Annotated in this window: 111 protein-coding genes, 2 tRNA genes, 1 pseudogene and 1 riboswitch (1 of these 115 cut by a window edge); of the genes and pseudogenes, 72 read left to right on the top strand and 42 right to left on the bottom strand. The window is 71.9% G+C overall.

What is annotated here, in order from left to right:
- The first annotated feature begins 115 nt into the window (after positions 1–115).
- Entirely contained in the window at positions 116–697 is a 582-nt protein-coding gene (gene thpR / locus ABT008_RS13015) for an RNA 2',3'-cyclic phosphodiesterase (RefSeq protein WP_350696164.1), read from the top strand.
- A gap of 69 nt (positions 698–766) precedes the next feature.
- Here the strand turns inward: thpR and sepH are convergent, their stop codons facing one another.
- The 3 genes from sepH to ABT008_RS13000 all read right to left on the bottom strand — a co-directional run bounded on the left by sepH (position 767) and on the right by ABT008_RS13000 (position 4,699).
- The gene (gene sepH / locus ABT008_RS13010; protein WP_350696163.1) at positions 767–1,846 is read right to left on the bottom strand and encodes a septation protein SepH; all 1,080 of its coding nucleotides are present in this window, start codon (positions 1,844–1,846) and stop codon (positions 767–769) included.
- Between the two features lie 260 nt (positions 1,847–2,106).
- Positions 2,107–3,234 carry a phosphoserine transaminase gene (serC, locus tag ABT008_RS13005; protein ID WP_350696161.1) on the bottom strand — a complete coding sequence of 376 codons (1,128 nt, stop codon included), beginning with the start codon at positions 3,232–3,234 and terminating at the stop codon, positions 2,107–2,109.
- Between the two features lie 358 nt (positions 3,235–3,592).
- Positions 3,593–4,699 carry a citrate synthase 2 gene (locus tag ABT008_RS13000; protein WP_350696159.1) on the bottom strand — a complete coding sequence of 369 codons (1,107 nt, stop codon included), beginning with the start codon at positions 4,697–4,699 and terminating at the stop codon, positions 3,593–3,595.
- A gap of 283 nt (positions 4,700–4,982) precedes the next feature.
- On the opposite strand from ABT008_RS13000, the gene pdxH reads away from it, so the two are divergent.
- The 7 genes from pdxH to ABT008_RS12965 all read left to right on the top strand — a co-directional run bounded on the left by pdxH (position 4,983) and on the right by ABT008_RS12965 (position 11,065).
- Entirely contained in the window at positions 4,983–5,609 is a 627-nt protein-coding gene (gene pdxH, locus ABT008_RS12995; RefSeq protein ID WP_350696183.1) for a pyridoxamine 5'-phosphate oxidase, read from the top strand.
- Positions 5,606–6,946, top strand: coding sequence for an MFS transporter (locus tag ABT008_RS12990; RefSeq protein ID WP_350696158.1), 1,341 nt, complete (start codon positions 5,606–5,608; stop codon positions 6,944–6,946). Before pdxH ends, ABT008_RS12990 begins: the two co-directional genes overlap by 4 nt.
- 11 nt (positions 6,947–6,957) lie before the next feature.
- Positions 6,958–7,887 carry an aldose 1-epimerase family protein gene (locus ABT008_RS12985; RefSeq protein WP_350696156.1) on the top strand — a complete coding sequence of 310 codons (930 nt, stop codon included), beginning with the start codon at positions 6,958–6,960 and terminating at the stop codon, positions 7,885–7,887.
- Positions 7,888–7,906: 19 nt separating this feature from the next.
- Positions 7,907–8,509 carry a nitroreductase family protein gene (locus ABT008_RS12980; RefSeq protein WP_350696154.1) on the top strand — a complete coding sequence of 201 codons (603 nt, stop codon included), beginning with the start codon at positions 7,907–7,909 and terminating at the stop codon, positions 8,507–8,509.
- 191 nt (positions 8,510–8,700) lie between these two features.
- A complete protein-coding gene (locus tag ABT008_RS12975; protein ID WP_350696152.1) occupies positions 8,701–9,006 on the top strand; it encodes a type II toxin-antitoxin system VapB family antitoxin in 306 nt (101 codons plus the stop codon).
- 30 nt (positions 9,007–9,036) lie between these two features.
- Positions 9,037–10,197 (top strand): acyl-CoA dehydrogenase family protein, encoded by a 1,161-nt coding sequence (locus ABT008_RS12970; RefSeq protein WP_350696151.1) that lies wholly within the window; start codon positions 9,037–9,039, stop codon positions 10,195–10,197.
- Positions 10,198–10,312: 115 nt separating this feature from the next.
- Positions 10,313–11,065, top strand: coding sequence for a DUF4230 domain-containing protein (locus tag ABT008_RS12965; RefSeq protein ID WP_350696149.1), 753 nt, complete (start codon positions 10,313–10,315; stop codon positions 11,063–11,065).
- A 333-nt stretch (positions 11,066–11,398) separates the two neighbouring features.
- Here ABT008_RS12965 and ABT008_RS12960 read toward each other — a convergent pair whose 3' ends face one another.
- Complete coding sequence (locus ABT008_RS12960; protein WP_117230305.1) at positions 11,399–11,605, bottom strand: PspC domain-containing protein; 207 nt, start codon at positions 11,603–11,605, stop codon at positions 11,399–11,401.
- Positions 11,606–12,228: 623 nt separating this feature from the next.
- On the opposite strand from ABT008_RS12960, the gene ABT008_RS12955 reads away from it, so the two are divergent.
- From ABT008_RS12955 to ABT008_RS12930, 6 genes are all read left to right on the top strand, one after another.
- The gene (locus ABT008_RS12955; RefSeq protein WP_350696147.1) at positions 12,229–13,605 is read left to right on the top strand and encodes an L-serine ammonia-lyase; all 1,377 of its coding nucleotides are present in this window, start codon (positions 12,229–12,231) and stop codon (positions 13,603–13,605) included.
- Positions 13,606–13,662: 57 nt separating this feature from the next.
- The gene (locus tag ABT008_RS12950) at positions 13,663–14,490 is read left to right on the top strand and encodes an ABC transporter permease (protein ID WP_350696145.1); all 828 of its coding nucleotides are present in this window, start codon (positions 13,663–13,665) and stop codon (positions 14,488–14,490) included.
- Positions 14,490–15,236, top strand: a complete 747-nt coding sequence (locus ABT008_RS12945) for an ABC transporter ATP-binding protein (protein WP_350696143.1) — start codon at positions 14,490–14,492, stop codon at positions 15,234–15,236. Before ABT008_RS12950 ends, ABT008_RS12945 begins: the two co-directional genes overlap by 1 nt.
- On the top strand, positions 15,233–17,212 hold the full coding sequence (locus tag ABT008_RS12940; protein ID WP_502890414.1) for a DUF5941 domain-containing protein: 1,980 nt from the start codon (positions 15,233–15,235) through the stop codon (positions 17,210–17,212). Before ABT008_RS12945 ends, ABT008_RS12940 begins: the two co-directional genes overlap by 4 nt.
- A 15-nt stretch (positions 17,213–17,227) precedes the next feature.
- Positions 17,228–19,417: a bifunctional glycosyltransferase/CDP-glycerol:glycerophosphate glycerophosphotransferase gene (locus tag ABT008_RS12935; protein WP_350696141.1), complete on the top strand. Its 2,190-nt coding sequence runs from the start codon at positions 17,228–17,230 to the stop codon at positions 19,415–19,417.
- A 145-nt stretch (positions 19,418–19,562) separates the two neighbouring features.
- Positions 19,563–20,870: an ABC transporter ATP-binding protein gene (locus ABT008_RS12930; protein ID WP_350696140.1), complete on the top strand. Its 1,308-nt coding sequence runs from the start codon at positions 19,563–19,565 to the stop codon at positions 20,868–20,870.
- Between the two features lie 61 nt (positions 20,871–20,931).
- On the opposite strand, the gene ABT008_RS12925 is transcribed toward ABT008_RS12930, so the two are convergent.
- Complete coding sequence (locus ABT008_RS12925; protein ID WP_350696139.1) at positions 20,932–21,267, bottom strand: hypothetical protein; 336 nt, start codon at positions 21,265–21,267, stop codon at positions 20,932–20,934.
- A 233-nt stretch (positions 21,268–21,500) separates the two neighbouring features.
- Here ABT008_RS12925 and ABT008_RS12920 point away from each other — a divergent pair, with 233 nt between their 5' ends.
- The 3 genes from ABT008_RS12920 (at position 21,501) to ABT008_RS12910 (ending at position 23,011) form a co-directional block, all read left to right on the top strand.
- On the top strand, positions 21,501–22,301 hold the full coding sequence (locus ABT008_RS12920) for a helix-turn-helix domain-containing protein (RefSeq protein WP_350696138.1): 801 nt from the start codon (positions 21,501–21,503) through the stop codon (positions 22,299–22,301).
- On the top strand, positions 22,292–22,480 hold the full coding sequence (locus ABT008_RS12915) for a DUF397 domain-containing protein (RefSeq protein ID WP_350696136.1): 189 nt from the start codon (positions 22,292–22,294) through the stop codon (positions 22,478–22,480). Before ABT008_RS12920 ends, ABT008_RS12915 begins: the two co-directional genes overlap by 10 nt.
- A gap of 66 nt (positions 22,481–22,546) precedes the next feature.
- Positions 22,547–23,011 carry a DUF4442 domain-containing protein gene (locus tag ABT008_RS12910; protein ID WP_350696134.1) on the top strand — a complete coding sequence of 155 codons (465 nt, stop codon included), beginning with the start codon at positions 22,547–22,549 and terminating at the stop codon, positions 23,009–23,011.
- Between the two features lie 133 nt (positions 23,012–23,144).
- On the opposite strand, the gene ABT008_RS12905 is transcribed toward ABT008_RS12910, so the two are convergent.
- The 5 genes from ABT008_RS12905 to ABT008_RS12885 form a co-directional block, all read right to left on the bottom strand.
- Positions 23,145–23,621 (bottom strand): SRPBCC family protein, encoded by a 477-nt coding sequence (locus ABT008_RS12905; RefSeq protein WP_350696132.1) that lies wholly within the window; start codon positions 23,619–23,621, stop codon positions 23,145–23,147.
- Between the two features lie 22 nt (positions 23,622–23,643).
- Positions 23,644–23,973, bottom strand: a complete 330-nt coding sequence (locus ABT008_RS12900) for an ArsR/SmtB family transcription factor (protein WP_350696130.1) — start codon at positions 23,971–23,973, stop codon at positions 23,644–23,646.
- On the bottom strand, positions 23,966–24,394 hold the full coding sequence (locus tag ABT008_RS12895) for an SRPBCC domain-containing protein (protein ID WP_350696128.1): 429 nt from the start codon (positions 24,392–24,394) through the stop codon (positions 23,966–23,968). Before ABT008_RS12895 ends, ABT008_RS12900 begins: the two co-directional genes overlap by 8 nt.
- 64 nt (positions 24,395–24,458) lie before the next feature.
- Positions 24,459–24,785 (bottom strand): hypothetical protein, encoded by a 327-nt coding sequence (locus ABT008_RS12890; protein ID WP_350696126.1) that lies wholly within the window; start codon positions 24,783–24,785, stop codon positions 24,459–24,461.
- A gap of 29 nt (positions 24,786–24,814) precedes the next feature.
- Entirely contained in the window at positions 24,815–25,003 is a 189-nt protein-coding gene (locus tag ABT008_RS12885; RefSeq protein ID WP_350696124.1) for a hypothetical protein, read from the bottom strand.
- Between the two features lie 351 nt (positions 25,004–25,354).
- Between ABT008_RS12885 and ABT008_RS12880 the strand changes: the two genes are divergently transcribed.
- Positions 25,355–26,104 carry a beta-phosphoglucomutase family hydrolase gene (locus ABT008_RS12880; protein WP_350696123.1) on the top strand — a complete coding sequence of 250 codons (750 nt, stop codon included), beginning with the start codon at positions 25,355–25,357 and terminating at the stop codon, positions 26,102–26,104.
- Positions 26,101–28,476: a glycoside hydrolase family 65 protein gene (locus ABT008_RS12875; RefSeq protein WP_350696121.1), complete on the top strand. Its 2,376-nt coding sequence runs from the start codon at positions 26,101–26,103 to the stop codon at positions 28,474–28,476. The genes ABT008_RS12880 and ABT008_RS12875 overlap by 4 nt, the downstream gene beginning before the upstream one ends.
- 152 nt (positions 28,477–28,628) lie before the next feature.
- Here ABT008_RS12875 and ABT008_RS12870 read toward each other — a convergent pair whose 3' ends face one another.
- Positions 28,629–28,808: a hypothetical protein gene (locus ABT008_RS12870; RefSeq protein WP_350696119.1), complete on the bottom strand. Its 180-nt coding sequence runs from the start codon at positions 28,806–28,808 to the stop codon at positions 28,629–28,631.
- 135 nt (positions 28,809–28,943) lie between these two features.
- On the opposite strand from ABT008_RS12870, the gene ABT008_RS12865 reads away from it, so the two are divergent.
- Entirely contained in the window at positions 28,944–29,624 is a 681-nt protein-coding gene (locus ABT008_RS12865) for a dienelactone hydrolase family protein (protein ID WP_350696117.1), read from the top strand.
- 2 nt (positions 29,625–29,626) lie between these two features.
- On the opposite strand, the gene ABT008_RS12860 is transcribed toward ABT008_RS12865, so the two are convergent.
- The 4 genes from ABT008_RS12860 to ABT008_RS12845 all read right to left on the bottom strand — a co-directional run bounded on the left by ABT008_RS12860 (position 29,627) and on the right by ABT008_RS12845 (position 32,759).
- On the bottom strand, positions 29,627–30,805 hold the full coding sequence (locus ABT008_RS12860) for an AI-2E family transporter (protein WP_350696116.1): 1,179 nt from the start codon (positions 30,803–30,805) through the stop codon (positions 29,627–29,629).
- Between the two features lie 124 nt (positions 30,806–30,929).
- Positions 30,930–31,718 (bottom strand): hypothetical protein, encoded by a 789-nt coding sequence (locus ABT008_RS12855; protein ID WP_350696115.1) that lies wholly within the window; start codon positions 31,716–31,718, stop codon positions 30,930–30,932.
- A gap of 214 nt (positions 31,719–31,932) precedes the next feature.
- Positions 31,933–32,355 carry a hypothetical protein gene (locus ABT008_RS12850; protein ID WP_350696113.1) on the bottom strand — a complete coding sequence of 141 codons (423 nt, stop codon included), beginning with the start codon at positions 32,353–32,355 and terminating at the stop codon, positions 31,933–31,935.
- Positions 32,356–32,450: 95 nt separating this feature from the next.
- Positions 32,451–32,759, bottom strand: coding sequence for a helix-turn-helix transcriptional regulator (locus tag ABT008_RS12845; RefSeq protein WP_350696112.1), 309 nt, complete (start codon positions 32,757–32,759; stop codon positions 32,451–32,453).
- Between the two features lie 197 nt (positions 32,760–32,956).
- On the opposite strand from ABT008_RS12845, the gene ABT008_RS12840 reads away from it, so the two are divergent.
- The gene (locus tag ABT008_RS12840) at positions 32,957–33,655 is read left to right on the top strand and encodes a carbonic anhydrase (protein ID WP_350696111.1); all 699 of its coding nucleotides are present in this window, start codon (positions 32,957–32,959) and stop codon (positions 33,653–33,655) included.
- Between the two features lie 83 nt (positions 33,656–33,738).
- On the opposite strand, the gene ABT008_RS12835 is transcribed toward ABT008_RS12840, so the two are convergent.
- The 3 genes from ABT008_RS12835 to ABT008_RS12825 all read right to left on the bottom strand — a co-directional run bounded on the left by ABT008_RS12835 (position 33,739) and on the right by ABT008_RS12825 (position 36,985).
- Positions 33,739–34,755 (bottom strand): coiled-coil domain-containing protein, encoded by a 1,017-nt coding sequence (locus ABT008_RS12835; RefSeq protein WP_350696109.1) that lies wholly within the window; start codon positions 34,753–34,755, stop codon positions 33,739–33,741.
- Between the two features lie 4 nt (positions 34,756–34,759).
- Positions 34,760–34,890: riboswitch (cyclic di-AMP (ydaO/yuaA leader) on the bottom strand.
- Positions 34,891–35,056: 166 nt separating this feature from the next.
- Entirely contained in the window at positions 35,057–36,436 is a 1,380-nt protein-coding gene (locus tag ABT008_RS12830; RefSeq protein WP_350696108.1) for a YibE/F family protein, read from the bottom strand.
- Between the two features lie 252 nt (positions 36,437–36,688).
- Positions 36,689–36,985, bottom strand: a complete 297-nt coding sequence (locus tag ABT008_RS12825) for a metal-sensitive transcriptional regulator (protein ID WP_117230386.1) — start codon at positions 36,983–36,985, stop codon at positions 36,689–36,691.
- A 117-nt stretch (positions 36,986–37,102) separates the two neighbouring features.
- On the opposite strand from ABT008_RS12825, the gene ABT008_RS12820 reads away from it, so the two are divergent.
- The 5 genes from ABT008_RS12820 to ABT008_RS12800 all read left to right on the top strand — a co-directional run bounded on the left by ABT008_RS12820 (position 37,103) and on the right by ABT008_RS12800 (position 41,557).
- Positions 37,103–37,312, top strand: coding sequence for a heavy-metal-associated domain-containing protein (locus ABT008_RS12820; RefSeq protein WP_350696106.1), 210 nt, complete (start codon positions 37,103–37,105; stop codon positions 37,310–37,312).
- Between the two features lie 25 nt (positions 37,313–37,337).
- On the top strand, positions 37,338–38,345 hold the full coding sequence (locus tag ABT008_RS12815) for a DUF8832 domain-containing protein (RefSeq protein ID WP_350696105.1): 1,008 nt from the start codon (positions 37,338–37,340) through the stop codon (positions 38,343–38,345).
- 10 nt (positions 38,346–38,355) lie between these two features.
- Positions 38,356–40,641, top strand: a complete 2,286-nt coding sequence (locus tag ABT008_RS12810; protein ID WP_350696103.1) for a heavy metal translocating P-type ATPase — start codon at positions 38,356–38,358, stop codon at positions 40,639–40,641.
- A gap of 41 nt (positions 40,642–40,682) precedes the next feature.
- Entirely contained in the window at positions 40,683–40,856 is a 174-nt protein-coding gene (locus tag ABT008_RS12805; RefSeq protein WP_350696101.1) for a CsbD family protein, read from the top strand.
- 119 nt (positions 40,857–40,975) lie between these two features.
- Positions 40,976–41,557 (top strand): sigma-70 family RNA polymerase sigma factor, encoded by a 582-nt coding sequence (locus ABT008_RS12800; protein WP_350696100.1) that lies wholly within the window; start codon positions 40,976–40,978, stop codon positions 41,555–41,557.
- A gap of 36 nt (positions 41,558–41,593) precedes the next feature.
- Here the strand turns inward: ABT008_RS12800 and ABT008_RS12795 are convergent, their stop codons facing one another.
- Entirely contained in the window at positions 41,594–42,391 is a 798-nt protein-coding gene (locus tag ABT008_RS12795; protein ID WP_350696098.1) for a zf-HC2 domain-containing protein, read from the bottom strand.
- Positions 42,392–42,610: 219 nt separating this feature from the next.
- The gene (locus ABT008_RS12790) at positions 42,611–44,410 is read right to left on the bottom strand and encodes a glycoside hydrolase family 15 protein (RefSeq protein ID WP_350696096.1); all 1,800 of its coding nucleotides are present in this window, start codon (positions 44,408–44,410) and stop codon (positions 42,611–42,613) included.
- Positions 44,411–44,521: 111 nt separating this feature from the next.
- Here ABT008_RS12790 and ABT008_RS12785 point away from each other — a divergent pair, with 111 nt between their 5' ends.
- The 6 genes from ABT008_RS12785 (at position 44,522) to ABT008_RS12760 (ending at position 50,947) form a co-directional block, all read left to right on the top strand.
- Positions 44,522–45,739: a D-arabinono-1,4-lactone oxidase gene (locus tag ABT008_RS12785; protein WP_350696095.1), complete on the top strand. Its 1,218-nt coding sequence runs from the start codon at positions 44,522–44,524 to the stop codon at positions 45,737–45,739.
- Positions 45,739–46,116, top strand: a complete 378-nt coding sequence (locus ABT008_RS12780) for a sensory rhodopsin transducer (RefSeq protein WP_350696094.1) — start codon at positions 45,739–45,741, stop codon at positions 46,114–46,116. Before ABT008_RS12785 ends, ABT008_RS12780 begins: the two co-directional genes overlap by 1 nt.
- Before the next feature lie 82 nt (positions 46,117–46,198).
- Complete coding sequence (locus tag ABT008_RS12775) at positions 46,199–46,534, top strand: YnfA family protein (protein WP_350696092.1); 336 nt, start codon at positions 46,199–46,201, stop codon at positions 46,532–46,534.
- A gap of 16 nt (positions 46,535–46,550) precedes the next feature.
- On the top strand, positions 46,551–47,555 hold the full coding sequence (locus ABT008_RS12770; protein WP_350696091.1) for a glycosyltransferase: 1,005 nt from the start codon (positions 46,551–46,553) through the stop codon (positions 47,553–47,555).
- Between the two features lie 282 nt (positions 47,556–47,837).
- A complete protein-coding gene (locus ABT008_RS12765) occupies positions 47,838–49,739 on the top strand; it encodes an ABC transporter ATP-binding protein (RefSeq protein WP_502890420.1) in 1,902 nt (633 codons plus the stop codon).
- Positions 49,740–49,849: 110 nt separating this feature from the next.
- Positions 49,850–50,947, top strand: coding sequence for an L-dopachrome tautomerase-related protein (locus ABT008_RS12760; protein ID WP_350696088.1), 1,098 nt, complete (start codon positions 49,850–49,852; stop codon positions 50,945–50,947).
- 12 nt (positions 50,948–50,959) lie between these two features.
- On the opposite strand, the gene ABT008_RS12755 is transcribed toward ABT008_RS12760, so the two are convergent.
- The 3 genes from ABT008_RS12755 to ABT008_RS12745 are packed head-to-tail and all read right to left on the bottom strand — an operon-like array spanning position 50,960 to position 53,393.
- Positions 50,960–51,571, bottom strand: coding sequence for a copper resistance CopC family protein (locus ABT008_RS12755; RefSeq protein ID WP_350696086.1), 612 nt, complete (start codon positions 51,569–51,571; stop codon positions 50,960–50,962).
- A 17-nt stretch (positions 51,572–51,588) separates the two neighbouring features.
- Complete coding sequence (locus ABT008_RS12750) at positions 51,589–52,806, bottom strand: Dyp-type peroxidase (RefSeq protein ID WP_350696084.1); 1,218 nt, start codon at positions 52,804–52,806, stop codon at positions 51,589–51,591.
- Positions 52,803–53,393: a copper chaperone PCu(A)C gene (locus ABT008_RS12745; RefSeq protein ID WP_350696083.1), complete on the bottom strand. Its 591-nt coding sequence runs from the start codon at positions 53,391–53,393 to the stop codon at positions 52,803–52,805. The genes ABT008_RS12750 and ABT008_RS12745 overlap by 4 nt, the downstream gene beginning before the upstream one ends.
- A gap of 192 nt (positions 53,394–53,585) precedes the next feature.
- On the opposite strand from ABT008_RS12745, the gene ABT008_RS12740 reads away from it, so the two are divergent.
- The 4 genes from ABT008_RS12740 to ABT008_RS12725 are packed head-to-tail and all read left to right on the top strand — an operon-like array spanning position 53,586 to position 56,718.
- On the top strand, positions 53,586–54,011 hold the full coding sequence (locus tag ABT008_RS12740) for a TOBE domain-containing protein (RefSeq protein ID WP_350696081.1): 426 nt from the start codon (positions 53,586–53,588) through the stop codon (positions 54,009–54,011).
- Entirely contained in the window at positions 54,008–54,781 is a 774-nt protein-coding gene (gene modA / locus ABT008_RS12735) for a molybdate ABC transporter substrate-binding protein (RefSeq protein WP_502890412.1), read from the top strand. Before ABT008_RS12740 ends, modA begins: the two co-directional genes overlap by 4 nt.
- Before the next feature lie 12 nt (positions 54,782–54,793).
- A complete protein-coding gene (locus ABT008_RS12730; RefSeq protein ID WP_350696079.1) occupies positions 54,794–55,594 on the top strand; it encodes an ABC transporter permease in 801 nt (266 codons plus the stop codon).
- Positions 55,591–56,718 (top strand): ABC transporter ATP-binding protein, encoded by a 1,128-nt coding sequence (locus tag ABT008_RS12725; RefSeq protein ID WP_350696078.1) that lies wholly within the window; start codon positions 55,591–55,593, stop codon positions 56,716–56,718. Before ABT008_RS12730 ends, ABT008_RS12725 begins: the two co-directional genes overlap by 4 nt.
- On the opposite strand, the gene ABT008_RS12720 is transcribed toward ABT008_RS12725, so the two are convergent.
- From ABT008_RS12720 to ABT008_RS12705, 4 genes are all read right to left on the bottom strand, one after another.
- Positions 56,697–58,934: a heavy metal translocating P-type ATPase gene (locus tag ABT008_RS12720; RefSeq protein ID WP_350696076.1), complete on the bottom strand. Its 2,238-nt coding sequence runs from the start codon at positions 58,932–58,934 to the stop codon at positions 56,697–56,699. The two genes, ABT008_RS12725 and ABT008_RS12720, sit on opposite strands and share 22 nt — an antisense overlap.
- 13 nt (positions 58,935–58,947) lie before the next feature.
- On the bottom strand, positions 58,948–59,184 hold the full coding sequence (locus tag ABT008_RS12715) for a preprotein translocase YidC (protein WP_350696075.1): 237 nt from the start codon (positions 59,182–59,184) through the stop codon (positions 58,948–58,950).
- A gap of 61 nt (positions 59,185–59,245) precedes the next feature.
- Positions 59,246–59,368: a 50S ribosomal protein L36 gene (locus ABT008_RS12710; RefSeq protein WP_131051346.1), complete on the bottom strand. Its 123-nt coding sequence runs from the start codon at positions 59,366–59,368 to the stop codon at positions 59,246–59,248.
- Between the two features lie 175 nt (positions 59,369–59,543).
- Positions 59,544–60,230: a ferredoxin reductase domain-containing protein gene (locus tag ABT008_RS12705; RefSeq protein WP_350696074.1), complete on the bottom strand. Its 687-nt coding sequence runs from the start codon at positions 60,228–60,230 to the stop codon at positions 59,544–59,546.
- A 163-nt stretch (positions 60,231–60,393) separates the two neighbouring features.
- Here ABT008_RS12705 and ABT008_RS12700 point away from each other — a divergent pair, with 163 nt between their 5' ends.
- Positions 60,394–61,044: a TetR/AcrR family transcriptional regulator gene (locus ABT008_RS12700; RefSeq protein WP_350696073.1), complete on the top strand. Its 651-nt coding sequence runs from the start codon at positions 60,394–60,396 to the stop codon at positions 61,042–61,044.
- Positions 61,045–61,272: 228 nt separating this feature from the next.
- Here the strand turns inward: ABT008_RS12700 and ABT008_RS12695 are convergent, their stop codons facing one another.
- The 4 genes from ABT008_RS12695 to ABT008_RS12680 are packed head-to-tail and all read right to left on the bottom strand — an operon-like array spanning position 61,273 to position 63,628.
- The gene (locus tag ABT008_RS12695) at positions 61,273–61,614 is read right to left on the bottom strand and encodes a DUF202 domain-containing protein (RefSeq protein WP_350696071.1); all 342 of its coding nucleotides are present in this window, start codon (positions 61,612–61,614) and stop codon (positions 61,273–61,275) included.
- The gene (locus ABT008_RS12690) at positions 61,611–62,036 is read right to left on the bottom strand and encodes a YidH family protein (protein ID WP_350696070.1); all 426 of its coding nucleotides are present in this window, start codon (positions 62,034–62,036) and stop codon (positions 61,611–61,613) included. Before ABT008_RS12690 ends, ABT008_RS12695 begins: the two co-directional genes overlap by 4 nt.
- Entirely contained in the window at positions 62,033–62,755 is a 723-nt protein-coding gene (locus tag ABT008_RS12685; protein WP_350696068.1) for a TSUP family transporter, read from the bottom strand. Before ABT008_RS12685 ends, ABT008_RS12690 begins: the two co-directional genes overlap by 4 nt.
- Before the next feature lie 3 nt (positions 62,756–62,758).
- Entirely contained in the window at positions 62,759–63,628 is an 870-nt protein-coding gene (locus ABT008_RS12680) for a hypothetical protein (protein ID WP_350696066.1), read from the bottom strand.
- Positions 63,629–63,748: 120 nt separating this feature from the next.
- Between ABT008_RS12680 and ABT008_RS12675 the strand changes: the two genes are divergently transcribed.
- From ABT008_RS12675 to ABT008_RS12625, 11 genes are all read left to right on the top strand, one after another.
- A complete protein-coding gene (locus ABT008_RS12675; protein WP_350696065.1) occupies positions 63,749–64,531 on the top strand; it encodes a DeoR/GlpR family DNA-binding transcription regulator in 783 nt (260 codons plus the stop codon).
- A 352-nt stretch (positions 64,532–64,883) separates the two neighbouring features.
- The gene (locus ABT008_RS12670; protein ID WP_350696063.1) at positions 64,884–66,086 is read left to right on the top strand and encodes a mandelate racemase/muconate lactonizing enzyme family protein; all 1,203 of its coding nucleotides are present in this window, start codon (positions 64,884–64,886) and stop codon (positions 66,084–66,086) included.
- On the top strand, positions 66,083–67,543 hold the full coding sequence (locus ABT008_RS12665) for an aldehyde dehydrogenase family protein (protein ID WP_350696061.1): 1,461 nt from the start codon (positions 66,083–66,085) through the stop codon (positions 67,541–67,543). Before ABT008_RS12670 ends, ABT008_RS12665 begins: the two co-directional genes overlap by 4 nt.
- Before the next feature lie 2 nt (positions 67,544–67,545).
- Positions 67,546–68,652 (top strand): 6-phosphofructokinase, encoded by a 1,107-nt coding sequence (locus ABT008_RS12660; RefSeq protein ID WP_350696059.1) that lies wholly within the window; start codon positions 67,546–67,548, stop codon positions 68,650–68,652.
- 23 nt (positions 68,653–68,675) lie between these two features.
- Positions 68,676–69,971 carry an ABC transporter substrate-binding protein gene (locus ABT008_RS12655; protein WP_350696058.1) on the top strand — a complete coding sequence of 432 codons (1,296 nt, stop codon included), beginning with the start codon at positions 68,676–68,678 and terminating at the stop codon, positions 69,969–69,971.
- A gap of 4 nt (positions 69,972–69,975) precedes the next feature.
- On the top strand, positions 69,976–70,932 hold the full coding sequence (locus tag ABT008_RS12650; protein ID WP_350696056.1) for a carbohydrate ABC transporter permease: 957 nt from the start codon (positions 69,976–69,978) through the stop codon (positions 70,930–70,932).
- Positions 70,929–71,780, top strand: coding sequence for a carbohydrate ABC transporter permease (locus ABT008_RS12645; protein WP_350696054.1), 852 nt, complete (start codon positions 70,929–70,931; stop codon positions 71,778–71,780). The genes ABT008_RS12650 and ABT008_RS12645 overlap by 4 nt, the downstream gene beginning before the upstream one ends.
- On the top strand, positions 71,777–72,784 hold the full coding sequence (locus ABT008_RS12640) for an alcohol dehydrogenase catalytic domain-containing protein (protein WP_350696052.1): 1,008 nt from the start codon (positions 71,777–71,779) through the stop codon (positions 72,782–72,784). The genes ABT008_RS12645 and ABT008_RS12640 overlap by 4 nt, the downstream gene beginning before the upstream one ends.
- Positions 72,781–73,701 carry a 2-deoxy-5-keto-D-gluconate 6-phosphate aldolase domain-containing protein gene (locus tag ABT008_RS12635; protein ID WP_350696051.1) on the top strand — a complete coding sequence of 307 codons (921 nt, stop codon included), beginning with the start codon at positions 72,781–72,783 and terminating at the stop codon, positions 73,699–73,701. The genes ABT008_RS12640 and ABT008_RS12635 overlap by 4 nt, the downstream gene beginning before the upstream one ends.
- 8 nt (positions 73,702–73,709) lie before the next feature.
- Positions 73,710–74,408, top strand: a complete 699-nt coding sequence (locus ABT008_RS12630) for a GntR family transcriptional regulator (RefSeq protein ID WP_350696050.1) — start codon at positions 73,710–73,712, stop codon at positions 74,406–74,408.
- On the top strand, positions 74,395–75,477 hold the full coding sequence (locus tag ABT008_RS12625; protein WP_350696049.1) for an alcohol dehydrogenase catalytic domain-containing protein: 1,083 nt from the start codon (positions 74,395–74,397) through the stop codon (positions 75,475–75,477). The genes ABT008_RS12630 and ABT008_RS12625 overlap by 14 nt, the downstream gene beginning before the upstream one ends.
- 67 nt (positions 75,478–75,544) lie before the next feature.
- Here ABT008_RS12625 and ABT008_RS12620 read toward each other — a convergent pair whose 3' ends face one another.
- A complete protein-coding gene (locus ABT008_RS12620) occupies positions 75,545–76,213 on the bottom strand; it encodes a response regulator (RefSeq protein ID WP_350696047.1) in 669 nt (222 codons plus the stop codon).
- Positions 76,210–77,466, bottom strand: coding sequence for a sensor histidine kinase (locus ABT008_RS12615; RefSeq protein WP_350696046.1), 1,257 nt, complete (start codon positions 77,464–77,466; stop codon positions 76,210–76,212). Before ABT008_RS12615 ends, ABT008_RS12620 begins: the two co-directional genes overlap by 4 nt.
- Positions 77,467–77,607: 141 nt before the next feature.
- Here ABT008_RS12615 and ABT008_RS12610 point away from each other — a divergent pair, with 141 nt between their 5' ends.
- The 5 genes from ABT008_RS12610 to ABT008_RS12590 all read left to right on the top strand — a co-directional run bounded on the left by ABT008_RS12610 (position 77,608) and on the right by ABT008_RS12590 (position 82,350).
- The gene (locus ABT008_RS12610) at positions 77,608–78,381 is read left to right on the top strand and encodes an ATP-binding cassette domain-containing protein (RefSeq protein WP_502890410.1); all 774 of its coding nucleotides are present in this window, start codon (positions 77,608–77,610) and stop codon (positions 78,379–78,381) included.
- Positions 78,378–79,715: an ABC transporter permease gene (locus tag ABT008_RS12605; RefSeq protein ID WP_350696043.1), complete on the top strand. Its 1,338-nt coding sequence runs from the start codon at positions 78,378–78,380 to the stop codon at positions 79,713–79,715. The genes ABT008_RS12610 and ABT008_RS12605 overlap by 4 nt, the downstream gene beginning before the upstream one ends.
- On the top strand, positions 79,712–80,290 hold the full coding sequence (locus ABT008_RS12600; protein ID WP_350696041.1) for a hypothetical protein: 579 nt from the start codon (positions 79,712–79,714) through the stop codon (positions 80,288–80,290). Before ABT008_RS12605 ends, ABT008_RS12600 begins: the two co-directional genes overlap by 4 nt.
- 116 nt (positions 80,291–80,406) lie before the next feature.
- A complete protein-coding gene (locus tag ABT008_RS12595) occupies positions 80,407–80,946 on the top strand; it encodes a hypothetical protein (protein ID WP_350696040.1) in 540 nt (179 codons plus the stop codon).
- Positions 80,947–81,222: 276 nt separating this feature from the next.
- Positions 81,223–82,350 (top strand): hypothetical protein, encoded by a 1,128-nt coding sequence (locus ABT008_RS12590; protein ID WP_350696039.1) that lies wholly within the window; start codon positions 81,223–81,225, stop codon positions 82,348–82,350.
- 145 nt (positions 82,351–82,495) lie between these two features.
- On the opposite strand, the gene ABT008_RS12585 is transcribed toward ABT008_RS12590, so the two are convergent.
- Both ABT008_RS12585 and ABT008_RS12580 read right to left on the bottom strand, forming a co-directional pair.
- On the bottom strand, positions 82,496–83,758 hold the full coding sequence (locus tag ABT008_RS12585) for an ATP-binding protein (RefSeq protein ID WP_350696038.1): 1,263 nt from the start codon (positions 83,756–83,758) through the stop codon (positions 82,496–82,498).
- 141 nt (positions 83,759–83,899) lie between these two features.
- A pseudogene (locus ABT008_RS12580) lies at positions 83,900–84,214 on the bottom strand (hypothetical protein); the annotation flags it as partial.
- Positions 84,215–84,477: 263 nt separating this feature from the next.
- Between ABT008_RS12580 and ABT008_RS12575 the strand changes: the two are divergent.
- Positions 84,478–84,550 (top strand) — tRNA-Arg (locus ABT008_RS12575).
- A gap of 122 nt (positions 84,551–84,672) precedes the next feature.
- Here ABT008_RS12575 and ABT008_RS12570 read toward each other — a convergent pair.
- The 3 genes from ABT008_RS12570 to ABT008_RS12560 form a co-directional block, all read right to left on the bottom strand.
- Positions 84,673–86,031 (bottom strand): hypothetical protein, encoded by a 1,359-nt coding sequence (locus ABT008_RS12570; RefSeq protein ID WP_350696036.1) that lies wholly within the window; start codon positions 86,029–86,031, stop codon positions 84,673–84,675.
- A gap of 106 nt (positions 86,032–86,137) precedes the next feature.
- Positions 86,138–86,211, bottom strand: a tRNA-OTHER gene (locus ABT008_RS12565).
- Between the two features lie 69 nt (positions 86,212–86,280).
- On the bottom strand, positions 86,281–86,847 hold the full coding sequence (locus ABT008_RS12560) for a TetR/AcrR family transcriptional regulator (protein WP_350696034.1): 567 nt from the start codon (positions 86,845–86,847) through the stop codon (positions 86,281–86,283).
- 83 nt (positions 86,848–86,930) lie between these two features.
- Between ABT008_RS12560 and ABT008_RS12555 the strand changes: the two genes are divergently transcribed.
- Complete coding sequence (locus tag ABT008_RS12555) at positions 86,931–87,062, top strand: hypothetical protein (protein ID WP_350696032.1); 132 nt, start codon at positions 86,931–86,933, stop codon at positions 87,060–87,062.
- On the top strand, positions 87,059–87,931 hold the full coding sequence (locus ABT008_RS12550) for a Rossmann-fold NAD(P)-binding domain-containing protein (protein WP_350696031.1): 873 nt from the start codon (positions 87,059–87,061) through the stop codon (positions 87,929–87,931). Before ABT008_RS12555 ends, ABT008_RS12550 begins: the two co-directional genes overlap by 4 nt.
- Here ABT008_RS12550 and ABT008_RS12545 read toward each other — a convergent pair.
- Positions 87,928–101,994, bottom strand: coding sequence for a hypothetical protein (locus tag ABT008_RS12545; protein WP_350696029.1), 14,067 nt, complete (start codon positions 101,992–101,994; stop codon positions 87,928–87,930). The two genes, ABT008_RS12550 and ABT008_RS12545, sit on opposite strands and share 4 nt — an antisense overlap.
- Positions 101,995–102,314: 320 nt before the next feature.
- Here ABT008_RS12545 and ABT008_RS12540 point away from each other — a divergent pair, with 320 nt between their 5' ends.
- Genes ABT008_RS12540 through ABT008_RS12530 form a run of 3 tightly spaced genes read left to right on the top strand, consistent with a single transcriptional unit; the run spans position 102,315 to position 105,721 of the window.
- Positions 102,315–102,650 carry a WXG100 family type VII secretion target gene (locus tag ABT008_RS12540; protein ID WP_350696027.1) on the top strand — a complete coding sequence of 112 codons (336 nt, stop codon included), beginning with the start codon at positions 102,315–102,317 and terminating at the stop codon, positions 102,648–102,650.
- Between the two features lie 37 nt (positions 102,651–102,687).
- Positions 102,688–102,999, top strand: a complete 312-nt coding sequence (locus ABT008_RS12535; protein WP_131051369.1) for a WXG100 family type VII secretion target — start codon at positions 102,688–102,690, stop codon at positions 102,997–102,999.
- A gap of 58 nt (positions 103,000–103,057) precedes the next feature.
- Positions 103,058–105,721 (top strand): discoidin domain-containing protein, encoded by a 2,664-nt coding sequence (locus tag ABT008_RS12530; RefSeq protein ID WP_350696025.1) that lies wholly within the window; start codon positions 103,058–103,060, stop codon positions 105,719–105,721.
- Positions 105,722–105,731: 10 nt separating this feature from the next.
- On the opposite strand, the gene ABT008_RS12525 is transcribed toward ABT008_RS12530, so the two are convergent.
- Together ABT008_RS12525 and ABT008_RS12520 are read right to left on the bottom strand one after the other, a co-directional pair.
- Positions 105,732–107,648, bottom strand: coding sequence for a WXG100 family type VII secretion target (locus ABT008_RS12525; protein WP_350696023.1), 1,917 nt, complete (start codon positions 107,646–107,648; stop codon positions 105,732–105,734).
- Positions 107,648–108,265, bottom strand: a complete 618-nt coding sequence (locus tag ABT008_RS12520; protein ID WP_350696021.1) for a hypothetical protein — start codon at positions 108,263–108,265, stop codon at positions 107,648–107,650. Before ABT008_RS12520 ends, ABT008_RS12525 begins: the two co-directional genes overlap by 1 nt.
- A gap of 150 nt (positions 108,266–108,415) precedes the next feature.
- Between ABT008_RS12520 and ABT008_RS12515 the strand changes: the two genes are divergently transcribed.
- From ABT008_RS12515 to ABT008_RS12485, 7 genes are all read left to right on the top strand, one after another.
- Positions 108,416–108,940 carry a hypothetical protein gene (locus ABT008_RS12515; RefSeq protein ID WP_350696020.1) on the top strand — a complete coding sequence of 175 codons (525 nt, stop codon included), beginning with the start codon at positions 108,416–108,418 and terminating at the stop codon, positions 108,938–108,940.
- A 3-nt stretch (positions 108,941–108,943) separates the two neighbouring features.
- Positions 108,944–160,291, top strand: coding sequence for a DUF8616 domain-containing protein (locus ABT008_RS12510; protein WP_350696018.1), 51,348 nt, complete (start codon positions 108,944–108,946; stop codon positions 160,289–160,291).
- A gap of 64 nt (positions 160,292–160,355) precedes the next feature.
- Positions 160,356–162,458 (top strand): hypothetical protein, encoded by a 2,103-nt coding sequence (locus ABT008_RS12505; protein ID WP_350696016.1) that lies wholly within the window; start codon positions 160,356–160,358, stop codon positions 162,456–162,458.
- A gap of 73 nt (positions 162,459–162,531) precedes the next feature.
- Positions 162,532–166,581, top strand: coding sequence for a type VII secretion protein EccCb (eccCb, locus tag ABT008_RS12500; RefSeq protein WP_350696014.1), 4,050 nt, complete (start codon positions 162,532–162,534; stop codon positions 166,579–166,581).
- 525 nt (positions 166,582–167,106) lie between these two features.
- Positions 167,107–167,424 carry a YbaB/EbfC family nucleoid-associated protein gene (locus tag ABT008_RS12495; protein WP_350696012.1) on the top strand — a complete coding sequence of 106 codons (318 nt, stop codon included), beginning with the start codon at positions 167,107–167,109 and terminating at the stop codon, positions 167,422–167,424.
- 9 nt (positions 167,425–167,433) lie between these two features.
- Positions 167,434–168,135: a golvesin C-terminal-like domain-containing protein gene (locus ABT008_RS12490; protein ID WP_176092457.1), complete on the top strand. Its 702-nt coding sequence runs from the start codon at positions 167,434–167,436 to the stop codon at positions 168,133–168,135.
- Positions 168,136–168,176: 41 nt separating this feature from the next.
- Entirely contained in the window at positions 168,177–169,625 is a 1,449-nt protein-coding gene (locus tag ABT008_RS12485; RefSeq protein ID WP_350696010.1) for a hypothetical protein, read from the top strand.
- 10 nt (positions 169,626–169,635) lie between these two features.
- Here ABT008_RS12485 and ABT008_RS12480 read toward each other — a convergent pair whose 3' ends face one another.
- Positions 169,636–170,334 carry a LuxR C-terminal-related transcriptional regulator gene (locus ABT008_RS12480; RefSeq protein ID WP_131051007.1) on the bottom strand — a complete coding sequence of 233 codons (699 nt, stop codon included), beginning with the start codon at positions 170,332–170,334 and terminating at the stop codon, positions 169,636–169,638.
- A 163-nt stretch (positions 170,335–170,497) separates the two neighbouring features.
- Here ABT008_RS12480 and ABT008_RS12475 point away from each other — a divergent pair, with 163 nt between their 5' ends.
- From ABT008_RS12475 to ABT008_RS12450, 6 genes are all read left to right on the top strand, one after another.
- Positions 170,498–173,737, top strand: a complete 3,240-nt coding sequence (locus tag ABT008_RS12475) for a hypothetical protein (protein WP_350696008.1) — start codon at positions 170,498–170,500, stop codon at positions 173,735–173,737.
- 153 nt (positions 173,738–173,890) lie between these two features.
- Positions 173,891–174,445 (top strand): sigma-70 family RNA polymerase sigma factor, encoded by a 555-nt coding sequence (locus ABT008_RS12470; protein ID WP_350696006.1) that lies wholly within the window; start codon positions 173,891–173,893, stop codon positions 174,443–174,445.
- A gap of 58 nt (positions 174,446–174,503) precedes the next feature.
- Positions 174,504–176,150, top strand: a complete 1,647-nt coding sequence (locus tag ABT008_RS12465; protein WP_350696005.1) for a S8 family serine peptidase — start codon at positions 174,504–174,506, stop codon at positions 176,148–176,150.
- 7 nt (positions 176,151–176,157) lie between these two features.
- Positions 176,158–178,899: a right-handed parallel beta-helix repeat-containing protein gene (locus ABT008_RS12460; RefSeq protein ID WP_350696003.1), complete on the top strand. Its 2,742-nt coding sequence runs from the start codon at positions 176,158–176,160 to the stop codon at positions 178,897–178,899.
- Between the two features lie 25 nt (positions 178,900–178,924).
- Complete coding sequence (locus ABT008_RS12455) at positions 178,925–180,304, top strand: EsaB/YukD family protein (RefSeq protein ID WP_350696001.1); 1,380 nt, start codon at positions 178,925–178,927, stop codon at positions 180,302–180,304.
- 164 nt (positions 180,305–180,468) lie between these two features.
- Positions 180,469–181,800, top strand: partial view of a hypothetical protein gene (locus ABT008_RS12450; RefSeq protein ID WP_350696000.1) — the 5' end (the start) only. 34,029 nt of this gene lie beyond the right edge of the window; 1,332 of the gene's 35,361 nt are visible here — the first part of the coding sequence; its start codon is at positions 180,469–180,471; its stop codon lies beyond the right edge, outside the window.

Here is a 181,800-nt window from a genome sequence, read left to right as displayed (position 1 = left end):
CCTGGATACAACACCGGTATCCAGGCCCGACTCCGCCTTGCCGGACCGCCGCCTGGACCTCGCCGCGACACCGCCAACGTTCCTGGACACCGCACTAGCTGCGATCCTTCACTAGGTGCGACTCTTCACCGCGATCCATCCGTCGACCGAGGCGGTCGCGCACCTGACCGACCGGGTGGCCCGGCTCCGGCTCGGTGCCGCCGCTGCCGCCGGGACCAACGTCCGACTGTTCGATCCGGCGCGGGCCCACCTCACCCTCGCGTTCCTCGGTGACGTCGACGCGGGGCGGCTGGTCGAGGTGGAGAGCGCCCTCGGTCTCGCCGCCGAGTGGGCGCGGGAAGGGCGTACCGCCGCACCTCTGCTTCGGTTGGCCGGCGGCGGGCGGTTCGGTCGGGGACGCTTCACCGTGCTCTGGGTCGGGGTGGGCGGTGAGGTCGAGGCACTGCACGTGGTGGGGCGGCTGGTCCGTTCCCGGCTGCGTCACGCCCGGCTGCCGTACGACGAGAAGCCGCTGCGTCCGCACCTGACCGTGGCCCGACCCGGCGACCGGCTCTCACCGGCTGACGCGGACGCCGATCTCGCCGCCCTGGCGGACTACCAGGGCCCGGAATGGACGGCCGGGGAACTCGTGCTCACCCGCAGTGAACTGGGGCCTCAGCCGACCCACCACCGCCTCGCGGCGTGGCCGCTGTCCTAGCTCAGGCGGCGTGGCCGCTGTCCTAGCTCAGCGCCCTCGGCGGGCACCGGCGCGTTGGCCGGTGCCCGGTCAGGAGGACTCGCGGGCCGCGGGACCGCTGCCGAACAGGACGTCGTCCCAGCTCGGCAGCCGCTTGCGCGGCTTGGCACCGGCCTCGGTCGACTCGTTGGCCGTGGCGGCCGGGGCACCCGTGCGGCGCGGTCGCAGCACCGCCAGCGACGGCACGGCCGGGACCTCCTTGGGCGCGTCCGCGTCGTCGTCGAAGGCGGAGCCCTGACCACCGCCGAGCAGGGCGGCTGCCCCGCCACCGACGGCCCGGCGCGGCGTGTCCTGGCCACCGGCGAGCGCGGCCGGCGAGCGGGGCTCGAGGCCCCGGCCCGAGGTGGAGCCGAGCGGACGGTCCAGCGAGGCGAGCAGCGCGTCCCGGCCGGCCCGGATCGGATCCCGGCCGGAGCGGTTCTGATCGGTCGGCGCGGGCAGCCCGTGCCCACCTCGGCTCGGCTCACCGCGCGACGGGCCGGGCAGGGCGTGCCCGCCCCGCTCCGGTGCCGGCTCCTGGCCGAGGAGCGGCGCGGGCCGCTCGGCGCAGAGGTATTGCGCCATGTCGTCGTGTGGGGCCACCGACTGCCGGGTCTTGTCCAGATCCCAGACCGCCTGGGCGGTGGCCTTGCCGGACGGCCAGGTGGCGACGATGCGCCAGGTGCCGTCGTCGCGGCGCCACGCGTCCCAGGAGATCTTCTCGGTGTCGATCCCGTGCTGGGCGAGTCGGCCGTTGACCACCTCGGCGAGGGGCGTGGGCTTCTCGGCACCCTTGAGCCGGGTACGGCGGGCGTGCTGGGCGAGCATCGCCCGCTCCTGGAGCACCGGCCCGGCGTAGCGGAGCACCCGGTCGACCGGTACTCCGGCGATCCGGGCGACGTCCTCGGCGGACTCGCCGGAGCGGATCCGGGCCTGGATGTCCCGAGGGGACAGCGACGGCACCGGGTCGGCGGTGGACGGTGCCACCGCGAGCGTGGGCGCACCCGGCTCGGCCTGCATCGCTCCGGCGATACGCTCGTCGATGGGCAGGGCGAGCAGGCGCCCGACCTCGTCGGCGAGCACCAGGGCCTGGCCGTCCTCGGAGAGGGCGACGAAGCGTACTGGGCGCATCGCGTTGCCTCCGTCCCGCTTCGCTGGCCGTTACGCCACGAGCCGGCCACCCGGGGCGTTGCGCTCCACGGTACGCCCATCCGGAGCCTGGTGGGAGACGCCACGCCCGGGCAAGTCGAGCTGAGCAGCCTAATTCCCCGCTGCTGAGCGCTGTGCGGCGGGTCAGTGCCGCGAGCGCGACAGTGGCGTTTGTCGCAGTACGACACGGGCCCGGTGACCACAGTGGGTCGACCGGGCCCGTAGGGTCACCGTGTGTTCACTCAGAGTCGCTCGACCACGTAGTCGATCGAGGCGGTCAGCGCCTCCACGTCGGCCGGCTCGACGGCCGGGAAGAGCGCCACCCGGAGCTGGTTGCGGCCCAGCTTCCGGTACGGCTCGGTGTCCACGATGCCGTTGGCGCGCAGTGCCTTGGCGATCGCGGTGGCGTCCACCCCGTCGGCGAAGTCGATGGTGGCGACCACGTTGGAGCGCAGCGCCGGGTCGGTGACGAACGGGGTGGCGACGGTCGAGCGCTCGGCCCAGCCGTACACCGTCGCGGCGCTCTCGGCCGTGCGCTTGGCCGCCCAGGCCAGCCCACCCTGGGAGTTCATCCAGTCGGTCTGCTCGGCGGCGAGGAAGATCGTCGCCAGCGCCGGGGTGTTGTAGGTCTGCTCCAGCCGCGAGTTGTCGATCGCGGTGACCAGGTCGAGGAAGGCCGGGATGTACCGGCCGGAAGCCTTGATCTCGGCGGCCCGCTCCAGCGCGGCCGGCGACATCAGGGCCAGCCAGAGCCCGCCGTCGGAGCCGAAGCACTTCTGCGGGGCGAAGTAGTAGACGTCGGTCTCGCCGACGTTGACCTCCAGGCCGCCGGCGCCGGAGGTGGCGTCGACCAGCAGCAGCGAGCCCGGGTCGGCACCGGCCACCCGGCTGATCGGCACCGCCACACCGGTCGAGGTCTCGTTGTGCGGGGTGGCGTAGACGTCCACGCCGGCCTCGGCGGTCAGGGTCGGCGCGCTGCCCGCGTCCGACTTGCGGACCGTCGGCTCGCCCAGGAACGGCGCGTCCTTGACGGACTTGGCGAACTTGGCGCCGAACTCGCCGAAGCTGGCGAACTGGGCCCGGTCGCGGACCAGGCCGAACGTGGCGACCTCCCAGAACGCGGTGGTGCCGCCGTTGCCGATCACCACCTCGTACCCCTCGGGCAGCGAGAAGAACTCGGCGATGCCGGAGCGCAGCCGGGCCACCTGGTCGCGGACGGTCTTCTGCCGGTGCGAGGTGCCCAGGTAGCTGGTCGCCACCTCGGCGAGCGCGGAGACCGCCGCCGGACGGACCTTGGACGGCCCGCAGCCGAAGCGGCCGTCGGCGGGCTTGATCTCGTCGGGAATCCGGATGGTCGGTGCGTCAGCCACGGTCGTAAAGATCCTTCCGCATGGGTCGGGGCCCGGGTGAGCAGGTGGGGCGGACCGACGGCGGGCGCGTGCGGGTGCACGGTCGAAGCCGGGGTCTAGCCCATCGGGCGGCGCTGCCGGAATTCATCCTTGCACCCGTCGACGCCCCGCCGGGTGCTGGTCCCAGCCCCAACCGTGAGGCGTCCGCCACAGCCCGTGGCGTCGCCCACACCCCCGCCGCCCGCCTGCCGCCCGCCCGCCGCGCAGCGCTCGCTGCGCTGGGCGCCGGGCCTGGATGTTAGAAAGGGACCCCTGTACTACCGGAGACGGTAGAAAGGGTCCCTTCCTTACACCTCAGACGCCGGGCGGCGCCGACGCCTCAGACGTCGTGCGGGACGGCGTCCCAGCCCTCCACCTCGTGCGGCTTGCGCGGGCTGTGGCCCACGTACCGGGCGGAGGGACGGACCAGCCGCTGGAGCCGCTTCTGCTCCAGGATGTGCGCGCTCCATCCACCCATCCGGGCGCAGGTGAACATCGAGGTGAACATGTGCGCCGGCACCTCGGCGAAGTCGAGCACCACGGCGGACCAGAACTCGACGTTGGTGGCGAGCACCCGGTCCGGGCGGCGGGCCTGCAACTCGGCCAACGCGGCCCGCTCCAGCGCCTCGGCGACCTCGAAGCGCGGCGCGCCCAGCTCCTTGGCGGTGCGACGCAGCACCCGGGCACGCGGGTCCTCGGCCCGGTAGACGCGGTGGCCGAAGCCCATCAGCCGCTCGCCCCGGTCGAGCACGCCCTTGACGTAGCTCTCCGCGTCGCCGCTGCGCTCGACCGCCTCCAGCATGCTGAGCACCCGCGACGGGGCACCGCCGTGCAGCGGGCCGGAGAGCGCGCCGATGCCCGAGGAGATGCAGGCGGCGGCGTCCGCGCCGGTGGAGGCGACGATCCGGGCGGTGAAGGTGGAGGCGTTCAGGCCGTGCTCGGCGGCCGAGATGAAGTACGCGTCGACGGCCTTGACGTGTCGGGGGTCGGGCTCGCCGCGCCACCGCTTCATGAAGCGCTCGACGATCGTCTCCGCCTTGTCGATCTCCTTCTGCGGCACCGCCGGCAGCCCGAGGCCACGGGCGGACTGGGCGACGAAGGAGAGCGCGGTCACCGACACCCGGGCGAGGTCCTCGCGTGCCTGCTCGTCGGAGATGTCCAGCATCTGCTGCAGGCCCCAGTACGGGGCGAGCATCGCCACCGCGGACTGCACGTCGACCCGGATGTCGCCGGAGTGCACCGGCACCGGGAACGGCTCGGCCGGCGGTAGGCCGGGGCCGAACCGGCCGTCGACCAGCAGCGCCCAGACGTTGCCGAAGGAGACCTGGCCGATCAGATCCTCGATGTCGACCCCCCGGTAGCGCAGCGCGCCACCCTCGCGGTCCGGTTCGGCGATCTTGGTCTCGAACGCTACGACGCCTTCGAGCCCGGGTTTGAAGTCGGCCATCTCACTACTCCTGGTGTGTGGTCGGTGCGCGCCCGCCCGGCTCGGTGTCCCGGCCCCGGCCGGGTGAGCGCCTTCAGGCGACCCTCTCCGGATGTGTGTTCGTGACATCTTGCCTGCTGGTGATCGGGTATGCGACCCGCTGCGGATGTGCTGCTGACGACATCCCCGGCCGCAGGCGCCGTGGGGCCCTCGGTAAGACTGGCCCCGACGGGCTGGTCGCGGGGGCGAGCGGCCCGATCCAGAGGGAGGAAACGTGACGGGCGACACACCGCCACCCGCGGGGATGCGTCACGAGTACGCCGCAGACGCCGGCCTGATCGAGGCCGACCTGGCGGCGCAGTGGCACACGCAGTTCGACAGGTGGTTCGCCGACGCGGTCGCCGCCGGGCTGCCCGAGCCCAACGCCATGGTGGTCAGCACCGCCGACGCCGAGGGCCATCCGAGCGCGCGGACGGTGCTGCTCAAGGGCTACGACCCGGCGGGCTTCGTCTTCTTCACCAACTACCGGTCGCGCAAGGGCGTCGAGGCGGAGGTGAACCCGTACGCCAGCCTGGTGTTCCCGTGGTTCCCGATGCAACGGCAGGTGATCGTCGCCGGCCGACTGGAACGGGTCGACCGGGCGGAGACCGAGGCGTACTTCGCCAGCCGGCCGCGCGGCTCCCGACTGGGCGCCTGGGCCAGCGCCCAGTCGTCGGTGCTGCCCGACCGGGCGGCGCTGGACGAGGCGTACCGGGTGGTGGCGGAGCGCTTCGCCGACGTGGACCCGATCCCCACCCCGCCGCACTGGGGCGGGCTGCGGGTCCGGCCCGATTCGGTGGAGTTCTGGCAGGGCCGGGCCAGCCGGCTGCACGACCGACTGCGGTTTCGCCGCGACGCCGACGACTGGGTCGTGGAGCGGCTGGCGCCGTGACCTCGACCGAAACGGACCGGCCCCGCGAACGGCGGCGCTGGGCCATCGACCTGCGCCCGCTGCGGGTGGTCGCGTACCGGCGGCTCTGGCTCGGCAACGGCATCGCCATGTTCGGCTTCCAGTTCACCGCGGTCGCCGTGCCGGTGGAGATGTACGCCCTCACCCAGGACTCGCTCTGGGTCGGGCTGCTGGGCATCGCCGCCTTCGTGCCGCTGCTCGTGTTCGGGCTCTGGGGCGGGGCGGTGGCCGACGCCATCGACCGTCGGCTGGTGCTGACCGCCGGCTCGGTGCTGCTCTGGGTCTCGGTGGTGGGCCTGCTGGCGCAGGCGTTGCTGGGGGTGGGCAGCCCGGTGCTGCTGCTCGGGCTGGTGGCGCTCAGTTCGGTCGCGTACGCGATCAGCGGGCCGGCGCGCAGCGCGCTGGTGGCCCGGCTGGTCCCGGCCGAGCTGGTGCCCGCCGCGACCACGCTGAACTTCACCACCGCGATGGCCACCTCGGTCCTCGGGCCGCTGGCCGCCGGCCTGATCCTGGCCGCCTGGCACCTCGACGTGGCGCTGCCGATCGCGTACGCGGTGGACGCCGTGCTGCTGGTCGCCCTGGTCTGGGCGGCGCTACGGCTGCCCGCCATGCCGCCCGAGCCGGACCCGGACGGTACGCCCCGACAGGCCGGGCTGCGCAGCGTCGTCGACGGGTTCCGCTACCTGCTCGCCAGCCGGGTGCTGATGCTCTCCTTCGCCATCGACCTGATCGCGATGGTGTTCGCCTTCCCCCGGGCGCTGTTCCCCGAGGTCGCCGCCGAGCGGTTCGGCGGGGGTGCGGCGGTGGGGTGGCTGTACAGCTCGATCGCGATCGGCTCGCTGCTCGCCGGGCTGGTCTCCGGCTGGATCGGCCGGGTACGCCGGCAGGGGCTGGTGCTGGTGCTCGCCGTGGTGGGCTGGGGCCTGGCGGTGGCGCTGGCCGGGTTGGCCCGGCAGCTCTGGCTGGTCATCGCCCTGCTGGTGCTGGCCGGGGCGGCCGACCTGATCAGCTCGGTGGTGCGGCAGTCGATTCTGCTGATCTATGCGCCGGACCGGATGCGCGGTCGGCTCCAGGGCGTCAACACCGTGGTGGTGGCCGGTGGGCCGCGTCTGGGTGACCTGCGCGCGGGTGCCATGGCGACCGGCTTCGGCAGCGGCGTGGCCTGGGTCGGCGGCGGTCTCGTGGCGGCGGGGTTGGCGGTGGTTCTCGCGGTGGCGTTCCCGGCGTTGCGGCGTTACCGGCCGCCGGTCACGTCGACCGCCGAGGGCGCTTACGAAGACCACCCGGCACGGCGAGCGGACAGCGGTTCCGGGGGCTAGGGTCTGGCGACATGAGCAGCAGTGAGCCCCGTCCCCTGTCCGGGGCACAGTGGACCATTTCCGCCGCCGGTCACGAGGCGGTCATCGTCGAGGTGGGCGGCGGGGTCCGCTCCTACCGGCAGGACGGGGTGGAGCACCTCGACGGGTACGCCGCCGACGAGTTGTGCCCCGGCTCGGCCGGACAGGTGTTGGCTCCCTGGCCGAACCGGATCCGCGACGGCGTGTACCCCTTCGACGGGCAGTCGTACCAGCTCCACCTGACCGAGCCGGAGCGGCACAACGCCATCCACGGCCTGGTCAACTGGGCCCGCTGGGAGCTGATCGAGCAACGGCCGGACGAGGTCGTCGTCGGGCTCGACATGCCGGCGCAGCCGGGCTACCCGTGGCCGCTGCGGCTGCGTACCCGGTGGAGTGTGGGGCCCGACGGGTTGCGGGCCGCGCACGAGGTGACCAACGTCGGCGTGGAATCGGTGCCGTTCGGCTTCTCCGTGCACCCGTACCTGCGACTGCCCGGGGTGGCGGTGGACGACGTGGTGATGCGGGTGCCGGGGGAGACCCGGCTGCTGCTGGACGGGCGGCTACTGCCGGTCGGCGTGGCCAAGGTCGCCGGCACCGAGTACGACTACACCGAGCCGCGCCGGATCGGCGACGCGGTGCTGGACCTGGCCTTCGGGCAGGTGATCCGGGACGCCGACGGCGGCTCCGCGGTGACGCTCACCGCACCGGACCGGTCGCACGGCCTGACGATCTGGGCCGACGCCCAGTTCGGTTGGTGGCAGGTGTACACCGGTGACACGCTGACCGGGGAGCGTTTCCGCCGGTCGGTGGCGGTGGAGCCGATGACCTGCCCGCCGGACGCCTTCCGTTCCGGCCGGGATCTGATCACGCTGGCGCCGGGCGACACCTGGCGCGGCGACTGGGGTGTCCGGCCGGGCAACTGAGCCGGCGAGGAGGAGCGACGTGGAGTTCGCAGAGGTCGTCCGGCGACGCCGCATGGTGCGCAACTACGACCCGGACCGTCCGGTCCCGCCGGAGGTCGTGGACCGGCTGCTGGACCACGCGGTCCGCGCGCCGTCGGCCGGCTTCTCGCAGGGCTGGGGTTTCCTGGTGCTGGAGGAGCCGGCGGACCGGGAGCGGTTCTGGGCGGCCAGCACCCCGGAGGACGGCGGTACGGGACGCTGGCTGACCGGGATGCGGCGGGCTCCGCTGATCGTGGTGCCGCACGCGAACCGCTCCGTCTACCTCGAACGGTACGCCGAGTCGGACAAGGGCTGGGAGGACCGGTCGACGGACCGGTGGCCGGTGCCGTACTGGTACGTCGACACCGGGTTCGCCGCGTTGCTGATGATGCTGACCGCCGTGGACGAGGGGCTCGGTTCGTGCTTCTTCGGCATCCCGCCGCAGCGGTTGGCGTCCTACCGGGAGGCGTTCGGCGTGCCTGAGGCGTACCACCCGATCGGGGCGCTCACGATCGGTTACCGTGCCCCCGACCACCGGTCACCGTCACTGCGTCGGGGGCGTCGTCCGGTCGACGAGGTCGTCCGCCGGGGCCGGTGGAGCTGACCGAAACCAGAGGTTTGTCTGGTGCCGAACCGGACGACCGGTAGCGAAACTGGCAACAAGGAGCAGAACGTGGGGTGCGTGCTGCGGCTACGCTGGCACGGTCACGGGCGCCGCGGTGTGCGGCGCCCTGCCGCGACCCGGCCCGGCCCGGCGTCGTGGCTCGGCCCGACCAGGGGGAGGAGCGTGCCGTCGTGATCTTCAGAGCGGTCCGGGACGGGCGTCCCTACCCGGAACACAATCTGACCCTCAAGCAGTGGGCGGAGATCCCGCCCCGGCCGCTGCGGCTGGACCAGCTCATCACCACCAAGCGGGAGCTGGCGCTGGACAAGCTGCTCGCCGAGGACTCCACCTTCTACGGTGACCTGTTCCCGCACGTGGTGCAGTGGAACGGCGGCCTCTACCTGGAGGACGGCCTGCACCGCGCGTTGCGCGCCGCCCTGCAACAGCGCAACCAGATCCACGCCCGGGTGTTCGTGCTCGCCGAAGCGATCGAGTGACCCGACACCTCCTGCTGAGCCTTCGTTAAGGTGGTGGGCGTGGACCTGCTCGACCTGGATTCGTCGCTGACCGAGGAGGAGCGGCAGATCCGCGCCGTCGTGCGCCGGGTGGTGGACGAGCGGGTACGCCCGCACGTCGCTGGCTGGTACGAGGCCGGTGAGGTGCCGGCCCGCGAACTTGCCCGCGAGTTCGGCGCGCTCGGCCTGCTCGGCATGCACCTGACCGGGTACGGCTGTGCCGGCTCGACGGCCGTCGCGTACGGGCTGGCCTGCCTGGAGTTGGAGGCCGGCGACTCCGGCGTCCGCTCCCTGGTCTCGGTGCAGGGTTCGCTGGCCATGTACGCCATCTGGCGCTACGGCAGCGACGAGCAGAAGCAGCGCTGGCTACCGGCGATGGCGGCCGGCGAGGCGATCGGCTGTTTCGGGCTGACCGAGCCGGACCACGGCTCCGACCCGGGATCGATGACCACCCGGGCCCGCCGTGACGGTGACGACTGGATCCTGCACGGCACCAAGATGTGGATCACCAACGCCCCGATCGCCGACGTCGCGGTGATCTGGGCGCGCACCGACGAGGGCGTACGCGGCTTCGCCGTACCCATGGACACGCCGGGGGTCACGGCGCGCGAGATCGGCCGGAAGATGTCCCTGCGCGCCTCGGTGACCGGGGAGATCGCGCTCGACGACGTCCGGCTGCCGGCGGACGCCCGGCTGCCCGAGGCCGTCGGGTTGAAGGCCCCGCTGAGCTGCCTGACCGAGGCCCGGCACGGCATCGTCTGGGGTGCGCTCGGCGCGGCCCGGGACTGCCTGGAGACCGCCCTGACGTACTCGACCACCCGCACCCAGTTCGGTCGCCCGCTGGCCGGCTTCCAGCTCACCCAGGCCAAGCTCGCCGACATGGCGGTCGAGTGGCACAAGGGTTACCTGCTGGCGCTGCACCTCGGCCGGCTCGCCGACGCTGGCCGGTTGCGCCCCGAGCAGGTCAGCGTGGGCAAACTCAACAACGTCCGGGAGGCGCTGGCCATCGCCCGTGAGTGTCGCACCATCCTCGGTGCGAACGGCGTCTCCGGCGACTACCCCGTGATGCGGCACGCCAACAACCTGGAGAGCGTCCTGACGTACGAGGGCACCTCCGAGATCCACCAGTTGGTGATCGGGCAGCGGCTCACCGGCGTCTCCGCGTTCACCTGATCTTTCACGCCTCTGACCTGCGGAAACACACGTTCGGGCGACTCGACGAGCGGCTGTCGTACCGGGGGCTTACCGTCATCAACAGACAACGCGTCTGACAAGGACGGTGAGGGCGATGGCACGCGACAGCGACATCAACGAGCCCACCAGCACGTTTGCCGACTACCAGGCCGGCGACGAGAGCACGGACCGGCCGGACGCCCCGCCGGTGCCACCGGGCGGCGGTGGTGGTGCCGCGAGGGCCCTGCTCTGGGTGCTCGGCGCTGCGGCGATGGGGGTGGTGGTGCTGCTCGGCGTGCAGACCACCGGCATCCTGCCGGAGTTCCGCAACCCGTTCAGCAAGGAGCAGACCGACCGCACCCAGCCCGCGCTGCTGGAGTCGATGCAGGACCTCAGCCGCTACGTGGCCGCCGAGGGCAACTTCCAGGTCGTGGTCGACCTGGAGAACGACCGGCGCAACGTGCCGGACTGGCTGCTCAACCAGCGCACCCTGTTCGTCGGGTCCGGCAGCGTCGAGGCGTACGTGGACTTCGGTGCCCTCAGCGAAGGCGCGATCGTGCAGTCCGCCGACGGCAAGTCCGTCGAGGTCAAACTGCCCGCACCGCAGCTCGCCGAGACCAACCTCGACCTCGACAAGAGCTACGTCTTCGCGGAGGAGCGCGGGCTGCTCAACCGCGTCGGCGACCTGATCGGCGGCGACCCGAACCGGCAGCAGCAGGTCTACCAGCTCGCCGAGGACCGGATCACCGCCGCCGCCCGGGACAGCGGCCTGAACGCCCGTGCTGAGGAGAACACCCGCAAGATGCTGACCGGCCTGCTCGGTTCGCTCGGCTTCGAGCAGGTCACCATCACCTATACCGCACCCTGACCCGCCGCACTGCCCCTGCACTGCCCTGCCCCTGCACTGCCCCGCCCCTGCACTGCCCCGCCCCGCCGGATGCCTTCTGGCGGGGCGGCGCCTTCTTCGGGCGTGGATCGAAGCAGCAACTTCATGGTTGTTGCTGCCTCCAGAGCGGCGTGAGGCAGCAATATCATTGAAGTTGCGTGGCCTGGGCCTGAGTTCGGTGGTGCGGAAAGCCGAGGACCGCCGACGTGAGCCGGCGGTCCGGGTGGCCTTGGTGGGGTGTCGTTGGCCTGGGTGGCAGCCTGCGCGACGGCACCTCCGGTGACCGGGTGGCCTCGCGTGCGGAGGACGGACCGGTCAGTGGCCTGCGACGAGGTAGCGGTCCTCGTTGGGCATGATGATCCAGAGTGCCAGGTAGATGACGACCTGAGTGCCGGGCAGCAGCAGCGACAGCAGGAACAGCAGCCGGATGAGCCCGGCGGAGGTGCCGAAGCGCTGGGCCAGACCGGCGCAGACTCCGGCGAACATGCGCCCCTGCCGGGGCCGGACCAGTTTGCGACTCATGGTGGTACTTCCCCTCTGCGGCGATCCGCCGCTCCATGTCATCAACGCTAGGAGCGGATGGCCCCCGCGCCCTCGCCCGCGAGAACGAACCTCACCGCGCGCACCCGTAGGTACTTACCCGCGTCCCCACCGAGCCACCCATCCCCGAGCAACCCCGACCCCGGGCGTCGATCGAGAAGTCGCGGTGGGCGCCACCGCCGCGGCGGGGTCCGTCGATCAAGGAGTCGTGGCTGGGGCTCGCCGATCATGGACTCGTGGTGGGAGCTGCCGCCGTGGTGAGGACCCGTCGATCATGGACCCGTGGTGGTAACCGCCGCCGTGTCGAGGGCCCGTCGATCATGGAGTCGTGGTAGGCGCAAAAGGTGCATACTCGGCCGAAACCTCGACCACAAGTCCATGATCGCGCGGGCGGTGCGGGGCGGGGGCGGCGGGGCGGGCGGGGGTGGGGTAGGGCGGCGGGGGCGGTGAGGGCGGGTGGGGCGGGGTGTGGGTGGGGCGGGGTAGGGTCGGCGGGTTGGGCGCTCTCACCAGGGCGTATGACGGGCCGCGTCCGGATGGGGGCGGCCACCTCTTTCGGCGGGCCGCTGACCGGTGATCCCGGGGCAGGGCGAGGAAGTGCAGTCATGATCAGTGTGTTCGACCTTTTCAGTGTGGGCATCGGGCCGTCCAGCTCGCACACGGTGGGACCGATGCGGGCGGCGCGTACGTTCGTCGCGGGGCTCAAGGCCGACGGGCTGCTCGCGGACGTGGTCCGGGTACGGGCGGAACTGTTCGGGTCGCTCGGTGCCACCGGCCACGGGCACGGCAGTGATCGGGCGGTGCTGCTCGGGCTGGGCGGTGCAGCGCCGGAGACGGTCGACACCGACAGCGTCGACGCGCGGGTGGCCCGGATCCGGGCGGAGGGCCGCCTGGCGCTGCTCGACACGCACGAGATCGAGTTCGACCCGGACCGGGATCTCACGTTGCACCGGCGGCGGTCGTTGCCGTACCACCCGAACGGGATGATCTTCGCGGCCTTCGACGCGAGCGGAGCCGAGGTCAGGACGCGGACCTACTACTCGGTCGGCGGCGGGTTCGTGGTGGACGAGGCGGCGGCCGGCGCGGACCGGATCAAGCCGGACGCCACGACGGTGCGGTATCCCTTCCTGACCGGCGCGCAACTGCTCGACGTGACCTCCTCGACCGGCCTGTCGATCAGCGAGGTGATGCTCGCCAACGAGGTGTCCTGGCGGGCCGAGTCGGACGTACGGGCCGGTCTGCTGGACATCTGGCGGGTGATGCGCGAGTGCGTGGAGCGCGGCTGTTCCCGGGACGGCACGCTGCCGGGCGGGTTGCAGGTGCGCCGCCGCGCGGCCGAGCTGCGCCGCAGCCTGGAGACCGACACGGTGGTGCCGGACGGGGATCCGCTGCACGTGATGGACTGGGTGACGCTGTTCGCCCTGGCGGTCAACGAGGAGAACGCGGCCGGCGGCCGGGTGGTGACCGCGCCGACCAACGGTGCGGCGGGGATCATCCCGGCGGTGTTGCACTACTACACCCGGTTCGTGCCGGGGGCCTCCGACGAGGGGGTGCTGCGGTTCCTGCTGGCGGCCGGGGCGATCGGGGTGCTGTTCAAGGAGAACGCGTCGATCTCCGGGGCCGAGGTGGGCTGCCAGGGCGAGGTCGGTTCGGCGTGTTCGATGGCCGCCGCCGGGTTGGCCGAGGCGCTGGGCGGTACGCCGGCCCAGGTGGAGAACGCCGCGGAGATCGGCATGGAGCACAACCTCGGGTTGACCTGCGACCCGGTCGGGGGCCTGGTGCAGATCCCGTGCATCGAGCGCAACGCGGTGGCTAGCATCAAGGCGATCACCGCCGCCCGGCTCGCGTTGCGCGGTGACGGGGTGCATGCCGTGTCGCTCGACAAGGTCATCAAGACCATGCGTGAGACCGGTGCCGACATGAAGGTCAAATACAAGGAGACGGCGCGCGGGGGCCTCGCGGTCAACGTGATCGAGTGCTGAGCGGATGACATTCACCGGCTGCTAACCTGTCGTCCGTTCAGCAGGCGGGAGACGGCGGTGACCTCTGGCGTGGGGGCGTTGTGGTCGCACCGCAATTCGCTGCGCATCCTGGTCCGACGTGATCTCGCGGTCAAGTACCAGCAGTCCGTGCTGGGGTATCTCTGGTCGCTGATCGAGCCGCTGGGCATGGGGGCGATCTATTGGTTCGTCTTCGGCGTCCTGTACTCCCGGGACACCAATCGGCACCTCGGCGAGGCCGCCGGGTCGTACCCGCTGTTCCTGATCACCGGGATCTTCGCCTGGATGTGGACCAGCTCGGCGTTGAGCGAGGCGACCAACGCGCTGACCGGTCAGTCCCGGTTGATCACCACGATGAACGTGCCCCGGCAGGTCTTCCCGATCGGTCGGGTCACCGGGCGTTTCGCCGAGTACGCCGCCGGCCTGCCGATCCTCGGCGCCATCGCGATCTGGTACGCGGCCGACGACCGGATCGACCCGGGTTGGTCGTTGCTCGCCCTGCCGCTGGCAGTGCTGGTGCAGGCCACCCTGCTGGTCGGGTTGGCGCTGCTGCTGTCGGCGGCGAACGTGCTGATGCGCGACGTGGAGCGGTTCATGCGTCTGATCATCCGGGTGCTGTTCTATGCCACGCCGATCATCTATCCACTGAGCCTGGTCCGCGACTCCGGCCTGCCCGGCTGGCTCAAGTCGGGCTACGAACTCAACCCGTTGGTCGGGATCTTCCAGCTCCACCACGCGGTCTGGTATCCGGACGAGTTCCCGGACGCCCGGATGCTCGCCACCACCGTCGGCATCAGCCTGCTGGTCCTGGTGGTCGGCTGGTGGACGTTCCGTCGGCTCGAACCCGCCGTGCTCAAGGAACTCTGATGGCCGACGCGATCATCGAGGCGGAGGGCCTCGGCATCCGGTTCGTCCGCAACCGCCGCCGGCAGTTGCGGCTGCGCGAGCTGTTCATCCACCGGGGTACGCGCGGCGCCTCCGACGGCCGCTTCTGGCCGCTGCGGGACGTCTCCTTCTCGGTCGCGCCCGGCGAGACGCTCGGGGTGATCGGCCGCAACGGCACCGGCAAGAGCACCCTGCTGCGCCTGATCGCCGGGGTGCTGATCCCCGACGAGGGGCGGATCCGGGTCCGGGGCGACGTCGCGCCGCTGCTGGAACTCTCCGCCGGCTTCTCCAACGACCTGACCGGTCGGGAGAACCTGTACCTGGTGGGTGGCCTGCACGGGCTGTCGTCGAAGTACCTGAAGCGGCACTTCGACGAGATCGTCTCGTTCGCGGGCGAGCAGGTGGAAGGTGCCATCGACACCTCGGTACGGCACTACTCGTCCGGGATGAAGGTCCGGCTCGGGTTTGCGATCATCTCTCACCTGCCGCACCCCATCCTGTTGATGGACGAGGTGACGGCGGTGGGCGACGCCGAGTTCCGCGACAAGTGCTACACGACCATCGATCGTCTGCTCGGGGAGGGGCGCACTCTGGTGCTGGTCTCACACAACGAAAAGGACCTGACCCGGTTCTGTCGTCGAGGGCTTTTCCTCGACGGCGGCCGGTTGAGCGTCGACGGCACCATCGCCGAGGCGCTGGCCGCGTACCACGACGCGGTTCCCCGGTGACCCTCGCGATCGTGCTCGCCGCCGGTTCGCCGGCCGCGAGCCTGCCGACGGGTGCGGTGCCGGGCGGCGCCCTGACGGACCGGCTGGCCGAGCAGTGGCGCCGGGCCGGGGTGGCCGACGTGCGGTTCGCCGCGACCCTGGACGAGGTGGCGGACCTGGCGGCCACGGCGGGCGGCCCGGTGGTGCTCAGCGGCGCGGACCTGGTGGCGCACACCGCCGTACTGCGGCATCTGGTGACCAGCCCGGTCGGACCGACCGTGGCGCTGGTGCTCACCGACCCGCCCGGCGGTGGCCGGACGGTGGTCCGCGAGGAGCGCGGCCAGGTGGTCGACGCCGGTCCGGTCGAACGGCTCGACGGCGAGGCCACCGGCGTCTTCGGGGGCGCGGTGCGGGTCGGTCGGGACGACGTACCGGCGCTCGTCGTCGCCGCCCGCGCGGCCGGCACCGACCGGCAGGCCCCGGGCCCGGCGGTGGACCAGGTCTTCACGGGCCTCGCCGGCCAGGGGACGCTGGTCTTCGCCCAGCGGGTACGCCTGCTGGTCGCGCACCGGGTCGACGACCCGACCGGGCTGGCCGCTGCCGAGGCGGCGGTGGCCGCCGTCGACGAGGACCGGGCCGAGTTGCGGCTCTCGGTGAAGGAGAAGGACGACTTCTTCACCACGTACTTCGTCAGCACCTGGTCGCCGCAGGTCACCAAGGTCTGCGCCCGGTTGGGGCTGAGCCCGACGGCGGTCACCATGATCTCGGTGGCCTTCGCGGTCGCCGCCGCCGCGTTGTTCGCCACCGGTGGCCGGCCGGCGCTGGTCGGCGGTGCGGTCCTGCTCTATCTCGGGTTCGTGCTCGACTGTGTGGACGGTCAGCTCGCCCGCTACACGCGCAACTTCAGCGCCTGGGGCGGCTGGCTGGACACCATGGCCGACCGGGCCAAGGAGTACCTGGTCTACGCGGGTCTCGGGTGGGGTGCCACGGCGGCCGGGTTCCGGTACGGCTGGGCGTTGGCCATCGCCGCGATGACCCTCCAGACGGTGCGGCACATGACCGACGCGTGGTACGGCGTGCTGCACGACGAGGCGGCCCGTCGACCGAAGGCGGAGGGCACCGGGGGAGGCGGCATCGGTGACCGGCTGAACGCCGCGTCCAACCGGGTGCAGGCCGACTCGGGGTCGCTGTCGTACTGGCTCAAGCGCACGGTGGTCTTCCCGATCGGGGAACGCTGGGCGCTGATCGCGCTCGCCGCCGCGCTGTTCGACCAGCGGGTCGCCCTGTTCGCGGTGCTGACCTGGGGAGTGCTGGCGTTCGGCTACACCGGTGCGTTGCGTACCCTGCGGGCCCGCTGGATGTGGGTGCCGGTGCTGGACACGGTCGATGCGACCCTGCACCGCGACGACGGCCCGCTGGCCACCCGGCTGCCGGTGCTGCGCCGGCCGGGGCCGTTGGTCCTCGCGGTGGTCGCGGCGCTGGCTGCGGCGGGGTTGGTGCTGGTGACGCTGCTGGGTGACGGCGGCGATCCGGCGGCCTGGCTGCGCTGGGCGGCGGTGCCGGTGGTGCTGTTGGTGCTGCTGGCCGCTGCGGCGGGGACCGGGGCGGCGCACAACGGGCCGTTGGACTGGCTGGTGCCGGCCGCGTTGCGGGCCGCCGAGTTCCTGTTCGCCGTCGCGGTCGGTGTGATCGGCGGCGCGCCCGCGTGGCTGATCTTCGGGTACGTCTTCGTGCTCACCCTGCACCACTACGACCTGGTCGCCCGGCTGGAGAAGCGGCAACCGGCCCCGCCGCTGCACGCGGCCACGCTGGGCTGGGAGGGGCGGTCGGTGCTGCTGGCGCTGACGGCGATCGCCGGAATCGTGAGTATTGGTCTGGCTACACTCGGTATCTACCTTCTGGTGCTCTTCGTGGCAAGTGTGGTGCTGGCCTGGTTCGTCCGGCCGAGCCGTCCCACCCGGGCGCCGGCGGGTACGCGACAAGGCGCGACGCTCTGACGGGAGGCCGGGACGATGACGCTGATCAGCTTCGTCGTCCCGGCCTTCCGCGTGCAGGGCTACCTGCGGGAGTGCCTGGACTCGATCCTCGGCCAGCCGATCGCCGACATCGAGGTGATCGGGATCGACGACTGCTCTCCGGACGCGGTCGGCGACATCCTCGACGAGTACGCCGCCCGCGACGGCCGGGTCCGGGCGGTCCGGCTGGAGGGCAACGTCGGGCTCGGTCCGGCCCGCAACGTCGGGCTGGACCTGGCCGTTGGCGAGTACGTCTGGTTCGTCGACGGTGACGACTGGCTCGCGCCGGGCTGCCTGGTCGAGGTGGCCGCCCGGCTCCGCGAGACCCGCCCCGACGTGCTGCTGGTCGACCACGTCCGCACGTACTGGGACGACCGGGTCAGCGCCAGCGCGATGCCGGAGGTCTTCCCGGAGCCGCCGGGGCCGGAGACGTTCCGGCTGGCCGAGCGACCGGAGACGCTGGAGCTGCTGCACACGGCCTGGAATCGGCTGCTGCGTCGGCAGTTCCTCGTCGACGCCGGGCTGCGCTTCGCCCCCGGCTGGTACGAGGACGTGTCGTTCAGCTATCCGGCGCTGCTGGCCGCCGACCGGATCGGCGTGCTCGACGTGGTCTGCGTCAACTACCGGCAGCGGCGGGCCGGGGCGATCACGAAGACCCAGGGCGAGCGGCACTTCGAGGTGTTCCGCCAGTGGCACCGGGTGTTCCGGGAACTGGACCGGTTCGGCGCCGAGGAACTGCGGTCGGCGGTGTTCGCCCGGATGATGTGGCACTACCTGACCGTGCTCGGCACCGACGAGCGGATTCCGGCGGAGCTGCGGCCGACCTTCTTCGCCCGGATCACGATCGAACACGCCCGCTTCCGCCCGCCCGGCGGTCATCGGGTTCCGGACGGGATCGAAGGACTCAAGCACCGGCTGGTCGCGGCCGGTCGGTGGCAGACGTTCAGCGCGCTGCGGGCCACCGGCCGCGTCGGTGAGACGGCCCGTCGGGTCGCCCGCCGGGCTCGACACCGCCTGGGCCCGCCGGCCCGTCAGGGGGTACGCCTGGCCCGGGACGTCGCGCTGGGCGAGTACCAGCGGGTCGAGCGCCGTCGGCCGGTCGACGAGAACCTGGCCGTGTACGCGGCGTACTGGTATCGCGGGTACGCCTGCAACCCGGCCGCCGTGTACGAGGCGGCGCGGCGGCTGGCGCCGCACGTGCGCGGCGTGTGGATCGTCCGGCCGGACCGGGTGCACACCCTGCCCGACGGGGTCGAGTACGTGGTGGCCGGTACGCCCGCGTACCACCGGGTGCTGGCCCGGGCCCGGTGGCTGATCAACAACGTCAACTTCCCGGACTCGGTCCGCAAGCGGCCGGGCACGGTGCACGTGCAGACCCACCACGGCACCCCGGTCAAGGTGATGGGGCTGGACCAGCAGCGGTACCCGCTGGGCGCGACCGGCATGGACTTCGCCGGGCTGCTGCGTCGGGTGGACCGGTGGGACTTCTCGGTCAGCGCCAACAGCTTCTCCACTCAGATGTGGGAGCGGGCCTATCCGGCCGCGTACACCACTCTGGAGGTGGGTTATCCGCGCAACGACCGGTTGGTGACCGCGACCGCCGAGGAGGTCCTGCGGCTGCGCGCGGAGCTGGGCGCCGGCCTCGGCGAGCGGGTGGTGCTGTACGCCCCGACGCACCGCGAGCACCTGCCCGGCTACCGACCACCGTTCGACCCGGAGCGGTTCCTCGACGCGCTCGGCCCGACCGGCCTGCTGCTGATGCGCAGCCACTACTTCCACGACCGGGACCGCCGGACGCCCGGCCCGAGCAGCCGGGCCCGGATCGTCGACGTCAGCGACCATCCCCGGGTCGAGGACCTCTATCTCGCGGCGGACGTGCTGGTCACCGACTACTCGTCGGCGATGTTCGACTACGCCGTCCTGGACCGGCCGATCGTCGTCTACGCGCCCGACTGGGACGCGTACCGGTTGACCCGGGGGGTCTACTTCGACGTCACCGCCGAGGCGCCCGGTGCGGTGGCGCGCACCTTTCCGGACCTGCTCGACGTGTTCCGCTCCGGCGCGCTGGAGACGCCGGAGGCCGACCGGGCGCGAGCCGCGTTCCGGGAACGCTTCTGCTCGCTGGAGGACGGGCACGCCGCCGAGCGGGTGGCCCGACGGGTCTTCCTGGGCGAGACGGCCGACTGAGTTCCTCTTTCCGTGCAATCGCCGTCATTCGATGGACCGTAATAGGTCTGTCACGATTCGAACATGGCACGTTTACCCGATGTGCTCACCGCATGATCCTGGCCACAGTCATTCCGGGTTCGCCGACGAGCTGGGGGAGGAGACGGTGACAACCGTCGCGCTCAAGGATGTGACAAAGGTCTTCCGGGACGGCACCGTCGCTGTCGACACCATCAACCTCGACGTCAACGACGGCGAGTTCCTGGTGTTGCTGGGGCCGTCCGGCTGTGGCAAATCCACGGTGCTGCGGATGATCGCCGGACTGGAGGAACCGACCTCGGGCGCGGTGATGCTCGACGGCGAGCTGGCGAACGAGCTGCCGCCTCGGGAACGGCGGATCGCGATGGTATTCCAGGACTTCGCCCTCTATCCGCACATGAGCGTCAACGACAACATCGCCTTCCCGCTCAAGCTGGCCGGCGTCGAACCGGCCCCGCGCGGTGAGCGGGTCACCGACGTGGCCAGCGCCCTCGGCATCGGCGACGTGCTGGCCCGACGCCCCGGTCAGCTCTCCGGCGGGCAGCGGCAACGGGTCGCGATGGGTCGGGCGATCGTCCGTCGGCCCGGTCTGTTCCTTATGGACGAACCACTGTCGAACCTGGACAGCGGGCTTCGTGCCGAGCTGCGTGCGGAGATCTCCGGCCTCACCCGCGAGCTGGGCGTCACCACCGTGTACGTGACTCACGACCAGGCCGAGGCGCTGACCATGGCCGACCGGGTCGCGATCATGCGCAAGGGCGTCCTCCAGGACGTCGGCACCCCCACCCAGGTGTACGGCCGCCCGGCCACCCTCTATGTGGCCGCGTTCCTGGGCAGCCCCCGGATGAACCTGCTGGAGGCGTCGGTCTACGTCCACCTCGACCGGTACATCACCCTCACCCTCGGCGAGCAGGCGCTCTATCTGCCCTGGAACGACATCCGTAGCCGGGCCGTGGCGCACTACCACGGGGAGCGGATCGTGGTCGGCATGCGCGCGGAGGCGCTCACCCCGGTCGCGCCGGACACCTCCGGAGACGTGCTGCAGGGCCGGATCCGCTACCTCGAACACCACGGCCACGAGTCCCTGGCCTTCCTCGACATCGGGGCCTCCGCGATCGTGGTCGACGAGGTCGGCGCCCCGGCCGACGGCGACGTCCCGCTCGGTCAGCGCGGCCTGCGCCGGTTCGGCCAGATGATGCAACGGTTCACCGGTCGGGTCGCGGTCGATCAGGGTGAGCAGGGCGCGAACGGCGGCACCAACACCAGCGTCCTGAACGATCCGGGCCGCCACCACCGCCGCCCGGCCGAGTTGGCCGTCCGGCTGGCGCCGTATCCGGCGGTCTCCGCGGGGCACCCGCTCAGCGTCAAGGTCCGCATGGACGCCCTGCACTTCTTCGACGACCGAGGCGACCGCATCGACGTCGGCTGGCGCTGATGTAAGGAAGGGCCCCCTATTAACGCCTCCGGTATAGGAGGGGTCCCCTGCTAACACCTCGCTAGCGCGGCTCGACGAGTGGGCGGCGGTAGGGGGACCAGGCGACGAAGCGGGTGAACAGGTCACGTGGCGTGGGACCGTCGTCGGGGTTGAGGCGGTAGAGGTCCCGGGTGGCCTCGTAGAAGAGACCCGACAGGTAGATCGACAGGCCGATCTCGTTGCGGCCGTACTCGGTCTTCAGCAGGATGCGCGCGGTGGCGCACGGCCACGGGTGCCCGCAGGCCCGGCAACACCACATCGGCCGCAGCGGGGTGTGCGGCTTCTCGTGCAACGGGTACGCACGCGGCCGGTCCGGTGTCGGCCCGTCACCCGGTTGCGGCAACTGGTGAGTGATCATCAAAAACTCCTCTGCGCGGATGCTGTGCTCCGGGCGGAGCGCCTGACCTGGGTCGGGGCCCGTCCAAGCGGGGGACGAGCGGACGGGCCCCGACAGAAATCCCCACGATCTGCCGCAATCGGGGAACTTTCTACGTGACAGTCTGGTGAGGACACCACTACTTTCGGAAGGGATTCACCCCCCACCAGCCCGGCCGTACGAGCCGGCCGTCACCGAAGTGCAGAGGTGTGCAGATGGATCGGTTACCCATGTTGGAACTGTTCGCCGGTGAGTTACGCCGCCTGCGGACCAAGGCCGGTCTCTCCCAGGAGGCGCTCGGCCAGCAGATCAGCTACTCGGCCTCGCTCGTCGCCTCGGTCGAGCAGTGTCGCCGGGCTCCCCGGGAGGAGTTCACCGTGCGCTGCGACGACGTGCTGCACGGCGAAGGGCTCCTGGTCCGGGTCCGGGAGGCGATCCTCAAGGAGAGCCTGATGCCGTGGTTCCGCGAGTGGGTCACGATCGAGCAGGAGGCGACCTCACTGTGCAGCTTCCAGCCGTTGGTGGTGCCGGGCCTGCTCCAGACCGAGGGGTACGCCCGCGCGCTCTACGAGGGCGCGAGTCAGCTCTTCGGCGACCAGGTCGAGGCGCCGCTGGCCGCCCGGCTCGCCCGGCAGAAGGTGCTCGCCCGACCCAATCCGCCGCTGCTGGTGGCGGTGCTCGACCACACGGTGCTGGAGCGCCCGGTCGGTGGGCCGAAGGTGATGCGGGAGCAGTTGCAACACATGGTGGAGGTGGGGCGTCGGATCAAGGTGCACCTGCACATCGTGCCCAAGGGGGTGGGCGCCTACCCCGGGCTCAACGGTGCCTTCGTGATCGCCACCCCGCCGGAGGGTGACGACATCGCCTACCTCGACAACCAGATGCGCGGCACCATCGTGGAGCGCACTGTGGACGTAAACTCCCTTCGGCAGAACTGGGAGGCTGTTCGGGCCGAGGCGTTGCCCCACGGGGCCACCCTCAAGATGATCTCGGAGGCGGCGGAAGCATGGACCTGACCGGTGCGATCTGGCGCAAGAGCACCCGCAGCAGTGGCAACCAGGGCGACTGCGTGGAGGTGGCCGACAACCTGGCGCAGGTCGTCGGGGTGCGCGACAGCAAGGACCGGCAGGGACCGGTGCTCACCTTCACGCCCAAGACCTGGCGAGCCTTCGTGAAGTTCGCCAAGACGCGTTGAGCGGGCGGAGCGTGGGCTGACCGGTCCCGGCTTGTCGGTTAAGTTACTTACCGGTAGCGTTCGACTATGACCATCGACTCGCGGCAGGTGGCCGCCGGCATGCTCCAGGCGGTGCCCTTCGCCCGTACGCTCGGCTTCGAATTCGTCGAGGTGGCACCGGAGGCGGAAGGCTCGGTCCGGGCCGTGGTCCGGCTGCCCGACTCGCCGGCCACCCACAACCACGTCGGCGGGCCGCACGCCGGGGCGGTGTTCACGCTCGGCGAGACCGCCTCCGGCGCGGTGGTGATGGCCGCGTTCGGTCACCTGCTCGACCGGGCCACGCCGCTCGCGGTGCGCGCCGAGATCGCGTACCGCAAGCTCGCCATGGGTGCGGTGCTGGCGACGGCGCGGCTCGGTCGCCCGCCGGCCGAGGTGATCGCGGAGCTGGAGGCCGGCGAGCGACCGGAGTTCCCGGTACGCGTGGAGATCGTCACCGAGGAGGGCAAGCCGACCTCGGAGATGACCGTCGTCTGGACGCTGCGCCCGAACTGACGGAAGGCCCTGCGTCCGGTATCGGGCCGAATGGCCTGCGCTCGGCGTCGGCCGAAGGGCCTGCGCCGAGCGCAGGCTGAAGGGTCTGCGGTCGGACTGACGGAACGGTCTGCGGCCGGACTGGCGAGAAGGGTCAGCGGCGCTGCTGCAACGCCTCGGCGTTGCGTACCTCGTTGTCGCGGTCGCCGCTGCCGGTGGCGATCAGGGTCTTGAGGCTGCTGCCCACGTAGCCGCCCCAGGCGTTCGCGCAGACGTCGTAGCACTCGTGGTGCCGGGTCAGACCCACGTGGGTGAAGCGCAGCCGGGTGCCGTCGCCCTCCGGCGTGATGTCGAAGCGGATCCGGGTGTCGGTCCACTCCTGCGGGTCGGCGGTGAAGTTGAAGTAGCCCTCCACGCAGAGCCACTCGACCGTCTCGCCGGGCACGAACTCCACGATCCTGAACCGGCACCGGTGGATGTCCTGGTAGTGGTAGGAGAACTCGGCACCGGCGACGTCGGTCGGCCCGTCGATGTCCGTCGACCACCAGCCGCGTACGTCGTTGACGGCGTCGAACACCTGCATCGGGGTCTGGTCGACCACGAACGTCGTGGTGAAACTCTGCTCGGTCATGGGTCCTGTCCTTCGATCGGTGTCATTCGAGGTGCGTGCGGAGGGCGGCGAGCGGGCCGTCCCAGTCGCGGGCCAGGGCGGCCAGGAACTGCTGGGCGACCTGCATCGGCGCGGATCGCAGGCGGTACCGGACGCGGCGGCGTTCGCCCGGCTCGGCGCTCACCAGGCCCGCCTCGGCGAGCAGGGCGAGGTGCTTGGCGATCCCCTGCCGGGTGATCGGCAGCCGGGTGGCGAGGTCGGTGGCGGTGGCCGGGCCGCCCTCGGCCAGGGCGGCGAGGATGGCGCGTCGGTTCGGGTCGGCCAGGGCGACGAAGACGGCCTCCGCGACGGCCTCGGACGCGGGGTCAGTCATGGAGATAGGCGACCAGCTCGTCCAGCTCGCTCGCCCAGCCCCGGGTGTTGCCGGCGAACGCCACGTCGTGTTCGTCCGGGCCGAGCTGGGCGAACCCGGTCTCGACCACGGTGAGACTGGTGCCGTCGCCGTCGGGGGTCAGCGTGAACTCGACGTACGTGCGGCGCGGGTCGTCGGCGGGCAGGCCGTGCACGGGCCAGGTGTAGCCGAAGATCGTCTTCGGTTCGAGTCGCTCGATCCGCAACTGCGACCGCTCGCCGCTGTCCCAGGCGACCGTGGCGATGCCACCGACGCGCAGGTCCACCTCGGCGCGCTGACCGAACCAGGTGCCGAGCCCTTCGGCGGTGGTGATCGCCGCCCACACGTCGTCCACCGGGCGGGCTATCCGCACGGTGCGTTCGATCCGGTCGGGAAATCCCATCGTCGCGCCCCTTCTGTAGCAACCAGCCGGTTGCTACAGAAGGTATGGCAACTATCTGGTTGCGTCAACCGAGGCGGTCGACCTCCTCGCGCTTCGACGGTCTCGGTGCCGTCGTCACGACGAGCGCCGCCACCGCGATGACGGGGGCTCCCGCCACCAGGCCCATCCAGAGGGGATGGCCGATGGACACGACGATCACGGGCCAGAGGCGCCACGTGGGCGGTGCGCCCGCTGGCGTGGAGTCGGAGCGGGCTCTTCTTCCGCGTCGGGCCAGGCCGACACCTGCGATCAGCAGGCCGGACACGATCAGTATCGATCCTGCCTTTCGCACGGTCCCGGAGTAATCGGTGAGCAGCATCCATCCGGCTATCAGGCCGAACGCGGCCAGCATCAGCCCCGCGCCCCAGAGTTGGCGCCGTCTCATTGCGACCTCTTCAGGGCGACGCGGCCGGTGACGGCCATCAGCACGGAGGCGAGAGTCAGGAGCGTCAGTGTGGTCCAGGGGACCGTGCGGACGACGGTGCCGTCATCCGCGAGCACGGGAAGGGCCACGTTGATCGCTGCCGCCAAGGCGACCGGTAACAGCAACGCGATGCCGCTACTCGTCATCGCCGTTCCTCCCTGGTGGCAGTGACCTCAGGAGTGCCGATCCGAGATCGGCCCGACGAGGCGAGCGGGCACGTCGCATCGGCCGCAAGGAGGGTGAAGAACACGATGGCGAGCGCCTTCATGGGCGCCCGCAAACAATGCTGGACAACGAGACTCCCCGTGATGACTCGTTTCACGATGCTTGCTGCGAGGAACGTATGAGCCTGCCTCACCTTCGGCAACTCAAGGCGCGAATTGCGGGAACGAAGCTGGTCAATCGGAGCATTCGGGCGCCGGTTGCCGGCAGCGGGCGGCGCGCCGGGGTCGGTCGAAGTGCGTTTGCGGGCCGGTGACCGTGGATAGATTGGTACGGTGCTCGGCCTGCCTGATCATGTGACCGCTTGTCTCTTCGACCTGGACGGTGTGCTGACGCAGACCGCCCGGCTGCACAACGTCGCCTGGACCGAGACCTTCGACGAATTCCTGCGGCGGCACGCGGCCACCACCGGTGAGCCCTTCCGCCCGTTCGATCCGGGTCCGGACTACCACCGGTACGTCGACGGGCGGCCCCGGCTGGACGGCGTACGCACGTTCCTCGCCTCGCGGGGCATCACGCTGCCGGAGGGTACGCCGGAGGACCCGCCGGGCGCGCAGACCGTGTACGGCCTCGGGAACCGCAAGAACAAGCTGGTGCTGGCACGGATGCGCAGCGCCGGAGTGGACGTCTATCCGGGCTCGGTGGCGTACCTCAAGGCGGTACGCGACGCGGGGCTGCGCCGAGCGGTGGTCACCGCCAGCGCCAACGGCCGGGACGTGCTGGCCGTCGCCGGGCTGGAGTCACTGCTGGAGGCCCGGGTGGACGGGCTGACCGCACGGGCCGAGGGGCTGCGCGGCAAGCCGGAGCCGGACACCTTCCTCGCCGGGGCGAAGCTGCTCGGCGTAGATCCTGCGAACGCAGTGGTGTTCGAGGACGCGCTGGCCGGTGTCGCCGCCGGGAAGGCCGGTGGGTTCGGGTTCGTGGTGGGGGTGGACCGGGCCGGTCAGGCCGACGAGTTGCGGAAACACGGCGCCGACGTGGTGGTCGCCGACCTCGCCGACCTGCTCGCCGGACGGCACGAATGATCCGGGAGCGCGCGTACCCGGTCGAGCCGTGGCACGTGCGGGAGACCCGGCTCGACATGGACGTGCTCGCCCAGTCCGAGTCGGTCTTCGCCCTCTCCAACGGGCACGTCGGGCTGCGCGGCAACCTGGACGAGGGCGAGCCGCACGGGTTGCCCGGCACGTACCTGAACTCGTTCTACGAGTTGCGCCCGCTGCCGTACGCGGAGGCGGGTTTCGGTTTTCCGGAGTCCGGTCAGACGATCGTCAACGTCACCAACGGCAAGCTGATCCGGCTGCTCGTCGACGACGAGCCGCTCGACGTGCGGTACGGCGAGGTGCTCGCCCACGAGCGGGTGCTCGACCTGCGGGCCGGCACGTTGCACCGCTCCCTGCACTGGCGCTCGCCGGCCGGGCGCGAGGTGCGGGTGAACACCACCCGGCTGGTCTCCTTCCGGCAGCGTTCGGTCGCGGCCATCCGGTACGAGGTGGAAGTGGCCGACGGTCAACCGTTGCGGCTGATCGTCCAGTCCGAGCTGGTGGCCAACGAAACGCTGCCGCCGCAGAGCCGCGACCCCCGGGTTGCCGCGGTGCTGGAGTCGCCGTTGGAGGCCGAGGAGGAGCTGACCACCGCCGACGGTGGGCTGCTGATCCACCGGACCAAGGTGTCCGGCCTGCGGGTCGCCGCCGCGATGGAGCACGAGGTCAGCTCGCCCGCACGGACCACGGTGGAGTCCGAGGGGTACGAGGACTGGGTGCGCACGACCGTCGGCTGTGTGCTGGAGCCGGGCCAGACGCTCCGCGTGGTGAAGTACCTGACCTACGGCTGGTCCAGCCGCCGGTCGCTGCCGGCCCTGCGGGACCAGGTCGGTGCCGCGCTCGCCGCCGCGAAGCTCGACGGCTGGGACGGGCTGGTCCGCGAGCAGCGCGAATACCTGGACGAGTTCTGGGACGCCGCCGACGTGGAGGTCGAGGGCGATCCGGAGGTGCAGCAGGCGGTCCGGTTCGGGCTGTTCCACGTGCTCCAGGCCGGTGCCCGCGCGGAACGTCGGCCGATCAGCGCCAAGGGGCTCACCGGCCCCGGGTACGACGGGCACGCTTTCTGGGACACCGAGATGTTCGTGCTACCGGTGCTCACGTACACCCATCCGGCAGCGGTGCGGGACGCGCTGTACTGGCGGTTCTCCACGCTGGAGCAGGCACACGAGCGGGCCCGGACGCTCAACCTCCAGGGTGCGGCCTTCCCCTGGCGCACCATCGGCGGGTCGGAGTCGTCCGGTTACTGGCCGGCGGGCACCGCCGCGTTCCACGTCGCCGCTGGCATCGCCGACGCGCTGCGGCGCTACGTGCTGGTCAGCGGCGACCGCCAACTGGAGCGGGAGATCGGGCTGACCCTGCTGGTGGAGACCGCGCGGCTGTGGCGGTCGCTCGGGCACCACGACCGCAACGGCCAGTTCCACATCGACGGGGTGACCGGCCCGGACGAGTACACCGCGGTGAAGAACGACAACATCTACACGAACCTGATGGCGCAGCGGAACCTCCAGACCGCCGCCGAGGTGGCGATGCGCTACCGCGACGAGGCGTTCCATCTCGGTGTCACCGACGAGGAGGCCGCCGCCTGGCGCGACGCCGCCTCGGCCATGCACATCCCGTACGACGACGAGATCGACGTGCACCAACAGGTGGAGGGCTTCACCCGGCTCCAGGAGTGGGACTTCGTCGACACACCGTCGGACAAGTACCCGTTGCTGCTGCACTACCCGTACTTCGACCTCTACCGCAAGCAGGTGGTCAAGCAGGCCGACCTGGTGTTGGCGATGCACTGGCGCGGGGACGCGTTCACATCCGAGGAGAAGTTGCGCAACTTCCTCTACTACGAGCGGCGTACCGTCCGGGACTCCTCGCTCTCCGCCTGCACCCAGGCGGTGCTGGCGGCCGACGTCGGCTATCCCGAGTTGGCGCACAGCTATCTGCGCGAGGCCGCGCTGATGGACCTGCACGACCTGAACGAGAACACCCGCGACGGGGTGCACATGGCGTCCCTCGCCGGGGCGTGGATCGCGCTGGTCGCCGGCTTCGGGGGACTCCGGGACCACGACGGGGTGCCGTCGTTCGCGCCGCGCCTGTCGAGCCGGTTGAGCCGGTTGGCCTTCTCGCTCCAGTGGTGCGGGATGCGGCTACGGGTCGACGTGCGTCCGCACGAGACGACGTACGCGCTGCACCACGCCGCCCACGACGCGGTCATGGAGGTCCGCCACTACGGCACGTCGATCCGCGTCACCTGCGACGAGTCGGTCACCGTACCGATCCCGCCGGCCGCCGACGACCTGCCGACGCCTGAGCAGGCCCCGGGCCGGGCACCGCTGCTGCGGCTCCCGGAGCCGCCCACCTGAGTCCCTCGCGCCGATCCGTCGACGCGGTCAGCTCGACAGGGCCCGCCGACCTGCTCGTCAGCGGTCCGCCGACTTGCTCGACCGGCAGACCGCCGACCTGCTCGTCAGCGGCCCGCCGACCTGCTCGTCAGCGGCCCGTCGGTCAACGCCGCTCAGATCGGCTCGCCCTGGGAGGGGCGGCCGGTGGCGTCGTGCGGCGTCCTCGCCCGGGGATCGTCGGCGTCACGTGCCTGGGCCGCCTCGTCCGCCCAGTCCCGTCCGCGCCGGGTGTCCTGTTCGCGCCGCTCGCGGTCGGCGGCCTTCTGCACGGGCTCACGCTGGTGCTGCGCCATGACGGTCCTCGCGATCTGCTCGCCGACGCCACGGGCGTCGGTCCGTCTGCGGTCTCCCGTCGGCTACCCGCCGCCCCCGGCGACAAACGCGCGTGCGGTGCACCGGGCGGGGTATGCGTGAGACCGGGAGGCGAGATGGACGTACGCGGTGGTGAGGTGACGATCCCGGCGGGTGAGGTGGAGCTGTCGGCCGACCTGCTGGCACCGGACGGAATGACCGGTGCGGTGTTGTTCGCGCACGGCAGCGGCAGTTCCCGGCACAGCCCCCGCAACGTCTCGGTGGCCCACCGGCTCACCTCCGACGGGCTCGGCACCGTGCTGGTCGACCTGCTCACCCGGGCCGAGGACGAGGTGGACGCGGTCACCGCCGAGCTTCGTTTCGACATCGGGCTGCTGGCCGACCGGCTGGTCGCGACCCTGGACTGGCTGGCCGTCGAGCGGCCCTTCGGTGCGGTGCCGATCGGCCTCTTCGGTGCCAGTACGGGTGCCGCCGCCGCCCTGATCGCGGCGGCGCGGCGGCCTGACGTGGTGCGCGCTGTGGTGTCCCGGGGCGGGCGGCCCGACCTGGCCGGAGCCGCCCTGGGCGAGGTGCGCGCCGCCACCCTGCTGCTCGTCGGTGGCCTCGACGAGCAGGTCATCACGCTCAACGAGCAGGCCCGGGACCGGATGACCGCGCCGAGCGAGCTGCGGGTGGTCCCCGGTGCCACGCACCTCTTCGCCGAACCCGGGACGCTGGAACAGGTGGCCGACGCGGCGGCCGGCTGGTTCTGCGACCACCTGCATCCCCGGCCGACCCCGGTATCCGCGCCGAACTGAGGTCAGACCTTGCGGACCGTCCTGCGGGCGCGTGCCTGAGCCGTACGCCCCCGGATGATCCTCGTCCACCGTCGCTTCGCTGCGGCGCTTGTGCGCTGCTGCTGCACGCTGTCGATGACCCGCCAGACGACGGCGGCGATCGGGACCGCGACGAAGGCACCCGGGATGCCGGCGATGAGCGTGCCGGCGGTGACCGCGAGCAGGATCACCACCGGGTGCAGCCGGACCTGCCGCTTCATGATCAGCGGTTCGAGCAGGTTGCCCTCGATCTGCTGGACGGCGATCACCGCGGCCAGGGTGAGCAGGGCGGTGGTGGGTCCGTTGGCGGCCAGCGCCACCAGCACCGCGACCGCCCCGGCCACGGTGGCGCCGATGATCGGGACGAAGCCGCCGAAGAACGTGATCAATGCCAGCGGGAAGGCCAACGGCACACCGAGCAGCACCAGCGCCAGACCGATGCCGATGGCGTCGATCGCCGCGATCAGCATGGTGCCCCGACTGTACGAGCCGAGCGTGCGCCAGCCGACCCGACCCGCCTCGGCGGCGATCTCCCGGTTGGGCCCGCCCGCCCGACGCAACGTCCAGTGCCACATCGACCGGCCGTCCTTGAGCAGGAAGAAGAGCAGCACCAGGGCGAGCAGGATGGAGCCGAACACCTCGGCCACCGTCTGCGCGCTGGCGACCGGGTCGACCTCCTGCTCGCTGAACGCCTGGCGGAGCTGCTCGACGAGGCCGTCGAGCTGCTCGTTGGTGACCGGCAGCGTGGAGGTGACGAAGTCGCGGCTGCGTTCCAGGCCCTCCCGCAGCTCGTCGCCCAGCTCGCTGAACTGGCCCGCGGTCATGTTCCAGACCAGCACACCCACGCCGGACAGGACGCCGAGCAGGAGCAGGACGGTGAGCAGGGCGGCCAGTGCGGCGGGCAGTCGCAGCCGGCGCAGCGCGAGCTGAACCGGATCGAGCAGCGCGGCCAGGAAGAAGGTGGCGGCCAACGCGATGGCCAGCGGGGTGACCAGCATCGTGATCCGGGCCAAGAGATAGAGCCCGGCGGCGATCACCACCAGGCAGGCGCTCCAGACCACCGCCGTACGCACCAGCCAGGGCAGGGCCGCCCAGGTCTGTCTCGGCCCGGCGCCCCGCAGTGTCGACTCCCCGGCCCTGCGCCCGTCACCCCGTGCGACCACGTCGGCCTCCTCTTCCCGGCGAGGTCGTACCCGGCCGGTGTCCGTCCGACACCGGTCCCACGCTAGGTTCCCGCCCGACGCGCCGGAGGAGGTTCGCGCTATCTGCCTGTCGCGGCAGAACCGGTCAGTACGCGGGCGCCGCCCGCCCGCCGACCACGGTGGGCATCTCGCGGGTCTGCTCGACGCCACCCAACGCGGTCAACGGCAGCACCGACTCGCGCTCCTCGACCTGCGGCAGCAGTGCCGAGAGCGCTTCGTCGCGCAGGCTGCGTGCCGCTGCGGTGGCCAGCTCGGCGGCCCGCCAGCGCTCCTGCTCCTGCGCGTGGGCCGCCTGCTGGCGCGTGAAGAGGTTGTCGCGTACCGCCCGGCGCAGCGCCAGCTCCTGCTCGACCGGGTGCAGTCGCGGGTCCCAACCCCGGTGGGCGAAGACATCGCTGAGCTGTTCCACCGACAGCTCCCGCCGCCAGTACGCCTCCATGGCCGCCCGGTGCAGCCACCGCTCCCGGTCGGCGTACTCGGCGGGGGTGCGCGAAGTCTGCGGCAGCGGCATCCCGGTGGCTGCGGACAGCCGGCGGACGTTCGCCTCCGCCGTCTCGTACGCCTGCCACGCCCGCTCGGCCTCGTCCTGCGCGGTGAGCCACTCCTCGCGACGTCGCCGGGCCGTGGCGTCGGCCCGGTCGGCGGCCACGGCCACCTCCTCCGCCCAGCGGTCCTGGTCCCGCTGTTCCTCGGTGTGCTCGGTGCGGCTCGGCAGTGCCGCCTCGCGGATCCGGGCGCCCGCGTCGAACCGGAGGAGGTGTCGGGGGCGCAGCAGCAGGGCGGCGATGGCGAGGATCACCACGCCGAGCAGGCTCAGCCAGATCACGGCGGCCAGGGGGACGTCGGGCAGGACGTAGGAGAGAGCGGTTCGCATCATCAACACCTCGCGCGGTCGGATGAGGGTCGTCGACTTCGGGGAAGGTCTGTGGTCGCCGAGGTCGGCGACAGGACGCCGGGCCGGGCCGGGCGGGTCCGCGACGGCGGTGTGCTCCGGGGCGCTCGGCGACGGTCGGTGGCCGTGTCCGGGGTCGGGCCGGGGCGGCGGACGGTCGCGTGGGCCGGTGGGGCGTCCTGAGGCGGGCCGTCGGTCAGGCGGCCGGTGGACCGCGACGGGTCGGCTCACCGTTGCCGACGGTGGGGCGCGGCGCGGCGAGCTGGTGGACCGTGGTGGCGGTCGCGCCGGACTCGGCGGCGGGCTCGGGGCGAGCCGGCGGCGGGGTCGGGACCGTGGGCTGCGTCGGTGATGTCGCCAGCGTGCCGGAGGCCCGCACCTGCTCGGCGACCGGTGCGACGGTGCCCGGCCAGGTCGGCAGGTCGGCGGTGACGGACCAGGCGCGATGATCGGCGACAGCGTGGATCGGCTGGTCGCCCGCCTGGCGCAGTGGCAGGTTGGCGGCGGCCGTGCCGAGACCGACGGCCAGCACGAGGGCGGCCAGCGCCAGTCGGGTCAGCTCCCGCAGCGTGCGCAGCGTCGTCGGCCACAAGGGACGGGCGAGCGCGACGGACGACACGTGTTCAACCTATCGTCCCCGTGCCGAGAACGCATGGGCGCGAGTGGGATCCGGTCGGTGAACCACGCCACGTAGTCGACTGTGGACGGTGGCGGCTAGTCGGTGAACAGGGCGAGCAGGTCGCCGACCTGGCGGTCGGCCTCGGCCGGGTGGCGGAACCGGCCGGCCGGGTTGAGGGTGTACTCGTTGCGGCGCCCCACTCGGGTGCGGTGCAGATAGCCGCCCGCCTCCAGGTCGGCGACGATGGCCTGGGCGGCGCGTTCGGTGACCCCCACCTCGCTGGCGACGTCGCGCAGCCGGGCGGTGGGGTTGCGGGCGATGGCGAGCAGCACGTGTGCGTGGTTTGTCAGGAAAGTCCAGTTGCGGGTACTTTCTCGCTCGTCTGAGGTCGCCATGCCCGCCATCGTATGGCCTGCCCCTGTCGTGCTCCGGGGCTGCGCTCGCTCCCCCTCGTCTCGATTGGCAAGCGTTCTGGAATACATGAAATGCAGATCACGCATAGCTTGACGTGCCTTGCGCTGCGTGTGACGGTTGGTGGCAGCCCGTGGCCAGCGCCGGCCGGGATGACCAGGCATTCCACCGAGAGGCGAGGTGACGCCGGATGAGTCGACCCGGAACGATCGGAGCGCAGCCCGGTCCCGAACGCGAGTACCTGACCGCAGACCTTCCCGGTTCGCGGGAGCGCGCCCTCGCCGAGCTGATCGCCGGCAACCGCCGCTTCGTCACCGACACGCTCCGGCACCCCAACCAGAACGCCAGCCACCGGGCCGCCGTCGCCGCCGAGCAGCACCCCTTCGCGGTGATCGTGGGCTGCTCCGACTCCCGGCTCGCTGCGGAGATCATCTTCGACCGTGGGTTGGGTGATCTCTTCGTGGTCCGGACCGCCGGGCACACCATCGGCCCGGAGGTGCTGGGCAGCGTCGAGTACGCGGTGAGCGTGCTGCGTACGCCGCTGGTGGTGGTGCTCGGGCACGACTCGTGCGGTGCCGTCCAGGCGGCCCGGGCCGCGGCGGCCACCGGCACCGCGCCCTCGGGGCACCTGCGTGCCGTGGTGGACGCGGTGGTGCCCAGCCTGCGCCGGGCCGAGCAGGCGGGGGTCGACGACCTGGACGCGATCGTCGACATCCACATCGCGCAGACCGTCGAGGCGATGCTGGAGTCCTCCGAGGCGCTGGCCGCCGAGGTGGCCGCAGGCGGGTGCGCGGTGGTGGGCATGTCGTACCGGCTGGCCGCCGGTGAGGTGCGGACCGTCGCGGCGGAGCCCGCCGAGATGGCGGGTGTGGTCACGCCCGTGGGCTGACCCGCCGGATTGTCACCGACACGGACGACGAGGGCCGCTCCGCCAGACGGCGGAGCGGCCCTCGCAGGTCACCCGGACGGTGCTCAGTACAGCGACACGTGCACGTGGTCCGTGTGGTTGGACGGGCCGCTGTAGGACCGCCACCTGTTCTCGGTCGGGAACCAGATCTGCCGGTTCCAGATCACGTAGTAGATGCCGAGCCGGTCGGCGTTGCGGACCAGGAAGGCCGCCAGGTTGTTGCCGTAGATCCGGGTGTCGTTGTTGTGCCAGGGGCTGAACCCGCTGTTCTGCAACGACCAGTCACACGCCCGGCCCTTGGGGTGCTCGAACTTGTCACCGGGCCGCCAGCAACCGACGAAGCGGTTGAAGCCGGCGCGCTTGACCTCTTTGTACATGTGCAGCGTGCGCGGCGTGATGCAGCCCGACGTGGTCGGGTCGTTCTGGTTGCACGACTCCGGCTTCCAACTCCCGTCGGACGCGCGGTTCGGCGCGACCCGGGCGACCGGCGAGGTCGCGGCCACCAGGCCGCCGGTCAGGCTCTCGCCACCGACCAGGCGGAGTGACTTCTCCGCCTCGGTCTTCTTGCGCGCCATGTCGTTGGTCAGCTTCTGCTGTTCGCGCACCTCGGCGTCGGACGCGAGCTTGGCCCGGTCGGCGCGCTCCCTGACGGTGTTGACCTCGCCCAGCTTCTTGTCGTTGAACAGGTTCAACTCGTCGAGGGCGGAGGCCCGGTCCATGAACGAGTCCGGCGCGTTGCTCTGCAACAACATCGCTATCGCGCCCACTCGGCCGGTCCGGTACGACTGCGTCGCGATCTCGGCGACCTGCGGCCTGAGCGCTTCCAGGTCGGCCTCTGCGCGGCGCAGTTCGAGATCGAGCTTGAGCTGCCGCTTCTTGGACTTGTCCAGTTGGTTCTTGGCCTTGGAGAAGTCGCGGTTCGCCGACTCGATCAGGTCGTTGAGCATCGGCGGGTCGTCGTCGTGCTCGGCCGGCGCGGGTGGGTTCGGCGCGGCCATGGCCGGCAGGGGGCCGGCGAACACGGCGAACGCGGCGAACACGGCCACCACGGGTGTCATCCAGCGGCGTAGGGGTGCCGTCACTTCTTTCCCTTCCATCGACCGCCGACCGGGTTAGCTGACGGGTTCGGAACGGAAGTGGCCCCTACCGCTGACGCGGATTCACCCCACCTACCTGGGTCCCCGGCTCGCCTCACGGCGATTGGGCGGTGGCACCGCAGGCGCCGGTGCGCGCCTTCGGCGGTGACCGGCAGTGAGGTTACCCGACGGTCGATGTCGGTATCTACGCCCCGAACCCGGCTAGATACGTCATTTCGTAATCGCGATGAGTGACCAACGACACGGGCACGAACCGTGTCGGCAGGGGCGGTCACGCTGCGGGGTGTCACCATGTGGTGTCCGTGCTCCTGTCCGGGTCGGGCCACCGCGATCCGGTGGCGGGGAGTGTGTCACGCGCACGCGCGGTGCTGAGCGCGTGCAGGGCCTCGGTCCGGTCCGTGCCGGGCCGGGGAGTCGGGGGAGTGGGGCCGTCGCCGTCCGGCCCGTCGTCGTGCCCGCCGGGCCCGCCGGGCTCCGGCGTGTCCCGCCGTCCGGCGGTGACCACCAGCGCGGCCAGTGCGGTCGTCAGCGGTACGGCGGCGACCAGCCCCAGCGTGGCCACCACGCTGCGGACGATCTCCTGGGTGAGGAACTCGCTGGTCACGATCTGGCCGAGCGCGCGGGTGTCGGCGGTGAGTAGGAGCAGCAGCGGCAGCGACGCGCCCGCGTACGCCAGCACGATGGTGTTCACCACCGAGGCGATGTGGGCCCGGCCGACCCGGGTCGCCGAGCGGTACAGCTCCCGGCGGGTGAAGCTCGGGTTGGCGTGACGCAGTTCGGTCACGGCGGCGGCCTGGGTCACCGTGACGTCGTCGAGCACGCCGAGCGAGCCGATGATGATGCCGGCGAGGAGCAGGCCGTGCAGGTCGACGTCGCCCCGGAACATGGACAGCGTGGTGGCGTCCTCGCTGCCGAAGCCGGTCAGGTGGGTGGCCCGGGTGGCGGCTAGCCCGAGCAGGCCGGTGAGCACCAGGCTGCCGAGCGTGCCGAGGACGGCCACCGAGGTCTGTGCCGAGATGCCGTGTGTCAGGTACAGCACCACGAACATGATCAGTGCCGCGCCGACGATGGCGACCACCAACGGCGGCTGGCCGGCACTGATACCGGGCAGCACGAAGGTGATCAGGATGGCGAAACTGGCCGCCAGACCGCCGAGCGCGGCCAGGCCGCGAAGCCGCCCGAAGGCCACGATGGCGGCGGCGAACAGCACCGCGAGCCAGATCAGCGGCTTGCCCCGCTGGTGCTCGGCGATGTTGTAGTAGCTGATCGACGGGTCCTCGGGATCGGCCAGGGAGACCAGGATGATCTCGTCGCCGACGCTGACCTGGGGCGCTCCCGGCCCGTCCGGCAGCGGCGTCTGCACGTCCTCGCCGGCGTCCGGGCCGCTGTCGACTCGTACGGTCACCGTGCCGCACTGCTGCCCGGCGGTGGTCGGGGTGCCCTCGGGCACGACCGGGTTCGGTGGGCAGGGCTCGTTCACCACCCGGGTGACCGTGCCGTGGTAACGAGGCGTGTCGTCGGCGGCCTCGGGTCGGGGCGGGTCCGAGGGCCAGAGCACGAGCGCGGCGACCAGGGTGACGAGGAAGAGGGGGACCACCGTCACGATGAGGATCCGCCGCACCCGGGGTGGGGTGGGCGGAGCGGAACGGGTGTGGTCGGCGCCCATTCATTGTCTCCCAACGATTCCAAGGCGAACTACGTACCGGCGAGCGAGAAGGTTCAGCGCCGTCGGTCGGCCGCTGCTGCGGGCATCCGGGATGGCCCGAGCGTGGCAGGATGGCTGCGTACCGTGAGGGCGGGACCGGCTGGCCATCGTGGCGAATGGTAGCCAGGTCGGCATCGGAACGCAGGTCGCGAGCGTGTGTCGGATGCCGGGCGTCGGAGCCGACACCCGTGGCGGGTATGCGGGTGGGGTGGGTCAGCCGCGCTTCATCAGGCGACCGACGGCGGCCATCATCTCGGAGGCCATCTCGTCGGCGCGGCCCTCGGCGGCGCCCTCGTGCATGCAGTGCCGGGCGTGTCCGTCGAGCAGGCCGAGGGCGACCTTGTCCAGCGCGGCCTGGATCGCGGAGATCTGGGTGAGCACGTCGATGCAGTAGCGATCCTCGTCGACCATCTTCTCGACGCCGCGTACCTGCCCCTCGACACGACGTAGCCGGGCGAGCAGTTGGTCCTTGCTGGCGGTGTAGCCGCGGATCGGCGCGGGTGTGCTCATGAACACGAGGATAACGTACCCCTGGGGGGTATGGTACGGTCACGGTTGTGGATACCCCCCGAGGGTATTCGACGGGGTGCCCGGCCCGCGTGGACGGGCCTGGAGAGGAGAGTTGCCATGGTCACCACGACGTACCAGGTGCAGGGCATGACCTGCGGCCACTGCGTCAGCGCGGTCAGCGCCGAGGTCGGCGCGATCCCCGGTGTCGACGAGGTCCAGGTCGATCTGGCCAGCGGCCAGGTCACCGTCTCCAGCGAGCAGCCGCTGGACCCGGCCGCCGTCCGGGCCGCAGTCGACGAGGCCGGTTACGAGTTGGTCGCCGCCTGAGGCGACCGGAGACCGAGGTGTACCGATGAACACGGCGACGAAGTTGAGCGGCTTCGCGCTCGGCCTCGCGGCGGTGTTCGCCGCCGCGTACGGAGTCGGCCAGGTGACCGGCCCGACGGTCCCGGTCACCGCGGCTGGCCACGACGGCGCGGCGGGCCACGGCGACGGCCCGGACCAGGGCGGGCACGACGGGAACGCCGGGCACGACGGGAACGCCGGGCACGACGGGAACGCCGGGCACGACGCGGGCCCGGCCGGGCACCTGCCCGGGGGGCTGCTCGTCTCCGAGCGCGGCTACACCCTCGTGCCGGTCGAGGCCCCGGCGGGCGAGTTCGCCTTCCGGATCACCGGCCCGGACAGCCGGCCGGTGACCGGGTACGACGTGGTGCACGACAAGCCGATGCACCTGATCGTCGCCCGGCGTGACCTCTCCGGCTTCCGTCACGTGCACCCCGAGCTGGCGCCGGACGGCACCTGGCGGGTCGCCACGCCGCTCACCGCGCCCGGAGTGTGGCGGGCGTTCGCCGACTTCACCCCGACCGGTGGCGAGCCGTTGACGCTCGGCGTCGACGTGACCGTCCCCGGCACGCTGACCGAACGTCCGCTGCCCGCCCCGGCACCCACCGCCACGGTCGACGGCTACACGGTCAGCCTGGACGGCGCGCCGCAGCCGGGCCGCTCGTCCACGCTGACGCTGACCGTCGAGCGCGACGGCGTACCCGTCACCGACCTGGAGCCGTATCTCGGGGCGTACGGGCACCTGGTCGCGCTGCGGCAGGGCGACCTGGCGTACCTGCATGTGCACCCGGAGGGGGTGCCGGACGACGGGCGCACCGAACCCGGACCACGGGTGAGCTTCGCCACCGAGTTCCCGTCCGCCGGTGCCTACCGGCTCTATCTCGACTTCCGCCACGGCGGGGTGGTACGCACCGCCGAGTTCACCGTGCACGTCGGGGACCCGGTGCACGTCCCGGTCGGCCCGACCGCCGCGCCGGACGACGGGCACGGTACGCCCGGACACGGGCACGACTGAGGGACCAGCCATGACCGCGAGTCGACCCCTGCCCACGGCAGCGAACCTGATCGAGTTGTCCATCGGCGGCATGACCTGCGCGTCCTGCGCCGCCCGCATCGAGAAGAAGCTGAACCGCCTGGACGGCGTGCAGGCCAGCGTCAACTACGCCACCGAGAAGGCCACCGTCTCCTACGCCGATCCGGTCACCCCGCAGGAGCTGATCGCCACGGTCGAGAAGACCGGCTACACGGCGGCGGTGCCACCACCCCGACAGGACACGCCGGAGACCGCCGAGCCGGTGGACGAGCTGCGGGTGCTGCGTACCCGCCTGTGGGTGTCGGTGGTGCTGACCGTGCCGGTGATCGTGCTGGCCATGGTGCCGGCCTGGCAGTTCACCTACTGGCAGTGGCTGTCGCTGACGCTGGCCGCCCCGGTGGTGGTCTACGGCGGGCTGCCGTTCCACCGGGCCGCCCTGGTCAACCTGCGGCACGGCGCGGCGACCATGGACACCCTGGTCTCGGTGGGCACGCTCGCCGCGTTCGGCTGGTCGATCTGGGCGCTGTTCCTGGGCACCGCCGGCACGCCCGGCATGACCCACCCGTTCAGCTTCGCGATCAGCCGGACCGACGGCACCGGCAACATCTATCTGGAGGCGGCGGCCGGGGTCACCGCATTCATCCTCGCCGGGCGGTACTTCGAGGCCCGCGCCAAGCGGACCGCGGGTGCGGCGCTGCGGGCCTTGCTGGAGTTGGGTGCCAAGGACGTCGCCGTGCTGCGCGGCGGGGTGGAGACCCGGATCCCGGTCGACGAGCTCGCGGTGGGGGACCGGTTCGTGGTGCGGCCCGGCGAGAAGATCGCCACCGACGGCACGGTGCACGAGGGCTCCTCGGCGGTCGACGCCAGCATGGTCACCGGTGAGTCGGTGCCGGTCGAGGTGGGCGTGGGCGACACCGTGGTCGGTGGCTGCGTCAATGCCGGTGGCCGCCTGGTGGTCACCGCCACCCGGGTCGGTGCCGACACCCAACTGGCCCAGATGGCGCGGCTGGTCGAGCAGGCGCAGACCGGCAAGGCCGCCGCACAGCGGCTCGCCGACCGTATCTCGGGGATCTTCGTCCCGATCGTGATCGCCCTGGCCGCCGGCACACTGGGCTGGTGGCTGGGCTCCGGCGCCGGGCCGACGGCGGCCTTCACCGCCGCCGTGGCGGTGCTGATCATCGCCTGCCCGTGCGCCCTCGGCCTGGCCACGCCGACCGCACTGCTGGTCGGCACGGGGCGGGGTGCGCAGTTCGGCGTACTGATCAAGGGGCCGGAGGCGCTGGAGTCCACCCGGCGAGTGGAGACCGTGGTGCTGGACAAGACCGGCACCGTCACCACCGGGCGGATGACGCTGCTCGACGTCCACCCCGGTGAGGGCGAGCAACGGGCCGAGGTGCTGCGGCTGGCCGCCGCGCTGGAGTCCGGCTCCGAGCACCCGGTCGCCCGGGCGGTCGTGGCCGGTGCCGCCGAGCTGGGCGAGCTGCCGCCGGTCACCGGTTTCGCCAACGTCGAGGGGCTGGGCGTGACCGGCACGGTGGACGGCCGTGAGGTGCTGCTCGGGCGGACCCGGCTGCTGCGCGAGCGGGGAATGGACGTACCCGAGGACCTGGTGCGGGCGGCGACCGAGGCGGAGGCGGCCGGGCGTACCGCCGTGCTGGTCGGTTGGGCGGGGCGGGCGCGGGGCATGCTCGCGGTGGCCGACCAGGTCAAGCCGACCAGCCGGGAGGCGGTCCGTCGGCTGCGCGCGCTCGGCCTGACCCCGGTACTGCTCACCGGCGACAACACCACCGTCGCCCGGGCGGTCGCCGCCGAGGTCGGCATCGACGAGGTGATCGCCGAGGTGCTGCCGACCGAAAAGGTCGCGGTGGTCGCGCGGTTGCAGGCCGAGGGTCGGGCGGTGGCGATGGTCGGCGACGGGGTCAACGACGCCGCCGCGCTCGCCCAGGCCGACCTGGGGCTCGCCATGGGCACCGGTACGGACGTGGCGATCCAGGCTTCCGACCTGACCCTGGTCCGCGACGACCTGCTGGCCGCGGTGGACGCCATCCGGCTCGCCCGCAGCACCCTCGGCACGATCAAGGGGAACCTGTTCTGGGCGTTCGCCTACAACGTGGCGGCCCTGCCGCTGGCCGCCGCCGGGTTGCTGAACCCGATGATCGCGGGTGCGGCGATGGCCTTCTCCTCGGTCTTCGTGGTGGCCAACAGTCTGCGGCTGCGGCGGTTCCGTCCGATTTCTTCAAACCGGGATGGTTCCGGTGCGGTTCGGCTGGGTACCTGATCCGTGTAGCAAGAGCTGAGCCGATACCCCGGGAGGCTGACATGGGCTTCGAGGACAAGTTCAACAACACCACCGAGAACACCACCGGCAAGGTGAAGGAAGGCGTCGGCCGGGCCACGGACAACAAGGAGTTGGAGGCCGAGGGTCGCGGCGACCAGATGCGCGCCAACATCAAGCAGGCGGGCGAGAAGATCAAGGACGCCTTCCGGAGCTGACCGGAGTACGTCACACGACACCGCCGGGCCGGATCGTCGGCCCGGCGGTGTCGTGTGCGTCGATGATTTTTCGGATGTCGCCGGGAACCAACCCGGGTGCCGGAGCGACCAATACGGCGATGACTGCCGTGACCGACGACATCAGCGGGTACGCGTTCGCCGCGGGGCGGGGCGACCAGGCTGCCGCCGCCGCGTTCGTGCGCGCGACGCAGCACGACGTACGGCGGTTCCTGGCCCACCTGCCCGGGGTGCGCGAGGTCGACGACCTGGTCCAGGAGACGTACCTGCGGGCCTGGCGCGCGTTGCCCTCGTTCGCCGGCCGCTCCAGTGCCCGGACCTGGCTGCTCTCCATCGCCCGACGGGTCGCCGTCGACCAGGTGCGGGCGGCCGTGTCGCGGCCCCGCACCGCCAACCTCGTCGACTGGCAGTCCGCCGCCGAGGCGACCTCGGCCGGCGTCGAGGCCGCCGTGGACGAGCAGGTGGTGCTGCGCGGGCTGCTGGACGGGCTCGTGCACGAGCGGCGCGAGGCGTTCGTCGCCACCCAACTGCTGGGGCTCTCCTACGCCGAGGCGGCCCAGGTGTGTGACGTACCGGTCGGCACGATCCGGTCCCGGGTGGCCCGCGCCCGGGAGGACCTCGTCGCGGCGATGGACACCGCGACCCCGCATCGACGGCGGGGCCGGGACGGCACCGCCGGCTGACGCGGTGCCGTCCCGGCCCCCGTGGGGGCCGCGCCGTCAGGCAGCGCGGCGGTGGTCGCGGCCGTGCCGGGCCTGGGCCGAGTGCGGCGGCAGCAGTCGCAGCGGGGCGGGCTCGTCGACCTCGTCGAGACGCAGCCGCCAGCGGGAGCGCTCGGGTCGCTGTCGGTCACTGGGGTCACCGGGTCGGCGCAGGCTGCGGGCCAGCAACACGGTGATCAGGTAACCGACCACCAGGAATCCGTGGCTGACCAGCCGTTCCACGGCGACCTGCGAGGCGACCAGGTCGTTGACCGAGAGCAGGACCAGGGTGGCCACGAAGGCGCTGAGCATCGGCAGCAGCCCAGACGGTGCGGTCCGGCGCAACGCGACGAAGAGGAACCCGGCACCGACCGCCACGTTCCAGGCGGCGGACTCGTGCCACAGGTGCTGGCCGGTGGCGTGCACGTGCTCGGCCACCTCGGCCCGGCCGATCTGCGCGAGCCCGAGCACCAGTTGCACCGCGCCCAGCAGGCCCAGTGACACGCGCAGCCCGGTGATCGTCCGGGCACGTCCGGCCAGCGACGTGAACAGGTCACCACGCGGCGTGACGGCGGCGAGCCGGACGCGCCAACCCGGGCGCGGCGGCGGTGCGGCGGCCAGGATCGTCGCGGTCAGGTCCGGCAGCGCGGACACCACCTGGGTACGCGCCCGCCGGGTCACCGTCGCCGCCGTGTTCAACCACCGGCGGCAGCCGGCGCACCTGCTCACATGCAGGTCCGCCCCGCGCTGCTCATCCGCCGTCGCCTCGCCGTCCAACTGCGCCGAGAGAATCTCCCGCCACTGCTCACACCCCATGTATCCGTAGTCGCTCCCCGACCCCGCATGGTTCCCGCCGGAACGGAAAGCGCCGAGGTCAGGACTCCGACACGGCTGCGGCTGCGGCTCCGGCGGTGCTGCGGCTCGGCTCTGGCGGTGCTGCGGCTCCGGCTCCGGCTCCGGCGGGTTAGGAGGGGTCCCCTGCTATGCACGAGGCGTTAGCAGGGGACCCCTCCTTACATCCGGGTCGCCTGCGGGTCAGGAGCCGCCCCGGGCGGCCCAGGCGTGCAAAGCGTCCCGGTCACCGGCCTCGTCGAGGTTGATCGCCGCCTCGATCAGGGCCAGGTGGGTGAACGCCTGGGGGTAGTTGCCCAGCGCCGTCCCGTCGGGGTCGAGCTGTTCGGCGTACAGGCCGAGCGGGCCCGCGTAGCTGAGGAGCTGGTCGAACGCCTTGCGGGCCTCGTCCCGTCGGCCGGCCAGCACCAGCGCCGAGACCAGCTCGAACGAGCAGAGCAGGAACGCGCCCTCCTCGCCGGGCAGCCCGTCGTCGGCCCGATAGCGGCGCAGCAGGGCGGGTCCGACCTCCAGCTCCTGCCGGATGCGGTCGATGGTGGACTGCATCCGGGGGTCGTCGCCGGGCAGGAAACCGACCAGCGGGATGCGCAGCAGGGAGGCGTCCAGTTCGGTGGAGCCGTACGCCATCACGAAGCTGCCGACCTCCGGGTCGTAGCCGCGTTCGAGCACCTCGGCGTGGACCGCGTCGCGAGCCGTACGCCAGTGTTCGACGTCCGCTGCCTTGTCGTCGAGCAGCTCGGCCAGCCGGATGCCCCGGTCCAGGCAGACCCAGGTCATCACCTTGGCGTTGACGTAGTGCTGGCGCGGGGCACGGATCTCCCAGATGCCGTGGTCCGGCTCGTGCCAGCGGTCGGCCATCACCTCGACGTGCTTGCGCAGCAGGGCCCACTGGTCCTGGGTCAGCTCGCCGGTCAGCTCGTGGTACACCAGCGCGGCGTCCAGGATGTGCCCGTACGTGTCGAATTGCACCTGCTCGACGGCCTCGTTGCCGACCCGGACCGGTCGGGAGCCGGCGTACCCCTCCAGGTGTTCCAGCTCGCGCTCCTCGTCGACGTGCCCGTGGATGCCGATCAGCGGGGTGAGCAGGTCACCGGTGCAGACCGAGAGCAGGAAGTGCAGGTAGCGCCGACCCTCCTCGGCGTGCCCGAGACGGAACAACGCGAGCAGCAACAGCGCGGAGTCCCGGTGCCAGGCGTACCGGTAGTCCCAGTTGCGTACCCCGCCGATGTGCTCGGGCAGGCTGGTGGTCGGCGCGGCGATCAACGCGCCGGTCTCGTCGAACGCGAGCCCGCGCAGCACCAGCGCGCTGTGCCGGACCTGGTCCGCGCCGAAGCCCGCGTAGTCGCTGCGGGTGGACCACTCCTGCCAGGTCCGGCAGGTACGCGCCAACATCTCGTCGGCATCGACGTCCCAGGTGGCGTCCTCGTCGTAGCCGACCAGCACGGCCGTCTGCTGACCTGCGGAGAGTTCCGCCTCGATCCGCAGCACCCCGCCGCCGCTCTCGGTGGGCAGGTCGGTGTGCACCCAGAGCGGGGTGTCGGCGGCCCGCCAGCGCCCGTCGACCTGTTCCCAGGTGGTGTCCCGGGCGCCGTGGTCGGGTCGGGGCCGGATCCGCAGGGCCAGCCGGACCGAGCCCTCCTCCACCGTCACCCGGCGCACCAGCACCTTGTCCGCGCGCAGCGGTTGGGCGGCGTCCCCCGGCGCCACCGCGAGGAAGTCCTTGACGACCGCCACCCCGTCGGGCGTCGACCACCGGCTCTCCAGCACCAGCGTGTCGGGCAGGTACCGCCGGGTCGGGGTGTCGCAGCCGGCCACGGTGAGGTCGAGCGCGCCGCCGACCTCTCGATCCAACAGGCGGGCGAAGACGGCGTCACCGGCGAAGTGCGGCACGCAGAACCACTCGACCGCGCCGTCGGCGGCGACCAGCGCGGCGGTGTGGGTGTCGGAGAGAAAGGCGTACGAGTCGATCGGGGGATAGGTCATCGCAGCTCCGGAAGGACGTGGTTACCGGCAACATGGCCGGGGAGGTCCCGGTTACGACTACCCAGCCTGGCCCGGGGTAAGCGTCCGTGTCGCCGGGAGAGGGGGTAGCGGATGTCACGCCCGTTCGTGAACTGGTCCGGCAGCCTCTCCTTCACCCCCGGTGGCAACGCCGAGCCGACCGACGAGGACGAGGTGCGCGAGCTGGTGTTGCGGGCCCGGGAATCCGGCACCCACCTGCGGCCGGTCGGCTCGGGGCACTCGTCGAGCCCGCTGGTCCGCACCAACGGGACGCTGGTCAGCCTGGACCGGCTCACCGGGGTCGTCCACCAGGACGGTGACCAGTTCACGGTCTGGGGCGGCACCCGGTTGAAGGCGCTCGGTGAGAGCCTCTATGACGCCGGTCTGGCGATGGAGAACCTCGGTGACGTCGACTACCAGTCGATCGCGGGTGCCACCGCCACCGGTACGCACGGCACCGGCGTCCGCTTCGGCAACCTCTCCACCCAGGTCGCCGGGGTGCGGCTGGTGACCGGCACCGGCGAGTCGCTGGATATCTCGCCGAACAGCAACGCCGACCTGCTGCCCGCCGCGCGGCTCTCACTCGGTGCCCTGGGCGTGGTCACCAAGATCACCATTGACGCGCAGCCCCGCTACGAGCTGCGCCGACGGGCCTGGTGCGCGCCGGTCGACTGGACCCTGGACCACCTGGCCGAGTTGCAGCACACCAACCGCAACATGGACTTCTACTGGTACCCGCGCAGTGACCTGACCCAGGTCCGCACCATGAACCGTGCCGACGACCTACCCGAGGGACAGATGTGGACGGCCCGCCAGGCGCTGGAGTCGACCCCGTGGACCGAACCCCGCGAGCTGGAGACCGGCCCGACCCACCGGACCATTCCGCAGGACCGGGACCTGCGCTTCGAGGAGATCGAGTACATGCTTCCCGCCGAGGCGTTCTCGGCCTGCTTCGCCGAGGTCCGCAAGCGGATCCTGAGCCGGCACCGGCGCATCGTGGGCTGGCGGGTGCTGGTGCGGACCATCGCCGCCGACGACATCTGGCTCAGCAACGCGTACGGCCGTCCCACCACCACCATCGCCTGCCTGCAGAACACCTCGCTGCCGTACGAGGAGTACTTCCGCGACATGGAGGCGATCTTCCGGCAGTACGGTGGCCGACCGCACTGGGGCAAGAGACACTGGCTGACCGCGCGGGAACTGCGCCCCCTCTTTCCGCACTGGGACGACTTCCAGGAGGCGCGGCGTCGCCTCGACCCGGACGGGGTGTTCCTCGCACCCGATCTGGCCCGACTGCTGGAGGAGGCGTGATGGGACAGCTCGGCGGGCGCGTCTGGGTGGTGCCGGGCGGGCACATCCCGCTCGACAGCAACGGGCCGGAACCGGAGTTCACCAGCTTCGACAAGATCTGCGTACTCAACACCTCCGACGCCGAGGCCCGCCTGACGCTGACCTTCTACTACGAGGACGCCGAGCCGGTCGGGCCGTACCACTTCACCGTCGGCGCCCGACGGGTCCGGCACGTACGCGTCAACGACCTGATCGATCCGGAGGCCGTCCGCCTGGACCGCCCGTACGGCTGCGTGGTGCACTCCGCGGTGCCGGTGGTGGTGCAGTTCCTGCGGCAGGACTCCCGGCTGCCCGGCACCGTCACGCTCACCGGCACCATGGCCCATCCGGCCGGTTAGGCCGGGGCGTAAGGAAGGGTCCCGTACTAACGCCTGGTGTATAGCAGGGGTCCCCTGCTTACATCCGGGTAGGGTGCGGGCCGTGACCGTGCTGCGTTCCGTGCTGCTGTTCGTGCTCGCCGCCGTCGCCGAGATCGGCGGGGCCTGGCTGGTGTGGCAGGGCTGGCGGGAGCACCGTGGACTGTGGTTCGTCGCCGCCGGGGTGCTCGCCCTCGGGGCGTACGGCTTCGTGGCCACCTTCCAGCCGGACCCGAACTTCGGGCGCATCCTGGCCGCGTACGGCGGGGTGTTCGTCGCCGGTTCGCTGGCCTGGGGAATGATCTTCGACGGGTTCCGGCCGGACCGCTGGGACGTCACCGGCGCGGCGATCTGCCTGCTCGGCGTGGCCGTGATCATGTATGCCCCACGCGGCGCCTGACGGGTAGGAGACCTCGATGCGCCTGATCTTCGCCAGCCTGGCCTCGGTCGGTCACGCCTATCCGATGATCCCGCTGGCCGTCGCCGCCCGACAGGCCGGGCACGAGGTGCACTTCGCCGCAGGGGAGGCGGTGCACACGCCGCTGGCCGCGAACGGGCTGCGGCCGTTCCGCCCCGCCGACACGTTCTACGAGATGTACGCCGAGGACCTGGCACCGGATCTGGAGCGGTTGGCCCCGGACCTGGTGGTGCACGGTTGGGGCGTACCCGGAGCGGCCGTCGCCGCTGCGCAGGCCGGCGTCCCCGGACTCTGGCACGGCTTCGGCCGGATGTTCCCGCCGCACATCGGACTGGAGTCGCCGACCGCGATCGCTGCCGCACCCGGACGGCCGCACCTGGACATCTGCCCACCGTCGTTGCAGGACGCGACGTTCGCCGCGACGGCCGAGCGGATCGCGCTGCGGCCCGTCCCGTTCTCGGCACCGGGGCCGACGCCGACCTGGGACGACGACAGGTCGGGGCCGCTGGTCTATCTGACCTTCGGAACCGCCTTCGGCTCCGCTGACCTGGTGACCACCACCGTCGCCGGGCTGGCCCGGCTGGGGACCCGGGTGGTGGTGGCCGCCGGGCGGGTACCGGTGGAGGAGATCGGCGCCGTACCGGCCGACGTCGTCGTGCGGGAGTGGGTGCCGCAGGCGGAGGTGCTGCCCCGGGCGGACCTGGTGGTGCACCACGGCGGCAGCGGCACCACGCTCGGTGCGCTCGCCGCCGGTGTGCCGCAACTGGTCCTCCCGCAGGGCGCTGACCAGTTCGCCAACGCCGACGCCGTGGTGGCCGCCGGTGCGGGGCTGCGGTTGCGGCCGGACGAGGTCACCGCCGAGGCGGTCGCCGAGCACGCCGCGCGCCTGCTGCCGCGTCGGTCGGACCACCGCGACGCGGCGTCCGCGCTGGCCCGGGAGATCGCCGCGATGCCGGGCCCGGACGAGGTGGCCCGTCGGCTCCCGGAGTACGCCGGGTCCTGACGCGATCGCGCGTCGCGTCGCCGATCCCGAACGCCGCATCGGTCGACATCGTGGGTCGGCACGCCGACAGGGGCTGGACCGGCGACACCTCCACAGTGACTATAGGTAGCGGTCCGAACGCCTTCAGCGACGAAGCCGGTGGCCATCGTCCGGTGTGCCTGACACCGGGCGCCGCGCCGTTCAGCCGCCCCAGGAGGTACGCCCATGGCCGTCACCCCGACCCGACGTCGTGTCCGCGCCCCACGCTCAGAGCCGGTGACCACCGAGTCGGTGCTGCCCGAGATGCGGACGACATGGTGGGAGACCGGGATGCGGGCCCGCACGGAGGCCGGCCTGTTCGCCGTCTTCGCCGAACTCCCCAAGCTGGTCTGGGCGGCGCTGCGGATCAGTTGGCGGGCCGACCGGGCGCGTACCTCGGTGGTGGCCGTGGCGACGGTCGGCGCGGGGGTGATGTCAGCGTTCGGGCTGCTGGCGACGCAGCGGGTGCTGGTGGAGCTGTTCGCCGGTGGGCCGACCGGGGACAAGGTGGTGGCCGCGCTGCCGGCGCTCGCGGTGCTGGCGGCGGCGACCGCCGTGCGGTCCGGCATGGCGATCGCCACCGGGTACGCGTTGAACGGCCTGACGCCCCGGGTCAGCCGGGAGGTGGAGCGGGGCCTGTTCGAGGTGACCACGGCGGTGCGGTTGGAGGCGTTCGACGCCGACGCGTTCGCCGACGACATGGAACGCGCGTCCCGGGGCACCGAGTCGGCGGTCGACCTGGTGCCGGCCTCGATGAACCTGCTCGCCGGGCTGGTCGGGGTGGCGGCGGTGGCGGTGGCCGTGGTGGTGATCCACCCGTTGCTGCTGCTGGCGTTGCTGGTCGCCACGGTGCCGAACACCTGGGCGTCGCTGCGCGCTGGCCACCTGCACTACCGGACCTACATCGCCGGGTCGGTGCGGCGACGGCGGATGTGGTTGTTGCACCGACTGATGGCCGAGCGGGACTCGGCACCGGAACTGCGTTCGTACGGGCTGCGCCGGTTCCTGCTCGACCAGCACGACCGGGTGATGGCGGTGGAGACCGACATCCAGCTCGCGTTGGCCCGTCGGGTCACCACGACCACCACGGTGGGGTCGGTGATCGGCGGTGTCGCCACCGGCCTGGTCTACGTCCTGCTCGGCCTGTTGCTCATCGACGGGCAGATCCCGCTCGCCGCCGCCGCGACCTGCGTCATCGCGGTGCAGGCGGCCCAGCGTTCGCTCTCGATGATCACCTACCAGATCGACCAGGTATACACCGAGGGCCAGCACTTCCGCGACTACACCGGCTTCATGACCCGGGCGGCCGGGTACCTGCCGGAGGCGGTGGCCGCCGTGCCGCCGGAGCGGTTGCGGGAGTTGACCGTCGACGGGGTGAGCCTGCGTTACCCCGACCGGGACGACCTGGCCGTCGATCGGGTGACGCTGAGGGTCCAGGCGGGGCAGACCGTGGCGTTCGTCGGGGAGAACGGTTCCGGCAAGAGCACGCTCGCCGCGCTGATCGCCTCCCTGCGTACCCCCACCGAGGGGGCGATCCGGTGGAACGGGCGGGCCCTGACCGAGTGGGACCGCGACGGCCTGCGGGATCGCATCGCGGTGGTCACGCAGGAGTACCACAAGTGGCCGTTCACCGCCGCCACGAACATCGCCATCGGCGACATCGAGGGCGAGGTGCGGCAGGACCGGATCGAGGCGGCGGCGGCCCGCGCGGTCGCCGACGAGATGATCCGCGAGTTGCCGTACGGGTACGAGACGCTGCTCGACCGGACCTTCGCCAACGGGCAGGATCTCTCCGGCGGCCAGTGGCAGCGGATCACCGCCGCCCGTGGGTTTCTCCGCGACGCGGAACTGCTGGTGATGGACGAGCCCTCCTCGGCGCTCGACCCGAGGGCGGAGGACGCGTTGTTCCAGGCGATCCGTGACCGGCAGGGGCGGGCGACCACGATCCTCATCACGCACCGGCTGGCCAACGTCCGGCATGCCGACCGGATCTTCGTGCTGCATCACGGTCGCCTGGTCGAGGCCGGTACCCACGACGAACTGATGGTCGCCGCCGGCCGCTACGCCGACCTGTTCACCCTCCAGGCGGCCGGGTACGCCCCGGTCGACCGGGTGCCCGGTCCGCGCCCGTACTCCGCGCCTGCCTCGGACAGCACCGACGCCTGACCCGGGTGGTCTGCCGGGGCGATCGGCGGGCCGGGACAGAGCGCACGACCTCGTGTTTGTCGCCTCCGGCGGCGGGAACGGGACCTGGCACAGACAGTCAGGAGCGGCGCATGAGCGAACCGGTGTCGGACGAGCCCGTCGGCGAGCTGGAACTGGTCCATGCGTTCACCGGGCCGATGCCGACCGGGGTGAGCGTGTCGCACACCGGCCGGATCTTCGTCAACTTTCCCCGCTGGGGCGACGAGGTCCCCGCCACGGTGGTCGAGTTGCGCGACGGTGCCGAGGTGCCGTACCCGGACCCGGAATGGAACCAGCCGGGCGACGACGACGCGGGGGCGTTCGTCTCGGTGCAGAGCATCGTGGTCGATCCGGCCGACCGGCTCTGGGTGCTCGACACCGGCAGCCCGAGGTTCCAGCCGACCCGGCCCGGCGGCCCCAAACTGGTCCGCGTCGACCTGGCCACCGACACGGTCGCCCAGGTGATCACCTTTCCGCCGGACGTGGCGCTGCCCACCACCTACCTCAACGACGTACGGTTCGACCTGCGTCTCGGTGCCGCCGGGATCGCGTACGTCACCGACTCGGCGGTCGTCGGGGCGAACGGGATCATCGTGGTGGACCTCGACACGGGCGTCTCGTGGCGGCGACTGCACGAGCACCCGTCCACCAAGCCGGAGCCGCTGTCCCGCTTCCGGCCGGTGGTGGAGGGCCGGCCGTTCCTGGAGCGGCCGGCGGACGGGCCGCCGAAACCGGTCACCGTCGGCTCGGACGGCATCGCCATCTCCGCCGACGGAACCCGGCTCTACTACTGTGCCCTCGCCTCACGTCAGTGGTACAGCGTGGCCACCGACGCCCTCGTGGACGTCTCGCGCGGCGAGGACGAGGTGGCCGCCACGGTGCGGCACGAGGGCGACAAGGGCACCGGGTCGGACGGCCTGGAGAGCGACGACGCCGGCCGGATCTACCTGACCTCGTACGAGCACAACGCGGTGCTCCGCCGCCGCAGGGACGGCGACTACGAGACGGTGGTGCACGATCCCCGCCTGCTCTGGCCGGACACCATGTCGGTGGCCGTCGACGGGCACCTCTATGTGACCGCGAACCAACTCCACCGGCAGGCCACCTACCAGCGCGGCGAGGACCTGCGCCGCAAGCCGTACGCGCTGTTCCGGACCCGGATCGACGCCGGGCCGGTGCTGTTGCGCTGAGCCGGGACCGAACTACCCTGCGGTGCGGCGACGGCGCAGCAGGAACACCGCCGCACCGATGGCCAGGATGACCAGCACCCCAGCGCCGACCAGCAACCCGACCGGGGCCGAGTCGTCGTCGGTGCCGCTCGCGGCGGGGCTGGCGGAGACGGTCGGTGCGGCCGACGGCGTCGTCTCGGTCGGCTCCGGGCTGGGCGTGGGGCTCGGGGTCGGGGTCGGCTCGGCGGTGGCGGTCGGGTCGGCCACGGTGAACTCGTACGACCCCTGCACCGGGTGCCCGTCGGCGGAGACGATCCGGTACGCCACCGTGTAGACGCCGTTGACCAGCGGCTCGTCGATGGTGATCGTGCCCTTGGTGCCGTCCACCTCCGGCTCGCTGGTGGCCACCTTCTCCTTGTCCGCGTCGCTGAGCGTGATCGTGGTGTAGTCCGGGTTCAGTCGCTGGAGGAACTGGAGGGTGACCTTGGTCGGCGCCTTGGTGACCTCGGCGTCCTGCGCCGGGGTGGCCTTGGTCAGCACGTTGTGCGCGTACGCGGGGGAGGCGGGAGTGGCGAGCAGCGTCGTGGCGGCCAGCAGCGAGGCGGCCAGTGCGGCGGTGACCCGGTGGCGGAGGCGGGTGGACATGCGGGTGATTCTCCTCGTCAGTCGAGCAGTTGCCGGCCGATCCAGCCGCCCTCCGGGCACCCCGGCGGGACGGCGAAGACGGCGGAACCGATCGGGGTGACCCACTCGTTGAGCAGGTCCCGCTCGGCGAGCCGCCGCTGGATGGGCAGGAACTGGCGGTCGATGTCGGCCTGGTAGGAGGCGAAGATCAGTCCGCTGTCGGCGGTGCCGTCGGCGGCCGGTGTTCCATCGTAGTTGTAGGGACGGCGGAGGATCCGGAACCGGTCGTCGGTGACGTGGGCCCGGGTGACGTGGGAGAAGTCCGGCATCACGGTCAGCCCGTCCGGGCCGAGGGCGGCGAAGTCCGGCTCGTCGTGCTCGTCCGCCCCGGTCAGCGGCGCGCCGTCGCCCAGTCGCCGGCCGACGGCCAGTTCCCGGTCGACGCGCCCGAGCAGGTCCCAGGTCTCCAGGTCCATGCTGATCCGCCGCACCACAAGCGTGGTGCCGTGCCGCAGCCAGTCCGGGCCGTCGGGCACCCAGACCGCAGTCTCCACCGGGGCGCCCGGCTTCGGGTTGGCGGTGCCGTCGAGCTGGCCGAACAGGTTGCGTTGGGTGCGGCCCGGCTCGGCACCGGCGGCCCGCCGGAAACCCTGCTGGACCCAGCGGACGGTGGCGAACGGACGGCTGTCCTTGACCAGCACCCGCTGGGCGTGCGCGACCGTGATCGGGTCGTCGGCGCACACCTGCACCAGCAGGTCCCCGCCGGACCAGCGGGGTTGCAGCCGGTCGATCCGGAACGCGGGCAGGTCGGCGACCGAGGGCGGGCGGCGGTCGTCGAGGCCGGCGGCGGTGAACAGACCCGGGCCGAAGCCGAAGGTGACGGTGAGCCGGGCGGGCAGCAGACCCAGTTCGGGCTCGGTGTCGGCCAACGCCGGACGGCCCTGGGTGAGCCGGGCGGCGTCGTCGGAGAGCAGTCGCAGCATCCGGCCGAGGGCGGCCCGGTCGGTGCCGGGGCGCAGGGTGAAGGCGACGAATGCCGCGTGCGACTGGGGTTCGGTGGTGATCCCGGACTGGTGTACGCCGTGGAACGGCTCGACCGCCGCGCCGACGGTGACCGCCACCGGCTCGGGGCGTACCGCCGGTGGGTCGTCCCGGCCGACGGCGACCGCGGCGGCACCGGCCAGCGTGCCGCCGGCGGCCAGGGCGCCGCCGGTGAGCAGTCCGCGCCGGCTCACCGGCCGACGGGTCGGGGTCACGACGCCGGGCTGGGGGAGGTGTGCGGCATCGGCTCGCCGTGCCCCGGGGCGTAGCTCTCCTGCGCGCCGGTGAACGGCTTGGCCACGGCGGTGAACGTCTGGGTCCGGCCGTCGGCGAAGGTGAGCGTGATGACCAGCTCGTCACCGGCCTTGACCGGTGCGGTCAGGTTCATCAGCATCAGGTGGTCGCCGCCGGGCTCCAGCTTGTGCTCGCCACCGGCCTTGATCACCACACCGCCGGTCTTGGCCTGCATGACCATCTTGCCGTCCCGCATGGCCATCTCGTGCACCTCCATCGGGGAGACCTCGGTGCTGGCGCCGGTCAGGGTGACGTCGGTGGTGCCGTCGTTGACCAGCGTGGCGAACGCCGCGGTCATGCCGTCGTCGGCGGCCTTGACCCACGGGTCGCGTACGCCCAGCACGCCGGCGGCCTCGCTCGGCGCGGCGGCGGCCGGGGTGGCCGACGGGCCGGGGGCGGCGGTCGACGCGTCGTCGGACGAGCCGCAGCCCGCGACGACGGCGGCCAGGACGACGCCGGTGAGCAGGAGTGCCGGGCGAACGAGCCGGCGGGAGGCGGTGCTGGGCATGGGCTTCCCCTCGATGAGCGATCTCGTGAGCTTGGTCGGCTCCGACGTCTCGGAAGTTCCGGACCGCGAGGTAACCCGGATCACGGTGGGCCCCCCGACGCGGCAGGTTCGGCAGTGAACGGGCAAAAGTCATCGTGGATGCGGCCGTGATCGGGTCTTTCGAGCCGCACCTGCGGCCGTTACGATCCGTCCGTGACGATGTTCCGGATGGGTGAGGCGGCCGAGTTGCTCGGGGTCAGCGTCGACACCATGCGTCGTTGGGTGGACGCCGGTCGGCTCACCGCCGACCGTGACGAGCACGGCCACCGGGTGATCGACGGCGTCGAGCTGGCCGCGTTCGTCCGCGCCCAGGCCGCCGAACCCGGCGGGCGGGCTGACGAGTCCTCGGCACGCAACCGGCTGCGCGGCATCGTCACCGCCGTGGCCAAGGACGCGGTGATGGCCCAGGTCGACATCCAGGCCGGGCCGTTCCGGCTGGTCTCGCTGATGAGCCGGGAAGCGGTCGACCACCTCGGCCTGGAGGTCGGGTCGGTAGCGGAAGCAGTGATCAAGTCGACCACCGTCGTGGTGGAGAAGCCCGCCGTGGCGGCCGGCAGCAGAGGGAGGGCCCACTCGTGAGAGCAGTACGCCTGCTGGCCGCCGTCACCGCACTCGCGTTGCTCGGCGGATGCGCCGAGGACGCCGTCGACCCGCCGACCGGCGGCACCGGGATCGGCGGTGAGCTGACCGTCTTCGCCGCCGCGTCACTGACCGAGTCGTTCACCCGGATCGGGCGGGACTTCGAAGCGGCCCACCAGGGCGTGAAGGTGACGTTCAGCTTCGCCGGCAGCTCCGCGCTGGCCACCCAGATCAACCAGGGCGCACCCGCCGACGTGTTCGCCTCCGCCGCCCCCGCCCCGATGGCCACCGTCACCGAGGCGGGCAACGGCGACGGCGAGCCGGTCACCTTCGTGCGCAACCAGCTCGTCATCGCCGTACCCGAGGGCAACCCCGACCGGGTGACCGGGCTGAGTGACCTGACCAGACCCGGCGCGAAGGTGGCCCTCTGTGCCGAGCAGGTGCCCTGCGGGGCGGCGGCGCGGACGGTGCTGGACGCGGCGGGCGTGGCGCTCACCCCGGTCACCCTGGAGCAGGACGTGAAGGCCGCGTTGTCCAAGGTGCGGCTGGGCGAGGTGGACGCCGCGCTGGTCTATCGGACCGACGCGCGGGCCGCCGACGCGGACGTCGACGGCGTCGAGTTCCCCGAGTCGGCCGGGGCGATCAACGACTACCCGATCCTGGTGCTCAAGGAGGCCCGCAACGCGACGACCGCGCGGGCCTTCGTGGAGTACGTCCGCTCCGACACCGGGCAGGCCGTGCTCACCGAGGCCGGATTCCAGGCGCCGTAGTCGGTGACCAGCGTGCCCACCCGTACCCGGCGCACCGGGCGGATTCCGATCGCCCTGCTGGTGCCCGCGACGCTCGGGATGGTCTTCCTGGTGCTGCCGCTGGTCGGGCTGCTGGCCCGGACACCGTGGAGCACGCTGCCGCAGCGACTCACCGAACCGGGCGTGCTGACCGCGTTGCGGCTGTCGGTGCAGACCGCCTCGCTGGCCACCCTGCTCTGTCTGGTCCTCGGCATCCCGCTGGCCTGGCTGCTGGCCCGCGTGTCGTTCCCCGGCCGCCGGGTGGTGCGCGCCCTGATCACCGTGCCGCTGGTGCTGCCTCCGGTGGTCGGGGGCGTGGCGCTGTTGCTGGTCTTCGGTCGGCGCGGGCTGGTCGGCTCCTGGCTGGACAGCACGTTCGGCATCACGCTGCCGTTCACCACCACGGCGGTGGTGCTCGCCGAGGCGTTCGTGGCCATGCCCTTCCTGATCATCGCGGTGGAGGGGGCGTTACGGGGCGCGGACACCCGGTACGAGGAGGCCGCCGCCACGCTCGGTGCCGGCCGGTGGACCACCTTCACTCACGTCACGTTGCCGCTCGTGGCACCCGGCATCGCGGCCGGGGCGGTGCTCTGCTGGGCCCGTGCGCTGGGCGAGTTCGGTGCCACCATCACCTTCGCCGGCAATTATCCCGGCCGGACGCAGACCATGCCGTTGGCCGTCTATCTGGCGCTGGAGACCGACCTGGAGGCCGCGATCGTGCTCAGCCTCATCCTGCTCACCGTCTCCGTCGTGATCCTGGCCTGCCTGCGCGACCGGTGGATCAGCTCGCCATGACCGCCCCGCCACCGCCACCGCCACCAGCCGCCGGGTCGCCACCGCGACCAGCCGCCGGGTCGCCACTGCTCGACGCCCACCTGACGGTGGCGCGCGGCGACTTCCGGCTGGACCTGCCGCTGACCATCGGCCCCGGCGAGGTGGTCGCGTTGCTCGGGCCCAACGGGGCCGGCAAGACCACCGCGTTGCGTACGCTCGCCGGGCTGCTCCCGCTCTCGGCCGGACACCTCACCCTGGACGGCCGCGACCTCGACGACCCGGAGCGGCGGATCTGGACCCCACCCGAGCGCCGGTCCGTCGGCGTGGTCTTCCAGGACTACCTGCTCTTTCCGCACCTCACCGCGTTGGACAACGTCGCGTTCGGCCCGCGCCGACAGGGCCTTAACCGTCGGCAGGCACGCAGCCTGGCCGCCGGCTGGCTGGCCCGGATGGGGTTGACCGCACACGCCGGGCACAAGCCCCGGCAGCTCTCCGGCGGGCAGGCCCAGCGGGTCGCCCTTGCCCGGGCGCTGGCGGTGGAACCGGCGTTGCTGCTGCTCGACGAGCCGCTGGCCGCGCTCGACGCCGGGACCCGGCTCGACACTCGCGCCCAGTTGCAGCGGCACCTCGCCGCGCACACCGGAGCCACCCTGCTGGTGACGCACGACCCGCTCGACGCGTTGGTGCTCGCCGACCGGCTGGTCATCGTCGAGCACGGTGAGGTCGTGCAGGAGGGCAGCGCCGCCACCATCACCGCCCAACCGCGCACCGACTACGTGGCCCGTCTGGTCGGGCTCAACCTGTACCGGGGGCAGGCCAGCGGGCATCAGGTCCGGCTCGCCGACGGCTTCCGGCTGACCGCCGGTGACCCACAGGACGGCGACGTGTTCGTGGCGTTCCCACCGTCTGCGGTGGCGCTGCATCCACGGCAGCCCGACGGCAGTCCGCGCAACACCTGGCCGGCCACCATCACCGGTGTGCAGCGGCACGGCGACAACCTGCGTATCCAGCTCACCGGCCCGATCGAGGTGGCCGCCGACGTCACGCCGGCCGCCGCCGCGCAGCTCGCGCTCACCCCGGGCCAACCGGTCTGGGCGGCGGTCAAGGCCGCCGAGACCCGTGCCTACCCGGCCGCACCGCTCTGATCCTGCGGCCGGAGCCGCGCACCCGTCTGGTCCTGCGGCCGGAGTCGGACCCGGCGCAGCAGTTGGGCGTTGAGCGCGACCACGATGGTGGAGGCGGACATCAGCACCGCCGCGACCGCCGGGCTCAGCGCCACTCCGGCCCAGGCCAGCACCCCGGCGGCGAGCGGCAGCGCGACCACGTTGTAGCCGGCGGCCCAGACCAGGTTCTGGATCATCTTCCGGTACGCGGCGCGGGACAGCCGGATCACCCCGGTCACGCCGCGCGGGTCGGACGAGGCGAGCACCACCCCGGCCGACTCAATGGCCACGTCGGTGCCCGCGCCGATCGCGATGCCCACGGTCGCGCGGGCCAGGGCCGGGGCGTCGTTCACCCCGTCACCGACCATCGCCACCCGCAGTCCGCGTCGGTGCAGGTCCGCCACCGTGTCGTCCTTGTCGGCCGGCAGCACCTCGGCGAATACCTCGTCCTCGCCGGGGCGGAACCCGAGGTCGGCGGCGACCGCCTCAGCCACCGGGCAGGCGTCACCCGTGATCATCACGATCTTGCGGATGCCCTGTGCACGCAGGTCGGCGACGGCCTGCCGGGCCTCGGGGCGTACCTCGTCCTCCAGGGCCAGCGCACCCAGCACCCGTGCCCCGTCGCCCTGCACCCGCAGCAGGTGCAGCACCGCCGCGCCGCGATCGGACCAGTCCCGCTGCCGTCGGGCGAGGTCGTCGGGCACGGTGACCCCGAACTCGCGTAGCAGCGCCGGCCCACCGACCGCGTACGTGACCCCGTCCACCTCGGCGCGGACGCCCCGGCCGGTCAGCGACCGGAATCCGGTCGCCGTCCGCCGGTCCGCCTGCCGGTCGGCAGCGACCACGATGGCTCGGGCCAGGGGATGCTCGCTGTCCGCCTCCACCGCCGCCGCGATGGCGAGTACGTCCCGCTCACCGTCACCGGTCCCGTCCGACCGGTCGCCTCCGGTGTCGTCCGGGCGGCGGCTTCCGGCGTGGCCCGCTGCCGGGCGGTGTTCGTGCGTGGCGGCGACGTCGGTGACCACGTGTTCGCCACGGGTCAGCGTGCCGGTCTTGTCGAACAGCACGGTGTCCACCGTGCGCATCCGCTCCAGCGCCAGCCGGTCCTTGACCAGGATGCCGCCCTTCGCGGCGACCGCCGTGGAGAGTGCGATCACCAGCGGGATGGCCAGGCCGAGCGCGTGCGGGCAGGCGATGACCAGCACCGTCACCGTACGGACGACCGCCTGGTCGAGGTTGCCGAGCACCGTCCACACCAGCAGGGTGACCAGGGCGGTCGCGGTGGCGATGTAGAACAACCACGCGGCGAACCGGTCCGCGAGCACCTGCGCCCGTCCGCTGGACTGCTGTGCCTGCGCCACCAGCCGTTGGATGCCGGCCAGCGCGGTGTCGTCACCGACCGCGTCGACCCGTACCCGTAGTGCCGCGTCGGTGGCGACCGTGCCGGCCACCACCCGGTCGCCGAGCGAGCGGGACACCGGCCGCGACTCCCCGGTGATCATGGATTCGTCCAGCTCGGCCGCGCCGTCGACGATCTGCCCGTCCGCCGGCACCCGGCCGCCCGGCCGGACCAGGACCAGGTCGCCGACGCGCAGGTCGGCCACGGTGACCGCCTGCGGTCGGCCGTCCGGGTCGAGGCGTTCCGCGTCGTCGGGCAGCAACGCGGCCAGCGCCGACAGGGCACCTCGGGCCTGGCCGATCGCCTTCATCTCCTGCCAGTGTCCGAGCAGCATGATGGTGACCAGCGCGGCCAGTTCCCACCAGAAGTCCAGGTCGAACGCGCCGAACGCGGTGGCCAGCGACGCCACGTACGCGACCGTGATCGCCATCGCGATCAGCAGCATCATCCCGGGGGCGCGGTCCCGGAGCTCGCGTACCGCGCCCTGGAGGAAGGGCCAGCCGCCGTAGCCGAAGACCACCGTGCCGAGGATCGGGCCCACCAGGTCGACGCCGGGGAAGTCCACCCGGTAGCCGAACCAGTCCACCACCATCGGGCTGGTGAGCACGACGGGCACGGTCAGCGCCAGGCTCAGCCAGAACTTGCGGCGGAACGCCTCCGGATCGTGCCCGGCGTGCTTGTCGTGCTTGCTGTGCCCGGCGTGCTTGTCGTGGCCGGCGTGCCCGGCGTGCTTGTCGTGGCCGGCGTGCCTGTCGTGTGCGGCGTGCCCGGTGTCGTGGTGACGGCCGTGCTGAGGCATCCGCCGGCTCGCGTCAGTGGGAGGCGTCGGGGTGGCCGGGCATGCTGGAGCCGCCGCCACTGCTGCCCGAGGAGCCGCCGGTCATCCCCGACCCGTTGTCCTCGGTCACCAGGTCCGGCCGTACGTCGGTGTCGTCCGGCGCGGGCACGTCGGTGTCCGCCTCGACCTGGACGAGCGGTACCTGACCAGCCGCGTCCTCGGCGTGCTCCGGATCGACCGGCTGCTCGCCGTCGCGCGCTCTGTAGCTCACGGTCGCCTCCTGTCGTACGGTGTCTGCACCGCCATGTCGCGTTCCGGGGTGGCGGGGAATGTCAGCCCTGTCGGGCCTTCTGGCGCGGGTCCTTCTTGTTGACCACGACGACCTTGCCCCGACGGCGGACCACGATCGAGTTCATCTTCCGCGTCAACGACCGCAACGAACTCCTGACCTTCATCGTCCCTCCCGTCCCAGCGGGTGACCACACGCGGTGTCACGTGCCGTGCGACTCGTCTACCCGTACCGGCGGACGCCACACGCGGCCCGCGGGCCGGGCGGGCGCGACCCGCCGCAAGTCGGTGCGGCCCGGCCTCGGTGGACAGCGCCGCGCAATCCTCGGCCACGGTGATCGGTCACAGGCCCTCTCTGCCGGTTGCCCAGTACGGCTTGGTGACGATGGCTCGCCGGGGGAGCACCTGGTGCTGGAGGAGGTGTCTGCGTTGGCGCTGCAGGGACTGCGCATGTCCGAGCAACAGGGCGCCGTCGATGCCGTCGAGGGTGCCGGCGTCGGTCGTCGCGTCCAGCCAGTGCTGTAGCGCGTCGCCCGGCAGTGGGGTGGCGGGGATGAAGTGGTGGCGGGGCCATCGCTGTGCGAGTGCCGCGACGGCAGCCGGCGGGACTTCGACGGCCACGAGGTGACCGGTGCGGTCGTGGGTGAGGGCGTCGATCGTGCCGAGGGCGGAGCTGTCCCCGAGATAGAGCCGCCGGGTCCCGGGCAGCCGTAAGGGGATGTGCCGGCCCGCCAGGATGGTGGTCTCGGCTCCTGCGCGCAGTTGCTTCGCCCAGGTCGTGCCCGGTCCGGTCGCGCGGGTGGCGATGAGCAGACCGATGCGGTCGGCGTGGCCGGGGTCGACGGTGCGGACGTTGTATCGGCGGCTGCGGGTGGGAGTGACGCGGAACTGGAGTTCCTGGGTGGGGTGCCAGCCGCCCTGTGGTGGGTCTGCGCGCAGGCTCACGTCGAGGAAGCCGGGAAAGGGCTCGATGACGTCTTCGACGCGGCCGGTGCGTCCGAGCAGGGCTTCGGCGATGGTTCCCAACACGGCTGGTGCTTTGGGCATGGATCTCTCACGTTCTCTCCGTCGGGTGGTGGCGTCATGGCCGACCCGAAACCAAACTAAACGGTTCAGTATGGTTAGACAAGACTGAACGGTATAGTTCAGAGTTCAGGCGGGTGGGGCACGACGATCACGAGGAGCGCGGTCCGTGGGCGCAGGTCAGATGGAGAAGCCGATGCGGGAGAGGTCGGCGGCGAAGCGGAAGGCGGTCCTCGCGGCGGCGCGGGAGCTGTTCGTCCGGCAGGGCGTCGACCGGGTGAGCATGGACGCCGTCGCGGCCGAGGCGAAGGTCTCCAAGGCCACCGTCTACGACTACTTCGGCGACAAGCGTCACCTCTTCCTGGCCATCCTCGCGGACGCCTCCGAGTCGCTGCTGGCCTCCGCGCAGCGCGCCTTTGACGAGCACCTCTCCGCCGAGGTGCCGATCACCACGGTCGCCCGACTCGAACAGGCCATGACCGCACTGCTCGTCGACTTCGGCACGACGATGGTCGGCTCCGCCGACTACGCCGCCGCCTTCGCCCTCGCCGCCCAGGAGCGCCTGCGTACCCCCAGCGCCAGCGACGACGTGTCCACCGACGTGGCCGAGGAGCTGATGGCGGAGTACGTCGCCGGCTTCGCCGAGGCCGGTCTGCTGGAGACCGACGACCCGCGTCTGGCCACCGAGCACCTCTTCGCGCTGACCGTCCTGTTGGCCTACAACCAGCAGCCCGACCCGGCCCGCGTCGATCCCGACCGGGTCAGAAAGACCATGATCGACGGCGTACGCGCCTTCATCCGCGCCTACGGCGCGCGTTGATCTCCGTCCGCCCTGCTCGACTCACGTAACGCGCGCGCTGCCCGGCTCACGCGGCGCGCGCCCTGCCCGGCTCACGCGGCGCGCGCCCTGCCCGGCTCACGCGGCGCGGCGCTCGTCGACCGGGCGGCGGCGTAGGGCGGGTTCGGTCAGCGCGGGCGTCCGTCGCGTGCGCGGGACGGCGAGGTCTCCCGTGGACACGACTCGTGTGACGACGGTCGACGTGTTCGGTCATGCCAGGAGCACGGCGATCGCCCCGCCCAGCCCCGCGAGGGCGGTCATCGCGGCTACCAGCGCGAGCAACACGGGCGCCGGTGCGGTCGGCGGTGCGGGCCCGGCCGGCAGAGCGGTAGGGGCTCGGCGGGGAACCCGGGCCGCGGAGGCCCGACGAGGCAGCGGTCCGATCATCACCAGCAGCGCCACCGCGGCGAACGGGGCCGCGAACGCCAATGCGGCGTGCCCCAGGTCGAACGCCAGGATCCGACCGACCACGAGCGCGGCCAACGCGTAGGCGGCGGCGGTACGACGCCACGCCAGTCTGGTCCGCTCGACGTGCAGGCCCGCTCTGCTCACCGCAGCAGACCGACGGTGAGCAGGACTCCGACGGTCAGCAGCCCGGTGGCGAGCGGCACCGCCATGCTGGTCGGCGGCGGCAGTCCCCGGCTCAGTCGCAGTGCCCGCTCGGTGCGCAGCCAGCCGAACCAGGCGTGGGCCGGGGTGAGCGTGCCGAGTGCGATCAGGAGCACGGCGGCGGCGAGCCGGTAGCCCGGGTGGATGGGCAGGTTCAGGCCCTCCAGGGCGATGCCGGCCGCGAAGAGCGCCAGTGACGTACGGATCCAGGCGAGGAAGGTGCGCTCGTTGGCCAACGTGAACCGGGGATCGGGGTCGGTGCCGACGGCGAAGAGTCGCCCGGGTCGGCGGACCGCGTCGGCGCGGGGTACGTCGTCCGGGTCGGCGGGCGCGAGGGTGGATTCGGTGCCCTGGCGTCCGGTCACAGCGAGGTCACCCCCTTGCCGACGGCGAGCAGGCTGCCGCCGAGGGCCAGCAGAAGCATCACCCGGCGTGCCTGGGCCTCACTGACCCGTCGGGTGAGGAACTGCCCGCCGAGCAACCCGGCCGCCATCGCCACCCCACAGATGGCGATGAAGGGCAGGGAGACCGCCGGCGGTCCCTTCGCGGCCACCGAGAGCCCGTTGCTCACCAGTCCGACGAGTTGCACGCTGGGCACGAAGGCGCGCTGCGGCCAGCCGGTGCTGGCGGCGTAGACCGCCAACGGGGGGCCGCCGGTGGCGGCGGTGGTGTTGCAGAAGCCCGAGGCCAGACCGGCGACGACGGCTCCACCGCGACGGCGGAGCAGCCGCAGTTCCCGCCCGGCGACCACCCAGAGCACCGAGCCGGCGGTCAGCGTGCCCACCCCGATCAGCAGCACCGGGGTGGGCAGGGTGCGGACCACCAGCGCGCCCAGCGGCACGGCGATGACGGCACCGGCGGCGAGGGTCGCGGCGAGGCGCCGTTCCAGGTGTCGAAAGGTCCCGGCGAGCACGATCAGGCAGATCGCGATGGAGAGGACGTTGGCGAGGGTGACCCCGGTGTGCGGCCCGAGCAGGACCACCAGGAAGGGGGCCGCCACCAGCGCGAATCCCAGACCGGTGAGGCGCTGCGCCGTGGCGCCGAGCGCCACGGCGACCACCGCGAGCAGATCGCCGACCGGCACGGCTCAGCGGGTTACGGCGTCGTCGACGAGGTCGGCGAGTCGGCGCAGCCGGTCGGCGGAGACGGTGGAGAGGTCCGACTCCAGGGTGGGGCTGCCGATCACCGAGGCCCAGACGGCACGTCCGGCCAGGAAGCCGGAGGCTCCGCCCCGGCAGGCCGTCCGCACGGCCGTGCCGAAGCGCTCCGCCGGTACGCCGGACGAGAGGACGACCCAGGGGCTGTCGATGACCTCGGTGAGCCGTTGGGAGCCGGCGAGGATCTCCGCCTCGGTGCCCTTGCCGTGGGTGGGGACCTCGGCCTTGTACAGGTCGGCCCCGAGCGCGCCGAGTTCCCGGGCGGCGGCGTGGATGCCGGCCTCGTGGTCGTACTCGCCGCCGTCGCGCGGGCCCCGGCTGACCGGCTCGATGATGCTGACCAGGCCGTGCTTGCGGCACCGCTCGATGAAGTCGGTGGCGAGCGCGATCCGGCCCTCGGGGTCTTCGTCCGGACGCCAGAGCAGGAGCAGCTTGAGGGCCTTGGCGCCCTCGGCGCGGACGGTGGCCGGGACGACGGCGGGGTCGATCGCCACGTCGGCGACGAACTCGGTGGCGCTGCCGGTGAAGGCGTCCGCAGCGGCGATCAGGGCGCAGTCGGGGGCGACGGCGCCGCTGGCCACCACGGCGTCCCAGCCGAACTGCTTGTCCACCAGCAGGGCCGAGGCGTACGGGCTGAGCACCCGGGCCACGGTCACCTTGAAGTCGGTCAACTGCTGGTCGGTGACGGGAGCGGACTGGTGGGCGGCGAACATGGCCCGCAGGGCCTCACGCTGGTCGACGGCGAGCATCGCGTAACCGCCGGAGGGGCGGGCCAGGCTTGAGGTGGGGAAGTCGGTCACAGCTCATCCTCCCGGGAAGGCATAACAACGGATGGTAAAACTAACATCCGTTGTTAGAAATCAACCAGATGGGTTGGTGCTCTAGACTTCACCCATTCGCCCGAGAGGAAGGCGCCCGGCGTGACCTTGGAGTCCCTGCGCTACGACGGCGCGCCACAGCGCCGGACCCAGATCATGGCGGCGCTGCGCCGGTCGGGCTTCCTCTCCGTGACCGACCTCGCCGAGCAACTCGGCGTCTCCCCGATGACCGTCCGTCGTGACCTGCGCAGGCTCGCCGAGCGGGGCGAGGCGGTGCTGGTCCACGGTGGGGTCAGCCTGCCTCCCGGTGGTGCCGCAGGCCCCAGCTATCTGCACCGGGCGCAGGTCAATCCCGAGGCCAAGCTCGTCGTCGGCCGCGCCGCCGCGGCGCTTGTCGCTCCCGGCGACACGATCGGCGTGGACAGCGGTACGACCGCAGCCGCCGTGGCGCACTGCCTACCCGACGACTTCGACGGCTGCCTGGTCACCCACTCGGTTCCGGTGCTGGCGCAGATGCTGGGTCGACCTCGGGTTCGGGTGATCGGCCTCGGCGGCGAGGTGCTGCACGAGAACCAGGCGATGGTCGGCTTCGCCGCACTGGATCTGCTGCAGCGGATGCGGGTGCGGATGCTCTTCCTGGGCGCCAGCGCGGTGGACGCCCGTGGCGTCTACGTGCGTTCCGAGGTGGAGCTGACCGCGAAGCACGCGGTGATGGAGATCGCCGACGAGGTGGTCCTGGTCGCCGACGGCAGCAAGTTCGACGCCAGCGCCCCGGTCCGGGTCTGCGCCTTCGACCGGATCGACACCCTGGTCACCGACGTCGACCTGCCGCCGGCCGTGGCCGACGCCGCCCGGCGCGCCGGGACCCGATTCGTCCGCGCCTGACCACCGCCGCCCCGACCCGCGCTGCGCCGACCCGGGCTCCGGCCTGCGCTGCCCGACTCGCGCTCCGGCCTGCGCCGCGTCGACTCGCGCTCGGGTCCGCTTCGCACTGCCCCGCGCTGATTCGCGGCCGGTGACCTGCGCCGGACGGTGACCACCGGCCGGCTGCACTCGACCGACGGGCCGTGACCACAGGCCGCACTCGACCGGCCGTCTGCTGCGCCGGGTCGTGGCGTGGCGGAATCGCGGCTCTGCCCCGCTCAACAGGCAACACATTTGTTACGGGCCCTTGACGTGGACTTCACGTGCCTCCAAGATTGCATGCACCTTGGTGGCAGTTGTGAGAGAGGGAACAATGATCCGAACGTCCGCAGCCGTGTGGGAGCCCACCTCCGTACCGGCGGCCACCGTGCCGTCACCGGCGGCGCTGCCGGACGTCGCCGTGGCCGCCGTGCGCTGCCGGGTGCTGCGGGCCCGCCCCGACGAGAAGATCGCCATGTCCTTCGCCCCGCTGACCCACCGGGTGATGATCCTGGTCGAGGTCGAGCTCGCCGACGGTTCGGTGGGCGTGGGCGAGACCTGGGCCAACTATCCCTCCTGGGCCTGGCGGGAACGGATCGCCACGATCCGCGAAGGCGTCGCCCCGCTCCTGGTCGGTCGGCGTTTCACCGACACCGCCGAGGCCCACCGGACGCTGCTGCGTCGACTGCGACCGCTGGGCCGGCAGTGGGGCGCGCCCGGCCCGATCCACCAGGCCGTCAGCGGTGTCGACCTGGCCCTGTGGGACCTCGCCGCCCGGCACGCCGGGGTGAGTCTCACCCGGCTGCTCGCCGACCACCCCGAGCCGCCCACCGAGGTGCCGGTCTACGGCTCCAGCCTCGGCCCGACCGGGGTCGTCGAGACCGCCGAACGCTGCGCCGCCCTCGGCCTGACCGCCGTGAAGGTGAAGGTCGGCTTCGGTGCCGAGACCGACCTGGCCAACGTCCGCGTCGCCCGCCGGGTCCTCGGTGACGACGCGCAGGTCTTCGCCGACGCCAACCAGGCGTGGTCGCTCGACGAGGCGCTGGACGTCACGCCCGCCCTGGCCGACCTGGGGGTGGCCTGGCTGGAGGAGCCGCTCGCCGGTGACCGCCCGGAGCAGTTGGCCGAGCTGACCCGCCGCACCGGGATGCCCCTGGCCACCGGGGAGAACCTCTACGGCGCGGCGGCCTTCACGCCGTACCTGCGTGACGACGCGGTCCGCATCGTCCAACCCGATCTGAGCAAGGTCGGCGGAATCACCGAGTTCCTCGCCGTCCGGACGGCCGCCACCGCCACCGGGCACACCGTCAATCCGCACCTGTACAACGGCGCTGTCGCCACCGCCGCGACGGTCTGCGCCGCCGCCGCCAGCCGGGCCACCCGACTCGTCGAGTGGGACATCCGCTCCAACCCGCTGCGCGCTGCCGCCGATGCGCTGCTCACCGATCACGGCACCGTCCGGGTGCCGGACCAGCCCGGCCTCGGCATCGACCTCGACCCTGACCAGCTCGACCGCTACGAGGAGCAGCTACCGTGACCGACCCCATCGTCTCGCAGGTCCTCGCCGCCGACACCGCCGTGCGGATCGCCGGCCACGCCGACGCCGGTGGCGCGCGGTTGGCCGTGCACGACCCGGCCAGCGGCGTCGCCTTCGCTGAGGTGACCCTCGGTGCGGCGGCCGAGGCCGCTGCCGCCCTCGATGCCGCCAAGCAGTCCGCCGCCGGCTGGGCGGACAGCCCGGTCGCCGAACGGGCCGCCGCGCTGCGGGCCGTTGCCGACGCCGTCGAGCAACTCGCGGGGGAGGACGAGTGGCCGGCCCTGATCACCCGGGAGACCGGCAAACGACTCGCCGAGGCCCGGGCCGAGCTGGGGCTCACGGTGGCGTACTTCCGGATCACCGCCGAGCTGGTGGAAGCGCAGTCGGCCGAGCGGTTCGACGTGGTGCCGGGGATCCGGCACGAGGTGCGGACCCGGCCGCTCGGGGTGGCCGCCGTACTCACCCCGTGGAACTTCCCGGTCTCCATCCCGGCCCGCAAGATCGCCCCGGCGGTGGCGGCCGGGGCGCCGGTGCTGTTCAAACCGAGCGAACTCGCTCCGTTGTCGTCGTTGGTGCTGGCCGAGGTCTGTGCGCGGCACCTGCCCGAGGGGTTGCTCTCCACCGTCCTCGGCACTCCCGAGGACGTGGTGAACCTCTGGCTGGCCGACCCGGCGGTGCGCGTGGTGTCGTTCACCGGCTCCACCCGGGTCGGGAAGCTGGTCGCCGCCCAGGCCGCCCCGCACTTCCTGCGTACCGTGCTGGAACTGGGTGGTTGCGCGCCGTTCGTGGTGCTTCCCGACGCCGATCCGGCGGCGGCGGCCGAGACCCTGGTGGTCGCCAAGTACCGCAACAACGGTCAGTCCTGCATCGCCGCCAACCAGGTCTTCGTCGCCGCCGAGGTGGCCGATGAGTTCACCGAGGCGTTCGTCGCCGCCACCCGGGCGCTGCGCGTCGGTGATCCCACCGACCCGGCCACCGACCTGGGGCCACTCGCCCCGGCCGACGACCCCGCCCGGATGGCCGCGATCGTCGCCGACGCGGTCGCCCGGGGCGCTCGTGCCGTCACCACCGACGCCGGTCTGCCCACGACGGGGCACTTCGCCGCCCCCACCGTGCTGCTGGACGCCCCGGCCGACTGCCGTGCGATGACCGAGGAGATCTTCGGGCCGGTCGCGCCGGTGCGTGTCTACCGGGATCTCGCCGAGGTGCTGCGCCTGCACCACGCCACCGGGTACGGGCTGGCCGGCTACGTCTGCGGCACCGACGTCGACGCCGCCCGCGCGGTGGCCGGTCGGCTGCGGGCCGGGATCGTCGGCGTCAACACCGGTACGCCGAACACTCCGTGGGTGCCCTTCGGCGGGCTCGGCAACTCCGGCCTCGGTTACGAGGGCGGACGTCCCGGCCTCGAAGCGTTCCAGAGCTTCCAGAGCGTGGCGACCAGGCCGGTCGAGGGCTGACCATGCGCCTGCTGATCGGACAGACCGGAGCGCCGACCGCCGTGGTCAACGCCAGCCTCCGTGGCTTCCTGGAGGCTGCCGACGGGCACTCGGTGCTGGCCCTGCGCGGCGGGCCGGACGCCCTGGTGAGCGGGGCGTTCACCGAGGTCACCCGGGCGGACGTGCCGGTGGCGGCTACCCGCCGGGGTGGGTCCTGGCTCGGCGCGGGCCGCCGGGCGGTGACCGTCGCCGACCTCGACGCCGCGCTGGACTCGCTCGACCGGCACCAGGTCGACGGGGTGTCGCTGATCGGCGGCAACGGCACCATGGCCCTGCTGCACGCCCTCGGCGAGCGGGCCGCCGAGCGGGGACGGCCGCTGGTCACCGTCGGCATCCCGAAGACGGTCGACAACGACCTGGTCGGCGTCGACCACAGCCCCGGGTACGCCTCGGCCGCCCGGTACCTGACCCGCATCGTCCCGGACCTGGCCCGCGACCACGCGGCGATGGCCGGGGTGGAGCAGGTCCGGATCGTGGAGACCCTGGGGCGCTCGGTGGGCTGGCTGGCGCTGGCCGCGACCTGGCACGGCGACGACCCGGCACACGCACCTCACCTGGTGCTGCTGCCGGAGGTCCCGTTCGACACGACCGTCTTCCTGGACCGGGTCGCCGACGCCCTGACCACCCACGGTCGGGCCTTCGTCGTGGTCAGCGAGGGCGCCGCGCCGCAGCTGACCGACGAGCCGTTCGAGGCGGCCAACCACACCCGCATCCTGCTCGGCGGCGTCTCCCGGGTGCTCGCCCGCACCGTCGGCGAGCGACTCGGCGTCGCCGCGCGGGGCGAGGTGCTCGGGATGGCGCAGCGCAGTGCCGCCTCCCTCGCCTCCGAGCCCGACCGACGCGAGGCCGCCGAGGTCGGGCGGCGTGCGGCCCGGCTGCTGTCGGAGGGCGTCGGCGGGGTCATGGTCGGGCTGCACCGCCGGCCCGGCGATTCGTACGACGTCGGGTACGACCCGGTGCCGCTGGCCGAGGTGGCCGGGCGGACCCGGGCCGTGCCCGAGCAGTGGCGCACCACCCACCCCACCGAGCTCGACTCCTTCCACCGCTGGCTGGAACCCCTGCTCGGCTGACACGAGAACACGGAAGGGAAGACATGCGCAGATACCTCACCGCCGGGGTCGCTCTGGCCATGACCGGCGGGCTCCTCGTCGGCTGTGGCGGGGGCGACTCCGCCGGAGCGTCCGACGAGATCAACCTCATCATGTCCAACCACCCCTGGCAGCGGGCGATCGAGCCGCTGATCGGCGACTTCGAGCGCGAGTCGGGGATGAAGGTGCGGGTGCAGACCTTCGCCGAGCAGCAGATGCGCGACAAGGTACAGCTCAACCTCCAGTCGCGCAGCTCCGCCATGGACGTGTTCATGGCGCTGCCCTCTCGGGAGGGGCCGCAGTTCGCCCGGTCGAACTACTACGAGCCGCTGGACTCGTACGTCTCCGGTGCCGCCGACTACAACGTCGAGGACTTTCCCGAGGCGGTACGGGCCGGCATGACCGTCGACGGCAAGCAGATCGCCGCGCCGATCAACGTCGAGGCCGTGGTGCTCTACTACCGCAAGGACCTGTTCCAGCAGTACAACCTCACTCCGCCGACCACGTTGGCGGAGCTGACCAGTACTGCGGCGGCGATCAAGGACCGCTCGAACGGCGCGGTCACTCCGATCGCGTTGCGGGGGCAGTCGACGGCGCTGCCGTTCACCTTCGGTCCGTTCCTGCACGCGCGTGGGGTGGAGTGGACCAAGGAGGACAAGGTCACGCCCAACTTCGACGACCCGCGGGCGATCGAGGCGATCGACCAGTACGCCACCCTGGCCCGCGAGTACGGCCCAGACGGCGTGGTCAACAACACCTTCACCCAGTCCTCGGCGCTGATGGCCGCCGGCAACGCGGCGATGATGCTGGAGTCGAGCAACGAGGTCAGCAGCATCACCGACCCGGGCAGCTCGAAGGTCGCCGACGACCTGGGCGTGGTGGCGTTCCCCGCCGGGGAGGCCGGTTCCCGCACCACGATCCTCTCCTGGGGGCTGGCGGTCTCGTCGTTCTCACAGAAGAAGGACGCCGCCTGGAAGTTCGTCGAGTGGGCGACCAGCGCCGAGGTCCAGCAGAAGCTGACCGAGTCGGGCATCGCCCCGCCGCGTACCTCGGTGGCCGCTTCGGAGTCGTACACCGCCTCGCTCGACACCGATCTGCTCAAGGAGTGGAACGAGGTGCTGACCTCCGCCCAGACCACCGGCTCCACCGAGGTCGGTCCGGTCGGTGTGGCGGCGCCGGAGATGCGCAAGATCATCGGTGACGCGGTCGGCCTGGCGATCCTGGATCGGGCCTCGGCCGCCGACGCGGCCAAGCAGATCCAGGACGGTCTCGCCCCGCAGTTGGCCAAGAACGAGGGATGACGTAGTGGTCACCACAAGTCCGTCGGACGTCTCCCGCTCCGGTAAGCCGGAGCGGGGGGCGTCGCCCCCAGCACCACGGCAGCGCCGCCGACGGCGGGTCGATCCGACCGCGCGGGGCATCATGCCGTTCGTCCTGCCGGCACTGCTCGCCACCGGCGCCCTGGTGCTGGTGCCGATCGTCTACACCCTGTGGTTGTCGATCACCGACCGGCGGCCCGACGGCACCAATGCCGGGCTGCTCGGCTTCGGCAACTACCGGGAGATGCTGGCCACCCCCGAGTTCTGGAACTCGCTGCGGGTGACGATCTTCCTCTTCGTCGTCTGTCTCCTCGTCGAGACGCTGCTCGGCCTGGTGCTCGGGTACGTGATGAGCCTCGACGTGCCCGGCCGGCGGATCTTCCAGGGGATGATGCTCATCCCGGCGATCACCGCGAGTGTGGCGGTCGGTCTGCTGTGGCTGCTGATCATGGATCCCACGCTCGGCGCGGCCAACCAGATCCTCGGCGCGGTCGGTATCGACCCGGTGATCTGGCTCGGTGACCCGAGCATCGCGCCGTGGTCCATCGCGCTCGTCGACATCTGGCAGTGGACGCCGTTCATGGCGCTGATCATCTCGGCGGGTATCCGGGCGCTGCCCGAGGAGCCGTTCGAGGCCGCTGCGATCGACGGGGCGAGCGCGTGGCGGACCGCCTGGCACATCGGCCTGCCGCTGCTGCGACCGGTGCTGACCGTGGCGATCCTGCTGCGCACCGTCGACCTGGTCCGGTTCTTCGACACCGTCTACATCATGACCCAGGGGGGTCCGGTGAATGCGACGAACACCCTGAACGTCTACGGCTACCGGGCCGCCTTCATCGACCAGGCTCCCAGCTACGCGGCGGCGTTGCAGATCACGCTGCTCGTCCTGGTGATCGGCATCGCCGGGCTCTTCACCTGGCTGCGTTCCCGGGAGGCGAAGTGAGCACCGTGGCCAGCGCCGACACCGCACGTCAGCCCCGCCGCCGTCGCCTCGGTGTCTATGCGGCGTACGCCGTCTTCACCGTGATCTTCTTCGGCCCGGTGCTGTTCATGCTCTGGTCCTCGCTGCGGCGCAACATCGACATCACCGGCTCGATCTTCGCCGTCACGTCGGCGTTGACCCTGGAGAACTACACCGCCCTGTTCGAGCGGTTCGACTTCGGTCGCTACATCGTGAACAGCTTCATCGTGGCCGGTGGCTCGACCCTGCTCGGCCTGCTGCTGGGGGTGCCCGCGGCGTACGTCGTGGTCCGCCGCAACCTGCCCGGTCTGGGGTTCCTCACCCTGCTGGCCCGGATGGCCCCCGGCGTGCTGTTCGTGCTGCCGCTCTTCGTCCTGTCGGTACGCATCGACGCGCCGTCGAACACCGTGCTGAACTACGGGTTGCTGATCGTCGCGCACCTGATCATCACGATGCCGCTCTGCATCTGGCTGCTGATCCCCTTCTTCGAGGAGATCCCGATCAGCATCGAGGAGTCGACGCTGATCGATGGCGCGAACGCCTGGCAGCGGTTCACCCGGATCGCTCTGCCGCTGGCCCTGCCGGGGCTGTCGGTGGCGCTGACGCTCAGCTTCGTCTTCTCCTGGAACTACTTCCTGTTCGCGCTGGCGCTGGCGAACAACGAGACGCTGCCGCTGACCGTCATCGCGTTCAACTTCATCGGCCAGGGATCGAACGACTTCGGTGGCCTGATGGCCGCCAGCACACTGATCTCGGCCCCCGCGCTGCTGCTCACCATCTTCGCGCAGCGCTGGCTGGTCCGGGGCATCACCGGAGGTGCGGTCAAGTGAGCACGACCAGTTCCCGGGCCCGGTTCACCGGTGCCGGGCGGATCGACTTCGAGCAGGTGTCGCTCGGCCCGGTCGCGCCGGGCGAGGTACGGCTGCGGGTCGACGTCTGCGCGCTCTGCGGGTCGGACAAGCGGCTGCTCGCCGCGGGCTCGCCGGTGGTGCCCGGCCACGAGATCGGCGGCACGGTCGTCGAGGTGGGCGAGGGCGTGGACGTGCCGGCCGGCACCCGGGCCATCGTCTACATCCCCGTCTACTGCGGCGAGTGCGTCCGCTGCCGGGCCGGCGCGACTAACCAGTGCCTGGCCCTGGGGGAGCTGATCGGGTGGCAACGCGACGGCGGGTTCGCCGAGCACGTTGACGTGCCCGCCCGCTGCGTGCTGCCGGTCCCCGACGACGTCGCGTTGGACGTCGCCGTGCTCGGCCTGGACACCGTCGGCACCGCCGCGCACGCGCTGAGGCTGGCCCGGCGTACCCGGGTCGGTGACGGCGGCCGGGCTCTGGTGGTGGGGGCCGGCCCGCTGGGGCTGGGTGTGGTCGCCGTGGCGCCGCTGCTGGGCGTCGGCGAGGTGTATGCGTACGACCCGCACCCCGGCCGGCTGGCCACCGCCGAGCGGCTCGGCGCCGTCCCCACCACCGCCGAGGAGCTGAGCCGGGAGAACCAGTACGACCTCGTGGTCGAGGTCTCCGGGGCGGCTGCCGCCCGGGAGACCGCTCAGCGGGTGGTCACCCCCGGCGGCACGGTGGTGGCGCTCGGCGAGTCGAACGAGCCGTACACCATGCCGGCGACGCCTCGGTGGCGGCGTACGGACTGCTTCACGGTGCGTTCGTTCTACTTCCCGATCAGCGAGGTCGAGGAGAACTGGGCGCTGCTGCGGGCGGTCGGCGCCACCCTGCGCGACACCCTGACCCACCCGCTGCCCCTCGCCGAACTGCCCGGGGCGTTCGCCCAGTTCGTCGCCGGCGACTACGTCAAGCCCTGCATCGTCACGGAGGAAGCCCGATGAGTCTGCTGATCCTCGCCATGGACCAGCGTCCCTGGTTGACCAAGGCCCTCTACGGGCACACCGGTGTCGCCACCGTCACCGAGCGGGCCACCATCGCTGACGGCAAGCACATGGTCCTCGACGGACTGCTCTCCGCTCTGGCCGATGCGCCCGAGCTGCGGGAACACGCTGCGGTGCTGGTCGACGACCTGCTCGGGCCGGGCGTGCCGGAACGGGCCCACGCCAACCGGGTCGCCCTGAGCATGCCGTTGGAGCGCGGTGGCCTCGACGTCTACGAGACCGAGCCGGCGGACCTGCCCGCGTTCCTGCGTCACCACACGCCCACGCTGCCGAAGGTGCTCATCCGGTACAACGTGGACGGCGACCGCGAGGGCAACGCCGTGCAGCGGGACCGGTTGGCCGAGGTGGCCACGGCGGTCCACGACGCGGGCGGCCGGTTCCTGGTCGAACTCCTGGTGCCGCCGACGTCCGGGCAACTCGCGGCGGTCGACGGCGACACCGCCGCCTTCGACCGTAAGCTACGCCCCGAGCTGATCCTGCGCGGGATGACGGAGCTGTCGCAGGCGTTCCCGGTCGACGTGTGGAAGTTGGAGCATCTCGCCGAGGTCGGGCACTACCGGGCCGCCGCCGACCTGGCCGCCGCCACCGGCGGCGAGTGCATCCTGTTGGGCGCCAACGCTCCCGTGGAGACGGTGGACGGGTGGCTGCGCGAGGCGGCGGCCGGTGGCTTCACCGGGTTCGCCATCGGCCGTAGCATCTGGTGGGACGCGCTGCGCGGACTGCTCTCCGGCGCGGTCGCCCGCCCGGACGCCGTCGCCGCGGTGGCGGCCACATACCACCGGTTCGCCACGGGCTTCCTGGCCGCCGCGTCCACCGCCACGGCCGGCACCGGGTCGGCCGGGACGTCCACCGAGTGAGGTCACCTGTGCCGTCCACGTCGATCCCCGCGCAGCAGCGCACCGCCACCGAGGCGCCGGCCCGGCCGCCCGCCGAGGAGGCGGTGCGAGCCGGGGAGGTCATCTATCGGACGGTCCGCGACCGGATCATCTCCGGTGAGCTGCGGCCCGGGGCCCGGCTCAGTGTCCCGGCGTTGGCCGAGGAGTTCTCGGTCAGCCGCAGCCCGGTGCGCGACGCCGTCGTCCGGCTGGTCCAGGAGGGCCTGGCCAGCGAGACCATGAACCGGGGTGCGGTCGTCGCCCGGATCGGAGGGGCCGAACTGGTCAGCCTCTACGAGGCGCGGGAGGCGCTGGAGTGGGCGGCGGCCCGGCTCGCCGCCGAGCGGTACACCCCGGCACTGCGGCGTACGCTGCTCGGTCTGTTGACCGCGCATCGGGCTGCCGCCGAGGCCGGTGACCTGGCCCAGCATCTGGAGCTGGACGCGGCGTTCCACCGGGAGATCCGGCTGGCCGCGCAGAGTCCGGTGCTCGCCCAGATGCTCGACGGGGTGCAGGGTCGGGTCCGGCTGGCGATGCGCTCCACCAGCGTCCAGGGCGGCATGCTGCTCGCCGTCGACGAGCACCAGGCCATCTTCGAGGCGATCTGCGCCGGTGACGCGGACGGCGCGGCCGAGGCCGCGTTGGCGCACATCCGCCGGCTCAAGGAGCTGCTGCATGACAGTCTCTGAGACCGTGTCGGCGACCGGTCGCGGCAGCACGGCGGCGGTGCGGTTCCACGGTCCGGGTGACGTGCGGCTGGACCGGGTGCCCGCCCGTGACCTGCTGCCGGACGAGGTGGCGCTCGCCCCGCTGGCGGTCGGGGTCTGCGGCACCGACGGTCACATCGTGGCGGGCTCCTTTCCCGCCGCCCGGCCGGTCGTGCTCGGTCACGAGGTCTGCGGTCGGGTCACCGAGCTCGGGGCGGACGTCGACGGGATCGACGTCGGTGACCTGGTGACCGTCGAGCCGCACCGCTACTGCACCGCCTGTGCGTACTGTCGGCTCGGCCAGGAGCACCTCTGCGACCACCGTCGTGGCTACGGGGTGCGGTTGGACGGCGGGATGACCCGACGGCAGATCGTGCCGGCGCGGATCGCGTACCGGCTGCCGACGGGGACGCTGCCGTGGATCGGTGCGCTGACCGAGCCGCTGGCCTGCTGCGTACACGGGATGGACCGGCTGGCGCCGGTCTCCGGCCTGCCGGCGCTGGTCTACGGCGCCGGTCCGGCCGGAGCGATGATGGTGGCGCTGGCCCGATCCGCCGGCTGCGCGCCGGTGGTGGCGATGGACCCCCGTGCGGATCGGCGCAGGCTGGCGTTGGCGATGGGGGCGCACGCGGCGTTCGACCCGACCGACCCGGGGACGGAGACGGAGGCCCGGGCGTTGACCGGGGGGTTCGGTTTCCCGTACGTCGTCGACGCCGTCGGGTCGTCGCGGATCCTGCGCGACGCGATGGCGATGGCGTCGCGGGGCGGGCGCATCCTGGTCTTCGGGGTCGCCCACCCCGAGGACGAGGCGAGCATCTGGCCGAACGAGATCTTCTCCCGCGAGCTGACGATCATCGGTGCGTTGATCAACCCGTACACCCACCAGCGGGCGGTGGGGCTGCTCTCCGCGCTGCCGCTGGAGCGCCTGACCCCGGCCTTCTTCGGGCTCGACGAGCTGCCGGCGGCCCTGGCCGAGCAGAGGTCCGGCACCGCCGACAAGGTCTTCCTCGCACCGTACGGGCAGCAGGCCGCCACCAGCGCGGTCGGCTGACCGGGCGTTCGCCTGGCCGGTGCGGACGGTTCGCCGCACCGGCGTCAGGGGATGGACGTCGGCGCGGTCAGAGCGGGGAGCAGACGTCGTTGCGCCACGCCCAGGCGGCGATCTCGACCCGGTTGCGGACGGCGAGTTTGCGCTGCACGTTGGCCAGGTGCGTCTTAACCGTCGACAGCGTCACGAAGAGCCGTCCGGCGATCTCGTCGTTGGTCTGCCCGTGCGCCACGAGTCGGACCACCGCCAGCTCGCGTTCGGTGAGCGGCTCGACGGGCGGCGCCTCGGGCGTCTCGGGTTCGTCCCCCCGGCGCGGCGCCAGGTGCGACAGCAGACGCACGGTCACTGCCGGCGAGATCAGCGAGGTCCCGGCGGCGGCCGCGCGGACCGCCTCCACCAGCAGGTTGGGTGAGGTGTCCTTGAGCAGGAATCCGCAGGCGCCGTTGCGCAGCGCCCGGTAGACGTACTCGTCGAGGTCGAAGGTCGTGACGATGAGGACGTTGAGCGGGTTCCGGACGGCCGGACCGGCCAGCAGCCGGGTCGCTTCGAGGCCGTCGAGCTTCGGCATCCGGATGTCGAGCAGGCACACGTCGGGGCGCAGCCGGCGGGCCTGGTCCACGGCGGCCTCGCCGTCCGCCGCCTCGGCCACCACCTCGATGTCCGGCTGGGTGGTCAGGATCATGCGGAACGCCGTACGGATCATGTCCTGGTCGTCGGCCAGCAGAAGTCGGATCGTCATGCGATTTCCTTCGCTTCGGCACCGGCCTCGGGACTGAACGGGCGAAACCGGCGTCGGCTGCCCGAAGGCCGGTCGTTGATCGGGAGGGTCGCGGTGACCTGCCATCCTGACTCGGCCGGCCCGGCCGAGAGTTCGCCTCCCGCAGCGCGTACCCGCTCGCTCAGGCCGGTCAGGCCGAAGCCACCGGCCGGCAGCGGCGACCCGGAGGGCTTCCCGTCGTTGCGGATCGACACCTCGGCGAGATCGGGCCGGTCGGCCTGAATCCGGATCCGGATGTCGATTCGCGTCGCCTCGGTGGTGTGGCGCAGCACGTTGGTCAGCGCTTCCAACACGGTGTGATGTGCCGCATCGAGGGTGGCGTCGGGCAGGGCCCGGTGCGACAGCGCCTCGTCGACGGAGACGGTCGGCGTGGGGTGTCCGGGCGGCAGAGTGCTGGTGACAGCGGTGAGCATCTCGTCAAGTGTGCCGTGGGCGGGCGCGGGCGCCGACGTCTCGTCGCGCAGGATGCCGACGAGCGTACGCATCGAGGTGAGCGCCTGACCGCCGGCCTGTTCGACACCGGCCAGCAGCTTGTCCAGGTCATCGGCGGACGGCGCGGCACCGGAACTCGTGACGAATCGGATGGCACGCGTCTGCGCGACGATCGCGGTCACGTGATGGGCGACGTAGTCGTGCAGGTCGCGGGCGTGGTCCATGCGTTCCGCCTGCCGGGCCAGCCGGTCGAGGTCGGCCCGGCGGCGCTCCAACAGGCGCAGGTAGAGGCCGAGCAGCGCCAGGAACAGCACCCAGGCGGTCAGCGCGACGACCAGCACGTCACCGTACTGCGACATCGTTCCCGCGTTGACCGGATGGAGCAGGACCCGGGTCGGCAGCACGGCGATCGCGAGGATCGCCAGGGCGGCCGGACCTGCCGCGCGCCGGAGCGGGTGCTGCATGACCAGGCGGATCACCGCCACCGAGAGCAGGGCGAGTTCCACGATGCCGAAGGTGTGCTCCGGGCGCAGCGTCGGCACGAGCCCGAGGGCGGCCGAGACCGTGAGAGACACCGCCGCCGCCACGGCGAGTGCGATCGGGCGGGCCTCGGCCAGCAGCACCACGGCGACCGCGATCAGCCCGCTGAGAATCAGGCCGAGCGTGGCGGGCAGGGTGGGGCCGTCCAGCCCTTCGAGGACGACAAGGGCCGCCGCCACGACGGCGAGCAGACCCGCCATCACCCGCTGCGACCTGCGGGGGCCCGGAAAGATAACCAGCACGGAAGGCCACGGTACGACACCGGCGTCCGGGCGGCGTAGTTCTTTCGGCCGACTCCCCGCAGGGTCGCTCGGTAGCACGGCCGAGGTGTGTCCCCGCCTAGCCGTCGCACGATCGAAACCGCACCGAACAGACGAGCGGAGATGATCGTGGCAACGACAGTGCAGGCCGAGAGCCTGCGAGTGAGAACGGGCCGGTACGTGGCCGTCGACGGCGTCGACCTGGACCTGGGTGCCGGCGTCCACGGGCTGCTCGGCCCGAACGGCGCCGGCAAGACCACCCTGATCCGGGCGCTGGCCACCGTGCTGCCCCCGCACGAGGGCCGGCTCCGGTTGCTGGGGCAGTCCATGGACGGGCGGCCCGACCTGCGTGCGGTACGGCGCGGCCTGGGCTACCTGCCCCAGGAGTTCGGCTACTACCCGCGCTTCACCGTGTCGGAGTTCGTCGAGTACATGGCGTGGATCAAGGACGTGCCCGGCGGCCGGCGTCGCCGTGCCGTGCGCCACGCGATCGAGCGGGTCGGTCTGACCGACCGGGCCGACTCCCGGATGAAGGCTCTCTCCGGTGGCATGCTGCGGCGGGCCGGCATCGCCCAGGCGATCGTGAACGAGCCGGACCTGCTGCTGCTCGACGAGCCGACCGTGGGTCTCGACCCGCAGCAGCGGCTCGACTTCCGGGCACTGCTGCGTGACCTCGGCGAACGCTCCTGTGTCGTGGTCTCGACCCACCTCGTCGAGGACGTGGCCGCCGCCTGCACCAGCGTCGTACTCGCCGACGCCGGCCGGATCGTGTTCCACGGCACCCCGGACGACATCGCGGCGGCCGGCGGTCCCGGCGACGCCGGGGACAGCCCGATCGAACGCGGCTACTCGGCCTTGATCGGGCGGCACCGCGCCGGACTGGTGGTGGCGCCGTGAACCGCATGCTCCGGATCGAACTGCGCCGCTCCGACGCGCTTCTCGCGGGGTCGGTGACCGCCGCGCTCGGCGTGGCGGGACTCTACGTGCTCGCGTTCACCGGGCAGACCGCGCTCTGGGACCAGCAGTGGAATCTCCTCGCCGTCTTCCAGCGCATCATGCTGGTGATCCTCTGGCCGCTCGCGCTGGCGGCCGGCGCCTGGCAGGCCGGGCGGGACCGACGCCACCGGATCGAGGAGCTGCTCGGCACCACACCGGCGCCCCGCTGGCAGCGCACCGGACCGTTCGCCGTGGTCACGGCGGCCTCCCTCGCTGCCGGTTTCCTTCTCGTGCTGGTCGGCGGGGCACCGAAGGTCGCGGCTGCCGCCGGTTACCCGGGCACCGGCTGGCCGGCGGTGACGCTGGTCGGCGTACTGGCCCTGGTGGCCGCCGGCTGGCTCGGCCTCGGCGTGGGCCGGCTGCTGCCGTACGCGTACACCCCTGCCGTGCTGGGTGTGGGCGGCCTCGCCGCACTTCTCGCGGCGATCGAGCTGACCCGGCCCAGTGAGGCCACGGACCCCGGGGCGGCCCTCCTGCTCCCCTTCTTCACCAACACGATTTCCGAGTTCGAGATGGTCGCCGGCTCGGTGAGCGCGGGCCAGGCCTGGTGGTTCGGTGGGTTGGCCGCCGGGGGACTGGTGCTGTTCCTCGCGAGGAACCCGCTGGTACGGCTGCTCGCCGTCGTCCCACCGGCACTCGGACTGGTACTCGCCGCACCGATGCTGACCGTGCCCTTGGAGGAGGCGTTCCCGGTCGACCCGGCCGCCGTCGCCGAGGTCTGCACCACCGACGACGGGCCACGGGTCTGTGTCACCGCAGCCCACAGCCGGGAGCTGCCCGCTCTCGTCGCACCGGCCCGGGAAGCATTGGGCCTGCTGGCCAAGCTGCCGGACGCGCCGACCTCGGTCCACGAGGCGGCACCCGGCCTCGGCCGTGCACAGCCGGCCTCCGAGGCGTGGGTGGACACCGACAACCTCGGTGCCACCGATGATCCCGCCGAGTTGACCGCCCGCATCCTGGCCGGTGCCGGTACCCCGCTCTGCGTCCGCGCCGACAACGACGCGTACCTCGACGTGCTGCGCGCCCGATCCGTGGCGGCCGCCTGGCTCCACGGCAGCCACCCGGTGCCCGGTCAGAGCCTCTTCGGGGAGGAACAGGCCGTTCGCGAGCAGATGTGGCAGACCTTCACCGCGTTGCCCGCCGACGAGCAGGTACGCCGGGTCGCCGCCGTACGCGCCGCCGGCCTGACCTGCGGTGACCAGGCCGCCGCCCTCGGCATCGGAGCCGACCGGTGACGCCCGCGCTGCTCTTCCTGCGCTCGCGTGAGGTGCCGGGCGGGTTGCTGTTCGCGGTGCCGGCGATGGCCCTCCTCGCCTGGTTCGGCGCCGCACAGACCCACCCCAGCCACGCCGTGACGACCGCCGCTCTCGCCCTGGCACTGGGCGTGGCCGTTCTCGGGTACGGCCTGGGCGGGCCGGACGGCACCCTGGACGCGACCGCGGCGATCCGGTGGGCCCCACGCCGAGCGCTGCACCTGGCCGCGATCTTCGTGGTCGCATCCGCCGTGGTGACGGCCGTGACGACGGCGCCGGTCGGCATCGTCCTGCGGGACGCGGCCGGTTTCGTCGGGCTCGCCGCCTTGGCGGTGGTGCTGTTCGGTCGGCGACTGGCCTGGACGCTGCCGGTCGTCGTGGGTTGCGTGTCGGCCGCCATCCCGGCCGTCCCGGAGCCGTTCGCGCTGTACCTGCTCACCTGGGCGGATCAGCCGGCGGACAGTGTCGCGGCCCTGGTGACCGCAGGGGTCCTGGCGGTGATCGGTGTGAGCGCCTACGTGATCCGTGGTCCCCGCCGGATCAGCCCGGTCAGCTGATCCTGTTCCGCCCGTCGCCCGTCGCCCGTCGCCCGTCGCCCGTCGCCCGTCGCCCGGCGGTCGTCGGTCGATGGGCTGTTCGCTGGGGGACTCGCGGCGCAGCGCATACTCGACCTGTGTCCTCCCAGCAGCACAAGAAGATGCGGCAGCGGTATGTGAGTATCGGCAGCGGGGAGCTCGTTTCCGTGGTGGTCTTCGCCGTGGTGGCATGGCGGGTCACACCACGATTTGCAGAACCGACGGATGTACGCGCTCTGTGGTCCGCGCTCGTTCCGCTCCTGCTGATCCTGATTCAAGGCGGGGCGTACTGGCTGCTCGCGCGTCGCTGGATCGGGGCGGGCCACATGCCGCTCGGGCTCGCGGCGGTGTATCGCGTGTTTCGCGTGGTCGATGTGGCCATCCTCGCCGGCGGTCTGGTCGGGGTGCTCGTATGGCTCCCGGACTCCGTCGCCATGAGCGCCCTGGTGGTCGGAATCTGGCTGTTTGGTGTGCTCGAGTATGTGAACTACTTCGTGGTGAGGCTGAGCTACCCGCTGCGCACCTGGTTTTCGCAGGTCGCCCGAGGACGATCACCACGGCTGGTACAGGACCTGCACCGCAGCCGGCAGCAGCGGCCGTCGACCTCGCGTCATCACCATCGAGACAACACCGACTGAGGACGCGCCCCTGCGGTCGTGGTCCCCTCCGGCCCGTCTCGACCCCCCCGACACCAATCCGCCCGGCGACGTGCGGTCGGTGGGTGATCCGCTGGTGGTGGTGCCAGCGGATCATCCCGGGAGCTTCCTGCGGGCGGCTGACAGCCGCAGCCAGGCGGGATGCGATCGCTTGCCGAAGATCGGCTGAAACGTGGTGGGTCCCAGGTGTACAGGCTTACGCTTCCGCGAGTCATCGTTCCTCCGGGCAGCCTGACCCATCGTCGATAGGGGACCGCCGTGATTCGTGAGATGCGGTTCGTCGTGTCGGTGCCGGATGAGGTTTCGGCCTATGCCGTCGCCGAGAAGCTGGCCGAGCGCGGCCACCTGCTGGTCGCGGTACGGGAGGTGTCGACCAACCCGCTGGAAGGTCGCTTCGCCGGCTGGTGGCGAGCCCACTCACTGGCGGTGGACCCACCCTACGAGGGTCCGCTGGAGGTCTCACCGGCCGAGAAGAAGGCCGTCGCGGCCATTGCCCGGAAGTACGGCGGGCAGGTCAACTCGGCGTGCGGCCAGTTTCCGGACAAAGCGATCGAGCGCTTCTCCCGGGAGGGCCTCGCGCACGAGCTCGACCGGGCCGAGGCCGACCGGATCCGCGCGGAGCTCGTCGGCGGGCAGACGGCCGCCGCGCCGTCTCTGCCCGCGCCCCCTGGACTCAAGTGCGGTGGTTTCCGTCGTCCTGCCGCCGATCTTCGTGCGGCCGCCGAGGTGGTGCCCTTCGAGGGGCGGACCTTCGACGGCGTGGGTGACCTGATCGCGGCCATCGCGAACGACGCGTTCCCGCAGGGCTCGGTGGTGCCCGCCACCCCGGGCGCTGTGTCGCGGCTGGCCGCGCTGGCGGGTGCCGACGGAGTGAGCGACTTCTACCGGGCGATGACGCTCATGGTGCTGTTCCAGATGACCACCGCGGGTCGTCGGCGGCTGGCCTACCAGGCGGACGCGCCGGAAGACGGCGGCGCCGAGACGCCTGCGGAGACAGCGACCCGGGCCGCGGTCGCGGCGGTGCTGCCCGGTCTCGCCGTAGGCCGCAGCGAACTGGCCGAGTTCCTCCTCGCCGGGCTGTCTGCGGCCACGCGGGAGGCGGGGGCCGGAATGCCGGCCGGCCTCGAGCGGATCGCCGGGCGCTACGCGGGCACCGCCCGCAGCCCGGTGGTGGACCTGATCCGGGCCGTGGCAGACGGGGCCAACGAGCCCATCCGGACCGCCGTCGCAGCGGTGGTGGCGGCCCTGCCCGAGGTGGTCGACGGCGTGCAGAGCACGAAGGCCACGGTCGAGGGGCGGGCGCTCGACACGCTCGATACCGTGCTGCAGTGGGAGCTGGACAACGCTCGGCTGTCCAAGCTGGGCTCGGTCTTCGGCCCCCGCTGATGACCGCCGGCCCACCGCCGGAGGCGGTCGCATCGCGGCCTTGCTGCGATCGATTGTTGACGATCAGCTCACCACGTCCTTCGGTCCTCGGGCTCTGACCCGCTTCGGTGGCCCTGACCGGCCGGGGAGTGCACTGCGGGGGAGGTCAGTCTGCTGTCGAGGCGGAAACCTGCCACAGTGCGCTGACCGGCATGGCGCGGAGTCGGTCGCCGAACGGCAGCGTGGAGGTTCCGGTGTAGAGGACGACGCCGGTGATGAAGTCGTCGCCGAGGCGCTCGGCAAGTCGGCGTAGTCCGCGGAAGTCGTCGGGGCCGACGGTGGTGGCTGCTTTGACTTCGATCCCGACCACCTGACCAGCTCGGTTCTCGAGCACCGCGTCGACTTCGTACCTGCTCTGGTCGCGGTAGTGGGACAGGTCGACGAACTGCTCGGACCAGGTGAGCTGCCGGGATAGCTCGGACAGGACAAATGATTCGAGTAGCGGGCCGAACGGTGCGCCCGGCCGGAGCAGTGCCCGGGCGTCGGTCGCGATCTCGTTGGCGGCGATGCCCGAGTCGACGAAGATCAGTTTCGACGCGGCGGTGGCCCGGGTGCCCAGATTGCGGGACCAGCCCGGGATCCGCTTGATCAGGAAGATCTCTTCCAGGGCCTGGAGGTAGCGGGCGATCGTCGGTCGACTGAGCCCGAGGTCGGATTCGAGGGAGTTGGCGGCGATGATGGTCGCGGACCTGGCCGCAAGCAGGCGTACCAGTTTGCGTAGCTCGCCCTTGTGCTGGATGTCGGACAGCTGCCGGACATCACGGTCGATGAGCGCCTGGACGTAGGCGTCGAGGAACCGTTGGCGGCGGCGCGGGTCGGTACGGGTGGTGGCCTCGGGTAGGCCGCCGCGCACTATCCTGGCCGCATAGTCGGCGCGGGTCACCTCCGACTCGTGTCGCAGGTCCGGACCGAGCGTGAAGACGGCGTCGATGAATCCGTCCGGCTCAGCGTCGAGTTCTCCTTGGGAGAACGGCCAGAGTTCCACGGTCTCCATCCGGCCGGGCAACGCGTCCGGGGCGGCAACCATGCCGAACAACCGTGACGAGCCGGTGAGCAGATACCGGCCCGGACGAGGGTCCTCGTCGACTGCTGCCTTGATGGCCAGCAGTAGTTCCGGAGCGCGCTGGATCTCGTCGACGACCAGGAGTTCGGAGGAGTCCACGAACCCGACCGGGTCGGCGATCGCCGCCGCCCGGTCCTGAGCCCGATCAAGATCGCGGCGCTCGGCTAGGCGATCGCCGGCAACGAGGCGAACCAGGGTGCTCTTGCCTGCTTGGCGTGCTCCGCTGATCAAGACAACGCGGGTGTCCGCCAGAGCAGCATTGACTTGCTCGGCGGCGCGGCGGGGGATTAGGTGCGGTGTGGGCACGGCATCATCGTAACGGCCACATTTTCGATCTGCGAGGGCCTTGGCTTTCGATCTGCGGCACGGGGTGCGTTCGGTACGCGGTCTTTTGGTGTTCGATCTGCGAGCCACGCGGGCGAGCCGGTTCGTGGAAGGGGTCCACCGCTATGCCGCGTTGCTGCGGGTGGCGGAGAGTTCGGGGAAGGCGTCCTCCCAGCGCTGGCGGAGCTGGGGTGGCAGCCAGAGGGTGGGCCAGAGCCGCCGGAGGAGGTCGACGTCGAGCCAGGTGTGGAGATCCTCGACCGTGCTGGCTTCGGTGAGCACCACCTTGTACATGCTGGCCAGGCGTGCGGCCTGATTCAGGTCGTACTCGGGTTGCCCGGACCAGTCGAGGTGACGCGGAAGCGTCACCGTGCCATCGGTCGGGCCGTGCAGTTCGGCGAGGGTTTCGGCGATCACGTAGGGCTTCCGGTCGCCGTGGCCAAGCTGCCCGCGAAGATCAGCCGCGATCAGCAGACCGCAAGCCGGTAGATGATCTTTGCTGATGTGCGCGGTGTGTGCTCCGCAGCCGGTGACCGTAGGTGAACGGCGTCGCGCGACCGTGGCCGCCGGTGACGGACGGCCCGGTCGGCCCGGCGATGTGCGGTCGGTGTGTGATCCGCTGGTGGCGGTGCCAGCGCTGATCACCCCGGGAGCTTCCTGCGGTACGCTGACAGCCGCCGCCGAGCGGCGTTGATCGTCCGGCCCTCGTAGCTCAGGGGATAGAGCATCGGTTTCCTAAACCGTGTGTCGCAGGTTCGAATCCTGCCGGGGGCACCCTGCGCAAACGCGCCTTTTTGATCTAGGCGCATTTGGGGCTTGTGGTCACCGGACCCGCGAACATCGTCACACTGCCCTTCGGGCGCGTCGAGCAGCCGTTGAGCGCTCCGGCTTGCCCGCTACTGCGGCTTCGGTCCCGACGGTCGGTCGCTCGCGATTACGTCGACCGGCACCACCACGTTCTCGTGGTCGGTGCGTACCTTCTTGCCGGAGAACGCCCCGGCCTGGCGCAGGAGCCCCGCCCACACCGGGTCGGCGATCGTCACCCCGTGCACCAGCTCGGGGGTCGGCTCGAACCGGGTCACCTGGCCGACCGCACGTGGCCCGACCCAGCCGCGCTTCACCGCGTCGACCTCGAACCGGGAGCACATCCGTGCCACATCGTCACGGGTGCACGAGGTCGTGCCGGAGAGAACCTCCCACGGCAGCGGCAGGGCCGCGAACACGGCGGTGTCCGGGTCCACACCCGATCCGGTCGAGCGGTGCCATTGGGCGAGGTCGGCCGCCATCAGCCGCATCACCTTGCCGGGGCAGGCCACGTCGAGCAGGTCGAGGGTGCCGGTGGCGGCGAGGGCGTTCAGCCAGCCGGCGCGGGCGGTGTTGTACGCCTGCGCCACAGTGTTCCACGTCGAGGAGTCCATGCCCCGGCGCACGATCATCAAGGTGCGGTCGACCTGCGGGTCCCAGGCGCCGGCGAGGATGTCGGCGGCCGCGCGCATCAGCGTCGACCAGCGGCCGATCAGTTCGCCCTGCTGCACCGGGGTGAGCCGCTGCACGACCTCGGGCACCGAGTGCACCCGGGACACCATCCACCAGTCGGCGTCGTCGGGGAGCCGGGCGAGCAGCATCGCCGCGATCTCGTCCATCGGGTTCGTCTTTCCCGATAGGGAGAACTGGCGGCGCAGGTTCTTGCGGGCCACGACGTACGCGACGAACGACGCGGCGGCCGGGTCGGCGGCGAACCGGTCTGCGGTGATGTCGGCGGCCAGTCCGGAGCGGCCGGTGAGCATCAGCTCCCGCTTGCGCAGCTCCGCGTCGAGGCGGGTGACCTTGGCGTCCAGGCGGGTGAGGAACCGCCATGCCCGGTTGTACTGCCGCTTCGACAGGTCGATTCCCGCGAGACTGCGGCCTTCCCGGTTGAGGCGTGACCTGAAGTCCCGTCCGGGTGCCCAGTCGATCGGCTGCCCGGCGTCGACGGCGAGCATCCGCAGCGCGTCGGGGTCGGCGACGGCTCCGGCGATGGCTTGCGGGTCGTGGCCGAACAGGCGGGTGAGCGTAGCGAGCTGCCGAGTGGCGTCGACGGGGCGGGTGAAGTCGCTCGACATGGACGACACCCACCAGGGGCCCCGGGAGTTCTTGGCGCGCAGCAGGAGGTGCCGCTGGTCGGTGGTGAAGTTCTGCCCGCTGTCGAGGATGAGGGCCGCGATGTCCTCGGGTCGCAGCCGGGAGTCCAACGACGCATGCATCTGGTCGATCACGACGTGGTCGATGACGCGTGCCCCCTCCGGGGATGAGTCGAACGCGCCCCACCTGCGGGGCCTGCGTCCATCCAGGACGAGGCCGGATGTAGTCGAGTAGGGGCTGTCCCGTCGACCGGATTCGAACCGGTGTCCACCCGGTCCAAAGAGCCGAGCGCTCCACCGCAGAGCTTCAACGGGGTGTGCGTGAGGACCGTACAGAGATCATCTGAGGGGACGCAACCGCTTTCGGTCTCGTCGGGCCGGCGCTCACCGCGCCCGGGCGGATCCTGGCCCGGTCACGATCGCGTCGACCAGCGCTTCCAAGCCGGATCGGAGCTCGTTCTCTGGCCGGTCGCCGAGGTGGATGAGGAGATCGGCGCGTACGGCGGCGAGCAGCGCGTGGGCGAGGTGCGGCGCGTCGGCGGGTCCTCGGGCGGCGGCGACCAGCGCGGTCAGCACCCGATGCCACCGCTCGTAGTCGTCGGTGCCGTACGGGCTTCCGCGTCCTGCCTTCTCCAGGCTCAGGGCCAGGGTCCGGTTGCGCAGTTTGAACTGCTGCGCCGCGTACAGCAGGGCGAGAACCCGGTCGCGAAGTGGGCCGGGCCCCTGCTCTGCGGTGGTGAGGGCGGTCACCAGTTCCTCGCCGCGTTGTCGCCACAGCGCGGCCACCAGCCCGGCACGGTCGCCGAAGCCACGGAAGAGGGTGCCCTTGCCGACGCCTGCGGCGGCCGCGACGGCGTCCATGGACACCTGGTCCGGGTCGGTGGCCTCGTCGAACAGCCGTCCGGCGACGGCTAGGACCGTCTCGCGGTTCCGCGCCGCGTCGCTACGCATCGAACCCCCACTCGATAAACGGACTGGCGGTCCGCTATGGTGATAGCGGACTGATGGTCCGTATATTACCGAGGAGGTGCCCGATGGGGCCGAGCCAGACCGTGCAGCGCGCGTTCGACCTGCTGCTCGACAAGGACATGTCCGGAGACTGGCGGGATTGCTGGAACCCGGCGATCGCGGCGGAACTGCCCGGCGGTGGACTGGTGACCGCATGAGCGCCCTCGTCATCGGAGGCACCGGCACCACCGGCAGCCGGATCGTCGCCCGGCTAGCCTCCATGGGTGTGCCGGCCCGGGTGGCCAGCCGCACTGCCGGCACCAGCGCCGCCGATGGCCCAGCCGTCGCCGGTCAGGAGCGGACCTACTTCGACTGGTACGCCCCACAGTCGTGGGACGCGGCACTGCACGGAGCCACCTCGGTCTACCTCGTACCGCCGATCGGTGCGCTCGACCCGGCACCGGTCATGGTGTCCTTCCTCGAACGGGCGCGCGACGCCGGTGTGCGACGGGCCGTGCTGCTCGGTTCGTCGGCGATCTCCCGGGGAGGAGAGGGCCTGGGCCGGGTCATGACGGAGATGCCCGGCCTGATCGAGACGTCGGTGGTGCTCCGCCCCTCGTGGTTCATGTCCAACGTCCTGGGTGCCCACATCCATGCGGCGACGATCCGTGAACAGGGCGAGATCGTCACGGCCACGGGGAACGGCCGGATCGCGTTCGTCGACCCGGACGACATCGCGGCGGTGGCGGTACGGGCGCTGACCGGGGAGCCGACGGTGACCGGGGAACTCGTGCTGACCGGCCCGACTGCGCTCACCTGGGACGAGGTGGCCGCGCTGCTGAGTGAGCGTCTGGGACGACCGGTCACGCATCGGGCGGTGGGCGTCCCGCAGATGGCCACCCACCTGGCCGAGCGAGGAGTACCGGTCGACTTCGCGCGCCTGCTGGCGGAGTTGGACGCGGGTATCGCCCAGGGTGCCGAGGACCGGGTGACGGACGTGGTGGAACGTCTCACCGGTCGCGAGCCGAGGGACTTCCGAGAGTTCCTGTCCGGTTATCTGCCGGAGGCGAGCGAGAGGTGCCGCTAGCAGCTCACCAGCCTTTCGATCAGCAGGTCCAGCAGTCTTTCGTGCTCGGGTGCCGGGGTCCCGCTGCGCTCAGGGTGGCCGGGAATGCCGAGGCTGCGCACCTGGCGACGTAGCTCGTCCATCCGCGGAATCCAGAACGATTTGTCGAGCGGATCGAGCACGCATGCGCCCACCGCATCGATCTCCGGCCAGCTTCCGGTCGGCCCGGGAGTGCGTGCCCGCGTCACCGACATCCTGAGTACGTGGTGGACGGCGGCGAGGGCCATCGCGTTGCCCTGTCCGTAGTCGAGACCGACGCGCCGGCCCTGCGTCGGGCTTTCCTCGCGTTCCACGACGCCCCACGCCAGCATCACTGCCAGTTCTCGGAACGCCGATCGTTCGTACATCATCTGGAGGAGTTGGTCGTTCCAGGGCTTCCGGGCCTGCCGGTCGGGTCTCGCCCGCAGGTAGTCGAAGGCGAATGCCGTCGGCACCGGGCCCGGCGGGACGATCCATGGTTGCGCACCGTCGGCAGCCGCCACCGGTGCGGGACGGTGTGGCGTGCCGGCTGGCCTGGCGACGCCTCCGGCGAGGTCCACCAGGTCGAGGACCGCGCGGTAGGGAGCCGCCACCCGGTTGTCTGGATCGAGTCGAGTGAGAGCGCGCATCGCCTCGATGTTGTCCCGCTGCGACAACTCGGTGATGTGCTGGTGGAGGTAGTGCTGGGCATCCGACCAGTCTGCCTGCCTGAGCCATCCGGTCAGTACCTCCGGCAGGGCGGGCAGGGCGGTGGTCGGCCCCGGCGTCGCGGCCATGCTGAAGATTCCCGGTGTGCCGCGAATCGACCACAGCTCGTCTGCGAATCGCTGCGCCGCGCGGCGATCGGGTTCGGTATGACCCGTGGCCGCTGGCGGGGAGAGCGTCAACGAGAGTTTCGCGTCGACCGGTACGCCTGCGGCGGTGAGTTCCTGGTGGAACCTTTCCGGTCCGTATCGGCGGGCGGCGGCGACCAGTTCTGTCGTGGCGGGGTCCAGGGTCGCGAAGGCCGAGACGTAGCTCTGGTAACGGGGCATGCCGTCGATCACGGTCCGGCGGGCAGTGTCCTCGACATGTGGCAGGTACACCCCGGCCCGGACCGACAACAGCGCAGACTGCCGGGTCTGCGCAGTTCCGGTACGACCCGGTCGACCGTCGTCGTCGGCCACCGGGTGTCCGGCGTCTGCCGGGTCTGGGTCGGGTGCTCGCACCACGTCGGGTGCTCGCACCACGACCGGTGCCTCGGCCGGTTCGGGGGGGCTGGCGGTGAGCACCACGACGTCAGGTGGTGGGGGGATCTCGGCCAGCAACCCGGCGACGCCGGCCTCGCTGAGCCTGTCCCGGGCCCACTTCAGCAACGCATACCGTGCGCGTTGCGCGCCGTTCGGCGTCGTGTCGTTCCGCAGGATGCCCCGCTGCTCTGCCAACTGGTCCAACCGGCCGAGCAGAACCTGGATGTCGCTTTCGGCGGGATCGGCCCCGGCGAGGTCCAACAGGATGTCGACCACATGGCCGAGGGTCAGGGTCTCCTGGGCGGATCCGGGACCGGCGCCCACCGGCACGACGAATTCGATACCGGGGAGGCCACGGCCGAAGGCCTGCTGGTGAAGCTGCCTGTCCTGGTCGCCGACAGGGTTGATGACACTCCGGTCGAGGCGTGGTGGCCGCGTCATCGGTTCGGTCCGTCCGAGTGTATGGACGAAACCCTGGAGTGCGAGGTCGGCACCGATGGTGACGGTCGATGCGATCTTCTGACCGAACTGCTCCACCATCCATGGTGTCGGTTGTCCTGGTGCACCGATGACGATCCGGGCGGCACCGGAATAGGCCAGCTCCTCCCGGTAGTCGGTCGGTCGGATCCAGAGGCGATCCTCAACGGTGACGACGTCCCAGCCGGTCAGGAATTGGTACCTGCCGGCGCCGATGTATGGCAGACGTAGATCTGCGATCTCGACTACACGACCGCGTAGGTTGGGATTGACGGCGTAGTACGCCGCAAAAGGAAGGAAGGTCGGGATGAGCGAGTGTGAGTGGGCGTCGAAGTGTTCGGAGAGGTCACCGGGAACGACCAGATTCGAGGGCAGCACCAGTGTTCGGTTGTCGCCGATCAGCCGGGCGAGTTCTATGGCCTGCGGTGCGTTCATCGGGCCGGACATCATCAGCTCTATGAATGCCGTGTCGGGCAGGTAGTCAAGGATCTGCGTCAACACATGAGGTGCTGCGGCCGCGTCGCCGACCTCCACCACGACGAGCCGGTCGATCTCGCTCGACATCCGCGCAGGCGGTGCGGTGTGTGAACCTGCCGGGCGTAGGAACGTCCCTGCCGGCCCCAGGTCGACCGACTCGAAGCCGTCGATCTCCCGCATCTGCGTGTGCGGTGTCATCCGCCAGTCTCGCGTCGAACCCATCTTTCGAAGTTGCTGCTGAAGATTGAACTGCGTCTGGGCTACCGAATCGTAGTAAGCGGTTCTGGTCAGCGCGTTGGCGTACTCCCATCGCGCAACCTCCCGGCCCCGCATGAGTCGACGATCCAGCCGGGGTAGCCCTCTGAGTCGTGGAATGATCGAAAAGCGTCTTCTTGTCTCCCAGAGCAGATCTCTCGCGCGCTTGACGTCGTCCCGTTGCAACCGCGCCTGGGTGTAGTGTCGGGGCCACTCCTCATGCCGATCGTCGCCCGGATCGCGGGTGTTCCACATGTGTTCCACAGCGTTGTCATTCGCCGTGTGCCGCGACAACTGCGACTTGCGGTTTTCTGCCTGAGCCTGCATCGTGACCACCTCTGCCACGAGCAGTTGTGGTAACAGTTCGACGAGGGTCGCATCGACCGACGTGACAGTAAGGTCCATCCTCCACGGCATCGGGTCGAAAATGGCCTGAGCCCGGTCTTCGCCGGTAGCGATGAACGTCGCCATCATCGGCACGTCAATCCACTGAGCAAGAAGTTCCACCAGCCGGTACCACGCCATCCGCTGCTCGTTCCAGCCTCGACTACCGTCGAGGAGCGAGTAGCGTTCGCGCACCCAGTCCTGGGCGAAGCGCCACAGTCGCGGGTCCATGGTGTCGGCGAGACGCCCCGTCGACGAGGGGGCCGGCCCCGCGCTGACTGCGGACGGGTATGGCTGGTACTTGTCGAAGACCTCGGCCGAGCCGCGATCGACGCGGGAGAGGTGCAGCACCGGACGGGGGCCGGGGTACGTCTGCACGGTCGAGCTCTGGTCGCTGTGCACGACGATGTTGACGTCCAGTGCTCTGGCGATGGCCTCGGGGAGGTGTCGGCCCAGCGCCGTCGCGTGCAGGTCGACCTGGAGCAAGCCCTCCTGCAGATGACGCGTGCTGGTCGCGGTGGCGTCGATGAGGAGGTGCACCAGCCGTACGCGGTGCGGATCCAGAGCGGTCAGTGCCCGCATGAGCTGTGCTTTGAACCGGGGAGTCGGCCGTTCGACCCGTCGGGCGAACTCCGCCCGCCACTGGCTACGTCGGTGTTCTCGTACCCGTGCTCCGCGTGCGGCCAGCACCGCCTCCCGGATGGTGTGGCCGTCCGTGTCGGGCAGCCGACGCCGTACTGCGGCCGATGCCTCGGCCTGCCACCGACCGAGTTGTTCCGGCGTCGGCTCGGGAGCGCGGAAACCGGCCAGAAGCGCGGCCAACGTGCTGAACGGCAACTCCTCGGCCAGCAGGGCGCCCCGCCCACCGCCCACGTCGGCGAACCGTGCCGGCTCGGCCGCCAACAGCCCTGCCACGAGGTCCCGCAGATGACGGGGGGTGTGGATCTCGGGGGGGAGTGGGACACCCTGCCACGCTGCGGCATCGAGGACCGCACCCAGCAACCCCCGGTGGGCCCACTGCCTCTCCCCGGCCGAGGTCGGAGCGGCAAGGAGAGGTGCGGACGTACCCGCGTGCAGTCGGTCCGCGATCTCGCGACGCAGCAGATCGGCCGCGCTCTCGCCCGCCACATCCATCCTGGGCCTTGTCCTCGACCTCAGCCAGGAGGCCACCGAACCCAGCACGGCCGCATCGTCGGCGGTGGCGCCACTGGTGGGAACGGTGTCCAGGACGCTGCGGGCCTCTGCCGCGAGGCTCGGGATCGGGCCGAGCGGCGACCCGCCGTCTCCGGCCAGATCGCCCAGCCCGACCTGCTCACGCTGGAACCGTTCGTGCCAGGCGCCGATCGTCGCGCCGCTGCGCTCCAGCTCCTCCCAGAGCCCCGCAACGCTGGCCTCTCGCAGCGCCAACTCGGTGTCCGCATCGGTGATCGGTGGTGCCCAGCGCAGGTACGCATCGGCCCGCCGCTGGACACCCCGCAAATAGTCCAGCGGAAGGCGGAGCGTCTCCAGGCTGGCGACGGCGTCTCGAGCTGCCATCTCCGGGGTCGTCCCGGCGACTGCGGCGACGAACGCGGCGGGATGCTCCGATTGGGTAGAGACCGGCCACAGGGGACCGTTGCCCATTCCCCGCACCCTTGCGGGCGGAGAGTCCGGCGACGGATACCACGAGTTGAGGTGGAACAGGGCGGCGACCTGTGTGCGTCCGGCCTGGTCCAACCCCAGGGCGGCCAGCAATGCGGTCATCTGCCCTCGCCCCGACGGATCGAGGAACCAACCGTGTACCTGCTGCGGCTCCGACCTGGTCGTGGCGAAGTTCGTGCCGACCGGATCCGCGGCGGAGTCTGGCAGGTCCGAGGCGCCGACGAAGGTGCGTGCCGTGGCGGCCAGGAGCGCCCGAACCACGAGCACTCCGCCCTGCAATCCGCCCAGGCCGGTCGCCAGGATGCCGGGATAGGTGATGCCGACCTCGACCGCGTGGGGTGTCGATCCGGCCGCACCCACCTTCGGCGGGTCGACGGGATTCAGCCACGGCAGTTCCGGTGAACCGAACAGCCGGGTCAGTGCGTCCTCGTGGGCGCGAACGAGACGGTCCAGCGCCGCCGTACGGTCGACCGACTGCCCGGTCCTCGCGGTCGGCAGCGGCGCGTGGTCTGCCGTGATCACCATCCGCTGGATGAGCACGCCGTACCGCTGCATGGCCTCGACCACGGCGCCGAGTGCTCGCCACACGGGTGGGCTGTCCACGAGTTCCGTGGCGTGGATGACGAACTGGTCCACTTCTTCCGGGTCCGGCTCGATCCTCAGCCGCGACCTGGGGCTATCCGGAGAGGTCGCGAACTGCGCCATGGCCAGCACGGACTGTGCGGCGGCCAGCGCGTCGGCGAACGGGTCCCGGCGGTCCTCGGGAGCCACCCACGTCCACGGCTCACCTGGTACGTCGTCACTCCAGATGCCGTCGACGGTGAGAGCGAACGTCCGGCCGGACCCGGGATCGCCCAGGCGGCCCAACGCGTTCGTCAGGAAGTACGGCACCGGTGGTCGGCCGGCGTCGATCCGGTGCCGGAGCCAGTCCACGGTCTGCGACGGATCGGGCCACCTCCCGCGTCTGTCCGAGGCGTTCGCCTCGAACGTCGCCGGCAGCGTGTCGCGCCACACCCGGGGCTGACCCATGCGGGCATCGACGGTGGTCGGGTCGAGGATCAGTACGTCCCACCCGTCCCGGTTCAGGAGATCCCGCAGAGCTGCGCTGTCGGGCACCTGCCACACCGCGCGATACGCCGCCCGCACCGCCTCGTCCGGCAACCTGAGCTGCCCGCTGATCAACTGTCGGAGCACATCCGAGACGGATTGATCTCCCGGCACCCGGCCGGGTACGAACACCTGACGGCCACCGGCCGCCCGCACCACCGCAGCCCGATAGGACATCCCCAGTTCCGGATCGGTCAACCGGGCCGTGACCTCGGCGGCGGCAGCCAGCCCCGCCGACGACCGGCCGGCGGGCAGGATCTCGGCCAGCAGGCCGGCGTCGGGCACCTCGTGCGTCTGCGGCAGCGTCTCCGGGATCGTCGGATCGTCCCGGACCGGACCTAAGCCCCGCGCCATCGGGTGATCCGAGGCCTTCCGCTCCGGACGGAAGATCGTCAACATCGCGGCAGCCTGGGCGCGGGTCGACTCGTCGGTGAGCAACCCCACCAGCCGCCACCCGTCGAGGCCCAGTTCGAAGGCGTCGTCCGCATGGTCGCCGGGTGGCCGGAACGTCCAGTCCCACCATTGCGGGTCGGGGAACGGTCGGCGGGCCAACTCCACCATTTCCGCGATGATCCGGAGCCCGGCCTGGGGTATGCCGGGCAACAGGAGCTCCTTCCGGGCATCCAGTCGAAGCCTGACGACGTCGTCGGAGTTCCAGGCCACCCGGACGGAGAGGCCACCGGCCTCGCGGTGGGCTCGGAGGAACCCGGCGAAGCTCGAATAGCCGTACCGCGGCGGCGGGTCTTTCCTGTTCGCGAGGCCGATCTGGCTCAACGCGTTGAGATGTGCGTAGTAGAGGTGGGCCAGCCGGAGGTAGGCGGCGGCGTCCGCGCCGTACCCCGTCCTGACCTCGACTGTTGCCTCTTCGATCGTGAACGTCAGGTCTCTGAGCGTGTCGAGCACGTCCGCAAGACCGGCCCAACCGCCCCACCCCGAGCCGAACGTGAACTGCAACGAGTACCGGCCGTCCGTGGGACGCCCGACACGCACACCGGCTATGTCCGAGAGGTTGGCGAACGCACTCTTCGCCTGCTGGGAAGCGCCGTTGAGAGACGACAGGAGGCTGATCGACATGCCGTCCGGCACGGGTGCGTCCCGAAGCAGCGGGCTCAACCATTCGTGCGGTGCGGAGTCGGGTCCCGCAGCCGCGCCCATCGCCCGGATCAGACCAGCGACGTTCTGCGGGGCGTCCTGCCGACCGGCATGGGCGGTGATCCGGCGGAACACCTCGGCGCGCTGATATGGCTCGGCGTATCGCAGGGCTGCGGCGCTGACCTCGGCGACGTCGCCTCGGGCGAGGGTCGCCGAACCGTCGTGGTTCCACACCGGCCACAGGTCCGACGTGTCGAGTCCGTACGTCTCCTCGTCGGACCGCTGCCGCCTCTGATACGCCTCGATCACCCGGCTCGGCCCGGCTGCGCCGCCACCGGCCGCCTTCGGCGGCCGACTCAGGTTGGCGTACACCGCCAGCGACTCCGCCGGGACGTCCGCCCTCGCGGCGACTTCCAACAGACCGCGGAGACCGAGCCAGCTACCGTCGTCGTTGAGTTGGTGGACAAGCTTCGGTGGAACGCTGGTCTGCGCGAACACGATGCCGTACAGGTGGTCGGTGAGCGTGTCGGTCATCTGCCGCGCCGGCCAGTCCGGGCGGCTTCGAATCGAGTCGGCGACCGCGCCCACCGCGGCGAACCTCATCGCACCGGCTTCGTCGGCGTTGTTGAGCCGTGCGAGGTCGTCCTGTGGGCCGAGGACTGCCGGATCGACACCCAGGACGGAGGCCAGCGCGAACAGTTTGTCCGACGGGACGCCCAGCCGTGACGCATGGTCTTCGATGTCGGGCACCTGCCCGATCCGGACGCTGAAACCGGTGACCCACCAGATGCTGACCCGTAGCGCGGCGGACAGTTCGTAGCGCCGGTGCAGGTCGAGGCCGAGCTGATCGGCCATCTCCGACAGGGTCGTCAGGTACTGCGCACGGTGGTGATCGGTCAGGTCGTCCCACAGGTGCTCGACGAGACTCTCAATCGGATCGGCATGCGACACGCTGGACGTCTCGTCATCCGACTCGTCCGCCATCTCGACATCCGACTCGCTGGCCGTGCCGACGTCCGAGTCGATGTCCATCGCTGAGTCCGGGGCGCCGGTGTTCGTCGCGGCAGGCAGACCCAGCACACTGGTCAGCCACCACCCGAGATCGACCTGGTCACCCGGCCAGTCGGTCGGATTCAGCCCCTGGTCGGTGAGGAACGCCAGCGGCACCTGCGCGGCCCAGAACGTGTCCGTCTCACCGAAGCTGACGGTCTTGGGCCACAGTCGTCGCAGCACGTCGTCAGCGAGCGCCGGGATCTCCTGGGGCGGGTCCTGTCGACGCGGCAACGCCGCCGCGATCGGCCCGAGCTGGACCAGCGGCACATCCCACCGTGCGGCCATGTCGAACAGCCACCTCACGCTGTCGGGATGTGCGTCCGGTGAAAGCGGCGGGACGTCGGACGCCCCTAGTCCGCCCCACCGACGGGCGTAGGTCAGGGCCGTCGGCACCGGCACCGCCAGATCACGCGCGGCATCGAGTACGGCGACATGGTCCAGCCACGGACGGTCGATCAGGTCGCTCTCGACCTCGTGGCGCGGGATGCCCACCTGTTCGGCGAGCCACTGGGCCAGCCACAGGTCCGCGTCGCGTGTTGCCGGTAGCTGCGGGCGGACCGGCGGAGGCTCGTCCTCGTCGAACCGGCGCGCCGAGTCGTCCATTGCCTGCTCCAGCAGCCCGATCCAGTCCAGACCTGCGAGACGCTGGTGATACTCCGCGACGCTGGCGTGGCCCACCCGGAACGTGCTGAACACCAGGTCGTGCAACTCGTTCGGGGTCAGCCCGTCGGCCCCTGACCCGGTGGGTAGGCGTGCCCCGACCCAGAAGGTCCACGACGGAAATGGCACCGGCTCACCGTTCGGCCCCTGCGTGAGCAGGCGAACCAGGTGTTCGACGGTCAGTCGGTCGTCCGACCGTTCGGGCGTGCGCACCGCCAGCCGGTTCAGAACCGACCGCATCGGCAGGAGATCCAGGATGTTCGTGTGCAACCGCCAGGACAGCTCCAGCGCGACCTTCGGCTCGACCCCGGCCCGATAGGCGAACCAGTCCAGGCGGTCCGGCACCCGGCCGGTCGTCGCGATCACGTCGAGCAGCTGTGCGATCTGCTCCTTCGGCAGGTGCAGTTTGTCGATCATCCGGGCCACGCGCGGCAGGTCGACCAGGGGAAGCTTGACCACCGCCTGGACCTGCTCCTCGGGCACCTCCCACCGGTCGGCCCAGCCGGCGGCCTCCCGCACGCTCCACCTCGTCGACGTCGGCATCGGCTCAGGTTCCAGATCGGCCGATTGCCGAATCGGCCGGGCGGGAGCCACTTCGGCCAGGAAACGCGTGATCTGAGGCGCCGGCACGTTGCCGACCAGCTGGTATACGAGCGAGGGCAGGTGGCCGGACGGCAGGAGGTCGCTCAACTCGGTGACCGGGAATCCGAGCCCGCCGCTCAACTCCGCATACCGCGTGACGTGCTGCAGCGACTTGAACCCGAGTTCTTCAGCGACGAGTCGGACCTGATCCACCACCCGCTCGACCAGCGTCCCGACCTCAGCGGGCCGCACACGGTCCGCCCTCATGCCGACCACCCGCGCCGCGGTCCGGACCATCTCTCGGATGGCCAACAGGCCAGCGAGATCGATCTTGCCGGCCGTCTCTAGCCGTTCGGACGGCCGCCCGCCCGGCGGATCCCCCGCTCCGTCGACGGGAGGGACGTCCGGCGCCACCGCCGGGTGCTCGCTCTCGGTGCCAGATGCGGCGATCGGCCCGAGGCCGAGCTGCCCGGCCAGCGCCTTGAGTGCCAGCAATCGCAGCTCTCTCCGCACCTTCCGCGCCGACTCGTCCGGGCCGACCGAGGCGAGGAACAGGCCCAGGTCCGCCGCCACACCGGCGATGTCGTCGCTCCGGCGACCCTGCTCGGCGGCCCAGGCCACGGACCGTCCGGCCAACCTGTCCGGAAGAGTGTGCACCAGTTCGAGCGGCACCCCCCGCTCGCTGAGCCAGCGGAACGACGGAAGGTCATCCGGACCGAGTCCGAGCCGGGCGCTGAGCTCGGCCAGATACACCACCTCGACATCGGTCGACACCCCGAACGGCCCCAACCGCTCGCGCAACCCGGTCAGCAGCTCGCCGGCCGTGGCCATCCTGGCGCCGGTGGCACGCGTCCGCACCACGGTGACCAGCTCCGCACCGACGATCCGCAGGGCGCCCGGCGGCAGACCGAGATCCTGGGCGACCGCGTACCACGCCCGTCGGACCGGCTCCACGAGATCCGCCGAGGCGCGCTCCTGCGCGTCGGTCGGGAGCGGCCCATGCCCCGCCGAGATCGCCTCGACCGTGAGATCGGTGACCTCGTCCGGGTCCGGCACGCTCTCGATCAGACGTACCCACTGTCGCGTCCTGGCCTCGTCCGGGCCCGTCACACCCAGGTCGCTGACCAGCCGGGTCCACTCGTCGCCGTGGAAGAGGTCGTCGGTCTGCGGCTGCTGACTCTCCAGCGGGTAAGGCACCGCCATCGGCTCGTACTCCGGTGGTGGCGTCTCGCGCATGAACCGGTCCGCAGTGGGCGTGTCCAGTACCAGTTCCAGTGCGCCATCGAGCCGGAAGACAAGCGGCGGCAGGCCACGTACTTCTGCCGGCTCCACCTGTACCAGCAGTCCGACACGCACCCGTTGATAGACGACGTCGTCTCTGCTGAGCGTGCCCAGGGGCATCGCGTCGATCATCGCCATCCGGAACCTGAGCGGGCCCGCCGCAGCGCCGTGGGGGCGCAGGGCAACCGTGACCAATCCTGACAGCCCTGGCCCGGACAACACCTGGTGTAGCGTGTCGGCCCACATCAACTGCCGTTCCGCCGCTCGCCAGTGGCCCGCCTCGATCTCCGTGACGACTGCGTCGTGCAGTGTCCGTACCGACACGGGATCGGTGGCGGCCACCCGCGCCCGGCCCCGCCGCAGCGCCTCCGGTGAAAGATCCAGCACGGCGAGCTGAAGCCGGTCCACTGTCGCGGCCAACTTCTCCTTCGCACCGACCAGTTCGGCCGCGCGCCGCGCCACCCGCAACCGCGGCCCGGACAACACCTCGTCCGACACCAGCGCCTGCAACTGCACCAGCGCCGCGCGGACCACCGGCAGGTCAACCGTCGGCGCATGCCCGGGGTGCTCCCACCGCACCGTCACCAGGAACGGGGCGGCATACCACTGCGCGGACTCCGCTGCGCCCACATGCCGGTACGCGTCGGCCGGCTCCGCGCGTACCACCAGCCGAATCCCCCGGTCGTCCGGTCGGCTCCCGCGCGCCGGCTGCAGCACCACCCCGCTGTCGAACAGACCGGATGCACGCCATCTCGTCAGTTGCTCCGCACTCAACAGGTCACGCAGCACGACGCGTGGGCCGGTGACCGCAGTATCGAAGGTCATCGCCTCCCAGTGGGCGTCCTGCAGATGCGGCGCGTGACCCCTCACCAGATTCTCGGCCAACACCTCTACCCGGTCCGGCGGGGTGTCGTCGGTCTCGGACGACGTGTCGACGTCCATACGGTCCGACGCCGCATCGTCGGCGGCGTTCTCGGCATCGGGCGCCGAGATGAAGGCCACCTCCTCGACGAGCAGTGGGAACTCACCCGGCACCAGCACGGCTGGTGGCCCTGGGCCGACCGCTACCGGGACCTCGGCGGGAGTGGGCGGACTGGCGTCGAGTTCCAGATGTTCGTCCCGATAAGCGGCGGTGCTGCCCGGCGGCGGTTCCGGGTCGAAAGTTCCCATCGGGCTGCCGACCAGCAGGTCGTCCGGAATGGCTGCGGCGCGGATCGCCTCTTCGGTAAGGCCGTCGACCCCCACGGTGATGGCCGCTTGGTGTGCGAGCCACAGCAGGTAGTGCCGGGCGGCCTGATCCTGAGTGGCGGTGTCCGACGCGTCGGGCCGGGGCAGGAGCAGCCGCTCGAACAGCGCGGTCAACCGGCTGGACAGAAAGTCTGGACCTGCCTCCTCTGTCAACTCTCCTGAATCGGGGCCGGCCAGGACCAGGAGCGCAGCGAGTAGGTCGTACACGTCGAACTCGGCAGGGTGACCCGCCGGCACGACGTCCACTGCCGAATGGCTGAAATCCTGTGGGTCGATGTCACCGAACACCCATCGCAGCTCGAATTCACCGATGCCGGCCAGCAGGAGTGACATGGGATCAGGTGGGCCATCCGGCCCGCCGGGCTGACTGCTGGTGCCGGGGAGTGCGACCGAAACGCCCGGGGGATACTGCGGCCAGCCCTCGATCAGCACCACGCTTGCAATGGTCGGATCGAACACCGGTTGCGGGAAGGTGACCATGATCTTGTCACTGCCGTCCGGCCGGCTCAACCACACCGTCGTCCTGTCGAACCAGTAGACGGCCGGACCAGGACTGCGGTTCTTCAGCCGTACGCTGTGCCCGTCCACGAGCAGATAACCGTTGCTCGTCACGGTGGCGACGCCGGCGATCGCTTGCTGACTTCGAGGCTGTGGCCAGCCGTCTTTCACCTCCGGCTCGCTGCGGGCCGGGTCGAAGACGGCTCGCGGGTAGGTGACCATGAACTCTTCGCCGCCGTCCTGCCGGCGTACCCACACGGTCGTCGTGTCTACCCAGAAATCGACCTTGCCCTGGTACTTCTTCCCGGCACGGACGTGACGACCGAAGACCCTCAGGTCGCCGGTGCCCGTCACGGTGCCGTTTCCGGTGACCGCCTGCTCGCTCCGAGGTCGCAGCCAGCGATCCTCCACCACCACCACCACCGCCGACGGCTCCGCAGCGGTCGGGTCGAAGACGGGTCGCGGGTAGGTGACCATGAATTCGCCGCCGCCATCCTGCCGGCGCGCCCACACGGTCGTCGCGTCGTACCAGTAGTCGACCCGAGCATGGCTGTGCATGCTGCCGAGGAGCACGCCATGATTGTCGACACTCAGCCTGCCGTTGGGCTTCACGATGCCGGTGCCCGACACCGCCCGGCCGCTCGGCGGCTGTGTCCAGCTGTGGCTCATCTCCGGCGAGCCGTGAGTCGGGTCGAGGACCGGTCGCGGGTAAATGACCATCACCTCGCCGCCGCCGTCCTGCCGGCGCGCCCATACCGTTGTCGTGGTGAACCAGTAGTCGACCTTGCTGCGGCGGTGCTTCCTGCCCAGATAGACCTGACGCACGCCGAAACTAAGATCGCCGCTGTTCGTCACGGTGCCGGTGCCGGTGCCGGTGGGCACCTCTTCCGCCGGGGATTGCGGCCGTGCGATCCCCGGCATCGGCTCCTCGGCCGGTCTTACCAGATCGGCCGGATTCACCGTCTGGACCGTTCCCGCCGTCGCGGCCGAGTCCGTCGCGGCGCCTGGGGCGCCCAACCACATTTGTTCCCAGTACGCCTCCGACTCGGGATCCGCGCCGGGGGACCGAGACGGCCGGGACGTAGCGTGCGTTGGAATGTCAACCGCGTCGCGCAGCAGGGCGTTCAGGAAAGTCGCCCGTCCGTCCGGGCCGAACACCACCATATGGGTAGCGGGCTCGCGGAGCGCTGCCGACACCCAGCCCTGGCCCACAGGCACGACGACCGGCCCCGCTCCACCACCCGGAGCGTGCGAAGCCCCGAACCACCACACGACTTCGTCGTGCGCGACCAACCAGCCCAGCCCACCCGCACCCGCACCGTGCCGCAACCGCACCAGCGCGGACGAGTCGGGGACCCGCAACAGGCCGTCGAGCAGCGCGTGGACATCCGCCGTCGGCGCCGGTTCGCCACCTGTCACCGACAACACGTCGGTCGCCGACGCCGGCATCACCTTGCGCCTCAGCGCCGCTTCGTCCACCCCCGGCGGCAGTCCGTGCCGCACCAGACGGAACGCCATCGCGACGGCCGCCGACGGCGCCGCGACCCGCAACCGTTGCTGCGACTCCACCAACCGGCCGGCCAACGTCTCGATCCGGGCCCAGGGCGGTCCGGTCCGGTCCGACGCGATCTCGATCGCCGCACCCATCGCCTCCCGCGCCGCGACGTGCGACCACGGCAGTCCTCGTACCGCCACGGCGTCGTCCCACGAGGTCTCCCGGCCCTGCGGGTCCACCGGCACCAGCCGCGCCGAGCGCGCCGACCCGACCGGTACCTGCACCTGCATCCGGTACAGATCCGCGAGTTTCTCGATCGCCGTCGCGTCGTCCACCAGGGGGCGCCCGTCGACCGCCCAGCGCTCGACCTCCCACGGCACCAGCACCAACTGGTCGGAGAACGGCTGCCCGTGGAGGAAGTCCGCGCCGACCGCCGAACGGGGCTTCTCCTCCGCCAGGAAGACCAGGGCCGCGTCGACCGGCCGCACCGCGGCGAGCGTGGCCGCCAACGCCGCCGAATGCCCGGTCTGCGTCAGCTCACCGGTGAGTACCAGCCGGCCCGCCACCACGAGAATCTCCCGGCATCGATGAGCGACCGGCACACCATCACCCCCCGGTCGTTTCTCCGGCACCGCCAGCCTGGGATGGTTTCTGCTGCTTGGTGCTCTGAGCCGGCCTCCGTGCCCAGGACATCCCCGCCGCACGGTGGCACGACTCGCCGTATCGCCGGTAGTCCCTTTATGTCCGCACCGGGCGTCCTCACCGTCCGGTGCGGCCGGTGTCCCTGGAACTGGTGACTGTGCCGGTCCCGTACCGGCAGGGCAGGCTGGGACGGGACCGCCGTCCGGACGGCCAGGGGGCCGAGCGGCATCGACCGGGAGGGCCTATGAAGCTAGTCGACATCACTCCGCAGATGCTGCTGGACGGGTCACAGTCCTGCACCGACACGGCTGCGCAGCTACAGGTGCGGCTCGCGACACTGCGGCGGGACGTGGACGAACTGGCGTCGTACTGGTTGGGGCCGGGTTCCAAGGCCTACAAGGCCACCATGGACGAGTACGACTCCTGCGGCCGGATGCTCAACGATGCCCTGAACGGGATCTCCAGGGGCCTGCAGCGCAACGCCGCGAACTATTCCACGGCCGACGAGGCGACGGTGCGGACCATGCCCGAGATCAACGGCATCCCGGCGGCCCGCCTCGGGCCCGAGCCCGGCGCATGATCATGATCGGCAGCCCGTCCCGAGAAGAGGAGTGTCCGTGACCGACAGTATGGGTAGCCGCATCCGGGTCCCCCCGGAGCTGGAGTTCGCCGGCGCCAGGCTCAAGAGCACCGCCGACGAGCTGGTCGACATGCTTGCCACGCTGAAGGCCAAGCTGGTGCCGCTGGAGGAGAGCTGGGTCGGCGAGGCCCGCGAGGAGTACGTCGGACTCCAGGGGCAGTGGAACGCCGGCGCGAACGGTCTGTTCGGTGTGGACGGTGCGCTCGGCGACATCGCCAACGCCGCCAACCTCGCCTGGAACAACTACTCGGAAGCGGAGTTCTCGAACCTGCGCACCTGGCGGGGCTGACGATCACCGCAGGCCGGGGGTCTTGAACAACCGAGACCTCCGGCTCGTAGTATTCGGCATGATCCGTGATCAGCGAGGCCGTACCTCCGACGTGCAGTCGCCGCCGGAACCGGCCGGACCGGGTGCCGAGTCGAACCCGGAGTCACTCGCGGACAGCAGCCGGTTCCGCAAGCTCGGCTCGGCCCTGAACTGGGTCGGTGACCGGGTGGCCGTGGTCGGTGCCGATCCGGCGGGCGTGCTCACCGCGGCGGCGACCGGGCTGGTGGCGGAGCCCGACGTCGTGACGGTCATCGGACCGCTTGACAGCGCCGAGGACTGGTCGTTCGTCGAGACGGTGCTGCCGATCGCGGTGCCGCCCGGTGGCCGGGGCCGCATCGCGGTGGCGGGGGCGGCCGGTCGTGGACCGGTCGGTCGGTTGGCTCGCGAGCTGACCGCGACGCTCGACGTGCCCCGTGCCGAGGTGCTGCTGGTACCCGGTGGGTCGCTGTTCGCAGTGGACGGATGGGTACGACACACCCCGGACGGCGTCGCCTCCCCGGCCGGTCATCGCAGCCCGCAGCCGTCCTGGGAGGACGACGTCGACGAGCTGTGCGCCGCGACGTACCCGGGTGAGCTGGTGCTGCTGCCCGTACCGGCTGGTATGTGGCTGTTCCGTCGGCTGCCGGGTACGCCGATGCCGGATTACGACGATCCGGCGTACGGGGTACCGATGGACGCTGACCGGCCGGTGCTGCTGGTCGGGCGGCCCGGACAACCGGAGCCGGAGGCGGACGCCGTCGTGGAGTTCCTCGACCGGCTCCCGTCGCCGCTGCGGCAGCAACTCGTGCTGGCCTCCTACGGGGCGGTGACCACGGCGGCCACGGCGGCGACGAGCCTGGCCCGCGAGTCGGGTGCCCCGGTCCAGGTGCACACCGGCCTGCCGTCGCTCACGCCCGACGGTCGACCGACCAGCCTCGCCGTCGACCACTCGGGAGCCACCTGGGAACCGGTCGCGACCGTCCTCAGCTTCCCGCCCGAGGGTCCGGCCCGGCCCGTCGGACCGGTACGCGGACTCGACGGCTACCCGGAGCTGGCGGAGAACGTCTTCCGGCTCGCCGAACGGTGGGTGGCCGAGGTGACGCAGTCCGGTCTGTGGGTCCGGCCACCCGAGCAGGAGCACGGCGCACGCCTGGTGCGGTCGCATCCGTGGACCTCGGGCAAGGTGCGGATCTTCGTCGGCGTACCCGGCAAGGCGCCTCGATACCACGTGTTGCCGGTGCTCGGCGCGCTGCTGGCCCGGATGCCCGCCGAGACCCGTCAGCGGGTGGAACTGTCACCGGCCCGGTTCGCGGTGGCGGCCGGCGACGACGCGCTGCCGACGTCGGACCCGGAGCCGGGCGCGCCGACGGCCCCGATGGTGCAACACGCCGTCGTGCTGCGCGCCCCTGGTGCAGGCGGCACGAGTCCGGTCGCACCGAGGGCGTCGGCCGCGCCAGCCGCCGTCCCGGTCAGGCCAGCCGCCGTCCCGGTCACGCCGGCCGCCGCCCCGGTCACGCCGGTCGCCGTCCCGGTGACGCCGAGGCCCGAGCAGGTCACGACGGCCGGTCAGCGGACGCCTGGGAGCGGGCGGGCGACCAAGGCGGGATCTGCGTCGGACGAGACGACCGCCGCACTCGCGGGCGAGCGGGCCGGCGGAGACGCCGCGACCGGGCCGGACCCGGTGGCCGAGCCGACGGTGCAGTATCCGATCCGTCCGGTGGCGCGGCACGAGGCCGTCCGTCCGGTCCGCCGCGACGCGCCGGGCCCGAAGCAGAGTGCGCAGGCCGAGCGCCCACCGCGTACCGAGGTGGCAGCGCCACCGGCCGGTCCGGACGACGAGCGGCGACACCCGTCCGGGTCGGGTCCGGTCGGGCCGGACGCGCGGCGTCGGCGCAGGCCCCGGTTGTCGGCCCAGATCCTGACCGCCGTGGCGGTCCTGACGGTGGCGGTCGCCAGCGGGTACGTGCTGAACCCGAACGGGCAACCGTCCGGTGCCGACACGCCGCCGGGGTACGCCGTACCGCCGCCGCCGGGTCTGCCGGAGTTCCCCGCCGGAACGCCGGTCGCCTCCGACCCTTCCGGCACCCCGGCCGACGATCCGTCCACCTCGGTCAGTCCCGCCTCGGGCAGCAGTGGCCAGACCAGTGCGGCCCCCGGCCCGAGCTTTCCCGGGCAGAGCCCAGCGTCATCGGGCGGCACCGACCGGGTGCCCGCACCGGTGGCCCCGCCCCGGCCCACCGGGTCTCCGTCGTCCGCTCCGAGTGCCAGCCCCCAGCCGGCGGCGTCGTCGGCGATGCCCGGTCGGGTGAACAGCTCGGGACGGAACCTGGCACTCTCCGGGACTGCCAGCGCGTCGAGCTTCGAGACCATCTATCGCCCGTCGAGCGCGATCGACGGGGACCGGGAGTCCCGGTGGGGCAGTGCGTTCACCCCGGACACCCAGTGGCTCGCCGTCGACCTGGGCGAACTCTGGCAGGTCACCGAGGTTCGGCTGCGGTGGGAGCGGGCCTACGCGACCGCGTACCGGGTCGAGGTGTCCGCCGACGGCGGGACGTGGCGGACGGTCTACCAGACCGGTAGCGGCGCGGGCGGGACCGTCGACATCGCCGTCACCCGCACTCCGGTCCGGTACGTACGCATGGTCGGCACGGCCAAGGCGATGCCCGGGTACGGGTACTCGATCCACGAGTTCGAGGTGCGCTGAGGCCGGCGGCTCACCGGTTGTTGTTGGTGAGGTTCTTGGTGTTCTGCTCTTCGACGTCGGTGTACATCGCGTGGGTGTGCTTCATCCGCCGGATCGCCTCGTTGAGGACGTCGCGCATCTGCCCGCTCAGACCGTCGACCTGATCGAGCAACAGCGCGAAGTTCTTGCCGGCGGGGCTCATCCAGTAGTCGCGCAGCGTGCGGAACTCCTTGTTGATCTCGTTCAGTTTGCCTTCCAGCGCGTCCCGTTCCGTGGCGACCTTCTTGGCGGCATCGGCCAGCTTGTCGAGCTCGACGGCGAAGGTGAACTGGGTGCCGTCCGGGTTGATCTGGCTGATCGGCGTACCGTCCGCGTTGGTGATCACGGTGATCGAGGGCTTGCCGTTGTCGGTGTACGCCCACTTGATGTCGCTGCCGCTGGTGCCGTACTCGATGGTGACCGTCTTGGTGCCCTGGGTGCCGAACGTCGGCCGACCCTCCGAGTCGAAGGTGGTGAACGTCCAGCCGTTCTGCTCCATGCTGGTGACCGCACCGTCGGAGTTCCGGAAGATGGTCGTGCCACCGGAATAGGTCCACTGGAAACCGCCGCCGGCCGTCGGCGTGATGGTCACCGTCTCCCGGGTCTCCGAGTTGACGCCGGACGTCGGCGCCCCGTCCGTGTACGTGATGACCCATCCGTCGCCACGGTCCTCGGTGAGGATCTGACCTTCCGAGTCGTACGTCACGACGCTTTCGTCGTCGTACGTGTAGACGGTGTTGCCGTCCCGGTAGCTGATGGTGGCGGTGACGCCGGGCCGGTCCTCGGTGGCGGGGATGTCGACATAGTGGGGGCGGTTGTCGGCGTCGAACTGGCTGTAGGTGGTGCCGTCGGCACGTTCCTCGGTCAGGATCTTGCCGCCGGAGTTGTACGTGATGACGGTGTCGTCGGCGTAGGTGTAGAGGGTGTTGCCGCCCTGGTAGGTGATGTCGGCGCTGGTGGCGGGGCGGCCTTCGGTGGCGGGGACGTCGATGTGGCCGGGGCGGTTGTCGGCGTCGAACTGGCTGTAGGTGGTGCCGTCGGGGCGTTGCTCGCTGAGAATCTTGCCGCCGGAGCCATAGGTGATGACGGTGTCGTCGGCGTACGTGTAGAGGGTGTTGCCGCCCTGGTAGGTGATGTCGGCGCTGGTGGCGGGTCGTTCTGCGGTGGCGGGGATGTCGATGTGGCCGGGGCGGTTGTCGGCGTCGAAGTCGCTGTAGGTGGTGCCGTCCGGGCGTTGTTCGCTGACGATCTTGTTCTGGGCGTTGTACGTGACGACGGTGTCGTCGGCGTAGGTGTAGACGGTGTTGCCGTCCTGATAGCTGATCTCGGCGCTGGTGGCGGGACGGCCCTCGGTGGCGGGGACGTCGATGTGGCCGGGGCGGTTGTCGGCGTCGAAGTCGCTGTACGTCGTGCCGTCGGGGCGTTGCTCTTTGAGCATCTTGCCGTCGGCGTTGTAGGTGATGACGGTGTCGTCGGCGTACGTGTAGACGGTGTTGCCGCCCTGGTAACTGATCTCGGCACTGGTCGCCGGTTGGCCGCTGCGGGCCGGGATCTCGACGTACTGCGGCTGGTCGTTGGCGTTGAAGTCGGTGTAGAGGGTGCCGTCGGGCAGCCGCTGGCTGACCAGGTCCTGACTGTGGCTGTCGAAGGTGAGCACCGACTTGTCGGCGTACCGGAAGATCGTCAGGTTGTCCTGGTAGCCGATGTGCGCGTACGTCGCCGCCTGCCCGTCCGACGGCGGGATCTCCACGTACCGGGCACGTCCCGCGTCGTCGAACGAGCTGTAGACCCGCCCGTCCGGCATCACCTGCTGGACCGGCTGACCGTCGGCGTCGTACGTCACCACGGAGCCGTCGCTCTGCCGCTCGAACGTGTGTCCCTTGGTCGGCGGGGCGTCCGGCCCTGCCATCAGGAGGATTCCTCTGGGCCGCCGACCCGGGGGAGGGACTCGGGTGCCGTCGGCACCGTCTCGCCGAACGACTGCTTGTCGGCCTCGGCGTAGAACTGGGCGGCGTTGTTGACCCGGACGACGTACTGCGCCACCGCCTGGATCGAGCCGCCGACCGCCTTGAGCAGCGAGAGTTGGGTGTCCACGAGCATCTGCGTCTGATCCGGATTGGGGTCCTCGACCGGCGGGAGGTCCTCGCCCTTGACCGTGTGTCGCGAGATGTGGCTACCACCGTCGTGGCTTCTGATCACGCGGTCGTTCTGTACGCCGCCCTCGTTCTCGGCGTAGAAGATCCAGCCACCCTTGCTGAGCACGTCCGCCTTGAACGACTCGAACTCGTCGACCTGGGTGTTGAGTTCATTCAGCATGTAGTTCTGCGCCCCGCGAAGGTCGGCGGGCGTGACCCCGAACGCCCGGACGTCCGGCTCGACGAGTTCCTTCGTTTCGTCGCCCGCGTCCTTTGGCGGGTTGAACAGGTTGTCGCCGGTGACCGATCGCGCCGTGCGCTCTTCCATGTGCAGTTCGGGTACGTGTTTAATCGACGCCTGTACGTAGGTGTCCAGCTCAGGGTCGGCCATCTTAGACATGTACCACGCCAGCCCTCGCGGACGGATGTCCCTCTTCGGGGGACGCCCACCGTCACCAACATTGAGATGGTCCGGTTGAGCTGGGCCGATGCTAGCGTCTCCGGCACGGAACCGATTGGTGCGCGGGCGGGGGGCTGAGCAATGGGGAGCGGTGCGCCCGCACACTACGACGACGGCCAGAGCATCAATGTCGACCCGCAGGGCATGTGGACGATCGGGTCGGAGCGAGTCGTCAAGCTCATGGGCGATGTCGTCGACTCGTGGGAGCGAATCGGTAACACCTGGAAGAACCTCGAACTCAGTTGGGCCGGCGAGACCGCCGAGGAGGTCCAGCAGTTCAACTATCGGTTGCAGAAATTGCAGTGGGATCTGTTCGGATCGCAGGAACAGGAAACGTACGGGCTGATTTCGCAGGTGTGCGGAATCGCGGCGAGTGCGGCGTCGAACTACGGCGAGGCCGAGAAGACGGTCATCAAGATGTTCGACGAGTTCACCGCCGCCATCCCCGCCGAGGACCTGCCGCCCGAGGACGACGGCGAGGGCGACGGTGGCACCCCTCCACCCGTCGATCTCGGGGATGCCTACAACACGACCGAGTCGCCGGTGCACACCCTCTACCCCAACAATCCCGACGCGAACAAACCACCGCCGCCGGATAACGAGTGACGGATGGCGAGCGACACCCATCCGGATCCTGACAAACTCGATGCGCTCGCCGCGCAGTGGGAGGCCAAGGCCGAGGATCTCGACCGGTTGCGCCTCGTACCGTCGAAGGCCCTGAACCAGGTCGGCAACTGGCAGGGCAGCGGGCGGGCGGCGGCCACCCGCACGCTGCCCAATCTCGAGAAGAACCTCCGCAACACCGCCGAGTTGTGCCGCCGCTGGGCCCGGCGGTTGCGCAAGATGGCGGACGAGATCCGCAAGAAGCTCGAAGAGCTCCGCAAACAGTCCCTGGTCACCATCCTGAGCGTCATCTTCGGACTGCTCTTCGGTTTCATCGTCGGTTTCGCGATCGGCCCGGCGCTTGCCGCGCTCGTCGCGGCGATGGCGCGGGCGGTCGCCGGTCTCGCCACGGCGCTGCGGGCCATCATCAACCTGTCGTTCCAGTTCGGTCTCGGCGCAGCCGTGTTCGGGTCCACCCAGCTCGCCGCCGAGGTCTTCGCCCAGGCGATCGCGTCGCACGTCGACGGCAAGTTCGAGATCACCAACGAGAGCTGGATCAGCGTCGGTGCCGCCGCCGGTCTGGGCGGACTGTTCGGACTCTCCACCCGGGGACTCGGCAAGGTCGGCGGTGGCGGGCCGAAGTCGACCGACGTGCCGACGGTCAAGGGCCTGGACGGCACGAACACCGGTGGGAGGCCCGGCGACACCCCCACGCCGGACGTACGGACCGGTCGTGGCGACATACCGGGCGTCGGCTCGCCGGACGGACCTCCGCTCGGCGCACCACCCCCGTACAGTGCTGTCGGTGGCCGGCCCCCGACGCCGGGCCCGGTCAGTGCCAGTTCGACGCCGCCACCGGTCCGCCCGGTCGGCGGGCGGGGAAACGCCGGTGGCGCCGCGCCGACGCGGACCACCCGACCCACCACGGTCGACCAACCCCCACCCTCGGCGCTCGGCGGCGCACCGGCGCGGACCACACCGCCACCGGCCCGCCTCGACGGCCCGGTGAACACGCCACCACCAGCCCAACCGCAACCCCGGGCCGGGGTGCCGCAGCCCGACGGTCGGCCACCGGCGGTCGGCAACGGCAACGCGGCCAGCAGCCTGCCGCCGCCGGCCCGCACCACCCCACCGCCGAAGGCCGACGCGGGTGTTCCACCCGTCGGTACGCGGACGCCGGGTGGACCGGCGATGGCCGGAGTGGACGGACCTGCGCCGCCCCCGCGCGCCGTCGCCGCCGACCCTCGACCGCCGTCGCAGTTGACGCCCGAGCCGATGCCCGGAGGACGGCCGCCCGCCGCCAGCCCCGACGTGCCTGTCACTCCCGGCGGAGGACGCCCGCCTGCCGCCAGTCCCGACCTGCCCGCGACCCCGGGCGGAGCGCGGGACGTACCCGGCAACGGCCCTGCCCGGGACGTGTCCCCGAACGCTCCCACACCGGCCCGGTCCGGCACGCCGCCGCCCGGCCAGGGCGTGGTTGTCGACCCGCCCGTGGTCCGGCCGGGCGGCGTCGGCTCGGTGACGGACGTGCCACTGCCGGGCGGCAGACCTGCCGGAGGTACTCCCGACCCCACCGTGTCGGTTCCGCCGCCCGCCCGCCCGGTCCAGCCGGGGGTCGAGGGGAACCCGGTGAACACGCCCGGCGGCGGCACCGTCGGTGGGGCCCCGCGTCCAGGGCGTCCCGTCGAGGGAATCCCGGCCAACCAGGTGGTCGACGTCCCCACGCCCGCCCCGAGACCGGCCACCCCCGAGCCGTCCACACCGGTACCACCTGCCGGGCAGCCCGGCCCACGGGGCAACCTCGCGGCGAACGACCTGCCGGCCGACGTCAGGACCCCGGTCACCACGAGACCACCGCTGGACCGGGCACCCGTCTCCGGTGAGCCACCGACCGTCCGGCCGGACACTCCGGTCACGTCACCCCGACCCACCTCGCACGCGGCGACCCGGCCGGACACACCCGAACAGGTCCCGGCCGACGTCGCGCCCGGCTCCCGTCCGGGCGGCACCACCGGTGACCAGCCGCCGGTCGTCGGACCGGGCAAGTCGTCCACGGACACCGCCCCGGTCGGCGCGTCTTCGAAGGGTGCTCCGGTGCCGGGCAAGACCAACCCGGCACAGGCCAACCTCGACGCGCGGATCCGCGACCTCATCGCCGAGGGCGGCGGCGGCAAGGGGCAACCCGGGGTGTCGCAGTCCAGCCGGCCGGGCACGCTGACCGAGATGCGCGCGCTGCGCGAACGGATCCTCGCCGACAGCCCCGGCGGGCAGCCCACCGGTGGCAACGCCTTCGTCGTGCAGCGCCTGGACGATCACATCGCCGACCTGACCCCACGGCGTCCCGTCGGCGGTGACGCGCAGGGTGGCGCGGGTCGGCAGTTCAGTGGTCAGCCGGGGGTCGAGGCTCCGCTCAAGCAGGTCCCGGTGCCGACGAAGCCCCTGCCCGGTGGTCCGCGACACACCTGGCCCGACGGCATCGACGCTCGGGCGCCCTATCCGGACCAGACGTCCGTACCCGTGGTGGGGCCGAAGGGACCACGACTTGCCACGGAACCGAAAGCTCCGGGGCTCCCGCCTCCCGACGCCCCGCCGCCGCCCCCGGTGCGCGAGCGGTTTGCCGGCGAGTGGGACTGGCGGGTTCGGTCCGATCGGTTCGGCACCGAGTTCACGTTGGTGCAGCGTGGGCCGGAGCCGCCGCAGGGCACTCGGCTCGGCGGGGCCAGCGGCGAGCCGCACGGCCCGGCGGGCCCAGGCCGGTCGCCACGGACTCATTCGGTGGATCCATCCGATCTCGGTGCCGGGCGCCAGCGGCTCGGGGACGGAAAGGTGATCCGGGACGACCAATTCAGTGCCTCATCGAGACCGACTGGAGGCTCGCGGGTCGAGAAGTTCCCGGCCGAGTTTCGGGTGGAGACCAACGGGGACAAGTTCGTTCGCCTACCGGAACAGGCGATGCCCGCCAAGCCCGGCATTGGCCAGCCGGAACGGCCGTACTTCGTGCGGCTGCCAGACCCGGTCGACCGGCCGTATGCGGATGCTGGTGGGCGAAATCCGGAAGGGACCTACTCATGGCAGGAGCGCAATCCCGGTAAGTCAGATTCCGGGTTGGACCGTGGCCGGGGGCAGACGGGCGGGGCCCAGAGCCGCACGGAGTGGCAACTCCTCCCACCGGAGACTAAAACGGTCGGAACGACCAGCCGGCCGGGGGAGTTCCCCGGCTCCGGCCACCGGCTAGACGCCGGGCTGAGTGAGCGCCTGAGCGACGCGGTGGGAAATATCGGCGGCATGTTCCGCCGGGGCGGTGACGGGGCCGATCCTCATTTGCTGCCCTCCGTCACGAAGCCGTCGGGGCCGGGCGGTGCCCGTCCTGAAATGACTCCGCCGGCCGGCCGGGATGCCGTGCCGGACTCGCGGCCTCCGGGCGGATCCTCCTCTCCGGAAAGCTGGAAGTCGTACGGGAAGGGCCACCAGCTCAGCGACCAACCGGTTCGACCGACCCCCGACAGCGGCCTTCCGTCCCCTGGGCCGCGAGCGCTGGACGGCGGTGGGACCGGACCGGCCAGTACCGGAGACATAACGGCACCGCCTCGATCGACCGTCGACACTCCGGCGCCGAGGACGGACAGCGGCTCGTTCATGCGACCGGGCCGTTCGGCGGGGATGGAGAGCGGCGGCTCGTCCCGTACCGGACCATCGCAAGGTTCGATGGCGATGAGGGAGCCACGCGCCGGCAGCCGCACCGAGACCGTGACGCCGGACCGGTACTTCGAGCCGGTGGTGTACCGACCGGACTGGGTCACGAACGCTCCCCGGGGCGCGGCAGACCCGCCCCGGACGGTTGGCGGTGTCGGAGGCGAAGCCCCAACACCCGCAGGACCTGGGGCACAGCGTGTGTCCGCCGGCACCGAGGGTGCTCCGCAGGGCGGTGCCAAGCGGGGACCGGACGGCCCGTCGGCCGTCGATACCCGGACGCCGGCCGGCTCCCAGCCTGGTGAGGTCTTCGGGGCGCGGTCCGGCCCGGCCACCGCGCCCGGTCCGAGGTCGGCCGGACAGCCCGTTGCGGCCCGCGACAGTCTGCACGGACAGATGGCGGACCTCCTGGAGGGTGCGGCCAAGCGCGCAGAGGTCAAGCCCGGTGGCGGACCCAAGCCGGGTGAGGACGTCAACCTGGGCACGGGGACGCGGGCGGGAGAGAGTTCCCGTACGCCGGGCGACGTCACCACGCCGCCGAGGCAGTCGCGACCGGGGGAGGCGTTCGGGCAGCGTCCGGAGTCGGGGACGCGGCGGTTGGAGTCGTCGCCGGAGCCGGAGCAGGTCACGCCTGGGAAGTTGCGCAAGGATCGGCCGGTCGGTGACAGGGGGCGGCCGGGCGAGGCGTTCGGGCAGCGTCCCGAGTCGGGGACCCGGCGGTTGGAGTCGTCGCCGGAGCCGGGGCAGGCGGGGCCCGGGAAGCTGCGCAAGGACCCGCCGGCTGCCGACCCGGCACCGCGCCCTGGAGAGCCGTTCGGGCAGCGCCCGGAGTCGGGCACGAAGCGTCTGGAGTCCGCGCCGGGGCCCGGCACGGGCCGGACGGACCCGCCGGCAGGGTCGTCGACGCCGCGTACCGGAACGCCCGAGCCGACGACGCCGATCCGGGATGGTCGGCCCGCGTCGACGACCGAACAACCGGCCCGGCCGACGCCATCCCAGGTCGCGCCGGCCGAGGGCAGGCCTGCCGCGACGGTGCAGCCGGAGTCGGGTCCCAGGCCTGGGCAGGGCACCAGACCCGAGCCGGCGACCGGGCAGGAACCCGCACCGGCCAGTGGCAAGGCTCCAGCGCCCGGATCGGCTGCTGACCGGCGGGCGCAGGCGTGGGCGAACGCGTCGCCTGCGGAGATCGAGGTGCTGCGGGGCGGGGGTGCGGGCGCCGGGCTGCGCCCCGACCAGCGGGTGAACGTGGTGCTCAATGATCGGATCTCGGCCGAGTACGCGAAAGCGGCTGAGGACTCGTTGCGGGCCGAGCTGGCGGATCTGCGGGGTCGGGTGCGGACTCCGGGAGAGCCGATCTCGGATTGGGTGTGGCGGCAACAGCGGATCGCGGAGATCGAGTCGAGGTTGGGCGGAGGCGCTCCGGAGCCGGTGGATGTGCCGGTGCCGAAGGCGCCTGCGGGTGAGTCGGCTGCTGACCGGCGGGCGCGGGCGTGGGCGAACGCGTCCCCTGCGGAGTTGGCGGTGTTGCAGGGCGGGGGCGCCGGTGCCGGGCTGCGCCCCGACCAGCGGATCAACCAGGTGCTCAACGAGCGGAACTGGGCGCGGCAGGCGGCCGAGATCGAGGCGGGTCTGCGGGCGGAGTTGGCGGATCTGCGGGCACGAGAGCAGTGGGGGCAGAACCCGTCCGAGGCGGAGCAGCGGATTCTCGACGGCGCTGGGCTGGGTGCGGGCGTGCGGCCGGATCAGCGGGTGCTGGTGGTGGAAGCGCTGCGGTCGTTCGCGCAGGGCGCCGAGACCTGGCTGGAGGGACCGAAGGCTGCTGCGGCCGGGGCGGCGCGGAAGGCCGAGCTGCAGCGGCAGGTGGAGTTGGCGAGGCAGGGCCTCAACCCGTACGGGGACGGTGGGGTTCGGGTCGTGCTGCACCGGCATGGCCGCCCGGAGCTGCGCGAACCTGAGATCGACACGCCAGGTGCCCCCTCCACCACGCGGGTGGAGCCGGACGGGCTGGAGTGGTTGTGGCGGGATCAGCGGATCGCGGAACTCGAGTCGGCGTTGGGCTTGCGTCCTGAGTGGTCGTTGCCGAGGTCGCCTACGGGTGAGACGGCTGAGCAGCGGAGAGCACGGGCGTGGGCAGGTGCGTCGCCTGCGGAGTCGGAGGTGTTGCGGGGCGGGGGCGCGGGCGCCGGGTTGCGGCCGGATCAGCGCGTCAACCTGGTGCTCAACGAGCGGAACTGGGCGCGGCAGGCGGCTGAGGTCGAGGCGGGGCTGCGGGCGGAGTTGGCGGATCTGCGGGGCCGGGTGCGGACGCCGGGCGAGCCGATCTCGGAGTGGGTGTGGCGGTCCCAGCGGATCGCGGAGATCAGGTCGACGCTTGGCGAGCAACCGGTCGAGGTGCCGGTGCCCAGGCCGCCTGCGGGTGAGTCGGCTGCCGAGCGGAGAGCCCGGGCGTGGGAGAACGCGACTCCCGCCGAGACCGAGATCCTGCATGGCGGGGGAGCGGGTTTCGGGTTGCGTCCGGACCAGCGGGTGAACCTGGTGCTCAACGAGCGGACCTGGGCGCGGCAGTCCGAGCAGCGGTTGCGGGCGGAGTTGGCGGACCTGCGGCGGCAGGTGCGCACGCCCGGTGAGCCGATCTCGGAGTGGGTCTGGCGCTCCCAGCGGATGTACGACATCCAGGTTGCGCTGGGTGACCGTACGCCGGAGCCGGCACCAGTGTCGAGGCCGTCCGGTGCCGGCCCGCGTCGAGTGGAGAACCCGACGCCCGCCGAGCAGGAGGTGTTGGCCGGTCGGGGTGCCGGCTTCGGGTTGCGTCCGGACCAGCGGGTGAGCCTGGTGCTCAACGAGCGGGCCTGGGCGCGGCAGTCCGAGCAGCGGTTGCGGGCGGAGTTGGCGGATCTGCGGCGGCAGGTGCGCACGCCCGGTGAGCCGATCTCGGAGTGGGTGAACCGGTCGCAGCGGATCGCCGAGATCCAGTCGACGTTGGCAGGGCGTGCGTTGGAGCCGATCGTCGTACCGGTGCCGAGGCCGCCTGCGGGAACGTCGACCGCCGACCGGAGTGCGCGGGCGTGGGAGAACGCGACGCCTGCGGAGCTGGAGGTGTTGGCCGGTCGGGGTGCCGGCTTCGGGTTGCGTCCGGACCGGCGGGTGAACCTGGTGCTCAACGAGCGGGCCTGGGCACGGCAGTCCGGGGCGACCGAGGTCGAGACGCCGACGATGTTGCCGCCGGAGCTGGCCCACCTGCAGGCGCGTTCCCGACGGATCACCGATCCGTCCGAAGGGGAGCAGCGGATCCTCGACGGCGAAGGTCTGGGCGCGGGTCTGTCGCCGGGACATCGGGTGCTCACGGTCGAGGCGCTGCGGTCGTTCGCGCGGGGCGCCGAGACCTGGTTGGAGGGGCCGACGGCTGCTGCGGCCGGCGCGGCCCGCACCGCCGAACTACGGCAGCAGGTCGAGCTGGCGAGGCAGGGCCTCAGCCCGTACGGCGACGGCGGGTTCCGGGTCGTCCTGGACCAGCGCGGCCGCCCGAGTATCCAGTCACGTGACATCGGAACGCCCGGTACCTCCGCCACGCGGGTGGAGTGGGAGGTCCTGGAACACGGCCGCGAGCCGGCGCCCCCGCGACCGGAGACCGTGGTGGTCAGCGAGCACGACGCGCTGCCGCCGGTGACCGAGGAACCGGTTCCGCCGGTGCGGCCGGTCGAGAGTCCGTCGGTGGTCCGCGAGCGCCCGGCAAGCGGGGAGTCGGCGCCGCCGGTGCAGACGATGGAGCGTCCGCCGCTTCCGACGGTGGAGCGTCCGTCGGTGCCGGAGCGGCGGATCCTGGCCGGTCAGCGTCTCGGCGAAGGGCTGTCACCGGCGCGGCGGGTGCAGACCGTGGAGGCGTTGCGATCGTTCGTGCAGCAGACGCGGACCCGCATCGACGACCTGACGGCGGCGGGTGGTCCGGGTGACCTGCGGCAGGCCACCCGGCTACGGCTGCAGGTGACCCGGGCCGAGCAGGGCCTCAGCCCGTACGGGGATCGGGGCGTGCGGGTGGTGCCCGGCCGGGACGGCCGACCGGAACTGCTGCCACCGCGTGACGTACGCGGCCTGCCGCTGACCCGGGCCGAACGGAGCGTGCTGGCCGGACAGGGCGCGGGCGAGGGCCTGTCGTACGACCAGCGGGTCGACGTGGTGGTCGCCGAGCGCAACGCGGCCTGGCAGACCGAGCAGTTGCGGGTCGAGTTGGCGGAGCTGCGGGACCGGGAGCCGCTGCCGGACGAGCCGACGCCGGATCAGGCGTGGCGGGTGCAGCACATCGCCGACCTGGAAGCCCTGGTTGGCGACGCCTCGGCCGGTGGCCGGGTGGCTCCGCCGGTGCAGACCGTCGCGCCGGTCCGACAGCCACCGCCGGCCGGGGTGCTGACCGAGGCCGAACGGGAGGTGCTGGCCGGTCGGGGCGAGGGCCGAGGGCTGCCGTTCGACCAGCGCATCGACCTGGTCGTCGGTGAGCGCAACTGGGCCTGGCAGACCGCGCAGGTGCAGGCGGAGTTGGCGGAGCTGCGCGCCTGGGACGCCCTGCCGGGCGGCTCGGTCTCGCAACGGTTGTGGCGTGTGGACCGGATCGCCCATCTCGAAGCCGTGTTGACCGGCGAGGTCACCCACTCCCACGACGAGCAGCCCACGCCACCGGTCTCGGTGTCGGACGGCCTCCCGCTGGTGTCGGCGGTGGTGGACCCGTCCGCAGGCGAGCAGCGGATCCTCGACGGCGAAGGGCTCGGCGCGGGTCTGTCGCCGCTGCGGCGGCGGGACGTGGTGGAGGCACTGCGGTTGTTCGCGCATCGCGGCCGGGCGGAGCTGGACGAACTGGTCGCGGTAGGCGCGGACGATGCCCGGGTCGGACAGCTCCGGCAGCAGGTGGAGTCGGCCGAGCAGGGGCGCAGCCCCTATGGCGACCGTGGGGTCCGGATCGTGCTGGACCGGGACCGGCAACCGGTGCTGCTGCCCCCGCGTGAGCTGCCCGGCCCGCTGACCAAGGCCGAGTGGACGGTGCTGCGAGGCCGGGGCGAGGGCCGTGGCCTGACGTACGAGCAGCGCGTCACGCTCGTCATCCACGAGCGGGAGGCGGCGCGGCAGGCCGAGCAGGTCCGGCAGGCCGAGCAGGCCCGATGGCGGCGCGAGCTCGACCAGGCGTTGCGGACATGGCAGGCCGAGCAGGAGCGGAAAGCCCGCGAGGAACAGACCGCAGTGCGCGCGGCTGCCGTCCCCGAGGGATACCAGATCCGGCACGAGCAGGCCGACACCTACCGGCTCTATCGGGGCGCGGCCCCGACGTCGGCGGAGGACGCGGGCGCACCGCTGGTGGCGGGTCGGGAGGCGTTGCGGGTCGACCGGTCGGTGACCGACATGAGGGTGGTGGGCCGGTACCTCCGTGCCCTGGACCCGGCGGTCACCCGTCGGCAGCAGGTGGAGATGCCGCGCACCGGGCGGCGGGTGACGCCGGAGAAACTGCGGTCGCTCGTGGACCGGCACCTGCCGGCGGGGGCGGTCATGGCCGTACCGGTCGGTCAGGTGACCGCCGGAACGCCGGTGCCGTTCCCCCGGCTGCCCGGCGGCGCGTCGGCGGACGACGGCTGGTATCTGGTCGACGAGGACACCACCCTGAGCGACAGGGCCCGGACCCGGCCGATGGCCGTCGGGCACACCCTGGTGGAGTACCCGAACCTGATCTGGATTCGCCCGCCCGGCGCCCCGGAGTCGGTGATCACCGGGTTCCTGGCCCGCCCCGACAACGCGAAGACGCTGGTGCTGGTCGGTGCGCCCGGGGGCAACCCACCCGGCGAGGTGTGGGACGAGCTGAGCACGTATCTGCGCGGCCTGCCGGAGCAGCGGTTGAGCCGGCTGGAGATGAAGGATCTGGTCGCCGAGCGACCCGACCGCCACCTGCCGGAGGACCGCCGGTTGGTCGAGTACCACGAGGCGGCGCGCCGGATCGGGCACAATTTCACCGGTAAGCCCACCTTGGAGGCCAAGGAGGAGCTCTGGGCGTACCTGTCGGACACGCTCAACCCGGCCGGGCCGGGACACGTGCCGGTGCCGGAGTTCGACCCGACACTCAACGCCCCCGGCCGTCCTGGCACTGACAAAGGCCATGATCTGCACGGCGGCTTCGAACATCGTCGTTGGCGTCTGCTGCTCTCCGACAAGCTGGACACCTGGCAGGCCGTGGTCACCACGATGCGCCACGAGTGGGAGCACGTCGAGCAGTACTTCCTGATGGCCCGCTACCTGGCGGCCACCCACCGCACGGTGGCGGACCTGCGGCGGCACCTCGCCGTCGAGGACGACCGGGTGCTCCAGGCCGCGCTGGACGACCCGGCCGTGCCGGGCACCGACGACCACGAGTACGGCGAGCAGTTGTACCGGGGGAGGCTCGGTGCCGATCGGGGGGCGACCGAGGCGGTGGAGGCGCGTCGGCGCGAGCTGTACCGGGTGTACAAGGACACCGTGCAGCGCAAGCGGGCCAACGACGCAGACCCGGCCCGGACCCTGCGCGGTGGGGCCGAACTGGCGCTCCAGACGATCCGTGCCAACGCCGCGTACGCCGCCTCACTCGTCGAGTACGCCGCGCTGCCTCTGGAGGGCCCGGCGATCGAGCGGGAACGGCAACTGGACCGGCTGTTCGCCTGGGACACCATGCCGGACGCGGTGCCGGTCGGCGTCGCCACCGGACCTCGGCCCGGCCGTGCGGCAGATCGTGCCGGCGCGGCTGGGGTCGGACCGGCACCGGACGAGTCCGCCGAGGTCACCGCCAGCCCACCCGTGCCGGCCGAAGCCGCCGTGGCGCTCGCGCCGACGAATCCGCTGCTGGACCACCGGCTTCTCGTGACCGCCGACCGCGAGCTGCACGAGGCGGTACGCGAGCTGGTCCGTGCCGACTACGGGCGGCTCTCCGGCAGGTCGGGAGAAGCCGCGCAGCAGGACGGCTGGCGGAACCTGGCGAACCTCGTCCTGCGGCACGCCGGGTTGCCCGAGCTGGGACCCGACGGCCTCCACATCGGTCAACCGGCCGAGGGACACCTGGGCGGATTCGACCGGCGGTCGTGGACGATCGGGCTCGCCGACGGCTCCGTCGAACACCTGCTCCGTACGCTGATGCACGAGCTGGTCCATGTCGAGCAGGTCACGCTCGTCGGCCGGCTGCCGGCGGGCCGCCCCGACGGCGTCGCGCTGGATTCGCTCGTCCACGACGCCCGAGTCCGTGCCGAACTCTCCTCGACAGCGGTGGATGTCGGCAGCCCTGGGCACAGCATCGCCGGGCGGATGCGGCCGGAACTGGAACCGCAGGGCGAAGCTCGGGCGGCAGAGATCATCGCCGCGGTGGGTGCCGCGCAGTCCCGCATCGACGTGACGCCGACACTCCTGCACGAAGTCGACCGCCTCGGCGGGTTCAACGCCGGAGTCCGTGGCCGATTGGCGCGGGGCCACGACGGCGTGCTCCGACACTTCGCCGAGGCGATGACCCGATACCTGAACCTGCCGCTGGAGGCTCAGGCACACCTCGTGCAATTCGACTTCGACTCCGACGGTGTGGCGCGGGACTGGCGACGGGAACCGCAGGCACAGGTGCCGCCACTTCCGGGGTACGTCGTCGAGGCGATCGTGGCGGGCAGCGTCGTCCGTCCGCAGGGCGTCGTGGTGACACCGCCACCTCGGCTCGCCCATCCCGGTCGTCCACAGGTGCTGATCCACCTGACCGACCTCGGCGACGCCGAGCAGGTGCTGCCCGAGCTGGCGTCGTCGCTGCCCGCCCACGCGTTGGTGGAACTGCACGGCGCGCCGGGAGGCCGGCTGTTCACCGTCGAGGAGTTGGCGGTGCTCTCCTCGGCGCTCGACGACGGCCAGCGGCTGATCGTCGCCCCGGACCTGGTGGCACCCGCCGGTGAGTTCGCCCGTCACCTGCTGCCGTTCTCCCGGACGCACGCGCCGACCCTGGCCCCGTTCGCCGCCTACTACCTGCTCCACCCGAGTTCGCGGCCACCGTTCCTGCCGATGCCCTTCCCGTACCTCATGCGGAATGTGGGCGTCGGGACCTTCGAGCTGTATCCGGGTTGGCATGTGGTCGCGGTGGGCGACCGGGCCTGGATCGGCCCGGCCGACGGGCAGCCCGACCTGACCGGCGTGCCACACGCGCGCGTGGTGATCGGCAGCCCCGGCCAGGAGACGCCGTGGGCGGTGGTCAGCGCAGGACTCTGGCTGGCCCGGATCCTGGCCGGTCAGGTCGGGGCCACCGTCGACGAGGGCTTCGTCCACGTGTTCCGACCGGCGATCGCACCCGCCGACACTCCGGCGGCCGTCACCGACGACGTGCTCCACGCGGTCGAGGACCGCGACCGTGAGCTGGTACGCCTCGCCTTCGGCGCGGAGTACGTCCCGGCATCCGGGAGAGCCGTCGGGGTCCCGCACCTCGACAGGAACCCGTTCAGGCTGGTGGAGTCCGCCGACTACGAGCTGTACTACGTGGTGGACGCCCTGCTCCACTTGGCCGGCGTCGGACCGGTCGCTCCGCTCGTGGCACCGTCGCGCGCGGTCGACGCGCTGACCGGGTTGGCGGACCGGCTGGGCCTGAGCGATCCGGCCGAACCCGATTCCGGCGCGCTCGCCGCCCGGCGTGCCCTGCTGGCGGCGGGACGACTGGCGGCCGTCGCGTACGGTCCAGGTGGCCTGACCATGCCGAGACTGCGTGCGGCGTGGCACGTGCACACGACGGCGGGAGATCCGACGCATCCTGCCGTCACCCGGGCGAGGACGCTGGTCGAGCGGGTCGTTCCCGCACGCCACGTCCAGGACCTGGACCGGGAGCTTCCGCTGCTCGTGATGCGGGTGCTGGAGCCGGTGGCGATGTCGGGCGGCTCCCGGTCGGCGCTCGGCCCGTCCTACGATCGGTCGGGCGAGTGGCTGATCCGGATACTCCAAGGTACGAGGGCGACCGATGACGGGGCGGCGACCCTCTGGTGGCCCGGTGCGGACCTGAGCCACGTACCCCTCAAGGTCTGGGCGGCACTGCCCATGCTTGCCGAGATCGACGACGTCCTGGTGGTGGGTTACCAGGCAGGCCCGGACGGGCTGCCGCTGCTCGACGGCCGACCCGCCGCCGACCACCAGGTCCTCGGTGGTGCCGCCCTGCTGGCCCAGCTCGGTGACACGCTGCGTACCGAGCTGAACGGCGGTGACCCGAGCCGGCAGCGGGTCTTCCTGACGCCGCTCGTCGACGATCCGGCGGTCGAGGAGTCGCTCGACGGGCTGCGGACCGACCTCGCCGCGCTGGACAAGCGGCTGGGCTGGGGGGTACGACTGGCGGCGTCGGTGTCGACCGGGATGGACGAGACGGATTCGGCCGGCGGCGATCCGGACGACATGGAGATCGCCGCGAGCCCGCCCGATCCGGCGGAGGAGCCGGTGCGGGTCGGGTCGTGGCCGCCCGTCCTCCTGTCGTCCCAGGCGTTCCCCCTGCTGCACGAGCAGGTGGCCATCGTGTCGCCCGAGTCGTCACCGTCCGGCTCGCGCGTGACCTCGCGGGCGGTGTCTCGGGCGGTGTCGCCGTCCGGCTCGCGGGCCGTGTCGCCGTCCGGTTCGCGGACCGTCCCCGCGTCCGTAAGCGCGACGGAGGCACCGGATGAGCCGGTCGCGCGGGCGATGGTGGCCCTGGTCGACGCGTATGCGCCGGGGCGTGCGGAGCACGACTGGGAGGTGACCGCGCCACAACCCGGCGGACCGGTGCCACGTGGCCCGCTGGCCGACCTCTTCACCGTCGAGGCGCTGTCCGGTTGGCCGGCTGGTGTGCTGCGCGCCGGGGTCGTCCTGCGTCCGGTCGGCAACACCGGGGACCGGCGGTTCCGGTTGGTGGTCCGGGCCGAGACGGCGGGTTCCTACCGGCACCTGGAATCGGATGGGGACGTTCACCGGTACGGAGTGCCACTGCTGGTGACGGTGCGGCTGGAACACACCGGCCCGGTGCCGGTCGGGCCGCTGCTCGAGTCCGCGTCCGAGTTGCCGCAGTCGCGGGCGGTGCTGCTCGATCAACGGGTCGCGGTGACGGAGGAGGTGCTGCGGCAGCCGGGGGTGCGGATCCGGCGCGGCGGCGTGGAGCAGGTGGCGGCGCTGCCCGGTGGTCCGGACGAGACACTGGGGGCGCTCAGGCTCGCAGCGCTGCGGGTGCCCGAAGGAGCCGCGCTGCCCGGGCAGGTCGTGGTGGCCGGGGTCGCGGCATCGGTGCGGGTGTTGCAGGACGCGGTGGTGGCCGAGCTGACCTCGGGCCAGTGGGCGGAGAGATGGTCGGCGCGGACGCGGGCCGGTGTGCGGTCCCGTTCGGTGCTCGCCGATCCGGTCACGTTGGACGGGCTGTCCCATGCCCTGTCCGAGCCGGGGTTGGTCGACGCGTTGCACGGGCAGCCGGTGGCCGTCGGCCCGCTGTCGGTCGGACTGGCGGCGTTCAATGGGGTACGCCTGGGCCAGGTGACCCGAGCGGGTGCTCCGGAGGCACGCATCCGGGCGGGCCTGCTGGTGCAGGTGGAGCTGCGGGAGACGGTTCGACCTCCGGCGGGTCCGGCCGGGGCACCACCGCCGCTGGCGTTCCGCCTGGACGGGGCGGTGGAGCTGTCGATGCCGCCGGAGTTGGCGGATCAGATCCTCGATGTGCGTACGCCGCCGTACGAGGTGTCGCAGGTTCCCGAGGAACCACCGGCGTATCAGCGGGCCGCGGCGTCGGCATGGGGAGTGAGCGACGAGCAACAGCGGCTGCTGACCGACGTGTTGGGCGGGACGGGAGCCTGGGACCGGCTCCTGGAGAGTCAGCCGTTCGGGTTCGACGGCCCGGCGTTCTGGCGTCTGGCGGGGCTGCTGGAGGTGGTCGACGAGGGCGGTCGGGTCCGGGATCGGTCACGGTTGGCCAGGCTGGCGCGATGGGTGCAGGTCATCGAGCGGGTGCCGGACCCGTCCGAGGTCGAGGCGTTGGCCGTCGGTGCGGTGCTGACGCAGACGCGTACGGAGTTGTCGGCGGCGGAGAACGCCCTCCAACGGGCCGGCGAGGTGCTCCGCTCGTCGGCGTACCAGCATCGAGTCCTGGAGACCGAACTGCGCGGCCTCGACCGTCGGATCGCACGGTTGTCCGCGACGGTGACCGACGGCGCGGCGGCATCCGAGCTGGCCACCCTCCGCCGGCGGCGCGGCGAGGTCACGAACGCGTTGCCGGCTGCCGCCGCGCATGAAGCGCACGCGTTGAACGAGTTGAGCGTGCGACGCGACGTCGACGCCCGGCTACGGGACGGTCTTGATCGTCTTGTCGCCGATCCGTCGGGGTCGGAACGGCTGGCGACCGTCCGGCGGGCCTGGTTCGCGGTCGCCGTCGAGCTCGGTGTCGAACCGGGTGCCCTTGAGGTGATGGGCGGTGAAGTGGCCGCGGTGGCGGTCGGGCGTGGTGACGCCTCGCCGACGGAGTTCCTGGCCGACCTGCGGCGGCGGCTACGGCCGTTCGGGGTGTTCACCGACAACGACCTGGCGCTGCTGGCCGGCCTCGGTCGGCGGTTGGCGCTGGGGCCGTCCGACGTACCCACCCTCGCGTGGCTGAACGATCGGGGTGTGCCGCTCGAGTTGGTGGACGGCCTTCCGGACGAGTTGGCGAACACGACGGTCACCTGGGCCTCGAAACAGCACGTCCGGGGCGACGACCCGGCGTCGGTGGCGCGGGAACTCGGTCTGGCGGGCGTACCGGCGTTGAACGGGCTCGTCGACGCGCTCCGGGACGCCGCCGTGGCGGCCCGGCCGGTGGGCCGCGCCACGCAGCCGTCCGCGGACGAGCATGGCCAGTGGTCGGAGTCGGTGCAGGACTGGTGGTCCGCCCTGCTGATGATCCGTGACCTGGTGAACGTCGTGGTACGGCGTTCGCCGGTGCCGATCATGAACGCTGACCAGGGTGCGGCGGTCGCAGCCGGGGTGCTCCGGCTTGCCCAGGAACTGGGCTTCCGGACGCCGAGGCACCTCCTGCGCTACGCCGTGTTGAGTGCGCGGCTCGGCTTCCCGGTCACGATGCTCTCGGCGTACCTGCCGTCGCGGCACATGCGGTTGCAGGTGTACCGGTTGCTCGGCAACCTGCCGATGGCCGAGATCGAGGAGTTCCTGACCGATCTGGCGCGGTATCGACCGCTCGACCTCCAGCAGGGCGGGAACGTCTCGGCACCGCGCCCGGTGGGGGAGGGGGAGGCAGCCGCGTGGGCGTCCCGGTTCGGTGTGTCGGCCGACGCCATTCGGACGGCGGCAGCGAATCCCCTGGTGGACCTGCCTCGCCTGGTGGGGCTGGCCGAGCAGATGGGGTTGACGGACGAGCAGGCGCAGTGGCTGTGGACGGTGACGTCGCAGATCGGCCGGTTGGCGACCGACCTGCCGAGGCTCGCGTATCGGGCGGGGACGCTGCCGCAGGTCCTGCTCGAATGGAGTTGGCGGATCAAGGCCGACCCACGGGACCTGATGCCGTTCCGGTCGGCGCTACGCCTGGTGGCGGCCCCGGACGCGTCGGTGACGTACGCCGACCGGCTCACCGTCCAGGAACTGGTGGCGCACCTCCAGAGCACCGTCGCTCACGGGATCGAGGCGTGGTGGTGGGTCCTGTGGGTCGGCGCGCACACGCCGTCCAGCGAGGGGCCTGACGGGCTCACTCCCGGCGAACTGCTGGACCGGATCCGGGCGTACCCGACGGGGATCTTCGAGAGCCCGGGGACAGAGAACGCGTCCGACCTCACCCAGATGGTCGCGGACCTTCCCGAGGACTACACCGCCGGTATCGAGCCGCTCTCGTCCCTGCCGACCGAGCGGAACGCGGACCACTGGTTCGGCGACTGGTTCGAGGAGCGTTTCGCCGTACCCGAAGGCTCCATCACCCGCGACATGGCGAGCCGGCCGTGGCTGAACCATCTCGCGGTGCTCAACGACGCACGCAGGCTCGGGACGGAACCGAGCGAGGCCCTCGATCACGCACGGCGGACCGGTGGCGGTGATCTGACCGTGATGCGGTCGGACGAGCTACCGGACGCTTTCTCCACCCCTGCCCTGACGGACCTGACCCGCCGGTGGGACCTGCGCCTCTACCAACTCGAACCGGTGATGCACCTGCTGGACCACGGCACAGCGGCCATTCCTGCCGACGAGTTGCCGGGACGTCTGCTGGCCCAGGTCTGGGGATCGGTGGAGCGAGTCCCGGCGAGCCAGTCCGCAGCCGTCCTGCCGATTCGGGCCCTGGCGGACATGGCCCTGTCCGCCGACACCTGGCCTCCGATGACCGCCGGTGACGATCCTCGGCTGCTCCGGTGGATGACCGGTGTGACGGGCCTGGACTGGACGACGGACACCGACCCTTCGCGGGCGACCACTCTGCGGCACCTGATCGAGGCCGGATATCTGACCGCACTGGGCAACCTGGCTCGCAGGGTGGGCCTGCCGCAGCACGAACGGGCGGCGCTCGCGAGCCGGCTGCGGATCAGCCAGGAGTGGGTGACGGCGCTCAGCCTCCGGATCGGCTCGGTGCCGACGCGCATCGTCGAGCAGGCCGCCCTGCTGGGCGTGGCGGACCCCGCGCGCCTGTTCGCGCTCGCCTCCCTGCTCGGCGTCGACCCCCGCATCCTCGGCCCCGACGACGATCTCGGACGACTCAACGGCACACCCGGATCGGACCGCCTCGGTGCGGCGGGCGAGGTCGCCGCCTCGATCCGGGCCCGGCCCGACTGGCCGACCCGACGGATGCACGGCACCCTGACCGACGATCTGTTCCGGGTCGTGCAGTCGTCCGAGGTCGCACCGGCCCAGGTGGTGACGCTGCTGCGCAGGCTGCCGCAGCTCCTGAACGACGATGGTTCGTGGCTCGGTCTGCCTCGGCTGCTGAGGATCGCGGTGCGGCTGGGCGGGCGGCCTGAGCCGGTGGCGCTGTACGCCAACACGAACCGGCCGCCGTTCGTTCCCGGCCGCCCACAACCCACCGACGAGCAGGTGATCGCCGCCTACCAGGAGTGGACGGAGCGCCTGCGCGACAGGTACGGGCTCGACCCGATCGACGTGTGGCGGGTGTGGAACGGCGACGGTTCCGCGATTCTCGCGCGGGGCGATGTCGCCGAGATCCGCCTCGCGGCGATCCAGCACGCGGGCGACGATCTGGCGGGAATGACGAGCCGCCTGGCCGCGAACACCGGTCAGGACGTGTTGGATGCCATCGAGACGGTGACACGCGGATCAATCCGTGGTGCCCGGGTGCCGTTCCTGCCGGACGTCGCGGTGCCCGACGGGGTGCACATCAGGTTCAGGGTGCGCCAACTGGCGGATGGACCGCGCGCGCGGCTCGCGAGGATTCTCGACGGTGTTCCCGGTGCCGCCTTCCAGCAAGGCGGATTGAGTTGGGACCACGTCAGCTTCACGTTCGCCTCAGACGGCGGTGGCTGGGCAGACCTGACGAAGGTGCTGAGAGCCTTCGGACCGAATCCCGGCAATCGGCCGCGCCAGGTGCACGTGGACGTGCGTCACGGGTACGGAACGGACCGCGCCGCCTACCTCCGACTCGCGCACCTCTACTACTCGCACAGCGACGTCCTGACCACCGCCGGAGTGGCACCCTTCGACGACCTCGACGTCTATCGCGCGCAGTTGAGCCTTCCGCAGTTCCCGACGTACGAGCACTTCCTCGCCTACCACGGCGCTGAGCGCGGAGCGTTGTGGATCGGCGCCGCACCGCGATCCGGCGACATCATCCGGTTCAGGACCGGGATGGACGCGCCAACCGATCCCGGCACCGTCCAGGCGCGCGTGTTGATGATCGCGGAACTCGTCCGGTCGGCCCGACGCCCGATCGAGGACGCCGCCCTCTGGGCCCGGCAGTTCGAGCTTCCCGGGGCCCGCCGTCGTGCTCGCGATGGCGGTGCCGCGCGGGAGTTGGGAGCCGACGGGCGCTGGCTGGCCTCGCTGCACGCCGATCCGGCACTACGGGCCCAGGCTGCCCTGCTGATCCTGGCCGGTAGGGACGAGCCGTACCAGTACGGGTCTTCCCGGCCGGCCGTGCCGGGGCTGGGTCCGGTGTGGTCCGATCCCGTCGTCACGTCCGCGTCCGCCGCGACGTCGGTGGCGTCGAGCCCGGCCTCGGTGGACGACGACGGCGACGTGGAGATGGACGGCAGTCCGCCCGACCCGACCGAGGCGCCGGTGGCGGTCGGATCCTCGCCGCCCGCGCTCGTACCGTCCGCAGCGTTTCCCCTGGCGTACGACCAGGAGAGCCTGACCGCACCGGATCCGGCGGTGCCGAATCCGGCGGCGGAGACGGCGACCCGCCTGGTCCGCACGTACGTGCGGAGACTCTCGCGGAGCCGCTGGGAGGTGGTCGGTACGCCGGGCCGATCGGCCGAGCGGTTGACCGAGCTGCTCTCCACCGAGCGCCTCAAGGACCTGTCTCCCGCGCAGCTTCGAGCCGGTGTGACCATGCGGCCGAGTCGTTCCGGAGAAGGCGGTGACGAGCGGTTCCGGTTGGTCGTGCAGACCGAGCCGGCCGGTGCCTACCGGCATGTCGAGTCGGCCGACGGTGCGCACCGATACGCGTCCTCGCTGCTGGTGACGGTGCGACTGGAGCACACCGGGCCGGTGCCGGCCGGGAGCACGGGCTCCGAACCGGTCACGGATCTGCCGCAGACCCGCGCGGTGCTGCTCGACCAGCGGGTCACGGTGGCGGACGAGGTGCTGGCGCAGCCGATGCCCCGGACGGCTCCCACCGGCGTCGAGCGGGTGCCGGCGCTGCCCGATGGCCCGCAGGAGACGCTCCGCGCGCTCGGCTTACGGCCGCAGTCGGTGACCGGGCACGACGTGCGGAACGGACAGGTCCGGGTCAGCGCGATCGCCCCGACGGCGGCGCGGACGCTGCATGACGCGGTGGTCGCGGAACTGCGCTCGGGTCCTTGGGCAGTGCACCGACCGGCGGGTGCCTCGGGTGGCGTGCGGGACCACCCGGTGCTGGCCGACCCGGCCGGGGTGGACGGGATCCATCACGCGCTCTCCGCGCCGGGACTGACCGCGCTGCTGCCCGGTGCGCTCGGCGGACCGGGCGCGGCGGCGGGTCCGCTCCGGGTCGAGCTGGCGATGTTCGGCGGGGTGCGGCTGGGCCGGTCCGGCCGAGGCGAGACCGCGCGCGAGCGGATCCGGGTCGGCCTGCTGGCGCAGGTGACTCCGGCGGGTTCGCCGGACGCGTCACCACTGGCGATCCGCCTGGACGACGCGGTGGAGCTGTCGGTGTCGCCCGACACCGCCGACCGGATCCAGCGTGACGCCCGTCCCCTGCACGAGGAGTCGCCCACCTACGAGCGGAAGTCACCGTCGGTGTCGGGGCTGAACGCCGAGCAGCAGGCCATGCTCACCGACGCGCTCGGCGGCTCCGACGCCTGGGACCACCTGCTGAGGAATCAACCGAACGGGTTCGACGGCGCCGCGTTCCTGCGGTTGGCCGGGGCGCTGGCGGTGCTCGACGAGAACGGTCAGGTCGCCGACGCTGACCGGCTGAACCGGATGGTGCGCTGGGTGCAGCTCATCGAGCGGGTGCCGGAGCCGTCCCAGATCGAGCCGCTGGCGTTGGCGGCGGTGCTGACCCAGGCGCGCGCCGCGTTGGCGCACGCGGAGGCCGAGCTGGTCCAGGCCGAGAAGACGCACTGGTCGGCGGAGTACCAGCACCGCTACTGGCAGTCCAAGGCGACCGGCCTCGACCAGAAGGCGGAAGGTCTCCGGGGTCACGCGGAGGAACTGCGACGTCGGGTGCACCCACACCAGGAGTCGCTTCCCGACGCTGCGGCACCGGTCACGCGACTCGCCGACGTGCAGGCGGAACTGGCGACGGTGTCGGCGGACGTCGACAAGGTGCGCGCCGCGTTGGCCGGCGCCGCCGATGAGAGACGTCGTGCGGCGCGGGAAGTAGCCGCACTTCGCATCGAGGTCGCCGGACTCCGCCGGGAACTGGCGTCGCTGCGCGCGAACCCGTCGAGTGCGGTGCAGGTGCCCGTGGTCCGGCAGGCATGGTTCGCGCTCGCCGTCGAACTCGGCGTGGACCCGTACGCGCTCGAGGTGTTCGGTGGCGCGCTGGCCGCGACGATGGTCGGGCGGAGTGAGATCGCGGCCGGGGAACTGTCGGCCGAGCTGCGACGGCGGCTACGTCAGTACGGGGTGTACACCGACAACGACCTGATCATGTTGGCGGATGTCGGCAGGCGGCTGATCCTGGATCCGGCTGACCTACCCGTCCTGCGGTGGCTCAACGACCGGGGCGTGTCGTTGGAGTTGTTGGAGGCGTTGCCGGCCGACCTGTTGGTCACGGCCTTCAACTGGGCGTGGGAGCAGCATCATCGTGGTGATCCGGCTTCGGTGCCGGAACTCGGCCATCGCGAATCCGGTGAGCCGGACGGTTGGCCCGCTCTGCTGAGCGGTCGCCTCGGCTTCCCGATCACGTCGCTGCTGGCGGACTCGTCGTCCCGGCACCTGAAGCTGCTGCTCTACCGGATGCTCAGCGACCGACCGATGGACGACGTCAGCAGGTTCCTCGACTCGCTGACGCCGCCTCCGTCGTACCGCAGCGTGCCCCCGGTCAGCGAGGAACAGGCGGCCCGGTGGGCGGCCCGGTTCGGGGTGACCGCCGACGAGGTGCGGGTCCTGGCCGCGAACGCCTGGGCCGACCTGCCCCGCATGGTCGGTCTGGCCGAGCGGATGGCACTGGACGACGGCGAGGCGCACTGGCTGTTCGACCTGACCCGCACGATCGGCCGGGTGGCCACCGACTTGCCGAGACTGGCGTATCGGATGGGCGTGCGGCCGCAGGTCGTGCTCGAATGGAGTTGGCGGATGGCGGCCGACTCGCGGGACCTGATGCCGTTCCGGTCGGCGGTGCGTCTGCTGCCGACCACTCCGCCGCCGGTACCGGCGGAGAACCGGCTCTCCGTCGCGGAACTGGTGTCGAACCTTCGGGACAGCCTCGACACCGTGACCGACGCGCCGTGGTGGGCGTTGTGGATCGCCACGCACACCCCGTCGACCCTGGGTCCCGACGGACTGACGCCGGGAGAGCTGTACGACCTGCTGGGTGAGGAGACGCAACACGTCTTCGTGTATCCGGGGACGCTGAGCGCGGTGAACCTCCTCGACCGCATCAGGGATCCGTACCGGCCCCTTCGGGACTACGCGGAGATCAGCCCGTTGCCCGCCGAGCGGGCCGCCGACCAGTGGTTCGCCACGTGGTTCGGTGAGCAGTTCGGCGTTGGTGAGATGGTCATCCACCACGACCTGATGAGGCGGCCAGGTCTGGACCACCTCGCGGTACTCGACGAGGCCGCCAGGATGGAGGTGGAGCCGTCCAGGCCCCTCGAGTACGCCCGGTGGTCAGGCGGCGGGGACCTGGCAGCGACGCGTGCGTTCGGGTTGCCCGCCGGCGAGCCCCAGGCCGGGCTGATCGAGTTGGCCACTCAGTGGGGCGTGCACCTGCACCAACTCACACCGATCGTTCCCGTGCTGCCTCGGGAAGCCGATTTCTGGGCGCAGGGTGTCGAGCCGGTCATGACGAGCGTGCTGACCCGGATCTGGGGCGGTGCGGAGTCGATCCCGGCGGACAGCTATGAGGCGACGAACCTGCTGCTGACGTTCCTGACCGACCAGGGGATCAGGGCGGATCGCGATCGGGTGTCCAGCGCCCATTCTCTGCGGGGGCTGTGGCTCACCTGGCAGTGGGGACTGGACTCCACTGCGGAGACGGAGAGCTTGAGACTCTTCGACGAGTTGTCCTCGGAGAGTAATGGCAGTTACCTGGAACTGCTGCGAGAACTCGCGAATCGGATGAACCTGTCTAAGCTGGCACGAACGGCGTTGGCCGACCGGCTGGGGATCAGCACGGGCTGGGTGGACGCCTTCAGCCTCCGGATCGGGACGGTGCCCGACGGGGTTGTCGACCAGGCCCGCCGCCTGGGGGTGACCGATCCGGCCCGGCTGTTCGCCCTCGCCGCCATGCTCGGCGTCGACCCGAGGGTGCTCGGACCCGAAGACGGTCTCGACCGGCTGAACGAGGACTCCGGCGACGCTCGCTTCGATGTCGCGTACGACGTCGCCACGTCGATCCGGGCCCGCTCCGACTGGCCGGGGCGGTCGTCGGGCGACACGATCACCGATCGGCTGTTCCGGTTGGTGAAGCGGTCGTGGACCATCCCGTCGAACCTTCCGACCCTGCTCAACGACGACGGCAGTTGGCTCGGTGTCGACCGGTTGCTGGAGGTCGCAGAGCGGCTGCACACTGCACCGGAGTCGGTGGCTCTGTACGCGAACACCCAGCGGCCACCGGCCGTGTCGGGCGATGGGCAGCCCACGACCGAGCAGGTGGTCACGGACTACCAGGCGTGGGCGGAGTCCGTATACCAGAAGTACGCCCTCGGTCCGAAGCAGCTCTGGCGGGTCTGGAACCGGGAGGGCACGGCGTCTCTCCACCGTTACCACGTCCGCGCGATCCAGGCCGCCGCGCTGGCGTCCGCAGAGCCCACCGAGGCCACCGAACTGCTCGACCGGTTCACCGCCGGTGCCAACCCGCTCCGGGCGGTAGAGGAGCTGGCGCGGGCGCGCGTACCCGGCGCCTGGCTGGTGCCGTTCCAGCCGGAGGCACCCGAGCCGGCCGGGGTGACGATCTGGCTGTCGCTGCGGTTGTCCACCGGCGGACAGTCCCGTGAGCTGCAAGAACAGGTGGCAGAGTATCCCGGCGCCATTCTGCTGGGGAACGATCTGCTCTACGAGTTCGGCGCCGGTCGCGGCGACTGGGCTGGACTGGCCCGCCTGGTGGAGATCGTCCCTCGGCAGGTCGCCGGGGAGTCCGTGATGATCTCCGTGCGGTCCGGGTACGGCATGGACGCGGCCGCCTACCTCCGGCTGGCTCACCTCTATCACACGCAGGCCGACGTGTTGACGATTGCCGGACTGACCCCCTTCACCGACGAGAGCGCCTACGCGGCCAGAGAGTTCGACTCCTTCGAGGAGTTCCTCGGGCACCACCGCGATGGCTCACTCCTCATTCGCGCGAACTGGCGCTCCGGCGACCATGTCGCGTTCGTCCTGGCTCCCGGTCAGGTCTCGCCCGGTGTCCTGCAGGCCCGCGTGCGGATCGCGGTGGAACTCGTCCGGACCGCCCGGCAGCCGTTGTCGCCCCAGTGGTGGAGCCAGCGTTTCACCGGCCCCGGCTTCCAGGACCCGTCGCGGGCGGGCGGCCCACGCCGACTCGGGGACCGGGCACACCGACTGATCGAGCTGCTCCCCGATCCAGCGCTGCGGGTCCGAGCGGCCGGGCTCGTTCTCGGCGGCCCACAGGTCCGCCACCACGCCGAACCACAGGCATCGGGGCTGGGGCGGGTACTCGCCGATCCCACCCTCGCCCACACGTCGTTCGCGGCGCCACCGATGCCGAGCCCGGATCGCGTACGCGAGATCCTCGCCTCCGACCCGTCGACGTCCGGCCTCGACGTCGAAGCTCTGACCGCCCGGCTGAGCAACGCCACCGACGAGCGGGACGAGCGGGTCAGCTGGCAGGAGGCGGTGCTCCGCGCGGCGATCCACGGGAGGGTGGATCTCGCCGGCCTGCTGACCGGGCAGCTCTGGCCGGTTCTGGCCCGCCAGCTGATCACCGGCCGGATGGCGCTACCCGACGAGGTCGTCCGGACGGCGTACCGCTTCGTCGCCCAGACCTCGGACGCGGACTGGACGAGCCTGCTCTCCGAGCGGATGCCGCGGCCACTGTGGAACCTCACGGCGCCGAACCGGGTGGACGAGGAGGCCGCGGACGGGCGGGGCGACTGGCCCGACCTTGGTGTGCCCGGAGCGCGACCGCCCGCGCAGAGTCTGGTGCCATGGTTGCGGGGCCGTGTCTCGGTCGGCGAGGACCCGTTGCCGTACCTCGTCGAGAACGCGTTGGATGGTCTGGCGGGACCCGACACGGGCACCACGTTCGGCCTGCAGCTCGTCATCGAACAGGAGGATTCCGCAGACGCCGCGTCGCACGGTGCGTACGGTGAGATCAGCTATTACATGACCCCGGTGTGGCAGGGCCTCCGGGAGGCCGTACCCGGTGTGGGGCTGATCAGCGAGGTGGTGCACCCAGGGGGGTACCGACTCACGGCACAGGGACTGGTGGACAGCCCTGCGGTGTGGCGGGCCCTCGGTCTGTTGATCGACACGGTGCGGAATCTGACCGCCCGGGCAGAGCTGCCGCTCACCATCGACGTCGAGACCGCCGCCACGCGAAGCGGACTCTTCTCGCCCGAGGCCCTCCACCGGGCCGCCGAGACGTACTCGGAACTCCTGCAGCGGATGTCGTCCGGCCCGGACCGCGCCGCCGTCAGCACGCGGACCGACTCGGAGCGCATGTTCGAGAGCACCGGCGACGGTGTGCGCACCACATCGATGCCGCTGCACCTCGCGTTCGGGCTGGCCGGACTACAGGCCCGGCTGCGGGTCGTGCTCGCACTGGTCCGGGCGGCGGAACGCGGCGGTGCGGGGACCGACGGGGGCGTCCCGTCGCTCGGTGACGGGACCGGGCGGTTCGATCCCGACCTGGTCTGGCTCGACGACTGGCTGCTCGACCTGTCCGGCTGGACGGATCTGCACGCCCTGCTGGACACGCTGGACCTGGACCCGCCGGGAGCCGTGCAGGTCGCGACGCTGTTCCAGCTGACGTCGTGGTATCCGCCCGGCGAGGAACGAGTAGGACTACCGCGTGGGATCCGGTGGATGCCGGATGTGCCGCTGCTCACGCTCGACGAGGAACACCCGGCCGCGTTCCTCGCTGCGGTCGTGGAGAGCAACCCGGAGACCCCCGTCCGGGACATCGTGCGGGAGCGGGCTTCGCACCGACTGCCGCTGCGGTTCCGGCACGGGCTCTACGCTCGGTTCCACGCGTTCGCCGCCGCGCTCCCACCCGACGCGGACCTCGGATCCGCACGCGCCGTGCGGCGCAGGGCAGCCGCGAGAGTGTGGAACGAGCTGGACCGCAGCAACGAGCCGGTGAGCGTGTGGCACGAACGGTTCCAGGCGCAGAACCGGCTATCGGCGTGGACCTCACCCACCTCAGTCCCGGCCGTCCCCGACGCGTACGAGTCGGCCCGCTCGGTCTGGCTGGCCACTCCGGCCCGTCCGGAGGCCGCCACCGCGGAGGACGTCGCGGCGCTCCGGACCGCAGCCGGCTGGTTGGACACCGTGCCGTCCGATTCCGCCGCGCGCCTGCAGCACCACATCGGCACATGGCTGGCACGACAGGACCCGGATCGGTTCTCCGTGTCAATGCCCGAGATGCAGGTGCGGCCGGGCCGGTGGGCGCAGCACGGTCTCCTCGGTGCCGTCATCGACGCCGCCCGGTGGCAGGGTGTCCGCCTGCCGTCCGGTGTCCGCGCACCGGGGCGACTCCGCCGCCACGTGCTGGCGCAGATCGCGCAGCACGACGACCTCGTCCGCGACCTGCTCGGCGCGGGACCGACACAGCTCGCCGAGGAGGTGCCGCCCGGAGCGTTCGTCGATCTGGTGTCGAGCCTCCCGGCGGCGGCCCCGGCGCCCGAACCGACCGCGCATCGACGGAGCATCGTCGAGGAGAACGTCCGGCGCGAGCATCCGGGGATCAGCGATCAGGAGTTCGCGCACCGGGTCCAGGCCGCGCTGGACGGATGGCTACCCGAGAACCGGCGGCAACACCTGCGCGGCCGGTTGCTCCAGACGCAGGAAACGGCAGCTCAGGTGCGCCAGGCCGTGATGGCCAGCGTCGGACCGCGTCCGACGCTGGCCGCCGCGTTGCGGCGTGCCATCGACGGCCGGGCGGGCGATCTGGCGGGTTACCTGGGTTCCTGGGAATCCCGCAGTCCGACGGCGAGCCGGCACCTGGTCGTCCTCCTGGCTCGTGCACTCGACATCGACGTCGTGATCCGCAGCGGTGCGATCGCCGAGAGCACCAATCCGGGCGCGCGTCCGGTCCTGCACCTGGACCGGTCGGCCGGCACGGCGTACCGGCCGTTGTCGCCGGTCGGGACCGAAGCATCGACTCCCTCCGGGACGCCGAACCTGCCGCGGCTCGACGCCGCCGACCCCGAGCTGACCACCGAGGTGCGTGCCCGGGCCCGTGACCAGTACGCGGCGCTCGCCGGTGGCGACCCCGCGCGGTCGCAGGCGTGGACGGCGCTGACGGACCTGCTGACCGACTGGGTCGGCCTTCCTGAACTCGCCGTCGAGGTGGTGCCGGGGTTCGGCTCAGGTGTGAACTACTCACAGTGGGCGGTGCAACTCGGTCCCAGTTCGGTCGACCACGACCTCGGCGCGCTGTTCGCCGAGATTCTGCGCGCCGAGCAGCGGATGCTCGTGGAGCAGGCGTCGTACGCGGGGAGCGCGAACAGCGAGTCGTTCGTCAGCCCCTTCACCGAAGATCGTGTCCGGCGTCTCATGCGACAGACGCTCATTCCCGGCGATCGCCGCTTCGGTCCGGCGGTGCAGATGTGGTCCCCGGAGGACGAAGGGCAGCGAGCTGAGCTGCACGCCGCATTGTCGGCCGCCGATCGCTGGTTGATCGCCGAGAATGCGCTCACCGCCGGGGGCGGTCAGGTCTCGGCACGACTGCGGGGACGCCTGGTGCGTGACCGCAGCCGGGTCGAACGGTTCCACGCCGACGCCCTCGCCATGCTGCACAACCAGCCGATCGAGACGCATGTCCGGGCCCTGCAGGCCCGGCTGAGTGCCGGCGGTTCCGTCCGGGACTGGCGGGTGGGGCCCGACATCCAGGTCGACCCGGACTCGGGCGTCGAGGTGACGTGGTTCGGTGCGGCGGGCGTCCAGCTCCGACCGGCGGGCGGTGCCGTCGCGCCACAGCACCGTCTGGTGCATCCCGAGCGGCCGATCGTGCTGGTGCACGCGACCTCGATAGCCGAGGCCGCACAGATCCTCGGGCGGGTGGCCGCCGGACTACCGGCGAACGCCCTCATCGAGCTGGTCATGCCCCGTCCGGTGGACGTGACCCGGGCGATCACCCTGGCCGGTCTGCTGCACGCCGACCAGGAGCTGGCACTGCGGCCGGACCTGATCACCCGTGGGGCACGGGAAGACCACCTCGTCGGGTACTCGCGGGCACACACTCGGGCGGTCGAGCCGTTCGTCTCCTACTACACCGTGCACACCGAGCCGCAGGCCGAACCGCTGTCGGTGTCGTACCTGAGGCAGCTGCCCCACCTGGGCGGCGGTCGGTTCGCCCTCGTGCCGGGCTGGACGGTGGTTGCCGAACCGCATCGGATCTGGATCCGGCCCGACGACGTCGGCGACACCGTGCCCACCTTCGGCCACGAGTCGGTCGCCATCGGCAGTCCCGGAGCCTCCGTGCCGTGGACGGTCGTCCGGCTCGGAATCTGGTTCACCACGTGGTGGGCCGCGCAGAACGGCATGAACATCGGTGATGGTCTGTGGAAGGTGTACGGGAACGTCGCCTCGCCACCGGCGATCCGCAGGCTCCGTGACGTGATCGCCGCCGACCCGGTGGACGCGATGGTGTGGACTTCCGCCTTCACTGTCGTCGACCTCGACGGGATCGATCATCGCCTCGGCGGCGAGGACGGCTTCCTGCCGTTCCTGCTGCTCGACCAACTGATCGGCGTCGCGGGCGGCGACGGCGACACCGACCCGGACCGGGCCGTCGAACTGCTGACCGAGCTGACGCGTCGGCTCGGCCTGCACGACGGCGGTGAGGGCGACGAACCCGACCGGGTTGCCCGGATCTCTCTGCTGGGCGTCGCACTCGGCGTGCACGAGGCGCACGGCATGGCGGGGCTCACGGAGGACCGTCTCAGGGCCGTGGTGGACGAGGAGCGGCTCAGTAACACCGAGACGGACCCGGACGACTCGGACGACGGCTCGATGGACGCCAGCGCGCCCGCGCCGGCCGAGGAACCGGTGTCGGTCGCCGCCCCCGGGGAGGCCCCCGGGGACGACATCGGGTGGCAGCTTGACGCCGACGGCACGTACAAGCATCCCGACAACGAAGCCGACGACCTTCCCGAAGCACTGCGCGAGAACCGGTCGTCGCCGCTCAACGAGGTGGGCTTCCTGGCGGCGCTGCGTCGCCTGGTGATCGCCCGGACTGCGCCGGAGCAGGTGCCGACGGAGAACGAGTGGGTCGACCACCTGCTGCGTCGAGCCACCCGGGACATGGAACTGGCCGATGGTCGGTTCACCCCCAGCCTGACCGAGGTATCGCAGCGTCTGATGTCCCGCGAGCCGGATTTCCGGCTGCAGTTCTTCGTGCGGGAGGCGAACGACGCCCCCGTCAGGGCGCAACCGGTGCAGGGCGACAGCGGTGACGTCTTCTACCTCTACCACGACGTAGACGGAGACTCTTTCGACATCTACTTCCTCGGTGAGGCCGCCCGCCTGATCGAGGACATCGCACGACCCGAGCCGGTGCCCGGCCTCGCGCGTCGGATCCGGCAGGCACGACTCGGCATCCCCGCCACGGTGACGCCGGGCGGACGGTACGCGTCCGACTCCGCCAGCGGCTACGACCCGACTGCGGCGACCGCGACGGCCCGGCAGTGGCGTCGCACCGTCCTCTGGCTGCGGTCGCTCGCCGTGGACGGGACACCACTGGTCGAGCAGGAGGTGATCGAGCAGATCGACCTGCTGCACGGCGAATCGCGGACCGTGATGGAGGCCGGCTGGTCCGTGCTCCGGCGGCGGATCGGCCAGGCATGGCAGTGGGCGACGCGACCCGGTGTCGAGATGCAGACCCCCGGCAACGGCCCGCGAGAGCACGCGGGCCGGCTGGCCGGTGGGCTCCACGCGGACCTGGCCACCTTCCGGGGTGAGCTGGCCGAGGCGGTCGACGCGGCCACGCAGGAGAGCCCGGAGAGCCAATCGGGGGGCCGTCGGGGGTCCGCGTTCAGCGCGGTGGGGTCGGAGCCGTTGTCGGCTGACGTGTCATCGGTCCTGGTGGCGCCGATGCGGGACACCGGCGGTTGGGACCTGCGCCCGGACGGCGGCTACCAGGCGGGGGAGGCCGCCGGACTGCCCACGGGTCTGTGGTTCGACGACTCGGACGCACGCTCCGAGCAGAGCGAGGACGACCTGCTCCGGGTGGGGCGCGAGTTGCTGGCCGCCGGGGCCCGGCCGGCACGGATGCCCACGTTGCGGGAGCTCCGGGATGCCGGGCCACCGGCCGGGTCGACGGCCCCCGAACCGGAGCGGTGGGACGAGCAGCTCTACGCGTGGCTCGGGGCGGCGGCGGCCAGCGGGGGTGGCGTGCCGTTCCGGTTGCAGGCATTCGAGCGGGATGCTTCGGGTCGCATCCTGGCGTACCCGGTGCAGGGCGAGACCGGCGACGTGGTGTTCGCATACCTGCAGGGGGAGAGGCTGTATCGGCTGCGCGGGTGGGCAGTCACCTCGACGGGCGGATATCAGGAGAACACCGCTTCGGAACTCCCGCCCGGACTGTCGGTCGTCAACGTCGGAGCGTCCGAATGGGGCAGCCAGATCCTGTACACGGTGCAGATCCTGTTGACGCAGGCGATGGGTGCGAGCCGCTCACCGGAGCCCGGCGAGATGCTGGTGAAGTTGGCGTCCTACGCGGACCAGATCTGGCCCAGGCAGGTCTTCCGGCTGCTGCGTTGGGCGGTCAAACAGTTCGCGGGTGAGACGCCGTTCCGGTTGCAGGCGTTCGAGGACGCCGAGCGAGGTGTGTACCGGGCGTACCCGATCGAGGGTGACTCCGGGCCGCTCATGTTCGTCTACCGGTCGGCGTTCGGCGAGATCCTCCCGCTGCGCATGCGGGAATGGGCGAGGTCCGGCAACGGTGGCTACGAACCGGTCCCCGGCGTTCGGGCTGTCCGTCTGCCGGACGGCCTGAACGCCGGTGCCAGCACCGGCGCTGACGCTTCCGGGCTGGCTGACGCGGTGGCCCGACTGATGACCGTGCACGGACACCCGGCGACCGGCGAGGGGCTGTGGCGGCACCTCATCGACGGGGATGCCGTACCCGCAGGCACGGGGCCGGCCCCACACGCCGACGCCGCCCTGCTCGGGGTGATGGGGCAGGAGTTCGGCTTCCGGACGCAGGTCTTCGTGACCGACGGCGAGACCGTCACCACCGAACCGGTCCAGGGCGAACTCGGTCCGCTCTTCCATATGGTGCGTGACTCCCACGACGGCACGTACGCCCCGCTCTGGTCCGGGCCGTCGACCCATCTGCTGCCGGCACCGACGGCGCCGCCGCACGACGACCTCTGGCCGGTGACCGACGACGGTGAGTACCAGCGGGAGGGGACTGCTCCCCGACTGCCGCAGGCGCTGTCGCCGGGCATGGGCGGGTCGTCGTCGCGGGCCGTGCTGCAGGCGATGCGGGAGTTGGTGGTGGCCACCGGTGTCCAGCGGGTGCCGACCTCGGCACGCCTGTTGCAGTTCGCCGGAGCGGTACCCGCCGGACTGGACTGGGACCAGGAGATCTTCGAGTGGCTCCAGCTCACCGTCCGTGGCCTCGGCGGCAGCGAGGCGTTCCGGTTGCAGGCCTTCGACGAGATTCAGCCGGGCCGGATCAGGTCGTACCCGGCGTGGGGCGAGTCCGGCCCGATGCTGTACCTGCTTCGCACCCACGGCGATCGGTACCACGCGCTGTGGGGCGACCGTCCGGAGCAACTCGTCGTCTCGCTCGACGCCCTCGTACGCCAGGGGCGTCCGGTGGCGGCGGCCGAGGTACGGGACCGACTGACCCGCCTGGGCCGCGCAGACCGTGGCCGGTTCACTCGTCGCTGGTCGCAGCTCAGCGACCGGATCGAGCGGGCACGGCGCAGCCTGAGCGCACGCCAGGAACTGGCCTTCGGCGGTGAGAACGAATGGGCCCGTACCGTCGGGCAGGCACTGGCACTGCTCCGGGCGGACCTGAGTCGGTTCGATGGCGAGCTGGAACGGGCGGTGGCCGACGCGGAGCTGACCTCCTGGTTCGGGTTCGGGGCAGACCTGTCCGACTGGCACCGGCAGGTGTGGGAGCTGTTGAGCAGGTTGGCCGGTGTCGACGGCGGCTTCGGGGGCTGGCTGTCGGAGACCGCGCGGGCGATCGGCCTCTACCACCAGCCGAGCACCGCGCAGTGGGGACAGGAGATGTCCCGGCTACGTCCGTGGGGTCGGCGGCCGGACGTTCCGATCTGGGCCCGGCGGCGCCTGTTCCACATCGTCGGTCTCACCGAGGAGCTGTACCCGGGACGGCTCGCCGAGGGCAGCCCGACGCAGCGTGCCGCCCTGTTGCAGCGGGTGCGGCGGCTGGTGGACGCGCTCCGCCGGGACCCGCTGTGGCGGCGGACGCCGGGTGTGCAGGATCGGGTGCGTCCGGAGTTCCTGATCGCCCTGCTGCGCGGCTGGCAGAGGTCCTCCGCCGAACGGCCGATCACGAACGACGACCTCCGTGCGCTCGTGGACGTGGTCGACGAACTCAAGCAGCCGGGGCGGTCGGTTCGGCTGCACCAGGTCCTCAACGCCTGGCAGCAACGGCACCGGGCGGCCACGGCGCAGCACGTGCCCCCCACCGCCGACGAGGCACTCGCCCTGCCCGTCCACCGGATCGCCGACCGGTGGGAGTTGCCGCACCACATGGTCGAGGGTCAGCTCCTCGGTCCGGCCGACGCGACCCTGCTTCCGGCCGAGGCCGCTCAGGTGTTGGAGCTGATCCGGACGGCGGTCGGGGGCGGCGTACCCGACCACGACCCCGGCATGGTGCGGCTGCGCTACGACCTCGAACACCGGTACCGCGACTTCCTCGTCAACGGCAACCGCTACTTCATGCGTCGCGATGGCATCCCGATCGAGCTGCACGTCGGTGCGAAGCTGGTCAACACCCTGGTCGAGGATACGACGACGGGGCCAAGCTCCCGGCGGCTGGACAGCGCCACCATGTCCGCCCGCAAACAGAAGTACCTCAAGAAGTTCCTTCGTCCGCGTACCGTCCACCTTCCGTTCTCGGCGCTGTTCGGTGCCCTGACGGCTGGTTTCGTCGCCGTGCACGTCGCGATCACCCGTAACGAGCCGGCGAGCACCATGAGCAGGTCGAAGGGGATTCTGCACACCCGGATGCTGCGCAGCGGCACCACCGCCACCGCCTTCCGCGCGGACAGCAGATGGACGGTTACCAGCAGCGCCCCCGGTGCGGAACCCGGCCAGGCGGTACGCGGTGAACCGCACAGCCGACTGATGCCGCAGTCGGTCCTGCTCGACGTGCCGGTCTACCTGACGCGTCCGACGGCGTACGCGAAGGGCAAGGCACGAGCGGTCGAACCGTCGGTGTCCGTGTCCGACTCGAGGAGGTCTACCTCCGACATCGCCGAATCGGTGATCTCCGAGTCGAGCCACCAGCAGCCGTCCCCACGGTTGCGTCAGGGGTCGTGGGGTACGGAGGCAGCAGGCGAGCAGTCGCCGACAGCTCTTTCCCGCCGCAGCTCGACCGACCTGTCCTCGTCGTCGATCGTTCGGCCGTTCAGCGGCTTGAGCCGGAGCGACCGGCCGGGATGGCGCCTCTTCCAGCGGGTGACGTTCCAGACGAGCAAACGTGAGCCGCAGGCCGTCGACCTGAAACAGCTCCGGCGTACCCCCTCCGGGCGGCTGCTCCCGCCATCGAGCGACAAGCAGCCCGTCGGGAAACCGGTGACCGTCGGTGATGTCCCGCCGACGCTCGACTTCCAGGGCGAACTCCCACGGGCGTTCGTCGTCGACGACGTCGGCGACACGACGGCGTTGACCGAGGCGATGACCTCGACGGTGGCGCAGCCCCTTGTGGTGGGCGGCTCCGCCCGTGCCTCGTTGTTCGAGTTCTCCCAGCGGAGCGACGTCGGCAACAGGATCCACGAGATGGTGGACACCTACCAGTACACCCCGGTCCTGGCCGACGACGAGACCCGCAAAGCCATCGGGGCCGAGCGGGTACGAGCGCACTTCGGCCGCGCCCGACTGCTCTCGGTCACCGAGAAGGCAGACGACGTGGCGATGCGTCACATCTTCGCCAGAGTGATCGAGGTGGCTGCCGAGACCGGGGTCATCGACGGACTGAGCGGCACGGTGGGTGCCGGCCCCGGATCGCGTTACCGGGGGCCCGGCCTGACCGTGTCCGGCGGTCTGCGCTGGTTGTTCGCCAAGTCGTTCCGACAGACCCGCGGCGGTGCCACCGGCAGCGGTGCCGTTGGCCAGAAGTTCGCCGAGACCGTCGGCCCGACGGCCCTGTACGCGGTCGAGGTCACGTTCGACGTCGAACCGATGGGTGACGAGCCGGCCGGTCAAGCGGCCGTGATCCTCCTCATCCGCATGCAGGTCGAAGAGGCCCAGCGGCTGGCTGACCCGGGCCGGGTGGTCAGCCCGCAGCGAGTGACCGACCTGACGTACCGCTACCAGGGCGAGTCGACCGCACCGCAGGGCGTGGGACGCCTGCCCAGCAACGGCGACGTGGTCCAACCGCCGAAGTACCTGATGAGGGAGCACCCGACCACGATCGGCAGTTCGGTGGTGGCCGACCTGACCGGTATGCGCGAACTGCACGACCGGCTGCTCGGCGAACTCGAGTCGAGCAAGCCGGATCTGTTCCCCGGCTGGCGGACGGTGAAGCCGTCCGGTCGATCCCTGCGGGACATCGATGTGATCGTGCAGAACTACGTCACCCTGGCCGCCGGCCTGGCGCGGACCTCGTCGATCGGCGGTGGCCTGTCACCGCTGATCGGCAACGGCACGCGGATGAGCTTCCGGCAGTTCGGCGTGGTGCACTCCGACTACTACGAGCTCGTGGTCAAGGGGACGCTGAGCAACCGGCGGCACGCCGGAAGCACGAGCCTGATCAAGCCGGTGGACGTCGCGTTCCTGACCGATCTCGTGAATTTCACCCACTCCCGTGAGCAGGCGTACTCGACCGGCCCCGAGATCGCGGTGGCGGTGAAGTCGTTGCTCACCGATATCGGTGGTCGGTTCGGTGTGGTCGGAAAGGTGAGTTGGCCGCGGGTCCGATCCGGCGGGTTCGGCGCGCCGGTGTTGGCGTACCGGTGGTCGAACCGGGCGACCGGAGTGGAGGTGTTCGACTTCGACCTCGACTTCGACGCGCTCTGGTTGCATCACCAGCGCCCCGCGCGGTGGCGGCGATCGGCGCTCGTGGCGTGGGCCAACGGTGGCTGGCGGATACAGGCCAGTCCGCCGGAGCGGCTGTTGGCCGAGGATGAGCCGGCGCGGGGGACGGTGAGTCTGTGGACGCCGTCGGACATGTCCTGGCGCGTCGAGTCCGGCGTCACGCCGGCCACCGTCCCGACCGCGACACACACCGAACCGCTCGAGATCGCCGCCGCCGACGCCCGACTGGCCGTGGGCGGGGCGCGGCCGGAACTGCTGACCCGCGCCTTCCACGTCGACGCGATGGACGTGCCACCGGGGCTGTTGAGCGAACTCGCCCAACTGGCGTTGGGTGACGTCAGCCATGGTTCGCCGATCATGACCATCTCGGGAACTCCGGTGAACGTGGCGCTGACGGAGTCGTTCGAGGAGTCGGCACAGAAGGGACACTCCAGCACACTCACCGCGCCTGGCGGGTTGCAACTGGGCGGTCTGTTCGGAGACGGCAGCTACGCCGACTGGCACGCCGGAGTGGCGGCGCGGATCACGCCGGTGAACTGGCGACTGGAGCACTACATCGAGTCGCTGGTCGTCGAGGACTACTACCGGGGCACCAGCGGCGCGCACGCGTCCCGAGGCGGTGGCATCAAGTGGACGGGTGGCGTGGTGGCCGGGCCCGGCTGGACCCCCGACCACCCCGGTGGGCGGTTCGCCGGCCGTCTCTTCGGCAACTACTACTACGACCGGGAGCGGATCCGGGCCGAGCGTCGGGAGGTCACCGGCGCGCAGGAGCGCAACCGGTCGCACACCGGCCGATACCTGGTGCTGAAGGCGGACCTGGAGTACATCGCCCTCGCCACCGCCAGATGGGGAAACCTGCTCACCGAACTACCCCTCGTCGAGGACCTGCTGACGATGCTCCCCGACGGACGGGGTCCGCTGCTGCGGTCGTCGGCCTGGCAGGCGACGGTCCCCGACGGGCTGTACGTGTACGTCGCCGAGTCCGACCTTCAGGACCTGGCCCTGTTGATCGGCCCCGCGGATCCGACGACGGCGGGATTTCTGGCGGGACTGCTGCCGCCGCCACTGGGACGGGAGCGGGCCTGGCGGGCGCCCGAGCCGATGCGGCTCGGGCAGGGCCTGACGGTCAACGTCCTGGAAGACAAGATCGACCTCGACGAGCTGAAGGCGTTGCTCCACGACCGTCTCGCCGGGCAGATCCGGGGAGTGCTGCCCGCCGATCTCGCCGACGACGTGCTCGGTGGTCTGCGGCACCTGCTGGCCGGGCTCCGCGCCGACGGCGTCAACGCCTTCCTCGACGACCTGCTCGAAGAAGGGATCCCGCTGGTGCTGCGCCGGCGGGCGTACCTCGGACGGCGAGTCGTGCAGGTCTCGGTGCGGGTGCGGCAGGAGGGCGAACCCGTCTTCCGGGACCTGCGACACGACGTCAGCATCGAACACCATCACATCGCGCACATCCGGCAGGAGGAGAACGACACGACCTCCCGGCGACACCTGGGGACGCTGCAACTACTGGCCGGCGACGGCACGTCGCACGGTCCGGTCTTCGCCCTGATGCCGGGTGCGGCAGCGGGCACCGCTCGGGGCCGTTCCACACACCGCCACGAGGCGCGCCTGCTGCGCGTGCACACCACGGTGACCTCCACGGGACCGACGGTGCGATTCGCGATGAACCTCGTCCCGGAGGTCGTCATCGAGCACGCCGACGGGACCACCGAGGTCGTCTCCGGTCACCCGGTCCAGCCGCTGGTCCGAGTTCCGGAGACGATGAGCCGTCCGGCGGTCCGGGATGCCATCGAACGGGTGGACCCGTCACCGGGGATCGTGACGATCCGGTTGCTGGCATCGTGGGAGGTGGAGCCGGCTCGACTGGTCCGGTGGAAGAACGACCCGTTCGCGGTTCGCCTGCCCACCTTCTTCGGACCCGGCCAGGCGTGGGGATCGAAGGTGCTGCGGCTCGCGGCGCAGCGTCTGCTCACCATGATGGTCAGTGGCCGGACCGGCCTGCCGGGCAGCGACCTGGCGGGCATGGACCGAATCGGTTCGTCCTATCAGGTGGCTGGATCCGATGCGAGCGCCACCCTGGGATCCCTCTTCACCCGAACCGTCCTGAGCAGCACCTTCTTCCAGATCAACGACGCGAGCGACCGTGACTCCGCCGGTCGCCTGCCGGATGTGGACGGAGAACAGGCCGGGCTCGCCCTGCCGACGGTCTCGGTGCTCTCGACCCTGAGCGCGGCGGAGGGCACCTGGCTGGACGTGGACGCGCGCCTCCTCGCCAACCTGCGTAACGTCCGCCTGCACTCGGTGTCCGGGGCACAGGGCGAGGCCGTCCGGATCGAGCGTCGCAAGGTGCTGCTGACCCCGGCGGGCACCGATCACCAGAGCGCGGACAGCGGGATCCAGGACGTCCTCTTCCAGACCTCGTTCGACCACCGGAACCAGCGCGACGGTGAGATCAACGAGACCGACCTGTTCGCCCTCACCGGTGTGACCGAGACGTCCAACACCGAGGACGACGCTGCCGGCGGGGAGGGTGAACCGGGCAGCTACCGCAGCGTCCGCGACATCGGGCGCACGTACGAGTACCGGGCCGACGTCGTGTACCGGATCGTCGCGACGCTCGACGGTCGGTCCGAGGGCATCGAGGTCGTCATCCCTGACGGCTTCTGGTTCCGGCTGCGGGAACGGGAGGCGTTCCCCACCGGCCTGATGACGGTGCCACTGGCCCAGGCACTGTCGCCGTATGTCGACGTGGTCGACCACGCCGCCGCCGCGTATCGCAAGGCCGCTCAGGAGTCGGAGGACGCCTGGCACCGCGTCGTCGTGGCCGGGCAGGAACTCGCGCAACGGATCGAGGCCGAGCAGCAGGCATGGCGACATCTCGGTCAGAGCGGTGACTCCCCGCTGCCCGACGGCGTCGAGCAGTGGCTCCAGGAACGGACCGACGACCGCGACCGCGGGTATCTGCCGGCGGTCCGAGCGGTCCAAGGGGCCCGCGAGAGTTATCTCGACGCCCACCGGCAAGCCCTCCGGGCCAACCAGGATCTGCGCGAGGAGCAGGCACACAGCCAACGCGGCATCATCTTCTACCCGAGCGCCGCAGCCGACCTGTCGGCCGGACAGGAGGCGGTGGAGCGGGCGGACGACCGGGAGACGTTCCAGCGGGAGCAACTCCAGAAGGCCCTGGCACAGATGGCCGGGCCGGCCAGCATACCGGCGCTCGCCACGGATCTGACGCACGATCATCCGGAGCTGACGCGGCTCGGTGCTGCCTGGCGCGAGGCGGCGGGCCGAGCGCGTGCGGCGGCGGGTGAGGCGAGAAAGCACCTGGCCGACTTCCCCCAGTCGCGGACGAAGACCGAGGAGGCCGCCACCTCGCTGCGGAATCTGCGTCAGTCGCTCAAGCAGCAGGTCGCCCGCCTGGTTCCGGGCAACGTGTGGGCTGCCGAGTCGGGCAGCCGGTCGGTGGACGACGGTGGCCTGCCTGCCTCGCAGACCGTCGGTGATCTGGACGGACCGGCCGCAGGGGAATTCGCGAACGCGGGGATCGGGTTCCCCGGTGGACAGTACTGGCCGCCCGAGGTGGACGGCCCGGACATCGCCGGGGTGACGCCACTGCCGGTCATCCCAGGTGCCTTCGTGGTCGCGACGCACGGCGACGCCCGTGGCGTACGGATCCGGGGCCGGCACGTCTCGATGGCCCGGTTCGCCGAGGTCATCCGTCAGACGCCGGGGTGGCGGGGACAGCCGCTGGCGCTGGCGGTCTGCAACTGCGCCACGAACAGCTGGTCGAGCCGGTTCGCCGACAGACTGCGGCGGATCCTGCAGGTGGACGTGTACGCCAGCGACGGTTGGGCGGAGACCGGGCATGGGTGGTTGCGGGCCCTGCACGTGGGCTTCGAACCGGACCACGAGCGAGGGCTCGACCAGCCGGCCCCGAACGGTTCCGCAAGGATCACGCTGCGGCCAGCGGCGTTCTGGCACTACCCGGCCGACGGTGGTGACCCGGTCGAGGTCGGGGCGGACCTGACCGCCGTACCGGCCACCGGAGCTCTCCCGGCACCGCCGCAGCCGTTCGACCCGGACCCCACGAGCGGGTTCCCCCTGTCCGACCCTGAGGTGCAGCGGGCCTCACACGCCCTGGCCCGGACCCATTTCGAGGCGCTGACCCGCGCCTGGCAGAGCACGGCCGTCGCGGGGGCGGCCGTCGCACCTGCCGAGCCGGCGTCGACGTCCGACACTGATGCGGTCGTGTCCTCCGCCGAGTCGGCGTTGCAGGAACTGGCCGACCACCTGGCCGTTGCCGAGCAGATGCCGTCACCCTCGGTCGAACTTCTGCCACCGACCGGCCCGACCGCCGGCTTCGACCCGGCTGCCTGGACGGTGCGGGTGATGGTGGACGAGCCGGACCGCATGCTGGTTGACCTACGGCGCGGGGCGCTGGCGGCGGCGCAGCACTTCCTGGTGTCCCGCCTGATGGCGGGAACCGGTGACTGGCAGGCCGGTCGGGAGGCCGCCGACCGGGTCGCCCTGCACGCCCGTCGGTTCCCGCTGTTCGTCGGGGACGCCCAGTCGGGACTGGCCGCGGCACTCTGGCACGATCTGCACCACCCCGAGCAGGGTGACGTGGCCCACCGCCCGGTGCGGGAGCGGCTGCACCAGGCGGCCCGCGATGCCGACGGTCGGCTGGCCGACGCGGGAAGCGTCCCCGGGTTCAGCCCGCGAGTACGCCGACGGCTGGCGGAGGCACGGGACGAGGCGTGGCGGCGGCTCGCGCACGCCGTGGAGTCGTACCGCAGCTCGTTGGCGCAGACCCAGGCGGACGCGCTCGAACTGGCCGCGTCGCAGCTCGGCTCGGCCCGGGACTGGCGCACCGACCTGCTCGGTGCCGACATCGACGCACCGACCGGCCAGTGGCTGCTGCCCCGGCCCGGCGGCCTGTACGTCGGCCCCGACATGCAGCGGCTGGGTGAGCTACCGAACCGCCCGGCACATCCGTCGCGGCTGCGCCTGGTGGTGGACGCCCGGGACGCCGGGTCGCTCCGCCGGGCACGGCGGCAGGTGCGGGCGGCGGTGCAGGCACTGCCCGGTCACCTCGCGGACCGGGTGATGGTGGAACTGCTACCGCCCGCACCGCTGGACACCGCCACCGCGATCAAGCTGGCGGACCGGCTCGGCGGCTCCGGCCGGTCCCTGCTGCTCGGCCGGGACGCGGTGACCGGTGTACCGGCCCGGTCGGAGCGGGTCCGGCCGCTTCGCGCCGGAGGTTGGGACAGCCTCGTGGCGACGGCCACCGAGTTCGAGTTCCGCCCGAGGGACGCCGCACCGCCGTCGACGCTGCGCCTCAGCCCGTCCCTGCACCTGCCGCGTCGGTCGGACGGGACCTACCGGCTCGCCGGTGAGCGCGACCACTGGCTGATCCTGGACGAGGAACTGTCGCTGGACGGCACCGTGCCCGGCCCGGCCCCGTGGGCTGCGCTGGCGCAGGCACGCCGCGTGGCGCGGGCACTGGCCGGGGGCGACGACCTCCACCCGGCGCCGCTCCGGACGCCGGACGACGTGTCCGCACCGCCGCCGATGCCCACGTCGTCCGCCGCGCCGGACACCGCCGGTCCGGACCTGCTCGGCCCGGTCGACCCGACACGCTACGTCTGGTCCGGCGGTGCCGGCGATCTCGGGTTCGCGCTGCCGGACCTGGTGTACGCGCTCGGTGACCTGGCCGGTGTCGCGTCGGACACGCCGCCGGACACGGCCCGCGAGGCATGGGGGTGGCTGGCCGAATCCGTCGGCGTCGACTCCGGCGACGCGCTGGCGCTGCTCGACGTCGGGTTCGTGGCCGCGCTCGCGTACGGCATCGGCGGCCTGACCGCGGCCCGGGTGACCGCTGTCCGGCAGCTCGTCGCCCTCGACCGCACGCTCTCCGCCGGTCCGGCGGACGCCTGGTATCGCAGCCCGGCCCAGCTCAACGCCCTGTTGCACGAGCTGTGGGGACTGTCCGACCCGGACCCGGACACACCGCTGGCCCGGGACTGGTTGGTGGTCGCCGTCGAACTGGCGCCGGGCGCCGCCGACCTCGCCGAGTTGGCCCACCGCAGGCGGCAGCTCTACGCGACGGTCGACGCCTGGATCGACTCGGCCCGTCCGCTGTTCGGCGGCCGGGTGTGGTCGGTCGGCGGAACCGGTCGCGAGGACCCGTGGCCGGACGCGGTGGTGATCGCCTACCCGGCCCACGACGACGGCCGGCCGCGCCCCCTGGATCCGGCGATCGGTGTGCCCGGTGGGGCGGGCTGGCTGACGGTCCTGCTCGACCGGGCCCGCGCCGCCGATCCCGACCTGTTCGGCGGCCCGGTGGTGGTCCGACCGGTCGGCATCGACGCCCGGTGGCTTCCGGAACTGCGTCGGCAGGCCGCCGCACTCGACCACCGGCTGTCGCAGAGCTTCCAGGTGCAGCCTCCCCGCGCCCATGCCGAGCCGATCCTGCGGTTGCGCGGCGGGCGGGGAGCCCGGGAGCTGGAGCTGCCGGTCCTCCTCAAACGCACCGACCCGGGCCGAGGGCGAGGCCGCCGGGACATCGCCCGCTCGTCGCAGGGGCTCCGGCTGGACGCCGACGGTGACGCCGGCGGCATCCTGGAGGTGGTGGAGCCGCCGCTGCTCGTGCTCGACGACGAGGTGGTCGGGGCCGACCCGGCGGCCGTACACGCCGCCACGGCCGAGGCGGTCCGACGCGCCACCCGGTCAGGCACGCTCGGCTCCCTCTTCCCGGACTACACGGTGGCACCCGAGATGCGGGACATGCCGCTCACCCCGCTGGCTGGGCAGCCGTACGTGCAACACAACTACGGCTTCCCGGTCGAGGACATGCACGAGTTCCTCGGGGACCTTGTCGACTACCACGACCAGACCAGGAACCAGGCGTTCGGGAAGGCCGCCGCGCTGACCACGCAGGGCCTCGTCTTCGGTGAGTACGTCGCCACCGCGTTCAACGGCGGCGTGAAGCCGGACCTGAGCCGGCCGTCGCCCGCCACCACCCTGGCCGGTTACCTGGCGCAGGAGTACACCCGGGTGGGCGCGGTCGCGTCGGCCTACCACACCAGGGAACATCGGCCGAAGAACCTGCTGCTCTGGGCCACCCGGGAGACCTGGCGGGCCGCGCTCGCCGCGCTTCCGGCCGAGCTGCGGCGCTACCTGCACACCCACGCCGAGTGGGTGCAGGAGCAGTTCCTCACGCGATACCGGACCCACCACGCCGAACAGCTCTCGCAGGCCGGACGCGGCGCGGACCTGCTGGACGTCGAGGTGCCGGGTAAGTCGTTCACCCTGCGCCAGGTGCTTGACAACGTGGTCCGCACCAACCCCGACCGAGCGATCACGCCGGCCGAGGCGCTGAACATCCGGACCTACACCGACGAGATCGACACCAACGAGGGTCACCTGCGCCATGTCGGGCTGCGCATCGGCGAGGGACGCAATTTCGGGCTGGCGCACTCGATGTTCTCCTCGGTCCTCGAACGTGACGGCCAATGGCTGTGGCGGCGGGTTCGCCGGGGATACCAGAAGGTCGCCTTCGCGCGTACGGCGTCGGCCGCCCCGCCCACCGTCGAGCTGGCCGACCTGGTGGCGGACCTGCGACGCCAGGTGGCGTCCGGTGAACCGGCCCCGGGCGGCCCGGCCGGGCCCGGACCGGTCTGGCAGGGCGCACTCCGGCTGCTGACCGGGCTGCTGGAGCACCCGGACCGGCTCGACCTCTCGGCGGCCGGCGACGTGTTGGACCGGGTGCCGCCACAGCGGCGCATCGATCTGGCGACGGCAGTGCTGGAGAGCGTGCACCTGCGGCTCGACCCCGCGTTGCGCCGCCGGATCCAGATCGTCGACCTGCGCGCGGTCGACCTGCCCGAGCGGTCGTGGCCCAAGATCCACCAGTGGTTCCCGAAGGCGGAACTGCGTGTCGTCGACGAGCCGGTCCAGTTCCCACCGGGCTGGGCGCAGCTCAGCGACCGGTTCGCGGGGGCCAACAGCGCGCCGGTCCGGGTGCCGGTGCGCGAGGTGACCCGGCGCCTGGACGAGCTGGCCGGGGACCGACACCGGCTGACCGGGTTCGCGCGCGGTCTGGGGCTGACCGACGACCCGGCCACCGGCGCCGACGCCCGGGAGGCGCTGCACGATTTGGCGTACCTGACCGCGGCGGTCTCCGGGCCCACGTTCGACCGGGCCGACCTGGAGCGCCTCGCCGGGCTGCTGACGGCGCTGCGCCCGGAGCACCGCGTGGTGACCTGGGGTGACCTCGAAGCGGCGGTCGGCGGGCTCTCCGCCGACCAGCCGTGGACCGTGACGTTGTCCGTGCCGGACGTTCGCTGGCTGCTGAAGGTGCTGGCCGACGGCGACCGGCGGGCGGCGGATGCACTTCTGCGTGCGGCGGCGCTGGCTCGCTGGGTGTACGGCCCCGAGCCGCGCGAGGGCAGCCTGGCCCGGTTGGGTCGAACCATCGAGGTCTTCACCGGGCGGACCTTCGTCGGGGAGACCGACCTGCGGCAGGCCGTCAGCGCCGTCACCGGCGGCGACCCGGCACAGCTTCGCGGAACCAATGTCGCCCTGACGGCCACGCTCATCACCGATCTGGACAAGCGCGAACCGGTGACGGTCGACCTGCTGCGCGAGGTGCGGGCACTTGCCGCGCGGCTCTTCGACGACGAGGCCAAAGCGGCGGAGCTCGTCGGTACGGCACGGCTGGTTTCCGTGCTGCCGGACCGGCCGAGACTCGACGATCCGGCCGCGTTGATCCCACCGTTCCGACGACTGATCTTCGAGCATCTGCGGATCTCCGAGGTGGAGCCGCGACACCTGCGCTGGCTGGCCCGGACCCTCTATCACTTCCGTGACGAGGCGGTGGAGATGCTCCACATGCTGGCTCGGGACACCAGCGTCCTGTTCGGCCCGACGGCCACCGCCGACGACATGGTCGGGCTGGGACGCCTGATCGGCCTCCTGTCCGGCCCTCGCCGATGGAACCTCAGGCTGGACGACGTCTTCGATCTGGTGAGTCGCCTGGAGGCGCCGGCCGGCCGCAGGCCGCTCCAACTGGCCTACGTCGACGTTCAGGCGCTGACCCAGGTGATCCGGCAGGCTGCCGACGACGGCGCCGTGGCCGCCGTACGCGACACCCTCCGAGCCGTCTGGTCCGTCTTCGGCCCGTCGGACGATACGCAGCCGACGGCGGGGGACCTGGCGGGCCTGGTGCACCTGGTCCAGGCACTGGGGATCGGCCGACCGTCGGTGGACCGGGATGAACTCGTCGCCACCGTACGGCGGGAGATCTTCGCCGACGACCCACTCTGGACGGGCAGCGTCGCCGAGGTCAGGGCGGTGGCGCGGGCCATCCTCGCGCACGGCGGGACCGGCGCGGACGCGCGGCGGCTCCGGCGTCAGGTGTGGGCGTTCGAGCCGCCCGGCAACCCGGCCACCCAGGAACTGGTGCAGAACTGGCGGCGGACACTGCGTGACTGGCTGACGGGTCTCGCTCCGTTGGACGCCGCACCGGGCTGGTTGGCGGAACAGACCGGTCTGCGACACGGCACCAGCCTGCGGAAGCGGTTCGGCCGGCTGCTCAACGACGGCCTGCCGGCGCACGGCGACGAGCAGGAGTCGTTGCTCACCCTGGGCGTGTGGGCGCGGGCGCTGTTCGGCACGCGGACCACCGTCACGCAGGTCGCCTCGGTGCGCCGACTCTCGGCCGCGCTGGCGGCGGAGGACAGGCGCCCGGTCCAGTGGGGCAACCGCTTCGACCTGGCGGTGTGGGCGCTGCGCGGTGGCGACTCCGCAACGGTCACCGACAGCGAGCTGAGGCGGCTGCTGGCGGCCGTGGAGCACGCCAAGAACACCCGAGGCGACCTGCCGGTCCGGGTGGCGGACCTGCCGGCGGCCTGGGCGGCGGTGGGCAGCGCGCCGGAGACGGCCGGGGATTCCACTGCGACATCGCGCGGCAGCCGCAAGGACCGGGTCGGTGGCCAGGTGTCCGGCGACGTGTGGGCGGTCGACGACGCGTCGCGCGCCTCGGACGACGGCGACCTGCCGGCCCCGTCCACGCCCGCACGGCACGGCGGCGTCGGCGGAGAGTTCGCTGACGCGGGAGTCGGCTTCCCCGGTGGGCGGTACTGGTCACCCGAGGCGAGCGGCCCGGGAACCGCCGTGCCGCAGTCGCTGTCGGCCATCCCCGGCGCCTTCGTGGCCGCCCTGCACGGCGACGCCCGAGGCGTACGCATCAACGGTCGGCACGTCTCGGTGGCCCGGTTCGCCGAGATCATCCGGATGACGCCGGGGCGGCGGGGACAGCCGCTGGCGCTGGCGATCTGCGACTGCGCGACGGACTCCTGGTCCACCCGCCTCGCCGACACGCTCCGCCGCATCCTGGGCGTGGACGTGTACGCCAGCGACGGCTGGGTCCAGAGTGAGCCGGGGCGGCTGCGGGCGCTGCACGTCGGGTTCGACCCGACCGGCGAGTACGCGCTGCGGCATGATCTGGCGGCGTTCTGGCGGTACCCGGCCGACGGCGGCGATCCGGCGCGGATCGGACCCGAGCTGACCGGAGTGCCGGCCGTCGGGCAGCCGTCGGCACCGCCCCCGTCGGTCGACCCGCACCCGGCCAGCGGGTTCGCCATGGCCGCTCCCGAGGTGCAGCGGGCCTCCCACGACCTGGCCCGGACCCACTTCGACACGCTGCTGCGAGCCTGGCAGAGCACGGCCGTCACGGGGGCGGGCGATGCCGCTGTCACCGCCGCCGAGGACGCGCTGCGGGAACTGGTCGTTCACCTGGCCACCGTCGAGCAGATGCCGTCGCCCTCGGTCGACCTGCTGCCGCCGGACACCGACGGCATCCTCGGCGTGGCCTTCGACCGTTCCGCCTGGACCGTGCGGGTGGTGCTGGACGAGCCGGACCGGATGCTCGTCGGACTGCGGCGGGAGGTGCTGGTCGCCGCGCAGCACTTCCTCGTGTACCGCCTGGTCGCAGGCACCGGAGACGACCGCTCCTGGCAGCAGGTCACGCAGGGGGTGACCGACGAGACCGCGCTGGACGCGGCCCGCACGAACCCGCTGCCCGTCGACGACGACCGGCACGGCCTGGCCACGGCGCTGCGGCAGGACCTGTACGACCCCGAGCACGGCGACTCGGTCCGTCGACCGGCCCGGGAGCGGTTGCACCAGGACGCCCGTGACGCCGACCGGCGACTGGCCGACGCGACGGAGACGCCCGGCTTCAGCCCCCGGACGCTGGCCTGGCTCGGTGTCGCCCGCGAGCAGACCTGGGAGCGTGCGACGACCGCCTCCGCCCTGCACCTCGCGTCGCTGGCCCAGACGCAGGTGGACGAGCTGGAGCTGACCTCGTCGGCCTTCGGCTCGGTCCGGGACTGGCGGGTGGATCTGGCCGACGTGGACCTCACCGCACCGCCCGGACGACACCTGCTGGCCCGCCCCGACGGCCTCTACGTCGGCCCCGACCGCCAGGCCCTCGGTGACCTGCCGGAACGCCCGGCGCACCCGAGCCGCCTGCGGGTGGTGGTGGACGCCCGGGCGGCTGCCGCCGCATCGGCGGTGCAGGCGGCGCTGGACGTGCTGCCCGATCGCCTCAGGGCACACGCGATGGTGGAGGTGCTGCCGGCGGCACCGCTGACGACCGATCAGGCCGTGGAACTGGCCGACCAACTCGGCGGGAATCGGACGCTGCTGCTGGGGCGCGATGCGCTGGCCGAGGTGCCGGTGCGATCGGGGTGGATCCGTCCGCTGCGTGCCGGCGGGTGGGACAGCCTCGGTGCGACGGCCACCGAGTTCGAGTTCCGGCCGTTCCGCGCGGCGGCGTACTCGGTGCTGCGGCCCGGTCCGGGCCTGACGCTGCCGTCCACCCGGGGTGACGGCTACGCGCTCGTCGACCACGACGACTGGTGGCTGAGCCTCGACGACGAGCTGACCCTGCGCGCGGGACCGACGCACGAGCCCGCACCCTGGGCTGCGGTGGTGCTGGCTCGCCGGGTCAGCCGGGCCCTGACCGGGGGCGACAGCGTCCACCCGCACCCGCTGCGGGTTCCGGACGTGGTGGCCGGTCGACCGGCCTTCCCCGACCGGCTCGCACCGACAGCGGGCACCTCCGACCTGATCGATGCCCTGTTCGGGCAGGTCGACCCGGGCCGTTACCAGTGGCCCGGCGACGACGGTGGCATCGCCTTCGGCCTGCCGGACCTGGTACGCGCCATCGGTGACCAGGCGGCCACCACGTCGACTGATCCACCTGCGGTCCGCCTGTCCTGGTCACACCTGGCCGAGGCGGTCGGTGTCGACCCGCGCCGCCCCTCGGCCCTGCTCGACGCCGGTTTCGTCGCCGCGCTCGCGTACGGCATCGGTGGGTTGAGCTGGCCCCGGCTGACCGCAGCCGGACGCCTCCTCGCCCTGGACGGACCGACCGGCGGCGTGGATCCGGCCCGTCTCACCGCCCTCGTACACCGGCTGTGGGGCCTGCCCGCACCGGCGCCGGACGAGCCGCTGGCGTTCGACTGGCTGGTGACGGCGCTGGAACTGGTCTCCGGTGCGGTCGACGCCGACGAGGTGGCGCAGCGGGTACGGCAGACGTACGCGACAATCGACGACTGGATCGGCTCGGCGCGGTCCTGGTCCGAGGGTCGAGTGTGGACGCTCGGCGGTGTCCGTGCCGAGGAGCCATCGCCGGACGGTGTGGTGGTCGGCTACCCGGCGCGGGAGGACGGCGCACCCCGGCAGCAGGACCCGGCGGTGGGGGTACCCGGTGGCGCGGCCTGGCTGACGGTGCTGCTCGACCGGCTGCGGGCCGCCGACCCGGACGCGTTCGACGGGCCGGTGGTGTTCCGGCCGGTCGGCCTTGGTGCCCGGTGGTTCCCGAAGCTGTGGTCCCAGGCCGGCGAGTTGGATCATCGGCTCGGGCTGCGCTTCCAGGTGCAGCCGCCGCGATCGCTGACGGCGGCTGATGACGAGGTGGAGATCGGGCCGGCGACCGGTACGGGATCGGCGTCCGCGCTCGTCCGGCACCGTGCCCTGGTCGAGCTGACGCGGCTGGCGTCGGGCACGAACGCGCTGGCCGACACGGCCCGACGGGAGACGGTCCGGCTGGGGCGCCGGACGGCGGCACAGCTCGAGACCTCCGCCGTCATCTTCGTCGCCGAGCAGAGGCCGATCGGCACGACCTTCCGGCCGGTGCCGGTGGAGGTCGACGGTAGCGTCCTGCACGGCCTCGAACCGGAGACCGGCCTGCCGGACCGGGACTACCGGTGGTCGGGCAACGGCCGCTGGAGCGTCGTCAATCGTCTGCGCGGTGGGCGAGGTGGAATGGAGTGGGAGCTCCCGACGAGGCTGAGAATCCCGGGCTACACCTCTCCTCGGTATTCCCGGGAGATCGCCACGTCCGCGGCCGGGCTGCGACTCGACACCGACGGACCACATGGCGAGCATCTGGAGGTCGTCGAGCCGGCCGGACTCGTCCTCGACGACGAGGAGGTGGGCGCAGACCCGCAGGTCGTGGATGCGGCGGTGACCGAGGCGATCCGACGTACCTGGCAACCGTCCACGCTCGGCGAGGCATTCCCCGACTACTGGGTGGATCCCGTCTTCCGACGCACAGCCCTCGTCCCGACCTATCAGGACGCCATCGAGGCCCAGCACACGTACGGTGTGCCGGTTGAAGACATGTACGCCTTCCTGGCAGACCTGATCGACTACCACCGTGCGAACGCCCGACTGCGCTTTCCCTTGGCGATCGCTCTGGCCGAGGAGGGGATCTCCTTCGGCCGGCTGGTGGCAACGGAGTTCAACGGGGGGCAACTCCCTGCTCTCGGCACGCCGTCCCTGGTGACGACATTGGCCGGCTACCTGGCTCAGGAGTACATGAGAGCGAGTGCGCTCGCCACGACGATCTTCCAGCCGCACAAGCGGATGAAGGACATGCTGCTGTGGGCAACCCGGGAGACGTGGCACAGCGCGTTCATGGCGCTGCCGTACGAGCTGCGACTGTTCCTGGAATCGAATGCGGCGTCGATCGAGCAGATGTTCGCCGATCACTTCACCGCGCACCACGGCCTTCTGCTGCAGCTGAATCGGGTGCCCGGTCGAGTGGGGGAACTGCTGGACTGGCACCTTCTCAGGATCAAGGTGACGCTGCGGCAGGTGCTGGACAACATCCTTCGGCCGGATCCGGAGCGCCTGATCGGGCTCGACGAGACGCTCGGCATTCGCACTGAGTTCTCCGAGGTCGACACCGGCGAAGGACATCTCGTGCATGTCGCGCTGCGCGTTGGGGAAGCACGCTCCATCAGCCCACAGAAGGTCTGGTTCCGCTCGCAGTTGGCCGAGGACACCGAGTGGATCCGGCGACGGGCGCGGCGCGGGTACCGGAAGGTCGTCCTCGAACGCACCACCCTGAACCTGATCAACAGAGTCGATCTCGACGCGGTGGAGGCCGACGTCAGCCTGCAGATGGGACGGCTCGACCTGCTCGCCCCGAGGGCGACTGACCTGCACAGACTGTGGACCGGTGTGCGGCGCATGGTGGGTGGTCTGCAGGATCACCCCGGCAGGCTCGATGTGTCTGCGATCGCCGACGTGCTGGAGGAGATTCCGCACGGTTACCGGCCGGTCCTGGCCTTGGGCGTGCTGGAGAGCGTGAACCTGCGACTCGACCCGGGACTACGCCGTCGGATTCATCTGGTCGACGTCAGCGGCGTCGGCCTCGACGAACCGGCCTTGCTCAAGGTCCAGCGGTGGTTCCCGAAGGCGTGGCTGCGGATCGCCGACGACCAGGTGCGGTCACCGTTGGGCTTTGCGCAGATCAGTGACCGCTTCTTCGGTGTCAACAGCGCCCCGGTGCGGGTGCCCGTACGTCGAGTCGCCGACCGGTTGAAGGAACTGGCCAGAGGTGAGTACCGCCTCCCGGCGTTGGCCGCCGAGACGAGGTTGAACAACGAACCGGGCGGTGACGCGGAGCAGGTGCTGCACGACGTCGCGTACACCACCGCGGCCTTGTTCGGCCCGGAGTTCACCAAGGACGACCTCGAAACGACGGGTGTGCTGCTCCAGGTGTTGGGGCACGACCGGCGGCCAGCCTCCTGGCCACTCATCGAGGACCAGGTCGGCCGGTTGCTCGGCCCCGAGGCACCGTCGATCCCTCTGTCCGAAGCAGATCTGATGGTGCTGCACTCACTGGTCAGGCGAGCTGACACCCGGACACGGAACAGGGCGGCGCTGCGCTACTTCGTGATGTGGGCCGACAGGGTCTTCCGACACGCCCTGAAAGCGGGCGACCTCGCCCGGCTGGACCAAGCGGTGCCGACCCTGCGCTCTCAGGGCCTGAGTGGTGAGCTGGATGCCGATCAGGGTCGGGCCCGTATCGTTGTCGATGCCGTCGCCGCGTTCGGTCGAGGGGTCGACCGGTGGGCGGCCCGGGCCCGATTCGAGCGGGTGCGCTCGCTGGCGCAGCGCATCTTCGGCACGCACTTTCGAGAGTCAGACGTGGTTGGGATGTCCCGGTTGCTGACGGTTCTGCCAGCAGATCTGTCATTGACACGCATGTCTGATGTGCAGCGAGCTGTCGAGTTTCTGCTGAGGGGTGACCTCCCGTCGCTCGGCAGGATCGAGCAGGTACACCTCCGTTCGATGATCCGCCTCCTCGTCGTTTTCCCAGGCGAGATCCTGGAAAGGATCAGGTACCTGGCCCGGGACACGGTGGAGGTGTTCGGCATCGGCGCTTCAGCGGCCGCCCTGCACTCCGTGACTCGTCTCAGTCAGGTTCTCGTCACGATCACCGGAGACCGCTGGCTGGCCGGACCCAGGCTGGCGGCCGAAGTCGCAAGGTTGGGCCCGACTGCCGGTACGGCCCTGCCGGTGGCTCGAGTCGACATGCGCGCACTGGTTAACGTAGTGCTGAGCGCCGACCGGCGCGGCGTCGATCCGGCTGCCGAGGTCGTCGATCTCGTCGCCCTGGCCCGGTCAGCGTTCGGCGGGTTGGCGCGGGCCGGCGATGTCGCTCGGCTCGCCGACCTTCGACAGGCATCTTCACCGTCCGTGCGGGAGGCGGGGCGAGTCCGGGTTCTGACGAGACCCGCCGCTGATCCTGCGCTCGTGGTGGGCGGATCGGGTCCGCCTGCCGGGATGGGCGTGGCCGCAGCTCGCACCAACATGCTGCTCCGCTCCGTCGGCGGGGGAAGCTCGAAGGTGATGCGAACGCTTTCCGATCTGGTCTACGGCACGACCCTCTCCGACGCCGAACGTGCGGCGGTAGCCCTGGTGGACCGGGTCCGTGCCATTCTCGACGGCGTGCCTGGCGAGCACGCCATGCCGGTCGAACTCGTCGTCGCTCTCGAAGCGCACAAGCTGGACGCGGGCCGGTACATCCGCACGCTGGCGTTGAGCAGGCCGGAGCACCACGAACAGCTGGCCGCGCTCGCTCGATCGCTCTTCGTCTGCCCGCCGGGGACGTCCCGGCGGCCATAACGGGGACTGTCGCGCGTCCCGTCCGGGATGCCACGGTCACGGGGAGACGATGAGGAGCCGTGGCGTGGTCACCCACCTTCCCTTGATCACCCGTCCGATGGCGGAGCTCTGCGCCGACGGACGTACGGTGTTCCTGCCCGGCGGGGCGATGGCGGTCGTAACCGACGAGATCCCCACGGCGGACGACCCGTTCCTCCAGTGGGCCGCTGCCGCTGCCCGGGTCTCCGGCCCACTGGCCACTCCGTTGTTCCCGCAGGAGGACTCGGAGCTGCTGCGTCGCATGCTGGCCCGGCAGTCGGCCGAAGACCTCGACCTGACTCCGGTGCACTGGCCGGAGTCGGCCGGGCCGGTGACCCTGCCGGCTCTGGCGGAGTGGGCCGACGACCTGCGACTTCCCGCGCAGGTGCTGCGTGCCCAGCTCGACGGCGACGGCACGACGGACGAGCCGGTGCCGTACGGGCCGCATCGCGTCGTCGACCTGGACGCCGAGGGCCGGATCACCGCCCCCGGCACCGGCGTCACGGTGCGGCTGGCGCCGATGGCACACCGCGAGCCGTCGCCCTGGGCGGACGTACCCGCCGGGGCGTTGGAGATGCTGTCCGGGAAGCCGTACCTCTCCGGGCGGATCGTCTTCTCCGCCGACGGTGTCGAGGTCGGCCTGCCGGCGGCGCTGACCAACCACCGGCACCGCGCGGCACTGCGTACCCACGGCCTGCGCTTCACCTCCGGCGACGACGCCCTCGCGGCGACCGGAGCCGAGCGGGTGGACGAGCCGACCGGGTACGTCGACCTGGCGTACCGGATGGACCAGGCCGGTGCCGGCGCACACGCCGTGGTCGTCGTGGACGGCCCGGACGGCGAGTCGATCCATCTGGCGGTGAACGACGGGGCCCGCAACCTCTCGCTGCTCGGCCCGGACGGGTCGGTGCTGCTGCCCGCCACCGAATCCGGCCGGATCCGACTCGCCCTGTACCCCGGGGAGCCGGTGAGCGTCGAGGAGCGACTGATCCAGATCGCTGCGGCTTCGACTGGTAGCTCGGCCGCGGTGTCCACCGGACCTTCCTGGGCGGAGACCACCCGCAACGAGGTCGCGCTCCACACCTGGCAGGCGGCCGACGGCACGGGCCGGGTCATGGAGATCATCGGCCCGGCGGCGGCGGTGTCCACACACGACCTGGGCGTACTGGCGGAGGCGGCCGAGTACCTCGACCAGCCGATCATCGTGCTGGCCACCGAACGGCCCGGTCGGCGTCCCGCCCCGGAGCAGGTGTCGCTGCTGAACCGGCGTCTCTTCGTGCACCTGGGTGAGTCGGTCCTGGCCGGCGGTCATGACCCGGTGCCGGTCGTCTACACCCGCGCGTCCGCGTCGCCGGAACTCACCAGGGTGCTCGACGAGTACGGCGCGCCACTGGTGTACGAGGCACCCGGGCTCTCCGCGCCGGGTGCGGGCGGAATGCCGCTGCTCAACCTGGGCAGCGCGTGGACGGCGCGGCGACCGGGTGGCTCCCCGGGCGGGGGTGGCCAGACGGCACCGCCCGTCGTGGACGCGCTCAGCGTGGACCTGATCGAGGCGGCCACCGGTCTGCGCCGGGCTCCCGCGTTCACACCGCCGACCGTCCCGGTGGTGTCGTTCCTGTCCGCCTCGCTGACCGATCCGCAGGCCATCGTGTCCGGGCTGGACCGCGCCGGCCCGGCCCTGCCCGACCAGCACTCCCAGTTGCGCGATGCGGTGCACCGGGTTCCGTCCCTCGCCGGCTACCACGCGGTGCTCAGCCTGGCCAAGCCCCTGCTCCTCGACGGCCCGGCCCGGCCCGGCGGCGCGGCGGGCACCCGTGGTGCGGTTGGTGCCGGTGGCGCGGCCGGCTCCGCAGCGCAACTCGGCGCGATGGCGCCGATGCTCGCCGACCTGGCCGGGGTGTCGTTCGACGACCGGGCCAGCCACGCGATCCTGGCCGCGATCGGCGATCTGATCGAGGGCAACCGGTCGGCCGACGAGGTGACGACCGCCATCTGGGCGTTCAAGGACGACCTGCCGCGCGGCGGTGCGGTCCGGGCGAACTGGATCCGCAAGATCAATGCGCTGGTGCCGTTGGTGGCCGAGGGCCACCGGGAACCCCTCACACAGATCCAGGAGGCGATCATGACCTGTCCCGACCCGGACAGATAAGCCCGTCCCGGCGACTGAACGGGAGGTCACCCCGGCCCGTCGTGGAGGACATGAACGAGCGGAGCGTGGCCGGATGAGCCGGGTCGCCTTCCACCGTCCGGCCCGTCACATCCTTCCGGCGCTGCCGACGGACCGGATCGTGCTGCCCGTACCCCCCGAGGTGCCGGACGCCTCGACCGGTTCGCACGCCTGGAACCTGGTCCTGCCGCTGATCAGCAGCGTCGGCATGGCCGCGTACATGGTCAGCTTCGGGCAGCCGGCGACCATCATCCTCGGCTCGGTCTTCTTCTTCTCCTCGATCGCCGCCGTCGTCTTCCTCTTCCTCGGACAGCGGCGTACCCGAGGGGTCACGGCCCGCAAACAGCGCCGCCGGTACCGCAGCCACCTGCGGCTCGTGCGGGACCAGGCGCGGCAGAGCGCCAACGCGCAACGCGCCGCCTCCGCGCTCGCCAACCCCGAACCGGCCCGGCTCTGGTCGATCGGCGTCGGCGGCCACCGCGTCTGGGAACGCCGTCGCGACGACGCCGACTTCCTCCAGGTCCGGCTCGGCCGGGGTACGGTCCGACTGACCACCCCGATCGAACTCGACGCGAAGATCGACCCGCTGACCGACTACGACTGGGAGTCGCAGGAGGCCGCCGAACGACTGGTGGAACGACTCGGCGTGGTACCCGAGCAGCCGATGGTGGTCGACATCGGCCGGGCCGGGGTGATCAGCCTGCTCGGCCCACCGCCGGCCACCGCCGAGGTCGCCCGCGCTCTGCTCTGCCAGGTCAGCGTCTTCCACGCGCCGGACGACGTGCTCGTCGCGGTGGAGGCCGGCGGGGACGACCAGTGGCAGTGGGCGAAGTGGCTGCCGCACACCATCGACCCGGAACTGCGCGGCGAGGCGGGGGAGCTGTCGCTGGTCGGGGAGAGCCCCGCCGCGCTCACCGACTACCTGGAGGCCGAACTCCGACGCCGCCTCGACCAGCAGGGCAACCGGCGCCCGACCACCGGCGGACCGACCCTGCCCCGGCTGATCCTGGTGTTCACCAGCTTCGACCCGTTCTCCGAGTGGGGGCGTGGCGAGCTGATGGCCGCCCTGCTGGCCGGGGCCGGTCCGCATCTCGGCATCACGCTCGTCTTCCTGGTCCAGCGCGAGTCCGACGAACCGAGCCGGGTCAACCTGCGGCTGCGGTGTGGAGCGGACGGCCAGCTCACCACGGAGGGCAGGGCGGACCTGGTCGTCACACCCGCCACCGACTGCCACGTCGACCGGGTGAGTCTGGGCATGGCCGAGCTGGTCGCCCGGACCCTGGCACCGCTGCGGCTCAGCGACGAACGGGAGCAGGTCCTCGCCCGCACCGTCTCGCTCACCGAGATGGTGCTCGGCGGTGACCCGATGAACTCCGAGATCACCAGCCGCTGGATCGGTGCCGGTGACCCACGGCTGCTGCGCGCCCCGATCGGCACCGACGGGGACGGCCATCCGCTGGTGCTGGACATCAAGGAGTCGGCGCAGGGCGGCTCCGGCCCGCACGGCCTGATCGTCGGCGCCACCGGCTCGGGCAAGAGCGAGTTGCTGCGGACGCTCGTCACCGGCCTGGCCCTGACCCACCCGCCGGAGCTGCTCAGCTTCGTGCTGATCGACTTCAAGGGCGGCGCCGCCTTCGCCCCGTTGACCGGGCTGCCGCACGTCGCCGGTCTGATCACCAACCTGGCCGACGACGCCGCGATGATCGACCGGGTGCTCGCCGCGTTGATGGGCGAGCAGCAGCGCCGGCAACGCATGCTGCGCGACGCCGGCAACATCGACTCGGTACGCGAGTACCAGAGCCGCCGCGCGGAGGGTGCCGTCGGCACCGACGGTCGTCCGCTCGACCCGCTGCCGTACCTGCTGATCGTGGTGGACGAGTTCGGCGAACTGCTCTCCGGCCGGCCGGACTTCGCCGAGTTGTTCGTGCAGATCGGCCGGGTCGGTCGAAGCCTCGGCATGCACCTGCTGATGGCCACCCAGCGGCTGGAGGAGGGGCGACTGCGGGGCCTGGACTCCCACCTGTCCTACCGCATCTGCCTGCGTACGTTCAGCGCCAGCGAGAGCCGTACGGTGATCGGCACCACCGACGCGTACAACCTGCCACCGATCCCCGGTTCCGCGTACCTCAAGGTGGACGAGTCGATCTACCAGCGGTTCCGGGTCGCGCACGTCTCCGCCGGGTACGTCTCGGCCGAGGAACGTGAACGGGCCAGCGGTGCGAAGCCCCGCAACACCGTCGCGCAGTTCCCGCTGCGGGGAATGACCCGGATGACCGAGGAAGAACTGGACGAGCCGCCACCGGCAGCGGAGCGGGGCGGCCAGACCGAGCTGGGCATCGTGGTGGACCGGCTCACCTCGGTCATCAGCCCGGTGCACCAGGTCTGGCTGCCGCCGTTGCCGAAGGCGCTCGCCCTGGACCACCTGCTCGGCCCGGTCGCCCACCACCCCGGCCGGGGCTACAGTGCGAAGCACTGGCCGATGACCGGTTCGTTGGCCGTCCCCATCGGCCTGCTCGACCTGCCGCTGAAGCAGGAGCAGGAAACGCTGATGATGGACTTCGGCGGGGCACACGGCAACATCGCGATCGTCGGCGCACCCCAGACCGGGCGCAGCACGCTGCTGCGGACCCTGATGCTCGCCGGGATGCTCACCCACAGCCCCGACGAGATGCAGTTCTACTGCGTGGACTTCGGCGGCGGCACGCTGCACACGATGGCCGAGGCGCCGCACGTCGGCTCGGTGGCCGGTCGCAGCGATCGTGACCTGGTCAGCCGGATGATCGTCGAGGTCCGGTCACTGATCAGCGAACGGGAGCAACTGCTCCGCGCCCTCGGGCTGGACTCCATCGCCGACCTGCGCGACCTTCGCCGCGCCGGCAAACTGCCCGAGGGCGTACGCGCCGCCGACGTCTTCCTCTTCGTCGACAACTGGGGCGCGTTGCGGACCGAGTTCGACTGGGCCGACCCGGTGATCAACGAGATCGCCGCCCGAGGACTCGGCGTGGGCGTACACCTGATCATCACCACCGGCCGGTGGAACGACATCCGCCCCGCCCTGCGGGACAGCATCGGCACCCGGATCGAGCTGCGCCTCAACGACCCCGCCGAGTCCGAGGTGAACCGCCGCCTCGCCGCCCGGGTGCCGGCCAAGGTGCCGGGCCGGGGTCTGAGTCAGCCGGGCGTCTACTTCCAGCTCGTCCTGCCCCGGATGGACGGCCAGGACAGCGTCGACGGTCTGCGGGCGGCCCAACAGGACGTCCTCGGAAAGATCGCTGCCGGGTGGTCCGGACCCCCGGCCCCGCCGGTGCGCCTGCTCCCGGCACGGATCGACGCCGCCGAGGTGCCCGCGCCGCCGGACGCCGCCCCGACCGCCGTACCCCTCGGCATCGGCGAGTCCGACCTGAAGCCGGTGACCATCGACCTGATCCGCGACGACCCGCACTTCCTCGTCTTCGGCGACGCCGGGTCCGGCAAGTCGTCGGCCCTGCGTACCTGGCTGGCGGCGCTCTGCGCGCGACAGTCCGCCTGGGACGCGCGGGTGGTGCTGCTCGACACGCGTCTCTCGCTGCTCGACGCCGTGCCGCCGGACCACCTGGCCGCCTACGCCGGTGACCCGGACACCGCCAGCGCCTACGTCCAGCAGGTGGTCGCGAAGCTCACCGAACGGCTACCACCGGCCGGGATCAGCCCGCAGCGGCTGCGCCAGCGAGACTGGTGGGAGGGGCCGGACATCTATGTGGTGGCCGACGACTACGACCTGCTGCCCACCGGCTCTGCGGCTCCGCTCGCCCCGCTGTCCCGTTTCCTGCCGCAGGCCCGCGACATCGGCCTGCACCTGGTGCTGGCCCGCCGGGTCAGCGGCATGGCCCGCGCCATGGCCGACCCGCTGCTCAACCGGGTCAAGGAGATGGGCTGTAGCGGCCTGATCCTCTCCGGCGACAGCCGCGAGGGCGTCGTGCTGGGCAACGAACGCGCCGCCGCCCGCCCACCCGGCCGAGGAACCCTCGTCGAGCGGGCCCAACCGGGCCGACTGATCCAGGTCGCGCTCCCGCCGCCCGTCCCCGAGACACCCGAGCAGGACGAACCCGACACCGCCTCGACGTGACCGTCCCGGCCGTGGACGTAGTCGGGACGTGGATGGTCGTCCTGATGTGGATGGTCGTTGCGACGTGGATGGTCGTCGCGATGTGGACGCGTGGATCGCCGACGATCGGCAGGCGCGACCGCCGGCCGACGACGAGCAGGGCTGACGGTCCGTCTCTCGGCCTGTCGAGCTGATGGCGGCAATGAGTCACCCTGCCCGACAGCGTAAGCGGTTCAGCTCGATAGGGCGACACCCGCAAGTAGACGTGGCGCGGTCGTAGCCGAATCACCGCGACCTGCGTCGGCGGCCGCACCGGCCAACCCCGAACTTCGAGCCTGGGGTGCGGGGCCTCAGAGGGGGAGGCGTGACGTCCCCGTTCTGGGACAGCGGTGTGTCCCCTCGGGAAGCGGGTGGCGCCTCGCCTTGCCGGAGTGCGTGCCGGATGAGGGACTAGCGGGTGCTCCGTGTGGCCTGCGAGGCTGGGGCCATCGTCGCCGACGGCCGTGCGCGGCCGGGTGGACGCGGATCGGTGGGGAAGGGGTTGCTGTGGTCAGCGGGCAGGCGGATTTCAGCGAGATGTTGGCTCGGACCCAGGCGCTTGAGCACGAGGTCGCCGAGCTGGCGCAGTCGATGAGCAACTCCGAGGTGGTCGGGTCGGCGGCCGGCGGGGGCGTGACGGTCACGTTGGCCGACAGCGAGTTCCAGGCGGTGTACATCGACCCGCGCGTGATGGAGACCTGCGACGCGGACGAACTGGCCGACCTGGTGCTGGCGGCGCTGCGGGACGGGACCGAGCAGTTGCGCGTGCAGGCTGCCGAGCGGATGACGCTACTGACCGAGTCGATCAGCAGGCTGGCCGGGTAACAACCGATCGTGGACCCCACCGAGGCGACGCAGACGCCGGCCCGGCGGGCGGTGCGGTGGCGGTCGGACTTCGTCACCGCGTTCGTCGAGCACGCCGGGTCGAAGCCGGCCAGCGACCGGTTGTCGGTCAGGCTACCGACGCTGATCACGGTAACCGCGGTGTGCATGCTGATCTCCCTGGTGGTGGGGATCTTCTGGCAGCTCATCAGCCCACGATCCAAGGCCGGTGCGGCGGACCCGGGCTACGTCGCGACGGCGGGCTGGGGCTGCGACACCACCAACGACCACGGGTTCGACGTGCAGGGACGGACCGACCAGTGGCGTACGGTGGCCGACGGCGGATGGTCCGAGGGCGGCTGTCGGGGTACCTTCCAGACACTGCCGATCAGCAACGACGCCGACCAGTCGGTCCAGTGGTGGTTCGTCCCGTCCACCGGCGGGCAGTGCCGAGTCGAGGTGTACGTGCCGCGTGGCACGTCCGGCGCCGGCACCTGGGTGACCAGCGTCCGCTACGAGGTGCTGGCCGGTCGCGGCGGCGCCGCGTACGCCGAGTTCGAGATGAACCAGGCGCAGAACACCGGGCGGTGGGTGGACGTCGGCGCGTTCCCGCTGCGCACCAACGAGTTGGCGGTACGCGTGACGGCGCGGGCGGCGGGCGAGGCCGACGCGCGACTCGCGGTCTCCGCCGTACGTGCCACCTGCGGCCGGTGACGGTCGCCGGCAGGTAGTGAGCCGGAAGAGGGAGGGGAACAGTGCGAGGGCTGCGCCGGATCGTCGTGGTGTGCCTGACCGCCCTGGCCGTGCTCGGGCCGGTCGGGCCGGTCCACGCCGCCCCGGCCGACACGCCGGCCGGCTCCAAGTACTACGTCGTCGGTGAACCGATCGCCGGCCAGCGCGAGTCGCTGTACGAGATCTCGGCCCGGACCCTCGGCACCGGCCGGCGGCACCTGGAGATCTTCGAGTTGACCAAAGGCCGTCCGCAGCCGGACGGTGGGCAGCTCACCGACCCGATGGTGCTGAAACCCGGCTGGGTGCTGACGCTGCCCGCCGACGCCAGCGGTCCCGGCGTCTACGACGAGTACCCGGTGGCGACGCAGGCGGCCCCGCCCGCGCCCCGGGACCTGTCGACTCCGGGACGGCAGGGCGCCCCCGTCTTCGAGGCCATCGGGGTGTTCGCGGCCGTCATGTTGTTCGCGGTGGCGGTGGCGGTGCTCCGCGGTGGGCGTGGTGCGCGAGGCGCCACGGCACCGGCGGTGTCCGCCGCCCCGCCACCCCTGTCGGACCCGCCGCCGCTCTCCGACCCGCCCGCGCCGTCGGACGCGCCACCCGTACCCGGTCACCCGGCCCGGTCCAGCCCGCCGCCGACCGACGCCGAGCGCGAGCTGGTGCTGGCCGGGGCGCACTCCTCCGCACCGCCGGTCGTGGACCCGTATCCGGCGACCGCCACGTCACGGGCCGCGTACCTCCCACCGACGGCGCCCGAGCGACCGGTGGCACCGGAACGGCCGACCGCACCCGAACGACCGGCGCGACCGTCGCTCGCCGGCCGTCTACGGCCGGTGGGGCCGCCCTCTCCGGAACTACCGCGCCGGACGCCGTCGCCGTCCCCGGTACCACCCCTGCCGGAGCCGTCCGCCGGGCCGCGTCGACCGGAGGTCGCTGTCGACGCCACCGAGCTCAGCGCCGACCTGCGGGCCGAAGGGCTCAAGCTGAGTGTCTCCCTGAACGGGGCCCGGGACGGGGCGGCAGCGCCGTTCGGCTGGTACGGCCCGGGTGAGGCACCGCCGGCCGCCACCATGCCGCTGCTGCTCGGCGACCGTGACGGCTGGCGGCTCTATGTCGACCTGGTCCGCTGCCCGGACGTGCTGACCGTCGCCGGCAACCTGCCCGACGGGCAGCGCTACGCGCGCCGGCTGATCCGGCAGGCCCTGGCCGACGGCAACGAGGTGACCGTGGTCGGGGACGTCCTCGGCGAGTCGCTGCCGAACGGATGCAGCCGGGTGGCGCAACTGTCCGACGTGGAGCCGTCGCCGACTCCGGGCATCGTGATCTGCGCCCGGCTCGCCAACGGCGACGGACGGGTGGCCCGCGAGCTGCGTACGGCCGGAGTGCAGGTGCCGGTGGTGCTCGGTGAGGTGACGCCGTCGCGCTGGTCGATCTCGGTGCGGCCGACGGAGGAGCCCGGTGTCGAGCTGTCGTGAGTGGAGTGGACTACGAGGCGGCGCGCCAGCCGTGCGACAGGTGCCCGTGGGTCAGCCGACCGTGCGTCACGCGTCCCTGGGTCACGTGACCCAACTCGATCGCCATCCGGGTCAGCTCCGCCTTGTTCGTCACGTTGAGCTTGGCCCGGATCCGCTTGGCGTACGTGTTCACGGTCGCCTGGGACAGCCCCATCCGGGTGGCGATCTGCGCGTGGGTGAGCCCGAGCGCGATCCAGCGCAGCGTCTCCACCTCGCGCGGGGCCAGTCCGTTCTCGTCGGCGTCCGCCGGGCGCGACAGGTCGGCCGCGAACCGGTCGGCCAGTTCCGCGCCGATGTGCAGCCCACCGGTGGCGACCACGCGCAACGCCAGGCGTACGTCGGGTTGCTCGGCGTACCGGGTGATCACGCCTCGGGCCCCGGCCCGGACGGCGGAGAGCAGGCCCGGCGGCTGCTCCCAGGTGGCGCAGACCAGCGGGGCGCCACGGGTGGCGAGCTTCCCGATCAGCTCCAGCACGCTCGCGCCGGGCAGCGCCGGCAGGTCGATGAAGATCACCCGGTAGTCCGCCGGTCCGGCCTGCTCCAACTCGCCGACCGAGCCGACCGAGGGGCCGAGCGCGAGGCCCGGCTCGTCCTGCACCAGCCGCTCCATCCCGACCCGCGACAACGGCTGGTCGCAGACGATCGCGACCGTACCCAGATCCTGTTCCATCGCCGTACCCCTTCTCTGCCCGGTGCATCACACGACGGACGCGGGACCCGCCGTGTTCAGTGCGGTGATGGCACGGACTCGCCGACGTCTGATTGAGAAAACCAGGCACCGCCGTCCGTTGAGAGGACGTGCAAGGGGGGACATCGAGGAACGGACGAGCGTCATGACCGGCAGGCTGCCGCCGACACCGGCTACCCGGGCGCGCCCGGAGCACCGGCGCATCGACGGGCTCTACGACATCTGGCTGCGTACCGGCCCGGACGGTCTGCCGGTCGCGCTGCGGGGCAACGGGACGCCGCTCGACGCCGTACAACTCGCCGACCTGGTCCGTCGGGGCGGTGGGGCGGGCGACGACGTCCGGATCATGATGGACGGCGGCGCGGAGCACGCGGAGATCTTCGCCGAACTGGCCGGGATCCTCGGGCGGGACGTGCTGATCAGCCCGGCCGGCAGCATGCTGCGGTACGACGGAGACCGCGAGCCGGAGCCCAGCCTGGTGGACGCCCAGACCGGGCGACCGGCGGAGTGGCTCGTCGTCCAGCCCCCGGCGATGGCCACCGACCTGCCCGGCTGGTACGAGACGACCGGCGGCGTGCTGCGCCCCCGGTCCGGTGTCGTCGCCGCACCGCTGCCCGGTGGGCTGACGCTGGCCACCCGGGCCGACTTCGTGGCTCGCCGGGCCGCTGCGGTGGACCTGGCCCCGGGGCACCCGGAGCTCACCACCATCGGGGTGTCCGTCCGGGGCGGCGGCTTCGTGGTCGGCGACTACACCGGCTCCTACCGGGTGACCGGTGGGCGTCAGCTCGCCGCCGCCCTGTCCGAGGTGCCGCTCTACGGCAGTGAGATCCGGATGTGGCTGCACTGGCCCTCCGACCCGGACGAGCGGCAGCGCCTGCACGCCAACCTGGCCGCGTTCGCGGACAACACCGGGGCGATCGTGTGGGCGCCGGAGCGTACCGCCGCCCTGGAGGTCCTGGAGAGCTGCCAGGACCTGAGCGCCGTGGACCGCGCCGGCGGCCCGGCCGAGTGGCGTACCTACCTGCCGCCGATGGCCGGCTCGCCGCGCTTCGAACCGGACCAGGACGGCCGACTGTCCCCGGCCGGGCGGATGGTCGTCACCCCCTATCCGGGCGCACCCCTGGTCAGCGTCGCGCCCGCCCGCCAGCGGGCGATGAACTCGCGGTACAGCAGTCTGCGGGCCCAGCACGGGCTGTTCCGGATCGACCTGACCATCCTCAACGACGGCCGGTGGGCGGTGCAGTACGCCGACTCCGGGCCGCACGCGCTCGGACCACGGGTGCTGCAACGGATGCTGCGTACGGCCGGGTGGCAGGGGGAGGACCTGCTGCTGCTGGCGAGCTATCCGGCCTCCGCCGAGGCGGGGGTGCGCAGCTTTGGCAGCCGGTTGGTGGAGGGACTGCGCGCCGAGGTGTGGGTGCTGCCGCCGGAGGCCGCCTTCGACAGCGTCGACGGTACGGCCCGTGCGGTCGACGAGCGGGGCCGCCCGGTCGACTGGCAGCGCCTCGACCTGGAGGACTCGCAGCGACGCTGGCAGAGCGACGACGGTGTGCTGGTGACCGCCGAGAGCAGCAGCCGTCCGGCCGGCACCGATCGTGTCGCCGGCACCGATCGCATTGCCGTCACCGGCCGTCCGGCCGACGCCCCTTCCCGCGCGCCGGAGAGCATCGCCGCTGTCCCGGACAGCGCTGAGCGGAGCACCGCGTCCGAGGCGACGCCCTCGATCGACCGGCAGCAGGCGGGGGAGCCCGCTCTGTCCACGCCCTCGGTGTCCGACGTCCGGGCGTACCCGGGGTCGCCGTGGACGGGACGCCCTGCGGCGGCGACGTCCGGCCCGGTGTCCCCGGTCCCGGTGCACGCGGTCCTGCCGCTGCCCGCGCCGACGTCCCCGGCCCCGCCTCCGGCCCCGGCGGCGTCACCGTTCCGACCGGCACCGCCGCGACCGGCTCCGGCTGCGCCGGATTCGACGGCTGTGGCCCCCTCGTCGCCTACGGCCCCCGCGTCGCCTTCCCCGTCGCCGGTGCCCCCCGCACCTCCGGCCGCGCCGCCGGTGGTCCCGCTGTCTCCGGCCGCCTCGCCGGTGGTTCCTCCGTCCCCGGCCGCCCAGGCGGGTGCCCCTTCGTCGACCGCCGCGCCCACCGGGGCGGACTCCTATCCGGAGCGGTCCTCGCCCGTGCCGCCGCTTCCACCGCAGGCACGGGCGGGGGGCTGGGCCCAGCCCAATCGGACCGAGCCGAGGCGCGTCGAGCGGCAGGTCGGGCCACCGCGACCGGTGGTCGGGCCGGCGGCGGGCCCGCGTCCGCTCGCCGGGCCGGCGCCGACGACCCGGCCGGAGGAGAGCACCGCTCCCGCTCCGACTTCCGACCCTGGGGTCGGCTACGAGCAGGGACTGCCCTCCACCGCCGGTCCGGCCCGGGATCCCCGCTCCGACGCCGGGCGGCGTCCCGACCGCCCCGCCCCGCCGGGTGGGCCCGAGCTTCCGGTCAGTGCCGCGCCCCGGCTCGGCACCGTCCGGCGGCCCGTCGCGCACGCGATCTACTGGATCGCCGAGCGCCCGACGGTCAACGCCGAGCCGGTCGAGCTGTACGTCGTCGCCGGCTGTTCGCCCACCGACGCCACCGGCACCGGCGTACCCACCCCGAACCTGTTCCTGGTCGGCACGCTCCGCCCGCCGGTGCCCGCCGCGCTGCGGGCGGACGAACACCTGCTGCGGGTACGCGTCCTCGCCGGCGGCGCGGTGGACATGTCCTCGATCACCGTGCACGAGCCACCGGCCCTGCACGAGCTGCTCGTCGACCGGGACGAGTCGTACCTGCTCCCGGGGGGTCTGCTGGGCCGTACCGAGCTCGTCGCCGGTTACGGCGTCGACGCCTCCGGGCGGTACGTGGAGCAGCCGGTCGCCCCGGCGACTCCACCGGTGGCGATGCGCTGCACCGGCGCCGGGCACGGCATCGAGGGGTTGCCGGCCGACCTGCCCCGCTGGCCGTACGAGGCCGAGGCGCTCGCCTATGCGCTGGTGCGCGACCCCGAGGCCACGACCCGTAGTCAGGGCCTGGTGCTGTTGCGCAACCGGCCGCGTGCCCGTCGGGGGCGGCTGCTGGTGCAGGTGCGGGTGCCGTGGCGGTGCGCCGTCGACGTGCGCGCGACCGTGGCGCAGATCGGCGACCTGCCGCAGATTCACTCGACGGCCGGATCGATGCTGGAGGCCGGCGTGAGTCTGTTGCTGCCACGCGAGGCGAACGAGCAGGTCGAGGTCGTACGGCTGCTCTCGGCGGGCCGGCTCGGCTGGCGGACGGTGGGTGAGCCGGAGATGTCGCTGGCCGACTTCCTCGCCAGCCGGGCCGATGCCACGACCCGGCCGGGCAGCACCGCCCCGATCCGGTAGGGGTAGCGCTGTCCCGACCCGGCCGGACTGCGCCGCCGGGACCAGACCTGGGCCCCACTGAGTCCTTCGGCTCACGCCGCCCGCGGTCCGGATCACTAGCGTCCCGTTTGAGCGGTGCTGGGGAAAGGTCCGGTCCTGGGGAGGGCTGAAACGATGGGTGCCAACGTGGGTGTGCAGGAGCGGGTCGAGGCGGATGCCGACCTCGATCACCGGATGCGTAGCGTCTTCGCGGCGAACGCCCAGCCGTTGTACTACTACCTTCTCCGGCTGACCCGGGGACAGGGGCAACTCGCCGAGGACCTGTTGCAGGAGACCATGCTGCGGGCCTGGTCCCGGCTGAGCGAACTGCCCGCCGACGACGCCACGATCCGCCGGTGGCTGTTCATCGTGGCGCGGAACCTCTCGATCGACGTGGCCCGCGCCCGGGCCGCCCGACCGACCGAGGTCTACGGGATGGACGTGACCTGGGCCCACTCGCCGGACGACGAGTTCGACGGCCTGCTCGACCGGTTCGCCCTGGCCGACGTGCTGCGCAAGCTCACCCCGGAACACCGGGCGGTGCTGGTCGAGCTCTACTACGGCGACGTGACGGTGGCCGAGGCGGCGGCCCGGATCGGCATCCCGGAGGGGACCGTGCGGTCGCGGTCGTTCTACGCTCTGCGCGCCGCCCGGGGCATCATCGGGGAGCCCGCCGAACTGGCGGCGTGACCGCCAAACTCCCGACGCGGCGGCTGAACGACACGGCGGCCGGGACCGTCGTGGAGTCGTGAGTCCGCACCGGGACGGGCACGACGAGGGGGCGAGGGAGATGTTGGTCAGCCGGTACCCGTCACGGGTGGGACGGTATGTGGTGGTGGTGCTCGGCGTACTGCTGGCCGCGCTGCCCGTCCTCCCGGCCCGCGCCCAGGCCGCACCGTACGTCAAGTACTACACGGTGGAGTCCACCTACGTGGGCAAGCCGGAGGGCCTGCGTGACATCGCCGAGCGCTTCCTCGGCAGCCGGGACCGCGCGGAGGAGATCTTCAACCTGAACGTCGGCCGGGCGCAGTCCGGCGGCGGCGCCCTCACCGACCCAAGTCAGCTGCGCGCCGGTTGGCAGCTCGTGCTGCCGTGGGACGCGGTCGGCAGCGGGGTCGAGTACGGCTCGCTGCCGTCTCCGGCACCCCCGAGCACCCGTTCACCGTCACCGGGAGCGTCCGCCGCGCCACCCGCCGGTACTCCGCTGATCCGCCCCACGATCGGCTCCAGCCCCAGCCCCAGCCCGAGCCCGAGCGGCACCAAGAACTCCGGTGCCGGGGGCGCCAAGTGCGGATCGGCCGCAAAACGCGGTGACAAGGACCGCGCGGACTGGGCGGAGCGGCGCATGTCGCCGGAGCGGGCGTGGTCCCGCAGCCGTGGCGAGGGCCAGATGATCGCGATCGTGGACTCCGGGGTGGACGGCAGCCTCGCCGAGTTGCGGGGCCGGGTCACCCAGGGCATGGACGTGGTGGCCGGCAGCGGCCGGGGCGACGTCGACTGCCTCGGCACCGGCACCGCGATGGCCGGTATCGCCATCGCCCAGTCCGGCTCGAAGCGCACGGTGACGGGGGTGGCTCCGGAGGCGACCGTGATGCCGATCCGGGTGGTCACCACCAAGGCCGAGGCGCAGCCGGCGGACCAGGCGGCCGGCATCGAGGTGGCGGTGGCCGCCGGTGCCACCGTGATCGCGCTCGGGTCGTACGTGGACCCCAACGTCCCGGCCGTCGCCGAGGCGATCGCCACCGCCGTCAAGCACGACATCGTGGTGGTCTCCGCCGCCGACCTGGAGTCGAGCGACCCGGAGTCGGGGCTGCCGGAGCAGGGCATGTTGCGGGTCGGTGGCATCGGCGGGGACGGCAAGATGGCGGACAGTTACCGCGCCGGCGGGGTGGACGTCGTCGCCCCCGGCGTGGACGTGGCCAGCCTCGGCATCGGCGGAGCGGGTGACTTCGTCGGCAGCGGCACCCAGTACGCGGTCGCCTACACGGCCGGCCAGGCCGCCCTGGTGCGCTCCGCGTACCCGAACCTCTCGGCCGCTCAGGTGACCGAACGGATCCGGAGCACGGCCAGCCGGACCGCCGACACCCCGGAGGACCCCGCCTCGTACGGCGACGGCGTCATCGACCCGTTCACCTCGGTGAGCGCCGCGATGGAGAACGACGGAGGGGCGGCTGCCCCGAACGGCCCGTCCGCCGATGACGGCGGATCGTCGACCAGCGGTGGCCAGGTGGCGATCTTCGTGCTCATCGGCCTGGTGCTGGTGGCCGTGACGGTGCTGTCGGTGTTCCGGCTGCGTACCGTGCTGCGCTCCGACGACCGCAAGGATCCCGAACCGGAGTTCGACCCGCCCGCGAACCGTCCGACCGACCACTCCGATCCACAGCGGTTGAGGTGATCGCCCAGTGACGGGGCAGCCCGCGGTCTCCACCCCGACCAGCGCACCGTCCGGCCGGATCGAACGGGTCTCCACCCGCCCGTGGAGTCGGCACCGCACCATCTCCTCGGCGATCCGGGCAGCCCGCGACGGCGGGGTGGTGTCGGTGGTGGCCGGGGTGTACCGCGAGTCGTTGACCGTCGACAAGTCCGTCACGCTGGTGGCCGAGAACGACGGTGGCGCGGTCGAACTGGTCGCGCCGCACGGGCCGGCGCTCGCCGTACGGTCCGGGTCGGCCACGATCCGCGGGTTCGTGTTGAGCGGCTCCGGTGCCGTGGTGGTCGCCGCCACCGGCCGGATCGCGTTGGAGTCGACCACGGTCACCGGGGGCGCGGTCCAGGTCAGCGGGGACGCGTCGGCGACGCTGCGGGACTGCGCCATCCTGCGTACCGGGGCGGCACCCGGGCTCATCGTCGCCGACCAGGCGACGCTGGAGGGCACCTCGGTCGAGGTGACGGAGACCGGCGGCGCCGCCGTCGAGGCCGCCGGAAGCGCCCAGGTCACCCTGGTCGACAGCCGGATGGGCAGCGTCGGCGGTGGCGCGCTGGTGGCGGAGAACGCCACGCTGACGCTCACCCGCTGCGAGATCGGGCCCAGCGGCGGCGTGGGCGTCGAGGTCAGCGGCGGTGGGCAGGCCCGGCTGACCGACTGCCAACTGCACGACCTGGCGGCCGAGGGCATCCGGGTCAGCGGCAGTGCGACGTTCGGCCCGGACTGGTGGCCGCCGCTGCGGCCGGAACACGCCGGGACGCCGGGCGCCGGGGAGACCGGCGAGACCGGTGGGGTGCTCGTTCGGCGGTGCACGATCAGCCGCGCGGCCTCCGCCGGGGTGCTCCTCGCCGGGTACGGCCACCTGCACCTGGACGAGTCCACGGTGGACGCCGCGCGGGGTCCCGGCGTGCTGGCCGGTGGCGACAGCCGGCTCTCGATGGCCGGCAGCCGGATCAACCAGGCCGGTCAGACCGCGCTCGCGGTCCGGGAACGCGCCGAGGTCCGCCTCACCGACGGTGCCTTCGCCGACTCGGCCGCCAACGGGCTCTACGCCGCCGACGACGGGCGGATCCTGATGCACGGCTGCGAGATGCGGCGCTCCGAGTACAGCGCGGTGCACCTCACCGGCACGGCCAGCGCCGCGCTGGTCGAGTGCACGATCGCCGACACCCCCGAGTTCGGGGTACGCGCCTCCGACCGCGCCCTGCTGCGGGTGGAGGGCGGCACGATCACCGGCGCGGGACTCGGCGGGGTGCAGATCGACGGTGGCGCCGACGCCGAGTTGCGTGGACTGACCGTCAGCGACTCCCGGGCCGGCGTACGCGTGGATACCCCGCACCGGCCGCTGCTGACCGACTGCGAGGTCCGCGACGTCGAGCAGACCGGGATCGAGGTCGCCCCGCACGCCGCGCTGCTGGCCCGGAACTGCCGGATCGCCTCCTGTGGCGCGGCCGGGGTGCTCGTCGACGCGTACGCCACGCCGACGCTCGAAGAGTGCGAGATCACCGACATCGGCGGCAGCGGACTGGTGCTCTGGGAGGGCGCTGCACCGATGATCCGCAGCCTGACCGTGCGGGAGTGCCGCAAGAACGGCGTGTACGTCGGTGACGGTGCGCACGGCACCCTGACCGACTGCGACATCTCCCGGACCGACTACCCGGCCGTGCACGTCGGCGTGGACGCCGATCCGGCGTTGCTGCGCTGCCACGTGCACGACGCCGGGGCCGACGTCGACCAGACCGACCAGGGCCGGGCGACCTTCGAGGAGTGCTGGAGCACCGACGTCGCCGAGGCGACCCTGCCGACCGAGCCCGTCGCCGCCCGCGCGGTGCCGGCCGGTGCCGGTCCGCGCCGCGCCGCCGCCGTGCCCCGAGCCGGTGCCACCAGCAAGGTGCCGGAGTTGGCCGACCTGCTCGGCCAGCTCGACGACCTGGTCGGGATGGCCCGGGTCAAACGGGACGTGGGCACCATGGTCAAGCTGGTGCAGACCGTCAAACGTCGTCGGGAGGCCGGTCTCGCGCCGCCGCCGATGTCCCGGCACCTGGTCTTCGCCGGCAACCCCGGCACCGGCAAGACCACCGTGGCCCGGCTCTATGGGCAGTTGCTCGCCGCGCTCGGCATGCTCGAACGCGGACATCTGATCGAGGTCGACCGGGGCACACTGGTCGGTGAGTACGTGGGACACACCGCCCCGAAGACCCAGGCGGCCTTCCGCAAGGCCCTCGGCGGTGTGCTCTTCATCGACGAGGCGTACGCCCTGGTGCCCACCGGTGGCGGCACCGACTTCGGCCAGGAGGCGATCTCGACGCTGGTCAAGCTGATGGAGGACCACCGGGACGAGGTGGTGGTGATCGTCGCCGGCTACCCGGACGAGATGCGGCAGTTCGTCGCGGCCAACCCGGGCCTCTCCTCCCGCTTCTCCCGCACGCTGACCTTCGAGGACTACTCGTCGGTCGAACTGGTCCAGATCGTGGAGAAGCAGGCGAGCCGGCACCAGTACCACGTCGCGGAGAACGGCCGTGCCGCGCTGCTCAGCTACTTCGACGGCGTCCTGCGGGGCGAGGGCTTCGGCAACGGCCGGTTCGCCCGCAAGGTCTTCCAGATGATGACCGAGCGGCACGCCGCACGGATCGCCGAGATGGACGCGCCCAGCACCGCCGAGCTGAGCACTCTGGAGGCCGACGACCTGCACGTGGACGACCTGGAGGTGGCCGGATGACACGGCTCGGGTGCAGGGAGGACCGATGAGCGGCGAACGGAGCCGGATCACGGTGGTCGGCACCCGCCGCCGGTTGGACGTGTCGGTGCCCTCCGGGGCACCGGTCGGCGAGTACTCGGCCCGCCTGGCCGAGATGTGCGGCCAGGACCGGGCCGACGTGCTTCCACCGGCCTGGTCCCTGGCCCCCGCCGGCCACCCGCCGCTGCCGCTGGACGCCACCCTGCTCGACGTCGGCGTGGTCGACGGCCAGGTGTTGTACCTCCGCGACGCCGCTCAGGAGCCGAACGACGCGCCACTGGTGGAGGAGATCGAGGAACTCGTCGCCGACGAGACCCACCGGCATCGCCAGCAGCGGCTCCGGGGCGGGACGATCGTCCTGAGCCTGGGTCTGCTCTGGACGACGGTGGCCGCGATCACGGCCGGACTCCGGTTCGAGGGCGGTGCCGGCACCGCCGCGGGGCTCGTCCTGGCCGGGCTGGGTCTGCTCGCCGGAGCGTGGAGCCTCACCCAGCACCGCGAGGTGGTGCCGGACTGGTTGCGGATGGCGGTCGCGTTGACCTCGGTGCCGTGTCTGGCGGCGGCCGGCATGCTGGTGACCCGGGTGTTGGGCGTGACGGCGTACCGCTGGGACGGTGCGGTGTTCGGCGCCTGCCTGGCCGCGCTGATGGCGCTGGTGGTCATCCCGACCGCCGCGTTGGTCGTGGTGCAGTTGCACCTGACCGTCGGCCTGGCGCTGGTGTCCCTGATCCGGGCGCTGGACACCGACCGCGCCGGTGCCGCCGCGGTGGTCACCGTGACGGCGATGGGCATCATCGCGGTGGCCCGACGGATCGCCGCCACCGTGGCGTCCTGGGGACAACGCCGACCGCCTGACCAGTCGGCTGCCCTGCCGGTCACGATCGGGCTGGTCGACCGCTCCCACCGCCTGCTCTCGGTGGTGCTCGTCGGTCCGGCGCTGGCGCTGACCGCCGCGCTTCCGGTGCTGGCCTCCAACGGCGGCGGCTGGGCGGTCGCGTTGACCGCGGTGGCCAGCATCGCCCTGATGGCCCGCTGCCGGCTGGTGGCGTTCTCCGCCGAACTGCTCCTGCTCGGCATCGCCGCACTGGTCGGCTGTTTCAGCCTGATCCTCGCGGTCGTCGGGATGCTCGGCGCGGGCCCCGGCGCGACCCTGGTCGTGCTCGTGCTGGCCGGGCTCGGCGTCGCCGGAGCCGGGGTGGCGCTGAGCCTGCTGCGTCCCTCGACACCCGAGCCGCCACGTGACGGGCCGATGGTGCACCCCTCGGCCCGGCGCCGCAGCCGGGCCGAGGTGTTCGGCGTGATCACCAGTCTGCTCATGGTGCCGTTGGCGCTGGGCGTGCTCGGCGCGTTCCGACACATGGTCGAGGTGGGTCGCAGCATCTTCTGACCCCCGGGGGGACGGGACCACGGCCCGAATGGGGACTTTCCGGCATCCCGCCTAGGGGTGCCATGGTGTACGACGGGTGCGGCGTGGCGCGGTGGCGGCGACCCGCATGAAGTGGCGACAAGGCGAGGTATCGGGTGCCCGGCGGCGACGGTTGCAAGGAGATCATGGCCGTTCCGGGCCGCTTCGTGCTCACCGGCGCGATGACCCAGACGACGCACCCCGTCGCCCGGGCGGTCGCGGTCGCCACCCCGGCGCCGGACGACGGCACGCTGGTCTATCTGATCGAGGAGACGCCGCGCTCCGCCGCCGGCCTGGACTACCTGCGCGGACAGCCGTTCCCCGACGCCCTGGTGCTGGTGCCGTGGGACCTCGACCGCTGGGCCACCGGAGGGCAGCCGCTCCCGGACGACCCGGAGGGCCTCGGTAACCTCGCCGACCTCTACCGCCTCCAGGTGCAGGTGCCGGTGGGCGAGGCGCGTGCACCGCAACTGGTGCCGGTCGACGCGCGTGGCCGGGAGGCGTCGTGGGACGACGCCACGTCGGTACGGGTGCTGCCGTGGTCACACGTGGCCGGACGAGCGGCGCTGCGGGCCGCGTACGACCGGATCGTCGCCGACGAGGAGCCTGGCCGCCGACGCGTCGAGGCCCTGCTGGCCGACCTGGAGGAGATCCGGCGGGCGCTGCGGGTGAGCATCCCGCCCGGGAGCCTGGCCGCCGCGATCCACCTGGTCCGGTCCGGTAACGAGCCGGAGGCGGCGGCCCTGCTCCGAAAGGTGCTGCCCGTCGCCGTTGCCGACGTGCCGACGATGGTCGGCGGGTCAGCCCAGCCGATCGCCGCCGATGTGCTGCGTGCCACGCTGCGCGCCGCCCCGGAATCGGCAGCGCTGGTGTCCTACCGGGCACCGAACGGCGGGCCCGCGGTGGCCTGGCTGCTGCCGGACGGCGAGGACGTGCGGTGGGTCGGGGCGTCGGATTCGGACACCATGCCGATCGCCGTCCGGCTCACCGACGACTGGCGGATGGTGGCGCTGCGCGACGCGGCCACCACGGTGGTGCTGATCGACGCGGACTATCGGCCGGTCAGCGTGGACGTCGAGACCCCGCCCGTACCCGCCCCGCCCGCACCTGCCCTGTCCGGCGAGACCGTCGAAGAGTGGGCGGATCACCCGCCGATGGTCGGACAGCGTTCCACAGAGGTGGAGGCGCGCCTGGCCGAGATGCGGCGCGTGCTCATCGAGAAGGGCACCGAGCTCCGGGATCTGCGCTCCGCGCCGAGCGCCGTCGACCGGGGCCGCGACGCCGAGGAATCGACGACCTCCGCCGGGACTGCCGATGTGGCGGCACGGGAGTGGGAGATCGCTGCCGAGGTCGATCGTCAGCGGACGCGAATCGCCGAGCTGACCAAGATCACTGAGCACGAGCCGATCGAGGAGACGCCGGACGGCGTTCTGCACAGTTACGTCTGGGTGCGGCAGGCGGTAGAGGGGCGCGCCGGA

This window comes from Micromonospora sp. NPDC002389, assembly GCF_040296095.1.
Lineage (GTDB): Bacteria > Actinomycetota > Actinomycetes > Mycobacteriales > Micromonosporaceae > Micromonospora.
The sequence above is the reverse complement of the archived record's forward strand: the minus strand, read 5'-3'. Positions and strand labels throughout refer to the sequence as shown.

What these genes read in the sequence shown, in the direction of transcription:
- ABT008_RS12725 (WP_350696078.1), top strand. Translation starts at nt 55,591, where the DNA reads ATGACCGCCCCGCCACCGCCACCGCCACCAGCCGCCGGGTCGCCACCG.
- ABT008_RS12785 (WP_350696095.1), top strand. Translation starts at nt 44,522, where the DNA reads ATGTCACGCCCGTTCGTGAACTGGTCCGGCAGCCTCTCCTTCACCCCC.
- ABT008_RS13000 (WP_350696159.1), bottom strand. Translation starts at nt 4,699, where the DNA reads ATGGCCGACTTCAAACCCGGGCTCGAAGGCGTCGTAGCGTTCGAGACC.
- ABT008_RS12925 (WP_350696139.1), bottom strand. Translation starts at nt 21,267, where the DNA reads ATGATCACTCACCAGTTGCCGCAACCGGGTGACGGGCCGACACCGGAC.
- ABT008_RS12455 (WP_350696001.1), top strand. Translation starts at nt 178,925, where the DNA reads ATGAGCGGCGAACGGAGCCGGATCACGGTGGTCGGCACCCGCCGCCGG.
- ABT008_RS12670 (WP_350696063.1), top strand. Translation starts at nt 64,884, where the DNA reads ATGATCCGAACGTCCGCAGCCGTGTGGGAGCCCACCTCCGTACCGGCG.
- ABT008_RS12875 (WP_350696121.1), top strand. Translation starts at nt 26,101, where the DNA reads ATGATCCGGGAGCGCGCGTACCCGGTCGAGCCGTGGCACGTGCGGGAG.
- ABT008_RS12910 (WP_350696134.1), top strand. Translation starts at nt 22,547, where the DNA reads ATGACCATCGACTCGCGGCAGGTGGCCGCCGGCATGCTCCAGGCGGTG.
- ABT008_RS12955 (WP_350696147.1), top strand. Translation starts at nt 12,229, where the DNA reads ATGATCAGTGTGTTCGACCTTTTCAGTGTGGGCATCGGGCCGTCCAGC.
- ABT008_RS12855 (WP_350696115.1), bottom strand. Translation starts at nt 31,718, where the DNA reads ATGCGAACCGCTCTCTCCTACGTCCTGCCCGACGTCCCCCTGGCCGCC.
- ABT008_RS12795 (WP_350696098.1), bottom strand. Translation starts at nt 42,391, where the DNA reads ATGGGGTGTGAGCAGTGGCGGGAGATTCTCTCGGCGCAGTTGGACGGC.
- ABT008_RS12885 (WP_350696124.1), bottom strand. Translation starts at nt 25,003, where the DNA reads ATGACGAGTAGCGGCATCGCGTTGCTGTTACCGGTCGCCTTGGCGGCA.
- ABT008_RS12780 (WP_350696094.1), top strand. Translation starts at nt 45,739, where the DNA reads ATGGGACAGCTCGGCGGGCGCGTCTGGGTGGTGCCGGGCGGGCACATC.
- ABT008_RS12810 (WP_350696103.1), top strand. Translation starts at nt 38,356, where the DNA reads ATGACCGCGAGTCGACCCCTGCCCACGGCAGCGAACCTGATCGAGTTG.
- ABT008_RS12870 (WP_350696119.1), bottom strand. Translation starts at nt 28,808, where the DNA reads ATGGCGCAGCACCAGCGTGAGCCCGTGCAGAAGGCCGCCGACCGCGAG.
- ABT008_RS12710 (WP_131051346.1), bottom strand. Translation starts at nt 59,368, where the DNA reads ATGAAGGTCAGGAGTTCGTTGCGGTCGTTGACGCGGAAGATGAACTCG.
- ABT008_RS12800 (WP_350696100.1), top strand. Translation starts at nt 40,976, where the DNA reads ATGACTGCCGTGACCGACGACATCAGCGGGTACGCGTTCGCCGCGGGG.
- ABT008_RS12920 (WP_350696138.1), top strand. Translation starts at nt 21,501, where the DNA reads ATGGATCGGTTACCCATGTTGGAACTGTTCGCCGGTGAGTTACGCCGC.
- ABT008_RS12760 (WP_350696088.1), top strand. Translation starts at nt 49,850, where the DNA reads ATGAGCGAACCGGTGTCGGACGAGCCCGTCGGCGAGCTGGAACTGGTC.
- ABT008_RS12655 (WP_350696058.1), top strand. Translation starts at nt 68,676, where the DNA reads ATGCGCAGATACCTCACCGCCGGGGTCGCTCTGGCCATGACCGGCGGG.
- ABT008_RS12985 (WP_350696156.1), top strand. Translation starts at nt 6,958, where the DNA reads ATGAGCAGCAGTGAGCCCCGTCCCCTGTCCGGGGCACAGTGGACCATT.
- ABT008_RS12960 (WP_117230305.1), bottom strand. Translation starts at nt 11,605, where the DNA reads ATGAGTCGCAAACTGGTCCGGCCCCGGCAGGGGCGCATGTTCGCCGGA.
- ABT008_RS12825 (WP_117230386.1), bottom strand. Translation starts at nt 36,985, where the DNA reads ATGAGCACACCCGCGCCGATCCGCGGCTACACCGCCAGCAAGGACCAA.
- ABT008_RS12470 (WP_350696006.1), top strand. Translation starts at nt 173,891, where the DNA reads ATGGGTGCCAACGTGGGTGTGCAGGAGCGGGTCGAGGCGGATGCCGAC.
- ABT008_RS12905 (WP_350696132.1), bottom strand. Translation starts at nt 23,621, where the DNA reads ATGACCGAGCAGAGTTTCACCACGACGTTCGTGGTCGACCAGACCCCG.
- ABT008_RS12865 (WP_350696117.1), top strand. Translation starts at nt 28,944, where the DNA reads ATGGACGTACGCGGTGGTGAGGTGACGATCCCGGCGGGTGAGGTGGAG.
- pdxH (WP_350696183.1), top strand. Translation starts at nt 4,983, where the DNA reads ATGCGTCACGAGTACGCCGCAGACGCCGGCCTGATCGAGGCCGACCTG.
- ABT008_RS12540 (WP_350696027.1), top strand. Translation starts at nt 102,315, where the DNA reads ATGAAGCTAGTCGACATCACTCCGCAGATGCTGCTGGACGGGTCACAG.
- ABT008_RS12830 (WP_350696108.1), bottom strand. Translation starts at nt 36,436, where the DNA reads ATGGGCGCCGACCACACCCGTTCCGCTCCGCCCACCCCACCCCGGGTG.
- ABT008_RS12555 (WP_350696032.1), top strand. Translation starts at nt 86,931, where the DNA reads ATGGGGCCGAGCCAGACCGTGCAGCGCGCGTTCGACCTGCTGCTCGAC.
- sepH (WP_350696163.1), bottom strand. Translation starts at nt 1,846, where the DNA reads ATGCGCCCAGTACGCTTCGTCGCCCTCTCCGAGGACGGCCAGGCCCTG.
- eccCb (WP_350696014.1), top strand. Translation starts at nt 162,532, where the DNA reads ATGAGCCGGGTCGCCTTCCACCGTCCGGCCCGTCACATCCTTCCGGCG.
- ABT008_RS12530 (WP_350696025.1), top strand. Translation starts at nt 103,058, where the DNA reads ATGATCCGTGATCAGCGAGGCCGTACCTCCGACGTGCAGTCGCCGCCG.
- ABT008_RS12720 (WP_350696076.1), bottom strand. Translation starts at nt 58,934, where the DNA reads ATGCCTCAGCACGGCCGTCACCACGACACCGGGCACGCCGCACACGAC.
- ABT008_RS12480 (WP_131051007.1), bottom strand. Translation starts at nt 170,334, where the DNA reads ATGGAACAGGATCTGGGTACGGTCGCGATCGTCTGCGACCAGCCGTTG.
- ABT008_RS12520 (WP_350696021.1), bottom strand. Translation starts at nt 108,265, where the DNA reads ATGGCCGACCCTGAGCTGGACACCTACGTACAGGCGTCGATTAAACAC.
- ABT008_RS12635 (WP_350696051.1), top strand. Translation starts at nt 72,781, where the DNA reads ATGAGTCTGCTGATCCTCGCCATGGACCAGCGTCCCTGGTTGACCAAG.
- ABT008_RS12475 (WP_350696008.1), top strand. Translation starts at nt 170,498, where the DNA reads ATGACCGGCAGGCTGCCGCCGACACCGGCTACCCGGGCGCGCCCGGAG.
- ABT008_RS12770 (WP_350696091.1), top strand. Translation starts at nt 46,551, where the DNA reads ATGCGCCTGATCTTCGCCAGCCTGGCCTCGGTCGGTCACGCCTATCCG.
- ABT008_RS12625 (WP_350696049.1), top strand. Translation starts at nt 74,395, where the DNA reads ATGACAGTCTCTGAGACCGTGTCGGCGACCGGTCGCGGCAGCACGGCG.
- ABT008_RS12510 (WP_350696018.1), top strand. Translation starts at nt 108,944, where the DNA reads ATGGCGAGCGACACCCATCCGGATCCTGACAAACTCGATGCGCTCGCC.
- ABT008_RS12745 (WP_350696083.1), bottom strand. Translation starts at nt 53,393, where the DNA reads ATGCCCAGCACCGCCTCCCGCCGGCTCGTTCGCCCGGCACTCCTGCTC.
- ABT008_RS12895 (WP_350696128.1), bottom strand. Translation starts at nt 24,394, where the DNA reads ATGGGATTTCCCGACCGGATCGAACGCACCGTGCGGATAGCCCGCCCG.
- ABT008_RS12755 (WP_350696086.1), bottom strand. Translation starts at nt 51,571, where the DNA reads ATGTCCACCCGCCTCCGCCACCGGGTCACCGCCGCACTGGCCGCCTCG.
- ABT008_RS12765 (WP_502890420.1), top strand. Translation starts at nt 47,838, where the DNA reads ATGCGGACGACATGGTGGGAGACCGGGATGCGGGCCCGCACGGAGGCC.
- ABT008_RS12815 (WP_350696105.1), top strand. Translation starts at nt 37,338, where the DNA reads ATGAACACGGCGACGAAGTTGAGCGGCTTCGCGCTCGGCCTCGCGGCG.
- ABT008_RS12620 (WP_350696047.1), bottom strand. Translation starts at nt 76,213, where the DNA reads ATGACGATCCGACTTCTGCTGGCCGACGACCAGGACATGATCCGTACG.
- ABT008_RS12840 (WP_350696111.1), top strand. Translation starts at nt 32,957, where the DNA reads ATGAGTCGACCCGGAACGATCGGAGCGCAGCCCGGTCCCGAACGCGAG.
- ABT008_RS12845 (WP_350696112.1), bottom strand. Translation starts at nt 32,759, where the DNA reads ATGGCGGGCATGGCGACCTCAGACGAGCGAGAAAGTACCCGCAACTGG.
- ABT008_RS12560 (WP_350696034.1), bottom strand. Translation starts at nt 86,847, where the DNA reads ATGCGTAGCGACGCGGCGCGGAACCGCGAGACGGTCCTAGCCGTCGCC.
- ABT008_RS12610 (WP_502890410.1), top strand. Translation starts at nt 77,608, where the DNA reads ATGATCGTGGCAACGACAGTGCAGGCCGAGAGCCTGCGAGTGAGAACG.
- ABT008_RS12790 (WP_350696096.1), bottom strand. Translation starts at nt 44,410, where the DNA reads ATGACCTATCCCCCGATCGACTCGTACGCCTTTCTCTCCGACACCCAC.
- ABT008_RS12660 (WP_350696059.1), top strand. Translation starts at nt 67,546, where the DNA reads ATGCGCCTGCTGATCGGACAGACCGGAGCGCCGACCGCCGTGGTCAAC.
- ABT008_RS12805 (WP_350696101.1), top strand. Translation starts at nt 40,683, where the DNA reads ATGGGCTTCGAGGACAAGTTCAACAACACCACCGAGAACACCACCGGC.
- ABT008_RS12890 (WP_350696126.1), bottom strand. Translation starts at nt 24,785, where the DNA reads ATGCTGGCCGCGTTCGGCCTGATAGCCGGATGGATGCTGCTCACCGAT.
- ABT008_RS12525 (WP_350696023.1), bottom strand. Translation starts at nt 107,648, where the DNA reads ATGGCAGGGCCGGACGCCCCGCCGACCAAGGGACACACGTTCGAGCGG.
- ABT008_RS12900 (WP_350696130.1), bottom strand. Translation starts at nt 23,973, where the DNA reads ATGACTGACCCCGCGTCCGAGGCCGTCGCGGAGGCCGTCTTCGTCGCC.
- ABT008_RS12915 (WP_350696136.1), top strand. Translation starts at nt 22,292, where the DNA reads ATGGACCTGACCGGTGCGATCTGGCGCAAGAGCACCCGCAGCAGTGGC.
- ABT008_RS12550 (WP_350696031.1), top strand. Translation starts at nt 87,059, where the DNA reads ATGAGCGCCCTCGTCATCGGAGGCACCGGCACCACCGGCAGCCGGATC.
- ABT008_RS12515 (WP_350696020.1), top strand. Translation starts at nt 108,416, where the DNA reads ATGGGGAGCGGTGCGCCCGCACACTACGACGACGGCCAGAGCATCAAT.
- ABT008_RS12965 (WP_350696149.1), top strand. Translation starts at nt 10,313, where the DNA reads ATGGCACGCGACAGCGACATCAACGAGCCCACCAGCACGTTTGCCGAC.
- ABT008_RS12935 (WP_350696141.1), top strand. Translation starts at nt 17,228, where the DNA reads ATGACGCTGATCAGCTTCGTCGTCCCGGCCTTCCGCGTGCAGGGCTAC.
- ABT008_RS12945 (WP_350696143.1), top strand. Translation starts at nt 14,490, where the DNA reads ATGGCCGACGCGATCATCGAGGCGGAGGGCCTCGGCATCCGGTTCGTC.
- ABT008_RS12820 (WP_350696106.1), top strand. Translation starts at nt 37,103, where the DNA reads ATGGTCACCACGACGTACCAGGTGCAGGGCATGACCTGCGGCCACTGC.